Source organism: Paenibacillus dokdonensis (genome assembly GCF_004916975.1).
Lineage (GTDB): Bacteria > Bacillota > Bacilli > Paenibacillales > Paenibacillaceae > Paenibacillus_AQ > Paenibacillus_AQ dokdonensis.
Genome location: NZ_STGQ01000001.1, coordinates 858,364 through 1,089,049, shown reverse-complemented (window position 1 = coordinate 1,089,049; position 230,686 = coordinate 858,364). Strand labels below are relative to the sequence as shown.

The 230,686-nt window shown below is 48.5% G+C and carries 209 protein-coding genes, 2 tRNA genes, 1 other RNA gene and 2 pseudogenes (2 of these 214 running past the window's edge); 45 read left to right on the top strand and 169 right to left on the bottom strand.

Annotation, left to right across the window (positions count from 1 at the left end; all coding sequences use genetic code 11):
- The 27 genes from rhaA to uxaC all read right to left on the bottom strand — a co-directional run.
- On the bottom strand, positions 1–1,255 hold the 5' portion of the coding sequence (rhaA, locus tag E6W40_RS04980; RefSeq protein WP_136604471.1) for an L-rhamnose isomerase. Its footprint begins 2 nt before the window's first position; only the first 1,255 of its 1,257 coding nucleotides appear in the window; it begins with the start codon at positions 1,253–1,255; its stop codon straddles the left edge of the window (only 1 of its three bases is visible, at position 1).
- A 60-nt stretch (positions 1,256–1,315) separates the two neighbouring features.
- Positions 1,316–2,782 carry a rhamnulokinase gene (gene rhaB, locus E6W40_RS04975; protein WP_136604470.1) on the bottom strand — a complete coding sequence of 489 codons (1,467 nt, stop codon included), beginning with the start codon at positions 2,780–2,782 and terminating at the stop codon, positions 1,316–1,318.
- A 61-nt stretch (positions 2,783–2,843) separates the two neighbouring features.
- Positions 2,844–4,958, bottom strand: a complete 2,115-nt coding sequence (locus E6W40_RS04970; protein WP_136604469.1) for an alpha-L-rhamnosidase C-terminal domain-containing protein — start codon at positions 4,956–4,958, stop codon at positions 2,844–2,846.
- A gap of 30 nt (positions 4,959–4,988) precedes the next feature.
- Positions 4,989–5,879, bottom strand: coding sequence for a carbohydrate ABC transporter permease (locus E6W40_RS04965; RefSeq protein WP_136604468.1), 891 nt, complete (start codon positions 5,877–5,879; stop codon positions 4,989–4,991).
- 12 nt (positions 5,880–5,891) lie between these two features.
- Positions 5,892–7,790, bottom strand: coding sequence for a DUF5711 family protein (locus tag E6W40_RS04960; RefSeq protein WP_246072882.1), 1,899 nt, complete (start codon positions 7,788–7,790; stop codon positions 5,892–5,894).
- A gap of 123 nt (positions 7,791–7,913) precedes the next feature.
- Entirely contained in the window at positions 7,914–9,581 is a 1,668-nt protein-coding gene (locus E6W40_RS04955) for an ABC transporter substrate-binding protein (RefSeq protein WP_246072881.1), read from the bottom strand.
- A gap of 315 nt (positions 9,582–9,896) precedes the next feature.
- Positions 9,897–11,018, bottom strand: a complete 1,122-nt coding sequence (locus E6W40_RS04950) for a GntR family transcriptional regulator (protein ID WP_136604466.1) — start codon at positions 11,016–11,018, stop codon at positions 9,897–9,899.
- 241 nt (positions 11,019–11,259) lie between these two features.
- Complete coding sequence (locus E6W40_RS04945) at positions 11,260–13,653, bottom strand: family 78 glycoside hydrolase catalytic domain (protein WP_136604465.1); 2,394 nt, start codon at positions 13,651–13,653, stop codon at positions 11,260–11,262.
- Between the two features lie 45 nt (positions 13,654–13,698).
- Complete coding sequence (locus tag E6W40_RS04940) at positions 13,699–15,414, bottom strand: hypothetical protein (protein ID WP_136604464.1); 1,716 nt, start codon at positions 15,412–15,414, stop codon at positions 13,699–13,701.
- Positions 15,415–15,641: 227 nt separating this feature from the next.
- A complete protein-coding gene (locus E6W40_RS04935; RefSeq protein ID WP_136604463.1) occupies positions 15,642–16,139 on the bottom strand; it encodes an alpha-glucosidase C-terminal domain-containing protein in 498 nt (165 codons plus the stop codon).
- A 41-nt stretch (positions 16,140–16,180) separates the two neighbouring features.
- The gene (locus E6W40_RS04930) at positions 16,181–17,362 is read right to left on the bottom strand and encodes an MFS transporter (protein ID WP_136604462.1); all 1,182 of its coding nucleotides are present in this window, start codon (positions 17,360–17,362) and stop codon (positions 16,181–16,183) included.
- Positions 17,363–17,524: 162 nt separating this feature from the next.
- Positions 17,525–18,283, bottom strand: a complete 759-nt coding sequence (locus E6W40_RS04925; RefSeq protein ID WP_136604461.1) for a TrmB family transcriptional regulator — start codon at positions 18,281–18,283, stop codon at positions 17,525–17,527.
- 40 nt (positions 18,284–18,323) lie between these two features.
- The gene (locus E6W40_RS04920) at positions 18,324–19,115 is read right to left on the bottom strand and encodes a COG4705 family protein (RefSeq protein ID WP_136604460.1); all 792 of its coding nucleotides are present in this window, start codon (positions 19,113–19,115) and stop codon (positions 18,324–18,326) included.
- Positions 19,116–19,191: 76 nt separating this feature from the next.
- Positions 19,192–20,325 (bottom strand): sensor histidine kinase, encoded by a 1,134-nt coding sequence (locus E6W40_RS04915; protein WP_136604459.1) that lies wholly within the window; start codon positions 20,323–20,325, stop codon positions 19,192–19,194.
- On the bottom strand, positions 20,318–21,007 hold the full coding sequence (locus tag E6W40_RS04910; protein ID WP_136604458.1) for a response regulator transcription factor: 690 nt from the start codon (positions 21,005–21,007) through the stop codon (positions 20,318–20,320). The genes E6W40_RS04915 and E6W40_RS04910 overlap by 8 nt, the downstream gene beginning before the upstream one ends.
- A 98-nt stretch (positions 21,008–21,105) precedes the next feature.
- On the bottom strand, positions 21,106–22,074 hold the full coding sequence (locus E6W40_RS04905; protein WP_136604457.1) for a quinone oxidoreductase family protein: 969 nt from the start codon (positions 22,072–22,074) through the stop codon (positions 21,106–21,108).
- Positions 22,075–22,235: 161 nt separating this feature from the next.
- Positions 22,236–23,066: an energy-coupling factor transporter transmembrane component T family protein gene (locus E6W40_RS04900; protein ID WP_136604456.1), complete on the bottom strand. Its 831-nt coding sequence runs from the start codon at positions 23,064–23,066 to the stop codon at positions 22,236–22,238.
- A complete protein-coding gene (locus tag E6W40_RS04895; protein ID WP_136604455.1) occupies positions 23,059–24,765 on the bottom strand; it encodes an ABC transporter ATP-binding protein in 1,707 nt (568 codons plus the stop codon). Before E6W40_RS04895 ends, E6W40_RS04900 begins: the two co-directional genes overlap by 8 nt.
- Positions 24,766–24,803: 38 nt before the next feature.
- Positions 24,804–25,364, bottom strand: a complete 561-nt coding sequence (locus E6W40_RS04890; RefSeq protein WP_246072879.1) for an ECF-type riboflavin transporter substrate-binding protein — start codon at positions 25,362–25,364, stop codon at positions 24,804–24,806.
- 274 nt (positions 25,365–25,638) lie between these two features.
- Positions 25,639–26,109, bottom strand: coding sequence for a nickel pincer cofactor biosynthesis protein LarC2 (gene larC2, locus E6W40_RS30245; protein ID WP_136604453.1), 471 nt, complete (start codon positions 26,107–26,109; stop codon positions 25,639–25,641).
- Positions 26,110–26,171: 62 nt separating this feature from the next.
- Complete coding sequence (gene larC, locus E6W40_RS30240; RefSeq protein ID WP_136604452.1) at positions 26,172–27,122, bottom strand: nickel pincer cofactor biosynthesis protein LarC; 951 nt, start codon at positions 27,120–27,122, stop codon at positions 26,172–26,174.
- Positions 27,103–27,876, bottom strand: a complete 774-nt coding sequence (gene larB, locus E6W40_RS04875; protein WP_136604451.1) for a nickel pincer cofactor biosynthesis protein LarB — start codon at positions 27,874–27,876, stop codon at positions 27,103–27,105. Before larB ends, larC begins: the two co-directional genes overlap by 20 nt.
- Positions 27,877–27,906: 30 nt before the next feature.
- Positions 27,907–29,379 carry a gluconokinase gene (locus E6W40_RS04870; RefSeq protein WP_136604450.1) on the bottom strand — a complete coding sequence of 491 codons (1,473 nt, stop codon included), beginning with the start codon at positions 29,377–29,379 and terminating at the stop codon, positions 27,907–27,909.
- A gap of 90 nt (positions 29,380–29,469) precedes the next feature.
- Positions 29,470–30,273, bottom strand: a complete 804-nt coding sequence (gene larE / locus E6W40_RS04865) for an ATP-dependent sacrificial sulfur transferase LarE (RefSeq protein ID WP_136604449.1) — start codon at positions 30,271–30,273, stop codon at positions 29,470–29,472.
- Positions 30,274–30,322: 49 nt separating this feature from the next.
- Positions 30,323–31,093, bottom strand: a complete 771-nt coding sequence (locus E6W40_RS04860; protein WP_136604448.1) for an SDR family oxidoreductase — start codon at positions 31,091–31,093, stop codon at positions 30,323–30,325.
- 19 nt (positions 31,094–31,112) lie between these two features.
- A complete protein-coding gene (locus tag E6W40_RS04855; protein ID WP_136604447.1) occupies positions 31,113–32,381 on the bottom strand; it encodes a nickel pincer cofactor-dependent isomerase, group 22 in 1,269 nt (422 codons plus the stop codon).
- Between the two features lie 63 nt (positions 32,382–32,444).
- Positions 32,445–33,848 carry a glucuronate isomerase gene (gene uxaC / locus E6W40_RS04850; protein ID WP_136604446.1) on the bottom strand — a complete coding sequence of 468 codons (1,404 nt, stop codon included), beginning with the start codon at positions 33,846–33,848 and terminating at the stop codon, positions 32,445–32,447.
- A 207-nt stretch (positions 33,849–34,055) separates the two neighbouring features.
- Between uxaC and E6W40_RS04845 the strand changes: the two genes are divergently transcribed.
- Entirely contained in the window at positions 34,056–35,219 is a 1,164-nt protein-coding gene (locus tag E6W40_RS04845) for an ROK family transcriptional regulator (protein WP_136604445.1), read from the top strand.
- 153 nt (positions 35,220–35,372) lie between these two features.
- Here the strand turns inward: E6W40_RS04845 and E6W40_RS04840 are convergent, their stop codons facing one another.
- Positions 35,373–36,899 carry an MDR family MFS transporter gene (locus E6W40_RS04840; protein WP_136604444.1) on the bottom strand — a complete coding sequence of 509 codons (1,527 nt, stop codon included), beginning with the start codon at positions 36,897–36,899 and terminating at the stop codon, positions 35,373–35,375.
- A 173-nt stretch (positions 36,900–37,072) separates the two neighbouring features.
- On the opposite strand from E6W40_RS04840, the gene E6W40_RS04835 reads away from it, so the two are divergent.
- Positions 37,073–37,510, top strand: coding sequence for a MarR family winged helix-turn-helix transcriptional regulator (locus E6W40_RS04835; protein ID WP_168928969.1), 438 nt, complete (start codon positions 37,073–37,075; stop codon positions 37,508–37,510).
- Between the two features lie 179 nt (positions 37,511–37,689).
- On the opposite strand, the gene E6W40_RS04830 is transcribed toward E6W40_RS04835, so the two are convergent.
- The 15 genes from E6W40_RS04830 to E6W40_RS04760 all read right to left on the bottom strand — a co-directional run bounded on the left by E6W40_RS04830 (position 37,690) and on the right by E6W40_RS04760 (position 55,767).
- Positions 37,690–39,030 carry a sialidase family protein gene (locus tag E6W40_RS04830; RefSeq protein WP_136604442.1) on the bottom strand — a complete coding sequence of 447 codons (1,341 nt, stop codon included), beginning with the start codon at positions 39,028–39,030 and terminating at the stop codon, positions 37,690–37,692.
- An 11-nt stretch (positions 39,031–39,041) separates the two neighbouring features.
- Complete coding sequence (locus E6W40_RS04825) at positions 39,042–39,959, bottom strand: dihydrodipicolinate synthase family protein (protein ID WP_246072877.1); 918 nt, start codon at positions 39,957–39,959, stop codon at positions 39,042–39,044.
- A 77-nt stretch (positions 39,960–40,036) separates the two neighbouring features.
- Positions 40,037–41,119, bottom strand: a complete 1,083-nt coding sequence (locus E6W40_RS04820; RefSeq protein ID WP_136604440.1) for a sialidase family protein — start codon at positions 41,117–41,119, stop codon at positions 40,037–40,039.
- A gap of 22 nt (positions 41,120–41,141) precedes the next feature.
- Complete coding sequence (locus E6W40_RS04815; protein WP_211146968.1) at positions 41,142–42,236, bottom strand: sialidase family protein; 1,095 nt, start codon at positions 42,234–42,236, stop codon at positions 41,142–41,144.
- A gap of 11 nt (positions 42,237–42,247) precedes the next feature.
- Positions 42,248–43,663 carry an SGNH/GDSL hydrolase family protein gene (locus tag E6W40_RS04810; protein ID WP_136604438.1) on the bottom strand — a complete coding sequence of 472 codons (1,416 nt, stop codon included), beginning with the start codon at positions 43,661–43,663 and terminating at the stop codon, positions 42,248–42,250.
- A 62-nt stretch (positions 43,664–43,725) separates the two neighbouring features.
- Positions 43,726–45,447 carry a type 2 periplasmic-binding domain-containing protein gene (locus tag E6W40_RS04805; RefSeq protein WP_136604437.1) on the bottom strand — a complete coding sequence of 574 codons (1,722 nt, stop codon included), beginning with the start codon at positions 45,445–45,447 and terminating at the stop codon, positions 43,726–43,728.
- Positions 45,448–45,492: 45 nt separating this feature from the next.
- Complete coding sequence (locus E6W40_RS04800; RefSeq protein WP_136604436.1) at positions 45,493–46,365, bottom strand: carbohydrate ABC transporter permease; 873 nt, start codon at positions 46,363–46,365, stop codon at positions 45,493–45,495.
- 18 nt (positions 46,366–46,383) lie between these two features.
- Positions 46,384–47,334: an ABC transporter permease gene (locus E6W40_RS04795; protein ID WP_136604435.1), complete on the bottom strand. Its 951-nt coding sequence runs from the start codon at positions 47,332–47,334 to the stop codon at positions 46,384–46,386.
- A 190-nt stretch (positions 47,335–47,524) separates the two neighbouring features.
- Complete coding sequence (locus E6W40_RS04790; protein WP_136604434.1) at positions 47,525–50,293, bottom strand: sensor histidine kinase; 2,769 nt, start codon at positions 50,291–50,293, stop codon at positions 47,525–47,527.
- Positions 50,294–50,306: 13 nt separating this feature from the next.
- Complete coding sequence (locus E6W40_RS04785; protein WP_136604433.1) at positions 50,307–51,863, bottom strand: response regulator; 1,557 nt, start codon at positions 51,861–51,863, stop codon at positions 50,307–50,309.
- Positions 51,864–52,081: 218 nt separating this feature from the next.
- Positions 52,082–52,537, bottom strand: a complete 456-nt coding sequence (locus tag E6W40_RS04780) for a hypothetical protein (RefSeq protein WP_136604432.1) — start codon at positions 52,535–52,537, stop codon at positions 52,082–52,084.
- Positions 52,538–52,666: 129 nt separating this feature from the next.
- Positions 52,667–53,530 (bottom strand): type II CAAX endopeptidase family protein, encoded by an 864-nt coding sequence (locus tag E6W40_RS04775; RefSeq protein ID WP_136604431.1) that lies wholly within the window; start codon positions 53,528–53,530, stop codon positions 52,667–52,669.
- Between the two features lie 295 nt (positions 53,531–53,825).
- Positions 53,826–54,149, bottom strand: a complete 324-nt coding sequence (locus tag E6W40_RS04770; RefSeq protein ID WP_136604430.1) for an AzlD domain-containing protein — start codon at positions 54,147–54,149, stop codon at positions 53,826–53,828.
- Positions 54,140–54,814 (bottom strand): AzlC family ABC transporter permease, encoded by a 675-nt coding sequence (locus E6W40_RS04765; protein WP_136606832.1) that lies wholly within the window; start codon positions 54,812–54,814, stop codon positions 54,140–54,142. The genes E6W40_RS04770 and E6W40_RS04765 overlap by 10 nt, the downstream gene beginning before the upstream one ends.
- 137 nt (positions 54,815–54,951) lie before the next feature.
- Positions 54,952–55,767 (bottom strand): TrmB family transcriptional regulator, encoded by an 816-nt coding sequence (locus E6W40_RS04760; RefSeq protein ID WP_136604429.1) that lies wholly within the window; start codon positions 55,765–55,767, stop codon positions 54,952–54,954.
- Positions 55,768–56,545: 778 nt separating this feature from the next.
- Between E6W40_RS04760 and E6W40_RS04755 the strand changes: the two genes are divergently transcribed.
- Complete coding sequence (locus E6W40_RS04755; protein WP_136604428.1) at positions 56,546–56,746, top strand: hypothetical protein; 201 nt, start codon at positions 56,546–56,548, stop codon at positions 56,744–56,746.
- 344 nt (positions 56,747–57,090) lie between these two features.
- Here the strand turns inward: E6W40_RS04755 and E6W40_RS04745 are convergent, their stop codons facing one another.
- The 7 genes and pseudogenes from E6W40_RS04745 to E6W40_RS04715 form a co-directional block, all read right to left on the bottom strand.
- Complete coding sequence (locus tag E6W40_RS04745; protein WP_136604427.1) at positions 57,091–57,534, bottom strand: protein-tyrosine phosphatase family protein; 444 nt, start codon at positions 57,532–57,534, stop codon at positions 57,091–57,093.
- Position 57,535: 1 nt separating this feature from the next.
- Complete coding sequence (gene arsC, locus E6W40_RS04740) at positions 57,536–57,961, bottom strand: arsenate reductase (thioredoxin) (RefSeq protein WP_211146967.1); 426 nt, start codon at positions 57,959–57,961, stop codon at positions 57,536–57,538.
- Positions 57,962–57,964: 3 nt separating this feature from the next.
- Positions 57,965–59,416: an arsenic transporter gene (locus tag E6W40_RS04735; RefSeq protein WP_136604425.1), complete on the bottom strand. Its 1,452-nt coding sequence runs from the start codon at positions 59,414–59,416 to the stop codon at positions 57,965–57,967.
- Positions 59,413–59,745, bottom strand: a complete 333-nt coding sequence (locus E6W40_RS04730) for an ArsR/SmtB family transcription factor (RefSeq protein ID WP_136604424.1) — start codon at positions 59,743–59,745, stop codon at positions 59,413–59,415. The genes E6W40_RS04735 and E6W40_RS04730 overlap by 4 nt, the downstream gene beginning before the upstream one ends.
- A 146-nt stretch (positions 59,746–59,891) precedes the next feature.
- Positions 59,892–61,250 carry an NAD(P)-binding domain-containing protein gene (locus E6W40_RS04725; protein ID WP_136604423.1) on the bottom strand — a complete coding sequence of 453 codons (1,359 nt, stop codon included), beginning with the start codon at positions 61,248–61,250 and terminating at the stop codon, positions 59,892–59,894.
- 64 nt (positions 61,251–61,314) lie between these two features.
- Entirely contained in the window at positions 61,315–61,761 is a 447-nt protein-coding gene (locus E6W40_RS04720) for a MarR family winged helix-turn-helix transcriptional regulator (RefSeq protein ID WP_136604422.1), read from the bottom strand.
- 581 nt (positions 61,762–62,342) lie between these two features.
- Positions 62,343–63,250: pseudogene (locus E6W40_RS04715) on the bottom strand (LysR family transcriptional regulator).
- Between the two features lie 144 nt (positions 63,251–63,394).
- Here E6W40_RS04715 and E6W40_RS04710 point away from each other — a divergent pair.
- Positions 63,395–64,414 (top strand): alpha/beta fold hydrolase, encoded by a 1,020-nt coding sequence (locus E6W40_RS04710; protein ID WP_136604421.1) that lies wholly within the window; start codon positions 63,395–63,397, stop codon positions 64,412–64,414.
- A gap of 434 nt (positions 64,415–64,848) precedes the next feature.
- Here E6W40_RS04710 and E6W40_RS04705 read toward each other — a convergent pair whose 3' ends face one another.
- The gene (locus E6W40_RS04705) at positions 64,849–67,443 is read right to left on the bottom strand and encodes an adenosylcobalamin-dependent ribonucleoside-diphosphate reductase (protein WP_136606831.1); all 2,595 of its coding nucleotides are present in this window, start codon (positions 67,441–67,443) and stop codon (positions 64,849–64,851) included.
- 360 nt (positions 67,444–67,803) lie between these two features.
- Here E6W40_RS04705 and E6W40_RS04700 point away from each other — a divergent pair, with 360 nt between their 5' ends.
- The 3 genes from E6W40_RS04700 to E6W40_RS04690 all read left to right on the top strand — a co-directional run bounded on the left by E6W40_RS04700 (position 67,804) and on the right by E6W40_RS04690 (position 71,614).
- A complete protein-coding gene (locus E6W40_RS04700) occupies positions 67,804–69,546 on the top strand; it encodes a DEAD/DEAH box helicase (protein ID WP_246072874.1) in 1,743 nt (580 codons plus the stop codon).
- A 1-nt stretch (position 69,547) separates the two neighbouring features.
- Positions 69,548–70,483, top strand: a complete 936-nt coding sequence (locus tag E6W40_RS04695; RefSeq protein ID WP_136604419.1) for a YqhG family protein — start codon at positions 69,548–69,550, stop codon at positions 70,481–70,483.
- Between the two features lie 141 nt (positions 70,484–70,624).
- Positions 70,625–71,614: a hypothetical protein gene (locus tag E6W40_RS04690; RefSeq protein ID WP_136604418.1), complete on the top strand. Its 990-nt coding sequence runs from the start codon at positions 70,625–70,627 to the stop codon at positions 71,612–71,614.
- 59 nt (positions 71,615–71,673) lie between these two features.
- Here E6W40_RS04690 and E6W40_RS04685 read toward each other — a convergent pair whose 3' ends face one another.
- Positions 71,674–71,859: a YqzE family protein gene (locus E6W40_RS04685; protein WP_136604417.1), complete on the bottom strand. Its 186-nt coding sequence runs from the start codon at positions 71,857–71,859 to the stop codon at positions 71,674–71,676.
- 226 nt (positions 71,860–72,085) lie between these two features.
- Here E6W40_RS04685 and E6W40_RS04680 point away from each other — a divergent pair, with 226 nt between their 5' ends.
- Complete coding sequence (locus E6W40_RS04680; RefSeq protein WP_136604416.1) at positions 72,086–72,790, top strand: N-acetylmuramoyl-L-alanine amidase; 705 nt, start codon at positions 72,086–72,088, stop codon at positions 72,788–72,790.
- Here E6W40_RS04680 and E6W40_RS04675 read toward each other — a convergent pair.
- Positions 72,765–73,541 carry a divergent polysaccharide deacetylase family protein gene (locus E6W40_RS04675; RefSeq protein ID WP_136606830.1) on the bottom strand — a complete coding sequence of 259 codons (777 nt, stop codon included), beginning with the start codon at positions 73,539–73,541 and terminating at the stop codon, positions 72,765–72,767. The genes E6W40_RS04680 and E6W40_RS04675 overlap by 26 nt on opposite strands.
- Before the next feature lie 257 nt (positions 73,542–73,798).
- Positions 73,799–73,882 (bottom strand) — tRNA-Leu (locus E6W40_RS04670).
- Positions 73,883–74,079: 197 nt separating this feature from the next.
- On the opposite strand from E6W40_RS04670, the gene E6W40_RS04665 reads away from it, so the two are divergent.
- Positions 74,080–74,514 (top strand): YhjD family protein, encoded by a 435-nt coding sequence (locus E6W40_RS04665; protein ID WP_425464908.1) that lies wholly within the window; start codon positions 74,080–74,082, stop codon positions 74,512–74,514.
- 122 nt (positions 74,515–74,636) lie between these two features.
- Here E6W40_RS04665 and E6W40_RS04660 read toward each other — a convergent pair whose 3' ends face one another.
- The 4 genes from E6W40_RS04660 to E6W40_RS04645 all read right to left on the bottom strand — a co-directional run bounded on the left by E6W40_RS04660 (position 74,637) and on the right by E6W40_RS04645 (position 76,638).
- On the bottom strand, positions 74,637–74,852 hold the full coding sequence (locus E6W40_RS04660) for a hypothetical protein (protein WP_136604415.1): 216 nt from the start codon (positions 74,850–74,852) through the stop codon (positions 74,637–74,639).
- Positions 74,853–74,958: 106 nt separating this feature from the next.
- Positions 74,959–75,288, bottom strand: a complete 330-nt coding sequence (locus E6W40_RS04655) for a hypothetical protein (protein WP_136604414.1) — start codon at positions 75,286–75,288, stop codon at positions 74,959–74,961.
- A gap of 84 nt (positions 75,289–75,372) precedes the next feature.
- Complete coding sequence (locus tag E6W40_RS04650) at positions 75,373–75,945, bottom strand: xanthine phosphoribosyltransferase (protein WP_136604413.1); 573 nt, start codon at positions 75,943–75,945, stop codon at positions 75,373–75,375.
- Between the two features lie 102 nt (positions 75,946–76,047).
- A complete protein-coding gene (locus tag E6W40_RS04645; protein WP_136604412.1) occupies positions 76,048–76,638 on the bottom strand; it encodes a DedA family protein in 591 nt (196 codons plus the stop codon).
- A gap of 159 nt (positions 76,639–76,797) precedes the next feature.
- Here E6W40_RS04645 and E6W40_RS04640 point away from each other — a divergent pair, with 159 nt between their 5' ends.
- The gene (locus E6W40_RS04640; RefSeq protein ID WP_136604411.1) at positions 76,798–77,826 is read left to right on the top strand and encodes a YkvI family membrane protein; all 1,029 of its coding nucleotides are present in this window, start codon (positions 76,798–76,800) and stop codon (positions 77,824–77,826) included.
- On the opposite strand, the gene E6W40_RS04635 is transcribed toward E6W40_RS04640, so the two are convergent.
- Genes E6W40_RS04635 through E6W40_RS04625 form a run of 3 tightly spaced genes read right to left on the bottom strand, consistent with a single transcriptional unit; the run spans position 77,813 to position 83,432 of the window.
- Entirely contained in the window at positions 77,813–81,088 is a 3,276-nt protein-coding gene (locus E6W40_RS04635; protein ID WP_136604410.1) for an AAA family ATPase, read from the bottom strand. The two genes, E6W40_RS04640 and E6W40_RS04635, sit on opposite strands and share 14 nt — an antisense overlap.
- On the bottom strand, positions 80,982–82,295 hold the full coding sequence (locus E6W40_RS04630) for a metallophosphoesterase family protein (RefSeq protein WP_136604409.1): 1,314 nt from the start codon (positions 82,293–82,295) through the stop codon (positions 80,982–80,984). The genes E6W40_RS04635 and E6W40_RS04630 overlap by 107 nt, the downstream gene beginning before the upstream one ends.
- A 12-nt stretch (positions 82,296–82,307) precedes the next feature.
- Positions 82,308–83,432 carry a glycosyltransferase family 4 protein gene (locus tag E6W40_RS04625; RefSeq protein WP_136604408.1) on the bottom strand — a complete coding sequence of 375 codons (1,125 nt, stop codon included), beginning with the start codon at positions 83,430–83,432 and terminating at the stop codon, positions 82,308–82,310.
- A gap of 166 nt (positions 83,433–83,598) precedes the next feature.
- Here E6W40_RS04625 and E6W40_RS04620 point away from each other — a divergent pair, with 166 nt between their 5' ends.
- A complete protein-coding gene (locus E6W40_RS04620; RefSeq protein WP_136604407.1) occupies positions 83,599–84,756 on the top strand; it encodes a GGDEF domain-containing protein in 1,158 nt (385 codons plus the stop codon).
- Between the two features lie 90 nt (positions 84,757–84,846).
- Entirely contained in the window at positions 84,847–86,187 is a 1,341-nt protein-coding gene (locus E6W40_RS04615) for an RsmB/NOP family class I SAM-dependent RNA methyltransferase (protein ID WP_136604406.1), read from the top strand.
- 82 nt (positions 86,188–86,269) lie between these two features.
- On the opposite strand, the gene E6W40_RS04610 is transcribed toward E6W40_RS04615, so the two are convergent.
- The 5 genes from E6W40_RS04610 to E6W40_RS04590 all read right to left on the bottom strand — a co-directional run bounded on the left by E6W40_RS04610 (position 86,270) and on the right by E6W40_RS04590 (position 91,564).
- Entirely contained in the window at positions 86,270–87,070 is an 801-nt protein-coding gene (locus E6W40_RS04610; RefSeq protein ID WP_136604405.1) for a Cof-type HAD-IIB family hydrolase, read from the bottom strand.
- A 117-nt stretch (positions 87,071–87,187) separates the two neighbouring features.
- Positions 87,188–87,940 carry a pseudouridine synthase gene (locus E6W40_RS04605; protein WP_136604404.1) on the bottom strand — a complete coding sequence of 251 codons (753 nt, stop codon included), beginning with the start codon at positions 87,938–87,940 and terminating at the stop codon, positions 87,188–87,190.
- Positions 87,937–89,499, bottom strand: coding sequence for an RsmB/NOP family class I SAM-dependent RNA methyltransferase (locus E6W40_RS04600; RefSeq protein WP_136606829.1), 1,563 nt, complete (start codon positions 89,497–89,499; stop codon positions 87,937–87,939). The genes E6W40_RS04605 and E6W40_RS04600 overlap by 4 nt, the downstream gene beginning before the upstream one ends.
- A 124-nt stretch (positions 89,500–89,623) precedes the next feature.
- Complete coding sequence (yjbM, locus tag E6W40_RS04595; RefSeq protein ID WP_136604403.1) at positions 89,624–90,445, bottom strand: GTP diphosphokinase; 822 nt, start codon at positions 90,443–90,445, stop codon at positions 89,624–89,626.
- Between the two features lie 24 nt (positions 90,446–90,469).
- Complete coding sequence (locus tag E6W40_RS04590) at positions 90,470–91,564, bottom strand: quinone-dependent dihydroorotate dehydrogenase (RefSeq protein WP_136606828.1); 1,095 nt, start codon at positions 91,562–91,564, stop codon at positions 90,470–90,472.
- A 187-nt stretch (positions 91,565–91,751) separates the two neighbouring features.
- Between E6W40_RS04590 and E6W40_RS30235 the strand changes: the two genes are divergently transcribed.
- Complete coding sequence (locus tag E6W40_RS30235) at positions 91,752–91,886, top strand: hypothetical protein (RefSeq protein ID WP_272914970.1); 135 nt, start codon at positions 91,752–91,754, stop codon at positions 91,884–91,886.
- On the opposite strand, the gene E6W40_RS04585 is transcribed toward E6W40_RS30235, so the two are convergent.
- From E6W40_RS04585 to E6W40_RS04575, 3 genes are all read right to left on the bottom strand, one after another.
- On the bottom strand, positions 91,887–93,314 hold the full coding sequence (locus E6W40_RS04585; RefSeq protein ID WP_136604402.1) for a L,D-transpeptidase: 1,428 nt from the start codon (positions 93,312–93,314) through the stop codon (positions 91,887–91,889).
- A 111-nt stretch (positions 93,315–93,425) separates the two neighbouring features.
- The gene (locus E6W40_RS04580; RefSeq protein ID WP_136604401.1) at positions 93,426–93,674 is read right to left on the bottom strand and encodes a ferredoxin; all 249 of its coding nucleotides are present in this window, start codon (positions 93,672–93,674) and stop codon (positions 93,426–93,428) included.
- 146 nt (positions 93,675–93,820) lie between these two features.
- The gene (locus E6W40_RS04575) at positions 93,821–95,116 is read right to left on the bottom strand and encodes a DNA polymerase IV (RefSeq protein ID WP_136604400.1); all 1,296 of its coding nucleotides are present in this window, start codon (positions 95,114–95,116) and stop codon (positions 93,821–93,823) included.
- A 176-nt stretch (positions 95,117–95,292) separates the two neighbouring features.
- Here E6W40_RS04575 and cimA point away from each other — a divergent pair, with 176 nt between their 5' ends.
- Entirely contained in the window at positions 95,293–96,918 is a 1,626-nt protein-coding gene (gene cimA, locus E6W40_RS04570; RefSeq protein WP_136604399.1) for a citramalate synthase, read from the top strand.
- A gap of 52 nt (positions 96,919–96,970) precedes the next feature.
- Here the strand turns inward: cimA and E6W40_RS04565 are convergent, their stop codons facing one another.
- Positions 96,971–97,525, bottom strand: a complete 555-nt coding sequence (locus E6W40_RS04565; RefSeq protein ID WP_136604398.1) for a TlpA family protein disulfide reductase — start codon at positions 97,523–97,525, stop codon at positions 96,971–96,973.
- A 232-nt stretch (positions 97,526–97,757) separates the two neighbouring features.
- Here E6W40_RS04565 and E6W40_RS04560 point away from each other — a divergent pair, with 232 nt between their 5' ends.
- A complete protein-coding gene (locus E6W40_RS04560) occupies positions 97,758–98,207 on the top strand; it encodes a M67 family metallopeptidase (protein WP_246073053.1) in 450 nt (149 codons plus the stop codon).
- On the opposite strand, the gene E6W40_RS04555 is transcribed toward E6W40_RS04560, so the two are convergent.
- The 3 genes from E6W40_RS04555 to E6W40_RS04545 form a co-directional block, all read right to left on the bottom strand.
- Entirely contained in the window at positions 98,194–98,934 is a 741-nt protein-coding gene (locus tag E6W40_RS04555) for an exonuclease domain-containing protein (protein WP_136604396.1), read from the bottom strand. The genes E6W40_RS04560 and E6W40_RS04555 overlap by 14 nt on opposite strands.
- Positions 98,931–100,010, bottom strand: a complete 1,080-nt coding sequence (locus E6W40_RS04550; protein WP_136604395.1) for a DUF294 nucleotidyltransferase-like domain-containing protein — start codon at positions 100,008–100,010, stop codon at positions 98,931–98,933. Before E6W40_RS04550 ends, E6W40_RS04555 begins: the two co-directional genes overlap by 4 nt.
- A 68-nt stretch (positions 100,011–100,078) precedes the next feature.
- A complete protein-coding gene (locus E6W40_RS04545; RefSeq protein ID WP_136604394.1) occupies positions 100,079–101,518 on the bottom strand; it encodes an ammonium transporter in 1,440 nt (479 codons plus the stop codon).
- 286 nt (positions 101,519–101,804) lie between these two features.
- Between E6W40_RS04545 and E6W40_RS04540 the strand changes: the two genes are divergently transcribed.
- Both E6W40_RS04540 and E6W40_RS04535 read left to right on the top strand, forming a co-directional pair.
- On the top strand, positions 101,805–102,254 hold the full coding sequence (locus tag E6W40_RS04540) for a MerR family transcriptional regulator (protein WP_246072872.1): 450 nt from the start codon (positions 101,805–101,807) through the stop codon (positions 102,252–102,254).
- 50 nt (positions 102,255–102,304) lie between these two features.
- On the top strand, positions 102,305–102,979 hold the full coding sequence (locus E6W40_RS04535) for a zinc metallopeptidase (protein WP_136604393.1): 675 nt from the start codon (positions 102,305–102,307) through the stop codon (positions 102,977–102,979).
- Between the two features lie 31 nt (positions 102,980–103,010).
- Here E6W40_RS04535 and gltC read toward each other — a convergent pair whose 3' ends face one another.
- Positions 103,011–103,940, bottom strand: a complete 930-nt coding sequence (gene gltC, locus E6W40_RS04530) for a glutamate biosynthesis transcriptional regulator GltC (RefSeq protein ID WP_136604392.1) — start codon at positions 103,938–103,940, stop codon at positions 103,011–103,013.
- A gap of 130 nt (positions 103,941–104,070) precedes the next feature.
- Positions 104,071–104,700 carry a rhomboid family intramembrane serine protease gene (locus E6W40_RS04525; protein ID WP_136604391.1) on the bottom strand — a complete coding sequence of 210 codons (630 nt, stop codon included), beginning with the start codon at positions 104,698–104,700 and terminating at the stop codon, positions 104,071–104,073.
- Between the two features lie 179 nt (positions 104,701–104,879).
- Here E6W40_RS04525 and tpx point away from each other — a divergent pair, with 179 nt between their 5' ends.
- Entirely contained in the window at positions 104,880–105,398 is a 519-nt protein-coding gene (gene tpx / locus E6W40_RS04520; protein WP_136604390.1) for a thiol peroxidase, read from the top strand.
- Positions 105,399–105,562: 164 nt separating this feature from the next.
- Here the strand turns inward: tpx and E6W40_RS04515 are convergent, their stop codons facing one another.
- The 3 genes from E6W40_RS04515 to E6W40_RS04505 all read right to left on the bottom strand — a co-directional run bounded on the left by E6W40_RS04515 (position 105,563) and on the right by E6W40_RS04505 (position 107,178).
- Positions 105,563–105,955: a DUF1499 domain-containing protein gene (locus tag E6W40_RS04515; RefSeq protein ID WP_136604389.1), complete on the bottom strand. Its 393-nt coding sequence runs from the start codon at positions 105,953–105,955 to the stop codon at positions 105,563–105,565.
- Between the two features lie 159 nt (positions 105,956–106,114).
- Positions 106,115–106,305, bottom strand: a non-coding RNA gene (ssrS, locus tag E6W40_RS04510) — 6S RNA.
- A gap of 72 nt (positions 106,306–106,377) precedes the next feature.
- Complete coding sequence (locus E6W40_RS04505; protein WP_136604388.1) at positions 106,378–107,178, bottom strand: YesL family protein; 801 nt, start codon at positions 107,176–107,178, stop codon at positions 106,378–106,380.
- Positions 107,179–107,353: 175 nt separating this feature from the next.
- Here E6W40_RS04505 and E6W40_RS04500 point away from each other — a divergent pair, with 175 nt between their 5' ends.
- A complete protein-coding gene (locus E6W40_RS04500; RefSeq protein ID WP_136604387.1) occupies positions 107,354–107,470 on the top strand; it encodes a sporulation protein YjcZ in 117 nt (38 codons plus the stop codon).
- Between the two features lie 110 nt (positions 107,471–107,580).
- Here E6W40_RS04500 and cshA read toward each other — a convergent pair whose 3' ends face one another.
- Positions 107,581–109,188: a degradosome RNA helicase CshA gene (cshA, locus tag E6W40_RS04495; protein ID WP_136604386.1), complete on the bottom strand. Its 1,608-nt coding sequence runs from the start codon at positions 109,186–109,188 to the stop codon at positions 107,581–107,583.
- A 333-nt stretch (positions 109,189–109,521) separates the two neighbouring features.
- On the opposite strand from cshA, the gene E6W40_RS04490 reads away from it, so the two are divergent.
- The 4 genes from E6W40_RS04490 (at position 109,522) to E6W40_RS04475 (ending at position 113,784) form a co-directional block, all read left to right on the top strand.
- Positions 109,522–110,346: a YitT family protein gene (locus E6W40_RS04490; protein WP_246072871.1), complete on the top strand. Its 825-nt coding sequence runs from the start codon at positions 109,522–109,524 to the stop codon at positions 110,344–110,346.
- Positions 110,347–110,534: 188 nt separating this feature from the next.
- The gene (locus E6W40_RS04485; RefSeq protein WP_246072869.1) at positions 110,535–110,723 is read left to right on the top strand and encodes a hypothetical protein; all 189 of its coding nucleotides are present in this window, start codon (positions 110,535–110,537) and stop codon (positions 110,721–110,723) included.
- A 328-nt stretch (positions 110,724–111,051) separates the two neighbouring features.
- Entirely contained in the window at positions 111,052–112,227 is a 1,176-nt protein-coding gene (locus E6W40_RS04480) for a putative glycoside hydrolase (protein ID WP_136604384.1), read from the top strand.
- 192 nt (positions 112,228–112,419) lie between these two features.
- Entirely contained in the window at positions 112,420–113,784 is a 1,365-nt protein-coding gene (locus E6W40_RS04475) for an MATE family efflux transporter (protein ID WP_136604383.1), read from the top strand.
- Between the two features lie 73 nt (positions 113,785–113,857).
- Here E6W40_RS04475 and pfkA read toward each other — a convergent pair whose 3' ends face one another.
- Positions 113,858–114,826, bottom strand: a complete 969-nt coding sequence (gene pfkA, locus E6W40_RS04470; protein WP_136604382.1) for a 6-phosphofructokinase — start codon at positions 114,824–114,826, stop codon at positions 113,858–113,860.
- A gap of 19 nt (positions 114,827–114,845) precedes the next feature.
- Positions 114,846–115,877, bottom strand: a complete 1,032-nt coding sequence (locus tag E6W40_RS04465) for a tetraprenyl-beta-curcumene synthase family protein (RefSeq protein WP_136606825.1) — start codon at positions 115,875–115,877, stop codon at positions 114,846–114,848.
- A 306-nt stretch (positions 115,878–116,183) separates the two neighbouring features.
- On the opposite strand from E6W40_RS04465, the gene E6W40_RS04460 reads away from it, so the two are divergent.
- Positions 116,184–116,834, top strand: coding sequence for a lysoplasmalogenase (locus tag E6W40_RS04460; protein WP_136604381.1), 651 nt, complete (start codon positions 116,184–116,186; stop codon positions 116,832–116,834).
- Positions 116,835–116,950: 116 nt separating this feature from the next.
- Here the strand turns inward: E6W40_RS04460 and E6W40_RS04455 are convergent, their stop codons facing one another.
- Entirely contained in the window at positions 116,951–117,148 is a 198-nt protein-coding gene (locus tag E6W40_RS04455; protein ID WP_127599896.1) for a cold shock domain-containing protein, read from the bottom strand.
- 164 nt (positions 117,149–117,312) lie between these two features.
- Here E6W40_RS04455 and E6W40_RS04450 point away from each other — a divergent pair, with 164 nt between their 5' ends.
- The 5 genes from E6W40_RS04450 (at position 117,313) to E6W40_RS04430 (ending at position 121,310) form a co-directional block, all read left to right on the top strand.
- Positions 117,313–117,546 (top strand): hypothetical protein, encoded by a 234-nt coding sequence (locus E6W40_RS04450; RefSeq protein WP_136604380.1) that lies wholly within the window; start codon positions 117,313–117,315, stop codon positions 117,544–117,546.
- Between the two features lie 8 nt (positions 117,547–117,554).
- A complete protein-coding gene (locus E6W40_RS04445) occupies positions 117,555–117,740 on the top strand; it encodes a hypothetical protein (protein ID WP_136604379.1) in 186 nt (61 codons plus the stop codon).
- A gap of 318 nt (positions 117,741–118,058) precedes the next feature.
- Positions 118,059–119,849 carry an oligoendopeptidase F gene (pepF, locus tag E6W40_RS04440; RefSeq protein WP_136604378.1) on the top strand — a complete coding sequence of 597 codons (1,791 nt, stop codon included), beginning with the start codon at positions 118,059–118,061 and terminating at the stop codon, positions 119,847–119,849.
- Positions 119,850–119,924: 75 nt separating this feature from the next.
- Positions 119,925–120,251, top strand: coding sequence for a LapA family protein (locus E6W40_RS04435; RefSeq protein WP_136604377.1), 327 nt, complete (start codon positions 119,925–119,927; stop codon positions 120,249–120,251).
- 21 nt (positions 120,252–120,272) lie between these two features.
- Positions 120,273–121,310 carry a M42 family metallopeptidase gene (locus E6W40_RS04430; protein WP_136604376.1) on the top strand — a complete coding sequence of 346 codons (1,038 nt, stop codon included), beginning with the start codon at positions 120,273–120,275 and terminating at the stop codon, positions 121,308–121,310.
- Positions 121,311–121,403: 93 nt separating this feature from the next.
- Here the strand turns inward: E6W40_RS04430 and E6W40_RS04425 are convergent, their stop codons facing one another.
- The 10 genes from E6W40_RS04425 to hemE all read right to left on the bottom strand — a co-directional run bounded on the left by E6W40_RS04425 (position 121,404) and on the right by hemE (position 132,384).
- A complete protein-coding gene (locus E6W40_RS04425; RefSeq protein ID WP_136604375.1) occupies positions 121,404–123,212 on the bottom strand; it encodes a M56 family metallopeptidase in 1,809 nt (602 codons plus the stop codon).
- A gap of 2 nt (positions 123,213–123,214) precedes the next feature.
- Positions 123,215–123,604 carry a BlaI/MecI/CopY family transcriptional regulator gene (locus E6W40_RS04420; protein ID WP_136604374.1) on the bottom strand — a complete coding sequence of 130 codons (390 nt, stop codon included), beginning with the start codon at positions 123,602–123,604 and terminating at the stop codon, positions 123,215–123,217.
- A gap of 193 nt (positions 123,605–123,797) precedes the next feature.
- Entirely contained in the window at positions 123,798–125,717 is a 1,920-nt protein-coding gene (locus tag E6W40_RS04415; RefSeq protein WP_136604373.1) for an ABC-F family ATP-binding cassette domain-containing protein, read from the bottom strand.
- 166 nt (positions 125,718–125,883) lie between these two features.
- Positions 125,884–126,471, bottom strand: coding sequence for a TetR/AcrR family transcriptional regulator (locus tag E6W40_RS04410; protein ID WP_136604372.1), 588 nt, complete (start codon positions 126,469–126,471; stop codon positions 125,884–125,886).
- A 58-nt stretch (positions 126,472–126,529) separates the two neighbouring features.
- Complete coding sequence (locus E6W40_RS04405) at positions 126,530–127,330, bottom strand: DUF92 domain-containing protein (protein ID WP_136604371.1); 801 nt, start codon at positions 127,328–127,330, stop codon at positions 126,530–126,532.
- A 2-nt stretch (positions 127,331–127,332) separates the two neighbouring features.
- A complete protein-coding gene (locus E6W40_RS04400) occupies positions 127,333–127,947 on the bottom strand; it encodes a fumarylacetoacetate hydrolase family protein (RefSeq protein WP_136604370.1) in 615 nt (204 codons plus the stop codon).
- 2 nt (positions 127,948–127,949) lie between these two features.
- Entirely contained in the window at positions 127,950–128,711 is a 762-nt protein-coding gene (locus E6W40_RS04395; RefSeq protein ID WP_136604369.1) for a glycerophosphodiester phosphodiesterase, read from the bottom strand.
- Positions 128,712–128,758: 47 nt separating this feature from the next.
- Positions 128,759–130,207, bottom strand: a complete 1,449-nt coding sequence (locus tag E6W40_RS04390) for a CapA family protein (RefSeq protein WP_136604368.1) — start codon at positions 130,205–130,207, stop codon at positions 128,759–128,761.
- Between the two features lie 128 nt (positions 130,208–130,335).
- Positions 130,336–131,286: a ferrochelatase gene (gene hemH / locus E6W40_RS04385; RefSeq protein ID WP_136604367.1), complete on the bottom strand. Its 951-nt coding sequence runs from the start codon at positions 131,284–131,286 to the stop codon at positions 130,336–130,338.
- Positions 131,287–131,334: 48 nt separating this feature from the next.
- Positions 131,335–132,384, bottom strand: a complete 1,050-nt coding sequence (gene hemE / locus E6W40_RS04380) for a uroporphyrinogen decarboxylase (protein WP_136604366.1) — start codon at positions 132,382–132,384, stop codon at positions 131,335–131,337.
- On the opposite strand from hemE, the gene E6W40_RS04375 reads away from it, so the two are divergent.
- Positions 132,383–133,801, top strand: coding sequence for an MFS transporter (locus E6W40_RS04375; protein WP_484217472.1), 1,419 nt, complete (start codon positions 132,383–132,385; stop codon positions 133,799–133,801). The genes hemE and E6W40_RS04375 overlap by 2 nt on opposite strands.
- A gap of 133 nt (positions 133,802–133,934) precedes the next feature.
- On the opposite strand, the gene E6W40_RS04370 is transcribed toward E6W40_RS04375, so the two are convergent.
- On the bottom strand, positions 133,935–134,576 hold the full coding sequence (locus E6W40_RS04370; RefSeq protein ID WP_136604364.1) for an O-methyltransferase: 642 nt from the start codon (positions 134,574–134,576) through the stop codon (positions 133,935–133,937).
- 315 nt (positions 134,577–134,891) lie between these two features.
- Here E6W40_RS04370 and E6W40_RS04365 point away from each other — a divergent pair, with 315 nt between their 5' ends.
- Positions 134,892–136,031, top strand: coding sequence for a THUMP domain-containing class I SAM-dependent RNA methyltransferase (locus E6W40_RS04365; protein ID WP_136604363.1), 1,140 nt, complete (start codon positions 134,892–134,894; stop codon positions 136,029–136,031).
- Between the two features lie 74 nt (positions 136,032–136,105).
- On the opposite strand, the gene E6W40_RS04360 is transcribed toward E6W40_RS04365, so the two are convergent.
- The 13 genes from E6W40_RS04360 to E6W40_RS04300 all read right to left on the bottom strand — a co-directional run bounded on the left by E6W40_RS04360 (position 136,106) and on the right by E6W40_RS04300 (position 144,604).
- On the bottom strand, positions 136,106–136,930 hold the full coding sequence (locus tag E6W40_RS04360) for an aldo/keto reductase (RefSeq protein ID WP_136604362.1): 825 nt from the start codon (positions 136,928–136,930) through the stop codon (positions 136,106–136,108).
- Positions 136,931–137,081: 151 nt separating this feature from the next.
- Positions 137,082–137,366: a hypothetical protein gene (locus E6W40_RS04355; protein ID WP_136604361.1), complete on the bottom strand. Its 285-nt coding sequence runs from the start codon at positions 137,364–137,366 to the stop codon at positions 137,082–137,084.
- A gap of 104 nt (positions 137,367–137,470) precedes the next feature.
- On the bottom strand, positions 137,471–137,695 hold the full coding sequence (locus tag E6W40_RS04350; RefSeq protein WP_136604360.1) for a YuzB family protein: 225 nt from the start codon (positions 137,693–137,695) through the stop codon (positions 137,471–137,473).
- A gap of 36 nt (positions 137,696–137,731) precedes the next feature.
- Positions 137,732–138,034, bottom strand: coding sequence for an iron-sulfur cluster assembly accessory protein (locus E6W40_RS04345; RefSeq protein WP_136604359.1), 303 nt, complete (start codon positions 138,032–138,034; stop codon positions 137,732–137,734).
- A 118-nt stretch (positions 138,035–138,152) separates the two neighbouring features.
- Positions 138,153–138,434, bottom strand: coding sequence for a hypothetical protein (locus tag E6W40_RS04340; protein WP_136604358.1), 282 nt, complete (start codon positions 138,432–138,434; stop codon positions 138,153–138,155).
- Positions 138,435–138,565: 131 nt separating this feature from the next.
- Positions 138,566–139,765, bottom strand: a complete 1,200-nt coding sequence (locus E6W40_RS04335; protein ID WP_136604357.1) for a M14 family metallopeptidase — start codon at positions 139,763–139,765, stop codon at positions 138,566–138,568.
- A gap of 130 nt (positions 139,766–139,895) precedes the next feature.
- Positions 139,896–140,711: a glutamate racemase gene (gene racE / locus E6W40_RS04330; RefSeq protein WP_136604356.1), complete on the bottom strand. Its 816-nt coding sequence runs from the start codon at positions 140,709–140,711 to the stop codon at positions 139,896–139,898.
- 194 nt (positions 140,712–140,905) lie between these two features.
- Positions 140,906–141,280 (bottom strand): YtxH domain-containing protein, encoded by a 375-nt coding sequence (locus E6W40_RS04325; protein ID WP_136604355.1) that lies wholly within the window; start codon positions 141,278–141,280, stop codon positions 140,906–140,908.
- A gap of 19 nt (positions 141,281–141,299) precedes the next feature.
- On the bottom strand, positions 141,300–141,749 hold the full coding sequence (locus E6W40_RS04320) for a DUF948 domain-containing protein (RefSeq protein ID WP_136604354.1): 450 nt from the start codon (positions 141,747–141,749) through the stop codon (positions 141,300–141,302).
- Between the two features lie 191 nt (positions 141,750–141,940).
- Complete coding sequence (locus tag E6W40_RS04315; protein ID WP_136604353.1) at positions 141,941–142,366, bottom strand: DUF86 domain-containing protein; 426 nt, start codon at positions 142,364–142,366, stop codon at positions 141,941–141,943.
- Between the two features lie 154 nt (positions 142,367–142,520).
- Entirely contained in the window at positions 142,521–142,808 is a 288-nt protein-coding gene (locus tag E6W40_RS04310; RefSeq protein WP_136604352.1) for a Dabb family protein, read from the bottom strand.
- A gap of 85 nt (positions 142,809–142,893) precedes the next feature.
- Positions 142,894–143,313: a phage holin family protein gene (locus tag E6W40_RS04305; RefSeq protein WP_136604351.1), complete on the bottom strand. Its 420-nt coding sequence runs from the start codon at positions 143,311–143,313 to the stop codon at positions 142,894–142,896.
- A gap of 151 nt (positions 143,314–143,464) precedes the next feature.
- Positions 143,465–144,604 carry a polysaccharide deacetylase family protein gene (locus E6W40_RS04300; protein ID WP_168928825.1) on the bottom strand — a complete coding sequence of 380 codons (1,140 nt, stop codon included), beginning with the start codon at positions 144,602–144,604 and terminating at the stop codon, positions 143,465–143,467.
- Positions 144,605–145,048: 444 nt separating this feature from the next.
- On the opposite strand from E6W40_RS04300, the gene E6W40_RS04295 reads away from it, so the two are divergent.
- The 5 genes from E6W40_RS04295 (at position 145,049) to E6W40_RS04275 (ending at position 148,322) form a co-directional block, all read left to right on the top strand.
- The gene (locus E6W40_RS04295; RefSeq protein ID WP_136604349.1) at positions 145,049–145,636 is read left to right on the top strand and encodes a helix-turn-helix domain-containing protein; all 588 of its coding nucleotides are present in this window, start codon (positions 145,049–145,051) and stop codon (positions 145,634–145,636) included.
- A 147-nt stretch (positions 145,637–145,783) separates the two neighbouring features.
- The gene (locus E6W40_RS04290; RefSeq protein WP_136604348.1) at positions 145,784–145,963 is read left to right on the top strand and encodes a hypothetical protein; all 180 of its coding nucleotides are present in this window, start codon (positions 145,784–145,786) and stop codon (positions 145,961–145,963) included.
- Positions 145,964–146,102: 139 nt separating this feature from the next.
- A complete protein-coding gene (locus E6W40_RS04285; RefSeq protein ID WP_136604347.1) occupies positions 146,103–146,528 on the top strand; it encodes a MerR family transcriptional regulator in 426 nt (141 codons plus the stop codon).
- Positions 146,529–146,668: 140 nt separating this feature from the next.
- Entirely contained in the window at positions 146,669–147,886 is a 1,218-nt protein-coding gene (locus E6W40_RS04280; protein WP_136604346.1) for an MFS transporter, read from the top strand.
- A 13-nt stretch (positions 147,887–147,899) separates the two neighbouring features.
- Positions 147,900–148,322, top strand: coding sequence for a universal stress protein (locus tag E6W40_RS04275; RefSeq protein ID WP_136604345.1), 423 nt, complete (start codon positions 147,900–147,902; stop codon positions 148,320–148,322).
- Positions 148,323–148,440: 118 nt separating this feature from the next.
- Here the strand turns inward: E6W40_RS04275 and pstB are convergent, their stop codons facing one another.
- The 4 genes from pstB to E6W40_RS04255 form a co-directional block, all read right to left on the bottom strand.
- Positions 148,441–149,199 (bottom strand): phosphate ABC transporter ATP-binding protein PstB, encoded by a 759-nt coding sequence (pstB, locus tag E6W40_RS04270; RefSeq protein ID WP_136604344.1) that lies wholly within the window; start codon positions 149,197–149,199, stop codon positions 148,441–148,443.
- Positions 149,200–149,211: 12 nt separating this feature from the next.
- Complete coding sequence (gene pstA, locus E6W40_RS04265; RefSeq protein ID WP_136604343.1) at positions 149,212–150,108, bottom strand: phosphate ABC transporter permease PstA; 897 nt, start codon at positions 150,106–150,108, stop codon at positions 149,212–149,214.
- Complete coding sequence (pstC, locus tag E6W40_RS04260) at positions 150,105–151,040, bottom strand: phosphate ABC transporter permease subunit PstC (protein WP_136604342.1); 936 nt, start codon at positions 151,038–151,040, stop codon at positions 150,105–150,107. Before pstC ends, pstA begins: the two co-directional genes overlap by 4 nt.
- An 82-nt stretch (positions 151,041–151,122) precedes the next feature.
- Positions 151,123–152,046, bottom strand: a complete 924-nt coding sequence (locus tag E6W40_RS04255) for a phosphate ABC transporter substrate-binding protein (RefSeq protein WP_136604341.1) — start codon at positions 152,044–152,046, stop codon at positions 151,123–151,125.
- A 197-nt stretch (positions 152,047–152,243) separates the two neighbouring features.
- Between E6W40_RS04255 and E6W40_RS04250 the strand changes: the two genes are divergently transcribed.
- On the top strand, positions 152,244–153,182 hold the full coding sequence (locus E6W40_RS04250) for a LysR family transcriptional regulator (protein ID WP_136604340.1): 939 nt from the start codon (positions 152,244–152,246) through the stop codon (positions 153,180–153,182).
- 144 nt (positions 153,183–153,326) lie between these two features.
- Here E6W40_RS04250 and E6W40_RS04245 read toward each other — a convergent pair.
- The 13 genes from E6W40_RS04245 to E6W40_RS04190 form a co-directional block, all read right to left on the bottom strand.
- Positions 153,327–153,410 (bottom strand) — tRNA-Leu (locus tag E6W40_RS04245).
- A 217-nt stretch (positions 153,411–153,627) separates the two neighbouring features.
- Positions 153,628–155,970: a glycoside hydrolase family 65 protein gene (locus E6W40_RS04240; protein ID WP_136604339.1), complete on the bottom strand. Its 2,343-nt coding sequence runs from the start codon at positions 155,968–155,970 to the stop codon at positions 153,628–153,630.
- A 49-nt stretch (positions 155,971–156,019) separates the two neighbouring features.
- On the bottom strand, positions 156,020–157,111 hold the full coding sequence (locus tag E6W40_RS04235) for a carbohydrate ABC transporter permease (protein ID WP_136604338.1): 1,092 nt from the start codon (positions 157,109–157,111) through the stop codon (positions 156,020–156,022).
- The gene (locus E6W40_RS04230) at positions 157,111–158,193 is read right to left on the bottom strand and encodes a carbohydrate ABC transporter permease (protein ID WP_136604337.1); all 1,083 of its coding nucleotides are present in this window, start codon (positions 158,191–158,193) and stop codon (positions 157,111–157,113) included. Before E6W40_RS04230 ends, E6W40_RS04235 begins: the two co-directional genes overlap by 1 nt.
- 97 nt (positions 158,194–158,290) lie before the next feature.
- The gene (locus E6W40_RS04225) at positions 158,291–159,703 is read right to left on the bottom strand and encodes an ABC transporter substrate-binding protein (protein ID WP_136604336.1); all 1,413 of its coding nucleotides are present in this window, start codon (positions 159,701–159,703) and stop codon (positions 158,291–158,293) included.
- 266 nt (positions 159,704–159,969) lie between these two features.
- Positions 159,970–160,974, bottom strand: a complete 1,005-nt coding sequence (locus tag E6W40_RS04220; protein ID WP_136604335.1) for a LacI family DNA-binding transcriptional regulator — start codon at positions 160,972–160,974, stop codon at positions 159,970–159,972.
- A 210-nt stretch (positions 160,975–161,184) separates the two neighbouring features.
- Positions 161,185–161,871 (bottom strand): hypothetical protein, encoded by a 687-nt coding sequence (locus E6W40_RS04215; RefSeq protein ID WP_136604334.1) that lies wholly within the window; start codon positions 161,869–161,871, stop codon positions 161,185–161,187.
- Positions 161,871–162,764, bottom strand: coding sequence for an ABC transporter ATP-binding protein (locus E6W40_RS04210; protein WP_136604333.1), 894 nt, complete (start codon positions 162,762–162,764; stop codon positions 161,871–161,873). The genes E6W40_RS04215 and E6W40_RS04210 overlap by 1 nt, the downstream gene beginning before the upstream one ends.
- On the bottom strand, positions 162,761–163,120 hold the full coding sequence (locus E6W40_RS04205; RefSeq protein WP_374706187.1) for a GntR family transcriptional regulator: 360 nt from the start codon (positions 163,118–163,120) through the stop codon (positions 162,761–162,763). The genes E6W40_RS04210 and E6W40_RS04205 overlap by 4 nt, the downstream gene beginning before the upstream one ends.
- Before the next feature lie 211 nt (positions 163,121–163,331).
- Entirely contained in the window at positions 163,332–163,916 is a 585-nt protein-coding gene (locus tag E6W40_RS30345; protein ID WP_342774679.1) for an MFS transporter, read from the bottom strand.
- 39 nt (positions 163,917–163,955) lie between these two features.
- Positions 163,956–164,555 carry an MFS transporter gene (locus E6W40_RS30340; RefSeq protein ID WP_342774678.1) on the bottom strand — a complete coding sequence of 200 codons (600 nt, stop codon included), beginning with the start codon at positions 164,553–164,555 and terminating at the stop codon, positions 163,956–163,958.
- Between the two features lie 205 nt (positions 164,556–164,760).
- Positions 164,761–166,620: an Ig-like domain-containing protein gene (locus E6W40_RS04195; RefSeq protein ID WP_136604331.1), complete on the bottom strand. Its 1,860-nt coding sequence runs from the start codon at positions 166,618–166,620 to the stop codon at positions 164,761–164,763.
- A gap of 291 nt (positions 166,621–166,911) precedes the next feature.
- Positions 166,912–167,577 (bottom strand): O-methyltransferase, encoded by a 666-nt coding sequence (locus E6W40_RS04190; protein WP_136604330.1) that lies wholly within the window; start codon positions 167,575–167,577, stop codon positions 166,912–166,914.
- 127 nt (positions 167,578–167,704) lie between these two features.
- Between E6W40_RS04190 and E6W40_RS04185 the strand changes: the two genes are divergently transcribed.
- Entirely contained in the window at positions 167,705–168,595 is an 891-nt protein-coding gene (locus E6W40_RS04185) for a LysR family transcriptional regulator (RefSeq protein WP_136604329.1), read from the top strand.
- Positions 168,596–168,747: 152 nt separating this feature from the next.
- Here E6W40_RS04185 and E6W40_RS04180 read toward each other — a convergent pair whose 3' ends face one another.
- Both E6W40_RS04180 and E6W40_RS04175 read right to left on the bottom strand, forming a co-directional pair.
- A complete protein-coding gene (locus E6W40_RS04180) occupies positions 168,748–169,284 on the bottom strand; it encodes a GNAT family N-acetyltransferase (protein WP_136604328.1) in 537 nt (178 codons plus the stop codon).
- Between the two features lie 62 nt (positions 169,285–169,346).
- On the bottom strand, positions 169,347–169,622 hold the full coding sequence (locus E6W40_RS04175; RefSeq protein ID WP_136604327.1) for a hypothetical protein: 276 nt from the start codon (positions 169,620–169,622) through the stop codon (positions 169,347–169,349).
- A 207-nt stretch (positions 169,623–169,829) separates the two neighbouring features.
- Between E6W40_RS04175 and E6W40_RS04170 the strand changes: the two genes are divergently transcribed.
- Positions 169,830–170,999, top strand: a complete 1,170-nt coding sequence (locus E6W40_RS04170) for an oxalate decarboxylase family bicupin (protein WP_136604326.1) — start codon at positions 169,830–169,832, stop codon at positions 170,997–170,999.
- 96 nt (positions 171,000–171,095) lie between these two features.
- On the opposite strand, the gene E6W40_RS04165 is transcribed toward E6W40_RS04170, so the two are convergent.
- From E6W40_RS04165 to E6W40_RS04080, 19 genes are all read right to left on the bottom strand, one after another.
- Positions 171,096–172,460, bottom strand: a complete 1,365-nt coding sequence (locus tag E6W40_RS04165) for an MATE family efflux transporter (RefSeq protein WP_136604325.1) — start codon at positions 172,458–172,460, stop codon at positions 171,096–171,098.
- A gap of 32 nt (positions 172,461–172,492) precedes the next feature.
- A complete protein-coding gene (locus E6W40_RS04160) occupies positions 172,493–173,515 on the bottom strand; it encodes a LacI family DNA-binding transcriptional regulator (RefSeq protein WP_136604324.1) in 1,023 nt (340 codons plus the stop codon).
- A 30-nt stretch (positions 173,516–173,545) separates the two neighbouring features.
- A complete protein-coding gene (locus E6W40_RS04155; RefSeq protein WP_136604323.1) occupies positions 173,546–174,262 on the bottom strand; it encodes a glycerophosphodiester phosphodiesterase in 717 nt (238 codons plus the stop codon).
- Positions 174,263–174,289: 27 nt separating this feature from the next.
- Positions 174,290–174,514 carry a hypothetical protein gene (locus E6W40_RS29915; protein WP_246072867.1) on the bottom strand — a complete coding sequence of 75 codons (225 nt, stop codon included), beginning with the start codon at positions 174,512–174,514 and terminating at the stop codon, positions 174,290–174,292.
- Between the two features lie 15 nt (positions 174,515–174,529).
- A complete protein-coding gene (locus tag E6W40_RS04150; RefSeq protein WP_246072865.1) occupies positions 174,530–175,267 on the bottom strand; it encodes a CehA/McbA family metallohydrolase in 738 nt (245 codons plus the stop codon).
- 3 nt (positions 175,268–175,270) lie between these two features.
- A complete protein-coding gene (locus E6W40_RS04145; RefSeq protein ID WP_246072863.1) occupies positions 175,271–175,726 on the bottom strand; it encodes a hypothetical protein in 456 nt (151 codons plus the stop codon).
- Between the two features lie 15 nt (positions 175,727–175,741).
- Positions 175,742–176,635 (bottom strand): ABC transporter permease, encoded by an 894-nt coding sequence (locus E6W40_RS04140; protein WP_136604322.1) that lies wholly within the window; start codon positions 176,633–176,635, stop codon positions 175,742–175,744.
- Positions 176,632–177,822, bottom strand: a complete 1,191-nt coding sequence (locus E6W40_RS04135) for an extracellular solute-binding protein (protein WP_136604321.1) — start codon at positions 177,820–177,822, stop codon at positions 176,632–176,634. Before E6W40_RS04135 ends, E6W40_RS04140 begins: the two co-directional genes overlap by 4 nt.
- A 23-nt stretch (positions 177,823–177,845) precedes the next feature.
- Entirely contained in the window at positions 177,846–178,886 is a 1,041-nt protein-coding gene (locus E6W40_RS04130) for an ABC transporter ATP-binding protein (protein WP_136604320.1), read from the bottom strand.
- A gap of 15 nt (positions 178,887–178,901) precedes the next feature.
- Entirely contained in the window at positions 178,902–179,726 is an 825-nt protein-coding gene (locus tag E6W40_RS04125) for an ABC transporter permease (RefSeq protein WP_136604319.1), read from the bottom strand.
- Between the two features lie 404 nt (positions 179,727–180,130).
- Positions 180,131–181,966 (bottom strand): UbiD family decarboxylase, encoded by a 1,836-nt coding sequence (locus E6W40_RS04120; RefSeq protein WP_136604318.1) that lies wholly within the window; start codon positions 181,964–181,966, stop codon positions 180,131–180,133.
- Between the two features lie 126 nt (positions 181,967–182,092).
- Positions 182,093–183,526 (bottom strand): DUF1254 domain-containing protein, encoded by a 1,434-nt coding sequence (locus tag E6W40_RS04115; protein WP_136604317.1) that lies wholly within the window; start codon positions 183,524–183,526, stop codon positions 182,093–182,095.
- Positions 183,527–183,623: 97 nt separating this feature from the next.
- Positions 183,624–184,256: a phospholipase D-like domain-containing protein gene (locus tag E6W40_RS04110; protein ID WP_168928824.1), complete on the bottom strand. Its 633-nt coding sequence runs from the start codon at positions 184,254–184,256 to the stop codon at positions 183,624–183,626.
- A gap of 199 nt (positions 184,257–184,455) precedes the next feature.
- Positions 184,456–185,082 carry a nitroreductase family protein gene (locus tag E6W40_RS04105; RefSeq protein ID WP_136604315.1) on the bottom strand — a complete coding sequence of 209 codons (627 nt, stop codon included), beginning with the start codon at positions 185,080–185,082 and terminating at the stop codon, positions 184,456–184,458.
- Positions 185,083–185,246: 164 nt separating this feature from the next.
- Complete coding sequence (locus E6W40_RS04100; protein ID WP_136604314.1) at positions 185,247–186,119, bottom strand: cupredoxin domain-containing protein; 873 nt, start codon at positions 186,117–186,119, stop codon at positions 185,247–185,249.
- 37 nt (positions 186,120–186,156) lie between these two features.
- Positions 186,157–187,089, bottom strand: a complete 933-nt coding sequence (locus tag E6W40_RS04095) for a TIGR03943 family putative permease subunit (protein WP_168928823.1) — start codon at positions 187,087–187,089, stop codon at positions 186,157–186,159.
- A gap of 14 nt (positions 187,090–187,103) precedes the next feature.
- Positions 187,104–188,153, bottom strand: a complete 1,050-nt coding sequence (locus tag E6W40_RS04090; protein WP_246072862.1) for a permease — start codon at positions 188,151–188,153, stop codon at positions 187,104–187,106.
- Between the two features lie 32 nt (positions 188,154–188,185).
- Positions 188,186–189,391 carry a HupE/UreJ family protein gene (locus E6W40_RS04085; protein ID WP_136604312.1) on the bottom strand — a complete coding sequence of 402 codons (1,206 nt, stop codon included), beginning with the start codon at positions 189,389–189,391 and terminating at the stop codon, positions 188,186–188,188.
- 72 nt (positions 189,392–189,463) lie between these two features.
- On the bottom strand, positions 189,464–198,121 hold the full coding sequence (locus tag E6W40_RS04080) for an Ig-like domain-containing protein (RefSeq protein ID WP_168928822.1): 8,658 nt from the start codon (positions 198,119–198,121) through the stop codon (positions 189,464–189,466).
- A gap of 405 nt (positions 198,122–198,526) precedes the next feature.
- Between E6W40_RS04080 and E6W40_RS04075 the strand changes: the two genes are divergently transcribed.
- Positions 198,527–198,874, top strand: coding sequence for a hypothetical protein (locus E6W40_RS04075; RefSeq protein WP_136606823.1), 348 nt, complete (start codon positions 198,527–198,529; stop codon positions 198,872–198,874).
- 101 nt (positions 198,875–198,975) lie between these two features.
- On the opposite strand, the gene E6W40_RS04070 is transcribed toward E6W40_RS04075, so the two are convergent.
- The 4 genes from E6W40_RS04070 to E6W40_RS04055 all read right to left on the bottom strand — a co-directional run bounded on the left by E6W40_RS04070 (position 198,976) and on the right by E6W40_RS04055 (position 202,919).
- Positions 198,976–199,344 carry a hypothetical protein gene (locus E6W40_RS04070; RefSeq protein ID WP_136604310.1) on the bottom strand — a complete coding sequence of 123 codons (369 nt, stop codon included), beginning with the start codon at positions 199,342–199,344 and terminating at the stop codon, positions 198,976–198,978.
- 23 nt (positions 199,345–199,367) lie between these two features.
- Positions 199,368–199,991, bottom strand: coding sequence for a LysE/ArgO family amino acid transporter (locus E6W40_RS04065; RefSeq protein WP_136604309.1), 624 nt, complete (start codon positions 199,989–199,991; stop codon positions 199,368–199,370).
- Between the two features lie 179 nt (positions 199,992–200,170).
- Positions 200,171–201,367, bottom strand: a complete 1,197-nt coding sequence (locus tag E6W40_RS04060) for an acyl-CoA dehydrogenase family protein (protein ID WP_136604308.1) — start codon at positions 201,365–201,367, stop codon at positions 200,171–200,173.
- Positions 201,368–201,452: 85 nt separating this feature from the next.
- The gene (locus tag E6W40_RS04055) at positions 201,453–202,919 is read right to left on the bottom strand and encodes an MFS transporter (protein WP_136604307.1); all 1,467 of its coding nucleotides are present in this window, start codon (positions 202,917–202,919) and stop codon (positions 201,453–201,455) included.
- 196 nt (positions 202,920–203,115) lie between these two features.
- On the opposite strand from E6W40_RS04055, the gene E6W40_RS04050 reads away from it, so the two are divergent.
- Positions 203,116–203,547 carry a MarR family winged helix-turn-helix transcriptional regulator gene (locus E6W40_RS04050; RefSeq protein WP_136604306.1) on the top strand — a complete coding sequence of 144 codons (432 nt, stop codon included), beginning with the start codon at positions 203,116–203,118 and terminating at the stop codon, positions 203,545–203,547.
- A gap of 64 nt (positions 203,548–203,611) precedes the next feature.
- On the opposite strand, the gene E6W40_RS04045 is transcribed toward E6W40_RS04050, so the two are convergent.
- Complete coding sequence (locus tag E6W40_RS04045; protein ID WP_136604305.1) at positions 203,612–204,850, bottom strand: amidohydrolase; 1,239 nt, start codon at positions 204,848–204,850, stop codon at positions 203,612–203,614.
- Positions 204,843–206,105 (bottom strand): amidohydrolase family protein, encoded by a 1,263-nt coding sequence (locus tag E6W40_RS04040; protein ID WP_136604304.1) that lies wholly within the window; start codon positions 206,103–206,105, stop codon positions 204,843–204,845. The genes E6W40_RS04045 and E6W40_RS04040 overlap by 8 nt, the downstream gene beginning before the upstream one ends.
- Positions 206,106–206,256: 151 nt before the next feature.
- Here E6W40_RS04040 and E6W40_RS04035 point away from each other — a divergent pair, with 151 nt between their 5' ends.
- Positions 206,257–207,144, top strand: a complete 888-nt coding sequence (locus tag E6W40_RS04035; RefSeq protein WP_136604303.1) for a LysR family transcriptional regulator — start codon at positions 206,257–206,259, stop codon at positions 207,142–207,144.
- 1 nt (position 207,145) lies between these two features.
- Here E6W40_RS04035 and E6W40_RS04030 read toward each other — a convergent pair whose 3' ends face one another.
- Complete coding sequence (locus E6W40_RS04030) at positions 207,146–207,286, bottom strand: DUF2642 domain-containing protein (protein WP_281281469.1); 141 nt, start codon at positions 207,284–207,286, stop codon at positions 207,146–207,148.
- A gap of 173 nt (positions 207,287–207,459) precedes the next feature.
- Between E6W40_RS04030 and E6W40_RS29910 the strand changes: the two genes are divergently transcribed.
- Positions 207,460–207,714 (top strand): hypothetical protein, encoded by a 255-nt coding sequence (locus E6W40_RS29910; RefSeq protein WP_136604301.1) that lies wholly within the window; start codon positions 207,460–207,462, stop codon positions 207,712–207,714.
- A gap of 32 nt (positions 207,715–207,746) precedes the next feature.
- Complete coding sequence (locus E6W40_RS29905; RefSeq protein ID WP_246073051.1) at positions 207,747–207,803, top strand: hypothetical protein; 57 nt, start codon at positions 207,747–207,749, stop codon at positions 207,801–207,803.
- A 120-nt stretch (positions 207,804–207,923) separates the two neighbouring features.
- On the opposite strand, the gene E6W40_RS04015 is transcribed toward E6W40_RS29905, so the two are convergent.
- The 17 genes and pseudogenes from E6W40_RS04015 to E6W40_RS03935 all read right to left on the bottom strand — a co-directional run bounded on the left by E6W40_RS04015 (position 207,924) and on the right by E6W40_RS03935 (position 227,468).
- Positions 207,924–208,604, bottom strand: a complete 681-nt coding sequence (locus E6W40_RS04015; protein WP_136604300.1) for an N-acetylmannosamine-6-phosphate 2-epimerase — start codon at positions 208,602–208,604, stop codon at positions 207,924–207,926.
- A 15-nt stretch (positions 208,605–208,619) separates the two neighbouring features.
- Positions 208,620–209,540: a dihydrodipicolinate synthase family protein gene (locus tag E6W40_RS04010; RefSeq protein ID WP_136604299.1), complete on the bottom strand. Its 921-nt coding sequence runs from the start codon at positions 209,538–209,540 to the stop codon at positions 208,620–208,622.
- An 18-nt stretch (positions 209,541–209,558) separates the two neighbouring features.
- Complete coding sequence (locus E6W40_RS04005) at positions 209,559–210,437, bottom strand: ROK family protein (RefSeq protein WP_136604298.1); 879 nt, start codon at positions 210,435–210,437, stop codon at positions 209,559–209,561.
- 22 nt (positions 210,438–210,459) lie between these two features.
- On the bottom strand, positions 210,460–211,302 hold the full coding sequence (locus E6W40_RS04000) for a carbohydrate ABC transporter permease (RefSeq protein WP_136604297.1): 843 nt from the start codon (positions 211,300–211,302) through the stop codon (positions 210,460–210,462).
- A gap of 10 nt (positions 211,303–211,312) precedes the next feature.
- Positions 211,313–212,188: a carbohydrate ABC transporter permease gene (locus E6W40_RS03995; RefSeq protein ID WP_136604296.1), complete on the bottom strand. Its 876-nt coding sequence runs from the start codon at positions 212,186–212,188 to the stop codon at positions 211,313–211,315.
- A 129-nt stretch (positions 212,189–212,317) separates the two neighbouring features.
- Complete coding sequence (locus tag E6W40_RS03990) at positions 212,318–213,721, bottom strand: ABC transporter substrate-binding protein (RefSeq protein ID WP_136604295.1); 1,404 nt, start codon at positions 213,719–213,721, stop codon at positions 212,318–212,320.
- Between the two features lie 46 nt (positions 213,722–213,767).
- Positions 213,768–214,235: a NanQ anomerase/TabA/YiaL family protein gene (locus tag E6W40_RS03985; protein WP_136604294.1), complete on the bottom strand. Its 468-nt coding sequence runs from the start codon at positions 214,233–214,235 to the stop codon at positions 213,768–213,770.
- 258 nt (positions 214,236–214,493) lie between these two features.
- Positions 214,494–215,696 (bottom strand): response regulator transcription factor, encoded by a 1,203-nt coding sequence (locus E6W40_RS03980; protein WP_136604293.1) that lies wholly within the window; start codon positions 215,694–215,696, stop codon positions 214,494–214,496.
- Entirely contained in the window at positions 215,686–217,473 is a 1,788-nt protein-coding gene (locus tag E6W40_RS03975) for a sensor histidine kinase (protein WP_246072858.1), read from the bottom strand. Before E6W40_RS03975 ends, E6W40_RS03980 begins: the two co-directional genes overlap by 11 nt.
- Before the next feature lie 193 nt (positions 217,474–217,666).
- Positions 217,667–218,521 carry a C40 family peptidase gene (locus E6W40_RS03970; protein ID WP_136604292.1) on the bottom strand — a complete coding sequence of 285 codons (855 nt, stop codon included), beginning with the start codon at positions 218,519–218,521 and terminating at the stop codon, positions 217,667–217,669.
- Between the two features lie 307 nt (positions 218,522–218,828).
- On the bottom strand, positions 218,829–220,412 hold the full coding sequence (locus E6W40_RS03965) for a glycoside hydrolase family 43 protein (protein WP_246072856.1): 1,584 nt from the start codon (positions 220,410–220,412) through the stop codon (positions 218,829–218,831).
- Positions 220,413–220,426: 14 nt separating this feature from the next.
- A pseudogene (locus E6W40_RS03960) lies at positions 220,427–221,378 on the bottom strand (pectinesterase family protein).
- A gap of 51 nt (positions 221,379–221,429) precedes the next feature.
- Complete coding sequence (locus tag E6W40_RS03955) at positions 221,430–222,320, bottom strand: dienelactone hydrolase family protein (RefSeq protein WP_136604291.1); 891 nt, start codon at positions 222,318–222,320, stop codon at positions 221,430–221,432.
- Between the two features lie 3 nt (positions 222,321–222,323).
- Positions 222,324–223,694, bottom strand: a complete 1,371-nt coding sequence (locus tag E6W40_RS03950) for a glycoside hydrolase family 28 protein (RefSeq protein ID WP_136604290.1) — start codon at positions 223,692–223,694, stop codon at positions 222,324–222,326.
- 43 nt (positions 223,695–223,737) lie between these two features.
- Complete coding sequence (locus E6W40_RS03945; RefSeq protein WP_136604289.1) at positions 223,738–224,853, bottom strand: glycoside hydrolase family 88/105 protein; 1,116 nt, start codon at positions 224,851–224,853, stop codon at positions 223,738–223,740.
- A 101-nt stretch (positions 224,854–224,954) separates the two neighbouring features.
- On the bottom strand, positions 224,955–226,469 hold the full coding sequence (locus tag E6W40_RS03940) for an extracellular solute-binding protein (RefSeq protein WP_136604288.1): 1,515 nt from the start codon (positions 226,467–226,469) through the stop codon (positions 224,955–224,957).
- 66 nt (positions 226,470–226,535) lie between these two features.
- Positions 226,536–227,468: an ABC transporter permease gene (locus tag E6W40_RS03935; RefSeq protein WP_136606819.1), complete on the bottom strand. Its 933-nt coding sequence runs from the start codon at positions 227,466–227,468 to the stop codon at positions 226,536–226,538.
- Positions 227,469–227,781: 313 nt separating this feature from the next.
- On the opposite strand from E6W40_RS03935, the gene E6W40_RS03930 reads away from it, so the two are divergent.
- Positions 227,782–228,666 (top strand): carbohydrate ABC transporter permease, encoded by an 885-nt coding sequence (locus E6W40_RS03930; RefSeq protein WP_136604287.1) that lies wholly within the window; start codon positions 227,782–227,784, stop codon positions 228,664–228,666.
- A gap of 83 nt (positions 228,667–228,749) precedes the next feature.
- Here the strand turns inward: E6W40_RS03930 and E6W40_RS03925 are convergent, their stop codons facing one another.
- Positions 228,750–230,686, bottom strand: partial view of a helix-turn-helix domain-containing protein gene (locus tag E6W40_RS03925; protein WP_136604286.1) — the 3' portion only. It continues 307 nt past the right edge of the window; 1,937 of the gene's 2,244 nt are visible here — the last part of the coding sequence; its start codon lies beyond the right edge, outside the window; it ends in the stop codon at positions 228,750–228,752.

Here is a 230,686-nt window from a genome sequence, read left to right as displayed (position 1 = left end):
ATCTCTTGAAGAGTACTTCCTGCTCGTAATGCTTGACCTCAGCCAGCCAATCTTCTCTTACCGGCGTATCCGCCTTGGCACAGTAATAATCCCATATCGCTCCGAATGGATAGGACTTGAATTCTTCCACGAGTGCCAGTCGGGAGGTGAAATCCCCCTCGAGCTCAATCTCTTTCAGTTTATCGACAGGCTCAAGCATTGCCCGCAGCAGCGCCTTTAAGGTGTTTCTTGTTCCAATGACCCAGGCTGCAACATGATTGATGCTTCCATCGAAGAAATCAAGACCGATATGTGTCTTATCAAGCAGTTCTCCGCGAACCAGCTCCCGCGCAATATCCAGCAGCTCATCATCCATCGTCACCACATGATCGCTGTCCCAACGTACCGGACGGCTGACATGCAGGAGCAATTGATCTCCGAACAACAGCCATGAGGAAAGTTTATTGGAGATGGTTTCTGTCGGGTGGAAATGTCCCGAATCAAAGCATACCGTTTTACCGCGCGTCAGAGCATATCCCATATAAAATTCATGCGAGCCGACAACATAGCTTTCAGAACCGATACCAAACAGCTTACTCTCCACGGCATCGATATTATATTCCTCGCTGATCGGCTCGCTGAAAATATCATCGAGTGACTCCATAAGCCTTACGCGCGGAGACAAACGATCGACCGGCGTATCCTTGTAACCGTCCGGAATCCAGAAATTCGTTACGCACGGCTGCCCCAGTTCCCTGCCAAAAGATTCCGCGATTTTGCGGGAAGCCTTACAATGCTTAATCCAAAATTCCCGAATCTCAGGATTAGAATGGCTGAGCGTAAAACCATCCTTGGCTTTATCATGCGAAAAACAGGTTGGATTAAAATCCAGGCCAAATCCCTTTTCCTTCGCCCAGCTCACCCAATTCACAAAATGCCTGGGCTCAAGCTCATCCAGGTCAATATGCTCCTCCGTGTCAGCATAAATCGCGTGAAGGTTGACTTTATGCTGTCCAGGTATGAATTCGAATGCCTTCTCCAAATCCTGTCTCAGTTGGTCAGGAGTACCTGCACGGCCTGGATAGCTGCCTGTAACAGCAATGCCGCCGCTCAGCTCCTGTCCTTTATTCAAAAAGCCCCTCACATCATCCCCCTGCCAGCAATGCAGTGAAATCTTGATGCGGGAAAGCCGTTCAAGTACGTCCTCTACGTCTACGCCATGCTTTTCATAAAGCTTTTTAGCTTCGTTATAGCTGTTTTGAATGTTCGTATCCATCTGTTACACCTTCCTCCTCCAATATGATTTATGGAACTCAATTCCGCTCTACTGAATTCTTCAGCTTATTCTATTGAAATGGAGCGAATGAAATTTTGCACGCAGCTCTGACAGCACTTCCGGATCCATTGGCCGAGGCTTGTAGGTTCGAATGGCAAAAGAATGCCGGATGATAGCCCGCGCCTCCTGAATATCCCGGATCGCTCCTTCCGCGATCATCTGAATCGCGAGGTTGCCGAGAACGGTTGATTCCGTTGGCCCCGCTTCTATATCCATGCCAAGCAGATCGGCACTTAGCTGGCATAAAAACTCATTATTCGATCCGCCGCCGACAATATGCAGCTCTTCAAGGTTCTCTCCCGTCATCTTTTCGATTTCATGAACATAGGCGTCATAGGAAAGAGCCAAGCTGTCGAAAATGCAGCGGGCAATTTCTCCCGGCGTATTCGGCACCGGCTGCCCCGTTTGGGCGCAGAAGCTTCGGATTGCCTCCGTCATATTCGGCGGATTCAAAAACCGGTCGTCATTGCAAGGAATAAGCGAGCGGAAAGGTTCTGCAGCGGTTGCCAATTCCGCAAGTTCAGCAAACGAGTAAGCGTTATCAACTTCCTTGCGAACCTGCTGTATCAACCACATGCCCATCACATTTTTCAGAAACCGGTATGTACCGAAAGCGCCCCATTCATTGGTATAATTACTCTCCATCGCCAAATGGCTGGTGAGCGGCTGCTTCCGCTCCACGCCGATAAGCGACCAGGTTCCGCTGCTCAGGTATCCCCAGGATTCTCCCCTTGCCGGAACTCCCAGCACAGCCGAAGCTGTATCATGGGTGGCAGCACATATTAGCTCACATCGAGGAAGATGATAGTCCTGAACCAGCTCCTCCCGGATCGGCCCGAGGCGGAATCCGGGCTGAACCAGCGCCGGGAACTGATTTCTTTGAAGTCCGAGCAGTGCAAGCAGATCAACGTCATAGTCTTGCGTATGCAAATTCAGCATCTGTGTTGTCGAAGCGTTAGTAACCTCACTCTTGGAGATACCGGTCAGCCGGTAATGCAAATAATCGGGCACAAGCATAATTTGTTCAGCTTTCCTCAATTCCTCTTGCTCATGCACCGACAGCTGATAAAGCGTATTAAAGGATAATTGCTGAATACCTGTCTTCGCATACAGCTCCTGGAAGGAGATCTTCCGGTGGAGAAGATTTGCAGCGCGATCCGTTCGAGGGTCCCGGTAAGAGTACACTTCTCCAATCCGCTCTCCGCTGCTGTCGACCAGTACATAGTCCACAGCCCAGGTGTCGATGCCGAGTGTGCATTCTTCGACACCGTGTCTTTTCGCCTGCTGCAATCCCTGAATGATTTGTCTTAAAAGATTTTCAATATCCCAGTAAAAATGTCCTTCCTTTTCAATAAATCCATTGTTGAAGCGATGAATCTCCTGCAGCCTAAGGACGCCTTTCTGAAGGGTCCCCCAGATTACCCTCCCGCTGGAGGCGCCGATGTCAACGGCCAGATAATTGTTCATGTCGATGACTCCTGTCATGAATTATTGTCCTGCTGCAATTCCTCACATGGTTTAGAGCGCCTCACTCTGCCAGCGTTATGCCCTCGGGCAGCCGGATAAAATCCCGGCTATGCTCCCAGCCTGCTTCAATCTGGCCAAACGGCGTTGGTAAGGATGCCTTGCAAGTACCGATACCGTTCAAATGCTGAGGACGAAAGTTTATCCTGCGATAACCGGGCTCGACCGGCTGAACGCCAACCACACGCGACATCATCCAGTGGATCGGCGTGCCGGCCCAGCTGTGGCAAAGGCTGATCCGGTAAGAGTCATAATTCGTATACGTTGTCAGCGCATCATGAAAATCGCCTTCATGCTGAAGCGTTACACTCTCCCAGCAGGCCGTCGCATCTTCATCCAGCATTTTCCCCCATACGGCCGATATGGCTGCCCATGCCTTTTCTGTTAGGCCAAGCTGGGAACAGCACTCTGCAAGCCAATAGGCTGACAACGGCGTGATAGGATCCTCAGGCTGGTAATTCTCCAGAAACGACGTAGCCTCCTGCTCTCCGACATATCCACCCATAATTCCCAGCAGCTTCGTAATCAGCTGCTTTCCGGACAGGAAGGCCGCCGCATCCATTTGCGGATGCCCCCACTTGGATATACCCGGCAATGATAGCTCCGGAATATAGCTTTTGAGCCTGCGCAGGTTGTTTCCCGTCATCCGGAACAAGGCCTGCATGCAGAGTTCGCTCTCGCCTTGCTCCATTGGAACCCATTCAATCAGGTTGGACTGGATGTTTGACAGCGCATGAGACACGGGATCAATGAGACTCTCTACTTGGCGGGTATGCCTTAAGATTTCATCATTCAAGGATAATACGAATGCCTGGTCTCCGGTGTGCAGGTAATACTCCCACACATTATTCAGCCACCAAAGCGTATAAGAGGCAAGATCATTCATCCAATAGCCCTTGGGTGTTCCGCGTCCCAGTTCCTCCATCGATCGGCGGAGCACAGACAAATCCCCATATAATACATAATCCGCCTTGCCAGCAAGATAAAAGTCATAAGTCCAGTTCAGCCTGTCGCGCTTAATCCCGTCCCATAATCCGATCTGATGGCAGACCTGGTTGGTATGCAGGGAAATATCAAAAACTTGCTTGAGCCGCGCGGAATCGGTTTGGAAATATCCGGTTTGCTTCATCGGCACGGATACCTCTTCAGCCTGCCATATAAGCTCAAAAGGCGAGCCTTCCTCTGCCAGCACATACATGCGTACATAGCGGACACCCTGCGGCAGCGTGAATTTCGTTTCACCTGCTGCCAGAGCAAAGGTTTCCGTCATCAGCCCCTCATAGTTCTCCAGCTCATATAGGGACTCTGCCCCATTCCACACCATCTCAAGTCCGCTGCCAGTCCGGTTTTCAAGACGAAAACGCATATTGTATTCCTTGCCCAAATCCAGCACGACAAAAGGCATATTGGACAGTTCCGTCTGCTGCAGCAAAAGATTGGCTTCCCGCCATTCAGTCTGTTTGCGCACATGGTAGAAAATATACTTGGCTGCCCGCTCCGGTACCGGAATGGGAACCGTTCCGCGAGCATTGCCTTTCATATGAACCCTGCCATCCTGAAGAGTTACTTCTGTACGATGTGCCGACAACAGGGATGTCTCATGCAAAAGGGAAGTTTGTATATCTCCGAATCCCCCGGCAACAAACCATTCCGGCCCACCTTCCAGATCCCCGTACGGTTCCTCACCGAGCAGGCAAACGGACGATGCCGTCTGTCCGTCACCGGTAAACCAAGAATCATCCGTACTGAGCCAAAACGGTTCTGCAGACAAGTAAGCAATACAGCCGGCAAGCCGCCCTTTCAGATGAATATTGATCGGCACGACCGGCATGACCGATTTGCAATGAATGCGAAGACGAAGAGTATGCTCCCCCGCGTCAAGACGAGCCGGAAAGGCTGCAATTCGTTGAAAAGCACATATATTCGCCGCACTTTCCCCGAGCACGTCAATGACCCTTCCGTCCAGCTCGATTTCGACCGCACCCGTCAGAGCCATATTAAATTCAGCATTCTCCACCGCTTTTTCCAGTACGAAGCTCTTAACAAGCTCAAACTGCTGCATGTTTTCACGGTCTTGATGCCAAATCCACTTCGGAATTCTCGTTAAAATATCATTCATATGATGACTGCCTCCTCCTCATTCGTCTCTTTACATCTTGAGCGCGCCCTGTGTCATTCCCTGAATGTAATATTTCATACCAAAGGAGAAGATGAGAAGCAGGGGTACGGAGGAGATGGCGTATGCAGAAAACTGCATGCCCATATCCACTACGCCGAACTGTTTGGTAAGGGAAGTCAGTCCTACCGCTATCACCTGCAGGTCCCGGTCCTGAATCGTAAGAAGCGGCCAAATGTAGTCATTATATACACCCACTGATTGCATGATGAACAGAGTGGCCAGAATCGGCAGCGACAACGGGATAACAATCTTGAAAAAAACGCCAACTTCGGTTGACCCGTCCATCCGCGCCGCTTCAAATAACTCACTGGGAAGACCGGCCATATAACTGCGGCAGAGAAATGTTCCGAAAATTTGTCCTCCGGCGGCACCTGCTATGATAATGACCCATGGCGTGTTCGTCAGTCCCATACTATCGTACAGAACGTAAGAGGGAATAAGGGTAAGCACTCCGGGAACCATCATCATGCCAAGCATGAGCAGAAACAGCAGCTCTTTTCCCGGAAAAGTCTTTTTCGCAAAGATATATCCTGAAATAGCAGAGAGCATCATAACGAGGATACTGGCTGCGACGGCATATCCTACGGAATTCAGCATAAAACGCCATACGGTTAAAAAGGCTTCACTGTAATTGCTCCATTTTATCGGTGCAGGCATCCCCCAGAAGTTGCCCATAATTTGCGAATTGCTTTTTAAAGAGCTGAAAAGCATAAACAGAATGGGAACCAGCGTCAGGAATACCAGCAATCCGAGCAGAACGATAATGATGATTTGGGAAATCGTCGCTTTTAGACCCCATTTATTGCCTTGTTTGGGTTCGCTTCTTGCATCTAAAGTATCAGTTGCCGGGCTCGAATACATGTTTTCCCCTCCTCAATCATTTTCCGTCCGGATAAATTTCAAGTTGATGATTGTGATGATCATGATGACCACAAACATGGAAACACCAAGCGCTGACGCATAACCCAGATCGTTGAATTTGGTCGCTGCGTAATACATCTGCAAGGCAGGTACATATGTTGAATCCATCGGTCCACCGCCGGTGACAATCAGAATTCCATTAAAGTCCTGTACGATGCCGATCAGTGCCAAAATAATCAGAAACTTGAATTGTCCGGCCAGAAGCGGCAAATGAATGGAGCGGATAATCCGCGGCAGACCGGCACCGTCTATTTTGGCTGATTCGACCAGCTCAACCGGAATGGATAAAAGTCCCGCATAGAAGACCAGCAGCTGTAAAATACCGACAAACGGAAAGCCCATGAAAATGAGCGCCCAAAGCGCTGTTTTCGGATCACCAAGCCAGCCATGGGCCCATGATCCAAGACCGATCAGTTCCAGAAAATTATTAAACAAGCCCAGGTTGGGATCATACAGGTTCTGCCATACCAGCAGCATCGCCACTCCCGGAATAACCATCGATGCCGTAAATGCCGTACGGAATCCATACTGCATCCTTTTGCTGCGTAAGTGATATATTAATTCCGCGACAATGAGCGGAGGAATAATCGTCTTCACAAGTCCGGTAATAATCAGAATCAGCAAATTGCCGATTCCATGGACGACATATGGGTCATGGAACATACGCCGGAAATTATCGAGACCGATAAACGTCGTTCTTGTGCCAGGCTGCCATTTATATAAGGAATGAAAAAGTCCCGAGAATGCGGGGAAATACAAAAAGGTAAGCAGCAAAATGAATGTTGGAGCAAGTCCGAGATACACCCATTTGGATTTCCAGATGTCCAGGAACACTCCAAGCCGGTTCCGTTTCTTCATCATTCGCAGACCGAGCCATATCGCGGCAATAACAACCAAACTGGCTGCAGCCCAAAGTCCCATCCTCACTTTGCCCTGTTTTTGGGCCTTACTGACGATTGCACCTACGTCATACTTCAGAACCTGTCCATCCCCTGTACCTGCATACAGGATCCTGCCGTCTGTATCGAGCTCCACGTTTCTGCCTTGACCATTGATTTTGGTTTCCCACAATTGTTTTCCTTTATTGTCCAGCAAATAGAAATAACCGGATAAATCCGATACCGCCAAATATTTTCCATCTGCCGTGTAAGATACATGCGTAGCCGAATCCCTTGTTGAGATGGAATGCTGTCTCTTGCCATCCTGATCAAACCATTCGACCCTTTTTGATTCCGTGCCAACCGCTGTCTCTCCTTGATCGGATACGGCAATCGACATGATTTGGCCGCTGGCCCCGAACTTCCGAAGAACCTCGCCTTGCTCATTCATGAGATGAATGTAATGATCTGATGATGCTGCAGCTACCCATTTTCCATTTGGCGATACCTTAATCGTTTTAATGATTGCTCCAGTATTCGCCTCGTTCTTGGGATCTCCGGTGGCCGGGTCTATAAAAACCACATTTTCGCTGCGCTGGGTAAAAACAGCCGTAACTAAGCCGTCCAGGGAAGCAGATATGCCCTTGATCTGCAATTTCATATTTTTGTCCCAGAGCTTGGTGCCTTTCGCATCAAAAGCGTAGAGATGACGATCATCCGATGACACAATCAAGTCTCCATTTTTCATAAGCTGGACCCCGGTGACAACATTTTTGGCGTCAAAACCGAAGATGGGTTCGCCATCGCTGCTGTACACATTAGCCTTGGCTCCATGACTACCAATGGCGAGCCTGCTGCCATCTTGTGCTATGGATATGGAGGTGATATCACCAGCACCGTCTATAGACCACTTGTCTTTTGCCAATGCAGCCTGCGGAAGGAGTCCAAGAATCATCGTCAGCATTAAAAACATTCTAAAGGTTCTTCTCATATCCGGCCTCACTATCCTTTCCTGCCTACGTAAGCTTCCAAGTCATAAAGCAATGAATTCCAGTCAGCGCAAACATCCGCTTGCGCCAACTGGAATGCCTTCTGTTTATTTGCGCTCAGGTGGACGCCGGTCCGGATGTTCCAGATCACTCAATTCGAATTTCTTCTCTTTAAGTGCGGCCTCGAAGTTTTTGTCTATATTCGCTTGAAGCTGTTTTAAATACTCATCTGTCGTAATTTTGCCTGCAAAGAATTTTTGTACGGATCCTACCCACTCCTGTACGGAAGGTTGATAATCCCACAAACCGCGGGCCAGTATGTTCCCCGGCATATCGATTCCCTCTGTGTTACCGATTGGCTTGAAATCAGCAAAAGCTTTCGTCATCTCTTCCGGAAGAGTAATATCCTTCAGGGCCGGAGAGCCGGACAAGGAAGCATCCTTGCTGTTTTGGATGGCTTCAGCATAAACCCTGTATCCTTCCGGACTTGTCAAATACATCATGAAGTCTGCATCAAGCGCATTTTGTTCTGCATCTTTGGATACGAATCCGTAGAAACCGATTGGAATCTGAATAGTACGGGCAGGAGCCATGACTTCGGCGCCTTCCATCGTTGGCATATTGAAAAATCCGTATTCAAACGGTTTAACCCCGCCTTGGGTACCAGACTTCGTTCCATCAGCGAAATCTTTGGGCAGCTGCCAATATGACGCCGGGGTGCCGAGCATTGTCGCTGCTTTTCCTGTGAGGAATAATTTATAAGCCTGTTCTTCCTTCACGCCGAAAAATCCTTCAGGAGTGTATTGGAACAGCTGCTTCAGATTATCCGCATATGCTTTCCATTGCGGGTTGCCCTCAATTTTATACGGTCCTTCCTTTTCCTTGACTGCCTTCCATTGGCGAAGCGGATCCTTGGTTACATTGCTGTTGGCATCGTTATACGGATCTGACAGATCATATTTCCATTTGTCATCCACCTCCGGCAGGTATGTGAAATCCTGATCCTGCGAACGAACGATATTCACATAATCACGCAGGTATTGATCCGCGTATACCCGCACCAGCCATCCGGCCTGACCGCTCCACATGGACTGGGAATCTCCACCGAGCGCAAGCGGCATATATCCTGCTTCCTTCAGCTTTTTAAAATCATCCATCATTTCATTAAAGGTTTTGGGAACTTCAGAAATGCCTACTTTTTGGAAAATCTCCTTATTGTAAGCCCATACAATTTGAACCGACTCAAAATTCAACGTCCAAATATGATCCTCAGCGCCCATGGCTTCAATATTGGTGCCCATGGCCTTAAGATCCAGCGAATCCTTCCAGGCTTTATTGGTGTATGGATTGTTCTTATCGAAATAAGGAAGATAATCCATAAACTTGCCGCTTGCTTGAAGCGCAGCTACGGAGTTGTTCGCTACAAGGTCCACATCCGGTTGACCTGCCGCAAATTGTGCCGTGAGCCATTCGGTATAACCGTCAGCCGGTTTGTGGTCGACCTTGACGGTGACATCAGGATTTTTCTTCATATAAGCATCCGCAACCGCATTCCACACCGTAGACGATGCATTCGGAAGAGAAATGATAATTTTCCCGCTCAGCTTGGAAGCCGCCGGTTCATCCGTTTTCTCTTCATTTTTTGTTTCAGCGGGCTTCGCCCCCGGGTCTACCACCGAAGCGGTATCCGTAATCCCACTCTTGCCGCAAGCAGTGAGCATGGACACCAGTATCACGACACCGACAAAAACAGTCATACCTTTTCTTTTGTTCACCTGAATCCCCCTCTGGAATAAAATAAAAGAATGAGAATAAAGCGCATTCATGTCTTCGCTAAGATGAACCCTGTCATAATTAAAGTAAAAATATATTTTCTTTGTATACTTTTCATAATTAAGTATACGGTATACTTTAGCCCAACGCAATCATTTTTTTCCATATTAGACCTGAATTAAGCCATTCCTGATATGTAAACATGCCATTAGAGTATACTTATTGTATAAACTTGGCGACGGAGGCTCCCTCAAAGCCTGTAATTTATCAAAAAACTCCCCGCAACGCAGGGAGCTCCATTTATTCCAATATGCAATTTACTTTTTGAAAGGTTTCGGCGATGCGGGCGCCGCAGTCGTGTCTCTCAGAATCACGGTCGGAACGATTTCATCCCTGACTGAACCATTTTCTTGATCCTTAAGCTCGAATAAAAGAATCTCGGCCGCACGTTGTCCCAGCTTCCGCGTATTTTGGTTTACCGTCGAAAGCCTAGGGTACGTAAATTCACTAATCTCCACATCATCATAGCCCATAATGCTGACATCTTCCGGGATCCGGATGCCCATATCCCTCGCAGCATTCATTGCTCCAATCGCCTTGAAGTCACTTGTTGCAAATACGGCTGTAGGAGGCTCCTTCAAGGCCATCAGCGACATGAACCCACGATAGCCCATGTCTCCCCGCTCATCTTCGCCTTGAATCACAGCAATCAGATCCTGATTGAACGGAATCTGGTGCTGAGCCAATGCCAGGCGGTAACCCTGCAGGCGTAATGAGAATTCCTGATTCAATTCCAGGATCGAGTTCCCTGTAAGGATCACCCCGATATTACGATGTCCCAGCGATATCAAATGCTGTGTAGCCAGATATCCGCCAGTCAAATTGTCAACAATGACATACGGAATGCCCAGATGCGGATAATAGAAATGAACGGTCACGATACGCCGCTTCTCTTCCTGCCACGCTGTGAGATGCGAAATATCAAATGAATGATTGGTTGTCAGCAAAATAATTCCCGCCTGCGGGTCATCCGGCAGCTCATAATTTTCCCCGAAATTCCAGAGGTAGAATTCAATCCCGTTCTCCTCGCATACCTCCTGGATCCCCTTGAACATATCCGTGAAAAACGGATGGTTGAAGGTGCTTACCTCCTGATTTTTATGAGCAAAATAAATGGTCCGGATCACCTGTGAAGCCGGTGCCGCGACATTCTCATTCACGAAACTTCCCTTTCCCCTTATCCGGTATATATAGCCCTCTTGTACCAGATCGGAAAGAGCACGACGAGATGTAATCTCGCTGGTGTTATACTCTTTAGCCATATCAATTTGTGTCGGAAGAGGATCATGCGGCTTCAATTCCCCGTTTTCAATCTTGCGTTTAATATCATTCATAATATATTGATACATCGGCGTCTTATCCGATTTTTCCATTACCATACTAATATCACTCCCTATAGAATGAGTTAAGTATACTTTAAGGTGCCGTTTTCCGCAAGTTTAAACCGTTTTTTCATGAAATCTTCGGCTAAAGAATAGAATGGCGCTGTAATTACCTTTCAAGGTTTATTCGTTGGTGTATTCTCTCTGAAAATAAAAAGGCAGCATATGCCCTATGGGGGCTTAAGCTGCCTTAAAGTATCCGTCGTGACGACTACGGGGTCAATGAGAGGTACTTTCCTTAACGGATGGCGATCTTATCTGTTTTCCCGTTGATGCGAACCGGTATTTCTCCTGAAATACATATCTTGCCTTCCGTTTGAACCACATCCATATGATCCAGGTCCGGCGTGCTCCAGGTAACTTCGGCAGGAAGTACAGCCTTGAAATGGATTCGTCCATCCGCTGCTCTCTCCCATCGGGCATGAATTTCTCCATATACACTCGGCACTGTAGCTTCCGCCCAGTCGATACCATCAACGATAGTCGGATGTAGTGCGATGGCTCTTATGCCGACCTCAGACATATCAATGCCAACCAGTTCTCTGCTCAACAGATAGGTAGGCGATGCTCCCCATCCATGGGAGAGACTTACCGGAATGGAATCCTGCAAATAAGTTGGCGTGTGACCAAGGTACGGACTAGGCGTCGTGACAAACGGAAGCGACGGATCGAATGTTTCCCACCAGGTCGTCGCTCCCCGGTCCAGCATCTCTCCCCAGTAACTTCGTATCTTAGTGATGGCTTGCTCCGCAAATCCATAGCTGAACAAGGTTTCAAGTACGATAAATTGAAAAAATGCGCCGCGGATCGGCGGTAGCTGTTCCTGAAGGTAATAATCCCTGATAAAAGCCTCCGCCTCCCCGTCTTCCATCACTCCCGACCAAGCGGCTGCGAAATTCGTCTGTGCAGTTATGCTGGTCGATAGTCCCTCATCCGTCATGCAATCCGCGAAAACGAATGTTCCCGGCACACGCAGCTGATGACGGATGGATTGACGCAGGGCTGCCGCTTGCTCCGCGAAAACTGCCGCAGTTTCAGCTTCATTCAGCTCCGCAGCCATCAGAGCCGCCGTAGTCAGGAACTTATAATAGAAGCAGGATACGGCTGTCACCCTGTCCTTTCGTTCAATATCATCTGTCCAATCGATAAAACACCACCAGCTGTCCCGATTCGCATTCGCAAACAGGCCGGATTCGTCCTCCTGAGCTTTGAACCAAGAGACAAGCTTATCCACATAAGGCCATACTTCATGTAAAAAGGCTTTATCTTGCGTATATAAGTAGTACTCCCAGACCCCAAAGAGCCAATGTGCGCAAAAATCAGGCAGCAGAAACGAGTTCCGCTGCGGACCTGTACCTGCAATGGAGCCGTCAGTGTTCTGTATCCGTGCTGCCTGCATCAGCGATTTGCGGATCAATGCCGTATCGCTGAAGGTTTGGTAGACCACCTTCGCCATAATGACGGAATCGGCAACCCATAACGCTGCTTCTCTATGCGGGCAATCTTCGAAATGATTTTGACTGTTGACGATGGTGGTATACCTTCCCGTCTCCCAAATACGGTTAAGCCGCTCATCACTGCAGCGGAATTCACCGCCCCCGCTGTACGGATAATGTACAAACCGAATCTCAAGCCGTTCAATATGCAGTGGAACCGGGGTTGCCATCACTGCTGCCTTCATGAATCGGAACGCTCTTCTTCCTAGAGGAGTAAGCTTGTTGCGGCCTTTTCGCAGCAGAAATGTATCCGTCAGAGCCAGCTCGAGCGACTCGCCGTAATACAGCTGCAGGACACCACCCTGCTCAGCGTATACTTCAAGCTCCGGATATCCCACCATTTCTTTTCCGAAATCATATGTGATTTGCGGGTACGAGCCCGGTACCGACGCATCCACCTCGACGGCCTTTATCCCATCCTTCCGTTTCTCAGCTAACAGACCTTCTGGCGATAATATGCCTCCAAAGTAAGACTCCGCAGCCACAACTGCCACCGGGCTTACCCAGGTCTCCTGCAAAAACGGTATTTCACGCGGAAGTAACCGGGGCCAGACCGAATCCGGATGCTCCGCCTCGGAGACCGTAACAGCAAACGGCCAAGCCGAATCATCATATTCCGGCTCTTCCCAGCCGTCATCCTCCGCCATATCAATCATTTCCCGGTATCCACCCCATAAGTGAAGCCGGCTAACGCCTTCCTTCCAACGCGGGGAACGTCTGCATTTCCAGTCTGAACCGCTTGCAATGCTCCGGATCACGATTCCTTGAGAGCCATCTGCCTCGCTAAGGTCAAGCTGGCAGATCAGACCGCCTGGACCCTGCAGCTGATGGGTTACAATCGGATCTTTGCCGAAGTTATGAGCGACCAGCGCAATTACATTCACGCCGTCACGTAAATAGTTGGCTGCATCATAAGTGTCATAGGACATCCATTTCAAATCTGCAGGTGCTGGCCCCCTGCCAACCTCCATGCCGTTGATATATAGCTTATAGGATTGGTTGGCGCTTACGCGCAGCATCGCGGATTCAACCGGCTGATTGATTTTAAAGGTTGTTCTCGCCTCCACATAAACATTGTTAGCGGAAGCCGTGTCCGGCGCCCATATCCATTTGGCACTCCAATGCTCTGTTCCCATGCCTCTATCCTCCCTGTCTGTCATTCATTCCATGTAGATGGATCATCAGCCGCCTGTTTGGCTGTAATACACAAAATTCAATCTACCCTCTGGCGCAGTATCCCCATATTGGTAAAAGTCAGTGATATCCCCTTCATGCTGCATGTGATCTACCCATTTGAACTCAAAGCGTAAATCTGGCGCCGGGTGATTGAGACCTAGTACGGCGCGTGGAAGCTCAAACTGGATTTCATGTTCATGAACCTCATAACGTATCTCGGCAACCAGCTCCCATGCCCACCCTCCCCTACTTCGTTCAAGCAGGGTTGTGGAAGCATCCTTTACGCAGCGGTTAACAATGTAGTGATAACCTTCCCATCCGGTATTCGATTGACCATCCAGGCGGAGCAAGAGCATCATCCAGTGGCGGCCGTTATATGGCGTGATCGGATCCCTCGTCTGTGCGTAAAAGCAGAGACTCTGCCTGGTATGCGCCGCTTTGAACCGGATAAAATCATTCCGGCCTGTGTCATGGGAATAATGAAGTCTCCCATACCCCGGATGGCTGCGAGGCAGCGTATCCCCTACGAAATCCCTGTAAGGCTGAACAACATGTTCCCATGCACTGAATCCAGGCTTATTCCATATCGAAACATTCATCGCATGGCTGCATCCCTGAAGATCCGGCATTCCTTTAAACCTCCGGATGTACCCGATCATCTGCATGTAATAAAGATCGGAATAGCCGCCAGACATCGGCTCGATATCGCGGCTGAAATTCAAGGTCGCTTGGTCCACGAAAAGAACCGGACGTTCCGGCGTTCCCTTTAGCCGCATCGCAATCCACTCATTCCAGCCTGTAACGAAAATAATCTGCGGATCTTCCGCGAGGGCGAATTCCCATTGTTCTGCCACATTCATGCCCCGGTAGATAGCATCCAGCCCACTGCTGTCTTCATCATCCGCATCTTGATGATACCCTCTGCCCCAATTGCCGCCGTATCGGTAAAAGGGCGTATCACTCATCGCAACGCTGGGATGCTGTGCAGTGGATACACTGATAACCTCCTTCTCGCCCGCGGCATTACGAAACACTCTCTGCGGCCGTTCGAACTCAATCCATGGAAACCCGTTGACTTTGGCTTCTTCATTAGGCCACTGGTTCAACCGGAACGTAAAAAACTCTTGTAATGGAGTATCGCACTCATCGGGATTTCCTATCACTAACGGCTTGCCATTCCATTGGAACCACAGATGCTGATACCGTCCAGGCTTATAAATGTCCTCGTACAGCTTCTTAATCGTTTCTCCGGAATCCGTATTCGTATAAAAAGCAAACTTCGGTACCTGAAAGCCCTGCTTGCTTATTTCATCCATTATGCTGAATAACACATCAGAAACCTGCTTATAAACCTCGGCATTCGTGGTGTCGAACACCAAAAAATCAATCCCTGCGCTGGTTAGCAGCTGCATGTGCTTGCGAAGTACCCAGGCATCATCATTCAGATAGTAGCCATATAGCGGTTCTCCCCAGAAATGGAATGCTTCCTCCGGACCCCATGCCGGATGATCCGGATCATCTACTGCTTCCGGCCACTTTTGCAGGATCTCTGTATTGTCAAAAGGGCCTTCCATTCCGTGCTGGCCGAGCCACAAAAAATAAAACAGCCCGACATAACGTCCAGGTCGCGGAGCACCTGTTTCATTACTGCGCGGCAATTCCCTGCCAAGTCCGTCCATGCCTCCGTATGGAATAACATGAAGTTCATCATGCTGCTGCATCGGCTGGCCCTCCCCTCTCTTCAAACCGAATTTGCAAAAAATATATGTTATTACTATTTCCATTCAATTAAGTATTCTTATTATCATTATAATATACTTTATAAACTTTTTCTAGAAATAAATATACGATAAACAATAATGTTCTTCTGAACGTTCTTTATCTAAAAAAAGACTGCCGGGCTCATCATAGCCTGGCAGTCTTTTTTTATTGGATCATTCTGTTGTTATCATCGTAAAATCGCAAAAGCTTCATAAGGCCGCAGCATCATTTTATTCGATAATATGATCTCCGGATATACAGACACCCGCAAGTCTCCATCCAAGAAGTCAGGGTTCAAGTCAAAATCAAGAGATTCCTTGCTCCAATTGGACACAATCAAAAAACGTTTCCCATCCAGGCTTCGCTCATAAGCGAAAACTTGTGCATGCTCAGCCGCGGCGAGCTTAAATTCCCCGTGAGCCAGCATTCCATTAATGAGCGCATCTTTCCGGAGAAGTGTTAATTTCCCATAGAAATCAAGCAGCGAGTCCCGACTGATGGCTGCTTCTGCATTCTTCGGGTCCACCAAATTTTGTTTGTATTTCGCTTCCGACTTATATTCATTCACCACAGCATTATTGTCAATGTCCGGTTCATCCGCCGGATCTTGCACTGGACTGCCCTGCATCAACTGAAGCGTCAACGCCATGCATTTGGCTGATTCAAAAAGATAGGCTCCATTCATAACAGCACCGTTACTTTCGTAACAGCAATCCCTCCCCGTATTTACTGTAAAGTATGAGCTGCCGCACCATCGGATTTTTTACTGCGTGCCTTCCATTTGATCGACATCAACGCAGAACCCAGCGCTAACACCACGAAAATAACTCCGACCCAACCGTTGTAATAAACAGATGAGTTTTCAATGACAATACCGCCGATCGCGGAACCCAGCGCAATGCCGATATGCGATGCTGAACTGTTCAGGCTTTGCTGGATATTAGCCGACTCCGGCGCCGATTTAATCAGATAGCTCTGCAAAGACGGAGAGATGGACCAACTCAAGGCGCTCCATACGATCATGACGATCAGGCAGACATAAACAGAAACCGTTGACAGCGGCATGAGGAACATGACAACGGCAAATACACTCACGATTGCCAGAATGCTCTTCTCTGCTCCGAATTTATCTGTAACCCAGCCGCCAAGGCCGCCGCCCATGACCGCAGCAATGCCGAAGATCAAATAAAACAAGCTAAGTGCCGAAGCTCCCAGATGCAAAGTATCCTGCAGGAAAGGTGTCAAATAAGCATATAATGTTAAATGACCCGTGAGCATTAGAACCGAAATGAGCTGTCCAAATATGATTTTCCCGTTTTTCAAAGAGGCCAGCTGCTGGCGAAGCGGAATCGCTGCCTCCGGCTGTGTCTTGGGTATGAAAATCTGAATCGCGATTAACGATAGGACCGACAATGCCGTAATCATGATGAACGGAGCACGCCAGCCGAAAGCATTCCCCAGCATCATCCCGAATGGAACGCCGAGCACGAGCGATCCGCTTACGCCCATAAAGATCACTCCGATCGCTCTGGCCTTATATTGTTCTTCCGCCATCCGCGAAGCCATGGTAATCGACATCACCGTAATAAGCGCGCTGCTTGCTGCCGATAAAATCCGTGCGATGACCATGATCATAAAATTAGGACTTAACGAAGATAGCACATTACCGATAATGAATACCAGCAATGCATATTGGTACAGTCTTTTCCGTTCCATCCGGGCAGTTGCCGTAAGGAGCAGCGGACCCGACAGAGCGAAAATAATAGAATACAGCGTAATAAGCTGACCCGCTGTGCTTAAAGAAATATGAAGATCTCTTGAGATCAAATCGAGAATGCCGCCTACAATCAGTTCCACCATGCCTGTCACAAAACAGGCAATCGCCAAAATGTAAATTTTAAAATTCATATGCTTCATTGTGCTCCCTTCTCTGTGATGTCACTCATTCATTGGTTATCAATTTGGTTACTACCGTAATAGTAACTTATAACCAACCTATCATCAAGCAGAAATTTCAGGCACAAAAAAACGGACAGAGCATTCTCTATCCGCAAGCAATCCGTCCTAATTTTAATACCGCAGCTGCAGGAGCTGCGCCATAATCTCCTTGTCCTTCATTAAGACATCGTTATATTTGGTTGTGATTTTGCTGAGAAGCACATCATGATAGAAATAATCCGTAAACACTCGCACAAACGGCTGCGATCTCGTTTTAATGGCCTGCCATGCGTTATTTTCTACTCCGGCAAATATCACCTCGGCATCATCAACAATAAGCAGCCTGAAACGTTCCAGAGAAACATGTTCCTCATTCGGTTCCATGATTACCAAATGATTCAATCCACTCCGGATTTCTCCGACTGCCAGCGCTTCTACGGAAATCCCTTCCCGTTCCTTCTTCTCAAGAATGGGCAGATATTTGTGAAAATCATCCTTCCAGGACGAGTACCTGATCGTGCTATTGGCGTCAAGGATCATCTGCTTGATCTGCGAATCAATGGAGGTATCCGCTTTCAGGCTCCATACCCGGTCATCCACAATCTCTTTCTGCAGCTTTTGCTGCTCCAGCTCCTTGATATCGGACTGGAACTCTGCAGTCAGCTTTTCGATAACCAGCGGCAGAGCCAAAGCCGTATACAGCTTTTTCTTTTCCGAAATCGACTCCATCACCATCCCCTTCTCCACCATGCGGGAAATGACTTCGTAAATTTTCGCTTTTGGCACGCCGGAATGCTTCACAATCATCGTGGCGTCCATAGGCTGCATTGTAGCAGCAAGTGCTTCATAGACTTTGCTTTCATACTGGGAAAATCCGAATTTATGCAACAACGTCTTCCAACCCCGATCTATCGAACTTGCTATTAATGTATCATAAATCAGGGTTCTGAGGAATCTTCAGCTCGTCCACCCGGGACTTCGTCAGGTAGATGACCAGACACAGAATGATAATAAGGAATGCCATACTCGTCACAGTAGATCCGAGTCCCAGTCCACCTTCGTCTTGAGGCTGGGATAAGTAATCGCCAATGGAAGCTCCGAAAGGCCGGGTCAGAACATATCCAAACCAAAAGGCAAATACCCCATGTAGCTTAAACCGGAAAAAGGCGAGGGTAACAGCTCCGATCAGAGCAGCAAAAACAATGGCCGATAACGCGTAGCCCAGGTTCAAACCCTCTGCCATGAGATCCCCGGCAGCAGTACCTAAAGCAAAGGTGAACAGGATCGTCAGCCAATAAAAAAGCTCACGTTTACGTGTGTTTATCGAGTGAATGGAAAGTGTCTTTTCACTTGCGTACCAGGCTGCAAAGGTTGCTAACAGAGCAACCGTGAAAATAATCGTGGCTGTTGAGAGCGCCATACCCAGATTGTCGACCAGGTTATCGGTAACCAATGTGCCGACCACGCTGATCAGAACAACCGCCAGCCAATATAGTGACGGGATATACTTTTCACTCCTGATCTGGAAGAATAGCACCAGCAAGAGCAGTACTGCCATTAATAGCGATGTACTCGATAACCCCCAATTCAGGTTGAAATTCAAAAAGTCAGCAGCTGTCTCCCCTACCGTGGTAGCCATGATTTTAATAATCCAGAAAAAAATCGTTACTTGCGGTACCTTGCCCAGCAGCAGATTGTCCTTTTTAAGACTAACATCATTCATTCGCTAATCCTCCTCATGTATCTCAGCATTTTCCTAACCATACATGCTTTGTATGAGAACTCCATGAGAATTTACGTTAATCTGAAATGACTGAGCTCACTGATCCGGGACCTGTCTGCGTATCCAAGGGCAATCTCACTTCAAATAGCGTACGGATGGGGCTGCTTTGAACGGTTACCGTTCCTTCATGCTGCTCCACAATGTTTTTGGTGATAAACAGGCCAATACCTGTGCTTCCCGATGGATGCGTTCGGGCTTGATCGCCGGTATATAGCATATCAAAAATATGGGGCAGATCCTTCGGGTCAATACAATCTCCGTAATTGATGACCTGTACAACTACATCTTTCATATCTACAAAACCATGAATGTCAATAAACCCGCCGTCACTTCCATAGCGAATCGCGTTCGTTAGGAGATTCTCGAACACGCGAGCCAGCAGCTCACCATCTCCGCAAATGTTCAACTCCCGATCCACGGACAATTTAGCTGTTACATCATTTTTCTCGAAAACAGGGTAAAACTCTTCATTTAACTGCATCAGCAGCTCGCTGAGATCAAACGGCTTTTTATCGAGGTTCAACCGGCCGTAGTTCATCCGGGTAATTTCAAACAATTCATCGATCAGCTTTTGCAGGCGCTGCGACTTGGTATAAGCAATCGTAGTATAGTGCCTGGCCTGTTCCGCTGACATTTCATTATCCTTCAGAATAAAATCCAGATACCCGATAACCGAGGTAAGAGGTGTACGGAGATCATGAGCCAGGTTCAGAACCAGCTGATCCTTGCTGTTTTCCGCATAATCCCCTCTCTCTACCGCTTCCTGGAGCTTTTTCATCGCCAGATTGATGTCTGTTCCAATGGCTCCGAATTCATCCTTGGAGGAAATCCGAACCTCATGGGTAAAGTCCCCCGCCGCCAGCTGGTGAATCCCTTTGGAAATTTTCTTGAAATACGAAGCGTAGGACTTGGTAAACAAGAAAAAAAACAAAATGGCTAGTGGGATAAAGATGATCAAAAAGGAGTTCACATCGCCAATATCTCTCATAAAGTACCGGATTCTTGCCAGCGGATTCTCGTAAAGAACCTCTGACCGGTAATAGTGCTGAAGTACTTTATAAATCGCAAAGGTGATACTGCCGGATACCAGCATGCTGGCCATCAGCAGCAGAATCATACGAGTCCGAAAGCTGAATAATATCTTACCCATGGAGCGTATAGCCTACCCCCCACACCGTTTTAATAAATTTGTTCTTATCTTCGCCGAGCTTTTTCCGTAAGGTACGGATATGCACCATCACTGTATTTCCGCCTTCGAAGTAGTCCTCGCCCCATACCTGCTCAAATATATTTTCAGCGCTGAACACTTTCTTGGGATGTCTGGCCATCAGGTACAAAATATCGAATTCCTTTGGTGTGAGTTCAATGGTATCCCCATACAGGTCCACCGTCCGCTGTTCGGGATAAATGACCAATCCCCCCACCTCAATAACCGGCTTGCTTGTCGGAGCCATTTGGGTCAGCTGCATGATCCGGCGTAGATGGGCGTTCACGCGGGCAACCAGCTCCATTGGATTAAACGGCTTGGTCATGTAGTCGTCCGCCCCGCGGACCAGCCCTTCGATCTTATCTAAATCTGATGCTTTTGCGCTCAAAAATATGATCGGCATATAATACTGTTCCCGGATCTGTCTTGTTACTTCATAACCGTCAAACTTGGGCATCATAATATCCAAAATCGCCAAATCAATCGGCTGCGTATGAACAGCCTGGATGGCATCCTGTCCGTTATGTACTGTAATGCAGTGATAACCTTCTTTTTTCAGATGTAATTCTATCAATCCCGCAATTTCCTGTTCATCGTCTGCGATTAAAATCGTAATACGATTCATTTCATCCCCTCCACTACCAACTTAACATAAGATGTCCGGAAATGACAAAAAGCGCCGGTATGCGGCGCCTTTGTATTGATTTGAAGCTTGTTTATTTTTTAAGGTATCAATAAAATCTTCCCAGTACTCTTGCGGCTTTCTAAAAACCGGTGCGCCTCTGCACCTTCATGCAGCCTAAAAACAGCCGGATCTCCCAATCTTAACCGTCCTTCTCTCACCTCAGAGAAGAGAGATTCAGCACGTTGGATTCGCTCACTCTTCGTAGTGACATGATTCCACAAATCCCCTCCCGTTAGCGTTTTGGAGGTATCCATCAGCATTCTTGGATCAACGGGCTGCGGGTCACCGCCGGACATGCCGTAAAATACGACCGCTCCTTTGGTTCGGACAACCGCAAAGCTGTCCATCAGCGTTGAGCCGACAGAATCATATGCAACACGAACGCCATCTCCGTCCGATGACCAGGCAGGAACTGCTTTCGTCCAGGCTTCCTGATACAGCATGACTTCGTCTGCACCTGCTTCCAATGCCACCTTTTTCTTAGAGTCGGTTGAGGTCAACCCGAACACCCTGGCACCTTTAGCTTTGCATAATTGTGTCAGAAGCTGTCCTACCCCGCCTGCCACCGCATGGATAAGAACCTCATCCCCAGCCTGCACCCGGTAACTGTCATTCGCAAGATAATGTGCAGTTAATCCCTGCAATAGCAAGGAAGAGGCCTGTTCAAACGATATATCATCAGGTAGGGGGATTACTTTCTCATCGGGAACGGACACCTTCTCCGCATTTGCAAACGGAACATCTGCAAAAGCAATTCGATCGCCTATATGCAAGCCGCTGACACCCGGTCCCACCTGCTCAATTACACCTGCACCCTCATAGCCAAGAATATATGGAGGCATTCCTGTTAAATGATAATTACCTTTTCTACGATAAATATCAGCGAAATTAAGACCAATCGCCATCATCTTGACGATAACATGACCGGCAGAGATCTCCGGATCTGGAATATCCCTGTATTCTAACACTTCCGGTCCACCGAACTGATCAAACACCAAAGCTTTCAAGGGCTTACCTCCTTTTTCTTCTATTTTGACTTACTTATTGTAACATATACCAGCATTTCTTCTTAAACGACTGGCCGGTTTCAGTCAGTCACCCTAAAAAAAGAGAAACCAGGAATTTTTGCTCCGGCTTCTCTTTTTCTAATAACGTTCGTTTGAAATTCTTATGAAAATGGGTACCAAAAATTCTTGAGCAATTTGACCTTCAACCAGATGCCCACCCCAAGCAAAACGACACCGAGGACAGCAAATATCCAGTCCATGGGCTCCATATCTTTGCCGTTGTACCAGGTCCGGCGCTTCTGCGTGCCAAATCCGCGCAGTTCCATTGCATTGGTGACGGAATCGATCCGGTGAAGGGCTGACTGCAGCACAGGAACGACGACTGCCGCCAGATTGCGAAGACGCTGCATGATGCTGCCATCCTCTTTGGATATCCCCATTCCGCGTGCTTGCATCGAATTCAGGGTGCTGCGGAACTCTTCCGTCAGATCCGGGATGTACCGTAGGGCAATGCTGACCGCATATGCGATTTTATATGGAATGCCGATCCGGTTCAGACTGCTGGCAAAAGCGCTGGGCTGCGTGGTGAAAATACACAGGATCGTTATCGGCAGCAGCGTCAAATATTTCGCCGACAAAGTCAGGACATAAAACAGTGTTTCCGTATTGATCGTATTATAGCCGAGCGGGATGACGGGAGTATTCGTACCGGTGAGCCTGGTTCCAAACGTCGGTGTAATAAGCAGGATAAAGATTCCGTTAAGCACAGTAAAAATAATCATCAGCCAGAATAAAAAGGCCATTCGTTTAAAAGGAATACCGGCAGTAACAAGCAGTGTAATGCCAACGATCAGCATGAGCACAAACACACGCAAATCCAAAAACATGTAAGTCATGACCGTCCAGGCCATAAACAACACCAGCTTAACAGCTCCATCCAGCCGGTGAAACAGCGAGTTCCCCGTCACATAGAGGCTTCCCGTTCTATTCATGGCCTTTCCCCTTTTTCTCTTCGTTGATAAATGCCTGCACGAACCGCTCCGGGGATGACAGCCCGTTCGCTTTGGCAAACAAGGACAGCGAGGTCTCCTTCAGGTGGGCAGCTTCGGTAATCTCCGGACTGCTTAGCACATCCGTAACCGAATCCTCGGCAATCACCCGGCCTCCGCTTAGAACGACTGCCCGAGCAGCATACTCCAGCGCCAGGTACATGTCATGAGTAATCAAGAGAAATCCCATGCCGCGGCTGGACAAGGATTCGATGAAATCCATAAATTCTTTATAGTGATGATAATCCTGTCCGGCGGTTGGCTCATCCAGAATGATTAATTTTGGCTCTAATACCAGTATGGAGGCAATGCTGAGCCGTTTCTTCTGCCCATAACTGAGCGCAGAAACCGGCCAATTGCGGAACGGATACAGCCCGCAAATCTTCAGCGCATTTTCTACACGTTCCTTGATCTCGGCAGCGGGTAGTCCCCTGACTTTAAGTCCAAGTCCAACCTCTTCCGCAATCATATGCTGCGTAATCATCCGGTTCGGATTCTGCATCACATACCCGATAGCTTCGCCCCGGCGGCGGATGGACCAAGTGCTGATATCCTGTCCGTCATAGAATATTCTGCCGGACTGCGGCTTCAGAATACCCGTAATCAACTGCGACAGCGTAGATTTTCCGGCTCCATTATTACCAAGCAGGGCAACAATTTCACCCGCTCCGATCTGCAGAGAAACATCCTGAATGACCGGATGCATCGGATCATAACCAAACTTGATGCTGCTGACCTCCAGTAAGGCATGCGAATACCCCCGCTCCTGTTTGACTCCCGCTTGCTCACTCCACGTATCCAGCTTGGGTTTCAATCCGGGAATATCCAGAAGCCGGGGAGAACCCAGTCCTTGTACGTCCCTAATCGGAATGCCTGCATGTTCAAGGGCTTCCACATAAAGCGGCGGTCTGAGGCCATAGCTGCGGAGGATCCCGGATGATAAAATTTCATCCGGTGTACCCATGGCTGCAATCCGTCCTTCATTCATCAGCACGATACGATCTACAGCTTGCTGCAGCACGTCCTCGACACGGTGTTCGATAATGATAATTGTCTTGCCGCTCTCCCGGTGAATATCGTCGATGAGCTGCATAGCCTTACGACCGCTGGCCGGATCAAGATTCGCCAGAGGCTCATCGAAGAGAAGCACATCTGCATCGGTGGATAGAACGCCCGCCAAGGACACATTTTGCTTCTGTCCTCCCGACAGTTCATACGGGCTATGCTCGATATATTCGAGCATGTCGACCATATTCAGCGAGGCCGCTACCTTCTGTTTCATCTGCTGGCGCGGCATCGTTTTGTTTTCCATGACAAAGGCCGTATCCTCGGCGACCGTAAGCCCCACGAACTGCGAATCCTGATCCTGCAGGATCGTCCCTACCGTGCGGCTCAATTCAAAAATGCTTAAGTCAGAAGGGTTTTGGCCGGCAATCTTTAAGCTGCCTGCGGCTTCTCCCCCGTATGTAAAAGGAATAAGCCCATTGATACAATGGGCCAATGTCGATTTGCCTGAGCCGCTAGGTCCCGCAATCCAGATCTTCTCTCCCGGATAAATATCCAGCGTAATCTCTTTTAGCGTGGGCTCTGACTGGTTTTTATATTTAAACCCATAATGTTGAAACGAGATGATTGGCTGCATAACGTTTAAAACTCCTATCCCTTCAGTGCTCTCCACACTTACTCGTTGACGCTCAAATTGCTGACTTTGGCGTTTCTCTTCGCGAAGCCGATTACGGCCGGAACGCCTAGCACCAGAAACACAATCATATTCGAAATCGAAGCTGCGGTTACCTGTACGACCAGTTTATCAGACGGCTCTCCCATGAAGGCGATATCAAACCATCCGGAGAACAGTAGCGATAAAATGATGCCGACAATGCCGTAAATAACGAAAAAACCGATATGCTTCCCTTTATAAGTACCATTCTGCGGATCGAATCCCTTGGACAAATAGATAAGTCCCATAAACGCGGCGGTAATGCCTGAGCCGAGAGCCCACCCCCACCATACCGTGCCGCTGGTTAACAGATCATTCAGCACATGGCCGATTAACCCGGCAACAAACCCGACAACCGGTCCGAACAGAGCACCAAAAATTGCCAGCAGCGCAATCGCCGGACGCAGCGAGGTATCGGGTCCCACAGGAATTCCAATAAAGCTGGTGGCTCCATACAGGGCCGCACCGATGCCTATGGTCACCACAGTTCTTGTGTTTAAATGAAAAATGGATTTTTTCAAAGCAGAGTCACCTTTCTCAAACGTGATATTCAATAACTTCAATGTCCAAATACGAACATTAAACATTAATGGTACTCTAAATATAAGGGCATTTGAGCATGAAGGCAAAACTTTTTTGGGAAATAGACAAAAGATTTTCTTCAACAAAGTGCGAACTGACGCGAAAATATCTCTTCATACGCAAAAAATACCCATTTCCTCTATCGGAAATTAGGTATTTTGAATATTGTTTGCTTTTTCATTATCAAGGCCACCCAAGAAGATACGGTGGAGATTATTCTCCCGTTGATTTCCACACCTGCTCATAGACCTTTTTCAAGGGGATGCCATGCTGCAGGGCAATACGCTTGCAGTCCTCAAATTCCGGTGCCCATTGCACGGCTTTCCCGCCGTATATTCCCTTTTTCACGGTTACCTGTCCCCATTCCGTAGGTACCTGTTCAAAGGTTCTCTCCAGCCGATGCACGGTCAGAGGATAATACCGTATGCCCAAGGTTGTGGTCTCCCTGAATACAATCTCTTTCATCCGGTCTACATTTTCTTGGGAACAAAGTAATTGCAGCATCGTTCCCGGTCTGTTTTTTTTCATATAAATGGGAGTATAGTAAACATCGTTTGCTCCGCTTTCCAAAAGCAGGTCCATGACGTGTCCGAGCCATTCTCCGGGAATATCATCAAAATTCACTTCCATTTTCACCATGTCATGATCCAGATGTTCATGATTCGGAGGAAATCGGGAATCCATGGGCATGCTCCTCTCCTATGAAGGGAATTCTGTCATTCTAATGGTACTTCATTATGCACAGACTATTCACCAATAATGACCCGCAGCACATTCGGATGATCCGGAAAGGTTTTGGTTCCGGCCCCATATCCTATGGACTCGACTTTAATAGAAGGAATCGGCCCGAACTCTTCCGCTAATACGGAGACAATCGCCGCTCCTGTTGGAGTCGTCAGTTCCGCTCTGACATCCGATTGTTCAAGAGGTGTTCCTTTTAAAATCTCCAGTGTGGCAGGTGCAGGAACCGGATAAATGCCATGATCGATACGGATTTTCCCTTTTCCCACCGGTACGGGCGATGACTTGATTACAGTGATGCCCAATTGATGAATCAGGATGGCGGCACCCACAATATCAATAATCGAATCTACTGCGCCCACCTCATGAAAATGTACCTTCTCTAAAGGAACGCCATGAATACGCCCTTCCGCTTCTCCGATTTTTCTGAAAATCTTAAGCGCAATATCTTGTACCGGATCTTCAAATCCAGCTCCCTCAATCATATGAACGATATCTTTATAGGATCGATGATCGTGATCATGATGATGCGTGTGCCCACCATGGCTATGACTATGCTCATGCGTATGAGACACATGCTCGTGACTGTGGCTATGCTCATGATCATGATCATGACTATGACCGTGGCTGTGACCGTGATCATGGTCGTGCTCATGACTATGACCGTGACTATGACCGTGATCATGGTCGTGCTCATGACTATGATCGTGACTGTGGCTATGTTCATGATGATGTTCATGCGTGTGGGAATCTTCAACTTTTAATAGCACGTCGAATTTGGTTGCAGTGATCCCGTTCTTATTGACATTCCCCCACTTCAAATCATACTCTTCCTCGATATGAAGCTTTTTCAGCTCCTCCTTTAACTTGTCGGGATCAGCACCTGCATCAATAAGAGCACCTATAAACATATCCCCGCTGATACCGGAAAAGCAGTCAAGATAAAGTGTTTTCAATTCTTTTCTCCCCCTTTTGTACAAGCTGGTGAATCAGGGCAGCGTTATACCCTCCGCCGAATCCGTTATCAATATTGACAACACTGATTCCTGATGCGCAAGAATTTAACATCGTCAATAAAGCAGAAAGGCCATGAAAGCTTGCCCCATATCCGATGCTTGTCGGGACAGCGATCACAGGATGTGAGACGAGTCCGCCAACAACGCTTGGCAGAGCTCCTTCCATTCCGGCAACCACAACAGAGACCGTTGCATTTTGTATCTCTTCCGCATGGCTTAACAGTCGATGAATCCCAGCAACGCCCACATCATAGATTCGGTGTACCTTGCTCCCTAACACTTCTGCAGTAACCGCAGCTTCCTCCGCTACTCTTAGATCAGAGGTGCCTGCGGCAATGACAGCGATATACCCCTTGGAATTCTCTTCGCTGCCTGTCTCCTCTTTCCAAAATAAAATCTGTGCAGTCTCGTCATAGCTAAAATCCGGACAAGCCTTTTGGACGATCTCAGCCTTGTCACTTGAAATTCTCGTTACTAGAACGTTGTTGCGTTGTGCTTGCAAAGCTTGCACTATGGAAATGATTTGCCCGGCTGTTTTGCCTTCTCCATACACGATCTCGGGAAATCCTTGGCGTTTTTTTCGGTGATGATCCACTTTTGCAAAACCCAAGTCTTCAAAAGTAGCTAATTTCTTCTTTGCTTCTGCAACACTCAGGGTCCCTTTTTGAACCTGCTCCAAAATTTCATCAAGCATTTTTTTCAACCCCTCGAATTCAAACTGAAACTAAAACAATTCAACGATCTTTTTAACTAGTTTTTCATAGTTGTCATAGATCAGTTTATATCGTTTGCTGTTTTCTGGATTTGGAATGATGGGTGTTCCCATGGGGATGTTCCGTTTAATTTCTTCGAAGGAATCTACTTTCCCCGTGGCCACCAAAGCCGTCCATGCCGCACCCCAAGCAGCGCTATGATGGTTCTCTGAAATATAAATCTCTGCTTCAAATACATCCGCCATCATCTGCAGCCATTCCGAAGATCGGGACAGGCCGCCATTAACATATATTTTCTTGGGTTCCCCCGCTATTTTTTCCAAAGCTTTACCGATTTGATAGAGATTAAAAGTGATGCCCTCCAGCACGGCGCGGATGAAATGCTCTTTTTGATGTGTCACCGCAATACCATAAAAATTCCCCTTTGCTCGCTGATTCCAAATAGGCGCTCGCTCACCATTTATATAAGGAAGAAAAAGAAGACCTTCAGAGCCCGGTTCAACATGTCCAGCCGCCTTCAGAAATGCTTCAAAACTTCCTTGATCATTCAATAAATCCTTCAACCATTGCAGGGCGATGCCTCCGTTATTCGTCGGCCCTCCGATAATGGCTGTATCCTTGGTGAATGAGTAGCAGAATGTTTCTTGATTTTCACTTACCTGAATATGGCTTGTTAATTGCCGGATCGCCCCGCTCGTACCCACGGAAACCGCAACTTCACCAGGGAGTATCGCACCGATTCCCAAATTAGCCAGCTGTCCGTCTGCAGCACCGATAGCAAAAGGAATGTCTTCTTGAAGTCCCATTTGTTCCGCAATATCCTTTTTGATTCCGCTGAGTATCGTTGTCGGAGGAACAATGGTTGACAGCTGATCCTCGGAGATACCCGTCATTTGCAACAATTCCTCATCCCAGCTCAGCGTTGTTGGGTTAAATAATCCGGTTGCAGATGCCATCGAATAATCAATCATTCTCTCGCCGAACCAGCAATATATCAAATACTCCTTAATCGACATCAAGTATGCGGCATGCAGGAAGGGTTCATAACGAGTTTCTTTCATCCATAATAATTTCAAAAATGGTGTCATCGGATGAACGGGTGTTCCGGTTCTTGCATAAATTTCTCTTCCCTTGCTTTCGCTAACCCAATCCGCCTGATCGGAGCTTCTTCCGTCGGCCCATATCAACGCAGGAGATAACGGCTTGCCTTGCTCATCCACAATCGCAAGTGAATGCATGGCAGCAGAAAACCCGAGTGAAATCAGCTCGTTTTTGCCGATTTCGGCTCTTCGGACCGCTTCCCTGATCGCCAGCACGGCGGATCTTTCTATGGCAGCCGGATCCTGCTCGACCCATCCTTGCTGCGGATAATGAAAAGCGTTCATTTCCTCGGCTTCCGCGATTAAATTTCCTTGAATGTTAAATACACAAGCTTTCACGCTTGTCGTTCCGATGTCCAGTCCAATGACAAGCTCTCTTGACATGCTTCATCTTCCTTTTCATTAAGCCATAAATAATGAATCATATGAACGATTTGGTCTTGCGCTTGTTAAACGCTTATCCGTGAAAAATGATTATATAGAAAGAACCTTATTCATGCTGCCGCTTTGATACCCAAGTAAATCAAGGGTCACGTATTTATATCCGTAGTCCTGCAGCTTGCTTACGATCAATTCATGATTCTCCAAGATGATGCTCATATCCTTCGGCTCCACTTCGATTCTTGCCGTTTCCTGATGTGTACGAACCCGGACTTGGCGGATATGAAGGGATTTTAAATAGGCTTCCGCTTTTTCCACCTTTTTCAGCTTTTCTTTGGTGATAAAATCACCGTAAGCAATTCTTGAGGACAGACAAGCAAATGATGGCTTTTCCCATGTAGGGAGTCCAAATTCTTTTGACAGCTCCCTGATCTCCTCTTTATATAAACCGGCTTCCAAAAGAGGCCCACGTATTCCCCGCTCCTTTGCTGCCTGCATTCCCGGGCGGAATTCATTCATATCATCGGCTATGACACCGTATACAATATTTTCGAAAGCTTTTTCGTTTAATACAGACACCAAATGGTCAAACAAGCTGCTTTTACAGAAATAGCACCGATTTTTAGTATTTTCCGCATAGCCGGGAATTGCGAGCTCAGAAGTTTCAATGACCTGATGTTTTGCACCAATCAATTCAGCCAGCTCAATGGCTTCTTCAAGCTCAGTTGAGGGATAGGTTTCCGAATCAGCCGTTACCGCCAGCACATGGTCAGCCCCTAAAGTGTCCACTGCAGCTTTTAATAAAAATGTACTGTCTACTCCTCCTGAGAATGCCACTACGACAGAGTTCATTTCTCGAATGATGGACTGTAATTTTTCATATTTTTCGGTCTGCATTGTCTTTTCCCCCTCCAAATTCATTCATTTGCTAATCTGCGTATCATTTTTAGATCGTCATACTTCCAAATCCGCCGTCAACCCGAAGCAATGTGCCTGTGATAAAGCTGGAAGCCTTTTCCGAAGCCAGCAGAATGGCTGCTCCCTTCAGCTCCTCAGGTGTACCAAACCGATTCATCGGAGTATGCTTCATGATGGATTCAATGCGGTCCGGACTTAGTATTTTTTGATTTTGTTCAGCCGGGAAGAATCCGGGGATAATTGCATTGACACGAATTCCTGCAGGCGCGAATTCCCGGGCTAAAAACTGGGTTACGCTGTTGAGCCCTGCTTTGGAAACGGAATAGGTAAAGACCTTGGATAATGGTGTAGTAGAAGAAACAGAAGAAATATTGATGATGCTTCCGTTTCGCTTTTGTTCGATCATACGCTTGGCAAAAATTTGGCAGGTTATCACAATGCCTTTTAAGTTCACATCCATAATGTCATCCCACTCTTCCATACCCAGGTCGAAGAATGGTGTGGAACTGTTTTTGCCGGGGGCATTTAAGAGAATATCCCAGCCACCGGACCATTCCTCAATTTCCGAAGCCACCTGGATGAGCGAATCCCGCGAACTCACATCTGCCTGAAAGGCTTTCGCCTCTCCGCCATTGCTTTGAATGCTGTTTACAACATCCTGTGCCTTTTCGAAATTACGGCCCACAATCGCAACTCTTGCCCCTTGCTCAGCGAAGCCGGCTGCGATAGAAGAGCCCAGCACGCTGTTCCCTCCAATAGCAACCGCTGTTTTCCCCGTCAAATCAAATAAATTCGTCATGTTTCAGCTCTCCCTCGGTTTATGTTAAATTCCCATGTTCATTAAAGGAAAAATCATACGGTTCAGAACACAGCTCCATCTGCGGATGCTGCTTCACGTATTCGAACAATGCCTCTGACACTTCAATTTCACTCAGTACCAGCGTGTTTTTGATGCGTACCATTTTGGCCTGGTTAAAATCCAGAACATTGCTTGTTTTAATGGCCGCTTGAATCGTTTCGCGGTCATTAGGCAGCGTTGTTGCGATCTTGGTCGGCGCGACGACAGTCGATGTCAAACCATTGGCATACGTGACTTCCAGGTCCATCTTATCCACCAGCCGCTGCGTCGTAAAATCCGCCGTTCCCACGCCGTTGGCGTTCCCTTCGGTTTGGGGAGTCAAATCCAGGACCACCATTTTATTCACATCCGGCCCTCCGTGCGCGTACGGTGTGGGATAACGCCCCGTGATGTTGGGATCCATGCCGTCGCCGCTGATGTTTTTGCCGATTTCATCAATGACGAGCACCTCGAGCTGATCAAAAAACAGCTTGGGCAGCAGCTCCTTGGCTTTCATCTGCAGGTCCGGTTCTTTTTCGATAATCTCTTCAGGTGTAAGCACTTCAACGACAGCTACTTTGTCAAAAGCATTCTCCACAGTAGCGACGCCAAACAGCACCGGCTTCTGGTCCATGATCATCCTGGCCATGGCCGGAACATTTTCCGCCATATATTTAAAACCCAGCTGATGACAGGCCTCCGCCCCTCTTTGCTTGCCCAGGCCGATGCTGATCATCTTCATGATGCCGCTTTCAACAGGTCCTCTAAAAGCCGTATGCGGCTTCACGCGATTAATGACGACAATGCCGTCTGCCGCTGCGGCGTATTTGTCCAAATAGACGGGAAGTCCGTTAGGCAATTCTCCCAGCTGAACGACTTCCATGGAGGAACGAATCTCGCAGCCGACGCTTGCCTCGGTGACGCCAAGATGCGCAAGCACTTCACGCTGCCCTTCTGCTGTTGCGCCTCCATGGCTACCCATGCTCGGGACAATGAAGGGCTCCGCTCCGGCATCCTTCAGTGCCTTTACGGTTACTGCCGTTAATTCCACGATGCGATCAAGCCCTCTGCTGCCGACCGCGATTGCAATCTTCATGCCAGGCTTGATCGTTGCTTGAATATGCTTCTGCTGCAGCTTAGCCCCAAGCTCACTTCCAAGATCATCGATCATGTTATTTTCGAAAATCACTTTCACTTTGGCCATTTTCGGGATCGGAATATCCTTTAACAGCTCCTGAAGAATTCCCATACTTTCATTCACTCCTTTTCATTAAATGCTGATTTCTATGAATGAACTGCTCCTTTTTAAGAATTATCTATGCAAGAAAAACTTATCGGCATTATAGTAGCCAATATTTTTAACCATTTGCTCGAGAAACTTCATATCATTCGGAATGAGTCCCTTTTCCACCCAATCGCCCAAAATATTGCATAAAATACGGCGGAAGTATTCGTGACGGGCATAGGAGAGAAAGCTCCGCGAGTCAGTCAGCATTCCTATGAAGTGGCTTAGAAGACCGACATTCGCCAAATCCCGCATTTGCTTCTCCATTCCGTCAATATGGTCGTTAAACCACCATCCGGAACCGAATTGGATCTTGCCTGGCACATCTTCCTCATAGAAATTGCCCATCATACCGGCAAGAACGGCGTTATCCTTGGGATTGAGATTAAACAATACAGTCCTTGGCAGTGCGTCTTCTTGATTTAAGGCGTCAAGAAAGCGAGACAATCCTGCCGCTAAATTCGTTTCGCCGACGGAATCAAAACCGGTATCCGTTCCTATAAGGTTTTTCATTTGGGTATTGTTATTGCGAAGCGCGCCCATATGCAGCTGCATGACCCACTGTTTCCCGGCGTACATCTTTCCTAGCTCTTTGAGCAAATACGAGCGGTAGGCAGCAATCTCAGCGCCTGAAAGCTGTTCATCCTGAAGTCTTCTGCTAAAAATTCCGGAGACTTCTTCTTTTGTCGATTCAATTTCCTCCATATTCGGAATATCATGATCAGATGCACGACCGCCATTTTCATGAAAGAAGTCTACTCTGCTGCTCAATGCGCTTAAAAAGACGTCGAACGAAATAATTTTCTGGCCCGATACCTCTTCCAGCTTTTCAATCCAGCTTACAAAGGCTGGACGCTCAATGAAAAGGGCGCCATCCGGACGGAACGTAGGAGCAATGATTGTCCTGAAGAAATCATCACGGTTTAGCAGCTGATGATATTCAAGTGTGGACAACGGGTCATCGGTTGTGCCGATAAACTGGACATTAGATCTTTCAATCAAGGCTCGTGGCAGGAACTCAGGCTTTTGTAATTTCTCATTACATTCATCCCAAATTTCACGTGCTGTGGCCGGACTGAGTATTTTTTCAAGTCCGAATACATTTTTAAGTTCCAGATGAGTCCAGTGATACAGAGGATTGCCAATTAAATGAGGTACCGTTTCGGCCCAAGCCATGAATTTCTCCCAGTCCTCGGCATCTCCCGTAATGAATCTCTCACCGATTCCGTGCATCCGCATCGTGCGCCATTTATAATGGTCTCCGCCGAGCCAAAGCTGGGTAATATTTTTGTAAGGCTCGTTCTCCCATACCTCTTTAGGGTCCAGGTGACAATGAAAGTCGAAAATCGGTAAGTCTTTTGCCGTATCTTCATATAATCTGATCGCCGTATCGGTATTCAATAGAAAGTGGTTATCCATAAATTTTTTCATTCGTAATCTCCTCCTAAATGAATGTTGACTCTCTGTAAATTCTTACGTATATTTAATTTGTTTAATGAACTAACTAATACAAGAGTAACTTATCAATTTCATTACATTTTGTCAATTAACGATTGTATAACCGTATAGACGTTCATTCTAGTGATAAAATGATATAATGAACCGTGATTTTATATTCGTTTACATTGGAGGATTTTGATGATTACAGGTGATGCCTCATATATAAAAAAAATCAATCGCTCTTTAATCATCCGTGAGATTTTAAGAGAAGAAATGATATCAAGAGCGGATCTTTCCAAGATTACAGCCTTAACGAGAGCTACCATTTCGGCACAGGTGTCTGATTTACTGGAAGAAGAACTTGTCGTTGAAACGCAGCTTGAGCATAATTCTGTGGGAAGAAAGCCGATCATGCTCTCTCTGAACGGTCATGCAGGGTATGCTCTCGGTATTGACCTTGATTTTGGACAAGTTTCTTTTACACTCTCCAATCTATTGGGTAGTCCGGTGTCTTCGGAAATCATCCGTATTCATACGAACAACTACGCGGAAATTCTTGAGCTTCTCATACTAAATATTACAAAATACCAAAAAGAATTCTCGGATAGCCGTTATGGAATTGTAGGGATTGTTGTTGCCATTCATGGTCTGGTCTCTAATGATGAAATTATTCAATATGTGCCCCGTTTCCATTGGAAAAACGTCAATTTGAAAAGTGATCTGGAAAAAGCAGTCGGCGTCGAAATTCATTTGGAGAACAATGCTAATCTCAGCTCTTTTGCAGAGAGAGTATTTATTCACCATGAAACAGATAATCTGTTATGCACAACGCTGTATTCCGGCATAGGCCTTGGAATGATGATGAACAACAAGTTTTTTCGCGGACATGACGGATTCGCTGGTGAAATCGGCCATATGATTATCGTACCTGGAGGCAAACCCTGCACTTGCGGCAATGAAGGCTGCTGGGAAAAATATGCTTCTGAAACCAGCGTTTTTGAATATCTGTCCGAAACCAAAAGCATGAGTAATATTACATATGAGCAAATTCAACAATGGATGAATGAAGACGACTCAGATGTATATGAAATCATGGAGCAATTTATTTATTACCTTTCGATCGGTTTAAATAATATGATTAATATATATAATCCTGATGTCGTTGTAATTGATAGCGAGCTGCTGCGAATCTATCCGGATTCCTTAAATAAAATCCATCAAAATCTGCATTCTCAAATCAGCCATTACCGTGAACTGACCCTATCCACTATTGGAAAAAAATCTTGTGTCTTAGGTGCATGCGCATTGGCGATAAGCCATTTTTTAGATGTTCCGATTCTCAATTTACCCTATAAGGATTAATCCACTGTGTTCATAATGGCTTCCTGCTTAATGGAAGTCATTTTTTATTACAGTAAATCCCTCAAATCATCGCTTTCGGTGCCAAAAACAAACAGCGCGCACCGATTGAGTATCGGTACACGCCGCGATTTGTTTGGTATGGAATGCTTTGACCTAAGCTTCTGGACCATTTTCCTTTTGAGTCATGGCAACCCGGGAATTCCCCATCATGATCACGAAAATGATAGCGATGGCGATTGGAATGACTGCGATGAGAAACACATGTGTAATCGAGCTGGACATCGCATTGACGATTTTTTCAAGGATCGCAGCCGGAATTTTTGCACGCACGCTTGGTTCAAAGATTTGTCTTGTGTCACCAATATTGGACATTGCAGAATCCGCATTACCGCCCATCCCTTTGAAGCCTTCAGCCAGTTTATTGGCAAACACATTATTTTGAATCGTGCCAAAAATCGTAATCCCCATCGTCATTCCCAGCGAACGAAGGAATTGGTTGGTCGAATTGGCCGTACCACGGAAGCGAGGCTCCAGATTATGCTGGGAAGCCGTCGGCAGCAGCGAGAACGAGAAGCCCATGCCAAAGCCTACGATAATCATAAACAGCGTAAGGAGAATCCGTGCTGAATCCGGGGTCAACGTGCTGAGCAGGAACATGCCTGCGATATAGGCAATAACCGAAACAATCATCAGGTTACGATAGCTTGTCTTCGCTACGAAAATACCGCCAATGGCGCTGCCCGCAACGGATCCCAGCATCATCGGTGTCAGGATAAGTCCGGCATTGGTTGCCGAGCCCCCATATACCGCCTGAACAAAGATAGGAATGTATACGGTCAAAATAATAAAGGTACCACCATACAGGAAGGCTAAGATTTGTGATGATGCAAACAAACGGCGCTTAAACAAGAAGAACGGGAGGATTGGTTCCTTGGCCCGAAGTTCTACGAAGAAGAACACGATAAAGAAGACCGCGAAGCTGACAAACAATGAAATAATCAGCGACGAATTCCAGTCGTATTGCTTGCCGCCAAGCTCCAGCGCGAACATCAGACTGATAACAGCGATAACGAGCGTCGATGCACCCCACCAGTCGATCTTCTGCTTCGTATGGACGGGAGATTCCTTGTAATTCTTCATAATGAGCGCAAAAGACACGATTCCAATCGGCACGTTAATATAAAACACCCATTCCCAGCCAACGTAGTCCGTGATATATGCGCCGAGCAGAGGACCAACCACACTTGCTGCACCGAATACCGCGCCAAGAAGGCCGGTCATTTTACCGCGTTTCTGCGGCGGGAAGATATCAAATATAATGGTGAATGCAATCGGCAGCAATGCACCGCCGCCAATCCCCTGAATCGCCCGGTACATACTGAGCTGCTCAATGGATTGTGCAAAACCGCATAACGCCGAACCGATCAGGAACACAGTTAAGCCAAAAATAAAAAATCTCTTTCTGCCATACATATCGGACAGCTTGCCGAAGATCGGCATACCGGCCATCGTCGTGACCATATATGCGGACGTGACCCAGACAAATTTATCCATTCCTCCAAGCTTGGATACAATCGTACCCATTGCTGTCGCAACAATGGTATTGTCAATGGCTGACATAAAAATGGCAAGCAATAAGCCTGCCACAACCAGCTTTATATTACTTTTTGCAGCCTCCATCAGTGAACCCCTTTACAAATTATTAATGATTTCGATAGAATGAAATTAATTAATTTACATGTCTATCAAATATCTCGATGTTCAAGATATTGATATTTTAAAAGGAGGTTTGTCGTTTGTCAAGCGAACAACAAGACCAAACTACAGATCCGAAAGAACGTTTCGTCTCACTCATGCGTGGATTAGGAACACGTACGATATTATATCAGCAAAATGTAGCTGCTTCACTTGGCATGTACAATAATGATTTGAAATCCGTGGATATTCTGAACGAAACCGGACCGATTACCGCCGGGGAGCTCTCAAAATTAACCGGCCTTGCTACGGGCAGCGTTACCGCATTAATTGACCGTCTTGAAAAAGTAGGCTATGTCCGCAGGGAAAATGACCCGAGTGACCGACGCCGGGTGATTATTGTCCCTGAGTATGAATCAAAGGAAGAAATCAGCAATACGTACCTCCCGCTTCACACTGCGATGATTAACCTGGTCTCCTCTTATACACACGAAGAGCTAGCGCTCATTACCGAGTTTTTAGGAAAAGCAAGCTCCGTCCTTGAAGAACAAATTGAACATCTCAGCACCGCGACGCGCGGCAGAACTTCTTCATGAACCCTATACTGATCACTTAAATGGATGGTTACGTAGAGTCGAATGACTTCGTGTTGCTTCTATTATAATTGATCATTGAAGCCAGCAATAAACTCTGTCTTGAAGAAAGTTCGATTCGTCAACAAATGAAGAAGCGTAGCCATAGGGCTGCGCTTCTTCATTTGTTGCTATGCATACGATTACATACCTTTGATCCAGTCGATGCTAAACTTTATGAAATAAATATGGAATTCGTCACCCTCATATAACAATCCGAGTTCACCGCTTGGTAAAACGGTCAAACAAGAGTAGTAATACGGGCCAGCATTCACAGTTCTTGAATATGTCCATGTGTGACCGCCATCTTCACTTAGCCTTACCGTTCCAAGGATTCGGTTATCCGGATCTGCAGGATTAGCCCAGATCAGACGCAGTTTTCCGTCTCCAAGATCCGGATAATTAATCACCGTCGCCTGACAGATGGGATCGATCAATTCGGAAGCAAAAGAGACCTCACCCCATGATTGTCCTCCATCCTTGCTTACGGCAACGGCTGTTCTCTTCGTTGCCGCGTGATTCCGCATGAGAATCTTTAAGTCCCCGTTATCCATTTCAACGACTTGAGACTCTGTCAATTGTGCGGAGAAAGATTTCATCGTTTCTGCCGACAGCATCTCTCCCTCCCACATTCTCCCGTCATTTGGGGATTCCCCCATCTGCCAAGTTTGCCCATGGTCATCGCTGTAGATGATCGAATTAGACATAAACATATCCTGATTCGTAAAATAAACGGGGAATACAAGCCGTCCGCGATGTCTATCCGCCGTAAGTTGGAGTCCTCTTCCCGGTCCTGCTCCGATAAATTTCATCCAGGATTTTTTCACCTGTGCATTCAGTTCAATGGGTTTCGACCATGTTATTCCATCGTCCTCACTTTTAATCACTTGTAAAAAGGATGTTCTTGCCTCAAGCAAGCTCCGGGGTTGTATATCCTCCTTCAAGTAGATGTTTCCGCTGTATTCCCCGTTGAACAACACGTCGCCATTATCCTTCACGACATAATTTGTGTTAGCACCTGTCTTATCCGTAACTTCCCCGTTCACATTCAGAATATATTCTTGGCCTGATTCGTCGTACAAGAGACGGAGCCCATCCTCGTTAAAACCGAGAGACTGCTGCGACGCCCATAAGCCTATCCCGCCCGGCGTATGAGAATAAAGCATCCAGAGCGTTCCCGTTATCCGATCTTCCAGCAGTGCCGAATCGATCGCTGCCGCTCCGTCTGCCCCTTCGCCCGGATATTCGACAAGCAGTTGAATATCACGCCAGGTTTCCCCTTCATCGGTACTGCGCCGGATAGCGAGCGAGATGTGATTGGGATTATCTTGGGTTCCGGCCCATCTTACATCAATACCCGCAATGAGGGTCCCTTTTCGAGTAGTTAATAGTGATGGAATACGATATGCAGCCGAACCAAACATCCCTGGAGCAAATACCGTAACAGGCTTCATTTTAGTGAATGAATCGTTCTTGATGTTCATTTTTATTCCCCCTATTCGTGAGTAAGTTCAACGAAACGCAGAATTTTATCATTCAGTTGAGCAATCCGGTTCATTTCCGAATTCGGGATAGGCAATAACGGCAACCTGACCTCTCCGCAATCCAGACCTCGTAACTTCAGTATCGCTTTACATCCTCCATAGAGTGAAGGCATAGTCAGCAGTTCGGTAATGACTTCATTCACTTTGAACTGCCACTCCAGCGCTTCGGCCAACCGACCTTCAACGAAACAGCTTTCTATTTTCAGGAACAGCTCTGGCATAATACCGTAGGTTCCTCCAATTCCTCCATCAGCCCCGATGCTCCGACCCGCCAAATATTGTTCGTCCGGTCCGTTAAAAACGAGAAAGTCTTCACCACCTGCCGCCTTAAACTGCTGCAATTCGAACGTACTCTCAGCGGATATTTTCACACCAATGACCTTTTCTTGAGCAGCCATCTCGATCAACAGTTCTTTGGACAAGTGAAAGCCTGTCGTTTGTGGAATATGATAAATGATAAATGGAAGAGAACAGCTGTCAACAATCGCCTGCCAATGATGCCGAACACTCCGGGGTGATAAACGATAATAAATAGAAGGTACTGCTGAAATGGCATGAGCGCCCGCCATCTCTGCATGCTTCGCCAATTCCACACTATCTCGAGTCGCGGGTGCCCCGATGTGAGCAATAATCGTGAGCTCATCACCCACTTCTTCAATGACCGCTTCCAGCGTTAGTTTGCGCTCCTCAAGCGACTGCAGCATGCCCTCCCCGGAGCTTCCTCCAACATACAGCCCTTTTACTCCGATATCGGCGTAGTAGCGAGCCAATGTTCTGGCCGCATTCTGACTAATATTGCCGAATTGATCATAACAAGCATACATAGCGATGATAATCCCCTTAAACTTCTCCGGATCATATGATCCCAAGTCTTCCACACTCCTTTTCATTGAATTGATGATGGACTATTCTTCAGGTCGCTATATCGCTATCGCTTCCAAATTTCTTAATCTATTGGCTTCTGTGCTAAGTTGGGGCCTGTCGTTAAAATAAATTCTTCTTCTTGCAGACTGTATCCTCGGATTTGACAATTAGGAGAATCGTCTGCAATATATTGAACGATATAGATTTCGCCATCATCAAATTGGACCCAACCGGAATATCCGTTATCCGCGAGCGGAGAGCGGTCATAGTCGATCGGCAAAACGCGGATCCATTGTTTTTGATAATCCGTTTCCAATACGGTTTCTGCATCCATCCAGGCAGCGAACAAATTTTGATTGCTGCCATAACCCGTTGGTCCTCCCTGATAGAACCTGTGGGTCATCATAACCTTTCCGCTCTTCAGTATCCGTGCAACTGGTCGATGGCAGCCCGGGAGCGGCATGCGGTAAGGGCCATCCCAGGTTTCGCCTTGATCCTTGGATATTGCTTTGTATCCGTCATAGCCTTGATTCGAGTTCTCCCTTAGAAAAGCAACCAGCGTCTGGTCCGGCAGCGCCAGGATAGATCCTTCGCATAGATGAAGCCCTTCCTGACTGGCAACGGTGACCGGACCAAACCAATCTTCCCCTTGGTTATCCGTATACCAGAGTATCTGCTCCAGATAACCTTGCGCTTTACTCTTCCAGTGAGACGATAATAGCCACCTTCCGTTCGTCAGCTCACATAAGGTATCCGGCACGAGTCCTCTTACTGGAGTCTCCATCGGACCTTCCCACTTCTCTCCTTCAGGAGTCCCTATGTACATTTCGCTGACGGATTCATGAAAATATCCCTGATCCGTGTCATCGTTCCGGAAGACCTTGTTCGTAACAATAACGAGCCGGTTGTCCTTCAGACGCGATATACTGCAACAATCGTAAAAGTAATCCAGTCCGGTGGTGCCCTCGGTCAAAGGGACTTTCTCCCCCCAGGTTCTGCCGCGATCAAGGCTTTCTTTATAAACAATGCGGGTAAAGCTTCTGTCCGTATGGCTCGTGCATTCCGTGAAAACACAAATTAATTTCCCCTTTTCCGTTAAGACAAGCGCTGGAAATGCCTCATAAATTCCATCATCCCGGCTGACAACAAAGTTTTGAATCGACAAAATATACCACCTCCATTACGTTTCACTTCATTTGTTCGCCATTTCGAGCCGTATTGCCCAGTATCAAAGACAGTGGGATATGCCTCACCCTCAACCGGTTGAGACATATGTTGTCTTCGGGCTCTCCCGCACAATAAGCGAGAAGAACCGAATCTCTCGTGAAGTGGATGGCAGTATAACAATAACCACCGCGTTCATCTTCTCCTTCTACGGCAAAATGTCCCTCCCAAGTCCGTCCGTTGTCCTTGCTGATGGCACCGACGAGCGGCGTTCGTCCCCACGAATGCTTCTCGAGCGGCCTTGTCGCGTAATTCGGAATCGGATTCCATACCGCCATCAGAAAATCACAGCCCGGTATGCGTTTCATCGATAATGGCGAATTCGGTGAGGTAAAGCCGGACGCCCCGGCCTCGCTCCACGTCTCTCCCCCGTCAAAGGAGAACATTTCATATTGGCGGCTCATATCGGTTCTTGCCCAGGCCCACAAGACGTCTTTCCGCAGCTCGATCAGCCCCGGTTCTTGAAGGCCGCTTAACGAATGCGGAGAGATCAAGGCGCAGAAATTTCTGGATTCCCGCCATGTCAGGCCGTCATCATCGGACAGAAAGAAACAGGTGATGGCTCTTCCGTCAAAAGATTTCCAGTCTGTCCTGCTTTCCCCCTTCAGTTTGTGGTATCCGGCTGGAACGACGAGCCTGCCGGAAGACAAACGTACGACCCGATCGTTATTGGTTACGAAATAACCCTTCCCGGGAACGCAGCAGATCGGATTGCTCCAGGTTTCACCTTCATCTGATGATCGCCGTAAATGCAGGCGAAGATCATGCCAGCCGTATCGAATCAGGTAAAACAACCCAATGTCGCCATTTCGCATATGCAATAGAGAGGTGCTCATGATGTTCATCGCGTCATGATCTTCCGGACGGGCTATGACGCGAGGTTCCGACCAGCTGTTTCCTTCATCTTCTGAATGACAGATGGCAATGCTGGCCTTGGCGGTATCATCGTAAGAATCTCCCGTGAACCGGCTGTAAGCGAACAATAAACGGCCGTCCGTAAGTTCGAGAAAAGCCCCTTCACTATTTCGGGGATTCCCCTTCACTGGAGCTAAATCCAAAACAATTTCCCCTATTGGATGCATCTCGTCGTTCCTTCCTCATATCTAAGGTTTGATTTATAACGATCTGGACCAACCATGCCGAGAGATTTAAAAATAAAGACAGCCATCTGAACCATGCCTTCTTCATTCGGATGAATAGGATCATTTAACCATCGGCTCTTCAGATCTCGATTGTTTTTCTCCGCCTCTGACCAATATTGATAATGATCTATAAGCAAGACGTCCTCTATCTTGGAAACCTTCCGAATGGCATTGACGTAAGCCGGGAGGTTTGCATACCTGCTCTCATCATCTGACTTTATCGTATTTACCGTTTGCAGGATCGGTATAGCTCCAAACTTTCTGATTTTAGCTATGGCCGTCCTTAGATTCGCCTCAAACCTCTCAATAGGCACAAGTCTGCAGTCATTCATGCCAAAAGCCAAAAACGCAACATTCGGCTCGTTCCAGGCAAGCCATCTGTCAAAGTTCGTCAAGAGGTCTTGGGTTGTCATGCCAGACACCCCGGTGTTCAGCACGATATCTTTAGCCCTTGCCGGCTGTTCTACGGCCATTTCCTTTCTAACCCGCTCTTCGAAAAGCTCCACAAAAGACTTATGGCCCATCGTATGAAGAGCTCCGTGCGTGATGCTATCCCCGCTGAACAACCAGGTTACCGGCTTACTGCCGTGAATTAGCTTCGATATTTCAGCTGGAACGCTAATGATTTCTTGACCTGTACCTTGATGGATCGGTTCTTTAATACCGGTGAAGCCGCTAATGTTCCATGTAAAACCGCTGCCGCCTACTCCAAATAACGTCATTAGCTCTTTGGCAAGCTTCAAATGGCCGAGTTCGCTTAACTGCATTCGATCCGGACCCATGCATGAACATAGCTTGGGATTTGATCTCCAGGTATCGAAATGGTTTATAAGAACTGCTTTATCGTGGAGTGAGACAGCTTTAATGGCTTCGACATACGGGGATACCATCGCCACAAAGTCCGAATGAATCGGAAAAATACTGGTTTGCAAAACAGGAACGGCGCCGATTCCCCTTATTTCAAACACCATAGCTTTCAGCATCAGCTTGAATTCATCAATAGGTGTACTTTGAGCTGCATCCTCCATGCCGAGCATGATAAAAACCACTTGTGGTCTCAGTCCGATTACACGCCTTCTGAAATCCGACAAAAGCCCCTTCGCGGTACAACTCTTCAAGCCCGTGTTAAAAACAAAATTTTGTCTTCTTACCGCGCTTGGGCCGTCAGACTCCGCAATCTCCCAACGGATTCTTTCCTCAAAATGTTGTATATAATTTCTGTAACCGCTAGCTGAATCGGTGCCAACGGCGATGTCATCACCGGTAAAAATAAATGTAGCCGGAGCGCCAGTGGTTTGGATAAAGGACTTCAAATGTTCAAACATATCATTCTCTGACTTCATACGATTCACGTCCTTTCAAAAACGGCGAGGACCGTGAGAGCCTCGCCGCCGCATGTGAAAGGTTATTTTATATTCAACAAATCAGAGACTTTCGGCGCCTTGTCTAATTCAGCCAATATTTCTTTTCCGCCGTTATTCAAATAACTCTGCACATATTTGTCCCATTCCTTATCAATATCGATCTGTCCGGTGATTGCCTTCATGCGGAATTCACTGACGATCGTATCCAGCTGCCCGCTATATTTTTTATTTAATTCCGAAGATTTTGTCTGGTTCATTAAATCATACTTGAACGGCTTGATTTGCATCTTGTCCAGTACATCCTGTCTCCCGAAGAAGTCATTTTTCAGCTTCATCGTATCTTCAGACGTCAGCAGAGATGCCCGTTTACTGTCGTACGTTCTAAAGTTGTATGCATAGAAGCCCATATTGCCTTCCGTTTCCGGATATTCCGGTTTGATCTTGAGCGCAGATTGCTCCGGCGTGCCTTCCCAGTTAGAATGTGTTCCGATATCCCCGTACAAGGTCCAGATCGCGTCGTCATCAAAATTGATATAATCAAAAATTTGTAAAATACGGGCAAGCTGTTCATCGGTTACTTTCTTGGAAATATAGAAGGCGTCACCCAACATATTGACAGGTGTAAAGGAACCTTCACCTTGTTGTCCGTCCGCTCCGATTTCCGGCGCAGTTACCAGCAGCTTCACATTAGGGTCCTTAACGACCAGGTTTTGCGGCGCGCGTCCTTTCGTCCAATCATCCATTCCGACATATGCAGGTTGGGCCGGATAATAGCCGGTTTGGCCCAGCAAATATTTATCCCAGCTTTTGTTCACGTCAATCGTTGTCCACTCGGGGTCGATCAAGCCTTCTTTATTCCATTTGGCCATCAGCTTGAGAAACTGCTTATACTTGTCGGAAATTTCCGCTGCGGTCAGTTTCCCGTTCTCTTCGAGATTATACCCGCTGGCTACCCCGAAGGCCCCCATCAAAGTGCTCGCCCAGTTCGAAAGATTGTTGTTGAATGGTAAAAGTCCATACGTGTCATTTTTTCCGTTCCCGTCCGGATCATCAAGCGTAAAGGCCTTCAGGATATTTTCCGTCTCTTCAAGCGTATACGCTTTTTCCGTGAAGAAAATCCGTTCTTTACCTCCGCTTGTTCCCACAGGCTTTATGTCCCCCGGCGGTTTGATTCCTAACTTTTCAAGCCAATCCAGCCGGAAGGTTGGAGCCCATATTAAGGATTTGGTATGGCCTTGGTACCCGAGGAGCTGTAGATATTGATCCTTCGTTCCCGGTGCCAGATTCTCTTCCCAGCCCGGCGGATTTTCATCCAGCATTTTGGTATAACGAGGAGCATACTTTTGAATCATGTCTTTCGGAATGGTCCGGGTCAAACCGTTATCCAAATAATCTTGAGCTGTCATACTCGCAGCGGTAAAAGCGAACGTGTCCGGCAAATCACCAGATGCGATCATCAGCTGTACCTGATCCTTGTTAAAGGTGTCTACCTTTACGTTGTCAATTTTGATATTAAATTTGTCTTCCAGCTTCTTCTGGACCCAGTTCCCGTCTTCAATTTTCCCCCTGGTAAAGGATCCTGACAGCTTCAGCTCAAGATTATTAGTGAAATCCCCCGGAGCAGGCAACCCGCTTGCTTTATTTCCGTCAGTCGTACTGGCGGAACCATTCCCGGCCGCATTATCGCTGCTGCAGCCCACCATACTAAGAGAAAGCGCACCGACCAATAATACGGGCAATAAAACTTTGATACGTTTGTTCATCAACCTTGCCTCCTCTATGTTTTTTGAGATTTTAACCGGATAGAATCAACCTTTTAACGAGCCTATCATGATACCCTTGATAAAATATTTCTGTGCAAACGGGTAAATGAGGATGATCGGGCCGATCGAGATCATCACCGTCGCCGCGCGAACGTTGCTGAGCAGCAAATTGGCATTCGTCATGCCGCCTCCGCCGAATTGGGTCTGGGATAAATCCATATCGACCATCATTTGCCGAACGACCATCTGCAGAACCGTCTTGGACGGATCGCGGATATAGATCATGGCGTCAAACCAGGCGTTCCAGTGCCCTACCGCAGCCCAAAGGGCAACCGTGGCAATAACGGGCTTGGATAACGGCACGATGATTTTAGTCAATATCGTAAAATAACCCGCACCATCCATCAATGCCGACTCCTCAAGCCCTTTCTCAATCGTCATTAAATAGTTGCGCATAATAATAATCGAGAACACGTTAACCGCCCCAGGCAAAATTAATGCAAGGCGATTATCGAGAAGGCCCAAGTTTTTAATCAATAAGTATTCAGGAATCATTCCTCCGGAAAAAAACATCGCGATCAGAAAAAAGATCGTAAAATAATTCCGGTACGGAAGATCCTTCTTGGATAACGGATAAGCAACAAGCAAGGTCGTACACACGATGATCACGGTGCCGATTACCGTTCGGAGAATCGTATTAAAATACGCAGCCGCGATATCTTGATAAGAAAACACAAAACGGTAGGCGTCTGGAATCCATTTTTCCGGCCAAAGGTGAACACCCAGGCTGGATGCACTGCTCGGGTCCGAAAACGAAAGAATGACGGTTTGCCAGAAGGGGTACAAAATCGCAATCGACAAAACACTGAGCAAGAACACATTCAGTACATCAAAAAGAGAAAATCTCTGTTTATTCAATTTCCTTCAGCCTCCTTCCTACCAAATGCCATGTTCACTTCGTCTTCGGATGATGGCGTTAGCGCTCAAGATGAGAGCTACGCCGACAACATTCTTGAAGAGTCCAACGGCAGTGGCATAGTCCAGTTGAAACTGCTCAATCCCCCTGCGGTAAACATAGGTATCGATGATATCGGCAACGCCGTAAACCATCGGGTTGTACAGATTCAAGATTTGGTCGAATCCCGCGTTCAGTATATTTCCGAGGCTTAGAATAAACATGATGACGATCATCGGAACCAGGGATGGAACGGTGATGTGAATCATCTTCTTAAACCGGGTGGCCCCGTCAACATCTGCCGCTTCATACATATCCGTATTGATCGAAGAGATCGCCGCGAGGTAAATAATTGCCCCCCAACCGATCTCCTTCCAGACATCCGTCAGGACCAATACTGGAATAAAGAAATGGGTATCCGATAAAAAATTGATCGGCTGTCCGCCGAACAGCTGGATGACGTAATTCACCACGCCCCGTTGCGGGGAAAGGACCTCGCCCACCATCGAAGCGAGAATAACCCAAGACATAAAATGCGGCAGATATGAAATCGACTGCGTGACTCTTTTGAACATACCGTTCTTAATCTCGTTCAGCAGCACCGCCAGCACAATCGGAGCCGGAAAAGAAATAGCCAGCTTCAAAATACTAATGATCAGGGTATTCCTTAAAGCGCGGGTAAACAGAAAATCATGGAACAAGCCTTTGAAATGCTCGAAATGATTCCAGGGGCTGTTCCAGATGCCAAGACCGGGAGAAAACTTTTTAAAAGCCACCATGATGCCGTACATGGGAACATAGTGAAAAGTAAAAAGCAAAATCATAGGCACCAGCATCATCAAATACAATGCCTTCATTCTCTTGGCCCGAACCCAGTTTTCGTTAGTTTTGCGGACGGACGGTCGCTCTGCAAGCGGAGTCACGGTGCTCATCGTGATGTCATCCACTCCTTTCGTCAATATTGGGAAACGCTTTCATTGCTATTATAGAAAAGCGGTCATCCGAAAAGTGATACGATCTTTAGGTGTTGTATCACTATCTTTAGATGTTTCCTTGCATACGAAAATGAAGGCTGCCCGAAAGACTAAGGGGCAGCCTTCATTTTAGCTCCTGATCTTGAAATCATCTGCTCGCATGGGCGGGAAGCAGCAAGGTGACGACGGTGCCTTCCCCAACCTTGCTGTCGATGCTTAAGCCGTAATCCTCTCCAAAGTTCAATTTAATCCTGGCGTTCACGTTGAAAATGCCGACTTTTTTGATTTCGGGATTACCGAGCTGCTTCCTGACCTCCAGCAGATCCTCGTCCCTCATGCCGAGTGCATTATCCTTAACAACCACGCGGATTGCATCATCATGCCTCCGATAGGAAATTTCAATAGTTACCTGCTGTTTTGTCATCCTCGCTCCATGATGGATGGCATTTTCAATGACGGGCTGCAAAATCAGCTTCGTGACCCTGCAATCCAGCACATCCTCATCCGCATGCCATATGCATTGAAAGTTATCATACCGCGAAGACATGATCCCAACGTAGGTTTTCGCATACTGTATTTCGTCGCGCATCGGAATGATCTGCTCCCTGTTCGTGATATAACGGAACAGCCGGCTCAGCGAACTGATCATATCGACGGCTTTATCCACTTCATGCGTTTCGACGAGGTAGGTCAGATTTTCCAAAGTATTGTACAAGAAATGAGGATTAATCTGCGATTGAAGGGCAATCATTTGAATTTCCTTTTTCTCGTATTCGAGCTTGATCCTTTCTTTGTTGGCCATCAGCGACTCTTGCATCAGATCATCCATCCTGCGAATCATCTGGTTGAAGTTACGGCCGAGCAAATCGACTTCGTCGATTCCGGACGCCGCCTGCAGGATTATCAGATCGCTTTTCCCAAGCTCATATTCGTTTAGTCCTTGACTCAGCCGGCTGAGCGGTTTCAGCATCCCCTGCGACATAAAATAGGCGAAAAGAAGCATGAGCAGAAAAATCAGAAAGATCAGATACGAATCGCTCAAAAATAGATTGATGACCTGCGTCTTCACATCCGAATAGTTATAGCTGGAAACAAATCTCCAGGGAACCCCGCCGATTTTCTTGGCAGAAACAAAATAATGTCCCCCGAAGGGGCCAGCCTGCTGTAAATTCCCTTCAGGAATCGATAAATCCATGAACTTTCCAATTTGGCCGATCACCGGATGGGAGACGATCCGGCGATTCGCATCGACGATAAAGGCTTCACTGCCGTTCTGCTTGAATTCAGCATATAAATTGGACAGCTCTTCGCTGGGCATTTCCACCGTGATGAACCCTATCACCTCGCGAAATTTGTCCATGGACATAATGGGCATGCCGAGAACCACGGATGTTTTCCCCAGATCATCCTTCGTCAGATTATAACTGATCAATCTGCCCGAGGATTTCATCCGATTATAAAATATCGCCTCCATTTTCCCGATTTGCTTATACCGGTTCGAATACATCAGCGTTCCGAATCGGTCATAGATCCGTACCGATTGCTGGTTCAACCCGAGCAAATGGTTCTCATCGAGCAATTTTTCTTCCAGCTTGTCCGGATCCTTCGCTAGCATGTCTGCCTGAACCGTTTTATCCAACGAAATCCGGGACATCAGCACTTCGATTTGATTGATATTATGTTCAAGCTGGCTCGCCGTTTTTTCAAACAATGAATAATGGGTTTCCTTCAAATCGTCAGCAACAATTTTGGAGGATTGCCAATAAAAAATAGCCATGTACACGATAAAAGGCAAAAAAATCGTCACGATGAAGTACACCAAAAAGCGGTCGCGCAAATTCAAACGGCTTTTCTTGGTGAGCAATTCCTTGTATCCCTGGTGCCGATCCTCCGTAATATCGTACATGCTGAACAATTTGATGAGCTTATACACGGGAAGCAGTACTTTGCTGGAAATGACCCGCGAAGAGACGAAGGTGACTAGAACGCCCACCATAAAAATGACTGCGAGCAGCCGGAGCATCATAAGGACCTGTTCGCGGTAAAAACCGACCCGATCCACATAGATCAAGCGAAATTGATGAAACGGGATCGTGATGTAATGCGCTTCAAGATTATGATTAGGCAGAAAAAAGCTTCCTTCATCACGGGTGACGTTATTTTTCAATTCGTCTATAGCGGCAGGCTCCATCTCTCCCCCGCTAAAAATCAGATGGCTAGAATCGTCCATGAGCGAAATATTATCATTATAGGAGATGCTGTTTTGATAGTAATCGGAGTCCAGCAGGATCAGGATGACCCCAAGATAGGAGCCGTCCTTGCCCGTTATGTTAGCGGCAAAAAACAACCTTTTGTTCAAGCTGTTAACCGCTTGCGACAACCCGCCTCCGGAGGAGCTCCGGTCCGGGAAATCGAAATTTGCCGCCGCCTCCCCGGGCAGCACAAGATTCAGCTTCTTCTCCAGCTTGCTAGAGGCGCGCATGCCATTCAGGCTGAAATCCAAATATGTATCGTCCGAGCTGAATTGGTTGGTCGGCGTGATTACTAAAACCGAATCAATGCATGCATTTTCCTGCCTGACATTATACAATAAGTTGTCCAAATCCAGTGTCGTGCGGTACTTCTCCAGATTGTCCGTACGGCTGTCGCCGAGTTGCTGGACATCGCTGATTAACTGCCCATTGGTCTTCAAGTTATTTAACGTATAGTACACATTGCTGAAGCTTGTGCTGATTTCAAAAGAAATCTGATTCAACCGGGTGTTAATGATGAACTGCTTCTTATCATCGATAAAGTGCTTGACTTTAAAAAACAAAAAGCTGCTTAGAAGGAGCAGTAACACCAGCATGACTCCCAAGGAAAACAACATCAGAAAATTGCGGAACGAAATCCGGCCGAATCCATTCAGCATTCGCATAGGGCATCCTCCTTCAATGAATCGAACGGAATACGGCAGGCTTCATGCCCGTCACCTTTTTAAACACCTTATTAAAGTAAGAATGATTATGGAAGCCAGTCAGAACCGATACATCCTTAATTCGATAATCCGGATTCTGGAGCAGCTCCATCGCTTTTTGAACCCGAATCTCATTCACATAATCAATGAAGTTTTGACCGGTTTCCTTTTTGAAAATCGAGCTGAAATAGGCCGGATGAATAAACAACTGCCCCGCTAGATCCTCCAGCGTCATTTTCTCCGAAAAATGGTGATGAATATGTTCCTTAGCCAACATCACATAACGGTTGCCATCCCGCTCCTCTTCCGGAGCATTCATTATTTCTTCAATGGTTTGAGCCAGCCATTTTTTCAATTCGAGAGCGGATTCTGTGTCATGAATTTGTTCCAGTGCCGTTTTTTTATCCAGGGTAGGCAAAGAGAATCCCTTTTTTCTCGCTTTTAACAGAAGAAACAGGAGGAACTCCGAAAACGCCATTTGAATCTCGGCAAGGCTCAACCGGTTTCCCTGCGTCAACGCATCCGTGAAGTCTCGAAGGCTGTGCGCGATATCGTCCTTACGCCGGGAAAAGACTGCCTCGGCCAATTGGTCCATCAGATTGTTCAAAAGCTCACGGAGCCTAGACTCCTCACCTTCAGATGGCGCGGATATATCCTGATAATAAACAACGGAATGTTGATCCCCGAAATATGTATAGGCGTTAGCATATACCGCTTGATTAAAAGACGTATGAACGTCTGCCATATCCTTCACCATATTGCCGACGGCAATGGATAATCCGTATTCTTTGCCGAAGGCCCCCGATAGTGAAGACTTTAAGAAATCGGCATACCGGGTAAGCTTCGTCTGCAGGTCATATTTGCTGAGCGGATTGACGTGGTGGGCGAACAGGACCAGACGATTTCCGTAAAACAAGACGGGAAACTCGCTTTCCTTCCAATATTCCGTCGACACTTCTTGGATGAACTGCCGGGTAGATAAGCCCAGATCTTTATCAAAAGCCTTCGAAAAGGAACATACGATCACCCTGACATAATCTCGAAGCCGGGGTGCCTCGTTCTGATCTGTGCGCTCCCCCTTAAGCAACTCAATCCATACCGATTCCTCGCGAGCACCGGAGACCCCTTTCGTTCGATCACTTTCCAGTTCCTTATCTTTCTTCAGCTCGATCGCCAGACCGCTCAATAAACTAACAAACTCATCCTTCACCAGCGGCTTCAGCAAATATCCTTTGATGCCGTACCTGATCGCCTCTTGTGCATATTTAAAATCATCATAGGCGGAAAGAATGATCGTTTTGATCTCGGGGTAAGTAGATTGGAGCGTATTCGCCAGTTCGAGGCCATCCATTTCCGGCATCATAATATCGGTCATCACCACATGAGGCGGATCCTTCTGAATCAATTGAAGCGCTTCCAATCCATCGCCAGCTGCACCGATGACCCGGAATCCGACCTCATGCCATGGGAAGGTGTTCGCCAATCGATCTCTAATATTCTTTTCATCGTCCACTACCAGCACTTTATACATGATGTCTTATCGCCCCTTTGTCCTTGGAGACTTCTGTCGATTTGAATTCAATAAATTAAAGCTTATTATATCAACAGGTTGCTAGAATGAATATCCTATGTTTTTCTACTAAATTTATATCATTAACGCAGTATCGAATGGAATTCATATCATAAAAAAATAGCTGCCGAGTATTCTCGGGCAGCCTGCGGAACGCTGTGTACGTAGATCGTCATTGCTTAGAAGCTGCTGCCGGCAGCGGCGATTCCGCTGAAGCTCCGCGCTCCGACCGTCACATCATAATTTGTTATTACGCTGATCGTGTAATGAATCAATCCGTTCATCACTTCGGAGGCCGTGGGAAAATCCACTGCCGTGATTGCGGCCATTTCGTAGCTTATCTCGGTTTGGCTCACCGCTTTCTGATACGTCGTGGTGAATATCGGATTCCCGTTACGAGAGATCGTAAAAGTGGCATTGGGAACGAGGGTCGGAGCAGCGGTAATACCCATTTGCAAGCGTGCGTACGCATTTAATGTGACACGCACCGAGCCGGCATTAGCCGGTAAAACGCTCGCTGTTTGCAAACCGATATCTCCAAAAACATAGGGCTGGGAAGAAGACGTGATTTCCACTCCCGGCGTATCCTGCGTGCTGTCCAGCGAGATTCTCATATCTATAAATTGAATGCTCATGCTGTTCACTCCTTTCCTATCAGATGATTCATACTATGATAGGATCGGGGAACCCGAATAGACGAAATATAGAGAGCCGAACCCAATCTCTTCGCATCCGATTGGATAGAATCTATCCATCCATTCCATTTATAACCGTTCTATGCTCAATCGGCCGTCTCGAACGGCCCATGCCGATGCCAGCAAAGCAAGAGCCACAAAAATACCCGACTCACCCGTCCATAGCAGCACATTTTTACCTTTGGAAAAAGAGTCGAAGACGTCCTGGATCACGGCATTCCAGCAGGCATGCAGAAGGATCGCAGGCCAAATGCTGCCGGTTGCGAGTCGCAAGCGCCCGATGATGACGCCGAAGGATGTGACCGAGACCATAAACAATGCGATGGAAAGCGCCGGATAGGGACCTGAATAGTAGAGCCCTTCCAGCATCACAGGCAGATGCCATAATCCCCAGATGATTCCGCTGGTCAGAATTGGGTATGGTACGCGGGCGTCGATTAGCCGCGTTAGCATATAGCCGCGCCACCCCAGTTCCTCCCCGCTGCTGCTGATCACCCCTACGGCGGTGCCGCCAATCAATTGCACGAGCAAAAATCCCAGGAAAATGACGGCAGGCGGTGCCTTGATGAACCTGTCAGGGGCGGCGAACTGCACCAGACCCGTCATCCAGGCGATTCCATAGGCAACCAAGCCGATTGCTGCGGGGAACAGAAGAATGAAAGGAAGCGACTTCAGCAGCTTCTTTCCCTTCACCCGCAGGGAAATATCACGAATCCCTTCGCGCAGCAGCCATCGGGCAGCGATGGAGGACAATCCCGGCGCCCACATCAAGAGTAAAATAAAGAGCGATGATTTCGGTATCATCACATAGCAAAGCGTCGAGAGAGGGACGAGTATGGCGAAGTATACGAAAAGCCCACGCCTTGCCGAACGGATGCGTTCCCTCTCCCCTCTCGTTGCTGCGGCTGGCCTGCCGCTCCTGTTTGTTTTCATCCGAATAACCTCTTTTCACATGTATGTATTTTCCATCTAGAAGTATAGCAACAGCCACCCGATGATCAGAACTAGCCCGAGTCTAGTCTTTCGCCCGGACCAAGGCCCAGGAATGAATCGGTCTTCAGAATGTTTTATTTCGCCGGATGCGGCAGGCAAATAAAAAAACGCGGGAGCTTTCTCCCGCGTTTTCTATGGCTTATATTCAGCAGATACAAGTTTTTCATTTAGACACGATCATGTCCGCGGCCGAAGATATCAATCCTCTGCCGGCGGTTTCCCGCTTACCGGGCCTCTATAAGAAGAAGCGCAAAGCCATGATTGAAACCATCCCCGTCACGACCGTTCCGAGCAAGCTTTTCGTTTTCATGGCGACGAGAACCGTAGGGATGGCTGCCAGCAGCTCGACATTGTTTAGCAGGGAAAAGCGTCCGTCCTGCACGAACAGCTCCTGGCCGACCAATGCCGCCATCACGGAAATGGGAACATAGTTCAGCCAACGAATTGCCCATTCTGGGAGCTCCATCCGGCTCAAGACCATTAGAGGCAATACCCGCGGCAGGAACGTCACCAATGCAGACCCGAAAATAATCAAAAAGACATCCCATCTTACTTCCATTTATCTATCACCATCCCTATCGTGGAAGCGACGACCGTAGCAATAATAACCCCCACGTTTCCCGGATAAACGATCGCAACGGCCACCGCAATGACGATCGCGCAAACGGCCACGATGATATCGAGCTTCACTTTTTTCCGGCTGACGATCGCCAAGATCAACAAGCCGATGAACATGGCAGGCAGAGCAAAATCAAGCCCGTACTTTTCCGGGTCCGAAATCCATTGCCCGAGATAGGCGCCCGCAATATTGGCGATAATCCAATTCAGATACGCCGTCAGATTTAACCCGTGCATCCATTTTTCATGGATCTGTTTTCTTTTCGCTGCTTCATGGATGGCAACGCCAAAGGTCTCATCCGTCAAAAGCGAGCCTACCAGCATGTTCTTGAAAGGGGTAAGATTTCTAAAATAAGGTGATAATGCCGCACTGAGGAGGATATGCCGTAGGTTCACGAAGAAAATCGTAATCACGATCGCCGTCGGTGAGCTCCCCGTGGCAATCATTCCGGCCGCGATAAACTGTGCGGAGCCTGCATACACCAATACGCTCAGTAGGATAATTTCCATGATGCTCATGCCTGCGGTCTTTTCCAATACACCCGCCGCAAACCCGATGCTTAAGTACCCGAGCAGGGTGGGGATGCAATCCTTCACCCCCTGCATAAAGACGCCTTCGTCCCTTGGAGTCGCAGATGTTTTGACCCGAAGCTCTTCCTGACTCACTCTTTTCCCTCTTCTCCTCTTTGTCTAATTAGATGTTAGATAAATAACGACTATAAAAAATAAGGAAGAAAAACGGTTCACGTCTGCATGAACCGCTTTCCCGTGACCACATGATAAAGATCCGGCTTGTTTCTCCACAGGGCTTCGACCTTTTCCGGGCCAAGCTCCTTGGTTACTTCGGCAAACATAATGTCATGGCGGATGTACTCGATGGCCACGAGGACGAGTGCCGGGTCCTGGGTTTTGACTGCCCACGCTTCCCGATTCGGTCCGAAGTTCGCGATCAAGACTTCTTCCTTGTCCCGCGCCACGATGGTCAGATGGCCGCCCATGCGCTCTTCAGCAACTTCCGGAGCCATATAATCGTGATGGTAGGTGGTACCCACCAGTGTTTCCGCCTTTCCGAACAGCACGGAAAAGACGGGGATTCCCTCCTCCGCGCGTCGATTGATCCGCTCCCGGATAAAAGCGACCTCGGGCTCCCATACGGACAGCCAGAGTTCTTCCTTCGCGCTTTCGATTATCTCATTGATTTCCATGAGGACATGCTCATCGCTGCTGATGCGGCGGATGACGTCGACCTCCTGCTCACTTTCCAGCGCGGTCAGATTTTTTTCCAGATAATCGAAGGATTGCTCAAAGTTGTCGCGCAGTCTTCCGATCAGTTCCTTCGCTGGCAAGGGCACGTACGTGACCGGCTCGGAAGGAACGGTATGGACCGCCCCTTTGTCGAGCAGCTTGCCGATGACCTCGTAGATCATGGAGCGCGGCACGCCCGAGCGCTTGCTGATTTCGTATCCCGTGATCGGCGAGTGCTTTAACAGTCCGATGTAGGCTTTGCATTCGTATTGGGAAAACCCGAGCTTTTGCAGCTCTTTATAGATATCATCCATATTCAACCTCGTAGTAGTTATTATTATACCTACTCTAAAATGAAGTGCTATTTGAAGTCAATAGTTAAACTCGTTTATATCCGATTTCTGAGTAGATAAAATAAAGGAGAGCCTTTTTACAGGCTCTCCTTCGATTTCTTCCACTTGCTTCAGATTTCCGGTATCCCACCGTTCTTGCTCTATCCAATGCGTTGTCCCGTCAGGAAACTTTGAGTTTAATTTTAGTTTTGATTTTGCTCCCACAGCCGCAAATGATCGTATGCTTCAAATTTTTAATTGGCTGGTGGCACACGGGGCATACACTTTGATACAGCGTCATCCCAGATCACCCTTTCCATTCATTCGTTCGCGCCTCGATCCATGCGGCTCATGCCGCGTCGATGATCGTAGACCGAAAAATTTAATGAGGTCATATATAAATGATAACATTTATCATTTTAAAGTCAATACTTATTTATAATAATTATAATTAATGATGGAATTTGGCACTTTTGAATAAACGGCTAAACTTGCCTCCCTCGTTATAACTTTCGGGAACTTAGGTATAACCAGAAGCGTGAGGGTAGTTTTTTGATTTATGAGGCTGCAAAAGAGGAATGCTGTGATATTACTCTAGAGTTCACAAAATCTGGTATGCTTGAATCGATATTACGGAGTTTTAAATAGGGTTGAAAAGGAGAAAAACTCCTCCATTTGTTGTGCGCCGTGTTATAATTTTTTTAGGTAAAAAAATACAATACTTTGAATTTCTTGAGGGGATTTGAGGTGAAAAACAGCTATGAAAAATAGAAACGTAACAGGTATTGTAGTGGCCGTAATTTATTGTTTAGTCCTTGGTGAGATTTTAATGGAAGCACCCCCTGGTGAAGCTCCAAATAATCCGCCATGGGCATACTTAATGATTCCACTTGGAGCAATTGCAATTACGGCTCTCTTTGATTTTGTGATCAAGTACGATTTCTTCAAAGAAAAGAAATAGCCAGTATCACAAATGGAACACGCTGAAAGTATCACAGACCTAGTTAAAACACAACCAGTAATTCTGTCACTTTTACAGATGGTTCTACATTAGTTCAATACGACAATTACTATATTGCAACAGATTCAAATGGAAAAGAAGAGTTCAAAATCACAAAAGTTGATGATAATAAAGTAAAGTATGAAAACCTGCAAACCGGCGAAGTGAATTATGCAATAAAAGAAGTTGAACCCATTCAAGAAAAACTCTCTGCACAGCTAGCAGCAGATGGTTTTGAATATAAAAAAGTAGAAACAAAAAAACGGAAAGCATTTCATGCCCGGTTTTTTGCTTATAATTTAATGTTATCTTGCGTAAATTTGCTGCAATAATGCCCTTTGCATGGGCTTAATGTTGATGACATCTCGGATGCTTTTCGCTTTTGCTTCAGCATCCTCGAAAGTATCAGAAAGCCCTAGCTCTAATAAGGTACCAGCAGCAACGGTTCCTGTTCTTCCCTTGCCTCCACCACAGTGAAAGGCAACTTTTTTGCCGTCTTTATAAGCTCTAACAACCTCATCAATTGCTTGTTTTAAGAGACCCGCTTCCGTTTCTTTAGTTTTATCATCAAGTGGAACTTTCACCCAGCGTACATGTTCCGCCGGATAAGCACACCCCTCTGCTTCCTCTCTTAGATCCACGACAATTTCAACACCTTCATTTAAAACCATAGTTTCTACATCAGCAGCTCCGCCCATGAAGATTTTATCCGCAATGAGAGCATGGTATTGCTTTTTGCTATTATGCATCTTACTTGCCCTCTTTCAAAAATTGCTCAATTCGATTTTTAATTGAATCACGAACTTCTGCAAACTTAGCTGTAATTTCTTCTTCTGTACCCGTCGCTTTTGCTGGGTCATCAAAGCCCCAGTGCCATCTTTCTGCTTTATCGTTACGGACGACCGGACAATTATCGTTGGCATGACCACAAAGCGTGATAATATAATCAGCTTGTTTTAAAATTTCAGGATCAATGACATCCGAAGTGTGATTCGAAATATCAATTCCCACTTCTTTCATCGTTTGAACAGCCCGTGGATTTAAGCCGTGAGCTTCTAGGCCTGCGCTTTTCACTTCATACTTATCGCTTCCAAGTGCCTTTAAAAATCCATCAGCGATTTGGCTTCTGCAAGAATTTCCGGTACACAAAAAGTAAACGAGTGGTTTGTTGTTCATGATTTAACGATCTCCTTTATTTTCTTTTTGGCTTATCTTAACTGTCTCTTCTTGAAACTTTGCCTTGTCTATTTTCGAGCTAACCAGAGCTTTCACAAGCAGGGCGATTACAGCAAGTACGATAATTACAGCAGCAATTAAAACCCAAACATTGATGCTTGTTGAGTCAATAACGTATAGCCAAATATATAAGCTTGTTAATGTGATAAACAATGTCGGAACCGTGAGTAGAATACCGGTTTTAAAATAACTGCCCCATGTAATTTTAATATTCTTACGTGACAAGACGTGTAGCCACAACAGGGTAGCAAGCGATCCGATCGGCGTGATTTTCGGTCCCAAGTCACTGCCGATCACATTGGCATATACGAGCGACTCCCGAATTATGCCTTGCGTCTCTGTTCCTTTAATGGCAAGCGCATCAATCATAACCGTAGGCATATTGTTCATAATCGATGACAATACAGCGGCTAAAAAGCCCATACCTACCGTTGAGACATACAGCCCCTGTTCTGAAACAGCTTCAATGACTTTCCCCAGCTCATCGGTCAGCCCCACATTACGAAGACCGTACACAACGACATACATGCCAATGGAGAAGATAACAACTGCCCACGGAGCCCCTTTAACCAGCTTCCATGTATGAATAGCAGGACTTTTGCGTGCCGCCAGGATAAAGAGGATGGCAACCACACCAGCAATCACAGAAACCGGAACTTTTATAAACTGGCTCACCAGATAGGCAACAAGTAAAACAGCTAAGATGACCCACGAAATTTGGAACAGCTTCTTGTCTTTGATGGCTTCTGCCGGTTTTTTAAGCTGTTTTAAGTCGTAGTTACCTGGAATGCTTTTACGGAAGAAGATAAACAAGACCAAAAGGCTCGCCAATAGTGAAAAGAAGTTCGGAATGATCATCCGGCTGGCATATTCGACAAAACCAATACCAAAATAATCAGCAGACACAATATTAACAAGGTTACTGACGACAAGCGGAAGTGATGTCGTATCCGCTATAAAACCACTTGCCATAATAAAGGGCAAAATCATTTTCTGATCGAACTTGAGCGCTCGCACCATCGCTAGCACAATTGGTGTTAAAATAAGCGCGGCGCCATCATTGGCAAAGAAAGCTGCGACGGCTGCTCCAAGTAGAACGACGTACACGAACATTAGCTTACCTTTACCTCGTGCAAGCCTCGCCATATGCAGCGCTGCCCATTCAAAAAAGCCGATTTCATCTAAAATGAGTGAAATCAAAATAATGGCGACAAAAGCAAGCGTGGCATTCCATACAATCCCTGTAACTGTACCTACATCAGAGAAACTTACGACTCCAAAGATGAGTGCAAGAACAGCTCCTGCGGATGCCGACCAACCGATATTGAGCCCTTTCGGCTGCCAAATCACAAAAGTAAGCGTAAGTAAAAAAATGAAAATGGCTATAACTGTCATACTTCCTCCTGAGGACTGCAGCAGTTGTTATTAAGACAAGCTACTTTGTCTTTCATAGATGGCAAGTGTTCATAAATGCACTGCACATAAGCTTCTGCTGCGGGATTTAACGAATAATATACCCACTGACCTTTTTTCCTTTCATTCAGAAGACCAGCTGATTTTAGTTTTCGCAAATGCTGGCTAGCATTGGGCTGCGACATACCAATAATGTCGGTAATGTCGCAGACACAGAGCTCCTGCTCTTTAAGCAGTGCTACAATTGTCAGCCTCGTTTTATCAGCTAATAACTTATAAGCCTCCGCCATTTCCTGTATCTTTTGTTCCATATGTAGCACCTCCTAGCGTTTGTCTGGTTGAGTCCAATATTTACTGATATAACTATATAATGAATTACTTATATAATCAACGACGAATATATTGGGGAAACCTCCACCAATTACAATGGCGTCATACAGGATGTTCTTTATATTTCTTACCCGCAGCACGAATTAGACTTTGAGGGTTCTGATGCAGAGCAACTTGAAGAAGTTGTTTCTTCCACTTTAACAGGACCACAGCAGCTATCCCCGCCGCCAACACCAATACCGCAAACACCTGTCTCAGGAAGTTCAAGCTCCACTTTACGCGCCGACTCCATATCACCAACCAATGCTGCAACAATGGATCTAACTTGCTCATAGCCGGTTGCCATTAAGAAGGTCGGCGCTCTGCCGTAGCTTTTAGCGCCTACAATATAAAAATCCTTTTCCGGTTGGCGCAGCTCTTGTTCTCCGTGAGGTCTAACTGTACCACAGCTGTGCACATTCGGATCAATTAATGGTGCAAGCTCGTAAACACTTTCCAAGCTTGGATCCGTCATGACCCTAACTTCATGAACAATCGATAAATCAGGTCGGGATCCAGTGTTACCGACAATTTCATCAATCTCATCCATTACATTTTGTTCACCATTAATCGTTCCGACAACCTGAATTTTCCCGCTCTTTGGTACTAGCTTTTCAATATGAAATGGCGTCATCACCTTTACCGCACCGGATTCAATGACTTTCTGGATGCGAATACCGAGTGCCCCTCTTGCAGGCAGCCCATCTAATTCCCGTCCTCCGTAAACTTCGTCAAGATTCGCTTTACGAATTGCCCAGACGATTTCTGTTGCGTATGATTCCTTTTGCAGCTCCGCAAGTTCTAATAAAGTGTTAATCGCAGAATGCCCGCTTCCTACAACAAGAACTTTTTTGCCACTATAACGCTCTTTATCTGTGCCTAATACATTAGGAATGCCATAGTTAATTCGATTTTGAAGGGCTATCTCATCTTGACCATATATGCCATCCGAACGAAGCGGGTTGGGATTAGACCATGTACCAGACGCATCATGGATAACAAATGGGAGCTGCTCGCGTCCTTTTGTTGTCACTTTGCTTAGCCCTTTACGACTGATCCCTGTGACTTTGCTATTCAAATACACATAAGGACTTACTTGGGGCAGCGCCGCTAAAGGTTTTAAGTATTGTTCGACAAGCTCTTTACCTGTCGGAATCTCTGCATTTTCAGGTGCGATCCAGTCAGTTGCAAGCAACAACTCTCTAGCCGCTTTATCGATGTTATACTCCCACGGTGAGAAAAGTCGGACGTATTCCCATTTTCTAATATTCGCTCCGACTTCATCGCCAGCTTCAAATATGATAAATGACTCGCCTTGTGAGATGAGATGTGCCGCCGCTGCTAGCCCTACCGGACCTGCTCCAATAATGGCTACAGGTAGATGACTCTTTTCCTTAGCCGGTGTGTCGCAACAGCTCGTTTGGTTCACAGGAATACTTTTAAACATGTTAGTTCCCCCTCAATATTATTTGCATTTTACAAGTTTTTAGTTAAACAAAAGGGATAAATAATTATCCCAATGGTGTACAACATACTGAAGATTTTGCCATGCTTTCGTTGAGCAGCTTGATAGCGTTAACGACCATATCTCGTTCAAACTCAGACATATGTGAAAATACTTCTTTTAAGTAATCATTCATTTGTGTATCAATAACCGTGGCAATATATTTACCTTGTGTCGTCAAACTTAAAATATAGATCCTACGGTCTTCAGGAAGCGGCGTTTTTTGAACTAGCCCTAGTTTGACCAGGCTTTGTACCTGGCGGCTAAACGTTGTAATATCCATTGCAAGTGCATCTGCCACCTGCTGAATGGATGGATTATGCTTGCGATCAATTTCATAAATAATATGACTTTGAACGAGGGAAATATCCACGCCTCCTGCCGTGCAGCAGTTTTTATCCAAAAGTCCAAAACGACGTGTCATGATTTGAAAGATCTCTCTTAGGTTTTCCATTTGTTTCACCTCTTGATTCATTTATACCTTAATCATTTGCAAATTACAAATATTTTATAAAAGATATAACGGATTGATGATGATGGACTAGGTTATGTACCCAACTCTCATGCTCTTCTCCACCCCAGCTATAACTCACAAAAGCGGTCGGTCGCCGAATATCCAGAGTAACATCCCTTCCTTCAATAATTTTTATATCCCCTATAATTATAGAACAAACATTCGCTTTTAATTACCCAGAATCTTACAAAAAAACGAAGCGGTTTCGTTTTTTGTAAACCTTTTTCAATTAGTGAGAAAAATATGTGCAAAGCTTTTCCAATCTTTGTGATTTTAGATAAAGCTTTTTCAACTGTCTAAATTTCCAAACTTTATTTTCGTTGTTTTTCCAAACCTTTTGAAGGATATATTCCTCCAGTGAAAACTGCGTCGGAAATAATACGAAGCCTTAGCTTAATAACTCTTCGGGTGCAGTGAATCAATCAGCAAGAATGTAGATAAATGGCAGCATACATACCGGCGCAAATGCAGAGAGAATAATCAACTCCTCTCACATTTATGATGCCCCTTTTGTACATAAGCTATATGGTTTTATTCTCATTCTGTAAACGAAAAACGTCCCTTGTTGATTCTATGAAAGATAACATGATGGGTGAAAGCCACTTGTCTTTGTGCCACAACATCTGTGTATAAACCTGTAAGTCCGGAATTAGCCATGGAAGAACAACCAGTTCTCCGCGTTCAACTTCGGATTGTACAACAATTTCAGGAAGAAAACCGATACCGATTCCCGAGATCGCACATTGTTTAATGGCTTCAGCACTTTGAAACTCTAGATACGTGATGCTATCAATGCCCTCTTTCTCAAATGACCGGTCAAACATCGTTCGATATGGACAACCCTTTTCATTGGTCAGGAACACTTCTTCATGAAAATCTTCCAACTGCAGCATATTTCGCTTAGCAAGTGGGTGATCTGGAGCTGCTAACAAACGGAAATTTTCTTCTACAAGTGATTCCACGACAAGGCCGCTTGAGCGAATAGGTTCGTCTAGCATATAAACGATATCCGTGGTTCCCTCAAATAACGTTTGCTTGAGCACTTGATTAGGAACTGAGCGAAAGATTAGGCGAACTCCCGGATGTTGCGAACGGAACCGTTGGAAGACAGGAGGAAGCCGATAGGAGCAGATAACCTCATTCGCACTTATCGTTAGGGTACCACTTAGTTTTTCATTGTCATGGACAACACTGCGAGCTTCGTCCAATTTTTCGAGTACGCCTTGGGCATGCGTTAAAAAGCGTTTGCCCGCAGTTGTAAGAGCGAGTTGCTTGCCCAACCGATCAAAGAGGCGAACACCCAACTCATCTTCCAATGCTTTAATTTGCATCGTACGTTGGAAGGAACGTAGCTCAGCACTTCTGCTGCCCTCGTGAAATTTAATGTTGCTGCAACCGTGCAAAATGTATTCAGTTGGCGCAATTCCATCCGATGCTCTCCTTTAATCTTTCAATTTTATTGAATGCTATCTTGAATTATATTCACTTTTATTGAGAGTACCACGGCTTTATACTAAGCACAAGAGATCACACTGAACATGTGGTTTTTCATTTTGAAGGGAGCGACCATACGATGGATTATGAAATTTTTAAATTGGGTGATGTCATTTTACAATCAGGAGTGATGTTACCAAACGCTTTTATCGCTTATAAAACTTTTGGAAAATTAAATGAACAGAAAGATAATGTTATTGTCTATCCTACGGCTTTTGGAGATCAGCATGTTCAAAATGAATGGTTAATTGGCGACGGGATGGCGCTGGACCCAGAGAAATACTTTATTATTGTTCCAAACTTGCTGGGCAATGGACTCTCTTCCTCTCCCAGTAACACGCCTCATCCATTCGATCGAGCTAACTTTCCACAGGTAACCATCTATGACAATGTTCAATTACAGCACCAGCTGCTGACCGAGAAATTCGGTATCCAAAAGATTGCTCTCGTCGTAGGGTGGTCCATGGGCGGCATTCAAGCATTTCAATGGGGCGCAAGTTACCCAGAGATGGTCGAACGAATTGCACCTTTCGGAGGAATCGCCAAACCATGGCCTCACACCTATGTGGTGCTGGAAGGTGTAAAAGCTTCACTGCTATCTGCAGTCGGTTTCGACTCAAGTAAACTAAATCAATTAACTTCTGCAGATATGCGCGCCGTTGGCCGGGTCTATGCGGGATGGGGATTATCCCATGCGTTTTATAGAGAGGAACTTTATCATGAGATGGGTTTTGAATCATTGGAGGATTTTGTAGCTGGTGTCTGGGAAAATAGCTTTATGAATATGGATCCGCATAATGTTCTGTCCATGCTATGGACAGGCCAGCATGCAGATATTAGTGACAACCCCTCCTATAACGGAGATTTTGATAAAGCGCTTAAGAGCATAAAGGCTCTTGCCTGCATCATGCCAGGGAGCACAGACCTCTTCTGCACAGCGGAAGATAATGAATATGAAGCGGAGCGTATTCCTAATGCTACCTTTAACCCAATACAATCGCTTTGGGGTCATTTTGCCGGTCGTGGAATCAACAGTACCGATAATCAATTTATTGATGATAATCTAAAACACTTGTTGTCACTTAGCACAAAAAAATAGATCGTAACTTGCATTGGCTGTCTATCAGGCATAGAAAGATTCCCTTTTTATATCCCCTTTAATTATAGAACGAACATTCGCTTTCAGTCACCCAGAATCTCACAAAAAAAACGAAGCGGTATTTAACGCTTCGTTTTTTGTAAACCTTTTTCAATTAGTGAGAAAAATATGTGCAAAGCTTTTCCAATCTTTGTGATTTTAGATAAAGCTTTTTCAACTGTTTAATCGGAATTAATCCTTTTCAAACTTTGTCAAAACAGCCAATCTTAGAACCCATTAAAATTTCAGTGGTTTGCAAATTATTATTACGCTGAAATCAACAAACCCAATTGTGGCGCGGGTTTAACTAGTCTAAATTCCCAAACCTTTTGAAGGATTACATTAGCTCCCACACACGCCTCTATCATCTCTTAAAGTCCATCACTGCAGCTTCCTTACGAGCACTTACTGTAACCGCAGTTTCCGCAGGTTTTACAGCCTTCGATATTGATCAGCGTTGCGGATCCGCAGGACGGGCAAAGATCTCGCGAAGCTTGTGGATCATCGTAGCGGTGATCATGTCCGCCGCCGTGATCTACGGTTTCTGGTGCCAATGTTGCAGCAACCGGTGCCGGGTTGTGATCTTCCTCGTAGCCTGACTGCACATGGGTTTCAAGCGCCTTCGCCACAGCATCTGCGATGGATTCGACACGGTTGGCGCCAAAGCCGATCGCGCCGGAACCTCCGATACCCTTCAGATGCTTGATCAGCAGCTCGACCTTCTGACCATGATCTCCGTAACGCAAGAACAGGGAACATACACGCCCCAAGGCTTCCGCCATCGCAAACACATCAGAACCGGCTTTGCCCACGTTCAGAAAAATCTCACTTGGAATACCGTCCAAATCATTGATTGTGATATATGCCATGCCAAATGGCGTATTAATCTTGTATGTTGCCCCGCGCAGCACTTGTGGGCGGCGCTTATACTGCTTGTCAACGACTTTTGTACCGGACTCATTCAGAACAGCCGGCAGTGTTTTAGCGGCTGCAGGCTCCGCATATTCTGCTTCTTTCGTGCTGGCCGCTTCATTTAGGGCTGCCTCCGGCTGCTTGTCTTCCTTCTTCTCTGTTTGCAGCACCTGCACATCGCGGCTTCCGTCACGATAAATGGTTACGCCTTTGCAGCCAAGATCGAAAGCCAACTCATAGAGACGCCCTGTTTCTTCGACGGTGAAATCTGCCGGGCAGTTCGCAGTCTTGGAGATGGAGCTGTCTACCCAGCGCTGGATTGCTGCTTGAGCGCGAATATGATCCTCGGCGGACAAATCCATTGCGGTTACATAGTAATCCGGCAGTTCTTCGCCAGGATGGGCGTCCAGCCAGTCCTGGGCAATCGGCACGAACTGCTCGTCAAAGCCCAGGCGGCTCTGGCGGAAGTATTTGAAGGCAAAATATGGCTCGATACCTGTTGATGTGCCTACCATGGTTCCCGTGCTGCCCGTTGGCGCCTGAGTAATAACCGTAACGTTGCGCATGCCGGTTTCCCGAACGGCTGCTTCTACCTCAGGGTACACTTCGGTCATATTTTTCATAAAGCCGCTTTGGAGATACAGCTCCGCGTCGAACGCCGGGAAGGAACCCTTCTCCCCTGCAATTTCAGCCGATGCCAAATAGGCTTCACGGGCGATAAATCCATACAGCTTATCCAGAAATTCCATGGATTCCGGACTGCCGTAACGGATATTCAGCTTGATCATCAGCTCAGCCAGACCCATGGTGCCAAGGCCAACGCGGCGCTCTTTCTTTTGGTTCTCTTCATTTTCTTCAAAATGATACGGCGTCTTGCTAATGACATTATCCAGGAAACGCACGGAATAACGCGTTGTCAGTGCCAGATCGTCCCAAGCCACATCATGCTTTTCTTCATTGTAGAACTTGGAGAGATTCATGGCGGACAGGTTGCAGACACCCCATGCAGGCAATCCTTGCTCACCACATGGATTCGTGCAGATGATCGGATTGAAGTACCAGCTGTTGGACATCTGGTTGTAATATTCCATGAATACGACACCCGGTTCTGCGGATTTCCAAGCCGATTCAATAATCGTATGCCAAATTTCACGCGCCTTGACGGTGCGGTAATGAATTACACTGCGACCTTCCTTCTTCCATTTGTCGAGGTCGCAGTCCCATACTTCGTTGTAATCCGGCTCTGTTGTATCCGGGAAGACCAAATCCCAGTCGAGATCCTCTTTGACTGCCTTCATAAAATCATTGCTCACGCAAACGGACAAGTTTGCATTGGTGACCTGTCCCATCGTCTGCTTGACGGTGATGAAATCCAGTACATCCGGGTGCCAATCATTGATCATCAGCATCAACGCGCCTCTGCGGCTTCCGCCCTGCTCAATGAGTCCAGTCGTGTAGCTGAACAAGCCTCCCCAGGATACTGAGCCGCTGGAGGAACCGTTAACACCCTTCACTACCGCTCTGCGCGGACGCAAAGAAGACAGGTTAATGCCAACGCCCCCACCGCGCGCCATAATTTCTGTCATCTCGGACAGTGTGGACATGATCCCGCCGCGGCTGTCTTTTGGCGAAGGAATGACGTAACAGTTGAACAGTGTCAGTTCCTCGCTCGCGCCTGCGCCCGCGGCAATACGGCCGCCCGGAACCAGCTTCCAGTCGTCCAGAATGTAACGGAATTTTTCCTGCCATCCTTCTTGAAGCTCTGGGGTTTCCTCCACGGAAGCCATCGCTCCCGCCAAACGGTCCCACATCTCTTCCGGTGTTTTCTCTATATTTATAGTCAATTTATCCACATGAGATTCGACCAGCTCACCCCGACGGGTTTTGACAGTCACGATGCTGCCTTCACGGTTCACGATCTCGCCGACTTCCTTGGTAGGAAACTTCGGATCGTCCTTGGTCAGCACGAGAACAACGTCCCCAACCTTCGCATGGCTGGTATCCGGGTCCTTCCAGGCATAGCGGTCCAAAAAGATTTTTTCACTCAATCCCTCAAGCTTTTGTTTTTGCCGAATCATACCCAAATGAAACAACCTCCCATAAAATAATTGGTATTATTTCATACACTAAATATAAGCCATTTAATCGATTTTTCGATCACCACGTACAATATATTGTGTTCGCTACTCATTATACTATACCACATATTGTAACACTACAAAGCTGCCCTGAAATTTAAGGCATGTAAGCTCTTCAATAACGGACAACCTCATTTTTTCTCCATCAATCTCACTTTTTTGACACCCGATCTTTGAAAATATTCATGAAAAATCTTTCCTGTTCTTACGGTTACCATTCCTTTCAGCCCTGTTATGAACTCTTTCGTTTACGTGCATACTACACATACGTATGTATACGAAAATGAAGGAGGTACGGGCATGAATACTTCCCAAATCAGCGGGAGCGGACAGTCTCAGGACCTTCCGGTTCCCTTGCACATCGACCGCAGCTGGCTTGAGCAGCTGAATAATCGCCTAGAAAAAGGCGGCCCCTGGGGAGACTGGCGGCTCGCACAGCTGGCGATACAGGGAGAAGAAGCGCGTCTGGTGACCAGCTTTGATGAGCTGCAATGCCTGAAACATTTGCAGGGTCTGTCCCCGCTTCCCCATCAACTGGATACAGCTCACAAGGTGCTGTTCGAAATGTCCGGCAGAGCTATTTTGGCCGATGAGGTTGGTCTTGGTAAAACAATAGAAGCAGGAATGATTTTAAAAGAATATATGATCCGCGGACTTGTGTCCAAAGTACTGATCCTCGTCCCGGCATCTCTGGTATTGCAGTGGGTGCGGGAGCTAAGCAGCAAATTCGGCATCCCAGCCGTAGCTCAGAAAAAGGCGTATACCTGGCATTCCGATGTCGTGGTAGCTTCCATAGATACGGCCAAACGCGATCCTCACAAGGAATTTCTGCTGAAGCAGGAATATGACATGCTGATCATCGACGAGGCCCATAAGCTGAAGAACAAGAAAACGACAAACTATCAGTTCATTCAGAAGCTTCGCAAAAAATACTGTCTTCTGCTGACAGCCACTCCGGTGCAAAACGATATGAGTGAGCTGTTCAATCTCATTACTTTACTGAAGCCCGGACAGCTTGGCCGCCAAGGCGACTTCGCTACCAATTTCGTGGTCGGAAAACGCCAGCCCAAGAATCAGGATCAGCTCAAAGACGAGCTCGCCAAGGTTATGATCCGCAATCGCCGGGGCGAGGGACCCGTTCATTTTACCAAGCGGAATGTGAGTAATGTCAGCCTACAGCTTTCGCCAGAAGAACAAGCTTTATATGACGGTGTGACCGCTTTTGTCAAAGACCAGTATAAGGCTTCCGGGGGGAATCTGAGCAGCATGCTGTCGCTCGTGACCCTGCAGCGTGAGGTATGCAGCAGCCGTGACGCCGTGTTCCTCACCCTTGTGAACCTATCGAAAAAAATTCCGGATGAGTCGCCGCTCACGGCCAAGGTATGGGAGCTGGTGACCGCCATTAAAGCCATTAAAGCGAATACCAAGGCCGAGAAAACGATTGAGCTGATCAAGCAGATGAATGAAAAGGTCATTGTATTCACCGAATACCGGGCCACTCAGGAATACCTGCTTCAGTATTTTCAGACACATGGCCTGATCTGTGTTCCATATCGCGGCGGTATGAACCGGGGCAAAAAAGACTGGATGATGGACCTTTTCAGAGGACGCGCCCAGGTTATGATTGCGACCGAGGCAGGCGGCGAGGGAATCAATCTTCAATTCTGTCACCATATGATCAACTTCGACCTGCCATGGAATCCCATGCGCGTGGAACAGCGAATTGGACGTGTTCACCGTCTCGGTCAACAGAAGGATGTGCAAATTTACAACCTCTCTACTTCCGGAACAATCGAAGAACATATCCTGCATTTGCTCCATGAAAAAATCAATATGTTCGAAATGGTCATAGGCGGTCTTGATGTCATTCTTGAGCGTTTCGAAAAACAGGAATCCCTGGAAAAAAGCCTGTATAAGCTATTCTTGGAATCTGATTCCAATGATGAAATCCGGCAGAAGGTGAGTACACTCGGCCAAACACTGGATCAGATCAAGCGCCAGGTCGATTACGAATCCGAGACAGTTAGGGAGGAAGAAGCTTAGCATGAGTATGTCACCGCAGCACGTTCAAGAGCACATGATGACTTATCTTGAAAGTACAGAATGCCAGATTATTGAAAAGTCGCCGTTCCATGTGACAGTCAAGCTGTCGCCGCAGGCAGACAAGCAGCTGACCAACCGGCCTTATTACTGGGGATTTGTCGAAAGAACCGGCGTAGAACCGGAGACTCTTTCTTTCACCTTCGTCTTTGACCCCGAGCAATACGACAAAAACGAACAGACACACACCGATCCGCAATCGCAGCCTCAGCAGGACGGTATTCTATCACGTTACTTCGGTACGGCGCCCATGGTGCCGCGAATCGGTCCGGGACGAATCCAGCGCGAGGATGTGACTTACGGCAGCAGCAGGCTTCAGCAAATCTGGAACGCCGCCCGGCAGGACGGCTCCGCTCTTTATCTCTTCGAGCAGCCCGCTGCTCTGCAGCGTGAAACGCTATTCTCTGCCGCCTATGAGCCATGGCTCGGGGTATGCTTCAAGGCGGAAATGGCCTGTGATGTGAAAAAGGAAGAGCTTCATTTTGTCGGAATATCGCTAGTCTCGGGCAGAATCGTCTCCCATTTTCCTGAACGGTTAAAAGGCCTGACCATGAGCCCCCGTCTTCCCGAGAACATCCATATACAGCCGGCGTCGATATCACTATCTCAGGCTGCTGGCTCGCTGGAATCCTACATGACCCGGTTGCTTGCAGAAATGGATTATGGTTGGGCTGAGCAAGCCAGAGAACGCCTGAGTGAGGAGCTTGCTGTGATCGACATCTATTATGAGGACCTGCTTAAAGAGCCGGATGAGGAAAAACTGGTAGGGATCCGTGAGCAATACGGCAATAGGCGCAGTGAAACGACATGGCAATACGAGCCCAAGGTACATTTGTCCGCCATAACCTGCGGTCTGTTTCACCTGCGGTCTGCCCGCTAGATGCTATTAGACCTTCCTCGCTAAAAGAAGGCAAAAATAGAACCCCATAATCATACGGCTGCACGACAGCTTGCAACAGCCTTTTCAGGGCTTGTCCCCTACAATTAACATTAACTTTGAAACACAAGAAAGGTGAAATGAATGAATATTCTCTCCTTCACCACGAAAACCGCCGTAGTCCTCCTCCTTGCAGAGTGCCTTCTATCGAATGGCATGGGTACAGCGGAAGCAGCGGGCAAAGTCACATCAACCAAGCAAAGTGTCTCTATAAATACAGCATCTGCTCTGAAAAATATGGTCTTCGGTCAAAAGAAGGCTGCCGTCCCTTCCTCACTGCAAAGCTTTACGAAGGATGTGGTCAATGAACTGTCTGGACAAGATTCATTTGGCAAGTGGAAAAATGCGAGTATCTCTTATGACCCTCTGGGCCCGGGCACACACAGCTGGCTGGCTACGGTAAGCCAAAACGGCAAACCCATCGGTTATCTGATTTTGACTTCGACTGATGATGGGAACTATATACTGAGCGAGTACGGCCGGGATGAATCCATGCCGTATAACTCTCAGGCCCTTTATAATCGTTTGAAGCAGCTTGGCATCCTGACCGCAGGTTCCAGTCTTCCGGCTGGCACAAATATCGATGCGCAGTATTCTACACTGCTGCCGGTATGGAGAATCTCAGTGCCGGGCAAAAAAGCGGTCTATATTCATGGAATAACCGCTGAGGAGCTGCCTGTCGAAACAGCCTCTGCTTCGGATATGGGAAGCGGCGGCTTAACTCCCCATCCTGGAATTCACCTCACAAGCACAATCCTGCCTGAACAGCAGCGGGACAGCGATCCATACGACAACCTATTATGGCTCAAATCGCCTAAGCTCTCATTGAAGGGAACGACTGACTTGATGCAGGCTGTCAAATCAGAGCAAAGCAGTCTTGTGTTTACCTCCCCTGGCCATAATGCAAATTATGGAGCGCCTTTTGCCATTACCGGTCTCCATTCTTGGTCGATAGCAGAAAATAAAGAAATTGTGCTCTATGCTGCATCAGGAGCGGCCGGCACCCGTTATTTACCGGCTTCCGCACTACTTTCGCATGGCGAGTTTCGCAGTATGAACTTATCTCATATGTGACAAAAGAAAAAAGGCGCCAAGGCCGGTTGAATCCGGTCATGGCGTCTTTTTGATTTGTCCTATATTTTCTTTTTCTTTCCAGGTTGCCGCTTCATCAATGTCAATCCTAACGGTATCATACCAAACCATTTTTCACCCCAAGGCTCTCTCGGCTTGGTATGGCGAAGCCGCTCTTCCTTAGGTGTCTCGATGAATGTCACGACTCGTTCGGTAATGTATTTTACAAGTTCATCTCCGCTGGCCATTGTGCATCCCCCCGAAGTTTTGATGCTTATAGCTTGTGCAAATCCGCAGCTTTTTAAACGAACCGAACTTTGGACGTATTCTCTATTCCCCTGGGGATGCTTCATTTTTAGTTCCGGTAAATGCATTTATTTCCGATTTCTGCACATTATAATGCTGTACTAGAGTTTTTTGGAAATCCACATCTTTGAACACGAACTTTAATTCATGAAAGGATGGCCTTTACGTATGAATAAGCTTCTGCAGCTGACCATCTCCGCCCTTATTGCGGCATCTCTTGTCCTAACCTTTCCTATACAGGCCATGGCGAAATCCGGCCCGTCCGAGGAGGTTAAAGAACATCCTGCATTCCCTCGGGATGTCATCATTGTTGATGCAGGTCATGGCGGTATTGATGGAGGAACCTCGTTTCAGAACATTCTGGAAAAAGATATCAATCTCGCGATCGCGCAAAAGGTATTCATGCTGCTGCGCAGTCAGGGTTATCATGCTGTATTAAACCGGACAGGCGATTATGCCCTCAGCGATGATAATCACTGGTTAAACAGCCGATCCAGACATCAACGTGATTTGGCCCAGAGGAAGGAGCTCAGCCAGCAGATCCCTACGCTGGTTGTCGTGAGTCTGCATGTAAACTGGGGACGAAATACATCGAAGCGCGGCGGACTTGTCCTCTTTCAGGATGAAGGTCGCAGCGTCCTGCTTGCTTCAGCCATTCAGCAGCAGCTGGATCAGCTTTACGGGAATAAAGGGTCCATCAAACACGGAAGACCCTTTTACTTGCTTAACCAGGTAGCCGATCCAGCAGTCATTGTCGAAACCGGTTTTCTGAGCAATGCCGAGGATCGCAATATGTTGACAGACCGGAGAGAACAACTGAAGATTGCCAAGGCCATTGCAAATGGAATCAGTTATTATTTGACGGTAATATAGGAGAAGGCTGCCAGCCCCAGATATCCCGCACCAGGTCACTGATGCCCACAAAGGTCACACGGCCCTGCATGCTGGCGGCACTGCTTCTCAGTACCTCGGCCGTTTTTTTGCCTTGGGTTCCAACATGCCCGATGGTCACGCAGTTATCATGCTCTTTGGCAAAGTCCTCCACTGCCTTCATCTGCTTGCTGATATGACTGGCGGTATGGAAATCATCAAGGAAAATATGATTGGCAACCGGCGGCATTCCCATATTTACAGCAAGTTTGCCTACAATCGAGTGGTAGTTCGTTTTACTGTCAACAAAAAAGAGACCTCTCTCCCTGCATACTTTAAGCACGATGGACATGATCCGTTCGTCGCCTGTAATTTTCGATCCCATGTGGTTATTCATGCCAATGGCATATGGAACGTTATCGATGGCATCCTCAACCTTTCTGCGTACCTCATCATCGCTCATATTGGCTGTGATTGCTCCTGGACCCAGCCATTTGGGATTGCCCTGCTTGGGTTCCATCGGCATATGAACAATAACATCATAGCCTTTCTTGTGGGCAAGCTCTGCATCACTGCGAGTTGTTGGCAGAAAAGGCATAATCGCTACAGTGAGCTTAATAGGCATAGAGAGCATCTCTTCCGTCCCGCCTTGTCCATTTCCAAAGTCATCAATAATAACAGCGATCCTCTTTTCCTTCTTCACAGGGTTTTGTTGGCTTGGCGAGTTCTGTTCTTCCCCTGAGGGTATTCCCATGTTCAAACTGTACTTATCTGATTCGGAAAGTTCGGCAAATGCCGGAGATACCGATGCGGTTGTGAGGAACAGTGCCAGTCCTGCCGCCTTTATACAGACGCGCCATTCGTATATATTCCGTGATTTCAAGCGCCTTCTTCCTCCTTCTTGTTGCAACCTTTATCGTTTACCTCATTGTTTGAGAAAGCAGAAGTAAATATGTATTCACATGAAAAAAGACGTTTTGGACTTGATGTCCAAAACGTCTTTTTATAGGATGCGGTCGAGAGGACTCGAACCTCCACGGGGGTTAGCCCACACGGACCTGAACCGTGCGCGTCTGCCAATTCCGCCACGACCGCATATGTATTATGTCGCTTTGTCGTTACAAACTCTTTCGCGGCGACAAGATATATCTTATCACGCCAATAAAATATAGTCAACACTTTTCCTCAAAAAAATTATTAGTGGATAATTTGGGAGAAAAATACCAATCAAAAAAGTATTGATTAAAATGCATTATAACGGGTAAAATAAGAACACAAGTTCGTATAAGGCGGTGATTTCATTGACTGCTCCAGGCATAACATGTGAAGAATTGTCGCTAATCAAAAGCTTCCTGCTCCTGCAGTTCATTCATAAAGTATTTGAGCGGGACCTACGAATTATGAAGGAAAGCGGTGTGTTTAAAACTCCGGAGCTGTACATGGAAGTACTCGCTGGGGGTGACCGTCAAACCTTGATGCTTCTGACCGAGGTCAAGCGTGAATTTAAAAACCGCAGAATCCGAGTATATCAAGTCGCACAGAATGAGCGTGGAATCGAGGCCGAATATGTATGCAGAGGATATACAGGAGAAATGAATATTTTATGGCCCGCTTTCCGCAGTGAGATGTTCGCCAGAATGAAGGCTTATTTAGGCCTGCAGCCTTCTTCTATGCCAATTGGTTATGCGCCTGAACCTCTTTCCACATTCACCATTTCTCCTACGTAAAGATTGTCAGCGCTCAAAAAAAGCCGCCTAACCATCAAGCGAGGCCTGATTGGACAAAGCGGCTGTTCGAGCTTTACATTGATTGAATTGTATTGAAAAGGCGGGCTTTGGAGCGTGCTTCATTAAGCTTCAGGATTCGAGCGGGGCTCGTCCACTGGCTCATAGATGTAGCTGCGGTCAAGCTTAACCACTTTCCGGTTACGGCGGCGGATCATCACCTGCTCTTCGTTCCAGGCGACCACAATACCTTTAACATCATTGTCTTCCATGTTATCGCGAACCACCCTAACCATCTCTCCGGAAAGTCGGTACTGGTTTAACTGCTCATCGGTAATCATCATCCCAATCTCCTTTCCTTTACTCACAAAAAAAGACCTAAATGGGCTCATTTAGGTCATATCTTTTGCAGCAGGTTCCTGCCTGAATTATTATCTAAACGGCAAATTAACGTTGTGCATGTTCTCTGCTGTCATTTTTCTCAAACCAAAAATCGAGAACGGTCGAAGACATCACCCGTTTTTCTACATACTCCACTTGATGAGGGTTAAACAATTCCTTCCAGGAAAAGTCAAGCTCATCACACATACGCACGATGGTCAGCAGCTCTGACCAGGCGACATAGCGTTTGTACCAGAAAAATTGAGGATGCTCCATAATATAGGGATAAAGATCATCAAACTCCGTATGTTTACAATCCAAAGCGCGTTCAAAATGATCCTTAGCTGCAGCCAGTTTATCGACAAAATACTGCTCGGTTACCGGTTCTTTCCCCATTGTACTGCCTCCCCTCTTCGTGATCTCAAGTATATTATAAGCGAAAATAACGCTACTTGAAAGGAATTGTTTATATTTGGACGATTAGTCGGCAAAGGTTATCGCGCCGTTATCCAGCGACTCGATCCGTACCAGCGATTCAAGCCGGATGCCTTGATCACGGATGGCACGTGCACCAGCCTGGAAGCATTTTTCCACAACGATGCCAAGTCCAACCAGTTCCGCACCTGAACGGCCGATGATCTTCACGAGTCCTCTCGCTGCATCTCCGTTGGCGATAATATCGTCGATAAACAATACTTTATCCTGTTCTTGGATATATTTACGCGAAAGCATAATATCGGTGACTATTCCTTTGGTAAAGGACGGAACACGCTCACATAAGGCATCTGGATCAGCCAGCAGCGTTTTTTTGCGGCGGGCGAACACCAAGGGCACACCCAGTACCAGCGCCGTGGCAAAGGCGACCGCAATGCCGGAGGATTCTACCGTAATCACCCGGGTAACGCCCATCCCTGCAAAACGGGCGGCAAATTCACGGCCCATCTCCATGGTCAGCTCAGGATCGACCTGATGATTCAGCAGCCCGTCCAGATTCAGCACCTGCTCCGACATGACGGAGCTCTCTTCAATAATTCTTTGCTTTAATTTATCCATATCCATCAACCCCCAAGACAGCACTTCTACTTTTTTTCGTAAAAATAACATAACCCTTGTTCACATATCAAGAATTAATAACACAATCACGAATGTTTTTAATCAACGTTTTTTCCACCAGACAATGCCAACACTTGCAAGTACGATCAATGCAATGATAAAGATACCAATCCGCAAGGTTGATCGCTCCATCATGACAGCAATCTCATTCCAGTGGTACCCGACAGCATGACCAATCAACAAGAAAGTTGTGCAGAACAGCAATGCACCTGATGCTGCATAAAGCAGGTAACGACCAAACGGCACTTTAGAAATCCCTGCCATGTAGGAGGACAAGTGACGAAGTCCTGGAACAAAATAACCAAGTACAATACTCCAGGAACCGTAGCGCTTAAACCAAGCTTCCGTGGACTGAAGGCGGGACGGTGTCATTCGAATCCATTTGCCGTAACGGTCCAGGAGCGGTTTCCCTAGTTTCCGGCCCAGTGTGTAGCTGATCATCATACCTGTCATACTGCCTAAAAATGTGACCGTAAGCGCTCCTGCAAAATGGAAATGTCCCTGCGCAATCATTCCGCCGAAGGTTGCAATCAACGTCTCATCCGGAACAGGAATTCCCAATATCCCTAAAGCCAGCAGCACAAACAGTGCGATGTAACCGTATTGTGTCAGGTAAACCATAATTTCTGTCAAGCGTTATACCTCTCTTTTCTCTTGCGGTTGTGCAGTTTGTCTTTTCCATCCGAGGTCTAACCGTTTTTTGGACATGTAGAGTCATGTCCTTCCTGTCACCATCATAACCTGTACTAAGCGAAGTACACAATAGCGCCGCTTTAAAGCAGGGAGGAACATATGAAAAACGGAATACGTATCTTTCAAATCGCTTTTACATACATCGGTACCATCGTCGGAGCCGGGTTTGCCACCGGACAGGAAATCATCCAATTTTTCACCCAATACGGCAAATGGGGTGCCCTGACCATTATGGTCGCTACGGCCCTGTTTATCTGGCTAGGAACGAAAATGATGCTCATGTCGCAGCGAATTTCAGCCCGATCCTATGAAGATTTGAATAAACATCTCTTCGGACAAAAAGCAGGCGCTGTCATTAGTCTCATCATGTTGGTTGTGCTGATCGGAGTGAACAGTGTTATGCTCGCCGGTGCGGGCTCGGTATTTATGGAGCATCTCAACATGCATTATCAGACAGGACTTCTATTAACGATCATTGGAACCTATCTGCTGCTGAAGCGCGGTATTCATGCCATCATGCAAATCAACAGTATCGTTGTGCCTATGATGTTAACCCTTTCTGTTGTTGTGGTTATGAATACGATCAAGCTCCCCACGGCAGATCGCTTCCTCAGCCTGTCTACAGATCATAATATGATTGCAGTCTGGTTTTCTCCCATTGTCTATACCGCCTTTAACCTGGTGATGGCTCAAGCAGTGCTAGTGCCCCTGGGAAGTAAGACGGAAAGCAAAACGGCAGTAAAATGGGGCGGCATTGTGGGAGGCATCGGCGTCGGGCTAATGCTGCTGTCTGCTCACATCGCGATCTCTGCGCATATGCCGGGCATCCGTCAGTATGAAATTCCTATGGGAAGCATAGCATCCCATCTCGGTGCAGTCGTCCAAACCATTTATGTGGTACTTATTTTCATGGAAATATTCAGTACATTTGTGGCCGATATATATGGAGTCACACTTCAGCTGCAGCAGCATATCAAGTTATCACCGAGGATCATTTCAGTGATTGTCATGTTCATTTGCTTTATGCTCAGTCAATTCGGATTCAGCTCACTTTTGTCCATTCTCTATCCGGTGTTCGGTTGTCTGAGTATCATCTGGGCTGTAAAACTGATGCTTAAATCCGAATGATCTCAGCCTGTGGAATTCTACTCTGAATATGATCCACGAGGTATCGATGGCAGGTGAGCATAATGATTTGCCGGTCTGCCGCCAGCCTGCCTGTCAGGTTCAATGCGGCACACATGCGATCCTCATCAAAATTGACAAATAGATCATCAAACAGCATGGGCACCACAGCTTTGCTTTTCATGCTCCCGGCCAAAGCGAACCGCATGGCGAGATAAAGCTGTTCTGCCGTTCCGCGGCTTAGCAGCGAGCTGTCGATCAACCCTTCATCACGATGCTCTGCCAGCAGCTTCTTCTCACCCATTTTCATGATAATCCGGTTGTAGCTTCCCCCGGTAAGCTCCTGAAAATAGGTTGAAGCCAGCTTCAGTACCTGAGGCTGTTTTTCCTTTTCGTATATACTGCGGGTTCTTGTAATCATCTCAGCGCATATCGAAAGTACCGCATACTCTGCAGCAATTTCTTTCAGCGACGCCTTTTGCTCCTCCAACTGCTGCAGCGCCGTGTCATGCGAACACAATCGCACCAGTTGATCTCTTTCCTGCAGAAGCCTGCCTTGCTGCAGCTGCAGATCATTCCACTGCTTCTTCGCCTTCTCCGATTCTTCCTCAGTTTCCCGGCATGCTTTATCCAGCGCAGCAGCGTCTTGATGATTCAGAATGTCCAGTAATGCTTGCACGCGCTCAGCAGACCATCCGCTGAACATGCTTACTTCCAGATGCCGGATGCTGCGGTTCAGTTCCTGTACGCGTTCTGAAACGGCCCCCAAACGCAAAAACGCTTCGCTGTCAGCAGCCTGTCCTTCATCAAGCAGAGACTGTACAGCCTTGGCAATCTGATTCATTTCCCTGCTCAGCTTGAAAATCTCTTCTTTAACCGGCTCCAGCTTCGAATGGATTGCTTCCTTTTCGCGAAGAAGCTGCTGCTGCTCTGCCCAAGCTGCTTTTCTATTTTCCAGCTGTGACAGGATACGGATACCACGCATTTCCTGATCCACAGCCAATATCATACGGCATTCCTTCTCAAACGCTTCGATTTCCTGATCCAGTATCTGCTGTTTGTGTTCAAGCCCATCCAAGCGCCGGATCAGTTCCATCCCCTGTTCTGCGAAGCCAAACATATCCATTACCGTCTCGGGCGAGGTGCCTGCCTCGAGCCTGCGCTCTGTCAGCCAGAACTGCCACTCCGTATCAAGCTGTTCAAAAATGCCCTGCTCCCCATCCATTTTCCGGGTTACAGCTGACACTTCATGCTGCAGTGTTTCGACCCGCTGCCTTGCTCCCGCTACCTCGGATTTAGAACGTTCCAGCTCGTCCTGCCACAACAGCCATGCCTCAACCAGTTTCCGCAGCTCACGCAGCGAAGACTCCATGTCTTGCTCGGAGAAAGAGTAGCCGCGCTGACCTGATGCAGCCGCTGATGCCGTAAGCGGATCGGAGATCAAGGAAGACATCAGACTGGATAAACGATCTTCCTCATCGGCAGGATCATGTATAAAGCGTTCCTTCTGTCTCCGGGAACGGCTATTAACAGATGAAGCCGAGCTTCCGCGCCATAACATCACATCCACGAAGATGAAGATCAAGAATGCGGACAAGGCCCCCCAGGTAGACTGCAGCAACCATAGGATGGCTGGAAGTATCACTGTAACAGCAGCACTTCCCCAGAGGAGCTTCCGGTACAGATCCTTCATCCGTCCGCTGACCACAGCATCACGCTCTTCCAGACCCTTAAGCGAAAGTCTGTCCAGCCTGGTCTCACGCCACCGCTCCGCTTCCGATTGAAGTTCATTCCAGACAGACAGCAGCTCAGACTTGGTTTGCGGGATGATCATACCGAAACGTCTGATACCTGTGTCCTTACGCTCTTTAAAAGCTGCTTCTGTCCTTCTAAGCTCATATTCAGCCGATTCCAGCTGCCTGCTCTTCTGCTCCCTCTCAAACGCCAGCCCTTCCATGCGGCGGTCATATCCTGCAAAGCCGGCAGCATAACGCCGAACCGCTTCTCTTTCTGAGACCGCTCCGGAAAATGCCCTCAGCTCGGATCTTGTCCATCCGGAATGGATCTGCTGGAGGAGCTGCTGAAGCTGCTGTCCCACGGCTGCCTTCTCACCGGAAAACTCCTGAAGCTCTTTCATCCTCATTTCCACATACTCATGCCGGTTTGCCAGCCTCTCAAGATGTGGTCCCTGACGTATGAGCTGCTCATCTATCTGTATCAGGTCCAATTGCTTATTCCATTCATCCGAGGCACGCTCAAGCTCCTGCAGTCGAAGAAGTATCCGGTCCTGCTCATCCCGCAGCCTCTCCCAGCGCTGGATACCTTCTCCGGGAAACGATATCCTGTCTGGAAGTCCGCCACGTTCAGCGGATGCTTCTTTCCATTCAAGCCATTGCGGACGTATCTGCAGCGCCTTATGCAGCACAACTAACTGACTGGATAAGGCAGTTCTGTTCTGATCCGTTTCGGAAATTCTGTGCTTTATCTCTTGAAGCTTGGATTCAGCATCCATAAATTTTGAAAGATAAGATCGGCTCTCCGATATTTCACGCTGCAGCTGCTCCATCGCATGCAGTACCTTGGCACTTTCCTGTACACGTCCACGTGGCTTGTACAGCTTATCCATGTCCTGAATGAGCTTTCGTTCGGCGCGCATGATTTCTCCTCCACCACCAAAACCCGCGTGGAAAAGATAACTGCCCATTTCCTCGGATTGCAGCGTCCGGATTTCCTGCAGCTCCGTCAAAGTAACCGCAAACAGCTGCTTAAACATATCCCTCGACAGGCCGCCCAGAAGCTCTCTTTCCAAATCATTTTGAGTCATATGTACGGCAGTTCCTTGCATATCCGTTTTTACAATGGACAACTGCTCGCTGCGTCCGGCTCCTGCTCGCTGCTCTGAAGCGGTATATCTTGTGATGGTCCATTTGGAGCCGTCAGCTGCCCTCGCAGTCAGCACACCGCCGTGGCGGCCGCCTCCGGGTGGTTCGTACCGTTCAGACGGATAAGCCCGGCTCGGTATGCCATAGAGCATCGCCCTTACAAACTGAAGGATGGTGCTTTTCCCGGCTTCATTCGGACCAGCCAAAACGGTTATGGGGGCATTGAACTGTATTTCCTGCTCCTTAATCCGGCCGAAGCCATGAATTTGCAGGCGCTCAATCTTCATCCGTACTTTCGCCTCCCCCTTCTCCAGCCAATAACAGCACAGCCATTTCTTCGGCACGATGCAGCCATCCAGCGCATTCTTCATCATCCGTTTCATTGAGGAGCATCCGCAGCTCACGATTTGCCATCAGGGGATTCAGTGCACTCCGGAGCACTTCAGCTCGGGTAGTCATGTCTCCTCTCGCCTGCTGTCCATATCGCAGCAGCTCACCGAGAAAGCTGTCTTCTTTCAGCAAGGCCTCACGATCAATCCATGGACCTGAACGGACATCAAAGCTTTCCACCCAGACAAGACCAGCCAATCCACTTGGCTCCGAAGCCGCTCGGATCGCTCTGCGGTGAAGCTCATGCAGCAGTTCCACTGCGATCCTTCCTTCTTCCAGCTTCTCATGCAGGCTGCCCCGCCCGGTAAGAACGAATCTGACGATGCTCATTTTGCCGGGACATTCACGGCGGATTTCCTGCATTCTTTCCTCCACCTGCGTTTGAAATGCTTCTTCGCCTTCCATGCCATCGATAGGAACCGTTTCATGAAACCAACGAATCGTATCCAGGTCATGAAACCTCATGTTCACGTCCCCATCTTCAGCTACCTGTACCACATAACATCCCTTCACTCCGGTCTCGCGGATGCTTCGACCCTGAATATTGCCCGGATAGACGATATGGGGAAGCTCATGCAATATCTGCCTTTTGTGGATATGTCCAAGTGCCCAGTAATCATAGCCGCTTGCAATCAAATCCTGATGGGTGCACGGAGAATAGGTTTCATGGGCAGGGTCGCCGTCAATATTCGCATGAAGAAGCGCAATATGGAACAAGGAATTATCCTTGTCCCTCTTAAATCGCAATGATGTGTTTTCAATGACTTTTGCTGTCGGGTATGAAATGCCGCCGATAACAGCTGCCGCTCTTTGATCCTGCCTCCGGTATGCGGTCACCCGCTCAAACTCAGGACCAAAAACATGCACATGCTCCCTTTTTCCGGTTTTCATGCGTGGACTGTCCAGCGGATCATGATTCCCATGAATCACATACACGCCAATACCGTGCTTACCCAGCCGTTCCAGCGCTTCATAAAAACGCAGCTGCGCCTGCAGCGACGAATCCTGTGCATCGTATACATCCCCGCTGATTACCATAAAGTCCACCTCCTCCGAAACAGCCAGCTCAACCAGCCGGTCAAGAGAAGTAAAAGTGGATTCGCGTAAAAAAGAGCGGATACCATCCGACAAGCCGCTGATCCCCTTGAACTGGCTGTCTAGATGGAGATCCGCTGTATGAATGAACTTAAAGGAAACCATTCAATCACTCTTTCATGAAGAATATTGTAAGTATAATTTCTTAAGTTCATTGACAGCATAGGTCAGGGAATAATGGCTCTTCGCCTTATCCCATGCCGTACGTGCCAGATCATAGCGGTAAAGCGGATCTGTAATAACCTTCTCCAGCGCTTCACTGAGTGCGATATAATCCTCAGGAGGCACCAAGAGGCCGTTGACACCATCCTCAATTTGCTCGGAAATCCCTCCGATATCCGTTCCGATCAGTGCCAGACAGCTCAGCGCAGCCTCGGCAAACACGGAGCCAAATGCCTCCGCTCGGGAAGGCAGAACGAATATATCAAAGAAAGGCATAAACTCCTCAGGATGAAGGGTATATCCATAAAAAATAGTTTCATTATAAATGCCAAGCTGCTTGGCCAGCGTTTCAAGCTCTGTGCGGAAAGGGCCGTCGCCAATGATGTGAAGCACATAATCCAGACCGTTCTTCTTGAGCTCCGCGCAGGCTTTAAGCAATATATCGAGTCCCTTGGCAGGCACCAGCCGACAAACGGTGATCAGCTGCGGCACCTCATTCTCATGGGGAACAGGCTTAAAACGTTTTTCATTAAATCCGTTCGGCGTCACAGCTATATTTTCCGGAGAGTCCACATAAGCCCCCAGATAATCAGCGAATGACCGGGACACGGTTAGCATGCGTTCACTGCGGAATTCAAGCTCCCGGTACAGGGAAACTAGAAAACGGTGCTCCAGTCCGCCAGATTCAATCCTCCCATTTAAAATCAGCTCTTTTTCATAGCTGGAGTGAATGGTCTGGATGAGCGGCACATCCGGAAATACCTGCTTCATGGCCAGCCCTGCAATGGGATGATGTGCATGGATCAGGTCATAAGGCTTTTGAATTCGAAGCTTTGTCCACCATAAGTAATCTCTGTAGGTTTGAATATATTTCTGGACTGTAGGGCTATCCCCGTATTCCGTCCAGTCGAAGGTTTGAAAATGGATTTCTTCATGACCTTTGTTGCGGATGCGCTTGGGCAGCCAGAACATCTCCATATCCCACCTCGATGATTGAAAACGCTCCTGCATATATGGAATCATCGAGGAAACACCACCTGGTTGTTCAGGTGGAAAAAAGAGTGCTTGCAGTAATCTCATTTGGAGAACCGCCCCTTTCCGTATTCTCTTTTGTCCAGGATATTGCAAAATACGGTTCCCAGCACTTGCTGGATTTTGCAAATCCCTCTGATTTCAGGATCTTTAAAAATATGATATATTGGAACATATGTTTCAGTAAAGGAAAACCATTTTCGGGAGCCGATATATGATTATGCCTTATGCGTCTGGATCATCATCTGCCATTCAGGCAGGTATAGCATCCGCTTGCAATCTTTACATCATACTCATCATGACACTGATGTGCCTCATTATGTTCAGCAAGCAGCGAAAAAAAGCGTATTTGTCGATGGTTACTGCCTTTCTTTTCATTATGACATATGAAAGTCTGAACATCCATTTCGCCTTTTCACCTGCAAAAGATCCAGCCGGCGGGTTCGGATGGACCGCTTATTTGCAGACTTTTTCTCTTCTGCTTCTAAACCTCTCGGTTTATCAGCTTTATAGGCGCATGAATAAGGCTTCCTATACGATATTTGCGATTCTGACAATGCTGCTTTTGGTACCGCTGATTGCAAGTTTCATTCCATTTGGAGGGACAGGGTGTCAAGAGCTTTACTTGGATCTCTATCCACTTGGCATACTATACACAGGCGTTTCCTTTATCTTGCCGCGGATCGGACAGCGTGTGAAGTATTTGACGGGAATCTGCATTTACCTTGTCGATATGGCGCTCGGAATGCTGGCACATTATACAAACCGGCATGGACCATGGGTCGATACGGCGCTGATATGGATGCCGCTTCTTTACTACACGATCGTGTTTCTGATCTTGTTCGAGCGGATTGTCGAGCTGATGCAGTCGATTTACCGTTCTTCCATCACAGATGGCTTGACGAATTTGTACAACCGCCGCTTCTTCACAAAGCAGCTTAACCGCTATGTGGAGCAGGGCGTTAAGGTGTCGATGATATTTTGCGATATCGATAATTTCAAAAAGCTTAACGATACACAGGGGCATCATCGCGCAGATCTGGTATTGAAGCAGGTTGCAGCCATTATTGAGGAAGAAGTATCGGATGTCGGTCTCAGTGGAAGATTTGGCGGTGAAGAACTTGTCGCGCTCATTGTGGACAAGCGGGTCAAGGCGGCTCAAATTGCAGAACGCATCCGTGCCCGGGTAGCTGAGGAATCCATCGTGACCATAAGTGTCGGTTACAGCACCCTGCGCAAAAACGTCACCGCTGAAGAGCTGGTATCACAGGCCGATCAGGCCATGTATCGCTCCAAAACGACAGGCAAAAACAAGGTATCCCCTTACCATACGCCGTCAGCGAAAAAAGAAGCGGAAGAAACAGGAACCTAACAGTAAGACACCCTACATAAGTTGTATAAAACTTACTACATGAGGATTGCATAAATCCCGTCATAAATGATCAATAAAGGAGTTTGAATCATGGGCAAAGAAATGCTGCCTTCCGCGTACATTGAACAAATGAAATCTATTCTTGGCGGGGACCTCCCCGCCTTTTTGCACAGCTATGATCTTCCACGGACCCAAGGACTTCGCTTTAATGAGCTGAAATCCACGCCCGAACTCAAGGAAGCTGTCATTTCCATGTTCGACCTGAAGCCTGTTCCCTGGTGTCCTAATGGTTATTATTATGCTGAAGGATCAAGACCAGGCAAGCATCCTTACCATCAGGCCGGACTCTACTACATTCAAGAGCCTTCAGCTATGTCAGCAGTTGAGCTGCTTGATCCGAAGCCAGGTGAGACCATTCTAGATCTGGCTGCCGCCCCTGGAGGTAAAAGCACGCACATCGCTTCCAAAATGAACGGCCAAGGACTTCTGGTTTCCAATGAGATACATCCCGAGCGCGCTAAAATCCTTGCCGAGAATATAGAGCGGATGGGCATATCCAATACGCTAGTCACCTGTGCTGCACCCGACGAGCTCTCGCGCAGGTTTCCCGAATCCTTTGACCGGATCATGCTGGATGCTCCTTGCTCAGGTGAAGGCATGTTCCGCAAAGATCCCAAGTCTTTGGAAGAATGGTCTCCTTCTATGGTTGATATGTGTGCGACCCGTCAAGCCGATATTCTTAACCATGCCTATCTGATGCTGAAGCCTGGAGGCATGATGGCTTATTCAACATGCACCTTCAATCGCAGCGAAAATGAAGATATGATGGAACAATTTGTCCGGATCTATCCGGACATGGAGATTGTCCAAATGAAACGGTTATGGCCTCATCAGGAGTCTGGGGAAGGACATTTCGTAGCCCTGCTGCACAAGAAAGAGAGTCTGGAACAAAAGGAACAAAAGAAGCGCTCCAGCAAACAGCAGGACAAGAGCAAAAATAAAGCTGAACAAGCTGCGCTCCAAGATTTTGTGGTATGGTCTGCAGAGGATCTTCCCGGGTACACTTTGCCTTCAGGCATTCCTATTCTGTTCGGGGAATCCTTGTACCTGCTTCCTACACAGGAACCTCTTCAAAGCAGCGGACTTAAAATCCCTAGAGCAGGGCTCCATCTGGCGCATTTGAAGAAAAACCGCATTGAGCCTGCTCATGCCCTGGCGATGGCACTCACACCAGAACAAGCCAAGCAGCATGTCCGGCTCGAGTTAGATAACCCGCAGGTAGAAGCTTATCTGCGCGGCGAAACGCTGCCAGTGGATTCCTCTCTTCGCGGATGGACGCTGGTAACCGTTGATGGCCTGCCTCTCGGCTGGGGCAAAGCAAGCGGAGGCCAGCTTAAAAATCATGTACCCAAAGGTCTTCGCCAATTCTAATAAAGCACAGAAGGTTGAATCATTATTTTCCACAAAAAAGGGTACCCTGGTCGAATGCCGATCAGAGTACCCTTTATCTTTTTTAGGATAAGCAGTATTTAAGCAGTGCAGCGTGGACGCCATCCTCATTATTGGATGCTGTCACTTCGTTTGCGGCCGCCTTAACTTCCAGTGGGGAATTGTCCATGGCAATACCCAAACCGGCAAAAGTGAGCATCGTGATATCATTAAAATAATTTCCGATTGCAAGCACCTCTTCCGACTGCACACCGCGGCGCTGGGCCAGCTGCTTAAGGGCGTTGCCTTTTGAAGCGTCCGGGTGCATTAGATCCACGAAATACTCGCCACTGCGCAGAATATTGAATTCCGGAGTCCACTTCCCGATCTCCTCATGAACTTTGTCCAGCACGTCTGCATGATCAAATGCGGTTACTTTGACAATGGGTTCACTGAATTCCTGAAGGGGCGGCAGGTTTACAGGCAGCATCAGAAAATTCTCATACATGCTGCGCACCTCAACGGCCATACCATCTACGCTGTCCACATACATGTTGAAAGCCGTGTTTACGTCAAAATGTACGCGTTGCTCGCGGAAATAATTCATGTAAGGTAACATCGCTTGAGTGTCCATTGCATACTGATGAACCACTTCCTTCGTTACCACATCCACGGTGACCGCTCCATTATGGCTGATAACATAGCCTGTCAATCCGATTTGTTCCATAAAAGGGATCGAATTCTGCGGACCTCTACCGGTGCAAAGTACAATTTCGGCTCCACTGCGGGATACTTCTTGTATGGTCTTCTTCGTTTGTTCGCTTAATTCATGGTTGTCATTCAGCAGGGTTCCGTCAACATCCAGAGCAATCAGTTTGTATTTCACTTCTCCATCCATCCTTTGAGTCATTTTATCTATAATTTTGAACTAATCATAAAGTTACTTCCGATTATTGTAACTCATAATTGTTATCAAAGTGTAAGCCGTATTTTTATTTCCAGGTTATTCGTTTCGCTGCAGTAAGCCAAGCTCATCATCCGTTAATTCACGGTATTCGCCTAGTTTCAGAGATGCATCCAGATTCAGGTTGCCCATGCGGAGCCTTTTCAAATAAATGACCTTTTTGCCAACCGACTCAAACATCCGCTTAACCTGATGAAATTTACCTTCATGGATTGTCAGCTCTATCCGGGACAGCACATTATCCTCCTGCCGCTCCTGCTCCAGAATAACGAGCTCGCCAGGAAGCGTCACATAGCCGTCATCCAGCGTAACTCCCTTGGCAAACTGTTCTATGTCCTCCCCGTTAACATCACCGGAGACCAGCGCCAAATAAGTCTTGGGCACATGTCGCTTAGGAGATAACAGTTCATGCGACAGCTTGCCGTCATTGGTCAGCAGCAGCAGTCCTTCCGTATCCTTGTCCAGACGTCCAACCGGAAAAAGTTCAAACGCCAAAAGCTCCGGTGCCAGCAGATCCAGCACCGTCCGGTCACGATTATCTTCGGTAGCCGATACCACCCCTGGGGGCTTGTGCAGCATCACATAAACAAACTCTTTGTATATGACCCGCTCCCCGTCGATCAAGATCATATCCGTTTCCGGATGAACATGCAGCCCGCTGTCTTTCACACGAATATCATTTACCATAATCAATCCCTGTTTGACGTACTTCTTAATTTCGCTACGGCTGCCGTATCCCATATGGGTCAGCACCTTATCCAGTCTCAAGGTTGTTCTTCCTTTTCCGCTCATACCGAGGTCCACCTCCACCCTGCCGGGTAATCGTTTTTCAAAAATCCGTCCTGCCATTTACCAAAGCCTGCAGAATAGCCATCGATGCACACAAGCACATATCCCTTGACGTTTATGCCTTCGAAACATGTGATGCGTTCAGAATCCACGTTCAGTGTCTCACCTTTTAAGTAGTGTACTGCCTCACCCGTTTCCGTTGATAAATGGAGTACACGGCAAAACTCATGAGAGTTCAGAGCGGTGGCTAACGGATGGCTGGGAATAAAGCGCCCGTTCTTCGCGTCCCCTGTATACCAGCCTGGACGCACAACCTTCAGCCCGTCCAGTGCATCAGAAGGAAGCGGCGATTGATATATATGCTGACCATACACAATCGTGTACCCTGCCGGCTTAAAAGACAGATGGCTGTTGATAAACTGCTCGTACGCCTCAAGCTGTCCCGTCGTCTGATCCACCACGGAAGATTTTGAAGGAGCTTTACCTTTTTTACCGCCGCTTCTTACTCGTTCAGAACGTGTGTTATCCTTGCTGCGCAGACGCCCTTCTTGCGAATCTCTGGATGCTGAAGTAATCGTCAGAACGCGGGGCTCATTCTCCTCTATATCCTCTATACCATCATGCTGAAGCACCGCAAGGTAATGTCCTTCACCTTCAATAAGATGCGGCCACAAGCGTGCTGTGTACTCTGTCTGCTCCCAGATTCCCTCCGGGATTGCCTGGTCTATCTCTGCATTTTCACGAACCCAAGCCGTTTCTCCTTTGGCAAAAAGTCCGTTTTGCGTTGGTGCAAGAACATGGAAATGCTCGTGACTCGTGAGGAATTCAGCAATAATTGCTTCGTTTTCTTCAGGAGAGAAGGTGCAAGTGGAATATACCATCCGACCTCCTGGTTTCAGCATGGCCGCCGCCGATTTCAGAATGTCACGCTGCATAGCGGCATACTTGGCAGGTGAATCAACGGTCCATTGACGGACCATATCCTCATCTTTACGGAACATGCCTTCGCCGGAGCATGGAGCATCCACAAGGATTTTATCGAAGAAGGAAGGGAATTTGCCGGCAATCCGGTCCGGATGCTCCTGAAGCACGATCCCGTTTCGCACACCGTACAGCTCCAAATTTTTGGCAAGTGCTTTCGTCCGCTCTGAATTCAAATCATTGCTGATCAACATACCTTGACCTTTAAGCTTGGCCGCAATCTGGGTTGATTTCCCTCCAGGAGCTGCGCATAGGTCCAATACACGTTCACCCGGCTGAACATCCAGAAGTTCGACCGGAGCCATTGCACTAGGTTCTTGTATATAATAAAGACCGGCATGATAATACGGATGTCTTCCAGGTCTTTCACCTGTTTCCGTATAAAATCCCGTGGGGCACCATGGAATCGGCTTCAATGGCCACGGACTTAATGCAAGCATGTCCTCCACGGAAATTTTCAATGTATTGACCCTGATTCCACTGTATGGATTATGGTCATAAGAAGCGATGAAGTGATCGTAATGCTCCTGTAAAAGCGACTTCATGCGCTCCTCAAAAGCTGCCGGCAGCTGCAGTGCCATGTTATTCATCATCCTGTTCTGTTTCGAATAAAGTGAGTTCGTCCATTTTAACACACTTAGCGAAATCTGATAAACAAAAAACAGCCTGCTGTCCATTGGGCAGCAGGCTGAACTTCTATAACAACTAATCTTCGTGCGAATCTTCCTTGCGGTAAGCCGCCATCATCTGTTGGACATCTTCCAGCAGCTCTTTCATTTCCTCCATGTCACGCTGGGCACCCTGATTGGCCCAAATCCGGTTAAACCGTTCCTGGAATTCCATCGCCTCATTGACAAGATGGTAAAAATAAAGCTGATGAATCAAGATCAGTACCCGGGAAGTCACGTTTGAATCATCTTCGAATTGTTTCTGGGCTATCAGAATTTCTTCGCGTATGCTGGACATCTCGTTATCCAGCACCGCGGCGGCTTCGGCTGCCTTCTGCAGCCGTCTGCGCATTTCATCCGGCAGACTTTCGCGGTATTTGTAGCTTAAGGAATGCTCAATCGTTGCCCAGAAGTTCATGGCAAGCGTCCGGATCTGAATTTCAGCGAGCACCTGCTTTTGACCGAGTGCGGTTTGCACAGGGTATTCCACGATCATATGAAAGCTGCGATATCCGCTTTCCTTGTAATTCGTAATATAGTCTTTTTCAAATAAGAGCTTCAGGTCTTTACGCTTGCGAATGTATTCAGCTACACGCCGGATATCCTCCACAAACTGGCACATGATGCGTATTCCGGCGATATCCTCAATTCCGGTTTCCAGCTGGTCCATCGGCACGTTTAATCGTTTTGCTTTCTCCAAAATGCTGGATATCCGTTTCACACGACCCGTAACAAATTCGATGGGCGCGTACTCTTCGCGTTTCTTCAGCTCCGCACGCATGGTTTTGAATTTGACTTTAAGTTCTTCAACGGTTTGCTCGTACGGAAGTAAAAACAATCCCCAATCCCTACCGTCCATTCACATGCCTCCTGTCTGTCACCCTCAGCGATGGTCAGCCCCTACGGCTTCGGAAATATGTGTTAATCCGTCACGGCGCAGAAGCTCCCTGAGGCCGGCATGAAGCCGGCGGTTCACTTCGGGCCCTTCGTATATAAGTGCTGTATAAATTTCGACCAGGCTTGCTCCGGCCCGAATTTTCTCGTAAGCATCCTCAGCGGTGAATATGCCCCCGGATCCGATGATCGGCAGCCTCCCGCCGGTCTGTTTGTATACACGGGAAACAACCTCCGTCGATCGTGCCCGCAGCGGCCTGCCGCTGATTCCACCTGTTTCCTTCTTATTCGGGTGGGTTAGGCCATCCCTACCAATCGTTGTATTCGTAGCGATAATTCCAGAAATCCCGCTCGCAGAAAGGGCATCTATCATCATCTCAAGCTCCTCATTGCTTACATCCGGAGCAATTTTAACCAGAATATGCTTGGATTCACCATGTATTCGGGCCTGTTGCCGCATCTCATTCATGATATGCGCGATCAGCGAGGAAAGCTCGCTGCCATACTGCAAATTCCTTAAATCCGGGGTATTCGGCGAGCTAATATTGACGACAAAAAAATCGCCGTAAGGATACAGCTTCCGGATGCATTCCAGATAATCGTTATAAGCTTCCTCGTTGGGAGTCACTTTGTTTTTTCCGATATTGACAGCCACAGGAATGGATCTTGATTTCAGCCGGGACAGCTTCTGTGCCATAGCTTCCGCGCCTTCATTGTTAAAGCCCATCCGGTTTAATAGTGCCTCATCCGGAGGCAGACGAAATAAGCGGGGCTGGTCGTTACCGGGTTGTCCCTTCGGTGTGACGGTCCCAACTTCCATGAATCCGAATCCGATAGAGGAAAAGCCTTCAACCGCTGCCGCGTTTTTATCCAGTCCTGCCGCCAATCCAACGGGGGTTGGAAAATGAAGTCCGAATAAATCGACTGCCAGATCCGGCGTTTCGCTCACGCCGTACATACTCTGCAAGAGGCTGGAGCCTCCCGGCAGGGATCCGGCTGTATGTAAACCTCCGATCACCATATGGTGCGCTTTTTCCGGGTCCATCTTAAAGAAAAACGGTTTTGCCACATTTCGGTACAGCACTTGATACTCTTCCTCTCTATCCACAGTTGTGTTCTCTATCCTTAAGTTTATCCTTTTCCGGTGTAAAAGGAAAGTTTTTTACCTTGTCCTGGTACGTGTTTCTTTCCCTTGTCCTGCTGGTATTTTAGGGATAAACCCATTACAATTGAGGTATCCACTGAATTTGATAGAAAGAGGGTTGAACTCTATGGCAACCAAGCGCAAGCCTCCGACACTTCAGCAAAAAAAGGAAGAAGTGAACAGAAAGGCGATTTTTTGGTCCGGCCTCAGTTTATTGCTTCTCATTCTGCTGATTGTCGTGCTGATTATCTTTAACACCTGATTACAGCCAGTGGTACGTCTTTTGGGGGTTTGTCTGATCCTGTTCCCGGTTCGTATGGAATCTTTCCGTCGGAACGAGCACTTCATCAGGCAAAGCCCCTTTACTAATGAGTACCGGGGTTCCCATCGGTACCATGTCAAACAGCTCCTCGACATCTGTTTTACTCATGCGTACGCAGCCCTGGGACTCGTCGGCACCTACACTGGCGGGTTCATTTGTTCCGTGGATGGCATAATTTGTTCCGGAAAGCTGCATCCCCCTGCTACCGAATTCCCCGTCTGAGTGACCATTCGGATTCATCACTTTGTCTGTGATTACATAATTGCCTTCCGGCGTGCGTATGCCTCCGAGTCCCACCTTATAATTCCGTAGAATTATACGCCCGCTGACAACTGCCAGCCGGTGATTGCTTTTGTCCACGACAATTTTCAGCGGCTCTTCAAAAAACGGCCTGTTGCCCCATGTCTTCGAAAATGGCCCTTTCCCTTTTGCGCCGTCAGCTGCTTCGTTCGTATCCGGCAGCTCCTGGCCAGCTGCTTCCGTCTTGACTCTCTGCAATAGCGGCTGAAAAGCTTCCTTCATGCCTTCCGTCGTACCCGATACCCAGTTACCCGGAAATGGGCGAAGCAGATCACTCATTTTTTCGGGAAACCCGCCGGTATTGTTCTTATATGCTTTAATTGCGCTGTATAACAGTGCCTGCTCTTCTTGTTCCCCCGTCCAGGCGAACGCAGCTCCCGACAGATTGCTTCCATCCGAAGGCTGGCAATTGCATGTTTTGGGATTATAAGACTGGTAGGCTAAAGCGCCAGGACCGTTATTTTTCAGTGTATAACCCAAGGGCATTTCTCGGTTCCACATCAGCCATTTCCCCTGTTTTTTCAGCTCCAGTACAGCAAGCTTCCCCTGCAAAAGTTGCGTATGGGTAAAAGGACCCGGTTCAATCTGCTGACCACCTGCTCCAAAGCCGCCTTCCTGCGCCGCCGTAAACATAACCAGATCTTCATCCGGCGCTGCATGCCCGCTGCCCTCATTCCCGGCATTCTGTTGTTGATCTTCCGCAGTCGCTCTTTCCGGATCATTGTTAAGCAAAACCTCTTCTGCCTTCTTGCTCTGGCCCGGCGCATCCACCGACGGAACCAAAGCAAGCAGCAACAGCATGAATACGATGAGAGCACGGCGAATTCGAACAGATCTGCGGTCTTTATCTTGAACCTGCTGCAGCAGCTTGGATTCATACTCTTTCCATATATCCGAAGGCATTTTGCTGGTTTCGAACGCCTCGAATATTCCACCGGATTGATTAAAGCAATAGTTCGCCTTGCCGTGCTGCCCGGCTTTTTCATATTCCTTGCCAAGCAAATACCAGCCCATTTTATTATCCGGGTGCATCTGCACATATTTTTTAAGGTAATGCGAATTTGCCACGGGATCCTCCATCATTACAATTGTCTTTTTCTATATATATCGGTTGAAGAAGAACAAAAAAACATCCTCCATCGGGCCTATCCGATGTAAGGATGTCTTCTTGGTTTCTCTCTATTGTTCAACTACGACCCGAAAAGGAGTATCTGCTATCTGGATGGAATCCGTCGGGCAGCCGTCTGCCGCATCCTGAAGATCATCGAACATTTCCTCCGGAATCTCGGTTACGCCCTGGTTGCAGTCACCATCATACACGACTTCCGCAAGCCCCTCATCATCATAGTCGTAAATATCTGGCGCCGTAGCACCGCATGCCCCGCAGGAGATGCATGTATCCTTATCAACCCAGCAGTATTTTGCCATGATGTTCTCTCTACCTCCTATTGCAAGTAACGAGTATTTCATCCGACCTTGGTACGGCCGCAAACCTAATCGTATCCCATCTACCCGCGAGAAGCCTATGATAAAAATCACTTACATTTCATGTTCAGCCTGTATATATTGAATGATTAAGGAAGATCAAGGCCTTCTTTGTTTACAAAATCCATTTGCAGAGAGGTTCCTCTTACCTTGTGATTACGGAGCAGAACCGATGGATCATCTCCCAGCATCCCTGCGGTGACCACTGCATTTTCTCCGAACTTGTTGCGGAGCATATCCATCGTTTGCGTTAATGACTCCTTTTTGGGATGCTTTTCATATTCGAAAAGATCCAGCTGGATCGCCGCTTCGCTCTTAGGCGTCAAATGCTGAAGCGTAATTCCCAGGAGCCTTACTGGCTTATCCCAGCTCCAGTGCTCCACATACAGGCGGCGGGCTTCTTCATAGATATCAGCCGCATTCTCAGTAGGTGTAGCCAGCGCATGGCTGCGCGTAATGGTTTTCATATCCGGTGTGCGGATCGTAATCTGTACCCCACCCGCTACAAGTTCCTGACGCCGCAGCCTCCGTGCGACCTGATCACTGATATTCAGCAGGACCCGGTTTACATCCTCACGCGCCTGAATGTCGGTCGGAAGCGTCGTTGTATGTCCGATCGATTTGTTCTGCTCCCGCTCTTCCAGGACGGGGGAGTGATCGATACCGTTGGCCGCCTGCTTCATCCAAGCACCGACTACACCGAAAGAACGGATCAGTATCTCTTCCTCGGTTTTTGCCAGCTGCCCGATCGTGTAGATTCCGAGCTTGCGCAGCTTTTCAGCTGTTTTGCCGCCGATGCCAAACAGTTCACCGCATGGGCGATCCCATAATATACGGGGCACATCGCGGATTCGAAGGACGGAGATCCCCCGCGGCTTTTTCATATCCGATGCCATCTTGGCAAGCAGCTTATTGGGTGCGATCCCTACCGAGCATGGCAAACCCAGCTCCTCTTCAATTCTCCGCTGGATTTCCTCCGCGATCTGCTGCGGCGTGCCGAACTGCCTCGAACCGGTTATGTCCAGGTAGCATTCATCAATGGAAGTTGCCTGCATGAGCGGTGTATAGGAATACGCTATTTTCATAAATGCGGACGAGTATTTACGATATAAATGGAAATCAGGCTGAATGATGATCAGATCCGGACACAGCTTCAGCGCCCGGTTCACATGCATCCCGGTGGATATTCCGATCTGCCTGGCAGCATAGGAGCAGGTCACAATGATTCCTTTGCGCAGCTCGATGCTTCCAGCCACCGCCGTTGGCTTGCCACGGTATTTTTCCGGCTCTTCCGCCTCATGGACCGAACAGTAAAATGCATTCATATCCACATGCAAAATGACCCTGCCGTTCGATGGATAATAAGCGTCAATGTCAGTCTTCATTATCCTTCACACCTTCGCAAAATTCATTATTTCCAGCATAACGTTCCTTGAAAAGGAGGTCAAGAAAACAACATGACGGTAAATCACGGAATTCTTTGTTACATTCCCGCGTAAAAATGCTATAATAATTTACTATAAATAATCGAATTCAAAAGACTTCCAAAGGAGGACGCTTCATGTCTAAGTCCATATCCATCTTCGACACAACCCTGCGCGACGGCACCCAAGGCGAAGGAGTCAGCTTGTCGGCGGACGATAAACTCAAAATTGCCAAAAAGCTCGATGATCTTGGTGTTCAATATATTGAAGGTGGGATTCCGGGAAGCAACAGCAAAGACATTGAATTTTTCAAAAGAGTGCAGCAGCTCGGACTCAGCGCCAAAATCACGGCATTCGGCAGCACCAGACGCAAAGACAGCCAGGCAGACCAGGACGCAAACCTGAAGCGGATGATCGAGTCCGGTGCCCAAGCCGCAACGTTGGTCGGCAAATCATGGGATTTCCATGTGCATACCGCACTTCAAACAACGCTCGAAGAAAATCTGGCTATGATTTATGATTCCATCGCTTATCTGAAGCAGCAGGGTCTTGAGGTGATTTTTGATGCAGAGCATTTCTTCGACGGATACAAAAACAATCCCGAGTATGCAGTCTCCGTATTGAAAAAAGCCCATGAAGCCGGAGCGGATTGGCTCGTTATGTGCGACACCAACGGTGGAACGCTCCCACATGAAATCAGCGGCATCGTCACCACCCTTCATACAGGTCTGCCGCAAGCAAATCTCGGCATACACACCCATAACGACTGCGAGCTTGCCGTTGCCAACACGCTAAGCGCGGTACAGGCCGGTGCCCGTCAGGTACAGGGGACCATCAACGGCTACGGAGAGCGCTGCGGCAACGCTAACCTCTGCTCGATCATCCCGAATCTGCAGCTCAAGCTCGGATATGAGTGTATCGGCGAAGAACGCCTGAAGCAGCTGACCAATACCGCACGTTATGTGAGTGAAATTGCAAACGTAAATATGCCGGTGAATCAACCGTATGTCGGAAATGCAGCTTTCGCCCATAAAGGCGGTATCCACGTATCTGCAATTCTCCGGGATTCCAGAACCTACGAGCATATCGTTCCTGAGTGGGTTGGCAACAAGCAGCGGGTGCTGGTATCGGATCTGGCCGGACAGAGCAACATTGTTTCCAAGGCACATGACATGGGTCTGGACTTCGACTCCACAAATGAATCGTCCCGCAAGGTCATTGACAAGATCAAAGATCTTGAGCATCAAGGTTATACTTTTGAGGCTGCGGATGCCTCCCTGGAGCTGCTGCTGCGCGAAACTGGTGAAGAAATGAAAGAGCTCTTTACTTTCGAATCCTTTAAAATGCTGGTTGAAAAAACAGCTGGGCGACCGGTTGTCTCCGAAGCCTTCGTGAAGTTAAATGTAGCGGGCAACAATGTCTACACTGCTGCTGAGGGCAACGGTCCGGTCAACGCTCTGGATAATGCGCTGCGGAAAGCCCTGGTTCAATATTTCCCAACCATTAAGGAAATGCATTTGTCGGACTACAAGGTTCGTGTGCTGGACGAAAAGGACGCAACAGCGGCCAAAGTACGTGTATTGATCGAATCACGCGATATTAACAACTCCTGGAATACGGTCGGGGTATCCGAAAATGTCATCGAAGCAAGCTGGGAAGCGCTTGTGGACAGTATGCGGTATGCTCTGCTCGGGCAAATCCTGAATAATGAACGAGACTTGGATGGGCCGTCAGCAGAACAGCGGGGTCTCGTCAACCATTAATCAGTAACATCAAAAAACCTCGGATGTCCTGTCAGGACACCGAGGTTTTTTATCATGATTTAATCAAATGCTTCAATTTCTTCTCCAAATCTTTGGGTGGCAAAATACCAAGCACAACTTCCTGGACGACTCCGCGCTTGTCGATCAGCACATTGGTCGGAAAGGCGATCCCCTTATACTGTGTTTCGTAAATATCAGCTTTCAGATCCAGCATCACCGGGAAATTCAGGCTATACTTTTCGATAAATTTTTGGGCATTCTTTTTATTATCGTATTTGGTAACGTTAACTCCATAGATGTTTAGGCTGTCTTTATATTTCTCGGCAAGAGCGTTCAGCTCAGGAGCTTCCTGCTGACATGGACTACACCACGACGCCCAAAAATTGAGCAAAATCGCCTTATCCTGCTGTCCGCCGACATGATAATCATTTCCGTCCAGACCTTGTGCTGTAAACGCCGGGGCAAGCAGCCCCGCCTTGGGTCCCGTCTCCGTCGGCAACGCCTTTTCATGCTGGAATACCGACTGGATGCCGGGTCCTGCATTTTGATAAACCGCGATACCGATTAATACGATCACACCAAGAAGAATATATAGATTACGCTTCATAGTTGTTTTCGTTCCTTTTCATAGAGTTTCTATTCTGTATTGTACCCTCTTTTCACCGTAACTTACAAATGGTTTGCAGGAAATTTGCAAAAAGAACAAAATAACCCTATAAAAAGAAAATTACACACCGAAGATCTATTTCAGTGACTTTGTAACGTCCAGGAATAATCATAAAAAAAATGCCTCTGCTACTTAGCAGAGGCCATACGAGAGGGGAGAACTACGGTTGACAGTGCCTCATGGAACCAGGCAAGAAATTTCGCTCAGCGCCTTGTGCGGAAGGCAGATAGCCGAGCATCTGTTTCTCCGATTACCATATGAAGCCTGCGGTGTATTGCGGGGTAAAGCTACAGCGGGCGGCATGCGGATCGATACCTTCGTTCCAATGCGCAACGTAGCGCCTGACCCGCTGCACCGTTTTGTCCTACATCCCGAGGATTGGATAAAAGAATGCTTGCGGAGTGATGGCCTCATCGGCCTTTTCCATTCCCATCCCCACTCACTGCCCTTTCCCTCCGAAGAGGATCTGCAGCAGCTGCCTCTATTCGCGGATCTGCTCAGGATCTATATGATCGGCAGTCCGGACGAGACGAATGAGAAAGTACAGTTAAACGGGTATTCTATCTTGAAAGGAATGGATGGTCTGTACACGCTGCAGCCTGCAATGGTTAAGCATGGCTGAGACAGGCATATAGATCACCCAGCGTATCGGCCATTCTGCTCTCTGCAATTTCCTTAAGATATGAAGTCCAGAGCTGAGCCGTCATCTTCGCATCTTCTAGCGCATGATGTCTTCCTTCAATCGGAATGCCCTTCCCTGACAACAACGAGTCCAGCGAATAGCTCTGACGGTTAGGGTCCAGCCATCGTGCGATCATCATCGTATCAATGAGGCGATGACTGAGATTAACCTTGGATGTTTTCCAGAGAGCTGCATTCAGAAATGATTTATCATGCGCACTGGCATGAGCTACCAACACCCTGTCTCCGATAAAATTCATGAAATCATGCAGACCGCTAATGAGGGGCGGCGCCTGATCAATCATCGGCTGCGTAATGCCTGTCAGCTCGGTGATATGCCCGGGTACCGGCCGTTTGGCTTGAACCAGCGTGTAAAATTGTTCTTTTTCCATGATGTATTCGCCGTCTGCCTTCAGCGCCCCAATAGATAGTATTTCATCCCCTTGCTGAACATGAAACCCGGTGGTCTCCAAGTCGAAAATGACCGTTTTAAGCTTATGCAGTGGTGTATGAAGCGTTTCCGGTCTGCGCTGTTCTCTCATCAGAGAGCGGATAAAGGCCATCTGCTGAGCTGAGGTACCTCCCATTACGGATGATATCGCAGATGGTACCCCTCCCTGGCGCAGCATGCTCCAGAAGCCGCCATTTCCGCGCTCCGGTGTTCTCATGACCTTCTCCTCTCAGCAAACCGCAGACGTCTCTGCAGCGCCCGATGAGTGCGCCTCACGGTCGTAAGGCTATCTCGAAGGTTATACAGCAGCGGTTTTTTCTTCAACTCGGACTGCGGCAGGTATCCACTGCTGGAGTAAACGCCGTTCTTTACAGTAAAGCTAGCCGCTGCGCGGAGCGTCAAAGCTGTCAGAAAAGCACGCTGGCAGTTTTCAAACAGCATGTTCCCCCCATCAAGCAAAGATAATTTTTCCAGACGCTTCAGCGTGGATGTCTCGCCAATTCCTTCCTGTAAAGCCATGTACCGGATACTGTTCACCAGCGGGATATACACACCATATTTCACATCGAAATCCCCGGCATGCTCTCCAAAACGTTCGGTTACTACCTGTCCAAGAACATTCAGCGTCGCCTTATGCCTGACGGTATTCCTCAAAATAGCTGTCGCCATCTCAGGGGATTCATTCATGCTGCGTTCAAAAAACTGTTTCCATGCCAAGACAAGCGGACGTTCTCCCGAAATAAATCGCATATCCGAAGCAATCATCAGGTTGCGAACAGGTTCCCAGCTGAAATCCTGATGCCAGCATGTCATTTGCTGCTTCCATTCCCCTAGCGTTTGGCGCCATAGCGGCTCGGAGCACATGACTTTTCCTTTGCATTTTTCATATCCCAAATATTCCAGCAAATTGGACAGATGACGTCCAAATGTGTGAAAGTACATCTCCTTTTCTTCGTGGGCTTCGTCACTGATGATCAGTCCGTTATCCTGGTCACTCCAAAGTGTGGATTCACGGCGTCCAGAGCTTCCAAATACCACAAAAGCATAAGGAACAGGGGGCGGGCCGTAACCCGCCGCTTCCAGTTCATATTCACATATCGCCGCAGCTCTGGCTGCAACATCATCATGCATGTCATTCACAAGCGAGGTCCAGGCCTCAATCGGCAGAAGTGTATACAGATGCTCCAGCTGCGTTTGGCATACCTGTCGTTTATTTCTCAATTGTTCACGCGAAGCTGCATATCTGATGCCTTCCAAATCCGGCTCTCGTTCAGCGTATTTCATCGGCTCCATCGCTGCACCTCCCTGTCAAACCACTGCTGGAGCTTATGATTTAATGTAGCATTTCGGGATATCCTCAATTAAAACGATTCGTTTGTTCCAACTGCAGGTTTGACGGATGAGAGCTCAGGTCCAGTCTTTACTGAAGCAGCATCGGCAATCAGCTTCATTTGCTCCGGATAACCGTATGTGCCGTGCTCACTGATATCCAGACCCATCATTTCCTCTTCCTCCGATACGCGGATACCCATCGTTACTTTCATAATACCGATAATAATGAACGAGATAACGAAAACGAAGACGAATGCTCCCAAAACACCCAGAAGCTGAACACCAAGCTGTTCAAGTCCGCCTCCATAGAAGAGCCCAGGTTTACCTACACCTGTTGTTTCTACCAGTTTAGGAGTTGCAAACAAGCCCGTGGAGATGGCACCCCAGATTCCAGCAATACCATGCACGGAGAAAGCGTAAATCGGATCGTCAATTCCCGCTCTTTCGAACCATTGTGCAGTAAAGAAGGTTACAATACCTGCGACTGCGCCGATGACTACGGCAGCCCATGCATCCACGAAAGCACAAGAGCCTGTGATGGCCACGAGTGCAGCCAGTACGCCATTCAGCATGCTTGGAATATCTGCCTTGCCGAATACAGCCCAGGAAATCAACAGGGCGGCGATGGCGCCCGCCGCAACCGCAATATTGGTCGTAAGTGCTACATAACCGAAGAAACCATCCATCATCGCCGACAGCGTGCTTCCAGGGTTAAATCCGAACCAACCAATCCAGAGAATAAAGACGCCAAGGACCGACAAGACCTGATTGTGACCCGGAATGCTGTTGGGCTTTCCATCCTTATTGTATTTACCAAGCCGCGGTTTGAGCATATAGGTAATAACCAGGGCTGCTGTAGCTCCAGTCAGATGCACGACTGTAGAGCCTGCGAAGTCCTGCATTCCCAGCTGTCCAAGCCAGCCGCCGCCCCATACCCAATGCGCCACAACCGGATAAATCACCATCATAAACAATGCACCGAAAACGATATATACACTCAGCTTGGCACGTTCGGCCATCCCGCCGCAGGCAATCGCAAGCGATACAGCCGCGAAGGAAAGCTGGAATAAAAACTTAACTGAAAGGGAGACATCGGATGCCGAGAGGGCATCAAACGATTTGGCCATGGCATCACCTGTCATGAAGAAGCCGGTCGTTCCGAACAGACTGTTGCCATTACCGAACCCAAGCCCGAATCCGAAAGCCCAGAATACGATAATGGATATTCCCAGCGTCAATACGGTCTTACCCGCAATATGACCTGCATTCTTCATCCGCACCGAGCCGGCTTCCAGTAACGCGAAACCTGCCTGCATGAAAAATACGAGCATGGCTGCCATGAATACAAAGAAGGTATTGAGTCCCGCTTGCAGCTGTACATTCGTCGGCCCATCGTCCGCAAACACCGTAGCCGGAAAAGCCATTAATGCAAGAAATGCCAAAGCACCGCCGAACCACTTTCTTTTCATACTCCCCACTCCTCTTTAATGTTAGTTTACTTAACACATAACGAAATTATTAATCACATTATAAGCAAAAGGGAATGAAAATGACAAGACTATTTTCGTAAAATAAGTTTGTGTAACTTGTCTTTACATTAATTGTAATATAATAAAGCGTGACGTTTGACTGTATGGTTAAACTTCATGTATCATATTTGCATAAATCTCATATTAAAATGAGTTACATAGATTGAACTGTAGTTGTCTTAGGTCTTTAGTTCACTCTATACAAAATCGTATATTTTCCGGTGAGGTGATTTTAGATGGGGATATAAAGCTGTATCGTATCGGTGAATTGGCTAAAGCTGGAGGTGTCAGCGAACGAACGATTGATTATTACACCAAACTGGGGCTCATTTCTCCTGAAAAGCGGACTCTTAAAAATTATCGTTTGTACAGCCATGAAACCTTACTCCGTCTCCAACGTATTAATGATTTGAAACAAGAGAAATATACTCTGGAAGAGATACGGCAAACGCTTGACAAGTGGGATGCGGGACCTGAAGTCCATCAGGTTTCCGACAAGCTTACCTACCTGGAACTGCATATGCAGCAGCTTGAACGCGAGGTAAATGAGCTCAGCCCCCTTATCCAAAAGATGAAACCCGGGCAAGCTCGCCATCTGCTGCTGAATTTGCTGCCACAGGGAGCGGCATGCATAGAAGCAATCAGACTCTTCCTTGAGCAGGGGCCTACACTTTAGCAGGTCTCATCATAACGGGTATCATTTTATGACAAGCAGGAGGGTGTAACATGGGAATGTATATTCTAATTATTATTGCATTCGGATTTTCCTTGTGGGCTCAATTCCGGGTCCAGGGAACATTTAAAAAGTGGTCTGATGTACCGGCAACCAGCGGTATGACCGGTTATGATGCAGCGCGGCATATGCTCGACAGCAACGGCCTGCATGATATTCCGATCGAACCGGTAAGAGGCGCATTATCTGATCACTACGATCCGATCAACCGTGTTGTCCGTTTGTCTGAGCCGGTCTACTATGAAAGCTCAATTTCAGCCATCTCAGTAGCCTGCCACGAGATCGGACACGCAATCCAGCATAAGCAGCATTATCCAATGCTCGTGCTTCGCCACCGGATCTTCCCGGTCGTGAATTTCGCTTCAGGAATCGCTCCTCTGCTAATTATCGCAGGCTTTTTGTTTCAATGGATGGGGCTGCTTGGTATCGGGATTATCTTCTTCTCCGTCGCCGTAGCCTTCCAGCTCATTACCCTGCCTGTCGAGTTTAATGCGAGCAATCGTGCACGGGACATCATGGTATCCGAAGGTTATATCTCCAATGATGAGGAAAGAGGCGTCGCCAAGGTTCTGAACGCTGCCGCGCTTACCTATGTGGCCGCCGCCCTGATCTCCGTTCTGGAGCTGCTCCGCTATATTATGATTTTCACGAACAGCAATCGCGACTAAGATTCTCACAAAGAAAAAACACCCTGATCGGTTAAGAACCGACCGGGGTGTTTTTTTGATTTCCATTTTGTTGTTGCAGTCCGAAATAGCTAAGCAGAAAGGAGCGAAAGGCTTGCGCAACCCGCGGCAGCTTGTCATCGGAACGGTGTATCAGCCCAATGGTGCGTGTCACCTTTGGTTCCGAGATACTTACTCTCGCCGGCTGCAAGGGATTCGTCTGGAACAAAGCCATCTCCGGTAAAATACTGACGCCCATACCGGCAGCCACCAGCCCGCGGATGGTATCTGTCTCCTCCCCTTCAAAAGCGATTTTCGGAGTAAAGCCGGCCTCAAGACAGGCATGCCAAACAATCGGCCGCAAGGAATATCCTTTGCTGAACAGAACGAATTTGTCTTCCTTCAGCTGATTCAGAGTAATACTCTCTTCCCCGGCAAGCGGATGATTCGGAGGCAGAATCGCGTAAAGCTCCTCTGTCAGCATAATTTCGCCTTCGACCTGCTCATGCTTCTCCGGGAACGGAGAAATAAAAGCCAGATCAACTTCTGCGGAGATCACATCCCGAATTAATGAAGGAAACATACCTTGCTTGAATCTGAACTTCACGTTCGGATACCGCCGCTTGAACTCAGAAACGACCGACGGGATAAGATGGATACCCAAACTGTGCGGAAAACCAATCCGAATCTCTCCCTGCTCCGGGTCCAAAAATTCATGAACCTCTAAGACAGCCTTATCCAGATCCTTCAGAATGCTGTCCACCCGTTTACAGAACAATTGTCCTACTGGCGTCAACTGCAGGTTTCTGCCCTTTTGCATAAACAATTGGACTCCCAGTTCTTCCTCCAGCTGATGAATCTGGCGGCTAACCGCCGACTGGGCCACATGCAGCTCCTCCGCCGCCTGGGTGACATGCTCTTTCTGCGCTACCTTCAAAAAATACTGCAACTGTCTTAATTCCACCTGTTACTCGCTCCATTCTGCTTTTACGCTATCCGCTGTATAAAATGAATTAAAGTTTAATCTTCCTTCTCCTTGAATTCATTAGAATACAGGAGATGACTTCACTCATTCTTTAGTTCAATTCATGTCGTTATGACCGTTTAATCCGTTTCTTCACAATTCTTGCCATTAACCCATAAATAAAGAATCCGCCGACGAGTCCACCCAGATGGGCCATCCAGTTGATGTTCATCCCCGGTGATACCAGGGAGAAGATGATACCGAACAGCAGAAGGGCATACACCGTTTTTCGTGAGGCATCATCCATCCAATTCCGCTGCAGCAAGGCAATGTACAGAAACGCCCCGTAGACGCCGTAGATTGCTCCTGACGCTCCGATCGTAATCAGCGTCTCTCCAATCCGGTTGTAATGCGCCACGGACAGGATATTGCCAATTACGCCGCTGAGCAGATACAATAATGCATATCTCCAGGCTCCCAGAAGCCGCTCGAGCGGCGGAGCAAACACAAGGATCGCAAAATCATTAAACAAAAGATGCGAAAAGCCCCCATGCAGGAACATGGATGATACATACCTCCACCACTCGTTGTACCCGTCAACATTGGTCAGAGCTCCGAACTTGACGAGCGTTTGATTGTTTGAGGCGCCCCCATTAAAAGCCAGGATAAGAAACATAATGATATTAGCCACAAATAATATCGTCGTTATGGGATAATATCTTAAATAACTTTTCCAGTTTTCATAGCGTACAAATAACATGTTACACTTCCTTTGCTTTACCTAGTCAGGATTTGCGCCAATCTTGAATGATCGCTCACCTTGTTTTTGCAAAAACCACTGGTAAACCAAGCAAACAGATTGGACAATGCCTTTTTAAAAAGATTATAATGATCCTTGGCACGATTCACCAATTTCCAATTACCGAAAGGAGAATCATCATGGCACAAGAACGTACAGGCGTTGCTACTTTTAAAGGCAATCCGCTTACATTGGTGGGACCACAGCTTCAAGCAGGCGACCAGGCTCCGGATTTTACCGTCAGCAAAAATTTGGTTGAACAAGCTTCTCTTCAGGATTTTGCAGGCAAAATCAAATTGATTAGCGTCGTTCCATCCCTCGATACCGGCGTTTGTGACGCACAAACACGCCGCTTTAACGAAGAAGCAGGAGCTCTGGGAGACGAAGTCATCGTATTGACCATCAGCGCCGATCTTCCGTTTGCACAGGCACGTTGGTGCGGTGCAGCCGGCGTAGACCGCGTGGTCACTCTCTCCGATCACAATGATATGTCCTTCGGACAGGCCTACGGAGTCCTGATCAAGGAATTCCGTCTGGACATGCGCTCCATTTTCGTTGTCGATAAGAACGACAAAATCACTTACGTGGAGTATCTGCCTGAAATGACAGAACATCCGGATTATGAAAAAGCGATAGCCGCTGTGAAGGAACTGCTCTAGAGCTTTCCCTATCGGTAGTATATGCTTTAAACCGCTTTAGCAAAATCAAACTGAAAATTTTATCAAGAGATCAGGGAAGCTGATTCGTGAAGCGTACGGCTTTCTGATTCCTTAAAAAAAGCGGGAGAAAGAGCCTTGTCCTTTCTCTCGCTTTTCCATTCATATTATTGGTTCGTTTTGTATTTAGCCAACTTCTTGTCGAGTGCTGAAAACAGATTCAATATAATGCGGTAGTTCGCACCCAGATCTCCCATAGAGCCTCTGGAAGCCGAGTACATGTCAACTGCGCTGCGTACCGGACCAACCGACAACACGGATACCGTGATATCTACCGTGCGTCCGAAAGACGTTCTTTTCTCCAGCGTAATCTCTCCGACGGAAGAAACCTCATGAAGCACCTTATATCCGGGAATCTTCTTCAGTGTCGAGGATATTTCCTCCCATGCCTTGTCTTTCGATAAATTGTAATAGCGCGTCTTCATCTTAGGATCTTTCGCCCGGTCGCTTGTACCCTCCTGGCTACGAACGATCCCCACTAGAACTCTCTTTAACGACAAGACCTTTCCCCCTTTGTAGTAAGCATCATCAATACTTAACAGTGTATCATTGTTAGGGGCAGAACAAAAGAGTAAGTAGGGTAAAATGTCCCGTTATAGACAAAAAACACCCCAATTTCCGGAGATCTTCCGCAAATGGAGTGTCTTGTAAATTTAATAAGGAAACCCGCCTATGCCGTCCGATTAAATTGTCTTCTGAACCTGCTTGAGCAGGTGGGTGACCTCGGATGCGCTTTTGAAGTCCCCATGTCATGTAGACAGGGCTTTTCAGCTGCGCTTCGTAATGATCTCCCTAGACATTATCATTGGTTCAAAACAACGATTAACCGTGGCGAACATCGCAGGATGTAGTCTTATTATAGACCCATTTTATCAGAATGTAAATGTTGCTGGAGAATATTCCACAATGATTGGATATCCTGTTAGTCTTTTTTAACCGCTTCCTTATTCCATGAATCATCATCCGGTTCAGCTTGCGAATCCCCTTCAAGCGCAGCCGCTTCCTGCTCCTCCAGCTCCTTCTGCTTGATACGTTCAGCCTGCTCCTGCATCTTGGTGAACGTCGCGTAGAAGTTGAAGAATGCCCAGAAGGCGATCAAACTACCGCCAAAGAAGAAGATCAATGCCGGATACTTGGAGCCTACAAACAGCACGACAGCACTTCCGAGAACCGTCGTTATGACACGCAGCGGCCGTATAATTGTGATCAGAACCGCATTTTTCAGGATTTGCAGGATTCCCATATGATAATGCACAATCATCGAAAAGAAATTAAATAATGATATGAACAGTACAATCAGCAAAATCAACATCACAATACCGATGATCTGCAGATTGCTGAACTGCGTCATATAAACGGTATAATCGACCAGCATGATAACCAGCAGAAGTACGTAGAATACGCCGCCGATCATGCTTTGCTTGTAATTTTCCTTATAGGACCTAAAAAACATGCTGAAGATTTTCACGTCGGTATCGCCCATCACCCATTTGCGTACAACCGCAAAAAGTGCGGCCGTGGCCGGGAACAATGTAAACGGTGCCACGATACCCATGGCCCAGTTCATTTGAAGCGATTCATTTGCACCGGTTACCAACATTTTGGTTACCAGGAAAAAGAAAAACGGGGACGAACATAACATCCAGAGAATGTTACTGTAAGCAAAGCGGGTAATCCATTCTGTAATTCTGTAAATACCGCCCATTGCACCTTTAAATTCCAAGAAAAAGCCTCCTCCTCCACTTTCATGCCTGTACATAATAATATACCGCATTTTAGCCTTAGATTGCCAGAGCCTAATTTCCGGGATATGGGTAAAGGTCTATACCACTAGTCATCCCTCCTCATAAGATACACAGTAACCCAAAGGAAACAAACACTTAAGGAGGTAATTCTAAATGTCTAACGTTGGCGGATACGGTTATGGTGCCGGTATGGGTATGTGGGGTTCCACTGGAGCGATACTGGTATTGTTCATCTTGCTGGTCATCATCACCCGCGCATTCATTTTCTAATTGAAGGACGAAGAGCAATATGCCCTCTAGAGAATTAGGTTCATCATATGAATAAAAAAGAGACGAAGTGTGCTGTGCACACTTCGTCTCTTTTCATCTATTCAATCGTTTTATTTATTGTAGGAATCATCACGTTTGGAAGGGCGTCTTCCTTCACCGCTGCTCGTGCGGGGTTTGCGGTCTCCATAAGAAGATGATGATGACGATGAAGTTTCACTGCGGCCGCCGCTGGTGCTGCGGTTGTATCCGCCACGTCCACCGTTATCACGGTCACGGTTATATCCGCCTCTTCCGTTACCACCACTGCTGTTACCGCCGCGGAATCCACCGTAGTTGCCGGAAGGCTTGCGACCGTTGCGCAGATCAGGTTTGCCGCCATTGTTGTAGCGACGTTTCACACGGATCGGATCCTCTGGAGTCAGTTGGATTTCGGAATCGCGTTTCTCGCCTGTCAGCATTTTCATCGCAGCAGAGAGAAGCTGTACGGAATCGTACTGTTCAAGCAGCTGGATAGCTAGACCTTTATATTCGTTAAGCTCGCCAGATTCAATCGTCTCCATCAGGCGTTCAGCAATAATCCGTTGTTTTCCTTCAATAGCCTCAGCCAGTGTAGGAAGCGGTTTGCGTGTAATACGGTGACGCGTAACACGTTCAATCAGGTGCAGATGATCAATTTCACGAGGCGTTACGAAGGACCATGCAGTACCCTCTTTACCCGCGCGGCCTGTACGGCCGATACGGTGAACATAGCTTTCAGGATCCTGTGGAAGGTCAAAGTTCACAACGTGAGTCACGCCGGATACGTCGAGACCACGTGCAGCAACGTCGGTTGCTACCAAGACATCAATGCTTCCGTCACGGAATTTGCGCATTACAGTATCACGCTGGTTCTGAGACAAGTCACCATGAAGGCCGTCAGCAGAATATCCGCGTTTTTGCAAAGCTTCGGAAAGCTCATCAACACGGCGCTTAGTACGTCCGAACACGATTGCAAGCTCAGGAGATTCCATATCGATCAGACGGCAAAGGGCTTCGAATTTTTGACGTTCAGGCACTTCAATATATGCTTGGTCAATCAGCGGTGCGCTGACCTGTTTAGGTACAACAGATACATGTTCTGGATTTTTCAAAAATTGCTGAGCCAGTCTTTGAATGTTTGGCGGCATTGTTGCGGAGAAGAGCATCGTTTGGCGTTCTTCCGGAACCAGCTTCAGGATGGATTGGATATCCTCCATAAAGCCCATGTCCAGCATTTCATCAGCTTCGTCCAAGATAACTGTTTCGACGTCGTCAAGGCGAATGGTTTTGCGGTTGATATGGTCAAGCAAACGACCTGGTGTACCGATGATGATTTGTGGTTTTTTCTTCAATGCGCGAATTTGACGGCCGATATCCTGACCACCGTAGATTGGAAGCGAGCCAATACCTTTGAAGCGTGTCAGCTTTCCGATCTCTTCTGCAACCTGGATGGCAAGCTCACGGGTCGGTGTCATAATCAGCGCTACGATTTTATCCGTATCCTTGGAAATTTTGTTGATCAAAGGGATACCAAAAGCTGCAGTTTTACCTGTTCCGGTCTGTGCTTGGCCGATCATATCGCGTCCGGACATGGCAATCGGAATCGATTGCGCCTGGATCGGTGTAGCTTCCTCAAATCCAAGCTCTGTGATGGCCTGGAGAACCTTTGGTTCAAGGCCTAATTCTGCGAAATTTTTCAAAATATTCATACTCCTTCTATATAGTGGACATTCCACAATCTTGTCTGTATTCTTAAGTAGCGGTAAACATTATATAGGTTAGCCAATCTTCAAAAATAATTGCATGGCTTATATTCTCTATAGCGTTTATCCAGGGCAAAAACAGCCTACAGATTTTAGTAAACGGTAATTTTTCTCCTGAAACAATGTTAGAATAATACTATTGTACAAGCCTACTCAAGAACATCTAATACATTATATCACAAATCAAAATACAAAAACCAGCGACTTAGAAACAAAGGTGAAATCCCCCTTTATCAAACTACATTACATATGAAATAGAGGTGTAACATTTTGCGGCTCAACAATATCTGGAAATATCTTGTAGTCATCCTAGGCGCCGCGTTAATCGCTTGCGGGTTCAATCTTTTTCTGGTTCCCCATCAGCTCCTCAGCGGAGGCGTATCCGGCCTATCCATGCTAGTGAATTATTTTACACCCGTGGATCTCAGTATTTTGTACTTTGTATTTAATGTACCTATTCTGGCTGCAGGCTGGTTCATGCTGGGCAAACGCTTTATTGTGCTCAGCATTTTGTCGGTTGTGGCAACCACATGGTTTATCGCCATTGTTCCGGTAAATGCTCTGGCCTCGGATTCGCTGTTGGCGTCAGTGTTTGGAGGCGTCCTGGTCGGTGTCGGTGCAGGCATTTCTTTCAGGGCAGGAGGATCATCAGGCGGTTTTGACATCGCCGGCTCCATCGTTACACGTTATCGTGATTTTCCTGTCGGCAACGTGCTTGTTGCAATGAACGGACTCGTTATCCTCGCGGCAGGCTATTTGCAGAATGACTGGAATCTCGCCTTGGCCTCCATGGTATCGATTTTTGTGACGGGCAAAGTCGTTGATATGATTCATGTCAGTCATTTCAAGGTAACGGTTTACATTATCACCAATGAAACTGAAGCAATTCTAGCCCAACTGCTCGAACGGCCCCGCGGCGTAACCAAAATCAAAACCGAAGGTGCATTTTCCCATGAGGCAAAGGATATGCTGATGACGGTGACCACACGTTATGAGCTTCAGGAGCTGAAGCGGATCATCAAGCAGACGGACCCGAAAGCTTTTGTCAATATCGTCGAAACGGTCGGCGTAATGGGCTCCTTCCGCAGAAGCTGATTTTTAGGACCACCGTGTAAAAAAGATGTGTTTTGTGGTATATTAATGGTGCGCGGTTCCTACATTAGTTCCATGAGATTAGGATTGATCCGGTTTTTCCTGGCACTTAAACGCTTTTCCGATTCTCCTTGGCTTTAGAGTATTCGTCTTATAATGAATCTCGAGAGGAAAGGGTGATTTTTGTGGAAATGGAAACGGTAAAATTGTCCCAAATCGTCATGAAGTGGTTTCCCGATATGATGCCTTTCTTAAAGCACAATGAGTTGAATTCACTCATTGTACTACGGGACGGACTCGGTATTCTGGAACAAAATGATGCCATGGAGATTATTCAGTACAGTATCTGTGAACATCAAAGCTCTGCGCCTCTCCAATAATGAAAGCTGCTTGGTAACACAATGATTAATCATGCCGTCCGTTTTTCAGTCCCTGTATCATACTGAAAAGCAGGCGGCATTTTTGTTTCTTCCTATGTTCGCAAAATTGTAAAAATCTTGCCAATCCCTTGCTGCATATGTATTTACCTAGGATACAGGCAAAGCTACATCATATATATCGGGTTTAATCACGTGTCGATCCGTTTAAAGACAAGGAGGGTTGTCACTATACGCAGAATTCCGCCAAATTGTTACAAACCTGTTGTTTTTAAGCTAATTTGTTCTTATATAATCATAATGTGAACGCTAACAAGGGAGAGAAATGTTTATGAATATCATCTGGGCTCTGCTGATGATTCTGGGCAGCAGTGCTGCTCATCATCCGCAGAACGACAATCATCAAGTTGCAAAAATTATCGAGTCTTCCATTAATTCAGCCATCATCGCTTCTCAGCAAAAAGACGTGGCAGTAAGTGCGGATCATCCGCCCGCCAAAGTAGATCCCCAGCTGAGCGCTCCCAAGGTAAAAGGTGTGTACGTGACTGCATACAGCGCCGGAGGCTCCAGGATGACCCAGCTTCTCGATTTGCTGGACAATACGGACCTGAACTCGATGGTAATCGATATTAAGGATGACGCCGGATACATAACTTATAAGACGGACAACCCCGACTTAATCAAAAAGGGCAATCCACAACCCTTTATCCATGACATTAACGGACTAATGGACCGTCTGAAAAAACATAATGTTTATCCGATTGCACGCGTCGTCGTATTTAAAGATACGGTTCTTGCCAAAAAACGTCCTGATCTTTCTTTTGTTAAGAGCGATGGAACCGTATGGAAAAACGGCAAAGGCGATAGCTTCGTGAATCCGTTCAGCAAAGAAGTTTGGGATTACAACATCGAAATTGCCAAAGAAGCGGCCAAGCTTGGGTTTAAGGAAATTCAATTCGATTACGTTCGCTTTCCGGAAGGATTCGAGAAACGTGCTGATTCGCTGAAATACATCAAAAATGGCAAATCCCGTGTCGATACCGTAGCCGAATTCGTCCAATACGCCCGTAAACAGCTGACACCACTCGGAATACGCGTATCGGTCGATATCTTCGGTTATGCGGCATCCGTACCGGCTGCCGAGGGGATTGGACAAGACTTCAATAAAATTTCCGAGAACGTGGATGTCATTAGCCCGATGGTTTATCCAAGCCACTACACCACAGGCTGGTTTGGAGCGAAGGATCCGGATAAAGAACCGTATAAAACGATCAAAGGCTCGATGACCGACACTTTCAAGAAACTGACTCCGCTCGCGGATCAAAAACCGATTGTGCGCCCATGGATTCAGGACTTTACCGCCAGTTGGCTTGGCAGCGGGCACTACGTCAAGTATGGTAAGGCTGAAGTTGAAGAGCAGATTCGCGCCTTAAAGGATATGAATATTGATGAATACCTGCTATGGAATGCAACCAATCGCTACTCCCAGGGTGTAAATTATAAATAACCGATTTTCTACACCGCCATATGAAAACCCGGCTGACAAAGCCGGGTTTTCTCGTGTTACGAAAAGAAATCATACTTTCACACGCATTGTAAGGTTTTTCGGAGTTATCCCTGTTCAAATGCGAGCTTATGTTCTACAATAAACTACTATCACGATGATGTGAGAATTTAATTACTGCGAGGCCTGCCTGCTATGAAACAAACCTTAACTCTGCAACAAAAATCAAAACAGTTTCTGGTTATACTACTGCCCATTTTGATTACCCAGATTGCCCTTTCTGCAATTACCTTTTTTGATACGAACATGTCGGGTAAAGCCAACTCCACCGATCTGGCCGGCGTCGCCATAGGCTCCAGCCTGTGGATACCGCTGCAAACCGGACTAAGCGGAATACTGATGGGCATGACTCCCATTGTTTCCCATCTCATGGGAGGTGGCCAGACGAAAAAAGTAGCTTACCATGTCATGCAGGGATTATGGCTTGCACTTCTGCTGGCCGTAGCTATTCTTGCGCTGGGAAGTCTACTGCTTCCAACAATTCTGGACAGCATGAATCTGGATGCTGATGTCCGCATCATTGCATTCCGCTTTCTGAGTTATCTGTCGATTGGCATTATTCCGATGTTCGGATATACGGTACTTCGAAGCTATATTGACGCTCTTGGTCAAACGAGGATTTCCATGTTGGTTACGCTGATATCGCTACCGATCAATATCTTTTTGAACTACCTGCTCATCTTCGGCAACTGGGGATTTCCGCGTCTCGGCGGCGCCGGTGCAGGCATTGCTTCCGCCATCACCTATTGGTGCGTTTTTATTATTGCGGTCGTCTTCGTCACACGGCTCAAGCGCTTTGCAGACTTCGGTCTTTTCCGAGCTTTTCACGGTGTTTCCTTAAAGGTATGGAAGGATCTTCTGAAAATCGGAGTGCCAATCGGCTTTTCCATTTTCTTTGAAACAGCCGTCTTTGCCGCCGTTACATTGTTGATGAGCCGCTTCGATACGCTCACCATCGCTGCGCATCAAGCAGCCATGAATTTCGCCACAACGCTGTACATGATTCCACTTAGCATCAGCATGGCGCTGACCATACTCGTTGGCTTTGAAAAAGGTTCGGGCCGGCTGAAGGATGCGCGGCAGTACAGCATTCTTGGCATCCTGTCCGCAGTGGCTTTATCGCTTGTGACAGCTGTCGTATTGCTTGTGGCGGGCAAATACGTGGCAGGTCTCTACTCCGACGAAAGCAACGTCATCACACTGACACAGCATTTTCTGATCTATGCGATATTCTTCCAAATATCTGATGCCATTGCGACGCCCGTTCAAGGTGCCCTGCGTGGATACAAAGACGTAAACCCGGCCTTTATCATTACCTTTATTTCATACTGGGTCATCGGCCTTCCTGTAGGATATCTGCTGGCCACCAACACATCGCTTGATGCTTATGGATTCTGGATCGGGCTGATCACCGGACTTGCAGTCGGTGCCACACTTCTTCTCGGAAGACTGGTTAAAGTCCAGCGGAAGAATCAAGGTGTATCTGACTCAGCCGCGTAGAATGTTAAACTCAAAAAAGCCTTGCAGAGAAATTCACTGCAAGGCTTTTGCTTTAACTTATGAGGACATCTGATTATTGAGAAAGCCGGGATGCCAATTCATAGATTTCCATATTAAACTCTTTTTTACTGTTAACCACCTTGTCAATATCCGTAAGAACAAGCTCACCTTTAATGATGCCGCATGCTTTATCAGACTCGCCTTCAATAAGCTTGCGCACTGCAAAATCTCCAAGACGGCTGGCAAGATTCCGGTCAGCAGGCGTCGGCGTGCCGCCGCGCTGGATATGACCGAGCACCGTAACACGCGGCTCGAGCGTCGGACAGCGGTCTGTGAGTGCTTTGGCCACATCTTCACCGCTTCCTACACCTTCAGCAACGATAACGATACTATGGCGTTTGCCCAGAGCAAAATTCTGTTTCATCCGTTCTGTAATCTCGTCCATGTCATGCGGAACCTCAGGCACGAGAATCGTCTCCGCTCCGGAAGCGAGACCTGCGTATAGAGCAATATCACCGCAATGTCTACCCATAACCTCAACGATCGAGGAACGTTCATGAGAGGACATCGTATCGCGAAGCTTGTTCACAGCATCCACGACAATGCTCACGGCAGTATCAAAGCCAATCGTAAAGTCCGTAAAAGAAATGTCATTGTCAATCGTACCCGGCAGCGCCATGGTCTTAATCCCGAGTTTACTCAGCTTATTCGCACCATGGTAGGAACCGTCGCCGCCAATAACAACAAGGCCATCGATACCGTGCTTACGCAGAATCTCAGCACCCTTTTCCTGACCCTCTGATGTCATAAACTCCTTGCAGCGTGCCGACTGTAAAACGGTTCCCCCGCGCTGGATGATATCACCTACACTGCGCAGATCCATAGAGAAAATATCATCATTTAAGAGTCCTTGGTAACCACGCTGAATGCCATATACTTCAAGGCCGAAGTAAAGTCCGCTGCGAACAACCGCGCGAACCGCCGCGTTCATCCCTTGGGAATCCCCGCCACTGGTTAGTACTGCAATCTTTTTCACTGTCATGAAAAATTCCTCCTCGTAATCACTCATACAAATGTTTGCGGATCCAGCGGCTGTTGACGAAAAAGAAGAGCCTGGTCAGCGGGCTTCCCTTCATCAAGCGTCTGGACACGGAGCGAACCTCCTGCTGCTCGCTGACTTTCGGATCGGACAAATAGATTGCCAGTAGTCCCTCAATGATCATCCGGTGAAACGGCGGCACGGGAATGGATAATACATCCTTGCGCGCCGATTCCACAATCAAGGCAATCCGGTCCAGCATGACTTCGGGAGATTCATAATAATTGCAAAAATTAAGGTCTCCGCCAAGCCGATCCTCTTCCTGATCAATCAGGTAATCCAGCATAATGTGCAGACAGCAAACATGTGGAAAATATGACGCATGAATGGAGGCCGCAGCCGTATCGTTCAAGTGCCTGTCACTCGCGGCAAGGAACAGCATAAATACGCCCAGTGTCGAGCCAGTGGCTGCAGCGAATTCATTCCACTGAAGATGGGGCGTCCGTTCACGGTGAAGCTCCCACCAATCCAGCAGCGCCTGCTCCCTTAATTCGGGCTTAATATGCTTGTAGACCTGCAGGTCGGTATACAGGCCCGCTAAATCCCGGATGTAAGGCATAGCAGCTGAATAGCCTGGAAGCTGACGGATACAGCTCTGGCAGGTCATCACCAGGTTTCTGAGATAACCTCCGTCATTTTGCTCCTCACGCAGCGCATAATAATTTACCGGTTCTGCTTCCGGATCGATGGCATCCAGCATGGATTGATGAAGAAGCCTGAAATCATCTTGATCCATGGAGGTACTGCGATCGCATAAATTATCCAGATAGTCGCTGATCGTCTGATAGGCAACAATCAGCTTGATCAGAACAAGCCTGTCCGGCAAAGGGACAGCAGCATATATACCACCGCCTTCACAATGAAACTGCTTGGTTTCAATGCTGGCAAGTGCCTGCTTTCGAAGCTCCGGATCAGGAATCTGGGCTGCCGCCCTGCGCCATCCGTCCAATGCCTTCCGTACTTCAGGCAGAATATGCTTATACACTCGTCCCATTAAGCTTATAGGGTTCCGGGGAACTTGATATTGACTTTGCCCATTTTCATTCAAGACGGTGCCTCCACATTGTTGTCTACTTGTATCTATCCTAATGCTCTTTATTATAATATGGACCATAAAATAGCACAAATAAACTAGATCACGTCATGGAAGGTCTGCGCCTGTAATACATTATTATGAAAGGGGTTACATCACCTTGGACACTAGGTGTAAGCGTTCCCATAAATAAAAAAGGATTCTTTTCTCTTCTTCTAGAATATATTTAAAATTTGACAGATTTCAGAGCCCAAGGAGGACTAAAGTATGATAAAACGACTGCTACCCATTATTATTCTGATCATGGGACTGCTGTATATTTTCCTGCTGCACAGCATGTTGTTCAAACTCATCCCTATGTGTTTGATTCTGATTTACGCTTATTTGCGTATGCCTGCCTTCAAAAAAGGATACGCTTTGCTGGTATTGCCAGGGCTCTTCTTCTGCATGCTGGGAGACGGTCTTTTACACTGGTTTTTGATTGGTCTCTCCGCTTTTCTCATAGGACATCTATTCTACCTTTCTGCATTTATTACCCGGTGGAGGTTCTCCTTCATCCGCTTGTTCTCTGTTGTTCCCATTGCTTGTTTTGCAGGCTTTATGGGCTGGAGGCTGCTTCAGGGACTGGAGAACGGTGGCAATGCAGGTATGGCTGTTCCTGTCCTTATGTATTTGATTGTGATCTCATTGATGGGCTTCTTTGCCGTCATGTCAGGCAATCTGTCGGCCAGCTTCGGCGCACTCCTGTTCATCGCTTCCGATTCCATTTTGTCCTGGAATATGTTTATCTCCGATATCTCACATTCAGGCGTTTTGATCATGACAACCTATTATGCTGCTCAGTTTCTCATTGCAAGCAGTGTCCGGAATAAGCCCGCGTTTTCTGACCTTGGGAACGAAAAAAGAACGGGGCTTTAGGCATAATTTCCGCTCTTCAAAAATGACACAAAAAAGCACAGTTCTCATCAAGAACTGTGCTTTTATAGGCTTTTTAATTAACCAAAGCTATAAGAAATCCGTTAAAGGAGTCGATCTTATAATTTAGTTACGTTTGCAGCTTGAGGGCCACGGTTGCCTTCAGTGATTTCGAATTCAACTTCTTGACCTTCGTCCAAAGTTTTGAAGCCGTCTCCTTGAATTGCGGAGAAATGTACGAATACGTCCTCGCCGCCTTCAACTTGAATAAAGCCATAGCCTTTTTCTGCGTTAAACCATTTAACTGTACCTTTCAAATGAACAACCTCCTAAAAATACCGCCATATGTGGCGAATAAGTACATTATACTTCATGCCATTTGACAATGCAATCGCTCTTTTGGGTGAAATCCATCTTTTCATTTGCTTTTGGAGCTGCCTCTAGGGTATCATTTTACCAAAAGACTAAACGGAGAATGCATATGATCAAAAAACATGAAATATACAAAAAAGACAAATGGAACATGATGACTGTCGAAGTACAAGGCAGATATATCGTCCTTCGGGAAATCTCCGATCAATGGGGCGAGGAAACCCACACATTCATGAGCCGCCCGGCTCTCATGCAGTGGGCAACTACGCGCTTTCCCAAGGAAGAATACGAAGATAATATGGAAGAATGGCGCTCAATCATGGCCGCTTTTAAAGGAGTATAGTCCATCCAATGGAATATAACAGCACTCTTATTTTTATCATTTCCGCTTTCTGTCTCGGAGCCGTTCTCATCATGATGAGAAACTCGGTTCCTCAGAAGCTGAAACGGGGTCTTGCGAGCATTGCAGTCGTCATGATCCTCTTTGCCTTTTTTCTTATTCTATACAGTCTCTTCACCATGGGTTCCAGCCCTTGAGGGAAAGTATAAATATTCTTGCGGGGAAAAGTTCATACTAAGGGGGATATTTCCTTAAGAAAAACGTCCGAAGGACCTTCACAGAAGATGGACCATGTTTAGCGGATGTTTTTCTTGCGAAATATAGAATTGTTCAGCTTCGCTGAAAGCCTATACATTCTATTTTTTAAAAAGGAGTCCCTGCTTGTGAACTTCAACAAGACGTTCAAACTTGCCATCGTGTTCACGTTCACCGTGGGTGCGGTTCCCCTCTTTCCTCCGGCGGTTTCGTCAAATGGAACCCATACTTATTCATCCCACAATTTAAGGAGGATTCCCATGGAACAATTATTGAAGCGCTCTGAAGTAGCAGAAGAGAACAAATGGAATGTGGAGGACTTGTTCGACGGCCAGAAAGCCTGGGACCAGACTTATGCCGATCTTCAGCAGGAAGTGAAGAAAATGGCTGAATTCCAGGGCAAGCTTGATCATGCGAAATCTGTAAAAGCTTGCTTCACCCTAGAGGACGATATCTCTCTCAAAACCGAACGTCTTTATGTTTACGCGCATTTGCATCACGACGAAGATACAGCAAACCCTACATATCAGGCTCTTTCTCAAAAGGCAAAAAAAATGAGCGTACAAATCGGCGAGGCATTATCCTTTGTTACGCCGGAAATCTTGTCCCTGCCTGACGACAAGCTGGATGCGTTCATTGCCGATCCTGAGCTGGCCGCTTATAAATTCACTCTGACCGAAATGAAGCGTGAAAAAGCGCATATTCTTTCCAAAAACGAAGAAGCGCTGCTTGCTCAAGTCGGAAACCTTGCCCAAGCACCACAGACGATTTTCGGTATGCTCAACAATGCCGACTTCAAGTTTCCAAAGATCAAAAACGAAGAAGGCAAAGAAGTCGAGCTGACGCACGGCAACTATATCCAGTTCCTAGAGAGCCCGAACCGTGAAGTACGGGAGCGCGCTTTCAAAGCGGTATACGCTACCTACGCCAAACAAAAGAACACCATTGCCGCAACACTAAACGCTAACGTTAATAAAAACATATTCTATGCGAATGTGCGAAAATACCCTTCCGTACTGGAAATGTCCCTCTATGGCGACAATATTCCGCAGGAAGTGTACACGAACCTGATTGACACCATTCACGAGAGCCTGCCGCTTCTCCATAGATACATGAACCTGCGCAAGAAGCTGCTGGGCGTCGACGAGCTGCATATGTATGATCTGTTTGCTCCGCTCGTGGATGAATACAAAATGGATATCACGTATGATCAGGCGAAGAAAACAGTCTCCGATGGACTCAAGCCTTTGGGTCAGGACTATCTGAAGTCCCTGCAGGAAGGCTTTGACAACAAGTGGATCGATGTATATGAAAATGAAAACAAACGCACAGGCGCATACAGCTGGGGAGCATTTGGTACGCATCCGTTTGTGCTGCTGAACCATAAAGATAACCTGAACAGCATGTTTACGCTTGCGCATGAAATGGGTCACGCCCTGCATTCCTACTACTCTGACAACACGCTTCCTTACCGGGATGCACAGTACACCATTTTCCTCGCAGAAGTCGCATCAACGACGAATGAAGCACTGCTGATGGATTACTTGCTGAAGAAATCGACGGATCCGAAGGAAAAAATGTATCTGCTTACCTACTATGCAGACCAGTTCCGCACAACGGTGTTCCGTCAGACCATGTTCGCCGAGTTTGAGAAGCTCATCCATGAGCGCGCTGAACAAGGTGAGGCATTAACACCTCAAGCTTTGTCGGAGATCTATTATGATTTGAACTTAAAATACCACGGCAAAGGTATGGCTGTGGATCAGGATATTGAAATGGAATGGGCACGGATCCCTCACTTCTACAACAGTTTCTATGTGTATAAGTATGCGACCGGATTCTCGGCAGCGACCAGCTTCTCCAAGCAGATTCTTGAAGAAGGCCAGCCTGCAGTTGACCGTTACCTCGGCTTCTTGAAGAGCGGTGGCAGCGACTTCTCCATTAACATCCTGAAAAAGGCCGGCGTTGACATGTCTTCGCCTCAGCCAATTCGTGAAGCGATGAGCGTTTTCGAAAATGTAATTGAACAATTGGAACAATTGACGAAATAATGCAGTGAAGTGGTATAAAATCCCTTGTCCGCGGCGGCCAGGGGATTTTATACTGTCTGTAGAGGAGGTGTCCGTATGAAAATCCAGTGGTCACTTATTGCCGGACTGGTATTTGCGCTTTTGACTGCGATATTTGCTGTCATTAACGTGGATCCAGTGAAGGTTAATTTTATGTTCAATGAAGTCAATATTCCGCTGATTCTGCTGATTGTCGGCTGTACGCTCATCGGTGGAATCATTGTCGGGTCTTACGGTATCTTCAGACAATACAAGCTGCAAAAACAGATCAAGCTTCTTTCCGCACAGCTCACTCATATCCAGAACGAAACAGGTTATGTAGCACCCGTACCGGAAGAAGCAAGTATCAACGATTCCAAAGAAAACGATCAACTACCAAATTAACGCTGCAAGGAGGACAAGATCATGTCAATACAACCAAATGAAGAATACATATTAACCTTTATGAAAAAACTTCTCGATACTCCAAGCCCGAGCGGTTTTACCGCACAGGTGATGAAGCTCGTTGAACAGGAGGCCTCTTCTCTCGGTGTTTCGCTGTCATGGAACCAAAAGGGCGGGGTAATTCTGGAGGTCGATGGCGAGGACAACTCACGTACCATTGGCCTCAGCGCTCATGTGGACACGCTTGGTGCCATGGTCCGAGCAGTGAAATCCGAAGGTACGCTGCGGCTCACATCCGTTGGCGGATTTATGATGAACAGCATCGAAAATGAATACTGCATCATCCATACACGCAGCGGTAAAACGTATACAGGTACCATCCTAAGCACCCACCCATCGGTTCATGTATACAGTGATGCCCGTGATTTCAAACGCCAGGAGGACCATATGGAGGTCCGTATCGACGAGCTGGTTCATTCCAAGGAAGATGTGCTGAAGCTCGGCATTGCCGTCGGTGACTTCGTCTCGTTTGATTCCCGCGCGGTTATTACCGAGAGCGGTTTTGTAAAGTCACGCCATATTGATGACAAGGCGAGTGTTGCAGCCCTCTTCGGTCTGCTGGAGTCCATGAAGCGCGAAAACTGGAAGCCCAAAACTAAGCTCAAGTTCCTGATTTCGAATTACGAGGAAGTTGGACATGGCGCTGCCTACATCCCATCCGACATTGATGAAATGATCGCTGTGGATATGGGCTGCATAGGTGATGACCTCAGCTGCAAGGAAACCGATGTTTCGATCTGCGCCAAGGACTCTTCCGGACCTTATGATTACGATATGACCAGCAAATTAATCGATCTGGCCAAAGCGGAGAACATTCCATTTGCAGTTGATGTCTACCCGCATTACGGTTCCGACGCCTCTGCAGCATTATCTGCAGGAAACAACATCCGTGCCGCCCTGATCGGACCCGGAGTTCACGCTTCCCATGCCATGGAGCGTACCCATAAACAGGCCGTATTCAACACAACCAAGCTTCTCGCAGCATACGTAAGAACATAATCAGAGTATTGCATATACCTGCTGATCGTATTTCCAAAAAAACAGCTATCCTGGTCACGATGACCGGAATAGCTGTTTTTATTCATCTACTGATTATTTCACCGAGCCTCCCATTGGAGCTGCTGCTTTTGGTGAGTAGACCGAAATATGATCAAGCCGCTGTGTTTTATGCGGGCCAACGAATTTAAGCTCGTATTCTCCCAGCTTGTAGGTCAATATATCATCCGTATTGTTTGTCTTTATGGAACTTGGTTTACCAAGCGTTTTTTTGATCTCTGCAAAGTTGATCTGATTAAAGGCCTGGTTTTCATCCATTGGAGAACCAAAGTAGCGGATATCGTAGACAACCTCCCCTCGGCCGATACCAAAGGCATATGTGCCTCTACCTGCCCCCGGCGAGTATGAATCATATGCGTAGCTGTCTGATGGCTGCCAAGGACGGTCAGGTTCACCCCAGGAAGTGTGAATGTCATCGATAATCGTCTTGCCAGCCACGAAATCGGCACCTTTCACTTTCCCTTTCTTGGCCAGCGCTGCAATATCTTTGATTTGCTGTTCATGTCCTTTTGTTTCAGTCACTTTTACGGAAGCTTGTGCAGAGTTCCCCGAAGAACTGCCTCCTTTGTTGCGATCAGACGGTTGGGACTTCGTATCGGAATCCGTGGAAGCTGTAGAATTCACGCCTGTTCCGGAACCGTTCTTCGTATCATCGTTTGATGCGGTGTCTCCGGACTTATCTCCGGCGTTATTTGGCGCAGTAGTACCCGGTGTGACCGTCTCTGCAGGAGTCGTCTCCCCGGCAGCCGGAGTGGTTGTATTGCCGTCAGATGCTGTTTTCCCATTGGTAAGCGCACATCCGCTTAATGCTACCACTATGGCAAGCCCAACCATCGTCCAGCCTATTGATTTACGTTTGAAGTTTTTAATCATAAGAATCCTCCTTTTCAGCTGCTGCTTGGAACCAGACAATCCTGCAGCACCCGGAACATATCCTCGAATCTTCGTTCTCTCCAGAAGTGTAATAATGGTATACCCGTACTCGGATACCTGCGATGGATGAATCTTTCGAAGCGCGAGTGCATCCGCTGAAAGCTCTTGATCTTCTCTCATTTTGTATAGCGCGTACCAGAGCAGCGGATTAAACCAATGCAGAACGAGCAGCAGATGCATCAGCCAATTCACAAGAATGTCGGCATGCTTCATGTGTGCGAGCTCATGCAGGTAGATGTGGCTCTGACGCTCTGCATCGAGTTCTCTGCTGCTTGTGGGCATAATCAAATGAGGGCGAATCCAGCCAAACAACGTCGGTGTGGATACGGCAGGGGAGAAGCTGAGACGTTCCCGTCGTTTAACTCCCATACTTCTTCTTGCCTGTGCCAGTAACATGATATCCGCCTGCTTCGCAGCAACAGCGTTTCTGCGGAGCTTCATAGAAAAACGGATGTTCACAGCCAGGAGGCGGATCAGCAGCAGGACAGCCCCAATCATCCATATCCCTATAAGCATCTGTTTAATAGACCATGTACTGTCTTTGCTTTGATCTGGATACACCGCTCGCGTTCCGGAATTTTCCGAATCAATGGATGATAATTCCGGATGTTTGGAAGATGCTGCAGTATCATCACTCCCTGCGGTGTTTAGATGCGGAGCAGCTGTGTTTTCTGAAGCGGCTTCCGTCCACGAAAATAGATTATAAATGCTAAAAGCAGTTTGCGGTCCGGCTGGAATGAGCAGTCTCAACATCAAAAGGAGCCATAAGGCATAATGCCAGCCTGGCTTCAGCCGGTTTTTCAGAACCGCCTTAATCACCAGAATAAGACCGGCCATGATACTGGCCAGCAGGGTCGTCTTAACTACCCAATCAAAAAAAACGTTCAATGAAGGGTCAGAGAGGAGTTGCATGTCTAGCCCCTCCTTTTCGGATCCGACTTTTCATCCAGCAGCTTCCTAAGCTCTTCGATATCGGCAGAAGACAACTCTTCCTCTTTCAAAAAATTCACCATAAGCGGTTTGAATGAACCGCTGTAGATCCGTTTCAAAAAGCTCTTGGTCTCTGCCTTCTGGCACTCCACCTCGGTAATCAATGCAAAATAGGAATAAGGCCGGCTATCGGGATGATAGGCAATGGCTTCTTTAGCAACCAGACGGTTCAGCAAAGTTCGTACGGTCTTCGGACTCCAGTCCATATGGGAAGCAAGCGCATCAATGACTTCATTGGCTGTCATCGGAGAACTCTGCCATAATATTTTCATAACTTCCCACTCCGCCTCGGAAATGACAGGCAGTTTATTCAAACGTATTCCCCCTCACTTGATTACAGTTGTAATCCATGTATCCAATATTACACATGTAATCTCGTATGTCAACCAAGCATGGGTCTATATTTCTGATCCTGTCTGAAGCTTCAGAGTAATAAAAACACGCCGAATCTGCAGATTCAGCGTGTTTTAGGTAGTCTATGGGTGAATAAGACCCATTCGCATATTCTTAATTCTTGCTTGCTTCAATTTTCTCTGCAAGCTCGTTCAAATACGTCCAGCGCTCCATCAGATGCTCCAGTTCCTGCTCGCCTTCCTGCTGCTTGAGCATCAGCTCCTGCAGAAGCGCCGAATCGCTAAAGGATTCCTCCATTTTGGTCTGTATACCGGCCAGTTTATTTTCGCAAGCCTCAATCATGGCGTCAATTTGCTCATACTCACGTTGTTCCTTATAGCTGAATTTCAGCTTTTCTCGCGGAGCTGCATCAGATGAGGCCTGGGGGGCCTGTGCCGACTTCTCAGACAACCGGACCGGAACTGCGGGTTCCATGTTTTTAGTCATCCATTCGCTGTATTCCGTGTAATTGCCGACATGGACGCGTATGCGTCCTTCACCCTCAAAGGACATGATTTTATCGACAGTCCGGTCCAGGAAGTAACGATCATGGGATACCACAAAGACCACACCCGGAAAATCATCCAGGTAATCCTCCAGGACGGAAAGCGTCTGGATATCAAGATCATTGGTCGGTTCGTCGAGCAGAAGGACATTGGGTGCAGACATCAATACCCGCAGTAAATACAGACGGCGTTTTTCTCCTCCCGAGAGCCTGGAAATCGGCGTCCACTGCGCAGCCGGCGGAAACAGAAATCGCTCCAGCATTTGAGAAGCTGTAATACTGCTGCCGTCTTCGGAACGAATGACTTCAGCCTCTTCCTTGATGTATTCAATTACCCGCATGCTGCCGTCCATATCCTGATGCTCCTGGGTGAAGTAGCCGATTTTCACTGTTGTACCTGTGATAACCTCTCCTTCATCCGGCTCCAGTCTTCCGGAAATCATATTCAGCAGCGTTGATTTCCCGCTTCCGTTCGGGCCTGCAATGCCGACTCGGTCTCCGGGAACACTGATATAGTTGAGATCGTGGATCAATATCTTGTCTCCGGCCTTTTTACCGAGATGCTCAAGCTCAACAATTTTCCGTCCCAAACGCGAGGAGGCAGCTGACATATCGACAGTACCGCTCCGTGTCGGTCCCTGCTGATCCTTCAGTGATTCGAATCGGTCGATACGTGCCTTTTGCTTGGTGGATCTGGCTTTCGCTCCACGACGGATCCAGGCCAGTTCATTGCGCAGCAAATTCTGCCTTTTTTGCTCGGATGCCTCTTCACGCTCTTCTCTCTCCGCCTTCAGCTCGAGAAATCTGGAATAATTGGCCTCATATCGGAACAATCTGCCCTGATCCAGCTCCAACATCACATTCGCTACCCGGTCCAGAAAATAACGATCATGTGTAATCATCAGCAGCGCCCCACGGCGCTTTTGCAGGTACTGCTCAAGCCAAATGACAGAATCATTGTCAATATGGTTCGTAGGCTCATCGAGAATCAGCAGCTCGCAGGGCTCTATCAAAGCCTGTGCCAGGGCAACGCGCTTGCGTTGTCCTCCTGATAACATGTCCATGGCTGCCTCAAAGTTGACAATCCCGAGCTTGGATAAAATAATTTTGGCTTCGCTCTCCATCTGCCAAGCCTGCAACGCGTCCATTTGCTGATTCAGCTTCAGCAGCTTCTCCTGCAGCCCGGTATCCCCGGGATTCAGTTCAAGCAGCTCCATCGTCTCGGTATAATCTCTTACCGCCTTCAGCTTGGGATCATTCCCCTCAAACACCTGCTGCAGCACCGTATTCCCAGGATTAAACTCCGGATTTTGCGACAGAAAACGGACTCTAACCTGGTTCCCGATCGAAATTCCACCTCCGTCAGGCTGCTCCAAACCGGCTATGACGCGTAAAAACGTGGATTTCCCCGTCCCGTTTACACCAATGATGCCGATTTTGTCCTGATCCTCCATACCGAAGGAGGCATCTTCAAACAGGATTTTTTCGCCGTAGCTTTTGGATATATGTTCAACAGTCATAATATTCATAAGTGTTTTCCCTACTTATCTCTCTGAATTGGAATGCTTAATACTATTTTAGCATACGGCCCGCTTCAATATAAACATGCAGCGGCACGTTAAGATCAACAGCAACTCGTTTCAAACAAAAAAACCGTCTCCAATAGACGGTTTTAATAATCATGGATTCGTCAAGCTAGACCTCATTTGCCGGCTTGGCAGACATAAATCCATGGATGAAAAGACTTGAAGCGAAACGGATTCTTTTTCTCAAATCATCCTCGTTAAAATTCGTATCGTATAAAATATCCATTTTCAGCCGGTCCAGCATTCCGATGTAGGTCTGAGCGAAAAGCATCGTATCCTCACTGCTAACCGTTTCCAGGACATCGGCGACCATTCGGGTGTACATTTCCATAAACTGCTTTAGATACTCATTCAGCTCGGCATGATTGTTGGGTGCCATAAAAAACAGCTTGGTATGCTGCTTGCAGCGGTAATAGTATTCCAAATGATGGGCAGACACGCATTCCAGCTGCTCCTGGACAGTCTCTAAGCGATGTAGCTCCGCTTGCAGCCGTTCCAGAAACTCATCGCAATCCCTGCGTGTGACGGCCAGGAACAGGTCTTCCTTGCTGTTGAAATACAAATACAATGTACCTTTGGCGATGTCCGCTAACTCGGCGATGTCGGACATTTTCGTCTCATAGAAGCCATGGGTTCCAAAAAGCATATAGCCCGCATCCAGAATGGCTTCGTGCTTGTCCCTATGTATACTGCCCATGGTATCCCCTCCTACTGATATGATCACATCGTTCCGACTGAGCGCTCTACTTATATATTCAGGCTAAAAGAGCCAATGCCCAAGCAGCAAGCCCGCCAACGCATGACGACAAGAAATTCACCGCGTCATTGTTCATCCAGTGCAGCCCCCGGATACACCGGGTAGGCTGTCCGCAATGTATCAGCACTTCGACATCCTTGCCGCATACATCGCATCTGTACATAACCTGCAAGGTCGCTCCCAGAAAAGAGTCGGCAAATGCGCCAACAAGTCCCCCGGCGATGCCTGCCAGCATGAACGCAACAAACAGATTCTCCATCCCTGATAAATCTGCAAACAGCCACCCGAACAACGCAATCATGAGGCCCCCGAGCCCTGCTGCCGTACTTCCAAGCAATGTGACGCCCCCAGAGGTTCCCGGTGGTACCACTTTACCCGTAAGCACGGACCGCGGCTGTCTGCGGCTGAGTCCTCCCCATTCGGTGGCCCAGGTATCAGCGGTTACCGCCGCCATCACGCCAATAAAAGCGTACACCCATCCCGGATGCGGCCATATCGCGTTCAGGATACATAAAAGCATCCCGGCTCCGCCATTCGCCAAAACCTGGCCGGCGTCCCGCGTACCCGTTTTGGCATAGGACTTCTCAAGCTCTGACTTGTTCACCTGCTTGAACTTCGACAGCAGCGAAGAGCTGATAAAAAATACAAGCAGAATACCAAACCATAGCAAATTTCCCGCACCAAAGTAGACCGTACCCATGATAAAAGCTGCTGCCGCTCCTGAAATTGTAAGCGAACGTTTCCAGTACGCCCCTCCGGCGACAATCAGGGCACACAGTCCACCGATGAGCCAGGCCATAATCAGCCGATCACGCAGCTTCCCAGAAGCCGTTCTCCCCAGTAGAGTTTAAACTCGTCCCCTTGAACGCATGGACCCACACCGGCAGGTGTACCTGTGAAAATGACGTCGCCTTCACCGAGGCCGTAGTTCATGCCGATATAATCGACAATCTCCTGCAGCGGAAAAATCATATCCTTTATATTTCCGCGCTGTACCTCTGAACCGTTTTTATGTACCGTAAAGTCTTGAGTCCCTGCTGCCTCTACGCCAGGAAATTCGATAAATTCGGATATTGGTGCTGAATTCTTGAAGCCCTTGGCAGCTGTCCATGGATGGCCTTTTTTCTTGATCACCGTCTGTACATCACGCAAGGTAAAATCGATGCCTAACGCCATTTGATCTACCAGATCTTCCACCTTGGCACCCGGTTCATAGGAACGGCCCACGCGCAGAACCAGCTCTCCCTCATAATGAACCTCTCCCTTCTCCTTCGGAAGGGTCAGGACCTGCCCCCCAAGTGCAACAGCCGCATGGGACGGTTTCATAAAAATCATCGGTTCTTCGGGTACGTCGTTTCCAAGTTCAGCTGCATGAAGTTTGTAGTTACGGCCGACACAATATACGTTATGAATCATCGTCACATCATCCTTTTGTCGTTTAGTATGCTGTTACTGCGCATGAATGTTTTTCCCCACACATCGGGACGGTTGGTACAAATCAAAATTTCCGGCGAAATATCGGCCAGTCTTTTCATCCGTCTGGCATCATCCACCGTCCAGCCCATAACTGTAATTCCTGCCGCTCTCAGCTTTTCGGCAAGATCATGATCCAGATTAGGATGCCCAATCGACAAGAATGAGCATTGCAGCGACTGCAGCCGCTCCACCAAATCCTTCGGCCGTGCATCAATAATCAGTCCAGTTTTGATATCCGGATTGATTTGTTTCACCCTGACCAGCGCTCCCGAGTCGAAAGAAGTCAGAACGACATCCTGCTCCATATGATAGGAAGCGACCCGGTCGATGACCGCCTTTTCAAGACCAGGGTACATATTCCCCGAAGTTTTAAGCTCAATGTTCAGGCGCACGCGGCCGCAGCTAAGACGGAGCACCTCTTCCAATGAGGGAACACGCTCCCCAAGAAAGTCTCTGCTCTTCCAGCTTCCCGCATCCAGTCGGTGAATCTGCTGCCAGGTATGATCCTTGACCTTGCCGCTGCCGTTCGTCGTTCGATCCAGACTAAAATCATGTATGACCACAGGAATCCCGTCTGCGGTAAGCTGCGTATCAATTTCCATCCACTGCACAAAAGGTTCAGCTATGGCCATTCGAAAAGCTGCCATCGTATTTTCCGGGGCTTTCCCGGAATAACCGCGATGCGCCACACATAGATTATTCATCCTTCTCCCCCAAACTTTGTATGTTCGTTATTTTAAATTATTATCGCTTAAGAGCCAGGTGTAACAACACCATCACCGGAAATCTTCACACCGCCGACGGAAAGGCTCTGCAGCTCTTTCATCAGCTGGCCGCCATCTTGCGCATTCATTGGCACGGGCTGCCCTAGCTCTGCATGGTACGGCACCAGCTTCATGCTGCAGCCGGTCTTTGGTTTACAGTTCGCCTGGAATACAGCCGTTTTCCAAGTGGATGGGGTGCTTGATTTCGTGAAAATGAAATTCCCGGTACTGTATGCGATCCATTTACCTTTATACTGTTCCAGACCCTGCAGGACATGCGGATGTCCACCGATAATCAAATCTGCTCCGGCATCAACAAAATCATGTGCCAGCTTTTTCTGATTGCCATCCGGTGTAAGGGAGCGTTCAATGCCCCAATGGGTCATAACAATGACCAGATCAGCCTTCTTACGGGCGTTTGTAATGGTGGAAAGGACACGATCACGATATCCCCCTCCATTGTACGCACTTGCTACACCAGGTTTATTATCTCCTGCAGCCCAGCCAGGTTCAGGATATACCCGGCTGCAGCCGACCACGGCAATGGTCATGCCTCCCCGTTTGATAAACAGCGGCTCATAAGCGCGTGCTGCATTTTTACCTGCGCCTACGTACTGAATCCCGCTTTGATCCAGGTATTTGATCGTATCAAGCAGTCCTACTTCGCCCTGATCGAGTATATGGTTATTGCCCAAATTGACCACATCCATGCCAGCTGCGCGCAACGCCTCGAGCGCTTTCGGCGATGACTTAAAGACATACTGCTTGTTCTGTGCGCCTACGCCACCTGTTGTAACCGGAGTTTCAAGGTTTCCGAGCGTAAGATCATCCTTCTTGAAGGTATCTCCCAAATAAGTAAAAGGATATGAATAGCCTTTCTTCTCCAGCAAAGTTTCCACCTTGCCCGAGAAGATCATGTCACCCACGAAATTAATGGTGACTGCCTTACCGTTATCTGAAGCTATACTATGATCATCTGGACTCTCCGAGTCCTCCTGCTTGCTATCTTCTGCCGTATTTCCATCTTCTTTGGCCGGGGGTTGATCCCCGGCCCTGTCAGGTACTTGTAATTTTCCGTTCTCATTCGATCCCTGCTCCTTGGAATCGACACCGGACTTATCAGGATCTTTTGTTGGTTCCTCTTCCGGCCCTTTTATCGATTGATTCTCTCCAGTACCATTGTCGTCTGGCTGCTCGGAAGAATCAGGAGTCGTACCTTGATCTTGCGGTTTGTTCACGTTGTTCTCTATATCAGCAGGAGCCGGTTTTGGCGGCTGAACCCCCGCTGCATTTTGTCGGTCGTTAATAAAATAATAAGAGAGTAAAATGACAATTAACAAAAGCAATGCGGCATTCATGGTCAGCCACAGACGCCTTTGCCTTAATTTCCGGTTCTTCTGACCGGAACGTTTTTTCTGTGATCTCGGCGGATACATCGTTCCTCCTTAATGATTTTCATATTTTAGTAGATTCCCTTCCAGAATCCATACTATTATATCAGCTTCCCACAAGCAAATAGAACCCCCCGCTGCCGCGGAGGGTTCTAATGTTAAATGGCCAGACCTTAGGCCATATTTGATTTTTGGAGCTGATCTATGACAGTATCACACAGCGTCTCCATATACAACGGGTCACTGTTCAACATGTCGATTCGCATCAGGCGCATATCAAGTTCCTTCGCAACTTCCTGAGCTTCAATATCGAGATCGTAGAGCACTTCAAGATGGTCGGAGACAAAGCCGATAGGAGCCACCAATACATTCTTGACCTGCTCCTTGCTGAGGTTACGGAGCGTGTCCAGAATATCCGGACCGAGCCAAGGTACGGACGTGCGGCCGGCGCTTTGCCAAGCAAACTGCCAGGAAGTAATTCCAGCCTTCTCGGCAATCGCACGAGAGGTTTCCAGAAGCTGCTCAGGATACGGATCACCAAGCTCCAGAATTTTTTCCGGGAGACTGTGTGCACTGAATAATACGCGCACCTCATCACGCTCCGCCCCGGATTCCTTAAAGAGATCAAGTTTCGCACTAACCCGGCTAGTGAGCGCTTCGACCAGCTGCGGATGCAGGTGGTAGCTCTTCACGAAGGTGAATTCGATCCCCTGTTCATCGGCCTTGGCCTGAGCACGTTTTACGTAACTTTCTACGCTCATCGTCGAGTAGTGGGGAGCCAGCACGATGCCGACTGCCTTTTTGATGCCGTCTTTAGCCATTTCCTCCACACCATCTTCAATGAACGGACTTGCGTGCTTCAGCCCCTGGTAGCAGACAAACTCAACATCAGGCAGACGGGTATCATCATTCAGCGCCTTTTGCAGGCTGTCTACCTGATGATTTGTATTTTCACGCAGTGGGAAAACACCGCCTACGATAGCTTTATATCGGTCAACCAGCTCTTCGAGCTGCTCTGGAGATGGAGCGTTTCCGCGGCGGATATGCGTATAATACGCTTCAACGCCTTCAATGCTTTCAGGAGTTCCATAGGACATAACGAGCACGCCTACTTTTGTTTTCACGAAACGATCACCTCATTATAAGTGTTGGTCTTGGCTTTTTGTTCTTAATTATTTCCCGTTGTTCAATGCAGTGGCCGAATATTCATGGATATACGCCGTGAGCTCCTTCAGCTTGTCCAGCGATGCTTCAGGGAACAAACCATGACCCAGATTGAAAATAAACCCAGGCTCCTGAATGCCTTCATCTATGATGTCTTTGGCATACTGCTTGATGATATCCATAGGAGCCGTCAAAATATACGGATCGAGATTACCCTGTACCGCAAATTTGCCGCCTGTACGCTTGCGTCCCTCTGCAATGGAAACTCTCCAGTCCAGACCAATGACGTCAGTCTGAAGCTGTGTAAGTGTCGGAAGGAGCTCGCCGGAGCTTACGCCCGGGAAATATATTTTGGGTACATTCAAATCTGAAAGTTCGGCAAAGATACGGGTAATGGTTGGCAGCACATACTTTTGGAAATCCTTCGGCGCAAGCGCCCCGACCCAGCTGTCAAAGAGTTGAAATGCCTTGCCACCGTTCTGGATATGGGCACGAACATATGTAATGACCATGTCGCCCAGCTTGTTCATCAGCAGATTCCATACCTCGGGTTCGCTGTACATCAGCGTCTTTGTCAAAATATAGCTTTTGGAAGGACGTCCTTCAATCAGATAGCTGGCAATCGTAAATGGCGCCCCCGCAAATGTAATCAGCGGAACCTCCAGCTCGCGGTCCAAAATGCGGATCGTCTCCATAATATGAGACAGGTCCTTGTCGATGTCGATTGGACGCAGCTTCTCTATATCGGCTTTACTGCGGAGCGGGTTGTCAATCACGGGTCCGATATTTTTGACGATATCAAAATCCACACCAAGCGATGCCACCGGATTCATAATATCCGAATACAAGATAGCCGCATCCACACCCAGCTTGCGCACCGGCATCATGGTGATTTCCGCTGCAAGCTCCGGCTGCCGGCAAATTTCAAGAAGCGTATATTTTTCTTTGATTTTGCGGTATTCAGGGTCGTACCTGCCCGCTTGTCTCATATACCAGACCGGAAGATGATCCACTTCCTGTTTATAGCTGGCTCGTATAAGTGTATCGTTGTAGGTCATGAAGAGGCCTCCAATGTTTTTTAGAATTTCTCTAATCTATATTATGCCCTTTTTAAAAGTAAGTAACAACTGGCTGACCCTTACATCCCATGACAATAGTATGACATCTGCTGGTCAGACGGCTTGGGTAAATATGTTATACTGGTGTAATCTGTGTTTTTCATCACGCTATATTTCAGTCACAAGAAAGGAAGTGAAAAGCACATTGAAATCGTGGAAAGTGAATTTAATTGTGCTTTGGGTTGGCCAATTTCTGGTTAATTCCGGAATGACGATGATCACTCCGTTCCTGTCCCTGTATCTGGCGAAGGATCTGGGAGTTCAGGGTGAACATCAGATCGGCATGTGGGCAGGATTGATATTTGCGGCGAACTTTCTGACCTCATTTATTTTTCAGCCCCTATGGGGCAAGCTCTCTGATCGATACGGGCGTAAAATTATGCTGCTGCGTTCCGGCTTCGGGATGGCGATAGTCATTACGCTGATGGGCTTCGCCCGAAGTCCCTGGGAACTTCTGCTGCTCCGGCTGCTGAACGGTACAATTTCCGGCTTTAACCCTGCTTCGATCTCGCTGGTATCCAGCACAACCCCGAAAGAAAAGATGGGTTTTGCGATGGGTATCATGCAGTCCGGCTCCGTGGCAGGGACGATCCTCGGACCGCTTATTGGTGGCGGACTCGCGGATTTATTCGGTTTCCGCCCTATTTTCTACATCATCGGTATCTTGATCTTTGCAGCCTCGCTTCTTGCACTGTTCATGGTTAAAGAGAACTTCAATCGCGAAGAAGCAGCCAAAACGCCGCAAATTTCCGTTCTTGCGGGTTTCAAAGAGCTGACTCAAATTCCTCAGCTTCCGGCTCTCTTCGCAGTGACCTTTCTGCTGCAGTTTGCCATGATGAGTCCGATGTCGCTGCTGCCGCTCTATGTCGAAAAGCTGCATGCCTCCTCGGTTAACATCGCCTTCTGGGCTGGCATGGTGAGTGCCGTCACAGGCTTGTCCAATATGATTACCTCACCGATTCTCGGAAAAGTAAGCGATAAGGTCGGAGCGCACCGTATTTTGACCTTTGCCTTGATTGGCGCCGGATTGATGCTGATTCCGCAGGCTTTCGTGCAGTCGGTATGGCAGCTCATTATTATACGTTTTCTGATGGGTGTCTTCATGGGCGGCTTGCTGCCAAGCGTCAATGCACTTATCCGCTCCTACACGCCTGACGGCATGGAAAGCCGAGCCTTTGGCTTCAATACAAGTACGCTTGCACTAGGTAATATGCTGGGGGCACTCGTCGGCGGATTCCTATCCGGCTTTATCGGTATCGAGGGATTGTTCATCATCTCCGGCTGCCTGCTCCTGCTGAATATGGTGTGGGTGCGGCTCAAGCTGTACAAAAATCGTAAGTCTCCACAATTCCGTTAAACCGCACAATAACCCTCCAAAGTGGAGCCATGCCCCGAAGTCCATTCAGGTACTCTGCGGGGACCCCGGAGGCTATAATGCAAAAAAGGTGGGCAGGATCAAATCCTGTGCCACCTTTTTTTTGATCCGGGACTCACTTCCCCTGCGGTTTGACCATCGCTACAGCCAGTCCGTCGTAAGCCGGCAAAATTGTTCCGATCAAACGTTCATCGGTCGCCATCTGTTCGTTAAAACGGCGGATCGCCTGGACCGAAGGTCCATTTTTGTCCGGATTGAGGGTTCTCCCCCGCAAAAATGTATTATCTCCTGCAATCATGGCTCCAGGATTCGCAAGCTCTATCGCATATTCGAGGTAAACCGGATAATTCTCCTTGTCCGCATCGATAAAAAAGAAATCAAACTTCCGGCCTTCGAGCTTGAGCTTTTCCAAATTGTCCGCCGCCTGGCCAATCATGTACTTCACCTGATCTCCAAATCCGGCCTCGGTCAGATGCCCCAGCGCCACATCCGCGAACTCCTGTTTAAGCTCGAGTGATGTTAGAAGACCTTCGGATGTCAAGCCTCTGGCCAGACAAATGCCGCTGTAGCCGCCAAGCGCACCGATTTCCAGCACCTGTGATGCTTTGGTCGCCGCCACCAGCATCGTCAGCAGACGGCCATAACCCGGTGCGATGGATATCTCGGGCATGCCCTTATCGACAATATTTTGTTGTACCCGGGCAAGCAGCCCGTCATTTTCGAGAAAATGGTCCGCATATTCTTCAGGACTCATCATTTGACTCCCCTTTACATTCCTCATCATTTAATGATTGATGGTGTTAACTTTTGGTTTGTTTCTGAACTCACATTCACCTATACTATTATAGAATGAATTGAAGACTTATTCGAGCTTCAATCCATTTGTTAAAAAGAGGCACAACATTAGTATTAGTCCATGACAATAATGCGGCGAGACCGCTATGGTTAAGGATCGTTCTTCCGATCGATTCCGTCCCCTCCGCTGCCTTCAGATCTTGTCAAACACTAAGCAGATGTTAACCTATAATCGTACAAACTGAAATAAAGGCTGAAAATGGAGTTGAAACTACTTATGTCCCGCTTGCAATTGATAGCAACCGCACCGATGGGCCTTGAGGCCATCGTCGCGCGTGAACTTAAAGATTTAGGCTACAACGACCTGGAGGTTGAGAACGGCAGAGTCACTTTTGCAGGAGATCTCAAAGATATCTGCCGCTGCAACCTGTGGCTGCGCACCTCGGACCGGATACTCGTGAAAATCGGAGAGTTCCCGGCCAAAACCTTTGATGAATTGTTTGAAGGAACCAAGGCCCTGCCTTGGGAGGACTGGATTCCCGCAGACGGGGAATTCCCTGTTGAAGGACGCTCGCATCATTCCCAGCTCAGCAGTGTTCCTGCCTGCCAAGGGATCGTGAAGAAAGCCATTGTGGAAAAGCTGAAGCTAAGCTATCACACGGATTGGTTTCAGGAAATTGGCGCACGTTATGTCATCGAGGTTAATCTTCATAAAGATATGGCTCTGCTTACACTGGATACGACGGGTCCTGCCTTGCATAAGCGTGGCTACCGCAAACTCGTGACGGAAGCGCCGATCAAGGAAACAATGGCCGCTGCGATGCTTCAGCTCAGCCGCTGGAATGCCTCGCGTCCACTATATGATCCATGCTGCGGTTCAGGCACCATTCTGATCGAAGCGGCTTTGATGGGCTGGAATATTGCACCGGGTCTGCGCCGCTCTTTTCCTTCCGAGCATTGGCGTATTATTCCTGAAAATTATTGGGCTGAAGCGCGCGAGGAGGCTTTTGACTCGGTTCAGGATGACGAGCCCCTGCAGCTTACAGGCAGTGATATCGACCCGCAGGCCATTGAGGTTGCCAAAGCGGCTGCCAAAAGCGCCGGCTTCGGACGGGAAATCACTTTCAACGTCCTGCCTGCCGCCAAAGCCAAGCCTGAAGGCGAATATGGCTGCTTAATTACAAATCCGCCGTACGGGGAACGTTTGAGCGAGAAAAACGAAGTCGAGAAGCTGATCCGCCAATTAGGAAATACTGCCGCGCAGCTTCCAACCTGGTCCTTTTTTGCGATTAGCCCGACCAAGCAGTTCGAGCATTATTTTGGACGGAAAGCGGATAAAAGACGTAAGCTTTACAATGGACGAATTGAGTGCCAATATTTGCAGTTCTTGGGACCTCTTCCTCCGCGCAAACGATAATATGATTGCAAACTCCCCAAATTTGTATAAGAAAAACCCGGCTCGCCATACCTGGCAAACCGGGTTTTTTGAATTTAAAATATCAGCTTATCAGGATCCGTACCGACCCGCTTGTTGCCATTAAGCGCATCGATTTGTTTGAGCTCATCCTGGGTTAATTCAAAATCAAAGATTCCTGCATTCTCACGAATTCGTGAAGGCGTTACGGATTTCGGAATAGTAACGATTTTGTTCTGAATGTCCCAACGCAAAATGACTTGTGTCGGCGTTTTTCCGTACTTCTGGGCAATGCCGAGGAGTGTGGTATTATCAGTTAATTTCCCTTTCATGAGAGGGCTCCAAGCCTCGATCTGGATGCCCTGCGCACCGCAATAATCCTGCAGCTCCTGTTGAATCATTCCGGGATGCAGTTCTACCTGGTCCACAGCCGGCACCACATTGCTGCCGCTCATGAGTTCCTTCAGATGATGCACATGAAAATTGCTGACGCCAATCGCGCGGATGCTGCCTTCATCATACAGCCGCTCCATCGCCTTCCATGTATCCTTAAATTTATCTTTTCCCGGCCAGTGAATCAAATAAAGATCAATGACATTGAGTCCAAGGCGTTTCTGGCTTTCTTCAAAAGCACGCAGCGTGGAATCAAAACCCTGATCATCGTTCCATACTTTGGTCGTGACGAAAATTTCATTTCGGGCGATGCCGCTTTCGGCAATTGCCTTGCCTACTTCCTGTTCATTACCATACACGGCAGCGGTATCGATACTGCGGTAGCCTGTCTCGAGCGCAACCTTGACGGCTTCATACACTTCATTGCCTTTCGCCTGGTATGTACCGAAACCAAGCCATGGCATGGTAACTCCGTTGTTCAGAATGGTGCAATCTGTAATATGTTTCATGTTCTTCACAACCTTCCATGTATAATGAGATGCATGATAAAGAAAGCATGTCCATTATAGCATAGTGAGGAATAATTCCCAAAAAAGCCCCTCTTGCAATCATGCAAAAAATCCTGCAAAGAGGGGCTCTTTGCAGGATTAGACAGGTCACTTATTTCGTTAGTTCTCCATCCGAGTCAGAGGTTAGGGAAGCCAAACGGCCCTTCTCCTCTGCCAGCATTTCTTCTGCCAATTCGACGGCTTGTACATTCAAGCTTTCACCAGCTTGTTGTACTGCTTGTTCCGTACGGGCGAGCCGGCTCTTGGCCTGCTGCAACATTTGCTCATTGGGATGAGACAAAGCCTGTGAAACCGCGTAATGCAGCTTTTCCACCGAATTTTGTGCTTGGGAAATCGGATTTTGCGATTGCAGACTGGAATCATATCTGGATACCATGGGCTGCTCTCTCCTTTACTCGAAAGTTCCTATCCACCTTGTAGGATGGAGCTTCCTGTAAGGATCTATGCATGGGTATTCCGTAAGCATTTTCCAAATGTCACCTAGGACTTGATAAAAGGCTCCATCTTCGTGAGCACTTCCGATTCCGTCGGCGCACTGACATAACGCCCGTTCACATAAATAAACGCTCTTTTGCCGCAGGGACCGCAGTATGATTTGCATCCGATCTTGATTTCAGTATCCGGGGCCATTTTCTGCAGCTTCGGAACAATGCTTTTCAGCTTTATATGGTTACACTTGTCACATATACGGATATCATTGGCCATAAGTCGCACCCTTTTCTTCAAATGTCCGAAAAACGGTTAGTGGTCCCCGTGATTCCCTTGGGAAGGGTTAGTGATGACGAAGCCCTCATTAGGAAAATACAAATAATCGACTTTCACTCCGTCCAGCAGCGGTTCGCCCCGGTCCAGAAGGACATCGATATCCTTGTCCGTGCTTACAATCTCATCATTTTCACCGGGCTTGTCCATGTCCAGTCCATAATGGGCATGATCTCCATGTGCATGGGTGACCAGCACACGCAGCTTCAAATCGCGGTTTTCTTCTTTGTCCAATTCTTTTTGGAGCACCTTGGCAGCATTTCGTGTAATTTTGCATTTCATATGCAACTACATCTCCTGTTTTAAGTGATTAGGATTTCTGCAAATCCTTCGTTTCAGTTCACTTTATATAAAAGCTCCTTTTATTGTAAAGAAACCCGCAGCGCTTCGCAAGACAGCTTTATTTGTTTCTCCCCTTTGGGGATGCGGGCAGGCTCGGTGCAGACAAAGAAGGATATTTCTTTTCCATACGGGAAACGAACCATCCCATAACGATCAGCGTGACTCCTATATCATCAATCGGAACAAAGGGCATGACATCCGGTAAAACCCAGTACAGCAGCACTGGAACCAGAAAAAGAAGCTTGTCCCCAATGGAAACTTGTGAGGATTTGAGATAAAGCCACAATTGGCCTGTCATCTGTGACCAGCGCCGGATCGAAAGCAATCTTCTCCATTTCATGCACATCCACTTCCTTCCTGTCATTCAAATATGAAATTTTCGTGAAAAGAGGAAACGATCGTGAAATGAATTCGACGGCCGTTCCTCTATTGTATTATACGTATATTTGCAGAAAATGTTTCAAAGTGTTTTCATAACGATAACAGTTCGGCCACCACAAGTCCTGTCTCAAGACTTACATTCTCAAAATCATCCAGAGGCAGCGGATTCTTGCCTAGACCAATCTCGACCGTAAAGCCCGGGCGCCGAAATTCCTGAATGAACCAATCCTTGTACCCCGCATCACTGCCCTCCAGCTTAACGGGACGGTATCCGCTTGCCTGGCCCAGCCTACGCGACCATTCCCGGCTTTCCTTCGGCTCGTAATTGCGGTAGTTCCAATATATCTCCTGCCCCTGGCTATGGAGAGAAATCGCTGCATCCGGTGATGTCTTCACGGTAAATGCTGCGAGCGCAGCCGCTTCAGGTTCACTGAGCGGCGAAGTTCCCGCATAATCTCTTGGCCCCGGGCTTTTTTTTCCTCGGCGCTGCACCTCTTCATCCCAATGTGCCGGGAACTGGTCCCCCAAGTCTACCCCGTTGATATTGGCCTTCCAGTGGCGGTAATCACTGCGTCCTCCATTCCATTCCGTCAGCTGGTCATAGTATGGGTTATTCGGCTGGACACCTTCCTGCACAAGCTCAACGCCATCCGGGTTTACCATCGGTACGATCCATAGTGTACACTGGGCAAACCAAAGTCTTGGATCATAACCGTTCCAGCGTTTGCCTTCCTTAAGAGCGCAGGCGTATTCTTCGACAAAACGCATAATACAAGGGGTGGTTATCCATTCATTGGCATGAATGGAAGCGTTCACATGAATGTTTCTGCCGCCCTCACCTATCCTCAGATATGGAATCGGCTTGCCCAGTACACTTTCTCCAATCATACCCGCCGTAATCTGCGGATGAGACTGCGTCAACAAGCTGATGTCATGACTTAAATGTTGGTATCCATATTCACCCTCGGGGTACACGATCCGGTTCCTCTCGGCATGGGGCAGCACCAGCACTCGCCCTTCAGGGAAATAACTCGCGGATAGACCCGGGTTCATTTCAAGCAATGAAGTTTCACTGACATGAAAAGCAGCTGCGACCCTATCCAGATTGTCACCAGCCTGTATAACATATCTTCTTCTCGGGGAGGACGGTAAGAAAATTATCTGTCCCGGTACCAGATACGGCTGCTCTCCTGCCCAAGGATTGGCATTGATAATATGGGCCCGGGACAATCCCCTGTTTGCGGCGATCCGCTCCAGGGTATCCCCTTTACATACGGTATATTGCTGCATGGCGTTCTTCCTTTCCCGCGGCTCAAACATCGACCGCTGCTAAACGTTGCTCTTTTGAAGATTCTATGATGCCGATGCCTTGGCCCATGCGAAAAAAAAGAACCCCGATTCATCCGGAGTCCCTCTTACATTATGTTTCAACAAATCTGGAAACCTGCCATACCACGGGAGTTCGTTGAATTTGCTCTCCCAGCCATGCCTTGGCTATTCTTTGGAACATATCCGCGTCTCCGCTGCAAAAAAATTGATGGACCGGACTTTCATTGCCGCTAGCCAGCTGTCCCTTGTCGTACAGGATTGTACTCACTTCCCGCGCGGTTTCATCTGCCGAGCTGATCAGCTTCACCTTTTCACCGATAACCTCTTGAATCGTGTCTTTTAAAAACGGATAGTGAGTGCATCCCAAGATCAGGCAGTCAATGGAGGAGTTTCTCATGCCGCGGAGAGAATCTTCAACCACAGCCGTCGTTTCCTCCGATCGAAACTGCCCCTGCTCCACCAGAGGAACCAATGCCGGACAAGCCTCACTCACCACATGCACATAAGGCGAGAGCTGCTGAAGAGCTGCCGTGTATGCCCCGCTGCCGATCGTGCCAATAGTACCGATGACACCGATATTTCCGGTCTTCGTCGCGCTGATTGCCGCCCTCGCTCCCGGATGAATCACACCTATAACCGGAATGGACACCTTCTCTGAAATATAATCCAGTGCTGCCGCCGTTGCTGTATTGCAGGCGATCACAATGGCTTTTGGATTGAATTGGGCCAGAAAATCCACGATCTGTTCCGTAAATCTTCTCACTTCTTCGGACGTACGGGGTCCGTAAGGTGTGCGGGCAGTGTCTCCAAAATAGATGATTTTCTCCCGTGGGAGCTGTCTCATTACTTCTTTGACAACGGTTAAGCCCCCTACACCCGAGTCTAATATTGCGATTGCTTGCTGCACGAACACACCGCTTCCTTCTTGTCGATTTATGCTCTCTCTTTTGCTAATATATGAAAAATCAAGATCAAACGTACCTCACATGTTAAACCAATTCCACACGGCTATCAATGACCGAAGCCTGAATTTATACGCGCAAAAGCAGGCCCTGTCTTCCTCCTAAGAGGAATAAGAGCCCGCCGGATTAAAGTTGCGTTTTACAAATCTCCTGCATCCTGCTTGGAGTCCTTTTCAAAGAACAAATCCTGTTCCCCGTCGTCCCCGAACGAAGAAATTTGAGCCATCTCGAAGGCTTCATCGCTATCCTCTTGGTCTGCTTCCGACTTGCGCCAGCCGCGGATATCCTGAATCACGCTGCCGGCCGTATCTTTGACCTTTTCAATCAAAATGGCACTCTGTTCTCCGACCTTACCTGCCAGCTCTGTCGTTTTACTGCCAACCGTCTTCGCGCCTTCAGCGATATCCTGACGAAGCTCCTTGCCGGATTTCGGCGCCAGCAGCAGAGCTGTTACCGAACCTACCACACTACCGATCAAAGCGCCCCACAACAAGCTTTTGTTCTTTTCCTTCATCGCTCATCTCTCCTTCGGCTCAGGCATGATCGTCCGCAGAGGGCCCAGACTGACGCTTGAAGGAATGCCATACCGATATTCCGGCATCCAGCCACCGGAAAGCCTCCGCAAAGCGGAGCTCATTCTCCCGGTGGGCTCTTTCCAAGCGTTCCATGGCGGAGTCGGTTACGACCTGTGTAATGGAATCGGCCCGCTGCAGCGTATTCGACAGACTTGCTCCTGCCAGTCTTAACGATTCGCAGAACGGCTCCACTTCCTCCACTCTGTCCTGAAGCAGCGACAATGTCGCCGAAGCCTGCACGAGCAGCTCTTTGGATTCGGAAGCCAGCTGCGATATCTCAAGTCCAGCTTTCCCAAGTACGTCTTCTGTCCGCAGCAGCACTCTTCTCAACGTATGTAGAAGAATCATTGCTACAGCGGCAAACATGATAAATCCGCAAGCGATTAATACAGCGCCCCATTCCGCCATGGTGTGTCACTCCCTTCACCCTTACGGGCTAATGCCTATTTGTAGGATATTATAAGCAGGGGGAGCTTGTCCTGACACAAAGGACAGCATTTTATTTTTTTAAGAATATGAGCACGCCAAAAAAACAACAAGCCCAATCCGACATTCAGAATGGGCTTACAGATTGAACAAACCTGAGATTCAATTAAAAATTACAATAGGAGCTCTTGCTGGATATATTCCCGAACCTGGACTGCAAACTTGTTCAGTATATCGGGAAGAACCGGTGTCAGCCGATGAAGTTCACTTCGGTTCCACGAATAATATTCCTGTGCCAAAGGCTTGCGAAGACTCACCAGCTCAAGAAGCACGCTGTAAATCTCCCCGTCAAACACCTTTTCTTCATGATTGATCTCCATGATATCCTCATAACTGCTGGCGTCACGCATAATAAAGCCGTCGATCAAATAGCTCCCTACATCTGTTACAACCTCAATCGCCAAATGAAGTGCCCGCTCCTGCGCCATACCGAGCACGACGCCTCCATCCCAAGACTCGGCTGCTTCCGTTAAGCCTTGGACGATTTGCGGAATCGCATCCAGCCGGTGTTGAATCTGTTCCTGATTTACATAATACAAGGCCTGTTCCTCCAAGCTGCAGATATTATTTGCCTCTTTTACCGCGGCGCTTCAACCAGAAAAACATCACAAAAATAGCCACGATAAACACGACAAGCAAAGTCAATGTTTCCATTGGGTATTCCAAATCGCTCATAATCAGTCTTCCTATCTGCTAGATTTCGTAATCAACGCTAACGGATAACTCTTTCACTTCGTTCAAATGAAGAACGACTTCCTGATGAACAGGATGCACCTGATAAGCCTGCAAATCTTCCAGAGAGGATACCTCGGTCACAAGTGCAATATCAAATGAACGCTCCGAATGAATGACATCCACGCCAACCTCGATGGCAAGCAGCTGCGGAATCCGACCTTCCATAGCGCGCAGTACCGCTGCAGTCTTGTCAACGCTTTCCGGACTTCTGTCTTTTAATTTAATGAAGACAATATGTTTAATCATGGCATACATTCTCCTTGTCCAACTCGTAAGGTTACAAAAAAAATATACCATATCCATCCGCGCAGGAAAAGAGAAGTATATTAATCTAGCTCTCCGGCTTATCGTCCGATTTATCTTTATTTTGCAAGACAGCGATCATCCGGCGCAATTTCGCGGGCATGGGCAGACCCAGCCGTCCGTAGTTTTCAGTGATTGAAATCAGCTCGTTGGACATGTAAAAGTATATGGCACTCGATTTAATCACATCTGTACCGCCGCTAAACAGCAGATCCATTTGGTGGGCCAGCACAATAACCACAAGCATGAGCGCCTTGCGTGTCAGACCCCAAAATCCAATTTCACTTTTCAGTCCGGTTCCTTCCTTGATCGAGGCGAGTACACCTGTTGAATAATCGATAACGATAGTGAATAGAAAAACCCACAACAGTTGATCCCATTTTCCAAACGCTATTGTGATAAAACCTCCGGTGAGGGCACTTATACTGCTTGCTACAGGTGAATTCATTATCTACTCCCCCTTCATACCTTCTGATTTCATAGTATGAAAGGATAAACAAGACGGCGAAGCCGGACGTCACCCGTTTGAAGCCCATTTCATAGAGTTGAAGCAGCTATGTAAAAAAGCCCCGGAATCCGGAGCCTTGAAAACATCTCTTTTAACGCTCGTCTTCCCAAAAATTCTTCGGTGTCATTTCATTCGTAATCGGCTTGAACGTATAGCCTTCCGCCTGAATTGCTTTGATCAGCTTGGGAAGAATGGTAACCGTTGCTTTTTGGTCATGGAAAAGGACAATCGGTGTGACTCCTTTTTTCTCCATATTTTTAATATCTCTCATTACATTATTATAAATCGTTTGCGGGCTGTTCTGATATCTCCAGTCATTAGAGTCAATGTTCCAGTCCCACAGATGGTATCCGTAAGCAGCGGTCTGATCACGGTAAGCTTTTGTAAAATAAGGCTTGCTGCCGTAAGGCACGCGTATCAGCTTCGTATATACCTTGGCTGCATCATGCAGCTTGTTGTTATCCATATTCATCTCATTCAGCGCCGAATATGGCGATGCATAGAACTTGTTCTTCTGATGTGTCATACCATGCAGACCTGCACCATGCCCATCTTGAACGATACGTGCTACCGAAGCAGGATGACTTGCGATCTGATTGCCAAGCATGAAGAACGTTGCCTTCACCTTATACTGATCCAGAACATTCAGAAGCTGCGGTGTATATGGGGACGGGCCATCGTCAAAAGTAATATATATCGTTTTGGAGCCGGCATTCGGCTTGGATGGCGTCGGCGTTTGAGCCTTATGCTCCTGGATGTAGCTGCTGTATTTATCAGCAAACTGTGCATCTGACAACGACGCTCCGCCGTTCAAGGCACGATATACATTTTGTTTGGGAAGATAGGATAGCTGGAATCCGAATTTCTCACTAATAACACGGAACGAGATGAACGTTCTGCCGTTTTTCACAAATGTATTCTTGCCATCAGCCGCCAGTGTTACAGACTGCCCTCCGCTATGCGTCAGTGTGACATTTCCTTTCGCATACTGCACGGTCACATTCATGGCTGCCGCTGTTTGAACGGTAGGAACATATAAAGTGCCTTTATGTATGACCGGTGACATCGGATAAGTGACAAGGTTGTCATTTACGGCAGCAAATACGGAATATTTAGCCGAATCCGCCGAGCTTCCTTCTGCAGTTGCGTTGTTTTTCCCTGTGGAAAGCACGCAGCCGAAGATAAGTACAAACGATAAAATCCATTTGGAGCATTGCAATATCTTTCTCAATCTCATCTACCAACCTTTTTCTGCGTATTTTGCATAGATTTGCCGGAAGAGAAAACCTTCTCCTCTTTTCCCTATCAAATCTATTCAATAGAATCTAGTAATCTAGTATAAAATGAAATAAAGCTTGTTCTATGATCATCATAATCCGTTTTGTTTTCTACGAGATGGTCTACTCTATGCTTTATATCAATTTATAATAGTTCCATTGCATTGTACCTTGAATCCGGGAGCCGTTTCAATTTCAATTCAGTAACCATTTTTGTAACCTATTCGGTAATTTAAGGATATAAAGGAGAATGATAGGGGGTGGCCTATGCCAAACAGCCTGGTTTCTGCGTTGTAACCTGCATTTTGCTAGGAGTAAAGGTGGATAAATGGGCGATAGTTACTATTGAAATAAGAGCTATAAAAATGTAGAATTTTAAGAAAAACTTCGGAGGAAATATGCCTAGACAACAAGAACAGCATTCAATTCAGGCGTGGTCTCTGATCAACCGCAAATATTTGGGTAAAGGTATACGTGTCAAACGCTTTCGCAAGCCTTCCCGCTGCCAGATCCGCAACCGGGTACTATTAGCAGTATTGATGGCAAACGATATCAAGCTTTCTCAACTGGCAGAGGAGCTCGGCGTTTCATCACGGAGTGTCAGCGCTTGGGTCTATGAGGGACGGGTTCCCGGCAAAAAGAATCTCGATAAGGTTTGCCAGTTCCTCGGCTATCCGCATCATATTCTCTTTAACCGCACCGTTACAGCAAACAGTCCGATCATTTGCCAGCCGTCTTCATCCCGGTTTATGCGCAGAACTTTGACACGTTCGCCTGTGGATAACAAGATCCTGACCGGTCTTTGCATGGTGCATGATCTGTCAGTAAGCGATGTGAGTGAATGGATGCATATCCATCCCGGAACTTTCCGAAAGTGGCTGCACCAGGGAACCCTGCCTTCACCAAGCTTTCAGGACCGGGCAGAGCTTTTTTTCCGTATCCCAAAATTCATCCTGTTCGCGGATTGCATTCTTCATGATTCATGATTCATCAGCATCCTGCTCCATTAGCCATAACATGGCAAACAGCTCTATGATCCGGTACTGATCCGGCTTATAGAGCTGTTTTATTTTGGGCATAGTAAGCATCAGCCTGTATCAATAACCAATCACAATGGAGGCAGATGTGCCGGTATGAGAATGGGAAAAGACATTGGACTTGCGCTTGGAATGCTGGCAGGAACAACGATGGCAAGCGGGATCGCATTTCTATTGGGCTTAGAGCCCTTTTCACTGATTTGTTCAGTGAGTATTGGCGGAGCAGCCGGGGCAACAGCGGGAATAGCTGCTGCTGTACTTATGAAAAGTGAATAATTTATCCGAAGTTAACGTTGACGTTAACGTTAATCAGGAATAGAATAGTGTATGTCATAAGAAATGACGTCCGATCGACGTTCTTTTGCAGAAATATTTCATTTTATAATTTGAAAAATATAAGCAAGGGAGGAAGGACATGGATGAATACAAAATCGATGACGTAGCCCGGGAATGCGGCTTGACCAAGAGAACGATACGGTATTATGAAGAACTCGGCGTCTTTCCTGCCCCTGATCGGAGCGAAGGCGGCATCCGGATTTATACCCGGGAGCATATCGATTATCTAAAAAAAATCGTCACCGCCAAGGAAATCCTCGGCTTCAGCTTGCAGGAGCTTGTACAGTATCTGTCCGTTTCTGATGCGTACAAGATGAATCACCAAGCTTATCACGACGTGAAAAGCCGTGAAGAGCAGAAAAGCAAGCTCACGCACATGGAGCAGATGTTGGATGAGCAAATTGAAATGATTTATAGCAAGATCGAAAGAATGAAAAACATGCATAGCGAGCTTGAAAATACCAGAGTCCGACTGAAAGATTTCATTCAAAAGTTTGTAGAATAAGCTGCCTCAACCGATTGAAATACGAACTCACAACCGTAACGATGTCTTCCACCGCCACGAATGAATTAGGACGGGCGTATTTTTGATGGGCAATCTTGAAAAAATAAAAATAACTTACACAAATGGAGGTAATTAATTATATGAAATCCCCAGACTCCCAACCCCTAGAACTTGAACAAAGGAATTCAGGGCTATTGTCTCAGCCTAAAGCCGTATGGGCTATTGCCTTTGCCTGCGTTATTTCCTTTATGGGTCTTGGCCTCGTTGACCCGATCCTTCCGGCCATCGCTGAACAGCTGAACGCCACTAAAAGCCAGGTATCGCTGTTGTTCACCAGCTATAATCTGGTTACGGGTATCGCGATGCTCATTACCGGTGTCATTTCCAGCCGGATTGGCATTAAGAAAACACTGCTTGCCGGTATCCTTCTGATTATTATCTTCGCTGCACTTGGAGGCATGTCCGGCTCTATTGGCCAAATTGTGGGCTTCCGCGGTGGCTGGGGCTTGGGTAATGCTCTCTTTATCGCAACTGCCTTGTCCGCAATTGTAGGCTTATCCACTTCCGGCACAGCCAAGGCTATTATTTTGTATGAAGCCGCACTGGGCCTTGGCATTTCCGTTGGACCTTTACTTGGCGGTGAGCTTGGTTCCATCAGCTGGCGTGGCCCTTTCTTCGGTGTCGCCGTATTGATGGCGATTGGCTTCATCTTTGTCTTCTTCATGCTTCCTTCTGTTCCTAAGCCTAAAAAAGCCAGTACGCTTGCTGATCCGTTCAAGGCTTTATCGTATCCGGCACTGCTGACGCTTGGCATTACTGCATTTCTTTATAACTTCGGCTTCTTTACATTGATGGCTTATTCACCGTATGTAATGGATCTGGATGAACATGGACTGGGTTATGTCTTCTTCGGCTGGGGCATTCTGCTTGCCTTCACATCCGTTTTCGTTGCACCAAGACTTCAGAAGCGCTTCAGTGTAGTTAAATCGATTTGTACCGTACTCACCTTGTTTACCATTGTACTGATCATCATGGGGATCGGAACCTACAACCATTCACCAAAAACCGTTATTATTAGCGTCATCGTGGCAGGTATCTTTCTTGGTACCAATAACACGCTGATCACCATAGCAGTGATGCAGGCGGCTCCCGTTGAACGCTCTGTGGCTTCGGCAGCATACAGCTTCGTCCGTTTCCTTGGCGGCGCGGTCTCTCCTTGGCTCGCAGGTAAGCTGTCAGAATGGTACCATGCAGAAACACCGTTTTATTTTGGCGCATTGATGGTATTTTTAGGTGTAGTTACATTGCTTGTCCGCCGCCGCCATCTTACTCATATTGACACAGCGGAAGGCCACTAAGGAGGTAAACAAAATGTATAATCGAATTCTTGTTCCTGTCGATGGTTCCACGCACGCCCAGCGTGCTCTAGATGCAGCCGTAGCCCTGATTCAAAGCTTGAAAAATGAACCGGAGCTTGCGGTACTACATGTAAATCCCTCCATTTCGATTAACGAGCCCCCAGTTGGCATAGATCTGGAGGAACGCATTCGGGAAGAGGGTGAGAAAATCCTGGTTCCAGCTACGGAAGCTCTCTCCAAGCTTGGCATCTCCTTTCAGACCTTCAGCAAGACGGGAGATCCCTCCTCTGCCATCTGCAAGACTGCAGAGGAACAGCATGTGGATCTCATTATAATGGGCAGCCGCGGCATCGGACTCATGTCCGAGCTATTGATCGGCAGTGTCAGTCACAGTGTCGTGCAGCATGCCCATTGTCCGGTTTTGATTGTCAGATAACTGCTCATAAGACGTTACAAAAAAGGGTATCACTAAAGGTTGAATGAACCTTTGAGGATACCCTTTTTCTTTCATGCAGCATGACCTGATCATCCGGCAGCTGTTTATCCATATGGATTTAGCCAAACCGTCCAGAAATATACTCCTGGGTCATCGCATTCTCGGGATTGGTGAAGATGATCTCCGTTTCATTATGCTCCATCAGAGTGCCGAGGTAGAAATAAGCGGTGTAATCCGAGATACGTGCCGCCTGCTGCATATTATGCGTTACGATAACAATGCTCAGTTCCTTCTTCAGCTCGACAATCAGTTCCTCGACCTTGGAGCTCGATACCGGATCCAGCGCCGAAGCAGGCTCATCCAGAAGCAGAATGCGCGGCTTTACCGACAGTGCACGCGCGATGCAAAGGCGCTGCTGCTGACCGCCGGAAAGAGACAGCGCGGACTGCTTCAGACGGTCCTTGACCTCATCCCACAGAGCCGCTTTGCGCAGGCTGGACTCGACGATTTCATCAAGCTGCTTTTTTTGCTTGACCCCGTGATACTTAGGTCCAAAGGCGATATTTTCGTAAATGGATTTATAGAACGGATTCGGCTTCTGCCATACCATTCCGATTTTTTGGCGGAGCTGGATGACATCAGTGGATGGATCATTGATATCTTCCCCTTCTATCCAGATACGCCCCTTAATTTTGGCTTGCGAGATCTCATCATTCATCCGGTTGAGCGAGCGCAGAAATGTTGATTTACCGCATCCGGATGGACCGATCAGGGCCGTTACGCTCTGCTCCGGAAAGTTCAGGCTGATATTTTTAACCGCTTCATATTGTCCGTAAAATACACTGAGATGCTCTGTACGAAACGATGTTGTTTGCATGTTGATATCCCCCTATCCCATACGTTTGGAAGCTGTCATGGCTCTGTACAGCACGCCGCCGAGCCATCTGGCGAACAGGTTGAACAGCAGCACCAGAATTACGAGTACAGCCGAAGCTCCAGCTGCGATTTGCGCGGCATCCGGGGCCAGACCTTCACTGTTGATTTTCCAGATATGCACCGCGAGCGTTTCCGCTGGACGGAATGGATTGATTGGTGAAGTCGGGCTAAGCGGATTCCAGTTTGTAAAATCAAGACGCGGTGTGGACATCCCTGCTGTAAAGAGCAGTGCAGCCGCCTCACCGAATACTCTGCCTGCCGCCAGGACCGTGCCTGTCACAATGCTTGGCAGCGCAACAGGGAACAGGACTGAGGAAATAATCTTCCACTTGGTAAGTCCGAGCGCAAGCCCCGCTTCTTTTTGCTCCTTCGGCACGCTGCGGAATGCCTGCTCCGTAATACGTACCATCAAAGGAAGGTTAAATATCGTCAGGACCAATGCACCGGAAAAGAGCGAGAAGCCAAAGCCGAATGTATTCACGATTAGCAGCAGGCCGAAAAGGCCAACGACGATCGACGGAAATGAAGACAGCACTTCAACGACGAGACGGATGGTGCCGGTAATTTTGCCGGGTTTCGCATACTCAGCCATATAAATGCCGGCGCCAAGTCCCAGTGGAATCGTAATGATTAATGTCAGAACCAGCAAAAACAAGGAGTTGAACAATTGCGGCCCGATGCCGCCTCCCGCGCGAATCGTTTGAGGCACTGATGTCAGGAAGGACCAGTTAATATGGCTCAAACCCCGCACCAGGATAAATCCGATGAGTCCCACAAGCACGGCTACGATGAGTAAAGAAAGCACCACGATGAGGAAGGTTGCAATTTTGTCGGTCAGTTTCGCTTTCAAATCCGATGTCTCCTTTCCAAGAGCCTAACGATGAGTACAAAGATAAAGGTCATAAACATCAATGCGAGCGCCATACTCCACAGCGCATTGCTGTGCACGGAGCCCGAAACCGTGTTACCCATATCCAGTGTGATGACACTGGTCAGCGTCGAAGCAGATTCGAACAGAGACCGAGGAATATGCGGCGCATTCCCGATAACCATCTGTACGGCCAGCGCTTCACCAAACGCCCGCGCCATCCCTAGAACAACACCGGTAAGAATAGAAGGCAGTACGGTTGGCAAAATAACTCTGGAGATCGTTTGCCAGCGTGTAGCACCGAGTGCAAACGAAGATTCCTTCAGGCCACGCGGCAGCGATGACAAAGCATCCGAAGCCACGCTCGTAATCGTTGGCAGGATCATGACAGAGAGCACAAGCGCTCCCGCTGCAATCCCGATCCCTTGTCCCGGGAAAACATTGCGCATGAAGGGCACAACGACTGTCAGTCCGATAAAGCCGTATACAACCGACGGGATACCTGCAAGCAGCTCAATGACAGGCTGCAGAAGCTTTTTCCCCCAGCCGGGAACAATCTCGGTCATAAAAAGTGAAGCACAGATGCTGAGCGGACTTGCGATCAGAGCAGCCAGCAGCGATGTGGCAAAGGAACCAAAGATAAATGGCAGTACGCCGTATTGCGGCTCTCCCTGATTGCCCTCCGGGTCCCATGTGGTACCAAATAGAAAATCGCCAAGACTAACGCCATCACGAAAGAATGTCGCCAGTCCCTTGGACGCGACAAAATATATAATAGATATGATGATGACAATGAGCAAAGCCACACAAATAAACGTATAGCTCCGGCCCGCAAGATCTTCAGCATGATGTTTTTTCCAGCGGGCAGAACGTGCTGGTTGAACCTGAACAGGCCCTTCATCTATAACTTTCATCGTTGTCCTTCTTTCTAAAGTGAAAATAGAGGCAGAATACTACTCCGCCTCTTTCATGCTTATTTAGAAGTTCACTTAAGGCTTATTTCGAAACGTTGCCGTCTACATCACGTTTTACTTCCATTTTGGAAACCGGGATGTATCCAAGCTCAACCACGTCACCATTTTGAACAGCATCCGAAGCGATGTAGTCAAGGAATGCTTTTACAGCTGGCTTAGGCTCGCCTTTTGTATACATGTGCTCGTAAGCCCATACCGGATATTTGCCGGATGTTACATTTTCGACAGTAGCTTCCACACCATCGTATTTTACGACTTTAACTTTATCATCAAGGTAGGACAGTGCCAGGTATCCGATTGAGCCAGGACTTTCAGACACGATTTTCTTAACCGTACCGGAGGATTCTTCTTGAATTGAACCCTTCAGATCTTCTGTCGATGCACCCAGTGCATATTTTTCAAAAGTTTTGCGGGTACCGGAGCTTGATGGACGGTTTACGATCACGATCGCTTCGTCTTTACCGCCAACTTCTTTCCAGTTCGTCACTTTACCTGTGAAAATATCTACCAGCTGTTGTTTCGTCAGGTTATCCACGCCTGCATCCGGATTGGTCACCGCAGCCATAGCCACGACAGCTACTTGATGATCAACCAGCTCTTTCGCTTCATCCTTCAGCTTCTCTTCTGCAAATACGTCGGAGTTACCGATATCAGCTTGGCCGCCGGATACTTGAGTCAAGCCAGTACCGCTGCCGCCGCCTTGCACTTGCACTTGAATTTTGGAATACTGGGATTCAGCCATGAATTTTTGTGCCGTTTGTTCAACCAGTGGTTGAAGTGCCGTCGAACCTACTGCCAATACAGATCCGCTAAGCTCAGAAGATTTATCGTTATTCGCCGTTCCCGAAGCGCTGCTGTCCTCTTGGGTATTCTTGCTACCACAGGCTGCCAGCATAACCACCAGTGCCAACGTACAAATCATAAGTAATGGTTTTTTGAGTTTCATAATCTTTTGTTTCCCCCTGTTCTGTGTTTGTCATGGCAACTCTATTACGTTACCGACAAATTCATTGTAGTTCTCTATCATTTTGTAAAATGACGGGTTTTGTAAACTGAAAAATAAAATTCTATACAAAATGTTTATATAAACATAGATTAATTCTATAATTGGGTTGTAGGACGTGATTTGGGGAGGGAATATCATTGAATTTGTTAAAACTACAGATTCTTGTATTAATAGAGAAGCTAAAAAAGGTCACGGATGTGGCAAGAGAACTGGATATGAAGCAGCCCACCGTTACCTTTCATATGAAAAGCCTGGAGGAAGATCTCGGAGTCGCGCTGTTTGAGGCAAAAAGAGGCAGAATTTTGTTAACGGAGGCCGGCAAAGCGTTGTATCCTTACGCAGTCAAGATGACTGCCATGGCTGCTGAGGCCAGAAAAGCCGTACAGGATTACACGGATCTGAACAAGGGGCACCTGCATATCGGGGCAGACAGCATGATGGGCACCTATATCCTTCCCCCTCTGGTTAGCGGCTTCTGCAGCCAGTATCCGGGCATTCAGATCGAGCTCAGCATTAAGCCTACCCGTAGGATTCGGGAGCTGCTGCTGGGCCAGGAAATCGATTTGGCTTTCTATTACTCAGGGCATTCCTCAACGGATACGGTAAAAGCATTAACCGAAGAAACGATTATAAAAGAAGATATCGCCGTAATTTTTTCCGAAACGCATGCCTTTGCCGGTCTCAAATCGCTGACGCAGCAGCTGATAGCCCAGCAGTTTTTCGTTCAGCATGGCGAAGGATCGTTTATGATGGAGTATGCACGCTCCTATGCAGCTGCATGCAACATTCATCTGTGGGAGCGGGCGGTCTCCGATTCTCCGGAGATTATTAAAAGCATTGTACAGTCCGGTGATTTTATCAGTATCTTCCCGGTATCTGGCATACAGCAGGAACTCGCAACCGCAGCCCTTAAGTCGCTGCCGCTGCCCGGACAAGCCGAACCGGCTGTGCTTGGTGTACTCGCGTATGCAGAAGACCAGCCGCGCTCTCCGCTCCGGGAACAGTTCAAACAATATGTGCGTCAATTTGTAACAAACGATTCCACAAATAAGGGGCATTCTCATCAGATCACTTAGATCCTGAAGAGATGCCCCGTTTGTTTTATGACTATGTTTACAAAACAGCCGTGAGCTTGTTCGGGCTCCTCTCATACAAGTTCTATGTATAATAACAAAAACTGCCGTATCCTATTGGATACGACAGTCTTGTAAATCATATTATGCGGTCGAGAGGACTCGAACCTCCACGGGGGTTAGCCCACACGGACCTGAACCGTGCGCGTCTGCCAATTCCGCCACGACCGCATATCGGCGAATGTCTTTGCGAAAGTATTCTTTCGCGGCGACAAGATAGATCTTACCATGGCAAGCTAGTTAGCGTCAAGCATTTTCACGAAAAAAATTTCAGAGATTAAAAACGGCCCCTTCGGCTCGAAAAAAACGGCATAAGCCTGTTCATGACTGACTGCGTTATTGCCGCATGATTGGCTATGCCGTTCTGATCTACTTTCTAACACGTGATCTAGGATCCGATTTCGATAGTTTCCTTCGCTGATAAGGTTATCACTTCTCCTTTGTGCTTGAACGAAACGGAGCCCTCTGAAAGAAGCGTGTAGCTTGTCTTCTGCCGTCCCATGCTGACCTTGAGCAGCTGCCCTCGGAACGTCACTTTGAAGCTGCAGCTATCCCACTGCGCCGGAAGCACAGGACTAAAGCTGAGCGAGCCATCCGTCAGACGCATGCCTGCAAAGCCATGGACGATCGACATCCATGAGCCTGCCATCGCGGCGGTATGCAAGCCGTCCTTGGCATTACGATTAATGTCATCCAGATCCATCCGTACGGTCCGGTCGAAGTAGGCATATGCGTCCTCCAGATCACCTATTTCCGCACATACAATGCTGTGTATGCAAGGAGACAGCGATGAATCATGGGTGGTCAGCGGTTCGTAATATTGGTAGTTCCTGATCTTCTCCTCCAGAGTGAACAGCTCGCTGAGCAGGAACATCACCATGACCGTATCCGCCTGTTTAAGCACCTGATGCCGGTAAATGACGAGCGGATGATAATGAAGCAGCAGCGGATACTTGTCATCCGGTGTATTTTCAAAATCCCATTTTTTCTTCATTAAAAAGGTATCATCCTGCGCGTAAATCCGTAGCCGTTCATCATAAGGCACAAACATGCGTGAGGCGGCTTCTTGCCAGTCATCCATTTCGGCTTCCTTCAGGCCGATGGCCTGCTGGATTCGCTCATACTCTGCCGGATAGTCGCGGCGCAGAAGATTTGCTGTTTCTGCTGCATATCTTAGCTGGCTTTGCACCATCAGGTTCGTGTAGGTATTGTTATTGACGATGGCTGTATACTCATCCGGGCCCGTGACACCATCGATGCAGAAGGCTCCATCCCTGGCATCATTGAAGTAGCCAAGATCAAACCAGAATCTTGAAGTCTCAAACAGGATTTCAGCTCCCTTGCTCACCAGGAACTCTTCATCTCCCGTGGCCTGAACGTACTGTCTGATCGCGTACGCGACATCCGCATTGATATGCATTTGTGCCGTTCCCGCAGGGAAATAAGCCGAATTCTCCTCACCATCAATCGTACGCCACGGATACAGCGCCCCTTTTTGGGACATCACGGCCGCGCGGTTGCGCGCTTTATCCAGCGTGGCATAACGAAATTCCATAAGCGAACGGGCGATCTGAGGCTGGGTGTAAGTGAAGAACGGCATCATATACATTTCCGTATCCCAGAAATAATGCCCTTCATATCCTTCGCCGGTCAAACCCTTGGCCCCGATGTTCGTCTTACCGTCACGTCCCACCGACTGCAGCAGCTGGAAGGCATTAAAGCGGATTCCCTGCTGAAGCGCGGGATCACCCTCGATTTCCACATCGGCATGCTGCCAGAAGGCGTCCAAATACTTCTCCTGCTCGGCCAAAAGTCTCTCAAAGCCCAGACTGGATGCCAAAAGATGTGTCTCGGCAGCCAGCTTCTCCAGCTCCTCGCCTGCCTCATCCCTTGAGGTGTGATAAGAAATATACTTGGTTAAGGATACTTTTTCACCAGGTGCCAGTTTGACTGTGTAGCTGGTTCCGATTTCTTCCTCGCCCATCACATTTTCGCTATCAAAGGCTGCACCCGCTAACTGGTGACTGATGGCGGTAAGCAGCTCAAAGCCGGTATGACGGGTACGCTGCTTCAGTAGTGACAAATCACTGGCATGCGCCAGCTGTTCCAGGATTAGACTTGGCTCACCGCCTCCAGAACCAAGACGAGGATCATCTGTTACTTCTGCTTCCTCGATTTTCCCGTCCATGATAGAGTTCAGGCGGATATCCCCCGTATAGCTGATAGATTCGATTTCGACCTGTATCGCAGCCAAATGCTTAAGCGGCAGTGAAACCAGGCGCTTGAAGCTTAGCAGCACATGCCCTCCTGAAGGGGACTCCCATTCCACCTGCCGCTGCAGGAAGCCCCGCTTCATATCCAATTCCCGCTTATACAAGATCACGTTTCCCGAGTGAAGATGAAAGGGATCGTTCCCAACCAGCACCCCAATACGCTGTGCATTGGTCACGTTCAGCATGGATTGATTCCGGGAAGGAAAGCCGTAGGCTCCTTCTGGATAAACAATCGGTTTGGAATCGTAAAATCCGTTGATGTAATTGCCTGTGACGGATTTGCCCTTTTCCCCCTGGTAACCTTCCTCGAAATTGCCGCGCATTCCGATATATCCATTCCCCAGTGCGAATACGCTCTCACTTCTTTGATTATTTTCATCATCATAGGCTTCCTCAGCCAGGCTCCACGCCTGGTAAGGATACATTGCCTCTGGACGCTGGTATGCTTTCATTTTCATCTGTCTTGTCCTCCTATCTAAAAAGGGCACTTTATATGGAGCGCAGGTATTAACCTTTGACCGATCCACCCATCAATCCTCTGACAAAATACTTTTGCAGCAGGAAGAAAATAGCGAGCGGCATCAGCATGGAGATAAATGCAGCGGATGTGAGCAAATGCCAGTCGTTTCCGCGCGAACCCACGAGATCGGCAATTTTCATCGACATGACCTGCACGCCAGGCTGGTTGCCGATAAAGATCAGGGATACCAGGTAATCATTCCATACCCACAGGAACTGGAAGATCCCGATGGAAGCTAACGCTGGCACCGAAAGCGGTAAAATCAATTTACTGAAGATGGTAAAATGGCTAGCTCCGTCCATAAAGGCAGACTCGAACAGATCCTTCGGCAGCTGGCTGATAAAGTTATACATAAAATAAGTGACCAGCGGCAGTCCAAAAGCTGAGTGTGCTAGCCAAATGCCAAGATAACTTCCGTTCAGTCCAAGCGAAGTAAAATCTTTGAGCACCGGAATCAGTGCAACCTGAAGTGGAACGACCAGCATCGCAATAATAACGACGAATAATGTTTTTCTTCCCGGAAAACGAAGCCAAGCAAAAGCATAAGCGGCAAAGGATGCGATCAATATCGGAATGACCGTGGCCGGTATAGCAATGGTCAGCGTGTTCCAGAAAGCTTGCGAGAGACCTGTGCCCTTTTCCTTTGTTTCGCTGCCGTCTGCCCCTTTCAGCGTGTATTCCTTACCCGAGATCACATTCTTGTAGTTGTCCAGCGTCAGCGTGGAGCTGGCAACCCAGCCTTGCTCTTGTACACTAATCTCCCGGTTTCTGCGATTTTCCCAGATCAGGCGGTCATCCCCCGCCTTCACGCCGGCTTTCAGCTGATCATCGGTATACGTCTTGCCCTTCACCTCGATCGGCTGGCGCAAATCAACATCCTTGGACAGCTTGATCGTATCCGCTGCCTTCCATTCCTGATGAGGAAATACTTTCCACCAACCGGTCTGCAGTATATCTGCAGCAGGCCTGAAGGATGAAACCAGCAATCCTACAGTCGGTATCAGCCATATCAAGCAAATGACGCCCAATACAAGATTTACGATCCACTTTTTCCCTTTTTTTCTTTTTCTTCCGGCCATTAGAATCCCCCCTGCTTGCGGATTTGACGAAGATTAAAATAGATCACAGGCAGGACCGCAATCAGCAGCACAATCGCCAGCGTGGAGCCGTACCCAAAGTTGCGGTACATGAAGAACTGCCGGTAGAATTGTGTCGCGACAACCTCGGTGTCGTACTGGCCGCCCGTCATGACCATAACGACGTCGAATATTTTCAGCGTGAATACAATTATCGTTGTGGTAACGGTCAGCAATGTCGTCGAAATAAACGGTATGATAATACGGAAAAAGATACGGATTTCTCCGGCGCCGTCAACTCGTGCAGCCTCCAGAATATCCTCCGGAACGCCCTTGATTGCCGCCGAGAAAATGACCATCGCAAAGCCTGTTTGCATCCAAATTAAAATCAATATGAGAAAAAAATTGTTCCACGGCTGCAGCATGGTCACCCAGGCCTGCGGTTCTCCTCCGAGTGCAATGACGATTGCATTCAGCAGGCCAATCTGCTCGGTTCCAGGCTGGTAATAGTACACGAACTTCCAAATGACGCCAGCGGCCACGAACGAAATGGCCATCGGCATGAAAATGATGGATTTTGCGATCCGCTCATAACTGCTCCGGTCTGCAAGAATGGCAATCAGCAGCCCGAAAGCCACACAAGCCAGTGTACCGACGAAAACCCACAGCAGGTTGTTGCGCAGAGCAGTCGCGAGCAGCCGGTCGCTGAAGATTGCAAGATAGTTCCCAAGACCGACGAACTTATCAGAAGATGCATTGAAGAAACTCAAATATAATGTCCGCAGCGCAGGCAGTACCAACAGCCAGCCAAGCAAAAGAACAGCCGGCCCAATAAAAATATAAGGAAGAATCTTTCGGCTGATCTGCTGCGGAAATTGTTCCACAGCCCAGCTGAATGAGAGATACAGAAAATAAACGCCCACAACTCCCCATATGACCGCAGCCAGCGCTGTCAGCAGCGGATTGAGCGTGGAATCCCGGAAGAACATGAAGATTGCTCCATGAACGATAAGGTTAAACAGCAGCACAACGAGAAAGATCAACACCGCTTTGAAACCGGATTTGGTTTTGGCTTGTGTATCCATAGGTAATCCCTACCCTTCAATATCTGAAAAAAAGGGGCAGTGCAGGTTCTCGGCACTGCCCCTTTCTCAGCCTATAAAATCAATTCAATAACTTCGCTTAGTTATCCCAGCCTTTTTGAATCTGCTGCAGCGCATCGTCCAGCTTCACCGTTCCACTGACATAGTCAGTCATGCCTTTCCAGAAGGAACCTGCGCCGACTTTACCCGGCATCAGATCGGAGCCGTCAAAGCGGAGCGTTGTAGCGTCCTGAACCAGCTTCGCCATCCGTTTGTCGGATTCGGAATTGTACCAGTCAAGCGATGCATCATTCATTGGTGCGATGACACCACCGGATTGTACCCACTTCTTAATGGATTCACCTGTAGTGAAGAATTCCATGACTGCACGAACCTCTGGGCGGTCATTAAACATAGCATAAATGTCGCCGGCTACCAGTACAGGCTTACCATACTTCTCATCAATGGACGGCAGGTAGAACCAGTCATAGTCCTGATCCACCTTCGCTGTTTCAGGGAAGAAGCTTGTAATGAAGTTGCCCGTCAGGTTGAACCAGGCCTTCGGAGGATTATCGAACATTGGCTTAGGCGCATCACCGAAAGCAGTCGTTACGATCGACTTGGTTCCACCGTATACATAGTCCTTGTTCATCCAGATCTTGGACATGATTTCAACCGCATTTTTCACTTCAGGCGATGTAAAAGGAAGCTCGCCTTTTACCCATTTGTCATAGTTCTCAGGTGTTGTGGTACGCAGCATGATGTTTTCAACCCAGTCGGTTGCAGGCCAGCCTGTTGCCGCACCGCTCTCAATGCCGATGGCCCAGGCAGGATCGCCGTCCTTGGCGATTTGCTCGGTCAGACCCATCATGTCATCCCAGGTTTCGGGCACTTTATAACCGGCCTCATCAAATTGCTTTTTCGGATACCATACCAGACTCTTCACGTTGCTGCGGTTCCAGATGCCGGCCATAATTTTGCCGTCCTTGCCGTCCATCGTACCCATGTCGAGCCAGCTCTGGTTGTAGTTTTTCTTCAGTTTATCCTGATCCAGAACCTTGGTCAGATCCACAACTTTCCCGGTCTTGGCGATGGAAGCCAGCAGACCCGGCTGCGGGAAGTCGGCGATATCCGGAGCGCTTCCGCCATCCACGCGTACGTTGATTGTCGCTTCGAATTCCTTGGAGCCTTCATATTGAATATCAATCCCGGTCTTATCTTCAAACTCCTTAATGCTGTCCTCGAATTTCTTCTGGTCGGCATCCACGAATGGACCAAACATCGTTACTTTGGTACCTTTATACTTGCCTTGCATAGCGAGTTCCAGCGGAGAGCCGGCATTGTCATCGGCCGGTGTGGTTGTCGCAGTTATTTCTTTGGTGTCGCCGCCGGAAGCAGCAGGCTCCTTCGTAGGACCTGCATCACCCGATCCGCCGCAAGCGCTGAGCATCATGGTAAAGGACAGGCACAGCGAGAGCAGCAATGATGTTCTGACTTTGCGTGCTTTTGTCATACAAATACATCCCCTTTTTTTATAATGATTAAAAAAGTTCATTTCGTCCCAACAAACACCAATCAACGGTTTCAGCGGGTGTGCGGATCACCTCCTTACAGAATCAAGATTTTATTCAAAATACAGCGTTTTCAAAAACAGGCTAAGATGATATATAAGTTTGATTTCTTGTTGTTATATGAATTTAATTCATTACCCATAGCTGCTGCTAAGCAAACCATCGGACAAATTCTGAAAAGCTTTTCAAATTACCGGAAATGAACCCCTCATCTTTGACGCGAGGACTCCCTGACAATCAATTTATGCGACATTCGCTCCCTTAGAACCTCGACAGAACCTGTCGTCATCCATTCATGCAGCTTTTCTGCCGCACGGTATCCCATATCATACATCGGTTGGGCAATTGTCGTCAGCTTCGGAATGAACATATTCGCAACTCGCAAGTTGTCAAAGCCGACAACCGATACTTGACCCGGAACCAGAACATTGCGATCCTTCAGGTAGGAAATCACCCCCATGGCGAATTCATCTGCGACACAAAATACGGCTGTCAGCTCAGGGTGTTCGGTAAATAACTCATGAGCCGCATGGTAAGCATGCTCGAATCTGTGGGTAGCATTCTTGACTTTATTCCCGTTATGCTCAAGCCCGGCCTCGCTCAAAGCTCTGATGAAGCCCTGGTACCGGGGCGGTCCGGAAATGGAGTTTTCATGATTGAAGCCGATCATTCCAATATCCTCGTGACCGAGATCAATCAGAAATTTCACCGCATCGTACGCCGCTGCTTCATCATCAATCTCCACGCTTGGAACGTCGTACTCATCGGAATGCGTCGACAGAAGCACGAATGGAATTCTGCAACGGACCAGCTTCTCGTAGTATTCCGGAAACATAACGTCGCTTGCAAACACAATTCCATCCACCTGCTTCTCATGAAATGCATCAATGTACGAGAGAAGCCTGTTTTTGTCCCTGTCGGTGTTGCAGATCATCAAACTGTACCCCAGCTTAATGCACGCATCCTGCATCCCCCGGATAATTCCGGTGTAGTAAAAATTCTCGATATCCGGAATTAGCAGTCCCAGGGTAAAGGATTTCTTGTAAATCAGCCCGCGCGCAAACGAGTTAGGCTGGTATTGAAGCTTCTCAATTGCCTCCAAAACGCGAACCCGCTTGCTCTCGATGACCGATTCAGGCGCATTCATTACCCGCGATACGGTGCTGATGGATACCTCCGCCATTTTGGCAACATCTCTAATTGTTGGCTTCATAGTTAAAACTTCCTTTTCAAGAAAACCTTTTCAAAGCGATTATAGCAATGGTTATTTCAATTGGCAAGAACTTTTTTTGAAGCGCTTTCATAAAAGATTGGATCTGCTTCATAGCCCTTTTATTCCGCAAAAAAAAATCCCAACTTCTCGGTCTCGACCAAGAAATTAGGACCCTAAACACGCATGAAATACGTCTTTCTTCACGATTCCTTACGACACCGTGGACCTGCGGAGCAAACCGTAGGACAGCAGCGCGTAGACCACGATCAGCGGGATCATCCAGACGAACAACCCCAAGTAATGATGCGAAATCCAGATGAACAGGTCCATCCACCGCTCATAATAGGTCATCGCAAAGCTGCCGATCGTGCAAAGCAATAACATGACCGTAAAAAATACGTACAAGCCGTTTCTTCCGAATCTGCGGTGAATGCTCGTAATGACAAATCCGAGAAAGAACATATGCATCATGACGATGAAGAAAATTCCGTACCGAGCGATCGGAGATAGATCGCTCATAAACGGCAGGGAGAAGTAACCCAGATTCACTCCCCATCCGTCCGACAGGTCCTCCACCACCGACAGCAGAAGCAATATCGCGCTTGAACCGGCGCTGACAAGGAGGCACATCAAGGACGTGCCTATGAAGTAATCCGTTCTGCGGATGTTCATTCCGAGCGAAAACGGGAACGTCTGCGCCTGCACGATGGCGATAGCGATGAACATATACACATAAATAGAGGCGATGCCGCCCGAGTTAATGTTCTCCTGTCCATTGATCAAGACCCCGATGATCACGTTTATCGCGAAGCTGAACAATAATACGACCCACGGCACATAAATCCAAACCCATTTATCGCGCCAATGCATTTTCAATACGCCTGCCGTTCGATTCATCAGCTTTCAGCCACCTTTCCGTTTCCTTTGTTGCCTGTTAGATGAACAATGAGCTGCTGCAGGGAGACTGGGACAATTTCAATGCCCAGCGTCGCCGCTTCGCGTCTTTGCGCTCCATTCAAGCGCTCAAGCACCGTCGTGGTCATCATGCCGCCAATGGATTCTTGGTGAATGATCTTTTTGCCTGCCGTAAGCTTATTGACTTGCTGTGCCGCGCCGACGGCCGTATAAGCTTTTTCCCGGATCTCATCGGCATCCTCATCAATCAGAATCTTTCCGGCGTCAATCAGGATGACATGCTCCAGCAGATTGCTGACCTCATCGATCAAATGCGTAGATAAAATGAACGTCCTTGGATACTCCGCGTAATCTTCGATCAATTTTTCATAGAACAGATTTCTGGCGACCGCATCGAGGCCCAGATAAGGCTCGTCGAAAATCGTCAGCGGTGCTCGGCTGGCCAGCCCGACGATAACACCCACGGAAGAGAGCATCCCCCTGGACAGCTTCTTCATTCTTCTTTTCAGCGGAAGGCGAAAATCCTCCACGAGCTGCAGCGCATACTTTTGATCCCAGTTCGGGTAAATGGACGCGGCGACCGCCAAAACATCCACGATTCGGAAGCTATCCGGATACTTCTGGCTCTCTTTGATGAAGCACAGCCGGCTGAGCACCCGGTTATTTTCATAAGGCTTCTCCCCGAACACCAGCATGTCACCGCTTGTCGGGAACAGCTGGGCCGTGAGTATATGCATGATGGTCGTTTTGCCTGCGCCGTTTCTGCCAAGCAAGCCGTAAATTTTGTTCTGCTCAATGACAAAGCTGACATCCCGGATTACCGTATCCTTGCCATAGGTTTTATTCAGCCGATTCACTTCGACGATCGGATTCATTTCAAGCCATCCCCTCTCCGGACCATGTCCGTTAATTGGTCGGTCGTAATCCCCAGCTTCTTCGCTTCGTGGATCATCGTGATGACATACTGCTCATAGAATTGTTCCTTCCTCTTCTCCACCAGCTTTTCTCTAGCCCCCGACGCTACAAACATACCGATCCCCCTCTTCTTGTACAGAATGCCTTGATCAACCAGAAGATTGACTCCCTTCGCTGCGGTCGCAGGATTAATCTGATAAAAGGATGCAAACTGATTGGTCGAAGGGACCTGGGTTTCCTCTGGCATGCCTTCGCCAATGATGTCGTCTTCGATCTTCTCCGCGATTTGTATAAAAATAGGACGCCCGTCATCCATAATCGGCCCCACGTCTTCACCACCCAACTGGTTAATTACTCAAGTAACTAACCCCAATATATGCGAATGCTTCTCCTTTGTCAATTCGTTTTCAAAGAAATTTCCGGCGTCTTATCTGTCTGAGGATGCAAACAGGGCTGAAGCCCCCGTCTACCGACGTTTGGCCCAGCCCTGATTACCGATAAATCCAATAACAAAAGCAGCCGATGCGTTAAGCAGGCTCGTTCGGCTCTGACGTCTTCCCGCTGAATCGTTCGACCGGCAGTACCATTAAAAGTCCGACGAGCAGGAATAAACCGCCCAGTGCGTACACCCATTCCAATGACAGAAGGTCCTTCAGCACGCCTGAAAGCGACATCATGATCAGCATGGCTCCCGTCATGAGCGGCGTGCGGATTCCCGTGACCCTGCCGATATACCCGGCGTCAGTATGCTTCATCACGAGTACATTGTTTCCGATAAAAATGGCCGGCTGCAGCAGCGCGATGATAAACTGTGCGAGCATCGTCAGCCATAATGCGTCGGATATTCCCGTCACGATGATGCCCGTGGCATTCACGCCCAGGCCGAGCAGCAGCAGCTTTCGCGGAGATATTCTGCTTACCAGTCCGAACGTAATCATCCCCCCGATGATTTCCCCGATTCCGTATGGAATGAACAGCCATTTCAGCTCTCCCGCAGGAAGGCCCAGCTTTTGCGTGACCACGAATATCCCGAGTGGCGAAATCACCCCCACGCCTAAGCCTACTGCAAAAAAGCTGAGACTCAGCATCAGCAGCGTTCTTCGGCTTGCCACATAGTAGAGCCCGTCTTTCATATCCTGCATCAACGAGGATCAGGCAGACGGGCTGCCTGCGTTCATGGGACGATCGGATGGAATCAACACCAGCGATGCGGCCGAAAGCACGAAAGCGGCGCCCGTAATGCCGATGGAGACGGCGATTCCCCATGCCTGGTAAACGAAAGTTCCGAGGATCGGTCCCAGAACCATAAAAACGGCAAATAACATCTGCAAAAGCGACATGGCCGGCTGGGCAAGGTCATCGCTTACGTGGTTTTTAAACAGCTTCATGCCCGATGGCTGTGCGAACTGGGACAGTATCGCCGAAAGCAGCGTGGTGAATTCCCAGACGCCTGTTTTCAGGACCGAAAACACGACGAAAACCGATGCCGCGCTAAGTATATCGCACCAGATTAACGTTTTCCGCGGCAGCCAGCGGTCTGCGAACACGCCTCCGATAAACGCGAAAAAAAATATCGGTGCATACTCGGCAACGGAGATCATGGATACGGCCAGGGCATCCCCGCCAGTCCGCTCCATGACGAACAGCAGGATGGAAAAATTACGCACCCAGATGCCGAACTGAGAAAACAGATTCGAAACGAGGATCGCCCGGATAAAGGGATGTCGAAACAGCTTGAATGAGGATAGCACGACTTTCTCTCCTTCCTTTGTTGAGACGCTTGATCAAGTTCAGGACCTTATCATGCAGCCTCCTCTTAGGGGAGAGTCAATGCTTTTATTCAAGGGGTATCACTATCGCAGGAGAAATTCAGATTTTTGGGGGTCCGGGACATGAAAAAGAGCAGCCGGAAGGCTGCTCTTTGTTATCCAACAATCCTATGATAACGATCATTCATCATTTCGCATCAGGGGCTGAGCCCTTGGCATCGGTGGCCGGCGAGCTTTCTGGCTCACTCCGATTCGGACTCGATGCCCGCATAACCTGTACGTTTGCCGACACAGACTTGCCTTTGTATGAGGCATAAATCCGGGTCGTCCCGGCGCGGTATCCTGTCAGATTCCCTTCCGCGTCCACATCGGCGATATCGGGATGATCGCTGCGGAACGATGCCTTCTCGGTCACATTCGTTTCCTTGCCAGAGGCATCGTCCTTAAAAATCAGATGGACATCAATCAGGGCACCGGCCGCAAGCGAGTACTCTTCCGAATCAAACTGGATCCGGCCATACGCCGGCTCGAACTCCTCGGAATTTTCCGGGAGTACGGTCACCTTCAATGATGCGCTCCGGTCTTGGTAACTCGCAACAATGTTGGTATCCCCCGGCGAATGGGCCGTGACGCGTCCTGTCGCGTCCACGGTGGCTACATCCGGATTTTCGGAACGGTAAGCTGCTGCGCTCGACAGGTCCTCTTTCGATCCATCTGCGTATTCCGCCTGCAGCACCGTCGGCACGCTTGTGCCTTCCTTCAGCTTTTTTGCCTGTTCCGAGAAAGCGATACCCGTGACGCTCTTTTCTCCCGCAGCAGGCTGGTTGCCCACCGGAGCCAGCTTCATCAGCTGAAGCTTTGTCTTTTCCCCGAGTTTCACCGTCCCCGTAAAAATAAACCCTCCATCATGTGCAGCACTTCCCTTACCATAACGGGAAATCTGCGCGCCTTTGAAAAGCGTGCGCTGCAGCTCTTCTCCCGAGCCATTAACGCTCAGCAAGTCGTATTGGGTTTTCCGGTTCCGATAATCCCCGGAGGCATTTCCTCCGAGGAGGGCATATCCGTCTCCCGTTTTGACAAGACGGTTGAACACTTCGACGTCAGCGCCGGCCGTATACGTTTTTTGCCACAGCTCCTGCCCGTCCGCATCGGTTTTCGTCAGCACCGTGATCCTTTGTTGGTTGATTACCTTTTGGCTTCCAACCACATAGCCGCCGTCACCGGAGGCTGTCACTGCGAACGCTCCCCAATCGGTGCCCGGATCGCCGATTTGTTTCATCCAGAGCTGTTCGCCTTCGTCACCGATTTTCATCATCAGGAGCGCATCTTGGTCACCCGGCTCATAATCGGGGCTGTCAATGCCGCCGACGGCAATATATCCGCCATCTACCGCGGGTATGAGATCGTTGATGTATTGGCTGTCGCCAAAGCGGTATTTTTTGTACCACATCTCTTGCCCGCTTCCATCCACTTTTAGAATATAGGCTGTGCTATAACTCATGTTCGAGATCCCTTTTCCGCCTATTAAAAAATCTCCGTTCTCCGCTTCGATCACCGCCTGCGGAGTGCTGTGAATCCCGTCCTCTTCTTTTGACTGCTCCCACAATACCCGGCCAGAACCATCAAGCCTGATCATAAGCAGCTGGCTGAACGGCTGGCCCGAGGTGCTCGTCGTGGAACCAATCACGAAATATCCCCCGTCTTTGGTTTCTATCGCCTGATAGGCCGCATTCGTCTCGGAGCCTGCATGGGTCAGCTTCTGCTCCCACTCGGCCGTTCCTTCCGCATCCAGCTTGACGACATAGGCCTTCTGGGAATAGGACTCCCAGTCCCCTCTCATCTCCTGCTCCGTCAGGCTTCCCAAAGCCAAATATCCTCCATCCGTCGTCGGAATGACACCTTCGCCCGCAGACCAGGCTCCATATTCCTTCGACCAATCGATATCAGGCCGCGGGGCGCCTTCCCCGTGAGTCGTTCCGGCTTGTACGGTGAGCGCTATCATAAGCGCTATGATTAAAGGCAGTAGGCGTGATCGTATTCTGGACACTGATATTCTCCTCCCGTATTTGCATCGATACTGGCTTCGTGAAACCTTTCAATATATTCCAATTATCGATGGAATCGGTTTGGATTCCTATCCCTCTAATTTCATAAATACGTATGCCGATTGAAGGGTTTTTGACTCGATGCAAAAATAACGAAAAGCAAGCGATGGGTCTTAAGCCGCGGATCATGAACATGGTTCTATCATGAACCACAAATAAACGCGGATCCCCGAAAATTCCGGGCTTCCGCGTTCGCATAGTCGAACAAGGACTTCCGTTCCTGCTCTACACTCCTATCCCTTTACAATCCCGATCATAAAGCCGTCATATCCCTTGCTGCCCACCGTTTGAATGGCGGTTGCCGAAATGCTGCCTTCGGCTGCGATCATTTCATGAAATTGTCTGACTCCCTGTACTCGCGGATCGGTGCTGTGTTTGTTTATGATCTCCCCTTCACGGATCACATTATCTCCGATAATGACGGTTCCGGGACGGGAAAATTGCAAGGCCCAGTTCAGGTAATGCGGGTTATTCGGCTTATCCGCATCGATAAAAATCAGATCGAAGGGTTCGATCTGCTCTTCCTTCATCCGTGCCAGCTGCTGCAGGGCATCCCCGATTCGAATCTGGATCATATGGCCTAATCCAGCATGTGCGATGTTCGCCTCCGCCACCTCAGCATGATGGGGATCCAGCTCCAGTGTAATGACTTTTCCATCTGAAGGCAGGCCTCTGGCCATCCAGATGGTGCTGTAGCCACCGAGCGTTCCGATTTCCAGAACCCGCTTGGCGCCTTTCATCTGAATGAGCAACTGCAGTAGCTTGCCCTGGTTCGCAGTGACATCAATCTCCGGTAAATCCGCTTTCCGGTTCGCTGTCAGCACATCATCAAGGATAGGGTCATTCGGGCAAAGCAGATCCGTAATATACTCATCAACTTGTTCCCAGGTTTGTTTCATTTCAATTCACTCCTTATTTGGTATTGATGTTTCTGGTTCTATTGTAGTTGGATTATAATGATATTAATAATATATCTTTATTCGTAATTCATATATAAAATATATAATTAACTTAAGGAGCAAACCGATGAACCTACATGCCCTGCGCTTGTTTCATGTGATTGCATCTACCGGCAGTGTAACCCGTGCCTCAGAGCTGCTAAATATCAGTCAACCAGCCATTACGGCCCAGATCAAGAAATTCGAAAAGGAAATCTCCTTGTCGCTCCTTATGCCCCAAGGCCGAGGGATTGCATTGACAGATGCGGGGGAGCAAATCGCTGTGCTTGCCAAACGCTTATTTGCAGTCGAGCAGCAGATCGAGCAGTTCGCAAGCGACTATGGCCACGGAACCTATGGTCTTATCCGGCTTGCAGCGACCTATCTGCCGGCACATTTTCTCCTTCCATCCTGGCTGGCCAAATTCAAACAGCAGTATGAACATGTCGAAATGTCCATCACGACAACCAACTCCAGTGATGCATTGAAGCAGCTTTTGAATGTGGATGTGGATTTGGCGATTTATGGCGGACTGCCGGAGGCGTATCCGGGTACGGTGCAGACCGAGGAATTATTTCAAGATGAGCTGTGGTTTGTCGTTGCCCCGAATCACAAGTATGCGAATCAGCATGTTTCGCTGGAAGAAATGATGAAGGAGCCTTTTGTCATGCGTGAGGAAGGCAGCTCTACAAGAGAAAGGCTATTCGCACTGTACAAGACGTATAATGCGACCGAACCAAAGATCGCCTTGCAGTTTAATGGATTGCATGAAGCCATTACAGCGGTAATCGCCGGCTACGGAGCTAACTTTGTTTCCTCGCTGGTCGTCCGCGAATACGTATCCCGTGGCGAGTTATGCCGTGTTTATGTGAAAGGCATCGAGCTCCGGAATGTGATCGCCATCTGCACTCGCAAGGATGAGCCGCTAAGTGCAGCCGCCCGCAATCTGGTTGAATTGATCCGGATGCATCCGTATTAAAACAGCTCGATGAGTGGAGAACCCGGAATAATAAGTAAGCTTTGTTTCGACGAAATAAAAAGCACCCTTACGGAAGATGGCGGCTCAACCATCAAGGTTGAACCGCCGGATTTCCGGAGGGTGCTTTTATTTTCATTATCCGTTACGTGAAGCTACCTGCCTCGCATTTTCAGGATCGAATACATATGGGTATGATGAGATACACCCGATTGAACCATATAATTCCGCAGGACGCCTTCCTTCTGAAAGCCAAGCTTGATCAGCATCTCATTAGAGCCATCATTTTCTGTGAATACAATGGCCCCAATGCGGGCCAGATTCATAAATTCAAACCCATACGTCAGAATGCTTGCCGCCGCTTCCGTCGCATATCCTTTTCGCCAATGCTCCGGATGAATTTCGTATCCGATTTCAGCTCGTTGATGCTTGGGAGACCAGGCATTAAATCCCATCGTGCCTATCAATCCAGGCTTTCCTTTCCGCTCTATTCCCCACCGGATTCCACGATTCTCACGATAGCAGTCTGCAAAGAATGAAACGAGTTTTTCAGCCTGTTCGATATTCTCAAATACCTCCTGGCCATAATACCGCATGGCTTCATCATTGGAGAAACAAGCAAAAATACTTTCCGAATCTTCCTGCGTAATCTCTCTTAAAACTAATCTTTCGGTCTCGATTTTCGGGAACATTCCGCAGCACATCCTTCGGTTTATATTTTTCAGATCTATTTCAAAACGGTACAATGCGGACTTCACATAGGCAGTGTTCGCCTAATCACTTCATCAGGGGCTTTCGTCCATGGTCTGATCCATTGATCCGCATAAGGAGACTTTACAACCACGTTGCAGACTAACTCATCCATCCACAGGTCATACGAAATGGGGCTGGCCAGCTCCTCCAATTTTTGCAAGGAGAGCAGGAGATTCTCACCGGCTCCTTTGTCGGCATAGTATTTCCTGCTTTTCTCCGAGCCCCATTCATCAAGCTGTACCATAACTTCATCAACGCTCATCTTCGTTCCTTCCATGGTTCGTCCACCTCCTATCCTGCAAGTTTGATTATCGTAATGATGCCATCAATTGCCGGATTTTGCAAAGGATAGTTTATTGGAGAAATGCCAATGTGCTGACAACAGCTTTAATGTACATCATAAAAACCAAGCCTAAACTCATACATATCTTTAGATATACCCTACGTATAGTAAACACATTTCAAATATGGAGGAATCGATGCTATGAAAAGCTTTCCCAGGGATCATGAAGGGAAGCCCATAAATATCCCCCAGCCTATCCGCAGCGACGGTGCCGGCGGTGTGGACTGGGGCCCTCGCGATGTGCTGCGAGATATGGAAAATCCGGACATGTTCGTTCCCCCTGCCACCGATTCAGGGCTGCTGCCAAACCTCAAATTTTCTTTCTCTGATACCCACATGAAGCTTAATCAGGGCGGCTGGTCAAGGGAGGTCACTGTGCTGGAGCTTCCGGTTGCGAAGACGCTCTCCGGCGTCAATATGTACTTGGCACCGGGAGGAGTCCGCGAGATGCACTGGCATCAGCAGGCGGAATGGTCTTATATGATCCGGGGTGAAGCCCGGGTCACTTCTGTGGACCAAAATGGCCGCAATTTCATAGCCGATATTGGCCCGGGAGATCTGTGGTATTTCCCTGCGGGGCTGCCGCATTCCATTCAAGGGCTCGCGGAAGGCTGTGAATTCCTGCTCGTATTCGATGACGGAAGTTTTTCCGAATTGAACACGCTATCGATTTCGGATTGGTTAGCTCACACGCCCAAAGACGTGCTTTCCGCCAATTTCGGCGTTCCAGCGGATGCTTTTAACAGCCTGCCGGATCATCAGGTTTATATGCTTCAGGCTCCTGTTCCCGGTTCCCTCGAAAGTCAGCGTGTGGAGTCCCCTTATGGTACGGTTCCGCTCAGCTTCAAGCACCGGCTGCTGGCGCAAACACCTATCGTAACGCCTGGAGGGAGTGTGCGGATTGTTGATTCATCGAACTTTCCCATCGCCACAACCATTGCTGCCGCTCTGGTTGAAATCAAACCTGGCGGCATGAGAGAGATGCATTGGCATCCCAATCAGGATGAATGGCAGTATTATCTGACGGGTCAGGGACGGATGACTGTCTTCTCCGGTAATGGGGCCGCACGGACCTTTAATTACAGAGCCGGAGATGTAGGTTACGTACCGTTTGCCTCCGGTCATTACATACAGAATACAGGCACGGAGGCCTTATGGTTTCTGGAGATGTTCAAAAGCGACCGGTTTGTCGATGTTTCCTTAAATCAGTGGATGGCGCTCACTCCGCGCCAGCTTGTCCAAGATAATCTGCATGCGAGTCCCGAACTTCTTCACGCACTTCGTAAGGAAAAATGGCCTGTTGTTAAGTAAAAAAACGCGGCCCAATAGGCTGCGTTAGTTCGTATACATCATTTCTACTTGATTTCATAGTCATACCCATTTAAGAACGGGGAAAACCGCCTTCTCCTATATCGAGGTATCGCCGTAAACAATCGCATACCGGATTCGCCTCCACTTTTGTGAACGCCAGCGCAGCATCATGGCGATTCCCCGCAGCCACTCATCTGCTATAAAAGCCATCCATATGCCGGGAATACCAAGATGACAGACAATTCCAAGCAGATAGGCAAGCGGAATACTGATTCCCCACATGGAGATCACTCCAGCATAAACCGGAAATTTAACATCCCCTGCTGCATTGAGAGCCCCGATAACAATGACATTGCAAGCTCTGGCTGCTTCCAGAACAAGAGACAACAGCATCAAAGTCTGACCGAGATGAATCATGGCAGGATCGGATGTAAACAGCCCCAGTAGTGGCTTGGAGAAGATGACGAGTATACAGCCCACCCCGGACGTAATCAGCAGTCCAACCCAAAGATTACGGAAGCAGGCATGATAGGCTTCATCCTGCCTCCCCGCTCCGATCAAGCGTCCGATCAGTATGGATGTGGCTTGTCCGATGGATATCGAGAAGAGGAATACGAATGTGGTGATATTCTGTGTATAAATTTTAGTTGTTAGCGCAGACGTCCCTAATATGGTCACCAAATACGTGATGAAAATTTGGGATATATTATACGAGATGTTCTCCCCGGCAGAAGGAATCCCAATCCGGAGCAGGTCCCATGCGGCTTTACATCGCATCCGGATCATGTTCCGTATAGACAATGGATAGCGCATGATTTTAACAAGCATATATACTGCAATAACCACACCAATCAACCTGCTGATATCCGTGGCAATCGCAACTCCTTTTACACCAAGCACCGGAATGCCGAAAGGACCGTACAAAAATAAGTAATTTATGAAAATATTCAGGAAAATGACCGTAAAGGTCAGCGTTAACATTTGCTTCACGAAACCATGCATCCGCAGGATGGTATCTACCGTACTGATAAACGCAGCGGTAAAAGAAAACATACCGATCATGGTCAGGAAGGTAACACCGTCCGCCATCAGTTCCGGGGGCAGCTTCAGCATATTCAGAAGCGGTTTGGCGAATACAACCAATATGATACTGACCACCACACCCATAATCGTATTCAATCCGATGGATAATGAGGCCATTTGGGCCGCTTCCCGGTCTTTGCCCGCTCCGAGAAGCTGGGAAATCAGTACACTGAGTCCTACATTCACAAATCCGAACAGGAAATATGCCGCAGTAATGATTTGATTCGCTACGCCCACGGCAGCCACCGCACTGTCTGCATATTTGCTGAGCATCAGGGTATCGATATTTAAAATAATGGTTTGCAAAAACTGTTCCAGAAAGATGGGCCAAGTGAGTCCTAGTAATGTTAAAGGTTTATCCTGTTGTTGTTTATCCATTAAGCCCGCCTTCAATCTTTAGAAGGGACTCTTCAAGGCTCATAAGCACGACAGCTGCCTTGCTCCACAAGTTCATGTTCCAGTACGATCGTTCTCATCGTGTGCGTACTTGATGATTGTTCATTCCCCTCGATCATTTCCAGCAGCAAATCGACGGTGCACTCGCTGATCCGATCCACTGGCTGCTTGATTGTCGTGAGTTTGGGCCGTACAATATCGGCAATCTGACTGCCATCAAACCCGATGACGGATAGATCGCCGGGAACATGCAGCTGTTGGTCATGGATACAGTTCACAGCCCCAGCAGCCATATCGTCACTCGCCGCAAAGACGGCGGTGAATTCCCCGCGCGACTCTCTTAGCAGCTCGCTCATCAGTCTGTAACCACTGGACAGCTTATAATCACCATACCGAATTAAAGCTTCATTGACCTCTATTCCATGATCCATGCATGCGGCAGTATATCCCTCAAGCCGTTTCAGCCCCGCACATAAGTCCCTCTTATCTCCGGCAATCATCGCAATTCTCCGATGGCCTTGTGAGATCAGATAGCTGGTCGCATCATAGCCTGCTTTAAAATCATCAATGATGACCGTGGAGAGATTCATCCCCAAATCGGCATGAACGACAATCGGAATCTGCGTTTTGTCCAAGAAAAGTCCGATATCCTGATTTAATTTTTCATGCATCAGGACAATGCCATCCACACGCATTTCCTGATAAATATTTAAATATTTCACGACTTTCTCGGTATCTTCCACGATATTGGATACAAGCAGGTTATAGCCTCTATGGCCTGCGATCTCCTCAATCCTGCTTAGAATCATCGCCTGGAAATTGGACGTAATATCCGGAATGATGACACCGATTAAATACGTTTTATTCCTTTTTAGACTTTTCGCGATTAGACTTGGCGAGTAATTTAGCTCCTCGATCGCCCTAAGCACTTTCTTCTCCAGCTTCTCGCTTATATGCTCGCTTTTGTTCAGGACACGCGAGACGCTGGTCACGGAAACTCCTGCTGCCCGTGCCACATCTTTAATTTTCACACCCATAATGGTAGCTTCCTCATTAATAAAAGATAGTTAACGTTGATCCTGCTGCATCTGGTTTCGGATCGCAACCAGTCCCGATACATCTAGCGTCGACACCGCATCGACGTTCATATCGGCGAAAGTCTCGAAGCCCGTTCCATCAGACAGGGTATATATCCATACCTGCAAATCATGTTCATGTGCAATCTGCACCAGAGATGCGCGGCAGGAAGAATGATCCACATTAATTCCTGCGCAGCCTGCCTGCTTCACCCTTGCACATATGTCATGTGCTGCAGCTTCGTACTGAGCTGATTCCATCTTCCCCAGCTCTGATGGGGTATTCCACATGATTCTGGAATGAAATGGCATAGCCATAATCAGCTCTGTTGCTCCGGTAAAATAGATTTGATTCCACATATTCAAAAACTTAAGCAGCTCTAACGCAGGAAGTGCAGCATCGTTATTTTTGATATCCAGGTTGAATGATACGGGATTCCCTTTCCACTCGAGCAGTACGTCCTCAAGCCTTTCCAGATGTCTTCCCACCTCAAGCTGCAGCGGATTGTGCTGCATGAGCTCCTCATATGTGAATGATGAAAATGCCGGGTGATTATCATGGAACAGTACACATACCCCGTCTTTCGTTGCCTGGACATCCACCTCCAGAATGTCGCACCCTGCATTTTTCCCGGCCAGGCATGATTCCAGAGTATTGTCCGGCATGCCCTCGCAGCCTGTATGAGCAATGATCAGCGGCTGTTTCAATGGATCTCCTCCTCAAAATAGACTGGATTAGTAAAAGCAAGCGTCGACAAGGCCCCGTTCAGCATCCCATGAAGACGGACCCGCATCCAGAGAAGTCCATCTCCGCGAAATGAATGATGGATTTCGTCTTGCCCTTCCGCTAAAGAATAGCGTCAATTCTCCAAGGTTTGATTCGAAGATGATCAATAGCCCTTGTTCATCCGTTTCTAATTGCCGATCCGGTTGATTGGATGGAATCACCCGCACAGTCATCTCGTGGTTTCCATTCTATCCCTTAGTTTCCACTTCTACCCTGTCTCCAATCCCGTACCTGTTTACACCCCGCTCAATCTGAAGCTCAAGCCGCGGTCCCATGCTTACACAGATCCTGCCGGAAGAAATCGCATCTACCACAGACTCCGTACTCGGCATACTATCTTCATTCTCCAGCCCAAGGTAGGTATATGCCGGCAAATCATCTTCCTCGCTCGAACGGTGCCAGTCCCGGCCCGCTGTAGCCGAAATCCGATATCCCTGATTTAACAGGCTGGTCCACTGTTCAAACGCAGGTGCGTTATGATTCCGCATGGGAGGCAGCGTCTCATGCCATACCTCCATGTAATCGATATCGTTCCAATCCTTGACGACATATTCCCAGTGGCATCCGGTGCATATCGGGCTCCCCAGACTGAACGGATGTGCAATCCCGACAATACCACCCTGCTCATGCACCCTTTCGATTCCTTTATGAATATCAGAAGGCCCCAAATCCCTCCATTCGGAATAAGGCACGCCAAGGGTCAGCATATGGCCGTAAAAAGTCGTCCATTCCAAACCTGGGATAATTGAAATTCCGGTCTCCTCCGTGGCAGCAGCCGCATCAATCATACCGGATGTCGTGTTGTGATCGGTCAGAGCGATGCCGGAGAGGCCAAGTTCCCTGGCCTTAATGCACATTTCGAGCAGCGTATGCGTGCCGTCACTATGCGGTGTATGGGTATGCAGTTCAAACGGTAGCCATTTCATGACTCACTTCTCCTTCCCGGATACGCAGTTGATACATTCTTGTGTCACAATGCAATGAACGCTTATCGTCACTTTCCATACGCCACTCTGAATCGGCCCGGAGAAGAGCCCCGGAGAGCTCTCAAGCAGTGATAGGATATGCTTCTGATGATTGGGATGGCGGTGCGCAGAACCCCTGAATCCATCCGGATCATCGACGGAGAGCGTCAGCAGGTTTTGCAAGGGATGAAATTTCTCCCAATGTTCTAGATACACACTTTGAAGCGCCGGATTCACGTATTTGCGAATCGCTTCCTCAATCATCTGCTTTGAGGCATTCCGATCATCCAAAGTTTTCGGACCGTATTCAAACTCAGTGTGCAGGGCATTCATCCCTTCGGGAATATACAATTGGTATGTGATATGAGTCTTGGAGCTGAGCGGAGTCAATTTGCCTGCAACAGTCAACAGTTCCCTCATGTTCATTCCACCTCTCTACCTTTCTTCCTTCATCATGTTACGAATGTAGAAGTATCCTACAAGAGAACAAATGGCAAACATAAATACGGCACAGGCGCTTGCAATCCCGGTTTCAAAGTAAACCGAGAACTGCTGCTGCATCGCCACGCCGAGCACCTGCGGCGCGTTCGGTCCGATAAGGAATGGCGCGGTGAAGCTGCCGATCACTCCCATTACGACAAAAGTTGCCGCAACGAGCATGGATTTAAAGGATAACGGAAAGATAATGCGGAAGAAAATTTGGATTTTACCTGCTCCGATATCCTTGGCGCTTTCGATGACGGCATTCGGTATCCCCGACAAGGCCGAGCTCAACAGCATGGCCGCAAAAGGGATATTAAACCACAAATTGGCCAGCAGAAGTCCCTTGTAATCGTAGAGTACCTTCATGAATGGTGCATCCGTAAAGTGCAGCATAATGCGCGCCAGCCAGCCGTGATTGCCATACATATTGATAATGCCGTACGTTGCGATCACCGAAGGAATAAACATCGGAATGTAATACAGCTTCTCGATCCATTTTGCAAGCTTGCCGGTAGAGAATCTCAGGAATACAGCCAGTAAATATGCGATAACCAGCACGCTCACCGATGACACCACAGTCAAGTTCAGTGTATACATGATGTTCGCCTTCATCGCAGGATCGGTGAATAAATACTTGTAATTATCCCGGGTGAACTGTCCGTCATTTCCAGTCAGGCTCTCTTGAATCGAAGTAACAATCGGGACAACAATCATAAATAACAGTAATAAAAATGAAGGGATCACCATCAGCAGGCCCAGCGCGGAGTGCTTGACTCCGCGACTGTTCCAGGTCGATTTCAGCGGTTTGCGCGTTTCCAGAGACGGACTTAATCCTTGTCCGCTCATTGACCCGCTACTTCCCTCTGCCAGCGTTTCATCGCTTCGGACTCCAGCTCCCCAAGATTAAAGGAACGGTAGCTCACGGAAACACCTTTGAATTTATCCTGCAGCTCGCTAGGCATATGAGACCATTCAATACCCGGGAATCCATAAATTTTGTTAACCACTTCCGCTTGGGCATCCGGGCTGAGCACGAAATTAATAAAATCATAAGCGGCCTCTTTATGCTTGGACATGCTTGGAACAGTAAGAAGTCCCGGTCCTCCGGTAAAAGCAGGCTCAATCTGGGCCAGCTTGGTCGTTTCAGGCAGAAGCTTTTTGTTGATTTGCTCCAGCGCCATATCTGACCAGGCCGGGACCATATCCACTTCTCCGTTCGAGAGAAGATCCAGCGTTCCCTGGTTTTTCTTCGGATACACGCCCTGCTGGTACATGTCTTTGCTCAAAGCCTTCAGCTGTTTGAATCCTTGATCCCACTGCTGCATAATGCTTTTATCCTGATTGTGGATCGCATCGTCCGGCAGGGATTTATACAATGTCGTCAGCACAAAGGATTCTCCGGAACCTCCTGTTGAAGGGTCATTATAGGCAAACCGCCCTGGATGCTCATGGATCCATGTGTATAGGTCATCCAGCGTTTTAGGAGGTGCAGGTACTTTCTCACTGTTATATGCGAGAAGAACGGATGAAGAACGGTAAGGTACGGCTTTATTGTCCATATCCTTCATGTTCACTGGATTCATCAGACTAAGATTCGGAATTTGCTGCTCACTCAGTGACTCAAACACCCCGTCTTTCTTATCGGCGGCCATATCGGAGCCTCCGTTTGCCTCATACAAATCTACATCGACACTGTCCTTACCCGCACGTTTAGCTGCAACGATACGGTTCATCGTCGCCTGCTCACCTTGACCGGAAGGAATATACACCAGCTTAACCTTCACTTTATCTTGTTCCTGTTCATACATTTCCTTCAAATGCTCCCACAGCTCCTGCACATTCTGGGAACCGCTGAAATAGAAAGCAATTTCCGTCTGGCCGCTGGCACTGCCGCCTGCCGTATCCCCTGCTGCTGAGGCGTTCGGTTCACCTTTTCCTGCACCTGAAGAACAGCCGGCAAGAAGCGTAAAGACAGCCAGTGAGGTAAGAAGCAGCGTTTTCCCTTTATGTTTGAATCCACGGTTAATACTCATGTGTATTCCTCCTAATCGCTCTTTTATATGGATGATTTTGAATATGCAGTGAGTTTGGTGAAAGTTAAAGAAACCGATTGTCCTCCGGATAACTGGCCCGACTCCTCACGGGGCAAGAACATTCTGACTAAACCAGCTTCCGTCAACAGCGTAATCTCCGCGTAATGCCCCAAGATCATAACCTGCTTGACCACAGCGGCCAGACCAGGAAGAGAAGCATCATTCCATCTGATATCCTCAGGGCGTACCGCAACAACGACCTCTCCCCGCAGCTCCTTCGGATTGGACAGCTCAAGATGGTTCAGCCGGATACAGCCTTCGTCTGCAGTACCATTCAGCATGTTCATGCGTCCGATAAAATTGGCCACGAAAAGGGATTGGGGTGCGTCGTAGATTTCCTGAGGTGATGCAGACTGCTCAATATTTCCCCGGTTCATGACGATGATCCGGTCCGACAGCGATAATGCCTCTTCCTGGTCATGCGTCACGAACATCATCGTCAACTTCGCAGCAGACTGAATTTCGCGCAGTTCCTCACGAAGCTCGCTGCGCAGCTTGGCATCCAGGGCAGAGAACGGCTCATCAAGCAGGAGTACCGCCGGCTCCAGCAGCAATGCCCGGGCTACTGCCACCCGCTGCTGCTGCCCGCCGGATAGCTCTCCAGGACGTTTCTTCTCCGATCCTGGAAGCCGTACCAGACGAAGCGCACGGTCCACGGCTTCTCGAATCTGCTCCTTGCTCTGGCGCCGGATCTTCAGGCCAAAGGCCAAATTTTCATAAACGGTCATATGCGGCCAGAGATTATAGCTCTGAAATACCATCGCCGTCGGTCGTTTCTCCGGCGGAAGATGCAGCACACTTTTGCCCGCGATTTGAATATCACCCGAATCCGGCTCCAAAAAGCCTCCGACCGAACGGAGCACTGTCGTCTTGCCGCAGCCGGAAGGCCCCAGCAGCGTTACGAGCTCTCCATGGGCGATATCCAGCGATATCCCGCTCACGCCATCGCCTGTTTTGTAACGCTTCGTTAAATTTTGGATCGATAATTGAACTTGTGCAGTCATTTCCTTGCCCCCTTGCTATTTCATGGTGAAGCCGCTGGACATTACGTCCGCGCTGACAAACCGCCGCGATACGAACAGCAGAATAATAGTTGGCAACGTGAGCAGGATCGAGAACACAGCGCCCGCTGTTGCCGGATAATCCTGTACAGCCCCGTACATGATCAGCGGCATTGTTTTATAATCGGGCATACCAACCATAAATGTCCCCTGCGCTTCATCAAGCGAAGAAAGGAACGTAAAGATCGAAGCAACGATAATACCTGGCAGCGCCATTGGCAGCGTAACATTCCAAAATACGCGCAGCGGTCCGGCACCCGCATCCCTCGCAGCTTCCTCCTGTGCTTTATGCACGCTTTTGAACGAGGCAGCCGGAATCCATGTCATATACATCAGCGTGTTAACGATATGAATCAGGACGACGCCCATAAAGGTATTCATCAAACCGACTTTGAAAAAGAGCACCGCAATGGCAACATATAAGCCCATTTTGGGAAAAGCATTAGTCAGCAGGAACGAGAACAGAAACCATCGGCTCAGCGGAAACCGTAAACGCGCAAAAGCATAAGCTGCTGGCACACAGATAATGATCGACAATGCTGTAACCACAATCGCAATCAGAAAGGACAATCCGATCGATTTCAGAATTTCCGGCTGGGATAAAACGTACTTCCACCAGGTCAAGGACCAGCTTTGGGGAAGTGCCGCAGGAAACTGCCATTTCCCTGAAAAGGCAAGCAAAGCCAGATTGATCAGTGGCCCAAGAAAAAAGAAAATAAAAAGGGCAAAAATGATAAACTCTATGATTTTTCGGCTTCCCAGCCTTTTAAAATACCAACTCAACAAACGTCACCTCCGGAATCCGAATTGGTATCGATACCAATTTGGACAATAATGATTTCTTGTCTTCAAAAAAGCCGAGCACGCTCATCATTGGTATCGATACCAATTTAGCGATGATGAACTGTCATGTTGTCTTAGCCCCCTTACCTCGCTTGTACTCTTCTAGCTTAAAGACCAAATGTTAATTTTGTTCCGGCTGAATGTTAATGGAGAGGAGTTCTTTTGTTTCATGAACGTAAAAAAACGTCGATCGTCGTACTCTCAAGAAAACTGACCACATTTAACGAGAGTTTTTCTTGCGGTTTCAAGATGTGCCTCCGTGGAGCCTATACTTTCGGATGCCAAAAAAAAGATTCCATGGAGTTTAACCTCCATGGAATCTTCTCTTCGCCTATTTTATAAAATCACTTCAATTTTACGCCGCTTAAACTGCCGCCTTTAGCAAAAACTCGCTCTACATTCTTTTCCACTGTCGGATCGGGAATCAGAGGCGGAGCCTGGTGCGGCTTGGTCCGGGCATCGATCATCATATTATCGCAAGCCCAATGCTTGTTCTCATAGCCGCTGTTCACACCATAAATATCATGTGATGGATTGCTCCGTGTAAAAGTAGCCCATAGAAAGTTATTGATCGTTTCACTAAGGAAGGTGCTGTCATCACATAAAATGATCATCGGGCATGTCTCGAGCGGCCCCTTCTCAGCAATGGCTTCACTTAAGCCCTTCAGCTCCTGCTGCGCCGTTTCGTAATCTGCAAATGCAGAGCCTTGAATCGCTACAACTCCCGGCATGACCAGTCGGGCATTTTCAAATCCGCGCAATGCCTTCAGCACTTCCGGCACCTCGCGGCATAATTCCCGCTTCTTGTCCCCATAAGCCGCCAAGACGACTTTACTGCCGCTGTTAAGCCCCGTGCCTGAATAATCCAGGGTATCGATTGTCGTATTCGTATAAAAGTGAATATCCCGGCGAAGATCCATTCGCTCCAGAATATAGTTCATAAAACCGACGATATCATGGGAATCCAGCGCTTGGCTCTCTTCGGCCGTAATAAACAAATATTTGGCGAGACTCAGCTGTCCTGTACCCAGGATCCGGTTAGCCAGCGTCAGAATCTCGGTCGGCTGCTTCACCCGCTGATAGGGGGTGTAGCGTTCGCTGCCGATGGCAAACAGCAAGGGATGTACCCCTGCAGCATCCACGGCATGAACTTCCTTGACGCCTGGAATTTCCTGCTTGATGGCATCGCCCGTCAGCTCATGGATGAGCTCTCCGAATGAGGTATCCTCTTGAGGTGGTCGCCCGACAACGGTAAAGGGCCAGATCGCATTTTGCTTCGCGTACACTTTATGGACCTTCATAACCGGAAAAGGATGCGTCAGGCTGTAATAGCCCAAATGATCTCCAAAAGGTCCCTCCGGTTTGGTCGCATCCGGATGAATTTCACCCGTAATCACAAAATCGGCATCATGACTGATACAATATCCATCAACATAGCTGTACCGGAATCGGCGTCCGGAAAGTAATCCGGCAAAAAGCATCTCACTTAGTCCTTCCGGCAAAGGCATAATGGCCGAAAGCGTATGGGCAGGTGGACCGCCAATAAAGATACTCACTTTTAACGGCTCGCCTTTCTTACTTGCCTTCGCTTGGTGCACGCCGATACCGCGGTGGATCTGATAATGCAATCCGATTTCTTTATTCTTTTCATACTCATTGCCGCTGAGCTGGATACGATACATCCCCAGATTGGAATTCATCAGTCCCGGCTTTTCCGGATCCTCCGAATATACCTGCGGCAGGGTAATAAAAGCCCCCCCATCCATAGGCCAATGCAGAATTTGAGGCAAATCTGAAATCTGAATCTCTTGAAATGCGCTGGGAACGCGACCCGGTTTTTTCATAGGCAGGGCCTTAATAGCCCCAAGCCCGTTGCCGATATTTTGAAAAGGATGTTTAACCGCCTTCATCGGGTCATCGCGCAGGGCGATAATGCTCTGTGTTCGGTCCCAGGTGCTCCGGAAAATAAACTTGCTGCGCTCGATATCGCCAAAAAGGTTGGAGACCGCTTTAAACTTCGAGCCCTTCACATTTTCAAATAACAAAGCAGGGCCGCCAGCTTCATAGATTTTCAGATGAATGGCAGCCATCTCCAGACAGGGATCTACCTCTTCTTTTATGCGAACCAAATGGCCGTGCTTTTCAAGGTCTGTTATACATTCTTCTAGATTCCGATACAATGGTTTAACTCCAATCTCCATGTGAGTTTGCTATAGCTTATTGGTCAAGCACGAATGATGATGCTGAGTACTATTTAATATAGTTAAAACAAAACTCATGGTAGATGTCAAACGATTATCGCATATCTAATTTTTAGGCATGACTGGAGGAACTTGATATCGCTTCTCCAGCATTTCCGGTTTGGGGGCAAATACCCGCAGAACCAGATTAAAGTTACCGTCAGGTGCCGGAAGCCAGTTTGACTGCTTGCCCTGCGGTGGAGCCCGCTGAATATAAATATCCAATGAGCCGTCCGGGTTATACTGCAGTTCTTTCGTCAGATCACCAATGGCATATCGCTGTATCGGGTTAGGCACCAGGTAAAAATCAGCTCCGTACATGGTCAGCGACCATAATCCGTCCGCAGCTGGGAGCTGATCCTTGTCAAAATGAAGCATGTACTCATGCGAGCCGTTTAATGGCTTCCCTTTTCCATCTTCAAAGGTGCGGGCATACAGCTCTTCAGACGGAACATTGGCGGCGAGACCGGAATAAGCAACCAAAGCGCGCACGAGAAAATGATCCCCATACATGCCAACGTCGTAACCGACAACCCATCCGTTTTCTTTGGGAACCCAAGAGCCCGCCTTTTCAATGATGTTCTGTCCATCCCACACCGCCCGTTCCAACCCGGCGATGGTGGCCGGATCCAGCCCTGTTGCATCAAATCCCTTCGCTGCATCGATTCCAATGAGCTTGAATTGATCCAGCAGGACCTGTTCGTTTGGAGAAGGCGGATTTTTCTTCATGGCATCTGTCATGATTTCGAAAAATGCTAATGGATGCTTCTCTAAATCTGGTAAAGAGACTCCTTGCTGCTCTGCCTTCAACGGCTGATGAGACAAGGGGTTGAGCGTAAATAGCTGTTCAAACGCAGCTGCCTTGGCTTCGTCCTCCTTGCCGTTCACCTCAACACGCCCGACCAACCAGACCGTATTCGTTGGCGCAATGATTTTCGGGTAACTCGTTTTCCAATGCCATGATGGCCCGGCAATGACAACTTTTCCTGCCTTATCCATGGTCATGCGGTTAGATACATTTTGGAAGGTGTTCGTATAGGCATCCATCATTTGGACGGAGTAATAGCGGTTGTCAGGGTTTGCCGGCAGTTTCAGTACTACAGGCCCCTTGGAGAGATCCAACCAGGAGGTAAAATAAAGTGTGGAGCTATTGGGTGTGACGATGTCTTTATACGCCGGTGAAGCCAGCGCAGTGGAGTAGTAAAACTGATTGAGCGGTGCTCTCGTTCTCAGCATTTTTTCCTTTGTTTGTTCCATCACGACAAGTGGATAGCCGTATATGTATGCCTGGATGCCGAGGGAATGCGACAGCTGCTCGAGTTCTGGCGCTCCCATGCCGGTTTGAGCCTGTGCCCGATGAGGCTGGTCTGTCGTCGGCTCATGGCCGAGCTTTTCTATATACGAATCCGCAAAAGCAGTTGATAAGCCGCCGGACAAGGCTCCAAAAGCCAATACCGCAGCCACCAGCAGCCCTTTTCCTATCCATGTACGCCATTTCATCACATAGCCCCTCTCCACGTTCAATAGCCATTCCTGGTATATTTTTCATACCATTGAGGTTAGGGTTAGCCAATGGAAGGCGCATTATTCCCTCGTTTTAACGAGATTCATAGTCCTGATAACGGTCCTTGTCGTCCCACATCCGGTTAAAGGTATCCTCGAAAGTCCGAACGACCGTGGCATCATGGATGATCAAAGCGACGTCGTCGTTCTCCTTCACGGAAGACTTCAGGTAATTGAATGAGCCGGCCTCCACGCTTTTACCGTCCGCGATAAGCATTTTTAGATGCATTTTTCCCTTATGGCTGCTGACCTTGACCGGAACGCCTGCTTTCATGATCTGTTTGAGCGCATCCTGCTGCTTCTCTTTCCCATCCGCATGCTCCTGGTCCGTGATGAGGCGCACGCGGACTCCCCGGCCGGCGGCATTCGCGATCGCATCGACGATCGGGTCGTAATTCAAGCTGTATATCGCCACGTCAAGCGTGCTCTTGGCATCGTTGATCAAGCCGATGATGGCCTGCTCCGGATGATCCCCGTTTTGAACGAAATACGTCTGAATGGAGCTCTCGCCACCGGACGCCTGCTGCCCGGATTTCGCCTGCTCCTGCGGTTCCAGAGGCTCGTTTGCTGCTCCGCTTGCCTGCTTGTCCGCCTGCCCGTCTGCCCCGCAGCCGGACAACAGCCCGCAGATTAAGGCTGCCATAATCCATGGGTTCCATCTTGGCATGAAAATACTCGCTCCTTCCGGCTGAAATGATTTGCTTATCATCGTAACAAATTCGGAGCGTGATCTCCAATATTCCGGTCATTAGGCGATAAAGGATGCTGAGCTCCTGAAAACATGCAAAAAAAAACGGCCTGTTCCATCAGGCCGTTCTCTCCATACAATTGTCTTTTGCTTACGATTCAATGGGTGTCATACAAGCTTAAAATCCGTTAAACGTCACGAACTCTCCTACAGGCTTGCGGTAACCGCGGGGTCTTTGTTTGCCGGTGTCCTCTTTGCCGATCGTAATCAGCATCGCGGGAACGTAGCGCTCCGGAATGTTTAATGCCCGGCGCAGCTGCTCCGGATCAAAGCCGATCATCGGGCAGGTATCCCAGCCTTTGTCCTTAGCGATCAGCATAAACAGCATCGCGGACAAGCTTGCATTGCGGATGGCTTCGTCTCTTTTGAACGCATCGCCTCCATCCTCGTACATGCCGATGACACTGCTGACCGTTTCGTCGAATTCGCGCTGGTCGATGACCCCGAGATTCAATAAACCTTCGTTGATCGGCCCGATATTGTGGTAGGCTTCCAAATCTCCCAGCACGACGATTACCGCGGAGCTTGTCAGCACTTTATATTGCTTGAAAGCCGCTTCGTACACTTTGCCCTTTAGTGTTTTATCCGTCACCGCTACGTAATGGGTATGCTGCAAATTGAAGGCGGAAGGAGCGAACTTCACGAGGCCGAACATTTCGGCTAGCTCCTGCTCGCTGATGTTGACATCGATTTGGAACTTGTTGGCGGATCTTCTGGCTTGGACTAGCTCCTGAAACTGGCTCATAATTATATCTCCCCTATGTATGTATTTTTCAATCGTTATTGTCTCTTTAATTATTTTATATTAGTTGCTTTAAAAAAGTGAGTTAAATATATCACACCTCTATCCTTTTTCGCAACACTTCCGTCCAGCCTGTAATAAAAAAAGACGCTCAGCGTCAAAAGCAGCTAATCGGCTGCCTTCACCGTAAGCGTCCCGTTGGAATTTCTGGAGGGAATTGCGATATCATACGTGCCCGGCTGCGGGTTGCTCAGCACAAATATGTTTTCGCCTTCTTTCAGGTCTGCGTCAACGTTCAGGTTTTTGGATACAAGCTTTAATCCGGCGCCGGCCCTGGGCTTCACGTCAATGACAATCTTGATCATTTTCTTCGCCTCAAAGTCGGTGTTTGCCGGGGTGAATCCGGCTGCCGACACCTCGATCATGGCCACCTGCATATCGTTGTCTTCGTCGATGGCGGCGGCTTGGAATTTCGGCTGTCCGATCGCGCCAAGCGCGATTCGGTCCTGCTGCAGCAGCATGCCTCCCGCGATTACGGCGAGTGAAGCCCCCAGCACGATCGTGCTCACAACCGATGACGACTTGCTTGTCAGGTTCGACTTTTTCCTCGGAGGACGGGACGCATGAATCAAATGATCGCCCGCTTTTTGCGCGATAAACGAACAAATAATGAACAAAACCGCAACCGCCATGACGATGAGCCTGGATTCAAAGAACAATCCTCCCAGCATCGATCCCAGCGATGCCCCGATCACGCCGGACATGAAGCCGTTAATCGCAGGCTGCCATCCGTAAGCCATGCCTAAGGCAGTGCCTGCAGCAGCGGCGATGAAAGTGATCAAAGCGAAAACGCCCCAGCGGAAATCAAAAGCCTGCACGCCTTCGGCTCCAAGAGCCATTCCCGACAAAACCGCGAAAACGGCGGCAAGAGTCATGCCGTTCCTTTTAGATAGAAGTCCCTTCCTCCGGAACATCAAAAACATATGGTAGCCCGTCAACAGCAGTATCAAAGCAAAACTGCCAGCATGAAGCAGCATCATTCATCTCTCCATCTTTGTTGGTGTAGAATAGCATCGTTTAAAGCTTTTTAGCGAAATCCCAATCCGGATAAACATAAGGAATAGTTGGAGCCGCTGCCGGCTTTGTATCAGAGACGACGATTTTGATCACCTGTTGACCATGATAAGTCGTTGTTGTGATGGTGCCGGTGAGTTCTACCCATGCATCGTCGGCAAAGCTTCCAGCCTGGGGACTTTCGGCAATGATGCCATATGGCGAAATATCCGCGATGCAGTGGGTCATGGCCATCCTCCCGATGATGAATTGGTTCTCGCCAAGCCCCTCCTCGCGATAGATAAAGCCTTTGATCCGAATCGTTTTGCCTTCAAAATTGCCCGCAAAGGCATTCAGCGCTTGCAGCTTCTCAATAAACCATTCGTCTTTCATCTCAATGACGTCCTGACGGTATAGAAGCATTCCCAGTTTGGCATAATCCCGGTTATATTTGTCGGACTTGAACCGCTCTTTCAATTCGGGATCATCATTTCCCGCCACTTGAGCCAAATCTGCCGGTATGCCGCCGGCAGATTCTCCGACTTGAATCCCCCTGCTCTTGACCAGCGATCCGGCAAAGGCCTGATTGGGCAGGAGAGCTCCAAACAGCAAGGGCAAAATAAACAGACCATACATAAGGGCATTTTTCGCCACCGACCGCGAAGGCTCATGGCTGTGCACATGGTTATGATCGTCGTGAGCATGATGATCGTGATCGTGATGACCACAAGCACACGCTGCGGGGAGCTCTTTCGTCCGGGAGCGGATGAGGAAATAAAGCTGGAAAACGGCAAACAAAAACAATCCTGCAGCAGCCAGTTCTGTATATTTGACGAGATGGGGAGCGATATACAAGAGAATTTCTCCCGTGAATGCCAAATAAGCGATATATCCGGTAAATCCCATCAAAATAAGCAGCTTGAGTACATGGTGAATGATCAGGTGCGGATTTTTCATGCCGTCCCTCCTCTCTAGGCAAGCCATAATTTTTCCAAAAGCCAGGTGCCGCCGTATACGAGAACGATCACCAACGAGCTGTACACGATCACGAACCGGGCCTTGAATACGGCCGTCATCATCAAAATCCCTTTCAAATTCAACATAGGCCCGAGCACCATGAACGCCACCAGCGCGCCCCCCGAGAAAGTCGTCAGAAAGGACTGCGCCACAAAAGCATCGGATGTGGAGCATAGCGAAAGCAGAAATCCGAGTCCCATCATCAGTACATTTGCGCTGACTGGACCTTGTCCCCATTCCACCAAGCTTTCCTTGCCGACAAAAGCAAGAAGCACGCCGACCAATAACGCTCCAAACATCAAATATTTGCCCATTTCGAAAAATTCGCCGACCGCGTGGTTCATCACTTCCAGCAGCCGCTGGCCAAGCGGAGGAGCAACAGCGGATTTATCGACCGGCGAAGGTGCCGCATGGGAAGAAGCTTGTCCCGAAATAGCTTCCTGCTGCCGTAATTGATTCGGATCAACGAAACGGTAAACGATGAGACCAAGGATGAGTGCCGTCATAAATGCCAATCCCATGCGGGAATACGCGATATCTGGCCTGCTGCGAAACGCCGTGTACGTCGACCAGAAAACAATCGGATTCAAGATCGGTCCGACCGCAATGAACGTCGTAGCCACGTAAAGCGGCATTCCCTTCTGGATCAAACGTCGGACGGCGGGCACCATGCCGCATTCGCAGATCGGAAAGATGATGCCGATCACGCTTGCCGCCACGATCCCCAGGATCGGATGTTTCGGAATCATCCGCTGGATTGTCCGTTCCGATACGAATACCTCCAACAGGGCCGAAATGACGACGCCAATCAGAATAAAAGGCATGGCCTCAATGATGATACTGACAAACATCATTTTGAAGATTTGCAGCTTGGAATGGTGCAGCAGCGTTCCCGGATCCTCCGTAGAGAGCAAGTACAGCACGATCATCGCAGCCAGGGAAGCTCCTGCGACGAGATAGCTATTCGATTTCAACGTCTTTTTTCGCAGTGCCGTCTCTTGCATCGATAAACTCCCTCTCCCTCTTCATTCATGGATTATGAAAAAAACAGACGCTGAACCAGCCAAATTCCACCCAGCGCGAAGGCGACTGCGGAGCATCCCAAAACCGTGCGTCTCGAATATTTCCAGCGATGCAAAAGCGCCAGGAGCGGCAAAAGAATGGCGATCATGATGAGCTGCACGGTTTCGATGCCCAGGTTGAAGCTGACCAGATCCACGGCTAGCTCGCTGCGGGGGATGTCCATCTCTTTCAGAATATCGGCAAAGCCCATGCCGTGAATCAGGCCGAAAATAAAAGTTAACACCCAGCGGTAGCTGACCCGTTCGCGGATCATGTTGTCGATGGCCACAAAGCAAATGCTGAGTGCTATGGCAGGTTCGACAATGATGGCAGGCACGTTGATAAAGCCGAGCACCGTCAAAGTCAGCGTAATGCTGTGGGCTACCGTAAAGGCAGTAATCATCGCAGCATACTGCTTGAAGGTTTGCCTTGCAATCAGCAGGGAAAACAAGAAGAGCAAATGATCATATCCAGATAAAATATGATTCATCCCCAAGGTAAAAAACGAAAGCCAGCCGGTGTAAGCTTGGGAAGTGTCGCCGGCATTCTCAACCGCTGGCTTCTCTCCGTCCGGGGCATTGGCGGTGTCTTGCTGCGCCGTCTGGCCATCCTGGCTCAGATTCGCATACTCGTTATCCGTCAGCTGCATGGCCCACATCCGGTTGCTTCCGGATAATGCCGCCGTGCTTTTTTGGCTGCCGTAATGGATCGTCACCAGATCAACGTAATTGGCCGTCGCTTTGTTGTTGACGTACAGACGGTCCGTTAAGGACATCGGCTGCGATGAAGTCGCCGAAGGAAACCTCAATTTCAGAATTGCTTTGGTCGCGTCTCCTTGACGGTCCATGACCAAACTTTCGACATCCGACCAAGCTTGGGGCTGGTTGTCTATTTTAAACGCGATATCTTGTTCGAGTACTTTAAGCAGCCGCTCCTTCACGGCATCGAATTCCTGCTCGTCCAGCATGCCGTTTTGGTCCATGTCGCCGCCAACCAGTTCGATGACGGAAAGTTCATCAAGTGAATAGGTCATTTCAATACGGGATTTCGAGATGTCCAAGGTGGTGTAGCTGGCGCTGTAGGCGTGAGCATCGGCTTGCCGGTTAAAAGAACCCAGCGCGAAAACAATTGCTATTGTAATCATCAGGGATACTCGCAGTGCCTTTTGATGCCTATGCATGAGTTGCCTCCTCTAAAATGAACAGGATGCCGCTCCTCTGTAGAAGGGCATCCTGCAATCCATCATGTTCTGCTATCTTGTCGTTTGAATCAATACATTGTAAATGACTTGCGCCGATTCGGCCCGTGTCGTGATGCCTTTCGGATCGAATTTGCCCGCCGATCGTCCTTGCACCAGCTTAAGCTCCGTCGCCGATTTGACGAACGGCAAAGCCCAAGCCGAAACCTTGGCCTCGTCGGAGAACACCGCTTGACCCTTCAAAGCTGGCTTGCCATAGGCGTGCTCATATCCCCGCATCAGCATGGTGACCATTTCCTCGCGGGTAATTTGTGCATTGGCGTCGAAGAACATCGGGGTTCTGCCCTGGATGATGCCTGCTTTCACGGCCATGGAGACCGCTTCGGCGTACCAATCGCCGTCCTTGACGTCCGTGAATGCCACAGGTCCTGTGTCGGTAAGCTTCAGCGCCCGGACGAGAAGTGCCGCAAATTCAGCGCGCGTAACTTTTCGGTCCGGCTCGAAGGTCGTGTCGCTGGTGCCATTCACCAGCTGCTTGGCCACCAGTTCCTGAATGACTTCGGCTGCCCAATGGCTGGCCGGAACGTCAGCAAATGCCTTCATCACTTCAAACACGGCATATTTGCTGAAATGGCTGATTTGCGCGGTCATATAGCCGTCTGCGTACGTTCCGCCAACATATTCAAGCTTTCCGTTGTCGGCAATATAGTAGATGCCCGCATGCTTCGGATTGATGGACCCATCAACCTTCAACTTGATCGTGATCGGCTTGTCGAAGATGGACAGAATAATGGACTGGCCGTCAGCCGACTTGATCGAAAGCGTCAAATCATAGATGTTACCGCTCAGCTTCAAGTTCGCATGAGCTGCTTGGCTGCTATTGTTGACGACATTCTTGGCATCGGCATCGTTCAGAGGAATAAGCTTGAGCGATATACTGCTGCCCTGCTGTTCCTCTGCCGACAACTTGCCGGTTAACTGCCTGAGCAGCTCTGATGGTATGGTCAACGTAATCAGATCCGAATTGATTTGCAGCGCATTCTGCTTGATCAGATCTGCGGTGTTTCCTGGAAGGTTCAATTCCGACGTATGTGCGGGAACTTCGACGGCAGTGATGCCGTTCGAGCCGCCGGAAAGACTTCCGGAAGGAATGGTGACACTGGAGCTGCCGGTGTTTCCGGTGTTTCCTGCGTTACCTGTATTGCCGTTGCTTCCTGTATTACCGCTATTTCCGTTGTTGCCGCCACCATCATTTCCATTATTTCCGTTATTTCCGTTATTTCCGTTATTTCCGTCATTGTTGCCGCCGTTTCCGGAAGAGTTCTGCTTGGTGACTGTTACGACACTGGTCGCTTGAAAGCCGCCATCCTCAGTCGTGACCGTAATCGTCGCCGTTCCTGCGGCAATGGCCGTTACCTTGCCGACCGCATCGACCGAAGCGACGTTGCTGTCGCTCGAAGCCCATGTTACGGCTTTGTACAATGCCTTATCCGGGGTGATGATCGCTTTCAGCTGATCCGTTTCTCCCACTTTGAGGCTCAGTGCAGGTTTGTCCAGCGTTACGCCGGTTACCGGCGTATGATCGCCACCGTTGGAATCGTCTTTCGTCACGGTAACGGTGCTGGTCGCGGTAAATCCGCCATCCTCCGTCGTGACCGTGATCGTCGCCGTTCCTTCGGCAATGGCTGTTACTTTGCCGACCGCGTCCACCGAAGCTACATTGCCGTCGCTCGTCGTCCATGTTACGGCTTTATTCGCCGCCGTATCCGGAGCAACCGTCGCCGTCAATTGGCTTGTATCTCCCACTTTGAGACTCAGCGCAGGTTTGTCCAACGTTACGCCCGTTACTGCCGTATCGTCGCCACCGGTAGAATCGTCTTTCGTCACGGTGACGATGCTGGTCGCGGTAAATCCGCCATCCTCCGTCGTGACCGTGATCGTCGCCGTTCCTTCGGCGATGGCCGTTACGTTACCGGCCGCGTCGATCGAAGCTACATTGCCATCGCTCGTCGTCCATGTTACGGCTTTATTCGCCGCCGTATCCGGAGCAACCGTCGCCTTCAGTTGGCTTGTATCTCCCACTTTGAGACTCAGCGCAGGTTTGTCCAACGATACGCCCGTTACTGCCGTATCGTCGCCACCGCTCGTATCGTCTTTCATCACGGTTACGGTGCTGGTCGCGGTAAATCCGCCATCCTCCGTCGTGACCGTGATCGTCGACGTTCCTTCGGCGATGGCCGTTACTTTGCCGGCCGCGTCCACCGAAGCTGCATTGCCGTCGCTCGTCGTCCATGTTACGGCTTTATTCGCCGCCGTATCCGGGGCAACTGTCGCCGTCAGCTGACTGCTTTCGCCTACCTTCAGACTCAGCTCCGGTTTGTCCAGCGTCACGCCAGTTACCGGCGTCTCCGTACCGTCAACCACGATCAATTCTTTCGTGTCGCGAACACGGATGCGGTCGCCCTTGGAATATTTGCCGCTTAGGCCGGTTGCCTGCAGCGTGTCGCCGACTTTAATGTTCGCTTGAGCGCCCGTTTTGTTGGCGATGTATCCATCCACGAAAACCGTCACTTCACCGGAGCCGTCATCGACGATATAGGTGCTTTCATCCGGGATCGCTTTTACTTTCCCTTTTACCTGTACCAATTGCCCCTGGTTGGCCTCCGATACCGATTCGGCTGTGCTGACCCGTTTCGGTTCGACCGGAGGACCGGAATCAATCTTCACGATGCTGTTGTCGAATCTGTCGAATATGAGTTCCTTGTCGTTCTCGAAAGAACCGATACGTCCATAAACCCGTACTGTATCGCCAAGCTGAAGCTGTCCTTCCGGAACCTCGCCAAAGGCTACCATGCCGCCCGTATCGTCTTGGATATATGCGGAATCGTAGAATGCGGTTGTCGTCACTTTGCCCTGCACGACAACGTCCGTACCTTCTGGAAGCTGGCGAACATCTTGAATCGGCGTGATTTTCGTTTCGCGATTCGCAAGCCAATTGACGATCTTCAATCCGAACGGAACATTATTGGTTGGCCCGTCGTTCTGGGTCATTTGCTTATCATTGAATATATTCATGCCCGCAACGAAGATTCGGCCCTTTCCGATTTGTTCCGATGCCACGAGTGGAATGGCAGTTCCGCCTGTTACATTCGTCAGGGCCGGCCCGGTTTTGCCGTTCGACGTATAAACGTTGTATTTTACCGTATCCGCCTTCACTTGCGGCGAATCCTGGAACGTCGTTTCGTTCCCGGTGGCCAGGATCGTCACCGTACTGCTGTTGGCAAGCGGAACTTTGTTGCCTGAACCGTCATTGCCCGCAAGGCTTGGACCGCTGTAATAGTCAAGCAGCGATACGAAATCCGTCAATCCGTTGCTGACCGGCGATAAATGAAGCCTTACCGAGAAATTGGAATTGAGCGGAGTCGACCAGAAGTTTCCGGCCGCCGTCTCGTCAAATACGCCGTCATTATTAATCAGGATCGTTGAACCGACCCCAGACAAGAGGCTGTTCAAATTTTGCGGCGTACCGCCGAAATTGCTCTTATCCGTCAGCAGCAAGGAACCGCCGCTGTTCACAAAGTTTTTCAAAACGGCAACTTCGCTTGCCGAGTAAGCGCTGCTCGGATGCGTCACCATCAACACGCCGGTATCTTTCAAGATCTGATCCGTCAGCGTGGTTTTATTTTCCACCACGGTATAACCCTGCTGCTTCAGCTTCAAGGTGAGATCCGTCAAGTTGTTGGCGTACGTGCCCGTGTCGCTTGTCGTGTTTTCATTGTTGTGCGTGGCATCGATCATCACTTTAATGCCCAGCGGAGCCTTGACGTCGATCGTCTGCTGGTACTGGTTATCGCCGAGATCATTGCCGTCACCGGCCGCAAGCACGACGATCAGCTTATGGCTGCCTGACACCGGATTCGCCCACACCACGCTCGCATTCACGTTTTGGTTGGACGTGAGCGAAGGAATGGCCGCATCTCCAATCCAATGACCCGAGTCGATGCTGTCGTAATAAAAATGAGCGGTCAGGTTCGTCAGCGCGATCGTGCCCAAATTGGAGATTCCCGCTTTCAGCGTCGCCGGAATGCCTGCAATGGCTGCCCCTTCCGTGATCGAAAGATCGTTGACTTTGACGGACAGTGGATCGGCTGGAGACCAGATCGGCGACGAATAGGTGCGGTCTCCGTCCTTTTGAGTGACTCGGACGACGAACCACTGCTGGCCGCCCACCACATTGACCGTCGGTTTCCAGCTGAAGGAAGTCGAGTCATCCGTCGGCGTAAAGCTATCGATGACCCGTCCTCCGTTCGTCACCAGTTCTACCTTCGCGATGTTGTCGTTGGAAGGCGTCTTGATGAAGCTGTACTTGGGATCGGAAGAGCTTTCCGATACCGGATCGTTGCCCGTAATATCGAACTGGAGATTTTTGGAGTCTACTGTAGCTCCCATGTAATATCCGTTCGCGAGTACGTCCAGCGAAAAGTTTGGATCCTCGCTGAAGTAAACGTGCATCTTGCGCATCGCGTCCAGAAGGGATTCCTGGGAAAGATCCTTCGCGACGATGACCGTGCGTTTTTTCGTTTGTCCCCAAGTGGCGTCATGGTTGTCCTCCCCGTAAGTCGGAGCCACATGCCATCCCAAGTCCAGTGCGCTGAAAAACTTGTTTTCGGCGTTGACGTAAGAGTAGTTGCCGGAGCCGTTGCCGACTTCAAGCATCGTAAACAGCCTGTCCACGTTTTTATCGTAAGGGATAAAATTGTCGAATGCGTTCGCGGACATGGCCGGATGGTTGAATTGGGCTACGATGTTGTCGTAGGTCAGCGTCCAGGCATAATAGTTTTGCAGATTTTGGTATTTCCCGCCGTTTTGGATCCGGTCGATGAAGTTGGTCGTTCCGAACACGTTGGAATGTCCCCACGTCGTCGATGTCATTTCGAACGCCGGGAATACGACGAAATTCCCATCTTTCGTATATTTATTGGCCAAGTCTTTCGTAAGCTGCCAATCCGCGCCGCCGGTGCGCTCCGGCATGCCGTTATGGTCCACCGAATCGGAGCCTGCGAGACTGGAGTCGATATCATGCGAATGATCGGAGAACGCGAAATAGTCGTATCCATGCGCCTGTGCCGCCTGCAATGCCATTTCCGGAGAACCTTTGGCATCATGGGATATTTGCGTATGGTTATGCGTCGTGCCGCGATAATGGTTTCCGCCGGTGAAACGCTGAACAATCTGGAACGTCCACGACGTGGTCGACGGGTTGCCCAGCTTATCTTTAGCGTTTACCGTTACCGCGTGCTCGCCGACCTTCAAATCATCTTCGCTCGTCAGCACAAGCTTGATCTGGGTTTCCGACTTTGCCGCTTTGGCCGTGAAGTCGTTGCCGTCGATGGAAATGCTGAGCGAAGCTACATCGACTCCGTTCGGATCATCCAGATCTACGGATACCACCGGATGGTACGATTCGATGCTGTCCATCCGGGCAGGCTGCTCGTTGGCATAAGCCGGACCATCCTTATCCTCGACGATATCAACCCCGTTCGGATGATCGGCATCTCCAGAGGTTTTAGACGTCTGACCCACGCTTTGAGCCACGATGTAATAATAAATTTTGGATGCCTTCACGTTGTCTTTGGCAATTTGGGCATTGTAATTGATTTTGTCTGCCGATTCCATCGGGATGGACTGGAACGCGGATTCCCCTTCATTTTTATAATAAAGAGTTACCGAGTCCGCGTATTTGGCCATCGCCTTGACCGAAACGTCGAGACCGGTATATGCCTTGGTCAAAGGAATGTGAGTAAACTGCAGATCCCCTTTGATGTCGGAAGCATTCCTTGGCAGAATAAAATACCCGCTGGTATAGGGCGAAATCAATTTCGATTGACTCACGATGCCTGTGAAATTGTACGTATCGCCCAGGGCAAGAGCGGTGTTGATGTCGATGCCGGACGTTTTCAGTACTTTAACGACAGCGGTATTTCCCTTATCGTCGGTAACCGTAACGTTATAGTCGGGACCTTCCGACGGGATATTGGTCACTTTGCCTCGGATCGAAACCAATGTCCCTTCCAGCGGCTCCGCCTTGGCATAAGCGCTCAAATCGTCAAGTTTGTGGACGGTGGCGCTTGGCACTGCATCCATGCCCTCATCCGTGATCGCGGCTGCAATGAACTGCGCGGCACCCGCTGAAGATACCAGCTTGCCCGCCACCTTCACCTTGCTGCCCACCGATACGGGGAAGGAAGGATTTTGTCTGCCGATGACTTGGATGCCACCCGTGGTATCCTGGATGTAAAAGTTCGTTTTTTCAGCTCCCAATGCGTTGTTGTCGGATGTCACGATCCCTTCGAGGGTCGCGGCATATCCGGCGTTCAGCAGGAAGCCTTTGTCGTCGTTCTGGCGAAGATCCCCGATCGGAACGACAGTTCCCGGGTTGCCTGCCGCGTCAATGCGTGCATAGGCGCTTTCTTTCAGAACCGGTTGAGCTATATCCTGATGCGTGACATAAACCGTCTGATTCAAGCCTGCATTCGCGAAGCTCAGCGAAGAAGATCCGTCGGCACCCGCATCGATCTGAGCTGCACTCGTAAGCTTTCCGCTATTCAGCACATATGCGCTTACTTTGGATGAATCCGGCACGGATCCCGCGGAGCCTGTGAACGTTCCATTTCCGCCTGTGTTCGAAAAGCGGATTTTGGCCGCGTCGGGTGAGGTCATGTATTTCGAATTTCTTACGAAAACCTCTTCCGGATTGCTGGTGCTGCCCGGCGCGTTTAAAACAAAGTCATTCGATGGGTTTTTGGAAAAGAATCCGTTGCCTGACCCGAATGCACCTTTAGGATCGGAACCGGCATCGGTTTTGCGAAGTATTGTTCCGCCTCCAATGCTGGAGTGATAGAACGGCGTACCCCAATGGTCGGTTTTAAGCGTGAAATTGGTATTCGTTCCGTTGCCGTACGTCACGATATCGATTGCCTTTGGATCATCCTGGCCGCTTAAGGCCGAGACCGAATTCGCAATCCAGAGGATTCCCCCCGTCGATGCGCTGGGGTTGATCGTTGTCGTCATGTCAGCAGTAACCGGAAGATCCTTGCCGGTGGTAGCTTTACTGCCTGCAACCAGATAGTATCCATGGGCTTTGATCGTTCCCGTCAGCTTGGTGCCAGCCGTAAAACTGGTTGCGGCCGAGGAAGAGTAGTTGATGCTCCACTGGTTGTTGAAGTTAATATCCTGATCCGTCGTATTGTACAATTCAAAAAACTTGGTATTGTAGAATGCTCCGCCGTTACCGCCATTGACGTACATCTGGCTGATAACGACGTCCCCCGGTTTATACATGCTTGCCGAGAAGCTGACCGGGATCTTGTTGCTGATGATTTTTCCATTCTCTTGGGCGGTAACATAAAAAGAGGCTTGCGAGGATGGATTGCTGAACGTCAGATTAAACGATCCGTCCGCGGCAGCCGTTGTCGATCCTGCGATGGTGTTATCCGTAAAATACAATGTAACCGCCGAATTGCCCGCTACGGCACCGATGGTCCCCACCACGTTCGTCAGGCTGGTCGCTGTCATTTTGGAAGCAGCCGGATCCGCGGTTTTGGCTTGTGTCACGTTGACCGAAGCCGTCGCCGTGAAGCCTCCATCGACGGTGGTAACTGTAATCGCTGCAGTTCCCGGCCCCTTGGCCGTCACTTTTCCTTGAGCATCCACGGCCGCAACCGTCTCATTGTCTGAAGCCCAAATCACCTGCTGATTAGCCGCCGTCGCCGGTTGAACTTTTGCGGTTAACGGGTCGGATCCTCCAACCGTCAAATTTGAGCTGCTTTTATCCAGCGTCACGCCTGTGACCTGAACCGGTCCATCCGTAACATTTACTTCCGCCGATGCTTGAAAATCCCCATCAACCGTCGTTACAGTTATCGTCGCTTGTCCAGCGCCTACTCCGGTCACAACGCCGTTATCCACGGTCGCTGCCGCTGCATTGCTCGACGCCCAGGTCACGGACCGTTCCGTCGCGTTCGACGGCTTGACGGCAGCGGTCAATGCTGCTTTTCCGCCGACGGAGATCGGAAGAACGCTTGGATCAAGCGATACGCCCGTTACGCTGACTGGCCCGGGAGGTTGAGACAACCCTTTGACGGCAACGTCCGATATTCGGCTGTTACCATTCGCCGGCGCCGTGGTTCCCCCATTGATCGAAACGTTCGTCGAATTCAACCATCGAATATATACGGTATCCTGATTGTCTACGACTGCAGGTAAGGAAAAGTCCTTTTGCGCGATGGTTGTGGTTAGCGCATAGGTTTCGGAAGCATCCGTAAAATCAGTACCGTTGAGGCTATACTGGATTTTAAAATCCCTTGGACCTGTTGCCGTTCCATATTGTTTGAAGGAAAGGGTCAATCCGTAATATCCTAACGTGCTCAGTTGTGACTGCCAATACTCTCCGGAAGCCCAGTTGTCTTTATAAATCGTGTTGCCTGTTGAAGAATAGGTAGGCGTTCTTCCGCCGCTTAGAATCAGCTTCGCTTTATTGCCGCTATTCGCAGTGTCCAGATTCGCTGCCGAGAATGTCCAGCCCGCAACGACTTCCGGGGCCCCGCCATCTGCCTTGACCTCCAGGCTGCCCGGCATGACCGATGCGGCCATAATCAACACGATCAATGCAGCGCTGACCCACTTCCTGTACTTACTCATCCGCTTAAACATTTGAGCATTGCTCCTATTCATAATGTCGTATTTCCGGTTTTTTCTTCAGAAAGCATCCTACGAATGATGTCCGCCTTGACACAACCGGGTTCCCGCTAATGATTCACCAATAAACATCCCTCTTTCTTGAGCTCCTCTTCGATGTACCAACTGAATCCGCACGCACACTCAGCCGACATTGTTAATTATATTAACTTTTGTAAACACAAGATTATCGCTCTGTTAAGTCACTATAAACATATGTAAAAAAAAGAATATACAAAAATACCCAAGCGGCAGGCCAAACGGTTCGCCAAGCCCTTTTCTGGAGCAGACACTGAGCGCTTGCCTTATTTTTACTCGGTATAAAATTGTTGGCCTTGCGAAACATTAATGCACGTACCGATTCTTTTGCGGGAGGCTGCCATGTTCTATGTATACTGCGTTTCGCTGCTGATCGGCGGCCTGTCGATCGTCAATACCGTGTTCTCCTACCAAAGCAAGCATATCGACCCCCAATTGTGGTCCACGTTCAAGTTCCAGCTGCTGATGCTGCCGCTCATGCTGGCCGCAAACTTATGCATCGGCTACGGCATCCGTTTCGGCTTCAAAGCGTCGGGCCAGCTGAGCTTCATACTGGTCGCCGCCAAATGCCTGGAAATCTTCATCTCCGTCGCGATGGGCTTCTTGTTCCTGAAGGAAATTCCGTCCTGGAAAACATGGCTGGGGCTTGCGGTGATCATCGGCGGCGTAATGTTGACCAAGTTGAAATAAACCCCCGGGCGTAAATACGGTTATAGCCGGACGCAAAAAAACGGCCTGATGTGATCATCAGACCGTTTAACTTATAAAATATGAACATAGATCGAATATGATCATCCGCCGGACCTGCGCAAGGAACCGGACAGCGTGACCGCGGAAAGCAGGAAAACGCCGGAATACAGCGGACAAAATCCGTTTTCGACGAACATGCCGGCGATCCCCGCCACCAGGAGTCCGGCCGCATTCATGACCGCCACAAAAACGGCGGTGCTGCGAAATAACCGCCCGGATCCGTAATGCAGCAGACTTAAGCAGATATAGTAAGGAAACAACACGAGAAAGACAAGCACGGCGGGAATGAAAGGCCCCATGTCCGTGAGGGAATCATTCTCCATCCGCGTTGCAGCGAGCGCCCATGTCAGGGCAAGGATCGGCGAGCAGACGAACAGATTCAGCAGCAGCTGTTTTCTCGGATCGCTCATCGGATCGATCCCTCCTCATCCGGTTAGTTTAAAGCCAAATGAAACAGTTTCAGCGCTATATAGACGGCCACACCCCAAATGACCAAGGCGGACAGCTTGTTGATCATTCCCAGCACCTTGCCGCCGCGATCCGCGTCTCCGACTTTTTTGCCGGCAAGGGCCAATGCGAAGAACCAAATCCAGGAGACGGCCATCGTGGAGACCGTAAATGCCAGCTTGTCCATCCCCGCATAGCCGAGCGAGCTCGTGCCGATGATGCCGATGGTATCCAAAATCGCATGCGGGTTCAGAAGTGACACCGACATGGCGAACAGGATTTGCTTCTTCGCGGTCAGCGACGCCTCGCGCCGGTCCAGCTTGGCCGGCTTGCTCTTCCGGATAGACCAGCCCATATACAGTAAAAAGGCCAGACCGATGATGAAAATCGTCGTTTGCAGCGCGGGAATCGTGAACACCACGACAGACACGCCCAGCACTGCAAGCAGGATCAACAGCGTATCGCAGCAGGCCGCCGTAATAATGGCCGGGATGGCCCCCTTGAATTTGGGCTGTGAAGCCCCTTGATTAAACATAAACACATTTTGCGCGCCGAGAGGCAAAATCAGGCCGAGCGCAAGCAGGATTCCATGTATGATTGCAGCAAGCATATCCGTAAAACCTTACCCTTTCCGTCAAAATCTCAAATATTACTCATCCGTATTCGGACTTAGCCGAGGAATGTATATCGTATCATGAAGGCCGGATTCTGTGAATGGATTCTTGGAGGATGCTATTAAACAAAAAAACACCGGAACAAGCATCCGGTGTTTTCTCTCTTTATTTGCTCTTAAATGTCCGCCGCTTCCCCGATCGCCCGCTGCGCCAGCATCGCGCCGACCGCGTCCTCCATCGGCGGGTTATGCAGCCCTGCGCGGACGTCGCGGTACATCCGCTCCAGCGGCAGGGTGCGCGACAGGCTCGATCCGCCCACGATCCGCATAGCGAGATCGACGATGCGCAGCGCCGCGTTCGTCGCCACCGTTTTGGCGAGCCCCAGCTCCGGTTTCATCGACGGGCGCGCATCGGGCAGTCGGTCCCAGCGGTCGGCCACGCTGTACAGCAGCGTACGCGCCGTGATCCTCTCTGATTCCATCTCGCCAATTTTATGCCGGATATGCGGCAGATCGGCAATCGGTCCCGGCAGGCTGCTCGGGCGGTACTCCGCGGCGAACCTCACCGCGAAGTCGCGCGCAGCCCACGCGATGCCGAGGTAGCAGGCCGGAATATGCAGCAGTGCGCCGCCATGGTCCGACTTGCTGGTTCCGAGAGCGGATCCGTCATTCCCTTCCCATTGGTCGAGGCGCTCCTCTTCCGGCACGAACACGTCCGCAAGCAGCAGGTCGTGGCTTCCAGTCGCCCGCATACCCATCGTGTTCCATGTCTCTTCCATGCTTATGCCGGGTCCCCTGCGCACGTAAAAGGTACCAATCTTCTCCTCGTCCTCTACATAAGCGGTAACGGTAAACTGGTCCAGGACCGGAAGCAGCGAGCTGAAGGTTTTACGTCCGGAGAGCAGGTAGCCGCCCTCTGTTCTGACCGCGGTCGTCTGCGGACGCCCGCCTCGGCTCGGACTTCCGGTCGAAGGCTCGCTTGCGAACTGGTTGATCATCGCCCCTTCGTCCACAGCCCGCCTGCAAAATTCCTCGTACAGCTTGGGTGGCCACGACTGCTTGATGCGCAGCTGCAGCATCTGACTCACATGCCAGCCGACTGCCAGCGCCGTTGAGCCGTCTCCCTTGGCAAGCCGCTCCTGCGCAAGCAGCATTTCGTAGAGCGAGGCTTCTTCACCCCCGAAGCCGGCCGGAACGGTCAGCTTCAAATATCCCGCTTCCCGCAGGTCGTCGAAATTTTCAAAAGGAAACGATCCGTCGCGGTCATGCTCGGCGGCACGCTCCGCGAACGTCATGGCTAGCCGGTCGGAACGGACGGCGATGTCCGCTTCGCGCTCGGATCGTATGAACGGATCCATGTGAATGGAATTCATGCGGCAAACTCTCCCCTCTGCAGCTTTCATTCCTTTATTGTATACCTATTTGGTCGGAATTGTCCAAACCGGATCGCTCTGGAGGTTAGCCTTTGGAAGGCGCTTGCTTGCGCCGCACCGAATAGGCATGGTACATCCGCCATCCCGTCAGCAGCGCAGCCGCCAGACAGATGCAGGAGGATACCGTGAATACGGTGTGCATGCCGCTCAGAAAAATGTCCGGACGGTCCGGCACAAGCCCGGTCACCCGGTGTCCGGCTTTGCTGCTCATGACATGAAACAGCGTCGTAGTTGCGATCGTAATCCCGACGACCATTCCCACGTTGCGGACCAGCGAATTGACGCTGCCCGCCGAGCCCAGCTGGGTGCGCGGAACCTGCGACATCACCAGGGAATTGTTCGGGGATTGGAACAGGCCGCTGCCGATGCCGAGCATAGCGATCCATATCCCCACGATCCAGAGCGAGCTGCCGTCATGAAGCGCGGCTAAGCCGAACTGCGCGATGACCATGACGATAAGCCCGGCAAAGGTCAGAGGTTCGGAGCCCAACTTGTCGGAAAGGGCGCCACTGATCGGCGCGACAACGACCATGCAGATCGGAAACAGCATCAGCAGGAATCCTGCCGAAAACGGAGACAGGTTCAGCATGTTCTGAGCGTAGAACGGCGCGATAATATTAAAGCAAAAGTTCGCCGAAAAGACGAGGAAACCACATAAAATGCTCACCGAGAACAGCGGATTTTTGAAAAGCGACAACTCCAGCAGCGGCTGATCGCGCTTCAACTCAATGCGGAGGAACAGGATAAACGCCGCGGCGGCCAACACCAGCGACAGAATGATCCAGAGATTTCCGTAGCCTGCCTGCTGTCCCAGCAGCAGACCCGCGAATAAAGCGACGATGAATACGGCGAACAACAGGCTGCCGGGCGCATCCACCTTCGCTTTGACTTTGACCAGATCCGCCGGGAGCACCTTCCAACCGATGAAGACGGCAATCAGTCCAATCGGCACGTTGACCCAAAATATATATTCCCAACCCAGCGAGGAAATGATAATACCGCCCACGCTTGGTCCGGCAATGCTTCCGAGTGAAACAAACGTACCGATAAGTCCAAGTGCCTTACCGCGTTCCTTGGCGGGGAAAATATCCGTAATGATGCCCTGGCTGTTCGCCATCGTCATGGAAGCTCCAAGCGCCTGGATGATCCGGGCGATAATCAGAAACTGCAGGGAGCTACTGAATCCGCACAGCAGCGAACCAAGGATGAATATATAAGTGCCCCATCGGAAAATCCGGATTTTCCCGATCATATCCCCCAGCTTTCCGAAAAACAGGATGACCGTGCAAATCGCCATCAGATAACCGGTCGTAACCCATTCGATCTGCGCGATCGGCAGCCCGAGCTGCTTGGACAGCACCGGCAGCGCGATGTTGACGATACTGCCATCCAGTGTGGACATGAACGTAAATAAATTAAGAACAACAAGAATCAGCCAGCGCTTCTTCTGAATGACCGCGTCTTCCTGATAAGATGCAAAAGTCGAGCTCATAACAACCTCCTGATCTTCGAAGTAGTATTAGTTGCAGGCGCAACTAAATGATCGTAACCAGTGTAACCGAAATTAGTTGCACGCGCAACAGTATTGAGATAAAATATTTTTATATCTGTTTTTTACCCGATATCATCACGGACTATCCTTACATTACCTGTTCCCGTGACTACTTAACCCAAAAGAGGTGCCCCTCGTGAAAAAGGAACCTATCGGCAAATTAATGTCATATATTCACCGAACCCATCAAAAAATCCTCGCCAAAGAGTTTGCGCCATACGGGATCGGCAGCGGCGGACAGCACAGCTTTTTGAAGACCGTACTCTTCGCTCCTGGAATCAATCAGGATCAGCTCACGCAGAAGCTGAAATTCGATAAAGCGACCACTGCCAGATCCGTCAAGCAGCTGGAGCAGCAGGGTTATATCGAGCGTATTCCCGATCCGCAGGACCGACGCTCCCTCCTGCTGTATCCAACATCCAAAGCCAAGGCATTTGCGCCCGTGTTGAGCTCCATTCTGGACGATGCCAATAAGAGACTCGCGATGTATCTAAGCGAAGAAGAAGAAGAACAATTGCTGAATCTGCTGCATAAAGTCGGCATGAGTCTCTCCGGGTCGGAGGATTGAATATAAAAAAAGCCGCTGACACATCTTGTGTCCTGCGGCTTTCTTCGTCTTCGATAAAAATGTGTTACTCAGCCGATATGTCAGTCAACGAGCCTGCAACCACATTCCCCTCATACAAGGTTGCGGTTCTTTTCGCTCGTCTCGCCACGGCTTCTGCCGAACAGGAAGCCTCGACCAGCACCAGGCTTGCCGCGTCTCCGACCTTCGGCCAAACCTGAATGCCGGCTTGATCGAGCGGAGTCCGGCCGTCAGAAATATACCCGAGCGTCTGGCCCAAGGAGCGCTCATCCACCCAATGCGAAATTTCGGCAAGGCGACCCGCACGCTCCAGAATATCCCCGTTGCCAAACGGAGACCAGATATCGTATACGTTATCGCATCCTACTGCGACGGATACGCCATGGTTATGCAGCAGCCGTACGGGCGGAAATTTCCGTCCCATCGGAACGCTCGTAATAATCGTTATGCCGGCTTCCGCCAGCAGCTCTGCCATTTCCACCGCCTGCTGCGCAGGGACATCCCCCAGGCTGAATGCATGGCTGACAGCCACCCTGCCCTGCAGCCCTGCTTCGACGGTCAGCTCTGCCAGCCGCTTGATCGTGAAGATGCCCAGTCGATCCGGATCATGCAGATGCAGATCGATGCCCGCATTTTCCTCGGCGGCGATCCTCACCATTGTCTGCAAGGATTGTTCCATATCTCCATCCACTGTAGCCGGATCCACACCCCCAACCATGGAGGCGCCACGACGTACTGCCTCTCTTATCAGCTGTTCCGATCCGGAGCGCAGCAGTCCCTGCTGCGGAAAAGCCACGATCTCATAGGACAGCTTGCTCTCATACATTCGCAGGGCTTCCTGTACCTCTTCCAGATGCTTCAGCCCCACTTCCGGAAAGATGTCCACATGCGTACGGATATGCGTAGCTCCTGATTGTAAGGCTGCCTCCAAGTAATTCACAGCACTATCCCGTATGGAAAGGGCACGGGACGGATCGAAATTCATTTCCTCATCAAGACGTCCGAAAATGGAATCTACAGGCGTAACAGCTCTCCACCTGCTGCCAAGAAGTGTTTTATCCAAGTGGCAGTGCTTTTCCACAAACGGAGGGAGTACCAGACGGAATTCCGCATTCTTATGCGGCAGTGAATCTTCGATAGACTGATCGGCCGGAATGATTTTCGCAAATTTGCCGTCCTGAATCAGCACATGACATACTTCCGTCCGTGTCCCGATAATTACATCATCGCTGAGCTCGTAACCTGTTTCCAGGCGTGCATTGATTAGCCAATACGCGTTATGCATCTTTCTTCATCCTTTCGCACTCATCATTTATCTTTGATTCTTCCCAAACGATATTTCCATTGTGGATGACTGCCTTACGTCTCGATCTTCTCGCCACGGCCTCCGCCGAGCAGCTTGCCTCAACCATAACCATGCATGCTTCATCCCCCGGACGCGGCCAGACCTGATTCCCATCGGGATCGAGCGGCGTAATTCCTCCTGTGATAAATCCGAGGGCTTCTCCCAAAGCCCGTTCGTCCGCGAGATGAAAACGCTCCGCTAGAGTCCCCGCCTTTTCGAGCATGTCTCCTTTTCCGAACGGCGACCAATGGTCCGTAATACTGTCATCTCCAAGTGATACCTGCACACCCCGGGAACGCAGCAGCGGTATGGGGATCGTCCGGCCTAACGGCACCGAAGAAGCGACCGATATGCCAAGACTCGCCAGCCGGTCAGCCATTTGCGCCGCTTCAGCCGGCATCACATCCGCGAGCGCCAGCGCGTGGCTCAAGGTCACTCTTCCCTGCCAACCGGCTTCTTCCGTCAAATCCGCCAGCCGCTTAAATGTAAACATGCCTAAATGACCGCCGTCATGCAAATGCAAATCGATGGGGGCATCCGCCTCTACTGCCAGCTCCATGATCGTGTGCAGGGATCTTTCGATGTCGCCGTCTACCGTCGCCGGATCCACGCCGCCAACCAGCGATGCGCCGCTGTTCAAAGCTTCCCGCATCATGGGCACAACTCCGTTCTGCAGAAGTCCATGCTGCGGGAACGCCACGATTTCAATCGATGCCTTGCCTCGGTGATCTTCCGCCGCAAGCAGCAACGCCTCCAAATTGCGTAGTCCGATAACCGGATCAATGTTGCAGTGGCTGCGAATCCGTGTCGTTCCGGCTCTATTCAGCAGCTCGATCAGCTTGCCTGCACGCTCCCGCGCCACGGGAAGCAGCTTTGGCAGCAATTCCCTTTCCTCTTCAAGCCTTGTGAAAATGCCATTCGCGGGGATGGTCGGAGCCTTCCATGGCCCGCCATAATAGGTTTTATCCAGATGGATATGCATGTCTCGGAACGAAGGAAGCATGAGATAACCTTGCATATCCCGTTTGGGGAGCATGTCCTCCAGAACGGTGTCGACACTGACAACCTCTGCAATTTTTCCATTTTCCACTCTGACGTGAAACAAGCTGGTTTGCGTTCCCGCTACTGTCCCCTGATTGAGGAGGTAGCCTGTTTCCAATCGGACATGAGTTAACCAGTAATGCGCATCCTGCATCCTCCGTACCTCCGTTCGTTATCATGGATCTAAAGGTGATTGAGCCTTTAAGACTCTGTACCAAATATGCTAACATGGGAGTAATTATATGAAAAATATTAATAATATTTCTTTCATTAATGTTTTACATATATAAGGAGGCGATAAATTCATGGATATCAGACAACTGCGGTATTTTATCGCGATCGTCGAGGAACGGAAGATCTCCGCCGCAGCCCAAAGGCTTCATATGTCCCAACCGCCGTTAAGCCAGCAGCTGAAAGCCATGGAGGACGAGCTTGGAACGATACTGGTGGAACGAAGCGGTAAGCATCTGGAAGTGACTGAATCCGGCAAATCGTTATACCGGTATGCCTTGCAAATGACGCAGCTGATGGATGAAGCAGTAACGGAAGTCAAAGAGGTCGGCAATGGCGTGAAAGGAACCTTGAAAATCGGGATCAATACTCTTTCCTCCGTTGAATTGCCGGGACTTCTGCACCAGTTCAAAGCAAGATACCCGCATGTCACCTATAAAATCCAGCAAAATGAATCCTCAAGGCTGTGCGAACTTGTGAAGAACCGGGTGCTGGAACTCGCCATCATCCGTCTGCCGCTGGAGCTGGACGACTTTTCCGTCCTTCATTTACATGCCGAGCCCTTTTATTTCGTCACTTCCAAATCGCTAGCGGCAGCCAGTAACGAGGTGACCTTGTCCGATCTAGAGGATCAGCCTCTTTTGCTCCCCAGCACGGAAGGTTTAGGAGTGCATTACACCATTCTGATGGCTTTCTCTGCCCGGCATATCAAGCCGAATATCGTAGCCGAGTGCTCGGACATCCCTCTTCTGCTCCGGCTTGTTTCTTCCGGCTTCGGAGGTGCCATCGTGCCCGAAACCGTCATCGCCCAGATGCCGGACAATGCCATGAGCGCATACAAAATAAAGGACACGCATCTGTCTGCGGCAACCGCTTTGATCTGGCTCAAAGGCCACCATTTATCCGCGGCAGCTCAGCATTTGATATCGATGATTCAGCAATCTTCAGCAGCAATAAAGTAAACTACCGAAAAACCTGCAAATTAATTTGAATATGATCCACTGCTACGCCTGCCAGGATTCCCTTCACTCTTCCCGCGGACGTGACGACGGCCAGCTCCTGCCCTTGATGGCGGCTGATATGCTGCATAAACACAGGTTCCAGGTGGGTTGTATACCCGGACGGCTGCGGAACGCCTGCAACTGGAACAATTTGCGTATGAACCGCAGGCTGAGGTTATCTAGTAAGATGGTTATGCTATGATATTAGGTGGCTCTGCATCGGCGTTATTATTTCGTTAGCGGCATAAATTTATCGAAAAAAGGGGTTGATTCTTCTTGGAAACAAGCGGAATTCTAGCGGTTATTGCCATTGTCATTTCCCTTTGTCTTTTTATCAAAGTCATTAGCTTGCAAAGCCAGATGAATACCATCAAAGCCGATCTGGAGTGGATGCGGAACCGGGCGGGTTCACAGGCCGTTCCCTCCTCCGCAGTAACTTACCCCACTCTCTCTGAAAAGCAGGAAGCCCCCGTTTCTTCAGATCTTGACGAAAGACTCCTCAGCCTGCTTCGCGATCCGGTCAAAAGATAAAAGCCATCAAGGAACTCCGGGAAGCCCGTCCTATGGGCCTCAAGGAAGCGAAGGAATATGTGGAGGCTTTGGAGCAGAACGTATTGTAAAAAAAAGCCACTGACACATCACCTGTGTCAGCGGCTTTTTTATGAACCGTGTGTCCGATTAACCCGCCCATAGGTACATTCTGATGGATATCCGACTCCGATCGTTTATCATTCCGATCTCTATTTCACCGCAGCCTGCACAAATCTTGCTGTTATTTCCTTCGGTCTCGTAATGGCACCGCCAACAACGGCTGAATAAGCTCCAAGCTCCAGGCAGCAGCTGTACATTTCCGGCGTGATGACATTGCCTTCGGCAATAACGGGAATGTCCACTTCGCGGAGAACCGACTTCAGAAATTCAAAGTCGTTATCGTACAGCTTCGTTGTCGACGTGTACGGCGTATACCCATGCAGCGTCGTGGATACGCAGTCAAAGCCTAACTCCTGCGCCATAATTGCTTCTTCCACCGTGGAGATATCAGCCATCAGCTCCACGGCCGGATTTTGCTCCCGGCAGTAGGCGACTAGGTCGGCGATTGTTTCTTCGTTCGGACGATCGCGCTTCGTGCAATCCAGCGCAATCATTTCACAGCCGCTTTCCAGCAGCTCGCTGATTTCCTTTTTCGTCGCTGTAATGAACACTTCGCTATCCGGATAATCACGCTTTACGATACCGATCACAGGCAAGGATACTTCCTGCTTGATCGCGATGATATCCGCCTTGCTGTTAGCCCGGATGCCGACTGCACCGCCTTCCATGGCCGCCAAAGCCAGCTTCGACATAATAAACGAGCTGTGCAGGGGCTCATGATCCAAAGCCTGGCATGATACCACGAGACCGCCTTTAATTTGTTCAATCATTGCTGCTTGCCTCCTCTATACTCCCGTGTAATGAGCAACTGTTTCCTCAATCTCCTTGTTCAGCTCGGCCAGGGAATCATGATGCTCCGGACAGACCGGCAGCAGCGGCAGACGAGGTGCGCCTGTCTCGATGCCGCGGAGACTAAGGATATATTTGCAGGCTCCGTACAGGGATGGATAGCCCAGCAGCTTTTTGATGATGCCGTTGATCTGCGTCTGCAGCGCCTGAGCTTCTTCGATGTGATTGCCGATGAACAGGCTGTTCAGCTTCACGAACAGCTCCGGCATCACGCCGTATGTTCCGCCGATGCCGCCGTCGGCACCCATGATGCGGCCCGCGAGGAACTGCTCATCCGGTCCGTTGAACACGAGGAACTGGCTGCCGCCGGTTTCCTTGTACTGCTGCAGCTCGAAGGTGCTCTCCCCGGACATCTTCACGCCGATGACCTTATCCTGTTTCGCCAGCTTGGCCAGCAGGCTCGTGCTCAGCGTAAAGCCCGTCGTTTGCGGAATGTTATAAATAATGAATGGCAGGTTCGTGCTGTCGATCATGTGCTGCCAATGCTTTTCCACCGCCGCCTCCGGCAGACGGTAATAAATCGAAGGAACTGCCGAAATGATATCCGCGCCAAACTTCTCCGCATGTTTCGAAAGCTCCACCGCTTCCCGGGTCGAGTTCGCTCCGACATGCACGATGATGGTCAATTCGCCCTTCACTTCTTCCATAACCGCTTCAAGCACCTGCTTACGCTCTTCTGCGTTCTGCAAAATGCCTTCGCCGGAGCTGCCTCCGACATATAGCCCTTTGACGCCCTTGCCTACATAATATCTTGCAAGCTTTTTTACGCGGTCCTGATCCACGTTGCCTGCTTCGTCATAAGCCGAATACATGGCGATATAGATGCCTTTATATTGAGAAATGATGTCTGTCGTCATGGGTATGCACTCCATCTCTTATTCAAAGTAAGGATACACCGCGCCGTATAACGCCGCTTTATTGCCAAGCTCCGCCACGACAAGCTTCGTTTGCGAAAAGCCCGGCGGCAAATAGGCGGCCAAATGAGCGCTGATTTGATCCAGTAAAAATTGTTTCTGTTCTGAGACGCCTCCACCAATGACAATGATCGAAGGATCCGCGTATAAAATCATTTCCGCGATGCCCCTCGCGATTTCCTCCGTCCAGCTGCCTATCAGATAACTGCTTGCCTTGTCACCCTGTCTAGCCCGCTCGAACAGTTCAAAGCCGTCGCTGGCAAAGCCTTCGATTTCCTGCGGAGCTCTTTTCATCAAAGCGGACATCGATGCCCGTTGTTCATACGTGGTGCCCGTGCTCTTGTCATATAAGCTGTGTCCGATTTCGCCTGCTCTGAAATGGGCACCCTCCACAATCTGCCCGCTGCTGAACATGCAGCCTCCGATACCCGTGCCCAGCGTCATGCAGAAGAAGTGATCGCTGCCGCGGGCAGCGCCCTTCCACCATTCGCCGCGTGCTGCGGCATTCACGTCATTAGCAATGGCGACGGAAATTCCATAACGCTCCTCAATCAGCTTTTTCAAATTCGTGCCCTTGTAGGAAGGAATGGTTCCGCCCGCATAAATAATTTCACCGTTGCGGGTGTCCACGACGCCTGCCGTGCTGATCCCGACTCCACGGATATCCCCGTATTGGCTCAGCAGATTGTCCATGATACCGAAGACGGCCTCAGGAATTCGAATGTTGGCTTCCCCTGCAGGTGTCGGAAGCTTTTGATGATGAATAATTTGCGCATCCGGGCCGAATACGGCTGCCTTGATCTCCGTACCGCCCACATCAATGCCTATGATATGCTCCATCCTTTTAACCCCGCTTGTATCCTTATTCCTTCACAGCCCCGCCAGCAATCCCTCTTGTAAAGTATCTCTGGAACAAGAGGAATATCAGAAGCATCGGCACGGCCGCCACGGTTGCACCTGCCATTTTATAAGCAAAGTTCGGATTCAAATCCTGCATCAGCGTCGCAATGCCGACCATCAGCGTTTTGACGTTTTTGTCCTGACCGATAACCAGCTGCCACAGATAATCATTCCATACCTGAACGAAGTTCAAAATAAACAAGGCGCCAATGCCCGGTTTGACGATCGGAAGCAAGATTTGCAGGAACGTCCTCATTTCGCCCGCGCCGTCGATTCGGGCTGCTTCCCGGAGCGCATCCGGCACACTGTCGAAGAAGCCTTTAAGCAGGAACACACCAAAGGCCGTGGCGACGTTGGGCCAGATCATACCCCAAAGCGAGTTCACCATGCCAAGGTCCTGCGTAATCCGGAACAATGGCACGATCATGACCTCTTTTGGCACCATCAAACTTGAGATAAAAACGACGAACAGCATGTTTTTACCGAAGAAATTCAGCTTGGAGAATGCATATGCGGCCATCGAACTGGCTATGACGACCAGAATGGTGCTGACTCCGGCGACGAACAGGCTGTTCAGCGTCCAGCGCAGAGCCGGCTGATTATTGAAAACATCGACGTAATTGCTGAACGAGAATGTTTTCGGCCACCAGTCCGGCGGCATTTTGATGACATCGGAACTGTTTTTGAGCGAGCTGGTAAACAGCCAGTACAAAGGAAACAAATTCAGCAGGGCGAAGACGATAATGATGATATTCGAGACAACATCGTACTTCTCTCGCTTTTTCTTTTCTTTCGTTTGAAGCATGATTTATCCCTCACTTCTCCTTGAACATTGCTCTGAGCTGCGGAATGGACAAAAGCATCGTAATCAGGAACATGATGACGCCCACCGCGGAAGCAACGCCCAGCTGGTTATACTTGAACGCGTTGTTGTAGAGATAATACATCATGGTGACGGAAGCGTTGTTCGGGCCGCCGCCCGTCAGCAGCTGGATAACGACGAAGATTTTCAGCACAGCGATGATGTTGATGATCGTGATGTAAATCGTGGTCGGCTTGACCAGCGGAATCAGAATCTGGAAAATGATCCGCACCCGGCTCGCCCCGTCCACCTCGGCTGCTTCGAACAAATCTTTCGGCACGCCTATCATCGCCGCAATGTATAAAATGATCGCCTGACCGACGTTGGTTGCGAATGTTACAAATATGATCACCGGCAGAACCGTGTGTTTATTTCCAAGCAAATTGACGATCGAAAAATCCATTTCCCTTGCCGCATACGAAATGAGACCATTGGCCGGATTCAGCAGGAATCCCCAAACCATACTCATGACGACCATGGAAACCATGACAGGGATGTAATAGCTTCCCCGGATAAACGAAACGTATTTCGCGTTTTTATCGAAAACGGAGGAAGCAACGAATATCGAAAAACCGACTGTTAGGAGAACAATGAAGACGACAAATATAACTGTGTTGTAAATCGACTTGAAAAATACGGGATCATGGAACAACGTTACGTAGTTGTCGAAACCGACGAACGTTTCCTGATTGAATTGAACCTTGTACAAACTGAGCCTGATGCCTTCTATGATTGGATATACGATAAAAATCAGGAACATCAAGAATTGTGGCAAAATGAACAGATAGCCGGTCACATTTTCTTTCCAGTGATAGTTTCTCAGTTTCATGGTTATCCGTTACCTTTCCAATCCGGGTTCCTCTGCCGCCAGCCTTTGCTAGTAAGCGGCAGGGACCGAATCTTGTTTATATGTCTGGATGGATTATGCTGCCTTCTGGTTTTTTAACGTTTGCCGATGTTACTTTTTGAAAATAACAGAGCTTTCTTTGGCCTTCTGAATGACCGCATTGCCTTTCGTCTGGTAATCCTTGATCGCTTGGGCAGGCGTCTTCTCGCCGATGTACATCGCTTGCAGCTCCGGATACAGCACTTGTCTCAGCTCGCTGTAGCCAGGTACATTGCCCGTGAAGTTGAACAGGTTGGAAGCATTGGCATCATATGCGGCAAACAGCGGGTATTTATCTTTGAATTCAGCTGCCACAGAGCTTCTTACAGGAATACTGTTCTTGGAAGATTTCACGAGCTCTGGATCGGTGGAGAAGAATTTCACGAAATCTTTGGCCACCTGGGTTTTCACTGCATCCCCCGTTTTGAATACAGATGCACCAATGACATAAGTGAAGGAAAGCGGCGATCCGCTTGAAGACGGAATGTTCGCAAGACGGATATCAAATTTTGGTGCTTTGCCAGCTTCCATATCTGCCTTCGAGTTGTTGAACAGCACCGGATTGGTGAAGCTGATCGCAAGCTGCTGGTTCTGGAACATTGCGTTGGCATCGTTCGAGGATACGGATTCCGCACCCGGGTTCGTATAGCCTTCACTGTAGATCTTTTTCAGCCATTCGGCCGCCTTGATGCCGTTCTCGTCATCCACGATGATGTTGCCCTGGTCGTCAAAAAACTTGTTGCCGAACATCCGGAGATAAGCCAGGTTCCAAGTATCGCCCTGATTGTTCAGCGCATACAGCCCCATTGGGTAAGAGCCTTTCGGCAGCTTTTCTTTTAGAGTCTTCAGGATCTTGTCGTAATCGTCCATCGTCCACGTCTGGATCGCATTCGCGTCACCTACGTAGCTGTCGAGGCCTGCAGCCTTGAACATATCCGCATTGTAAGCCAGCGTACCCGGATTATGGGCGAACGGATAGAAGTACACCTTGTCGCCGAAGGTTACGTTGTCCCAGTACTTCTGATCGATATCCTTCTTTGCTGCGTCGTCGACGATATCATCGAGCGGCTCCAGCGCTCCGCGATGCACGTAATCGCCCATTGCGAATACGCTTTCAAAGAAGATGTCCGGCGGCGTTCCGCCATTCAGGTTTACGTTCAGCATTTCATCACGCTGGTCTCCGGCGATAACCTGAACATTCACCTTCACGTCATGCTTGTCATACTGCTTCGAGAATTTGTCTGCCGCGTATTTGAAAAAACTGTCATAATCCGCGTTTTGCTCCGAAGCGTCCATAACGCCCTTCCACTGCGGAGTCAGCCACAAATTCAGCTCCACTTTATCTTTTTTGCCGGAGGAGCTGTCCCCACCGCTGCTGCTGTCTGCATCTTTTTGTCCGCCGCCAGAGCATCCAGCCAGTAGCGACATCACGACCAGCAATGCTGTTGTTGCCGATAACATACGTTTTTTTAACATCGAATATTGCCCCCTTTAAATCTTTGTCGTTTACGTGTATTAGACTTTAAAATAAGTTCCGATTGATCTTGATGACGACCTTTCTGACATCGGATGGCTCGGCATCGGTCAAGCCCGGCCGGTGAATATCCTCCGGAAACAAGACGGTGTACATACCTGGCTTCAGCCTGATCACGGATTCGGATTCCAGCTCCGCAAACAAGGAATAATCTTCTTCCGGACTGCTCTCAAACGGCTCGTTTTGATTATTCTGAAGCTGCCAACCGATTGTTTCCTCACCTTCAATCACATAATGAATGTCGAGGAAGCACTCATGTTTCTCTGCGAATTGCATCGAAGCAGGCTTGGTTTGGATTCTCGAAATGATGGCAAACATGTCTTGTCCCCAAATCGGATATTTTCCTTCTTCGAGAATGCTGTAGTCCGTGTCTTGCAGATAATCAATCGCCTTTCGAAGTACCGGATGCGCGAATTCTCGTTCCTTTGCCCAATGCTCTAACGATCCGACGATCATGTTGCGGGATTCCTCCTTCTGGCTGAATTAAGGGCCTTTCAGGTTCTGCCTTTGAGGTGAAAGGCTTATAGGAAAAGTATAGCCGTGAAGAAAACGAACAAACAGGAACAAAATTATCAGCTTTATATTCAAGATTTTTAAAACGCTTACATGGAGATGACGTGCGCATTCACTTTTTTAGGATGAAATGTTCATTATTTTTGGATAGGTGATAAAAAACAAATCCTCCTGCGGATACAGGAGGGTCGGAGAAACGCGCTATGCTTTCGTTTTTCGAAACTGGGAGCGGAATTTCTGCGGGCTCACGCCCTTCAGCTTTTTGAAAATGCGCCCGAAATAATTGATGTTCTCGTAGCCCACCTGCTCGGCAATCAGGTAGCTCGGAAGGCTCGTTTCCATCAGCAGGCTCGTCGCCTGATCAATGCGCATCGTGTTGATCCAGTCGGTAAATCCCATGCCCGTTTCTTTCTTGAAAATCGTGCTCAGGTAGGTTTCGCTGATGTTGATCCGTTCGGCCGCCTCCTTCAGCGAAATATCCCGGGTCAGATTGTCCTTGAGGTAGGTCAGCAGCGAATTGATATCCTCGCGGGATGTCAGCTGCATGCCCTGTTCCAATATGCCGGACTTTGCCTTATTGTAGGCGGCGGGAAGTTCCTCCCATGCCGTGAGAGGACCCGCCGTTTCTGCCCGGAGCGTAATGCCGAGCAGCACCTGCGCGGAGCTCACCAGCCCGCTAATCTGCCTTCCCAAATCCGGCAGCTGCTCTTCCGGCACCGTAAGCAGTGCGGCGATGTCGCGATTGTCGAGTGCGAGCGGATGGCTGTCCAGCAGGGTTTCCAGCTCGGTTTCGACCAGATGCCCAAGCAGCTTCATGGCGGATGCTTCCGGACCGCCGTCACGCGTGTTGAGCACATGCAGAAGCAGCAGCATGCCATGCGGCCTCAGCTGAAGACCCGCAGGCACGGCGGCATCTGCCAGATTTCCTGAGAGATAGCCGCGGACACATTCCGTTACCTCATCCGGGCGTGAATCCAGACTTTCGGCGGCCCGAATGGCATCTGGTTTCGCTTTTCCGCTGCCGCGCCCGATTTTCCCGGCAGATTCCACTAAGAGGTTCAGCAGCTCATCCGGCTTCATGGACGTTTTCAGCATGTAGTCCTCGACGCCGAGCTTCATCGCGCTTCGCACGTAATCGAATTCGTTATGGCTGCTCAGCACAATGATCAGCATGCTCGGGTATTTGGCCCTCACCTGTTCGATCAGCTGCAGCCCGTTCATCCGCGGCATCACGATATCCGTAAGCAGAATATCGGGCACGTTCTGCTCCATCAGCTCCAGTGCCTTTTCCCCGTCAGGAGCGTCCCCGATAAATTCGAAATCATGTTTTTCCCAATCGATCAACGATTTGATTCCTAAACGGACCAGCAGTTCATCATCAACCAGCATCACTTTAAGTGTCATCGCCAATCCCCTTCTGAACTTTTCTTATCGGCAGTCTGTACTCAACGGTCGTTCCTTCGCCTTGTACGCTATCTAAACTTATTCCATAGGAATCTCCGTACTGGAGCCGGATCCGGTCATGGACATTTTTGACGCCGATCCGCTCTGGCAGGGGATCCGCCGAACCGGCTTCGAGCCTGCCGCGGATCTCCTCCAGCTTCTCCGGCTGAATCCCCGTGCCGTTATCCGCGACCCGGAGCACGAAATCATCCTCGTCATGCCATGCCCGTATCGTGATCAAGCCCATTCCCGTCATGTCCTGCAATCCGTGTACCAGACAGTTTTCAATAATCGGCTGCAGCATGATATTGATGACTTCCTGATCCATCAGCTCGTCCGGAACATCGATATTAAGGGATATTGTATCAGGATGGCTCATTCTCATCAAAGCCATATAATTCTCGATATAATCGAGCTCCTGCCGCAGCATGATCAGGCTGCCTCCCCTGCCAATGCTTCCTTCCAGGATGCCGCCCAGGCTCGAAAGCATGTCGCCCACGTCCTTGTCGTTACGTATATACGCCATCCACTTGATATTATTCAGCGTATTCAGCAGAAAATGGGGATTGATCTGAGCCTGAAGCGCGCGGAAGCGCATGTCTTCCTTCTGCTCGTATTCATCCTTGACCCGTCCCAGTAATCCGCGTATTTTTTTAACCATTTTGTTGTAGGTCTCAATCAGGGACGAAATCTCCTGCGGACCGGTAACGGCAATGTTCGAATAAAACTCTTTGTCCTCCAGTTCCCTCATTTTCTTTCGAAGCAGCTTTAAGGGCTTCGATATGCTGTACGCAATCGAAATCGTGATAAAGGAAAAGACGACAAAGATCGCAAAGAAGATCAGAATGTTCGCTTTGCGGATATCAAAAATCTCTTTAAATACCGTATCATAAGGAACGATCTGAATGATCTTCCAGCCGTTGATGCGTACCGTATCATAGTTGACGATCCACTTTTGCCCTTTTTTTTCGATAATTTGCTGGCCCCGTGTGGACTTCTGCACTTTCGTCATATAGGCTTCCTTTAGCAGGCTTTGCCCAATTTGATTCTTCTTCGGACTGGAGACGATCGTTCCGCTGCTGTCCACCAAGTAGGTGTCCCCTTCAAGTCCGGTTAGATACTTGCGGATGTCCTCTTCCCTTACGCTGAACACGATCATGCCGGTATTTTTGTTGGTTTGAAGCTCGGTAATGGTCTTCACCAGCGTAATGAGCGGCTTCCGGTCGGCATACATCAAATCCTTATTGTTAAACATCCATTTCTGTTGATATGGCTTCCCCATCATGTCCTGGTACCATTTCGAGTCCAAGTAACCATGCAGCAGCGGATCAAACATATAGCTTGTACTGATCCAGTTGCCTTCCCGGTCGAAAAGAGTCACATACGTATTGGAAAAATAAGAGCTGAACAGCCTGTTCAGTACAGTGTCATTCAAACGGAGCTTTTCATATTTACTGTAGGATTCAGGATCCTTAAGCAGCTTTGTGATACTCGGATTGATCGTAATATTAACGGAGGATTGCAGCATCTCCTCCAGAAACAGCTGGACGTTAAAATTCACCAGATACAGTGCGTCTTGGGCAGAGCGGCCGATTTTGCTTTCAATGACCTTTTCCAGAGGCTTATCCATAAAATAGAAGGTTAGAAGAAAGGGGATAATCAGAAACAGCAGTATGGAGAAGAATATCTTATTACGGATCGAATTCAAACGGCTCCATGTTTTTTTCAGGTTTCCCATCGTACTCGCTCCCTTTGACTTGCTGCAGACTGAACTTTAATGAGTTGTAAGCGATATCATGCCAGATTTCAATTATAGGGGCAGTATAATCTTTTATGCAAGTGTACTTCAGTTCCATTATGTACTAGAACGATGCACCTCCGCACATAGCAAAAAAAGAACCGGGGTTCCCCCGATCCTTTTACTTTCGAATTTACTTCAGCACGCTGCCTCCATATAAGAAGCGATACTTCCATGAATTCGTAAAGTCCGTTACCACGACGCCGCCGGCTTGCTTGGAGTATGTATGCAGGAGCTTACCGTCTCCCAAATAGAGAGCTACGTGCGTGATCCGCTGCTTGGACTTATTGATACCCTGGTATGCTGAGCTGCTGGAGCCTTTATAGCTCATGAAAAAGACGAGATCGCCGCGCTTCAGCTGATTCGTGGAATACACGGGGCTGCGGTTGTCCTTGATCCACGAGCCCTGCTGGCGGGAATCGGCAGGAAGCGTAAGGCCAACGCCTTCCTTGAAGATCTGGCGTATAAAATCGGAGCAGTCGAAGGTCTTCGTCGTATTGCGGTCGGATCCGTATTCATACGGCGTTCCCAAGTATTTCATCCCGGTCTGGATCACTTTCTCAATGGCGGCCGAAGCCGATTGAGCAGGCTTGGAAGCAGATGAGGAGCCGTTACTTTGCGAATTCGAAGATCCTGAAGACGAGTTCGAAGACGATGAGCCTGAAGATGCCTGTCCGACGCGAATATATTTATCGGCCGTGCTGATGTATCCGGTTTTGCCGGCCGCGGTTTTGATTTTATAAAAATAAGCGTTGCTCTTCTCCAGTATTTTTACCTGCTCTCCAGTTTTGACCAAGCCGAGAACATGGCTGGACAAAGAAGGCTTGTCTCTTAAATTTACCGATGATTGGATGACGCCCGTCTGCGAAGCCGATTGTACGACAGCCTTGGAGGCTGCTGCGTGAGAGGGGGATGGAAGAATGAGGGCTGCCGACACCGCTGCGGTAATCGCCAGACTGCCGAGCAGGCTTTTCTTGATGTTAATCATGTTGTTCCTCCTTAAAAATTACATTTTTGTAACCAAACAGATATACCTCTGCCAAAAGCAGGATAGTTACCGTTCTATGTCCCTCATTATCTCAAAGTTGAAACATGTTTTCATAGGTCTTTTTCAGCTTAATACCGCTCCAATTTATGGATAAACATAGGTCTTTAGTCCTTTTTATTCCTGTAATATGGATTTTTAGGAAAAATTACGTTTTTGTCATTTTTAATAATCATTCACGCAAATACAAAAAAAGCACATCCGATTCGATGTGCTTGACGGTTGGAATTGTTTTGCTTCTCTTCATCTATTACTCTGTACCCTCATAACGGAAATAGGAGAAATCGGCATGGCTTTCCCGGTATTGATTCATGTCATGGGCTGCAATTCCTACGAAGTTCCCCGTAAAGCCTCCGCACAGGAAGCTGATATTTTGTGTTTCCTGCAGCGGTCTCCACCCCTTTTCATTGGACATGCGGTAATGAAACTGCGCCTTCGTTCCGTCGACGTCGACCGCCAAATGCACTGGCACATCGTTTTCAATCGGTGTCATCTCAGGCAGCAGAACGAATTCATCCGCTGCACATCGCATCATCCGCAGCACCTTCCCCTGCCCTTCCTCATGACTGATATAAGCATATAAATAATTGTCTTCGTTCAAATACAGTATTAAGCCGGACATCTGCAAATAGCTTGCGGGTGCATATTCAAGCGCCGTTTCAGCACGGAAACGCTTGTCTGTTTGCCGGATTGCCAGCAGATGATGGCGAAAAAGGCTCTGGACCGATTCGCCGCCTCTGATCCGCAGAAATCCGGGGCGTTCATGAAGCGAGCACCAGCTGTCCTCCGCCAGCATTCGAAGCGTATTCCACTCCCTCTTCAACCGCGCGCCGTCAAAGATGTCCTCGAATATCGTAATTTCTTCCTTTACTTTTATTATGCTGCCCAGCGGTGCCGGCACCTCCAGCTGCGGAGTGCTGCCGCCTGCCGTTAAACGAAGCCAGCCGTCTTCATTCCAGTACACCTGCTGCAAAGCCGTCTCCCGTCCCAAAATGGCAAATTGGCCCTCAATGGGACGCGTGCATAAATGTGCCATGTACCATTCACCGCCTGGAGTCTGCACCAGACTGCCATGTCCCGCGCATTGAAGCGGCAGGTCCGGCTGGTCCCGCGAGGTTAGCATCGGATTCTGTGGATCTACCTCATAGGTTCCCAGCAATTCTTTCGAACGGGCGACAGTCACGGCATGTCCAGAACCGGTCCCGCCTTCTGCTGTAATCAGATAATAGTACCCGTTTTGCTTATAGATATGGGGTGCTTCTGTTTTCTTGAGCCACGTACAATCGAACAGCTTCTGCGGCTTGCCTACGAGGTGCTGAAGGCTAGGGTCGTATTCCTGGATGACAATGCCGCTGGATTTGTTGCCTTCCGTGATGCGGTAATCCCATAATGCATTCAGCAGCCACTTGCGTCCATCTTCATCATGAAACAAGGAAGGGTCAAACCCGCTGCTGTTCAAGTAAACAGGCTCTGACCAAGGCCCTTCTATGGTTGGCGCCGTCATCATGTAATTATGTACATCCTTGAACGGACGCTTGGTGCTTTTTACATCCGTATAAACCAGATAAAATAAATCGTCATGGAAGCTGAGCTGTGGAGCCCAGATGCTGCAATTTTTCGGATTCCCCCGCAAATTGACCTGTTCGGTCAGAAGATCCGTGCAGTGCACCCAATGAGCCAAATCCCGTGACTGATATACCCGCAAACCCGGAAGCCATTCAAACGAAGACACCACGATATAGTAGTTGTCTTCTACACGCAGTATGCATGGGTCCGGATTAAAACCTTTCAGGATCGGGTTCTGAATCATACCGCTTTTTGTTATGACTGCCATGATCTACTGCCTCCTCATTTCCAAAAATCCGTGCCGGAAAACACATCCTCCATATCCAATGGTACATCCTCTGAATCCAAACATACCGCCCATGGAACACGCTTCTCCTGTACAGCTCCTGTGACATGAACCATATTCCCGGTAACGAACCGTTTGTTCATTGCCGGGATCATTCCAGTTGTCCCAGCCAAGCGGATGAATATGCCTTCCCAAGCGGCAGTTCACGAAATCCGTCTTGGCATGCTCTCGCCATGGGCGTCCCAGGTAAACGTCGGTCACGCCCTCCTCTGCTGTCAGAAAGCAATCCCTGAACACATAACCAAACGCTTCCCCTCGGGGCGTGGATGCCGCTGTAATATATCCTGCGCTATGATTCCCATGGAGCAGACTGCGGATTTCACATTGATCAAAATAAGCTGTTGCTCCGCCGAATATATAATCGACCGTTCCTTCGATGCAGCAATTGTGGTACAGCTGGCGGTACTGGGCATGGCTTTCTTTTATAGGAACTCCGCCAAATGTCTTCCTCTCTTTGGGAGCCGGAGGCAGAGGACCTGTGAACAAGGTATCCTGATGTCCTTTGAAGGTACAGCTGCGAAAAATAGTTTCGTCGCAGTGCGCATATACCGCAACCGCCTGACCTACATGTTCTCCCTGCCCCGCTGAATTTGCGATCACGAGATTTTCCAGAACCAGCCGTCTGCCGCCCAGGAATAAGGTAGGCGTCGCAAACGTCCCGATTTCTTCGCCCTTACCATCCTTTTCCTTGGCGTAACGGTCCATGGTGATTTCCACCTGTCCAATGCCGATGATCCGCAGATTTGAACGATAGATCCGCACCGCCTCTTTATATACGCCAGATAAGATGAACAATGTTTCTGTCACACCGGAAGGTAGCCGCTCCAGTGCATCTACTGCCTCCCGGATCGTATGAAAATCGCAATAGGCTTCTTTTCCTACGAGCATGGCTAAGTTCCTTTCTTTAACACAAATCACTCTTCGGTAATGTTGCGGGTTCTACAGATGCTTTGCTAAAAATTGCTGCCACTTTGTCCGCATCTCCAAGGTTTCCATGTGTCCGCCGGTGGCGATTACTGGCTGCCAATGCTCCGGTTTCCCTGCAGCCTGATATGCTTTATGCAACCCGTCTGCCAAATGCTCTACGCCGTCGATGGGACACATCCGGTCGCTTCGTCCGACCAGACTCATCCGCGGACGGGGCGCAATTCTAGCCTGAATGTCCAGCGTTGTAAAATGCTTGAGCAGTCCCGGAACATAGGAATAGAAGCCATGATGGTCCAGTCCCCTTTTGGCAATTAGAGTATGGGCGTCCACCTGTCCACATATATCAATCGTAACCTGAATCCGCGCGTCTAATGCTGCCAGCCACCATGCCATGAGTCCGCCCATGGACATGCCCATGGTCGCAATCCGCGAAGCGTCGATATCGCCCCGTGAACACATATAATCGACCATCCGGCGGTTGTCATACAGCATCATGCCCCACATCACTTGGCCCTGCCACAGCATCTCCTTCACCAGCTCGCTCTCCGTCTTGCCGCCGCGTTCGTTAAAGCCCCACATGTCGATGCAGCAGACGGCGTACCCCATGTCCGTTAACACTTTGGCAAAGGAAGGCTGCTGCAGATATGAGCTGCCATGAAGCATTTCCTTACGGCCATTCATGTAATTCCCTCCATGGGAATGATTAAAAACAACTAACGGAAAAGGTCCTGTGCCTGATTGCGGCTTGGCGACATACGCCGGTACCCGCTCCATACCGTTTAGATCCAGCAGCAGCGATTCCAACAAGTATCCATCGTACTCTTCCCGCTTCAGCAGCTCTGCTGAAATGGGGCTGTCTTCCGGCTGTTCACCTAATAGCAGCTTAAGCTGATCCTGTCCCATCATTTATGCTTCCTGTTCGCTCAGGTCTTTGTCCGAAGGAGCCATCGTGACCCGTTCCACGAGTGTTTCAGCCCTGCGTGTGTTCCGCGAACGGCATTGAATGACCTCGACGGCTTCCCCGTTTTCGATATAGAAAGCCGGACCCTCGTGATTCTCAATCGTCACCTGCCGGAACTCCACATCCCGCACATTGCCCAAATAAAAGCCCCGGTTCTTCATGTCCTGAATGCCTGACATCATCGCTGGACGTCCCGGAATCGCATTCTTCGCCATGGAAATATCAATATCCGAAAACGTGATTTCAGAAATGTATTGCTCAGCCAGACCATAAATGAAGCCCGCTGCCGCATGGACATTCCGTGCCGTTATATTAGCAAAATGAATCCGCCGAAACGCCGGAGTCTCACCGGTAACCGGATATGGATGCTTATCCCAGACGTATTTGTCTTTGCCGCGTGGACCGCAGAAATAGTAAAGGTTCAGGATAAACGGGCAAATGACGTCTTCCATCACGATATTGCTAATCCGGATATCCTCGACGATTCCTCCGCGGCCGCGTCTGGACTTTAATCGGATACCGCGGTCGGTTTGCTTGAAAATGCAGTTGCTGATCGTGACATTACGGATATCTCCGCTCATTTCACTTCCCATCACTACGCCGCCATGCCCGTGGACCATGGTACAGTTGGTAATCGTAATATTCTCGCAAGGGATGCGTTCTACTGTATCCTCGGTTCCTGCTTTTATGGCAATGCAGTCATCTCCGACATCGATATGACAGTTGCTGATACGGACATGGCTGCAGGATTCCGGATCGATGCCGTCTGTATTCGGTGAATCGGCGGGATTCAGAATCGATATATTGTCAATTGTGACGTTGCTGCAGCAGATCGGATTCACGGTCCAGCTCGGGGAATTCTTCAATGTTAAATCCTTGATCGTGATCCGGCTGCAGTGATCCAGACTGATTAATTTAGGTCTTGGATAACGCAGCTCCTCCGGCCGGTTCCGTTTCTTATCCCACCACGGCTGGCCGTTCCCATTCAGAGTACCGCTTCCGGTAATCGATACGTTTTCCAGGCCCTTGCCGTATATACAGGAAGCATGCACTTCCTGCAGAACGCCTTCCCAGCGGGATTCCACAACGGGATAGTCCTCAGGATTCGAGCTGAAGGAAAGCACCGCGCCCGGACTCAGATGGAGTTCAATATGATCTTTCAAGAGAATAGCTCCTGTATGGTAGATGCCCGCCGGGATGTATACTGTACCGCCCCCTGCTTTGCTTGCCGCTGCAATCGCCGCTGCAATGGCCTCCGTGACAGGCTCCGTACTGTCCATTCGGGCCCCGAAATCCGTAATATTGTAAAAATGCATGCCCGTTCCTCCTATTCCTCAGAATTGAGTCATGACAATCGTTTTATCGTTTCAGCGCCTCATATTCACCGCATGCCTGCAGGAAAGCTCCCAGGCCCTTTTGATCATTGGTCACGATAGGCTCACTAATATAATAGGCATAGGTGCCATCCCGCTGATCAGCACCGCCCAAACCTGCTACCTGGCAGTTTTTATTCAGATTCACCCAGCCTTCTTTCGTTTCGAGCACAAATTCCGCAATCAGTCCGTGGTATGCCTGGTCCAATATTTCATACCAGCTTTCATCAAGCACTCCCAAGCGGATGCCTTTGGCTAAGGCATACACGATCATGCTGGAAGCGGAAGCCTCCAGGTAATTTCCTTTACGGCCACCTTGGTTTAGCACCTGATACCAGACGCCGCTGTCAGCATCCTGATATTTTCGGATTGCGGTCAATGTATCATTCAATATACGGGACAGCTCCTTATAATCCCGATGACTCTCCGGCAGCAGTGCTAACACATCCGCCAGCGCCATGACGAACCAGCCCAAGGAACGCCCCCAAAAATTTTCCGACAGTCCCGTTTCGGGATGACACCACGGCTGAACCCGCTTCTCATCCCATGCGTGAAACAGCAGCCCTGTTTCCGCATCCTTCGTATGCTGTTCACAAAGGATGAATTGCTTCGTGACATCCTCCACGTTCTTACCTTCTTCAAAGGCGAGTACATACTCCAGGTAAAATGGTGAACCCATGTAAAGACCATCCAGCCAGATTTGGTATGGATAAATTTGCTTATGCCAAAATGCCCCTTCCGATGTCCGGGGATGCGACTGCAGCTGCTTCCTTAACAGGGCTGCCGCCTGCTTATATTTCTCCTGCTTCGTTTCGTTGTACAAGACGAACAGCATTTTCCCGTTATTGATATGATCGATATTATATTCATCCAGGCGATAGCCCTTAATCATACCGTCCTCCTGAACAAAATAGTCCATGTTGTCCTGGATAAACTGGAGGTATCTCCGATCGCCGGTTTGATTCCACAACAGCTCAAAGCCTTTGAGCACCACTCCGTAATCATAAGACCATTTGCCTTGATAACCTCTGTCCTCGTACAGCTTGGGTGTGCGTTCCATAATGGATTCGGCCGCTCTGACGGCCCAGCTTGTTTTTTCCATGATGACCTCCTGAGTGAATAAATAGGTCCTAACCCCAAGCCAGGCGGATAGGACCGTATTTTCCAATTTGGCATTAGTAAAAGTGACTGCTACATTTCCTCTTACTTCTTCACAGCTTGGTAAGCAGCCTCATATTCGGAGATGATTTTGCTCCCGCCGGATTTCTTCCAGTTTTCTACGGCTGCCTTGAAATCATCGATTTTGATTTTGCCGAGAATGTATTTATACGTAGCATCGGTGATGATCTTTTGCAGCTCCGAGCCTTGGGTTGTGTACGTTTCTGATTCCAGGGAATAGGCCGGGTTGAGAACCGCATGCTCTGCATTTTCCTTGATGAGCTTATCCGACTCTGCTTTTAACGGATCCGCATCATGAATCTTATAGCCGGTTTCGTTTGGACGGGAAGAAGCAAACGGCTGTACTTCCTGCTGCCACAGATCCTGGTTGGTGATCGTTGCCGCGTCATTCGCATCCACAGAATAGTGAATTCCTTCAATGCCGTACGTCAGTAGGGAATACATATCGTCATCCATCAAATCGTTTACGAATTTCAGAACCCGCTTCAGCTCCGCTTCGTCCTTCACCTCGGATTTCGGGAAAGCCAGCAGGCCTCCGATTCCATTGTTGGCAGCCCAGATCGCACGGTCAGCCTCATTGCCGGTAGGGGTAATGTTATTGACCAAGACCAGCTCCATGTTATCTTGAACGCCTTTGGCCATGTTCTTTAGGTTTTTACTGTCAAACAAGGCTCCAACGTAAATTCCGGCTTTGCCCTGCGCAAATTTCTGCTGTTGATCTGTCTTCGCAGTAACGGCAAAGTCCTGATTGATGTAGCCGTTATCGTACAGCTGCTTCATGTAGTCCATCGTTTGTACATATTCCTCAGTGTCAAACTCCGGCGTCATTTTACCGTCGTCACTCACTTTCCAGTTGTTTGGGGTGCCGAAGTATGAACTTAAGGTTTTGAATGCGCCATAAATCAAATCGCTGCGGTCCATGAAGCCGGTTGTATCCTTTTTACCGTTGCCGTCGGGATCCTGTTCGGTAAATGCCTTGGCTACCGCCATCAGCTCATCCGTCGTTTTGGGGATGGCAAGGCCAAGCTTATCCAGCCAATCCTTCCGGATGACTACCCCGTTCCGGGCCAGATCCTTTTGGAATGGTACCCCGTACAATTTACCGCCAATGGAAGCGGACGTCCGGGTATCCTGCGATATTTTTGCCAGGTTAGGAAACTCATTGAGATAAGACTCAACTTCCCAGAACATACCTGACTTCAAAGCATTTCTCACCGAGGAATTATCGAGAATGGTCAATGTAACAATATCTGCAAGGGAGTCCGAAGCCAGCGATGTATTGATACGTTCCTCTTTGGAAGCATCCGGAACCCAGGAGAACTTAACTTCAGCGTTTGTCTTTTCCTCAATTTTTTTAATGATTGTGTCTGTCGGGGGTGAAGCCGTATGTAGAATATTCAACCAAGAGATATTTGCCTTTACGTTGGGATCGGCGGCATTGCTGGAAGCTTCACCCGTTTTACCTTTTTCTCCACAAGCAGTTAACAGCAGTCCGCAGCAGATTGTGAGCGCTGCCATTTTTTTCACCATGAGTTTCATTTACGTTTCCCCTTTTCTCAGGATTGTGCACAATCCTTTTTATGTGAAGCAAAGTGAATCCAGTTATTAGTACACGCCATCTTCCCCAAGTTTCTTGGCAAGCTTATTGGAGGCCATCACCAGAATCAGGCCCACTACGCCTTTGAAGAGACCCACGGTCGTACTGAAGCTTAACTGGCCATTTTTCAGACCGGCGGTGTAGATGTAGGTATCAAAAATTTCCGCAACCTCGCGGTTTAAGGAATTGAGCAGCAGATACATATGTTCAAAGCCCAGATCAAGCGTGCTGCCAATCTTCAGAATAAGGAGCGTAATGATAACTGGACGGATCGCAGGCAGTGTCACATGCCAGGTTTTTCGGAGCCGCCCTGCGCCATCCATCTCTGAAGCTTCATATAGCTGCGTATCTACGACCGTGATGGCCGCCAGGTAGATTATCGTTGACCACCCCAGCTCCTTCCATATGACTTGTCCGATATATACGGTCCGCAGCCATTCGGGTGAAGTCAGAAAGCTGATCTTGTGAAAGCCGAGTGCGGCAAGCCCTTCATTTAACACTCCGCCGTCTACTGTCATGAATACGTAGGTAATCGAAACGATGATGACCCATGACATAAAGTGAGGAATGTAGATGATCGTTTGAATCGCATTTTTAAACAGCTTGTGCCTGACTTCGTTCAACATTAAAGCCAGAATAATCGGAAGCGGAAAGAAGATGACAATATTCAGTGCAAATAGAACTAATGTGTTGCTCAGCAGCATGAAGAAGGTTGGTTCTGTAAACAAGCGGATGAAATGCTTGAATCCCACCCACGGGCTGCCCGTAATTCCTTGATAGGGCTGGTAATCCTGAAAAGCAATCACGAGTCCTCCCATCGGCAAATATTTGAAGATAATAAAATAAAGCACGCCAGGCAGAATCATAAGATACAACAGCTTATTCCGTTTTAGCCCTTCCAGATGTGTAAGACGTTCCTTTTTCGCGGGTTTAATGTTCATGTTCACTGCGGCAGTACTTGTATCCTTCACCAAGCCGACCTCCTTGTTGTTCTGTACGATTCCTAGCTTAGGCGGTTTTGGATATTCCGTACATAATCATTTCATGATAGCGATTACAAAACTGCATAACCACGCCGTTTATTACATCCTCATCTCATGTAATGATCACGATGCAAGATAATGATTATGTTCCTGATTCACAGAATTCATCCTCGGATTTGCCCGATCACCAACACCTCAGAACGTGATTATATACGTAACTCCTTCTCCTTGATAAAGTTGCCATGTAATCGACTACAAGGAGGACAAACACATGCCACAATCCTTACGAAAAAAAGAATCCACAGGCAGTATTCTATTTACCATTGTAAATACCACGTTATTGATCCTGATTGCTCTGGCTTGTCTCTTGCCCTTCATCAATGTACTGGTCAGCTCGTTTGCCTCAACCCAAGAAGTAGTGGCCAAAAAGTTTATATTATTTCCTACCACGTTCTCTTTGGATGCTTACCGGTATATTCTCTCTACGCCGACGATTTTTAAAGGATTGGGAGTTTCGATTGGAGTTACCTTAGCAGGTACGATCGTGAGTATGTTTTTAACAGCCCTCATGGCCTATGGTTTATCACGCCGGTATCTATATGGAAGAACTGCGATCAACTTTATTGTCGTATTCTCGATGCTTTTCAGCGGCGGAATGATCCCTACATTTCTGGTTGTCAAAAGCATGGGATTGATCGACTCCTATTGGTCCTTAATACTACCTGTCGCGATTAATGCCTTCAATATGATCATCATGAGAAACTTCTTCCAGGCGCTGCCGGACAGTTTGGAGGAATCGGCCAAAATCGACGGCTGCAATGATTTCGGAGTTTTCTTTAAAATCATGCTCCCGCTGGCGCTGCCATCGATTGCCACCATCTCTCTTTTCTATGGTGTGGCTTACTGGAACACCTATATGAACGCCATTCTCTATATTACAGACTCCAACAAATGGCCGATTCAGGTTCTGCTCCGTCAAATCGTTATTGTCTCCAGCGGTATGCAGGCAGAGAGCACATCCGTCGATGTGGTGCCTCCCGCTCAAACTATTAAAATGGCGGTCATCATGGTCGCAACGCTTCCGATGCTGATCGCCTATCCTTTTGTACAAAAACACTTCGTCAAGGGGGCTCTGCTTGGCTCGGTCAAAGGTTAAACTCTTTAAAAACAAAGAGGTCTTGGTTTCCGCGGTCTTTTTCTGCAGAAAACAAGACTTCTTCGTGATCCGGCATTGCTCTCCTACTGGGCCTGCTTCACTTTGCGGTAAGAGCCGGGAGTAACCTGCTCCTTCTTGCGGAATGATCGTATAAAGTTTTGGGAGTTATGGTACTGCAGACGTTCGGCGATATCCTTTATAGTCATATCCGTCTCAATCAGCCACTTTTTGGCCATTTCAAGCCGGTAATTCATCACATATTCACTGAACGTCATGCCAAACTCTTTCTTAAAAATGCTGCTCAAATAGTTGGGATTGTAATGAAGGCGGTCAGCTATCCACTCCAGCGAAAGCTCCTGATCGTATTCTGCCCGGACGATGGCAGCTATTTTTTCTGAAAGGGAACGGAACTGCTGATTGGTTTTTTCCTTCATGCTTTTGACCATCGGCAAAATGACTTCCTGCACCAATATGCGCTCAATTTCCTCCGGATTACGAATATCGAGCAGCCGGTGGTATAAAGCATGGTTATCCTGCGTCATCAGCACTTCTACACCCAAAAGCTGCTCCAATTGAATCAGATTATTCACAAAACGCACCAGCGCCACTTCAAAGTTCATGGAGTTTTTGTTCTTCGTCATCATTTGAGCCAGTAATGGATAGAGGAATCGCGGAACCTGTTCTTCGTCCCCTAACCGGATGGCATCAAACAGCTGGGACTCCAGCTCAGCCGGATAATGGAGAAGTACCGGGCCGGACACGACCATCGAAATATCTTCATAGAATATAATGGATTCCTTGCCTAAGTTTAAACGGTGATGCAGCGCTTGCTTGCTCATTTCACAGGCTTCCCTGCTTTCCCATAGATGCTCGTACGTTTGACTAATGCCAAAACTGACGGATACCTTCAGGTATTCCCTCACCGTTTTCATAATCGCCTTGGCATCATCCAGTACCTGCTTTCGGATCTCCTGTTCATTGCTTCCGGCGAACACCAGGATGGTCGCTTGCGTTTTGTCATTCAAAATAATCGGCAGCAGCCGCGACTCTTTCGGCACGATTTCTTCTATTATTTTGTTAATGGCCAAAAGCAGCAGGTCCTTATCAGACGCTTCACGGTCACCATAGCTGTCCATTTGGATCAGCATCGTTACATAACGGGGATCCCTGATTTTTTCATATCCAAAACGCGGCATGATCCGCTCCAGCTCTTCAGGTGAAATCCGGTTCCGGAACAGATTCAGAATCAATTGGGTTTCCAGCTGCGGCAGCTCAGCTTCAATGAGGCTCTCCAGATTTTCCTTTTCGGTGACAATCGTATCGATGGAGTGAAGAATCCATTCGACTTCATTTTTAAAGGATGAATGCGAATTTTTGGGCAGGCTCCGCTGAATTTGTTGTATGGGCTTATTAAAATAAACGGAGATCAGATAAGCGATCACAATAATAAATACCGTGATGACAAGTCCCATCATGATTAAACCGAATTTGGTCGTTACAAGCGCTCCCGAAATTTCCTTCTGATCCAGTAATGTGACATAAATCCAGTTGTTATAGGTGGATCTCGAGTAGATGGCTTTGACCGACTGGGATTTGGGGCTGCTGATCGTCACCATGCCTGTCCGGTGCTCTGTGCCGATCGAGGCCAAGATGCCTTGGAGCTGCTCCCGGGTTAGCCGTTTATCGTCTGGTCCTGTTTCATACATCAGATCTCCCTGCTTGTTCAGAATGAAAACAGGCGTGTTCTCTTCCGTTTTGAGCGTATGGTCGAGCGTTTGCAGTGAAATATCCGATAATGCTATCGCCTGCTTTTTCTTTGAAAACACAGGCAATGTGTTCACAAAACGGATGCCATTATTTGTTTTCATCCAAAATAATCCCCGGTCCTGACCGTTAATATAGGTTTCATATAAGTTCTTCCGGTCATTATCTGTCAAATAAGATAGCTTGCCGTCCGATATTTTCCAGCTCTGATCCAAGCTGATGAGTGAATATTCCGTTCCCTCAAGACCCATGGTGG

What these genes read in the sequence shown, in the direction of transcription:
- E6W40_RS04445 (WP_136604379.1), top strand. Translation starts at nt 117,555, where the DNA reads ATGGAATATAACAGCACTCTTATTTTTATCATTTCCGCTTTCTGTCTC.
- E6W40_RS04340 (WP_136604358.1), bottom strand. Translation starts at nt 138,434, where the DNA reads ATGAAATGGAGAAGATTGCTTTCGATCCGGCGCTGGTCACAGATGACA.
- E6W40_RS04190 (WP_136604330.1), bottom strand. Translation starts at nt 167,577, where the DNA reads ATGAAACAAACCTGGGAACAAGTTGATGAGTATATTACGGATCTGCTT.
- E6W40_RS04185 (WP_136604329.1), top strand. Translation starts at nt 167,705, where the DNA reads ATGAACCTACATGCCCTGCGCTTGTTTCATGTGATTGCATCTACCGGC.
- E6W40_RS04950 (WP_136604466.1), bottom strand. Translation starts at nt 11,018, where the DNA reads ATGGTAATGGAAAAATCGGATAAGACGCCGATGTATCAATATATTATG.
- E6W40_RS04060 (WP_136604308.1), bottom strand. Translation starts at nt 201,367, where the DNA reads ATGAATTCCATTCACATGGATCCGTTCATACGATCCGAGCGCGAAGCG.
- E6W40_RS04235 (WP_136604338.1), bottom strand. Translation starts at nt 157,111, where the DNA reads ATGGCCGGAAGAAAAAGAAAAAAAGGGAAAAAGTGGATCGTAAATCTT.
- E6W40_RS04000 (WP_136604297.1), bottom strand. Translation starts at nt 211,302, where the DNA reads ATGCTTCAAACGAAAGAAAAGAAAAAGCGAGAGAAGTACGATGTTGTC.
- E6W40_RS04180 (WP_136604328.1), bottom strand. Translation starts at nt 169,284, where the DNA reads ATGTTCCCGAAAATCGAGACCGAAAGATTAGTTTTAAGAGAGATTACG.
- E6W40_RS04130 (WP_136604320.1), bottom strand. Translation starts at nt 178,886, where the DNA reads ATGACTGCACAAGTTCAATTATCGATCCAAAATTTAACGAAGCGTTAC.
- E6W40_RS04345 (WP_136604359.1), bottom strand. Translation starts at nt 138,034, where the DNA reads ATGAAATGCAAAATTACACGAAATGCTGCCAAGGTGCTCCAAAAAGAA.
- E6W40_RS04790 (WP_136604434.1), bottom strand. Translation starts at nt 50,293, where the DNA reads ATGCGAATGCTGAATGGATTCGGCCGGATTTCGTTCCGCAATTTTCTG.
- E6W40_RS04785 (WP_136604433.1), bottom strand. Translation starts at nt 51,863, where the DNA reads ATGTATAAAGTGCTGGTAGTGGACGATGAAAAGAATATTAGAGATCGA.
- E6W40_RS03935 (WP_136606819.1), bottom strand. Translation starts at nt 227,468, where the DNA reads ATGAACATTAAACCCGCGAAAAAGGAACGTCTTACACATCTGGAAGGG.
- E6W40_RS04085 (WP_136604312.1), bottom strand. Translation starts at nt 189,391, where the DNA reads ATGCATAGGCATCAAAAGGCACTGCGAGTATCCCTGATGATTACAATA.
- E6W40_RS04045 (WP_136604305.1), bottom strand. Translation starts at nt 204,850, where the DNA reads ATGCATAACGCGTATTGGCTAATCAATGCACGCCTGGAAACAGGTTAC.
- E6W40_RS04040 (WP_136604304.1), bottom strand. Translation starts at nt 206,105, where the DNA reads ATGCAGGATGCGCATTACTGGTTAACTCATGTCCGATTGGAAACAGGC.
- E6W40_RS04920 (WP_136604460.1), bottom strand. Translation starts at nt 19,115, where the DNA reads ATGAATGATGTTAGTCTTAAAAAGGACAATCTGCTGCTGGGCAAGGTA.
- cimA (WP_136604399.1), top strand. Translation starts at nt 95,293, where the DNA reads ATGTCTAAGTCCATATCCATCTTCGACACAACCCTGCGCGACGGCACC.
- E6W40_RS04135 (WP_136604321.1), bottom strand. Translation starts at nt 177,822, where the DNA reads ATGAGTATTAACCGTGGATTCAAACATAAAGGGAAAACGCTGCTTCTT.
- uxaC (WP_136604446.1), bottom strand. Translation starts at nt 33,848, where the DNA reads ATGAAAAAATTTATGGATAACCACTTTCTATTGAATACCGATACGGCG.
- E6W40_RS04100 (WP_136604314.1), bottom strand. Translation starts at nt 186,119, where the DNA reads ATGATGCTGCTTCATGCTGGCAGTTTTGCTTTGATACTGCTGTTGACG.
- E6W40_RS04485 (WP_246072869.1), top strand. Translation starts at nt 110,535, where the DNA reads ATGGAAACGGTAAAATTGTCCCAAATCGTCATGAAGTGGTTTCCCGAT.
- E6W40_RS04415 (WP_136604373.1), bottom strand. Translation starts at nt 125,717, where the DNA reads ATGAATATTATGACTGTTGAACATATATCCAAAAGCTACGGCGAAAAA.
- E6W40_RS04720 (WP_136604422.1), bottom strand. Translation starts at nt 61,761, where the DNA reads ATGGAAAACCTAAGAGAGATCTTTCAAATCATGACACGTCGTTTTGGA.
- E6W40_RS04175 (WP_136604327.1), bottom strand. Translation starts at nt 169,622, where the DNA reads ATGGAAGGAACGAAGATGAGCGTTGATGAAGTTATGGTACAGCTTGAT.
- E6W40_RS03980 (WP_136604293.1), bottom strand. Translation starts at nt 215,696, where the DNA reads ATGACACTTAAAGTGATGCTGGTTGATGATGAACTGCTGGTCCGTTTA.
- E6W40_RS04145 (WP_246072863.1), bottom strand. Translation starts at nt 175,726, where the DNA reads ATGAGGGAACTGTTGACTGTTGCAGGCAAATTGACTCCGCTCAGCTCC.
- E6W40_RS04055 (WP_136604307.1), bottom strand. Translation starts at nt 202,919, where the DNA reads ATGAGCTCGACTTTTGCATCTTATCAGGAAGACGCGGTCATTCAGAAG.
- larC2 (WP_136604453.1), bottom strand. Translation starts at nt 26,109, where the DNA reads ATGGATTCCCGATTTCCTCCGAATCATGAACATCTGGATCATGACATG.
- E6W40_RS04695 (WP_136604419.1), top strand. Translation starts at nt 69,548, where the DNA reads ATGAGTATGTCACCGCAGCACGTTCAAGAGCACATGATGACTTATCTT.
- E6W40_RS04225 (WP_136604336.1), bottom strand. Translation starts at nt 159,703, where the DNA reads ATGACAAAAGCACGCAAAGTCAGAACATCATTGCTGCTCTCGCTGTGC.
- E6W40_RS04080 (WP_168928822.1), bottom strand. Translation starts at nt 198,121, where the DNA reads ATGTTTAAGCGGATGAGTAAGTACAGGAAGTGGGTCAGCGCTGCATTG.
- E6W40_RS04105 (WP_136604315.1), bottom strand. Translation starts at nt 185,082, where the DNA reads ATGAGCCAGTTTCAGGAGCTAGTCCAAGCCAGAAGATCCGCCAACAAG.
- E6W40_RS04805 (WP_136604437.1), bottom strand. Translation starts at nt 45,447, where the DNA reads ATGAACAAACGTATCAAAGTTTTATTGCCCGTATTATTGGTCGGTGCG.
- pstB (WP_136604344.1), bottom strand. Translation starts at nt 149,199, where the DNA reads ATGCAAACAACATCGTTTCGTACAGAGCATCTCAGTGTATTTTACGGA.
- E6W40_RS04855 (WP_136604447.1), bottom strand. Translation starts at nt 32,381, where the DNA reads ATGGGAATTCTTCAGGAGCTGTTAAAGGATATTCCGATCCCGAAAATG.
- E6W40_RS03955 (WP_136604291.1), bottom strand. Translation starts at nt 222,320, where the DNA reads ATGGGACAGGATCAGCTTAAGCTGCTATTAGGTGAACAGCCGGAAGAC.
- E6W40_RS03940 (WP_136604288.1), bottom strand. Translation starts at nt 226,469, where the DNA reads ATGAAACTCATGGTGAAAAAAATGGCAGCGCTCACAATCTGCTGCGGA.
- E6W40_RS04930 (WP_136604462.1), bottom strand. Translation starts at nt 17,362, where the DNA reads ATGAATTTTAAAATTTACATTTTGGCGATTGCCTGTTTTGTGACAGGC.
- E6W40_RS04375 (WP_484217472.1), top strand. Translation starts at nt 132,383, where the DNA reads ATGAAGAGGCCTCCAATGTTTTTTAGAATTTCTCTAATCTATATTATG.
- E6W40_RS04760 (WP_136604429.1), bottom strand. Translation starts at nt 55,767, where the DNA reads ATGGATGATATCTATAAAGAGCTGCAAAAGCTCGGGTTTTCCCAATAC.
- E6W40_RS04290 (WP_136604348.1), top strand. Translation starts at nt 145,784, where the DNA reads ATGAGAATGGGAAAAGACATTGGACTTGCGCTTGGAATGCTGGCAGGA.
- E6W40_RS04370 (WP_136604364.1), bottom strand. Translation starts at nt 134,576, where the DNA reads ATGATGAGTCCTGAAGAATATGCGGACCATTTTCTCGAAAATGACGGG.
- E6W40_RS04215 (WP_136604334.1), bottom strand. Translation starts at nt 161,871, where the DNA reads ATGAATCGAACGGCAGGCGTATTGAAAATGCATTGGCGCGATAAATGG.
- E6W40_RS04840 (WP_136604444.1), bottom strand. Translation starts at nt 36,899, where the DNA reads ATGGAGGCTGCAAAAAGTAATATAAAGCTGGTTGTGGCAGGCTTATTG.
- E6W40_RS04230 (WP_136604337.1), bottom strand. Translation starts at nt 158,193, where the DNA reads ATGGATACACAAGCCAAAACCAAATCCGGTTTCAAAGCGGTGTTGATC.
- E6W40_RS04755 (WP_136604428.1), top strand. Translation starts at nt 56,546, where the DNA reads ATGAAAAATAGAAACGTAACAGGTATTGTAGTGGCCGTAATTTATTGT.
- E6W40_RS03995 (WP_136604296.1), bottom strand. Translation starts at nt 212,188, where the DNA reads ATGAAACTGAGAAACTATCACTGGAAAGAAAATGTGACCGGCTATCTG.
- E6W40_RS04475 (WP_136604383.1), top strand. Translation starts at nt 112,420, where the DNA reads ATGAAACAAACCTTAACTCTGCAACAAAAATCAAAACAGTTTCTGGTT.
- E6W40_RS04575 (WP_136604400.1), bottom strand. Translation starts at nt 95,116, where the DNA reads ATGAAGACTGACATTGACGCTTATTATCCATCGAACGGCAGGGTCATT.
- larE (WP_136604449.1), bottom strand. Translation starts at nt 30,273, where the DNA reads ATGCAGACCGAAAAATATGAAAAATTACAGTCCATCATTCGAGAAATG.
- E6W40_RS04305 (WP_136604351.1), bottom strand. Translation starts at nt 143,313, where the DNA reads ATGAATTCACCTGTAGCAAGCAGTATAAGTGCCCTCACCGGAGGTTTT.
- E6W40_RS04830 (WP_136604442.1), bottom strand. Translation starts at nt 39,030, where the DNA reads ATGAACATCAAGAACGATTCATTCACTAAAATGAAGCCTGTTACGGTA.
- E6W40_RS03990 (WP_136604295.1), bottom strand. Translation starts at nt 213,721, where the DNA reads ATGTTAAAAAAACGTATGTTATCGGCAACAACAGCATTGCTGGTCGTG.
- E6W40_RS04390 (WP_136604368.1), bottom strand. Translation starts at nt 130,207, where the DNA reads ATGTATCCGCCGAGATCACAGAAAAAACGTTCCGGTCAGAAGAACCGG.
- E6W40_RS04710 (WP_136604421.1), top strand. Translation starts at nt 63,395, where the DNA reads ATGGATTATGAAATTTTTAAATTGGGTGATGTCATTTTACAATCAGGA.
- E6W40_RS29915 (WP_246072867.1), bottom strand. Translation starts at nt 174,514, where the DNA reads ATGACTGTGCGGGTGATTCCATCCAATCAACCGGATCGGCAATTAGAA.
- E6W40_RS04690 (WP_136604418.1), top strand. Translation starts at nt 70,625, where the DNA reads ATGAATATTCTCTCCTTCACCACGAAAACCGCCGTAGTCCTCCTCCTT.
- E6W40_RS04655 (WP_136604414.1), bottom strand. Translation starts at nt 75,288, where the DNA reads ATGGGGAAAGAACCGGTAACCGAGCAGTATTTTGTCGATAAACTGGCT.
- E6W40_RS03930 (WP_136604287.1), top strand. Translation starts at nt 227,782, where the DNA reads ATGCCACAATCCTTACGAAAAAAAGAATCCACAGGCAGTATTCTATTT.
- E6W40_RS04350 (WP_136604360.1), bottom strand. Translation starts at nt 137,695, where the DNA reads ATGGCCAATGATATCCGTATATGTGACAAGTGTAACCATATAAAGCTG.
- E6W40_RS04410 (WP_136604372.1), bottom strand. Translation starts at nt 126,471, where the DNA reads ATGGGCAGTATACATAGGGACAAGCACGAAGCCATTCTGGATGCGGGC.
- E6W40_RS04730 (WP_136604424.1), bottom strand. Translation starts at nt 59,745, where the DNA reads ATGGAACAAAAGATACAGGAAATGGCGGAGGCTTATAAGTTATTAGCT.
- E6W40_RS04915 (WP_136604459.1), bottom strand. Translation starts at nt 20,325, where the DNA reads ATGGGTAAGATATTATTCAGCTTTCGGACTCGTATGATTCTGCTGCTG.
- E6W40_RS04605 (WP_136604404.1), bottom strand. Translation starts at nt 87,940, where the DNA reads ATGAGCGGAAAAGGAAGAACAACCTTGAGACTGGATAAGGTGCTGACC.
- E6W40_RS30235 (WP_272914970.1), top strand. Translation starts at nt 91,752, where the DNA reads ATGGCAACCAAGCGCAAGCCTCCGACACTTCAGCAAAAAAAGGAAGAA.
- E6W40_RS04205 (WP_374706187.1), bottom strand. Translation starts at nt 163,120, where the DNA reads ATGGATGACGGGCGTCCTATTTTTATACAAATCGCGGAGAAGATCGAA.
- E6W40_RS04835 (WP_168928969.1), top strand. Translation starts at nt 37,073, where the DNA reads ATGCGTGGATTAGGAACACGTACGATATTATATCAGCAAAATGTAGCT.
- tpx (WP_136604390.1), top strand. Translation starts at nt 104,880, where the DNA reads ATGGCACAAGAACGTACAGGCGTTGCTACTTTTAAAGGCAATCCGCTT.
- E6W40_RS04775 (WP_136604431.1), bottom strand. Translation starts at nt 53,530, where the DNA reads ATGAAAACAAACAGGAGCGGCAGGCCAGCCGCAGCAACGAGAGGGGAG.
- E6W40_RS04600 (WP_136606829.1), bottom strand. Translation starts at nt 89,499, where the DNA reads ATGGCACTGCAGCTGCCGGCAGCTTTTGAGGAGCGCATGAAGTCGCTT.
- E6W40_RS04460 (WP_136604381.1), top strand. Translation starts at nt 116,184, where the DNA reads ATGATAAAACGACTGCTACCCATTATTATTCTGATCATGGGACTGCTG.
- E6W40_RS04285 (WP_136604347.1), top strand. Translation starts at nt 146,103, where the DNA reads ATGGATGAATACAAAATCGATGACGTAGCCCGGGAATGCGGCTTGACC.
- E6W40_RS04635 (WP_136604410.1), bottom strand. Translation starts at nt 81,088, where the DNA reads ATGAAACGGATGATGAAGAATGCGCTGGATGGCTGCATCGTGCCGAAG.
- E6W40_RS03945 (WP_136604289.1), bottom strand. Translation starts at nt 224,853, where the DNA reads ATGGAAAAAACAAGCTGGGCCGTCAGAGCGGCCGAATCCATTATGGAA.
- E6W40_RS04615 (WP_136604406.1), top strand. Translation starts at nt 84,847, where the DNA reads ATGGGCAAAGAAATGCTGCCTTCCGCGTACATTGAACAAATGAAATCT.
- E6W40_RS03970 (WP_136604292.1), bottom strand. Translation starts at nt 218,521, where the DNA reads ATGATTAACATCAAGAAAAGCCTGCTCGGCAGTCTGGCGATTACCGCA.
- rhaB (WP_136604470.1), bottom strand. Translation starts at nt 2,782, where the DNA reads ATGAACAATTATCTGGCCGTTGACATCGGCGCCTCCAGCGGGAGGGTA.
- arsC (WP_211146967.1), bottom strand. Translation starts at nt 57,961, where the DNA reads ATGAACAACAAACCACTCGTTTACTTTTTGTGTACCGGAAATTCTTGC.
- E6W40_RS04365 (WP_136604363.1), top strand. Translation starts at nt 134,892, where the DNA reads ATGTCCCGCTTGCAATTGATAGCAACCGCACCGATGGGCCTTGAGGCC.
- pstC (WP_136604342.1), bottom strand. Translation starts at nt 151,040, where the DNA reads ATGAAAGTTATAGATGAAGGGCCTGTTCAGGTTCAACCAGCACGTTCT.
- larB (WP_136604451.1), bottom strand. Translation starts at nt 27,876, where the DNA reads ATGCTTGATGAAATTTTGGAGCAGGTTCAAAAAGGGACCCTGAGTGTT.
- E6W40_RS04255 (WP_136604341.1), bottom strand. Translation starts at nt 152,046, where the DNA reads ATGAAACTCAAAAAACCATTACTTATGATTTGTACGTTGGCACTGGTG.
- E6W40_RS04240 (WP_136604339.1), bottom strand. Translation starts at nt 155,970, where the DNA reads ATGAAAATGAAAGCATACCAGCGTCCAGAGGCAATGTATCCTTACCAG.
- E6W40_RS04940 (WP_136604464.1), bottom strand. Translation starts at nt 15,414, where the DNA reads ATGCAGCAGCATGATGAACTTCATGTTATTCCATACGGAGGCATGGAC.
- E6W40_RS03950 (WP_136604290.1), bottom strand. Translation starts at nt 223,694, where the DNA reads ATGCATTTTTACAATATTACGGATTTCGGGGCCCGAATGGACAGTACG.
- E6W40_RS04545 (WP_136604394.1), bottom strand. Translation starts at nt 101,518, where the DNA reads ATGAAAAGAAAGTGGTTCGGCGGTGCTTTGGCATTTCTTGCATTAATG.
- E6W40_RS04680 (WP_136604416.1), top strand. Translation starts at nt 72,086, where the DNA reads ATGAATAAGCTTCTGCAGCTGACCATCTCCGCCCTTATTGCGGCATCT.
- E6W40_RS04220 (WP_136604335.1), bottom strand. Translation starts at nt 160,974, where the DNA reads ATGAAGCCAACAATTAGAGATGTTGCCAAAATGGCGGAGGTATCCATC.
- E6W40_RS04660 (WP_136604415.1), bottom strand. Translation starts at nt 74,852, where the DNA reads ATGATTACCGATGAGCAGTTAAACCAGTACCGACTTTCCGGAGAGATG.
- E6W40_RS04465 (WP_136606825.1), bottom strand. Translation starts at nt 115,877, where the DNA reads ATGGGACGAGTGTATAAGCATATTCTGCCTGAAGTACGGAAGGCATTG.
- E6W40_RS04675 (WP_136606830.1), bottom strand. Translation starts at nt 73,541, where the DNA reads ATGGGAATACCCTCAGGGGAAGAACAGAACTCGCCAAGCCAACAAAAC.
- E6W40_RS04625 (WP_136604408.1), bottom strand. Translation starts at nt 83,432, where the DNA reads ATGAGATTACTGCAAGCACTCTTTTTTCCACCTGAACAACCAGGTGGT.
- E6W40_RS04795 (WP_136604435.1), bottom strand. Translation starts at nt 47,334, where the DNA reads ATGAGCACCGTGACTCCGCTTGCAGAGCGACCGTCCGTCCGCAAAACT.
- E6W40_RS04480 (WP_136604384.1), top strand. Translation starts at nt 111,052, where the DNA reads ATGAATATCATCTGGGCTCTGCTGATGATTCTGGGCAGCAGTGCTGCT.
- E6W40_RS04735 (WP_136604425.1), bottom strand. Translation starts at nt 59,416, where the DNA reads ATGACAGTTATAGCCATTTTCATTTTTTTACTTACGCTTACTTTTGTG.
- E6W40_RS04280 (WP_136604346.1), top strand. Translation starts at nt 146,669, where the DNA reads ATGAAATCCCCAGACTCCCAACCCCTAGAACTTGAACAAAGGAATTCA.
- E6W40_RS04960 (WP_246072882.1), bottom strand. Translation starts at nt 7,790, where the DNA reads ATGTTTTTAATGCTGACGATGATTCTTGGACTCCTTCCGCAGGCTGCA.
- E6W40_RS04970 (WP_136604469.1), bottom strand. Translation starts at nt 4,958, where the DNA reads ATGAATGATATTTTAACGAGAATTCCGAAGTGGATTTGGCATCAAGAC.
- E6W40_RS04550 (WP_136604395.1), bottom strand. Translation starts at nt 100,010, where the DNA reads ATGGAGCCGATGAAATACGCTGAACGAGAGCCGGATTTGGAAGGCATC.
- E6W40_RS04725 (WP_136604423.1), bottom strand. Translation starts at nt 61,250, where the DNA reads ATGTTTAAAAGTATTCCTGTGAACCAAACGAGCTGTTGCGACACACCG.
- E6W40_RS04170 (WP_136604326.1), top strand. Translation starts at nt 169,830, where the DNA reads ATGAAAAGCTTTCCCAGGGATCATGAAGGGAAGCCCATAAATATCCCC.
- E6W40_RS04325 (WP_136604355.1), bottom strand. Translation starts at nt 141,280, where the DNA reads ATGAAGGAAAAGAACAAAAGCTTGTTGTGGGGCGCTTTGATCGGTAGT.
- E6W40_RS04395 (WP_136604369.1), bottom strand. Translation starts at nt 128,711, where the DNA reads ATGAATAATCTATGTGTGGCGCATCGCGGTTATTCCGGGAAAGCCCCG.
- E6W40_RS04035 (WP_136604303.1), top strand. Translation starts at nt 206,257, where the DNA reads ATGGATATCAGACAACTGCGGTATTTTATCGCGATCGTCGAGGAACGG.
- E6W40_RS04320 (WP_136604354.1), bottom strand. Translation starts at nt 141,749, where the DNA reads ATGGCGGAATGGGGCGCTGTATTAATCGCTTGCGGATTTATCATGTTT.
- yjbM (WP_136604403.1), bottom strand. Translation starts at nt 90,445, where the DNA reads ATGGACGGTAGGGATTGGGGATTGTTTTTACTTCCGTACGAGCAAACC.
- E6W40_RS04565 (WP_136604398.1), bottom strand. Translation starts at nt 97,525, where the DNA reads ATGAAGCGTAATCTATATATTCTTCTTGGTGTGATCGTATTAATCGGT.
- E6W40_RS03965 (WP_246072856.1), bottom strand. Translation starts at nt 220,412, where the DNA reads ATGGCAGTCATAACAAAAAGCGGTATGATTCAGAACCCGATCCTGAAA.
- E6W40_RS04630 (WP_136604409.1), bottom strand. Translation starts at nt 82,295, where the DNA reads ATGGTTTCCTTTAAGTTCATTCATACAGCGGATCTCCATCTAGACAGC.
- E6W40_RS04845 (WP_136604445.1), top strand. Translation starts at nt 34,056, where the DNA reads ATGATTACAGGTGATGCCTCATATATAAAAAAAATCAATCGCTCTTTA.
- E6W40_RS04525 (WP_136604391.1), bottom strand. Translation starts at nt 104,700, where the DNA reads ATGTTATTTGTACGCTATGAAAACTGGAAAAGTTATTTAAGATATTAT.
- E6W40_RS04620 (WP_136604407.1), top strand. Translation starts at nt 83,599, where the DNA reads ATGATTATGCCTTATGCGTCTGGATCATCATCTGCCATTCAGGCAGGT.
- E6W40_RS04070 (WP_136604310.1), bottom strand. Translation starts at nt 199,344, where the DNA reads ATGAGCGATCCGAGAAAACAGCTGCTGCTGAATCTGTTCGTCTGCTCG.
- E6W40_RS04435 (WP_136604377.1), top strand. Translation starts at nt 119,925, where the DNA reads ATGAAAATCCAGTGGTCACTTATTGCCGGACTGGTATTTGCGCTTTTG.
- E6W40_RS04355 (WP_136604361.1), bottom strand. Translation starts at nt 137,366, where the DNA reads ATGGTATCCAGATATGATTCCAGTCTGCAATCGCAAAATCCGATTTCC.
- E6W40_RS04965 (WP_136604468.1), bottom strand. Translation starts at nt 5,879, where the DNA reads ATGTATTCGAGCCCGGCAACTGATACTTTAGATGCAAGAAGCGAACCC.
- E6W40_RS04165 (WP_136604325.1), bottom strand. Translation starts at nt 172,460, where the DNA reads ATGGATAAACAACAACAGGATAAACCTTTAACATTACTAGGACTCACT.
- E6W40_RS04090 (WP_246072862.1), bottom strand. Translation starts at nt 188,153, where the DNA reads ATGCAAGAGACGGCACTGCGAAAAAAGACGTTGAAATCGAATAGCTAT.
- E6W40_RS04870 (WP_136604450.1), bottom strand. Translation starts at nt 29,379, where the DNA reads ATGTCAAGAGAGCTTGTCATTGGACTGGACATCGGAACGACAAGCGTG.
- E6W40_RS04005 (WP_136604298.1), bottom strand. Translation starts at nt 210,437, where the DNA reads ATGGAGCATATCATAGGCATTGATGTGGGCGGTACGGAGATCAAGGCA.
- E6W40_RS04810 (WP_136604438.1), bottom strand. Translation starts at nt 43,663, where the DNA reads ATGAAGTCAGAGAATGATATGTTTGAACATTTGAAGTCCTTTATCCAA.
- E6W40_RS04650 (WP_136604413.1), bottom strand. Translation starts at nt 75,945, where the DNA reads ATGGATAAATTAAAGCAAAGAATTATTGAAGAGAGCTCCGTCATGTCG.
- E6W40_RS03985 (WP_136604294.1), bottom strand. Translation starts at nt 214,235, where the DNA reads ATGATCGTCGGATCGTTAGAGCATTGGGCAAAGGAACGAGAATTCGCG.
- E6W40_RS04860 (WP_136604448.1), bottom strand. Translation starts at nt 31,093, where the DNA reads ATGACGAATTTATTTGATTTGACGGGGAAAACAGCGGTTGCTATTGGA.
- E6W40_RS04095 (WP_168928823.1), bottom strand. Translation starts at nt 187,089, where the DNA reads ATGAAAAATCCGCACCTGATCATTCACCATGTACTCAAGCTGCTTATT.
- E6W40_RS04700 (WP_246072874.1), top strand. Translation starts at nt 67,804, where the DNA reads ATGAATACTTCCCAAATCAGCGGGAGCGGACAGTCTCAGGACCTTCCG.
- E6W40_RS04140 (WP_136604322.1), bottom strand. Translation starts at nt 176,635, where the DNA reads ATGAGCGGACAAGGATTAAGTCCGTCTCTGGAAACGCGCAAACCGCTG.
- E6W40_RS04295 (WP_136604349.1), top strand. Translation starts at nt 145,049, where the DNA reads ATGCCTAGACAACAAGAACAGCATTCAATTCAGGCGTGGTCTCTGATC.
- E6W40_RS04770 (WP_136604430.1), bottom strand. Translation starts at nt 54,149, where the DNA reads ATGGAAGTAAGATGGGATGTCTTTTTGATTATTTTCGGGTCTGCATTG.
- E6W40_RS04275 (WP_136604345.1), top strand. Translation starts at nt 147,900, where the DNA reads ATGTATAATCGAATTCTTGTTCCTGTCGATGGTTCCACGCACGCCCAG.
- E6W40_RS04075 (WP_136606823.1), top strand. Translation starts at nt 198,527, where the DNA reads ATGTTCTATGTATACTGCGTTTCGCTGCTGATCGGCGGCCTGTCGATC.
- E6W40_RS04110 (WP_168928824.1), bottom strand. Translation starts at nt 184,256, where the DNA reads ATGCCAAGATGGAACCCATGGATTATGGCAGCCTTAATCTGCGGGCTG.
- E6W40_RS04945 (WP_136604465.1), bottom strand. Translation starts at nt 13,653, where the DNA reads ATGGGAACAGAGCATTGGAGTGCCAAATGGATATGGGCGCCGGACACG.
- E6W40_RS04745 (WP_136604427.1), bottom strand. Translation starts at nt 57,534, where the DNA reads ATGCATAATAGCAAAAAGCAATACCATGCTCTCATTGCGGATAAAATC.
- hemE (WP_136604366.1), bottom strand. Translation starts at nt 132,384, where the DNA reads ATGACCTACAACGATACACTTATACGAGCCAGCTATAAACAGGAAGTG.
- E6W40_RS04310 (WP_136604352.1), bottom strand. Translation starts at nt 142,808, where the DNA reads ATGATTAAACATATTGTCTTCATTAAATTAAAAGACAGAAGTCCGGAA.
- E6W40_RS04335 (WP_136604357.1), bottom strand. Translation starts at nt 139,765, where the DNA reads ATGCAGCAATATACCGTATGTAAAGGGGATACCCTGGAGCGGATCGCC.
- E6W40_RS04500 (WP_136604387.1), top strand. Translation starts at nt 107,354, where the DNA reads ATGTCTAACGTTGGCGGATACGGTTATGGTGCCGGTATGGGTATGTGG.
- E6W40_RS04685 (WP_136604417.1), bottom strand. Translation starts at nt 71,859, where the DNA reads ATGGCCAGCGGAGATGAACTTGTAAAATACATTACCGAACGAGTCGTG.
- E6W40_RS04115 (WP_136604317.1), bottom strand. Translation starts at nt 183,526, where the DNA reads ATGAAATGGCGTACATGGATAGGAAAAGGGCTGCTGGTGGCTGCGGTA.
- E6W40_RS04015 (WP_136604300.1), bottom strand. Translation starts at nt 208,604, where the DNA reads ATGATTGAACAAATTAAAGGCGGTCTCGTGGTATCATGCCAGGCTTTG.
- E6W40_RS04705 (WP_136606831.1), bottom strand. Translation starts at nt 67,443, where the DNA reads ATGATTCGGCAAAAACAAAAGCTTGAGGGATTGAGTGAAAAAATCTTT.
- E6W40_RS04430 (WP_136604376.1), top strand. Translation starts at nt 120,273, where the DNA reads ATGTCAATACAACCAAATGAAGAATACATATTAACCTTTATGAAAAAA.
- E6W40_RS04425 (WP_136604375.1), bottom strand. Translation starts at nt 123,212, where the DNA reads ATGCAACTCCTCTCTGACCCTTCATTGAACGTTTTTTTTGATTGGGTA.
- E6W40_RS04405 (WP_136604371.1), bottom strand. Translation starts at nt 127,330, where the DNA reads ATGGCCTGGCTCATCGGTGGACTGTGTGCCCTGATTGTCGCCGGAGGG.
- E6W40_RS04160 (WP_136604324.1), bottom strand. Translation starts at nt 173,515, where the DNA reads ATGGGTGTGAAAATTAAAGATGTGGCACGGGCAGCAGGAGTTTCCGTG.
- pepF (WP_136604378.1), top strand. Translation starts at nt 118,059, where the DNA reads ATGGAACAATTATTGAAGCGCTCTGAAGTAGCAGAAGAGAACAAATGG.
- E6W40_RS03975 (WP_246072858.1), bottom strand. Translation starts at nt 217,473, where the DNA reads ATGGGAAACCTGAAAAAAACATGGAGCCGTTTGAATTCGATCCGTAAT.
- E6W40_RS04765 (WP_136606832.1), bottom strand. Translation starts at nt 54,814, where the DNA reads ATGCAGGGGGTGAAGGATTGCATCCCCACCCTGCTCGGGTACTTAAGC.
- E6W40_RS04010 (WP_136604299.1), bottom strand. Translation starts at nt 209,540, where the DNA reads ATGACGACAGACATCATTTCTCAATATAAAGGCATCTATATCGCCATG.
- pfkA (WP_136604382.1), bottom strand. Translation starts at nt 114,826, where the DNA reads ATGACAGTGAAAAAGATTGCAGTACTAACCAGTGGCGGGGATTCCCAA.
- E6W40_RS04895 (WP_136604455.1), bottom strand. Translation starts at nt 24,765, where the DNA reads ATGCAGCCAATCATCTCGTTTCAACATTATGGGTTTAAATATAAAAAC.
- E6W40_RS04935 (WP_136604463.1), bottom strand. Translation starts at nt 16,139, where the DNA reads ATGAATGGAGCCTATCTTTTTGAATCAGCCAAATGCATGGCGTTGACG.
- E6W40_RS04210 (WP_136604333.1), bottom strand. Translation starts at nt 162,764, where the DNA reads ATGAATCCGATCGTCGAAGTGAATCGGCTGAATAAAACCTATGGCAAG.
- E6W40_RS04900 (WP_136604456.1), bottom strand. Translation starts at nt 23,066, where the DNA reads ATGAATAGAACGGGAAGCCTCTATGTGACGGGGAACTCGCTGTTTCAC.
- E6W40_RS04360 (WP_136604362.1), bottom strand. Translation starts at nt 136,930, where the DNA reads ATGAAACATATTACAGATTGCACCATTCTGAACAACGGAGTTACCATG.
- E6W40_RS04580 (WP_136604401.1), bottom strand. Translation starts at nt 93,674, where the DNA reads ATGGCAAAATACTGCTGGGTTGATAAGGATACATGCATCTCCTGCGGG.
- E6W40_RS04450 (WP_136604380.1), top strand. Translation starts at nt 117,313, where the DNA reads ATGATCAAAAAACATGAAATATACAAAAAAGACAAATGGAACATGATG.
- E6W40_RS04400 (WP_136604370.1), bottom strand. Translation starts at nt 127,947, where the DNA reads ATGATTCATAACGTATATTGTGTCGGCCGTAACTACAAACTTCATGCA.
- E6W40_RS04150 (WP_246072865.1), bottom strand. Translation starts at nt 175,267, where the DNA reads ATGAAATGGCTACCGTTTGAACTGCATACCCATACACCGCATAGTGAC.
- E6W40_RS04555 (WP_136604396.1), bottom strand. Translation starts at nt 98,934, where the DNA reads ATGAGAACACCGGAGCGCGGAAATGGCGGCTTCTGGAGCATGCTGCGC.
- E6W40_RS04780 (WP_136604432.1), bottom strand. Translation starts at nt 52,537, where the DNA reads ATGAGCATTCAATTTATAGATATGAGAATCTCGCTGGACAGCACGCAG.
- E6W40_RS04640 (WP_136604411.1), top strand. Translation starts at nt 76,798, where the DNA reads ATGAAAAACGGAATACGTATCTTTCAAATCGCTTTTACATACATCGGT.
- E6W40_RS04065 (WP_136604309.1), bottom strand. Translation starts at nt 199,991, where the DNA reads ATGCTTGCTGCAATCATACATGGAATCCTGCTTGCGCTCGGCCTGATT.
- E6W40_RS04910 (WP_136604458.1), bottom strand. Translation starts at nt 21,007, where the DNA reads ATGAATCGTATTACGATTTTAATCGCAGACGATGAACAGGAAATTGCG.
- E6W40_RS04535 (WP_136604393.1), top strand. Translation starts at nt 102,305, where the DNA reads ATGGGAATGTATATTCTAATTATTATTGCATTCGGATTTTCCTTGTGG.